Annotated in this window: 231 protein-coding genes and 11 pseudogenes (2 of these 242 running past the window's edge); 109 read left to right on the top strand and 133 right to left on the bottom strand. The window is 65.9% G+C overall.

Going from position 1 to position 220,380, the window contains the following annotated elements; all coding sequences use genetic code 11:
* Window positions 1-110: the 5' portion of a hypothetical protein gene (locus tag BX604_RS25305; protein ID WP_098554042.1), read on the bottom strand. It extends 208 nt beyond the left edge of the window; the window shows 110 of its 318 coding nt (coding positions 1-110); the start codon lies at window positions 108-110; the stop codon falls past the left edge of the window.
* Between the two features lie 79 nt (window positions 111-189).
* Window positions 190-678, bottom strand: a complete 489-nt coding sequence (locus BX604_RS25310; protein ID WP_098553550.1) for a Spy/CpxP family protein refolding chaperone — start codon at window positions 676-678, stop codon at window positions 190-192.
* A 316-nt stretch (window positions 679-994) separates the two neighbouring features.
* On the opposite strand from BX604_RS25310, the gene BX604_RS39925 reads away from it, so the two are divergent.
* Complete coding sequence (locus BX604_RS39925) at window positions 995-1,177, top strand: hypothetical protein (RefSeq protein ID WP_098553551.1); 183 nt, start codon at window positions 995-997, stop codon at window positions 1,175-1,177.
* Window positions 1,178-1,420: 243 nt separating this feature from the next.
* On the opposite strand, the gene BX604_RS25320 is transcribed toward BX604_RS39925, so the two are convergent.
* From BX604_RS25320 to BX604_RS25330, 3 genes are all read right to left on the bottom strand, one after another.
* Complete coding sequence (locus tag BX604_RS25320; RefSeq protein WP_012328517.1) at window positions 1,421-2,140, bottom strand: Crp/Fnr family transcriptional regulator; 720 nt, start codon at window positions 2,138-2,140, stop codon at window positions 1,421-1,423.
* A gap of 446 nt (window positions 2,141-2,586) precedes the next feature.
* Window positions 2,587-3,405 carry a PRC-barrel domain-containing protein gene (locus BX604_RS25325; RefSeq protein WP_098553552.1) on the bottom strand — a complete coding sequence of 273 codons (819 nt, stop codon included), beginning with the start codon at window positions 3,403-3,405 and terminating at the stop codon, window positions 2,587-2,589.
* A gap of 492 nt (window positions 3,406-3,897) precedes the next feature.
* The gene (locus tag BX604_RS25330; protein WP_257146422.1) at window positions 3,898-4,329 is read right to left on the bottom strand and encodes a carboxypeptidase regulatory-like domain-containing protein; all 432 of its coding nucleotides are present in this window, start codon (window positions 4,327-4,329) and stop codon (window positions 3,898-3,900) included.
* Between the two features lie 516 nt (window positions 4,330-4,845).
* On the opposite strand from BX604_RS25330, the gene BX604_RS25335 reads away from it, so the two are divergent.
* The gene (locus tag BX604_RS25335; protein WP_098553554.1) at window positions 4,846-5,064 is read left to right on the top strand and encodes a hypothetical protein; all 219 of its coding nucleotides are present in this window, start codon (window positions 4,846-4,848) and stop codon (window positions 5,062-5,064) included.
* Between the two features lie 88 nt (window positions 5,065-5,152).
* A pseudogene (locus tag BX604_RS25340) lies at window positions 5,153-6,205 on the top strand (IS256 family transposase); the annotation flags it as partial.
* Between the two features lie 34 nt (window positions 6,206-6,239).
* Here BX604_RS25340 and BX604_RS25345 read toward each other — a convergent pair.
* Window positions 6,240-7,475 carry an IS110 family transposase gene (locus BX604_RS25345; RefSeq protein ID WP_098553556.1) on the bottom strand — a complete coding sequence of 412 codons (1,236 nt, stop codon included), beginning with the start codon at window positions 7,473-7,475 and terminating at the stop codon, window positions 6,240-6,242.
* 235 nt (window positions 7,476-7,710) lie between these two features.
* Between BX604_RS25345 and BX604_RS25355 the strand changes: the two are divergent.
* Window positions 7,711-7,932: pseudogene (locus tag BX604_RS25355) on the top strand (transposase); the annotation flags it as partial.
* Window positions 7,933-8,167: 235 nt separating this feature from the next.
* Here BX604_RS25355 and BX604_RS38590 read toward each other — a convergent pair.
* On the bottom strand, window positions 8,168-8,539 hold the full coding sequence (locus tag BX604_RS38590; protein ID WP_143748109.1) for a hypothetical protein: 372 nt from the start codon (window positions 8,537-8,539) through the stop codon (window positions 8,168-8,170).
* A 52-nt stretch (window positions 8,540-8,591) separates the two neighbouring features.
* Window positions 8,592-9,278: a Crp/Fnr family transcriptional regulator gene (locus tag BX604_RS25360; protein WP_098554043.1), complete on the bottom strand. Its 687-nt coding sequence runs from the start codon at window positions 9,276-9,278 to the stop codon at window positions 8,592-8,594.
* 516 nt (window positions 9,279-9,794) lie between these two features.
* Between BX604_RS25360 and BX604_RS25365 the strand changes: the two genes are divergently transcribed.
* Window positions 9,795-10,133, top strand: coding sequence for a hypothetical protein (locus tag BX604_RS25365; protein WP_098553557.1), 339 nt, complete (start codon window positions 9,795-9,797; stop codon window positions 10,131-10,133).
* A gap of 874 nt (window positions 10,134-11,007) precedes the next feature.
* Window positions 11,008-11,433 (top strand): PRC-barrel domain-containing protein, encoded by a 426-nt coding sequence (locus BX604_RS25370; RefSeq protein WP_098553558.1) that lies wholly within the window; start codon window positions 11,008-11,010, stop codon window positions 11,431-11,433.
* Window positions 11,434-11,796: 363 nt separating this feature from the next.
* Here the strand turns inward: BX604_RS25370 and BX604_RS25375 are convergent, their stop codons facing one another.
* Window positions 11,797-12,021 carry a hypothetical protein gene (locus tag BX604_RS25375; protein WP_373562436.1) on the bottom strand — a complete coding sequence of 75 codons (225 nt, stop codon included), beginning with the start codon at window positions 12,019-12,021 and terminating at the stop codon, window positions 11,797-11,799.
* Window positions 12,022-12,337: 316 nt separating this feature from the next.
* Window positions 12,338-12,583: a helix-turn-helix domain-containing protein gene (locus tag BX604_RS25380; protein ID WP_098553559.1), complete on the bottom strand. Its 246-nt coding sequence runs from the start codon at window positions 12,581-12,583 to the stop codon at window positions 12,338-12,340.
* 661 nt (window positions 12,584-13,244) lie between these two features.
* Between BX604_RS25380 and BX604_RS25390 the strand changes: the two genes are divergently transcribed.
* Window positions 13,245-13,763 carry a 3'-5' exoribonuclease gene (locus tag BX604_RS25390; RefSeq protein WP_098553561.1) on the top strand — a complete coding sequence of 173 codons (519 nt, stop codon included), beginning with the start codon at window positions 13,245-13,247 and terminating at the stop codon, window positions 13,761-13,763.
* Between the two features lie 80 nt (window positions 13,764-13,843).
* Here the strand turns inward: BX604_RS25390 and BX604_RS25395 are convergent, their stop codons facing one another.
* Window positions 13,844-14,743 carry a tyrosine-type recombinase/integrase gene (locus tag BX604_RS25395; RefSeq protein WP_257146423.1) on the bottom strand — a complete coding sequence of 300 codons (900 nt, stop codon included), beginning with the start codon at window positions 14,741-14,743 and terminating at the stop codon, window positions 13,844-13,846.
* Here BX604_RS25395 and BX604_RS40020 point away from each other — a divergent pair.
* On the top strand, window positions 14,742-14,984 hold the full coding sequence (locus BX604_RS40020) for a hypothetical protein (protein ID WP_098553562.1): 243 nt from the start codon (window positions 14,742-14,744) through the stop codon (window positions 14,982-14,984). The genes BX604_RS25395 and BX604_RS40020 overlap by 2 nt on opposite strands.
* 47 nt (window positions 14,985-15,031) lie before the next feature.
* Here the strand turns inward: BX604_RS40020 and BX604_RS25405 are convergent, their stop codons facing one another.
* The gene (locus tag BX604_RS25405; RefSeq protein ID WP_098553563.1) at window positions 15,032-15,331 is read right to left on the bottom strand and encodes an H-NS histone family protein; all 300 of its coding nucleotides are present in this window, start codon (window positions 15,329-15,331) and stop codon (window positions 15,032-15,034) included.
* Between the two features lie 193 nt (window positions 15,332-15,524).
* Between BX604_RS25405 and BX604_RS38600 the strand changes: the two genes are divergently transcribed.
* Entirely contained in the window at window positions 15,525-16,232 is a 708-nt protein-coding gene (locus tag BX604_RS38600; RefSeq protein WP_143748110.1) for an HNH endonuclease signature motif containing protein, read from the top strand.
* 267 nt (window positions 16,233-16,499) lie between these two features.
* Here BX604_RS38600 and BX604_RS25410 read toward each other — a convergent pair.
* Window positions 16,500-17,054: pseudogene (locus BX604_RS25410) on the bottom strand (poly-beta-hydroxybutyrate polymerase); the annotation flags it as partial.
* Window positions 17,055-17,192: 138 nt separating this feature from the next.
* On the opposite strand from BX604_RS25410, the gene atpD reads away from it, so the two are divergent.
* From atpD to BX604_RS25460, 10 genes and pseudogenes are all read left to right on the top strand, one after another.
* Window positions 17,193-18,659, top strand: coding sequence for a F0F1 ATP synthase subunit beta (gene atpD / locus BX604_RS25415; protein ID WP_254608034.1), 1,467 nt, complete (start codon window positions 17,193-17,195; stop codon window positions 18,657-18,659).
* The gene (locus tag BX604_RS25420; RefSeq protein WP_098554046.1) at window positions 18,652-19,104 is read left to right on the top strand and encodes a F0F1 ATP synthase subunit epsilon; all 453 of its coding nucleotides are present in this window, start codon (window positions 18,652-18,654) and stop codon (window positions 19,102-19,104) included. Before atpD ends, BX604_RS25420 begins: the two co-directional genes overlap by 8 nt.
* Window positions 19,101-19,421 (top strand): AtpZ/AtpI family protein, encoded by a 321-nt coding sequence (locus tag BX604_RS25425; RefSeq protein WP_098553564.1) that lies wholly within the window; start codon window positions 19,101-19,103, stop codon window positions 19,419-19,421. The genes BX604_RS25420 and BX604_RS25425 overlap by 4 nt, the downstream gene beginning before the upstream one ends.
* Window positions 19,390-19,728 (top strand): N-ATPase subunit AtpR, encoded by a 339-nt coding sequence (locus BX604_RS25430; protein WP_373562437.1) that lies wholly within the window; start codon window positions 19,390-19,392, stop codon window positions 19,726-19,728. The genes BX604_RS25425 and BX604_RS25430 overlap by 32 nt, the downstream gene beginning before the upstream one ends.
* Window positions 19,725-20,423 carry a F0F1 ATP synthase subunit A gene (locus tag BX604_RS25435; protein WP_098553566.1) on the top strand — a complete coding sequence of 233 codons (699 nt, stop codon included), beginning with the start codon at window positions 19,725-19,727 and terminating at the stop codon, window positions 20,421-20,423. The genes BX604_RS25430 and BX604_RS25435 overlap by 4 nt, the downstream gene beginning before the upstream one ends.
* A complete protein-coding gene (locus BX604_RS25440; RefSeq protein WP_098553567.1) occupies window positions 20,420-20,668 on the top strand; it encodes a F0F1 ATP synthase subunit C in 249 nt (82 codons plus the stop codon). Before BX604_RS25435 ends, BX604_RS25440 begins: the two co-directional genes overlap by 4 nt.
* A gap of 12 nt (window positions 20,669-20,680) precedes the next feature.
* Window positions 20,681-21,436 (top strand): F0F1 ATP synthase subunit delta, encoded by a 756-nt coding sequence (locus BX604_RS25445; RefSeq protein WP_098553568.1) that lies wholly within the window; start codon window positions 20,681-20,683, stop codon window positions 21,434-21,436.
* A pseudogene (locus BX604_RS25450) lies at window positions 21,408-22,952 on the top strand (F0F1 ATP synthase subunit alpha); the annotation flags it as partial. The gene BX604_RS25445 and the pseudogene BX604_RS25450, both read left to right, overlap by 29 nt.
* On the top strand, window positions 22,952-23,791 hold the full coding sequence (locus BX604_RS25455) for a F0F1 ATP synthase subunit gamma (protein ID WP_098553570.1): 840 nt from the start codon (window positions 22,952-22,954) through the stop codon (window positions 23,789-23,791). The pseudogene BX604_RS25450 and the gene BX604_RS25455, both read left to right, overlap by 1 nt.
* Before the next feature lie 162 nt (window positions 23,792-23,953).
* Window positions 23,954-24,994 (top strand): zinc-dependent alcohol dehydrogenase family protein, encoded by a 1,041-nt coding sequence (locus BX604_RS25460; protein WP_098553571.1) that lies wholly within the window; start codon window positions 23,954-23,956, stop codon window positions 24,992-24,994.
* Window positions 24,995-25,155: 161 nt separating this feature from the next.
* On the opposite strand, the gene BX604_RS38605 is transcribed toward BX604_RS25460, so the two are convergent.
* The gene (locus BX604_RS38605; protein ID WP_143748111.1) at window positions 25,156-25,386 is read right to left on the bottom strand and encodes a hypothetical protein; all 231 of its coding nucleotides are present in this window, start codon (window positions 25,384-25,386) and stop codon (window positions 25,156-25,158) included.
* Here BX604_RS38605 and BX604_RS25465 point away from each other — a divergent pair.
* Entirely contained in the window at window positions 25,385-25,597 is a 213-nt protein-coding gene (locus tag BX604_RS25465) for a DUF2964 family protein (protein WP_098553572.1), read from the top strand. The genes BX604_RS38605 and BX604_RS25465 overlap by 2 nt on opposite strands.
* A 404-nt stretch (window positions 25,598-26,001) precedes the next feature.
* Entirely contained in the window at window positions 26,002-26,313 is a 312-nt protein-coding gene (locus tag BX604_RS25470; protein WP_174980565.1) for a hypothetical protein, read from the top strand.
* 78 nt (window positions 26,314-26,391) lie between these two features.
* On the opposite strand, the gene BX604_RS25475 is transcribed toward BX604_RS25470, so the two are convergent.
* Window positions 26,392-26,766: a DUF3564 family protein gene (locus BX604_RS25475; RefSeq protein ID WP_098553574.1), complete on the bottom strand. Its 375-nt coding sequence runs from the start codon at window positions 26,764-26,766 to the stop codon at window positions 26,392-26,394.
* A gap of 55 nt (window positions 26,767-26,821) precedes the next feature.
* On the bottom strand, window positions 26,822-27,166 hold the full coding sequence (locus tag BX604_RS25480) for a c-type cytochrome (protein ID WP_373562438.1): 345 nt from the start codon (window positions 27,164-27,166) through the stop codon (window positions 26,822-26,824).
* A gap of 231 nt (window positions 27,167-27,397) precedes the next feature.
* Here BX604_RS25480 and BX604_RS25485 point away from each other — a divergent pair, with 231 nt between their 5' ends.
* Window positions 27,398-27,622 (top strand): DUF3562 domain-containing protein, encoded by a 225-nt coding sequence (locus BX604_RS25485; protein ID WP_098553576.1) that lies wholly within the window; start codon window positions 27,398-27,400, stop codon window positions 27,620-27,622.
* 83 nt (window positions 27,623-27,705) lie between these two features.
* Here BX604_RS25485 and BX604_RS25490 read toward each other — a convergent pair whose 3' ends face one another.
* Window positions 27,706-28,488 carry a helix-turn-helix domain-containing protein gene (locus tag BX604_RS25490; RefSeq protein ID WP_098554047.1) on the bottom strand — a complete coding sequence of 261 codons (783 nt, stop codon included), beginning with the start codon at window positions 28,486-28,488 and terminating at the stop codon, window positions 27,706-27,708.
* A gap of 427 nt (window positions 28,489-28,915) precedes the next feature.
* Between BX604_RS25490 and BX604_RS25495 the strand changes: the two genes are divergently transcribed.
* Window positions 28,916-29,359 carry a hypothetical protein gene (locus BX604_RS25495; protein WP_306668240.1) on the top strand — a complete coding sequence of 148 codons (444 nt, stop codon included), beginning with the start codon at window positions 28,916-28,918 and terminating at the stop codon, window positions 29,357-29,359.
* 64 nt (window positions 29,360-29,423) lie between these two features.
* Here BX604_RS25495 and BX604_RS25500 read toward each other — a convergent pair whose 3' ends face one another.
* Window positions 29,424-31,829 carry a phosphoketolase family protein gene (locus BX604_RS25500; protein ID WP_098554048.1) on the bottom strand — a complete coding sequence of 802 codons (2,406 nt, stop codon included), beginning with the start codon at window positions 31,827-31,829 and terminating at the stop codon, window positions 29,424-29,426.
* Between the two features lie 352 nt (window positions 31,830-32,181).
* Window positions 32,182-33,813, bottom strand: coding sequence for an oleate hydratase (locus BX604_RS25505; protein WP_098553578.1), 1,632 nt, complete (start codon window positions 33,811-33,813; stop codon window positions 32,182-32,184).
* 120 nt (window positions 33,814-33,933) lie between these two features.
* Here BX604_RS25505 and BX604_RS39110 point away from each other — a divergent pair, with 120 nt between their 5' ends.
* Together BX604_RS39110 and BX604_RS25515 are read left to right on the top strand one after the other, a co-directional pair.
* The gene (locus tag BX604_RS39110; RefSeq protein ID WP_179894877.1) at window positions 33,934-34,080 is read left to right on the top strand and encodes a hypothetical protein; all 147 of its coding nucleotides are present in this window, start codon (window positions 33,934-33,936) and stop codon (window positions 34,078-34,080) included.
* A gap of 100 nt (window positions 34,081-34,180) precedes the next feature.
* Window positions 34,181-34,900, top strand: coding sequence for a Bax inhibitor-1/YccA family protein (locus BX604_RS25515; protein ID WP_098553580.1), 720 nt, complete (start codon window positions 34,181-34,183; stop codon window positions 34,898-34,900).
* Window positions 34,901-35,019: 119 nt separating this feature from the next.
* Here the strand turns inward: BX604_RS25515 and BX604_RS25520 are convergent, their stop codons facing one another.
* Complete coding sequence (locus BX604_RS25520) at window positions 35,020-35,199, bottom strand: hypothetical protein (protein WP_098553581.1); 180 nt, start codon at window positions 35,197-35,199, stop codon at window positions 35,020-35,022.
* Between the two features lie 336 nt (window positions 35,200-35,535).
* Between BX604_RS25520 and BX604_RS25525 the strand changes: the two genes are divergently transcribed.
* From BX604_RS25525 to BX604_RS25545, 5 genes are all read left to right on the top strand, one after another.
* Window positions 35,536-36,189 (top strand): response regulator, encoded by a 654-nt coding sequence (locus BX604_RS25525; protein ID WP_098553582.1) that lies wholly within the window; start codon window positions 35,536-35,538, stop codon window positions 36,187-36,189.
* A 200-nt stretch (window positions 36,190-36,389) separates the two neighbouring features.
* Window positions 36,390-36,863, top strand: a complete 474-nt coding sequence (locus tag BX604_RS25530) for a universal stress protein (RefSeq protein WP_098553583.1) — start codon at window positions 36,390-36,392, stop codon at window positions 36,861-36,863.
* A 51-nt stretch (window positions 36,864-36,914) separates the two neighbouring features.
* Entirely contained in the window at window positions 36,915-37,190 is a 276-nt protein-coding gene (locus BX604_RS25535; protein WP_098553584.1) for a DUF1488 domain-containing protein, read from the top strand.
* 210 nt (window positions 37,191-37,400) lie between these two features.
* On the top strand, window positions 37,401-38,051 hold the full coding sequence (locus BX604_RS25540) for a BON domain-containing protein (RefSeq protein WP_098553585.1): 651 nt from the start codon (window positions 37,401-37,403) through the stop codon (window positions 38,049-38,051).
* Between the two features lie 55 nt (window positions 38,052-38,106).
* On the top strand, window positions 38,107-38,346 hold the full coding sequence (locus BX604_RS25545; RefSeq protein ID WP_098553586.1) for a hypothetical protein: 240 nt from the start codon (window positions 38,107-38,109) through the stop codon (window positions 38,344-38,346).
* A gap of 53 nt (window positions 38,347-38,399) precedes the next feature.
* Here BX604_RS25545 and BX604_RS25550 read toward each other — a convergent pair whose 3' ends face one another.
* Genes BX604_RS25550 through BX604_RS25560 form a run of 3 tightly spaced genes read right to left on the bottom strand, consistent with a single transcriptional unit; the run spans window position 38,400 to window position 40,755 of the window.
* Entirely contained in the window at window positions 38,400-39,341 is a 942-nt protein-coding gene (locus BX604_RS25550; RefSeq protein WP_257146424.1) for a TIGR00730 family Rossman fold protein, read from the bottom strand.
* 26 nt (window positions 39,342-39,367) lie between these two features.
* Window positions 39,368-39,703 carry a c-type cytochrome gene (locus BX604_RS25555; RefSeq protein ID WP_098553588.1) on the bottom strand — a complete coding sequence of 112 codons (336 nt, stop codon included), beginning with the start codon at window positions 39,701-39,703 and terminating at the stop codon, window positions 39,368-39,370.
* Between the two features lie 50 nt (window positions 39,704-39,753).
* Window positions 39,754-40,755, bottom strand: a complete 1,002-nt coding sequence (locus BX604_RS25560) for an Acg family FMN-binding oxidoreductase (protein ID WP_098553589.1) — start codon at window positions 40,753-40,755, stop codon at window positions 39,754-39,756.
* A 175-nt stretch (window positions 40,756-40,930) separates the two neighbouring features.
* Between BX604_RS25560 and BX604_RS25565 the strand changes: the two genes are divergently transcribed.
* Window positions 40,931-41,920 (top strand): zinc-dependent alcohol dehydrogenase family protein, encoded by a 990-nt coding sequence (locus BX604_RS25565; protein WP_098553590.1) that lies wholly within the window; start codon window positions 40,931-40,933, stop codon window positions 41,918-41,920.
* 34 nt (window positions 41,921-41,954) lie between these two features.
* On the opposite strand, the gene fnr is transcribed toward BX604_RS25565, so the two are convergent.
* Window positions 41,955-42,728 (bottom strand): fumarate/nitrate reduction transcriptional regulator Fnr, encoded by a 774-nt coding sequence (fnr, locus tag BX604_RS25570; protein WP_098553591.1) that lies wholly within the window; start codon window positions 42,726-42,728, stop codon window positions 41,955-41,957.
* Between the two features lie 438 nt (window positions 42,729-43,166).
* Between fnr and BX604_RS25575 the strand changes: the two genes are divergently transcribed.
* Complete coding sequence (locus tag BX604_RS25575) at window positions 43,167-43,625, top strand: universal stress protein (RefSeq protein ID WP_098553592.1); 459 nt, start codon at window positions 43,167-43,169, stop codon at window positions 43,623-43,625.
* Between the two features lie 49 nt (window positions 43,626-43,674).
* Here BX604_RS25575 and BX604_RS25580 read toward each other — a convergent pair whose 3' ends face one another.
* The 3 genes from BX604_RS25580 to BX604_RS25590 all read right to left on the bottom strand — a co-directional run bounded on the left by BX604_RS25580 (window position 43,675) and on the right by BX604_RS25590 (window position 45,995).
* Entirely contained in the window at window positions 43,675-44,508 is an 834-nt protein-coding gene (locus tag BX604_RS25580) for a universal stress protein (protein WP_098553593.1), read from the bottom strand.
* On the bottom strand, window positions 44,505-45,008 hold the full coding sequence (locus BX604_RS25585) for a universal stress protein (RefSeq protein WP_098553594.1): 504 nt from the start codon (window positions 45,006-45,008) through the stop codon (window positions 44,505-44,507). Before BX604_RS25585 ends, BX604_RS25580 begins: the two co-directional genes overlap by 4 nt.
* A gap of 147 nt (window positions 45,009-45,155) precedes the next feature.
* On the bottom strand, window positions 45,156-45,995 hold the full coding sequence (locus BX604_RS25590) for a universal stress protein (protein ID WP_098553595.1): 840 nt from the start codon (window positions 45,993-45,995) through the stop codon (window positions 45,156-45,158).
* Window positions 45,996-46,062: 67 nt separating this feature from the next.
* Between BX604_RS25590 and BX604_RS38610 the strand changes: the two genes are divergently transcribed.
* Together BX604_RS38610 and BX604_RS25595 are read left to right on the top strand one after the other, a co-directional pair.
* Entirely contained in the window at window positions 46,063-46,308 is a 246-nt protein-coding gene (locus tag BX604_RS38610; RefSeq protein ID WP_143748112.1) for a hypothetical protein, read from the top strand.
* The gene (locus tag BX604_RS25595) at window positions 46,298-47,044 is read left to right on the top strand and encodes a beta-ketoacyl-ACP reductase (protein WP_098553596.1); all 747 of its coding nucleotides are present in this window, start codon (window positions 46,298-46,300) and stop codon (window positions 47,042-47,044) included. Before BX604_RS38610 ends, BX604_RS25595 begins: the two co-directional genes overlap by 11 nt.
* Before the next feature lie 203 nt (window positions 47,045-47,247).
* On the opposite strand, the gene BX604_RS25605 is transcribed toward BX604_RS25595, so the two are convergent.
* On the bottom strand, window positions 47,248-48,243 hold the full coding sequence (locus BX604_RS25605; protein WP_373562442.1) for an MBL fold metallo-hydrolase RNA specificity domain-containing protein: 996 nt from the start codon (window positions 48,241-48,243) through the stop codon (window positions 47,248-47,250).
* Window positions 48,221-48,559, bottom strand: a pseudogene (locus BX604_RS40025) (MBL fold metallo-hydrolase); the annotation flags it as partial. The gene BX604_RS25605 and the pseudogene BX604_RS40025, both read right to left, overlap by 23 nt.
* Window positions 48,560-48,890: 331 nt before the next feature.
* On the opposite strand from BX604_RS40025, the gene BX604_RS25610 reads away from it, so the two are divergent.
* The 4 genes and pseudogenes from BX604_RS25610 to istA all read left to right on the top strand — a co-directional run.
* Window positions 48,891-49,340, top strand: a complete 450-nt coding sequence (locus BX604_RS25610; protein ID WP_098553598.1) for a hypothetical protein — start codon at window positions 48,891-48,893, stop codon at window positions 49,338-49,340.
* 117 nt (window positions 49,341-49,457) lie between these two features.
* Window positions 49,458-49,807 (top strand): annotated as a pseudogene (locus BX604_RS25615) (AAA family ATPase).
* Between the two features lie 311 nt (window positions 49,808-50,118).
* Window positions 50,119-50,427: pseudogene (locus BX604_RS25620) on the top strand (DUF4158 domain-containing protein); the annotation flags it as partial.
* Window positions 50,428-50,541: 114 nt separating this feature from the next.
* A pseudogene (gene istA, locus BX604_RS25625) lies at window positions 50,542-51,681 on the top strand (IS21 family transposase); the annotation flags it as partial.
* On the opposite strand, the gene BX604_RS25630 reads toward istA, so the two are convergent.
* A protein-coding gene (locus BX604_RS25630) for an IS3 family transposase (RefSeq protein ID WP_098550017.1) occupies window positions 51,680-52,791 on the bottom strand; the annotation gives its coding sequence in 2 pieces (ribosomal slippage) (window positions 51,680-52,542 and window positions 52,542-52,791; 1,113 coding nt in all). The pseudogene istA and the gene BX604_RS25630 overlap by 2 nt on opposite strands.
* 76 nt (window positions 52,792-52,867) lie before the next feature.
* On the opposite strand from BX604_RS25630, the gene BX604_RS39930 reads away from it, so the two are divergent.
* Window positions 52,868-53,017, top strand: a complete 150-nt coding sequence (locus tag BX604_RS39930; protein ID WP_179894854.1) for a hypothetical protein — start codon at window positions 52,868-52,870, stop codon at window positions 53,015-53,017.
* Window positions 53,014-53,697, top strand: a pseudogene (gene istB, locus BX604_RS25640) (IS21-like element helper ATPase IstB); the annotation flags it as partial. The gene BX604_RS39930 and the pseudogene istB, both read left to right, overlap by 4 nt.
* A 613-nt stretch (window positions 53,698-54,310) precedes the next feature.
* On the opposite strand, the gene BX604_RS25645 reads toward istB, so the two are convergent.
* The gene (locus BX604_RS25645) at window positions 54,311-55,552 is read right to left on the bottom strand and encodes a cystathionine gamma-synthase family protein (RefSeq protein WP_098554049.1); all 1,242 of its coding nucleotides are present in this window, start codon (window positions 55,550-55,552) and stop codon (window positions 54,311-54,313) included.
* Window positions 55,553-56,027: 475 nt separating this feature from the next.
* Here BX604_RS25645 and BX604_RS25650 point away from each other — a divergent pair, with 475 nt between their 5' ends.
* The 3 genes from BX604_RS25650 (at window position 56,028) to waaC (ending at window position 60,119) form a co-directional block, all read left to right on the top strand.
* A complete protein-coding gene (locus BX604_RS25650) occupies window positions 56,028-58,103 on the top strand; it encodes a putative bifunctional diguanylate cyclase/phosphodiesterase (protein WP_098553601.1) in 2,076 nt (691 codons plus the stop codon).
* Window positions 58,104-58,552: 449 nt separating this feature from the next.
* Entirely contained in the window at window positions 58,553-58,975 is a 423-nt protein-coding gene (locus BX604_RS25655) for a TerB family tellurite resistance protein (protein ID WP_098553602.1), read from the top strand.
* A gap of 145 nt (window positions 58,976-59,120) precedes the next feature.
* The gene (gene waaC / locus BX604_RS25660) at window positions 59,121-60,119 is read left to right on the top strand and encodes a lipopolysaccharide heptosyltransferase I (RefSeq protein WP_098554050.1); all 999 of its coding nucleotides are present in this window, start codon (window positions 59,121-59,123) and stop codon (window positions 60,117-60,119) included.
* A 128-nt stretch (window positions 60,120-60,247) separates the two neighbouring features.
* Here waaC and BX604_RS25665 read toward each other — a convergent pair whose 3' ends face one another.
* The 5 genes from BX604_RS25665 to BX604_RS25690 all read right to left on the bottom strand — a co-directional run bounded on the left by BX604_RS25665 (window position 60,248) and on the right by BX604_RS25690 (window position 67,918).
* Window positions 60,248-60,913: a hypothetical protein gene (locus BX604_RS25665; protein ID WP_143748113.1), complete on the bottom strand. Its 666-nt coding sequence runs from the start codon at window positions 60,911-60,913 to the stop codon at window positions 60,248-60,250.
* Window positions 60,914-61,468: 555 nt separating this feature from the next.
* On the bottom strand, window positions 61,469-61,861 hold the full coding sequence (locus tag BX604_RS25675) for an RcnB family protein (protein ID WP_098553605.1): 393 nt from the start codon (window positions 61,859-61,861) through the stop codon (window positions 61,469-61,471).
* Window positions 61,862-62,018: 157 nt separating this feature from the next.
* Window positions 62,019-63,485, bottom strand: a complete 1,467-nt coding sequence (locus BX604_RS25680; RefSeq protein WP_098553606.1) for an efflux transporter outer membrane subunit — start codon at window positions 63,483-63,485, stop codon at window positions 62,019-62,021.
* Window positions 63,482-66,694, bottom strand: coding sequence for an efflux RND transporter permease subunit (locus BX604_RS25685; RefSeq protein WP_098553607.1), 3,213 nt, complete (start codon window positions 66,692-66,694; stop codon window positions 63,482-63,484). Before BX604_RS25685 ends, BX604_RS25680 begins: the two co-directional genes overlap by 4 nt.
* Window positions 66,695-66,703: 9 nt before the next feature.
* Window positions 66,704-67,918, bottom strand: a complete 1,215-nt coding sequence (locus BX604_RS25690; protein ID WP_257146425.1) for an efflux RND transporter periplasmic adaptor subunit — start codon at window positions 67,916-67,918, stop codon at window positions 66,704-66,706.
* A 192-nt stretch (window positions 67,919-68,110) separates the two neighbouring features.
* On the opposite strand from BX604_RS25690, the gene BX604_RS25695 reads away from it, so the two are divergent.
* A complete protein-coding gene (locus BX604_RS25695) occupies window positions 68,111-68,830 on the top strand; it encodes a response regulator (protein ID WP_098553609.1) in 720 nt (239 codons plus the stop codon).
* Entirely contained in the window at window positions 68,830-70,137 is a 1,308-nt protein-coding gene (locus BX604_RS25700; RefSeq protein WP_098553610.1) for an ATP-binding protein, read from the top strand. The genes BX604_RS25695 and BX604_RS25700 overlap by 1 nt, the downstream gene beginning before the upstream one ends.
* A gap of 144 nt (window positions 70,138-70,281) precedes the next feature.
* Here BX604_RS25700 and BX604_RS25705 read toward each other — a convergent pair whose 3' ends face one another.
* From BX604_RS25705 to BX604_RS25720, 4 genes are all read right to left on the bottom strand, one after another.
* Window positions 70,282-71,094, bottom strand: a complete 813-nt coding sequence (locus BX604_RS25705) for an enoyl-CoA hydratase/isomerase family protein (RefSeq protein ID WP_257146426.1) — start codon at window positions 71,092-71,094, stop codon at window positions 70,282-70,284.
* Between the two features lie 5 nt (window positions 71,095-71,099).
* Entirely contained in the window at window positions 71,100-72,356 is a 1,257-nt protein-coding gene (locus tag BX604_RS25710; protein WP_098553612.1) for a CaiB/BaiF CoA transferase family protein, read from the bottom strand.
* Window positions 72,357-72,408: 52 nt separating this feature from the next.
* A complete protein-coding gene (locus BX604_RS25715; protein ID WP_098554051.1) occupies window positions 72,409-73,791 on the bottom strand; it encodes an MFS transporter in 1,383 nt (460 codons plus the stop codon).
* A 160-nt stretch (window positions 73,792-73,951) separates the two neighbouring features.
* Window positions 73,952-74,893 carry a LysR substrate-binding domain-containing protein gene (locus BX604_RS25720; RefSeq protein WP_098553613.1) on the bottom strand — a complete coding sequence of 314 codons (942 nt, stop codon included), beginning with the start codon at window positions 74,891-74,893 and terminating at the stop codon, window positions 73,952-73,954.
* A 205-nt stretch (window positions 74,894-75,098) separates the two neighbouring features.
* Between BX604_RS25720 and BX604_RS25725 the strand changes: the two genes are divergently transcribed.
* The gene (locus tag BX604_RS25725; protein WP_098553614.1) at window positions 75,099-75,926 is read left to right on the top strand and encodes an alpha/beta fold hydrolase; all 828 of its coding nucleotides are present in this window, start codon (window positions 75,099-75,101) and stop codon (window positions 75,924-75,926) included.
* Window positions 75,927-75,929: 3 nt separating this feature from the next.
* Window positions 75,930-76,703, top strand: a complete 774-nt coding sequence (locus BX604_RS25730; RefSeq protein ID WP_098553615.1) for a short-chain dehydrogenase/reductase — start codon at window positions 75,930-75,932, stop codon at window positions 76,701-76,703.
* 37 nt (window positions 76,704-76,740) lie between these two features.
* Here BX604_RS25730 and BX604_RS25735 read toward each other — a convergent pair whose 3' ends face one another.
* The 12 genes from BX604_RS25735 to BX604_RS25790 form a co-directional block, all read right to left on the bottom strand.
* Window positions 76,741-77,022 carry a hypothetical protein gene (locus BX604_RS25735; RefSeq protein ID WP_098553616.1) on the bottom strand — a complete coding sequence of 94 codons (282 nt, stop codon included), beginning with the start codon at window positions 77,020-77,022 and terminating at the stop codon, window positions 76,741-76,743.
* Window position 77,023: 1 nt separating this feature from the next.
* A complete protein-coding gene (locus BX604_RS25740) occupies window positions 77,024-77,983 on the bottom strand; it encodes an electron transfer flavoprotein subunit alpha/FixB family protein (protein WP_098553617.1) in 960 nt (319 codons plus the stop codon).
* A gap of 16 nt (window positions 77,984-77,999) precedes the next feature.
* Window positions 78,000-78,749: an electron transfer flavoprotein subunit beta/FixA family protein gene (locus tag BX604_RS25745; RefSeq protein ID WP_098553618.1), complete on the bottom strand. Its 750-nt coding sequence runs from the start codon at window positions 78,747-78,749 to the stop codon at window positions 78,000-78,002.
* 53 nt (window positions 78,750-78,802) lie between these two features.
* The gene (locus BX604_RS25750) at window positions 78,803-79,966 is read right to left on the bottom strand and encodes a porin (RefSeq protein WP_098553619.1); all 1,164 of its coding nucleotides are present in this window, start codon (window positions 79,964-79,966) and stop codon (window positions 78,803-78,805) included.
* A 144-nt stretch (window positions 79,967-80,110) separates the two neighbouring features.
* A complete protein-coding gene (locus tag BX604_RS25755) occupies window positions 80,111-80,947 on the bottom strand; it encodes a substrate-binding periplasmic protein (protein WP_098553620.1) in 837 nt (278 codons plus the stop codon).
* 81 nt (window positions 80,948-81,028) lie between these two features.
* Window positions 81,029-81,691, bottom strand: a complete 663-nt coding sequence (locus BX604_RS25760) for an amino acid ABC transporter permease (RefSeq protein WP_098553621.1) — start codon at window positions 81,689-81,691, stop codon at window positions 81,029-81,031.
* The gene (locus BX604_RS25765; protein ID WP_098553622.1) at window positions 81,688-82,329 is read right to left on the bottom strand and encodes an amino acid ABC transporter permease; all 642 of its coding nucleotides are present in this window, start codon (window positions 82,327-82,329) and stop codon (window positions 81,688-81,690) included. Before BX604_RS25765 ends, BX604_RS25760 begins: the two co-directional genes overlap by 4 nt.
* Entirely contained in the window at window positions 82,330-83,145 is an 816-nt protein-coding gene (locus BX604_RS25770; RefSeq protein WP_098553623.1) for an amino acid ABC transporter ATP-binding protein, read from the bottom strand.
* 247 nt (window positions 83,146-83,392) lie between these two features.
* Entirely contained in the window at window positions 83,393-83,920 is a 528-nt protein-coding gene (locus BX604_RS25775) for a MarR family winged helix-turn-helix transcriptional regulator (protein WP_179894878.1), read from the bottom strand.
* 19 nt (window positions 83,921-83,939) lie between these two features.
* A complete protein-coding gene (locus BX604_RS25780; protein ID WP_179894879.1) occupies window positions 83,940-84,950 on the bottom strand; it encodes an ornithine cyclodeaminase family protein in 1,011 nt (336 codons plus the stop codon).
* A gap of 97 nt (window positions 84,951-85,047) precedes the next feature.
* Window positions 85,048-86,316 carry a M24 family metallopeptidase gene (locus tag BX604_RS25785; protein ID WP_244108918.1) on the bottom strand — a complete coding sequence of 423 codons (1,269 nt, stop codon included), beginning with the start codon at window positions 86,314-86,316 and terminating at the stop codon, window positions 85,048-85,050.
* 300 nt (window positions 86,317-86,616) lie between these two features.
* On the bottom strand, window positions 86,617-88,653 hold the full coding sequence (locus BX604_RS25790; RefSeq protein WP_098553627.1) for an NADH:flavin oxidoreductase: 2,037 nt from the start codon (window positions 88,651-88,653) through the stop codon (window positions 86,617-86,619).
* Window positions 88,654-88,913: 260 nt separating this feature from the next.
* On the opposite strand from BX604_RS25790, the gene BX604_RS25795 reads away from it, so the two are divergent.
* The 3 genes from BX604_RS25795 (at window position 88,914) to gfa (ending at window position 90,589) form a co-directional block, all read left to right on the top strand.
* Window positions 88,914-89,543, top strand: a complete 630-nt coding sequence (locus BX604_RS25795; RefSeq protein ID WP_098553628.1) for a TetR/AcrR family transcriptional regulator — start codon at window positions 88,914-88,916, stop codon at window positions 89,541-89,543.
* A 190-nt stretch (window positions 89,544-89,733) separates the two neighbouring features.
* A complete protein-coding gene (locus tag BX604_RS39115) occupies window positions 89,734-89,907 on the top strand; it encodes a hypothetical protein (protein ID WP_179894880.1) in 174 nt (57 codons plus the stop codon).
* 106 nt (window positions 89,908-90,013) lie between these two features.
* A complete protein-coding gene (gfa, locus tag BX604_RS25800) occupies window positions 90,014-90,589 on the top strand; it encodes an S-(hydroxymethyl)glutathione synthase (RefSeq protein ID WP_098554052.1) in 576 nt (191 codons plus the stop codon).
* Window positions 90,590-90,751: 162 nt separating this feature from the next.
* Here gfa and BX604_RS25805 read toward each other — a convergent pair whose 3' ends face one another.
* The 4 genes from BX604_RS25805 to BX604_RS25820 are packed head-to-tail and all read right to left on the bottom strand — an operon-like array spanning window position 90,752 to window position 94,227.
* Window positions 90,752-91,702 carry an ornithine cyclodeaminase family protein gene (locus BX604_RS25805; protein ID WP_098553629.1) on the bottom strand — a complete coding sequence of 317 codons (951 nt, stop codon included), beginning with the start codon at window positions 91,700-91,702 and terminating at the stop codon, window positions 90,752-90,754.
* The gene (locus BX604_RS25810) at window positions 91,699-92,670 is read right to left on the bottom strand and encodes a threonine/serine dehydratase (protein ID WP_098553630.1); all 972 of its coding nucleotides are present in this window, start codon (window positions 92,668-92,670) and stop codon (window positions 91,699-91,701) included. Before BX604_RS25810 ends, BX604_RS25805 begins: the two co-directional genes overlap by 4 nt.
* On the bottom strand, window positions 92,667-93,377 hold the full coding sequence (locus BX604_RS25815) for a helix-turn-helix transcriptional regulator (protein WP_098553631.1): 711 nt from the start codon (window positions 93,375-93,377) through the stop codon (window positions 92,667-92,669). Before BX604_RS25815 ends, BX604_RS25810 begins: the two co-directional genes overlap by 4 nt.
* A 52-nt stretch (window positions 93,378-93,429) precedes the next feature.
* Window positions 93,430-94,227, bottom strand: coding sequence for an ABC transporter substrate-binding protein (locus tag BX604_RS25820; protein ID WP_098553632.1), 798 nt, complete (start codon window positions 94,225-94,227; stop codon window positions 93,430-93,432).
* Between the two features lie 276 nt (window positions 94,228-94,503).
* Between BX604_RS25820 and BX604_RS25825 the strand changes: the two genes are divergently transcribed.
* Together BX604_RS25825 and BX604_RS25830 are read left to right on the top strand one after the other, a co-directional pair.
* Window positions 94,504-95,502, top strand: coding sequence for a succinylglutamate desuccinylase/aspartoacylase family protein (locus tag BX604_RS25825; protein ID WP_098553633.1), 999 nt, complete (start codon window positions 94,504-94,506; stop codon window positions 95,500-95,502).
* A gap of 317 nt (window positions 95,503-95,819) precedes the next feature.
* Window positions 95,820-96,395 (top strand): hypothetical protein, encoded by a 576-nt coding sequence (locus BX604_RS25830; protein WP_143748114.1) that lies wholly within the window; start codon window positions 95,820-95,822, stop codon window positions 96,393-96,395.
* Window positions 96,396-96,677: 282 nt separating this feature from the next.
* On the opposite strand, the gene BX604_RS25835 is transcribed toward BX604_RS25830, so the two are convergent.
* The 7 genes from BX604_RS25835 to BX604_RS25865 all read right to left on the bottom strand — a co-directional run bounded on the left by BX604_RS25835 (window position 96,678) and on the right by BX604_RS25865 (window position 104,126).
* Window positions 96,678-98,165, bottom strand: a complete 1,488-nt coding sequence (locus BX604_RS25835; RefSeq protein WP_098553635.1) for a M81 family metallopeptidase — start codon at window positions 98,163-98,165, stop codon at window positions 96,678-96,680.
* On the bottom strand, window positions 98,162-99,451 hold the full coding sequence (locus BX604_RS25840; RefSeq protein ID WP_098553636.1) for a Zn-dependent hydrolase: 1,290 nt from the start codon (window positions 99,449-99,451) through the stop codon (window positions 98,162-98,164). Before BX604_RS25840 ends, BX604_RS25835 begins: the two co-directional genes overlap by 4 nt.
* Window positions 99,452-99,485: 34 nt before the next feature.
* Window positions 99,486-100,187 (bottom strand): ABC transporter ATP-binding protein, encoded by a 702-nt coding sequence (locus BX604_RS25845; protein ID WP_098553637.1) that lies wholly within the window; start codon window positions 100,185-100,187, stop codon window positions 99,486-99,488.
* On the bottom strand, window positions 100,184-100,951 hold the full coding sequence (locus BX604_RS25850) for an ABC transporter ATP-binding protein (RefSeq protein WP_098553638.1): 768 nt from the start codon (window positions 100,949-100,951) through the stop codon (window positions 100,184-100,186). Before BX604_RS25850 ends, BX604_RS25845 begins: the two co-directional genes overlap by 4 nt.
* Window positions 100,948-101,991, bottom strand: coding sequence for a branched-chain amino acid ABC transporter permease (locus tag BX604_RS25855; protein WP_098553639.1), 1,044 nt, complete (start codon window positions 101,989-101,991; stop codon window positions 100,948-100,950). Before BX604_RS25855 ends, BX604_RS25850 begins: the two co-directional genes overlap by 4 nt.
* Window positions 101,988-102,848 (bottom strand): branched-chain amino acid ABC transporter permease, encoded by an 861-nt coding sequence (locus tag BX604_RS25860; RefSeq protein ID WP_098553640.1) that lies wholly within the window; start codon window positions 102,846-102,848, stop codon window positions 101,988-101,990. The genes BX604_RS25855 and BX604_RS25860 overlap by 4 nt, the downstream gene beginning before the upstream one ends.
* A gap of 69 nt (window positions 102,849-102,917) precedes the next feature.
* A complete protein-coding gene (locus tag BX604_RS25865; RefSeq protein WP_098553641.1) occupies window positions 102,918-104,126 on the bottom strand; it encodes an ABC transporter substrate-binding protein in 1,209 nt (402 codons plus the stop codon).
* A gap of 238 nt (window positions 104,127-104,364) precedes the next feature.
* Here BX604_RS25865 and BX604_RS25870 point away from each other — a divergent pair, with 238 nt between their 5' ends.
* The 4 genes from BX604_RS25870 to BX604_RS25885 all read left to right on the top strand — a co-directional run bounded on the left by BX604_RS25870 (window position 104,365) and on the right by BX604_RS25885 (window position 108,738).
* A complete protein-coding gene (locus BX604_RS25870) occupies window positions 104,365-105,195 on the top strand; it encodes a FadR/GntR family transcriptional regulator (RefSeq protein WP_098553642.1) in 831 nt (276 codons plus the stop codon).
* A 436-nt stretch (window positions 105,196-105,631) separates the two neighbouring features.
* Window positions 105,632-106,816 carry a porin gene (locus BX604_RS25875; protein ID WP_098553643.1) on the top strand — a complete coding sequence of 395 codons (1,185 nt, stop codon included), beginning with the start codon at window positions 105,632-105,634 and terminating at the stop codon, window positions 106,814-106,816.
* Window positions 106,817-106,928: 112 nt separating this feature from the next.
* Complete coding sequence (gene soxC, locus BX604_RS25880; RefSeq protein ID WP_098553644.1) at window positions 106,929-108,197, top strand: sulfite dehydrogenase; 1,269 nt, start codon at window positions 106,929-106,931, stop codon at window positions 108,195-108,197.
* On the top strand, window positions 108,190-108,738 hold the full coding sequence (locus BX604_RS25885) for a c-type cytochrome (RefSeq protein WP_098553645.1): 549 nt from the start codon (window positions 108,190-108,192) through the stop codon (window positions 108,736-108,738). The genes soxC and BX604_RS25885 overlap by 8 nt, the downstream gene beginning before the upstream one ends.
* 133 nt (window positions 108,739-108,871) lie before the next feature.
* Here the strand turns inward: BX604_RS25885 and BX604_RS25890 are convergent, their stop codons facing one another.
* The 5 genes from BX604_RS25890 to BX604_RS25910 form a co-directional block, all read right to left on the bottom strand.
* Window positions 108,872-110,233, bottom strand: coding sequence for an LLM class flavin-dependent oxidoreductase (locus BX604_RS25890; RefSeq protein ID WP_098553646.1), 1,362 nt, complete (start codon window positions 110,231-110,233; stop codon window positions 108,872-108,874).
* Between the two features lie 84 nt (window positions 110,234-110,317).
* Entirely contained in the window at window positions 110,318-111,205 is an 888-nt protein-coding gene (locus BX604_RS25895; protein WP_098553647.1) for an ABC transporter permease, read from the bottom strand.
* Complete coding sequence (locus BX604_RS25900) at window positions 111,202-112,140, bottom strand: ABC transporter ATP-binding protein (protein WP_098553648.1); 939 nt, start codon at window positions 112,138-112,140, stop codon at window positions 111,202-111,204. Before BX604_RS25900 ends, BX604_RS25895 begins: the two co-directional genes overlap by 4 nt.
* 127 nt (window positions 112,141-112,267) lie before the next feature.
* A complete protein-coding gene (locus BX604_RS25905) occupies window positions 112,268-113,323 on the bottom strand; it encodes an ABC transporter substrate-binding protein (RefSeq protein ID WP_098553649.1) in 1,056 nt (351 codons plus the stop codon).
* Between the two features lie 56 nt (window positions 113,324-113,379).
* A complete protein-coding gene (locus BX604_RS25910) occupies window positions 113,380-114,309 on the bottom strand; it encodes a TauD/TfdA dioxygenase family protein (protein WP_098553650.1) in 930 nt (309 codons plus the stop codon).
* A gap of 287 nt (window positions 114,310-114,596) precedes the next feature.
* Here BX604_RS25910 and hmpA point away from each other — a divergent pair, with 287 nt between their 5' ends.
* From hmpA to BX604_RS25925, 3 genes are all read left to right on the top strand, one after another.
* Window positions 114,597-115,808: an NO-inducible flavohemoprotein gene (gene hmpA, locus BX604_RS25915; RefSeq protein WP_098553651.1), complete on the top strand. Its 1,212-nt coding sequence runs from the start codon at window positions 114,597-114,599 to the stop codon at window positions 115,806-115,808.
* Between the two features lie 296 nt (window positions 115,809-116,104).
* Window positions 116,105-116,389 (top strand): helix-turn-helix domain-containing protein, encoded by a 285-nt coding sequence (locus BX604_RS25920; protein WP_098553652.1) that lies wholly within the window; start codon window positions 116,105-116,107, stop codon window positions 116,387-116,389.
* A complete protein-coding gene (locus BX604_RS25925; protein ID WP_098553653.1) occupies window positions 116,379-117,683 on the top strand; it encodes a HipA domain-containing protein in 1,305 nt (434 codons plus the stop codon). The genes BX604_RS25920 and BX604_RS25925 overlap by 11 nt, the downstream gene beginning before the upstream one ends.
* A gap of 65 nt (window positions 117,684-117,748) precedes the next feature.
* On the opposite strand, the gene BX604_RS25930 is transcribed toward BX604_RS25925, so the two are convergent.
* Window positions 117,749-118,714, bottom strand: a complete 966-nt coding sequence (locus BX604_RS25930) for an SDR family NAD(P)-dependent oxidoreductase (protein WP_098553654.1) — start codon at window positions 118,712-118,714, stop codon at window positions 117,749-117,751.
* A gap of 137 nt (window positions 118,715-118,851) precedes the next feature.
* Between BX604_RS25930 and BX604_RS25935 the strand changes: the two genes are divergently transcribed.
* The gene (locus tag BX604_RS25935; protein WP_098553655.1) at window positions 118,852-119,805 is read left to right on the top strand and encodes an AraC family transcriptional regulator; all 954 of its coding nucleotides are present in this window, start codon (window positions 118,852-118,854) and stop codon (window positions 119,803-119,805) included.
* 509 nt (window positions 119,806-120,314) lie between these two features.
* Here BX604_RS25935 and BX604_RS25940 read toward each other — a convergent pair.
* The 10 genes from BX604_RS25940 to hyfB form a co-directional block, all read right to left on the bottom strand.
* Window positions 120,315-120,788: a hypothetical protein gene (locus BX604_RS25940; protein ID WP_098553656.1), complete on the bottom strand. Its 474-nt coding sequence runs from the start codon at window positions 120,786-120,788 to the stop codon at window positions 120,315-120,317.
* A gap of 3 nt (window positions 120,789-120,791) precedes the next feature.
* Window positions 120,792-121,094 (bottom strand): hypothetical protein, encoded by a 303-nt coding sequence (locus BX604_RS38625; protein ID WP_143748115.1) that lies wholly within the window; start codon window positions 121,092-121,094, stop codon window positions 120,792-120,794.
* Between the two features lie 500 nt (window positions 121,095-121,594).
* The gene (locus BX604_RS25945; protein ID WP_098554053.1) at window positions 121,595-121,792 is read right to left on the bottom strand and encodes a DUF2970 domain-containing protein; all 198 of its coding nucleotides are present in this window, start codon (window positions 121,790-121,792) and stop codon (window positions 121,595-121,597) included.
* A 120-nt stretch (window positions 121,793-121,912) separates the two neighbouring features.
* Window positions 121,913-122,125 (bottom strand): twin transmembrane helix small protein, encoded by a 213-nt coding sequence (locus tag BX604_RS25950; protein ID WP_098553657.1) that lies wholly within the window; start codon window positions 122,123-122,125, stop codon window positions 121,913-121,915.
* Between the two features lie 128 nt (window positions 122,126-122,253).
* Window positions 122,254-122,769, bottom strand: coding sequence for an NADH-quinone oxidoreductase subunit B family protein (locus BX604_RS25955; RefSeq protein ID WP_098553658.1), 516 nt, complete (start codon window positions 122,767-122,769; stop codon window positions 122,254-122,256).
* Window positions 122,769-124,331 (bottom strand): hydrogenase large subunit, encoded by a 1,563-nt coding sequence (locus BX604_RS25960; RefSeq protein WP_098553659.1) that lies wholly within the window; start codon window positions 124,329-124,331, stop codon window positions 122,769-122,771. Before BX604_RS25960 ends, BX604_RS25955 begins: the two co-directional genes overlap by 1 nt.
* A 3-nt stretch (window positions 124,332-124,334) precedes the next feature.
* Window positions 124,335-125,798, bottom strand: coding sequence for a hydrogenase 4 subunit F (locus BX604_RS25965; protein ID WP_098553660.1), 1,464 nt, complete (start codon window positions 125,796-125,798; stop codon window positions 124,335-124,337).
* Window positions 125,791-126,450 carry a formate hydrogenlyase gene (locus tag BX604_RS25970; protein WP_098553661.1) on the bottom strand — a complete coding sequence of 220 codons (660 nt, stop codon included), beginning with the start codon at window positions 126,448-126,450 and terminating at the stop codon, window positions 125,791-125,793. The genes BX604_RS25965 and BX604_RS25970 overlap by 8 nt, the downstream gene beginning before the upstream one ends.
* The gene (locus BX604_RS25975) at window positions 126,451-127,401 is read right to left on the bottom strand and encodes a respiratory chain complex I subunit 1 family protein (RefSeq protein ID WP_096507020.1); all 951 of its coding nucleotides are present in this window, start codon (window positions 127,399-127,401) and stop codon (window positions 126,451-126,453) included.
* Window positions 127,401-129,401 carry a hydrogenase 4 subunit B gene (gene hyfB, locus BX604_RS25980; protein WP_098553662.1) on the bottom strand — a complete coding sequence of 667 codons (2,001 nt, stop codon included), beginning with the start codon at window positions 129,399-129,401 and terminating at the stop codon, window positions 127,401-127,403. The genes BX604_RS25975 and hyfB overlap by 1 nt, the downstream gene beginning before the upstream one ends.
* Window positions 129,402-129,646: 245 nt before the next feature.
* On the opposite strand from hyfB, the gene BX604_RS25985 reads away from it, so the two are divergent.
* The 3 genes from BX604_RS25985 (at window position 129,647) to BX604_RS25995 (ending at window position 131,028) form a co-directional block, all read left to right on the top strand.
* Window positions 129,647-130,414 carry a YoaK family protein gene (locus BX604_RS25985; protein WP_096507022.1) on the top strand — a complete coding sequence of 256 codons (768 nt, stop codon included), beginning with the start codon at window positions 129,647-129,649 and terminating at the stop codon, window positions 130,412-130,414.
* Between the two features lie 40 nt (window positions 130,415-130,454).
* Window positions 130,455-130,718, top strand: a complete 264-nt coding sequence (locus tag BX604_RS39120) for an HPr family phosphocarrier protein (RefSeq protein ID WP_179894882.1) — start codon at window positions 130,455-130,457, stop codon at window positions 130,716-130,718.
* A gap of 112 nt (window positions 130,719-130,830) precedes the next feature.
* The gene (locus BX604_RS25995; RefSeq protein WP_096507023.1) at window positions 130,831-131,028 is read left to right on the top strand and encodes a ribbon-helix-helix protein, CopG family; all 198 of its coding nucleotides are present in this window, start codon (window positions 130,831-130,833) and stop codon (window positions 131,026-131,028) included.
* A gap of 12 nt (window positions 131,029-131,040) precedes the next feature.
* Here the strand turns inward: BX604_RS25995 and BX604_RS26000 are convergent, their stop codons facing one another.
* Window positions 131,041-131,877 (bottom strand): fused MFS/spermidine synthase, encoded by an 837-nt coding sequence (locus BX604_RS26000; RefSeq protein ID WP_098553663.1) that lies wholly within the window; start codon window positions 131,875-131,877, stop codon window positions 131,041-131,043.
* Between the two features lie 232 nt (window positions 131,878-132,109).
* On the opposite strand from BX604_RS26000, the gene BX604_RS26005 reads away from it, so the two are divergent.
* From BX604_RS26005 to BX604_RS39745, 5 genes are all read left to right on the top strand, one after another.
* Entirely contained in the window at window positions 132,110-132,556 is a 447-nt protein-coding gene (locus BX604_RS26005; protein ID WP_098553664.1) for a hypothetical protein, read from the top strand.
* Window positions 132,557-132,592: 36 nt separating this feature from the next.
* Entirely contained in the window at window positions 132,593-132,856 is a 264-nt protein-coding gene (locus BX604_RS26010) for an HPr family phosphocarrier protein (RefSeq protein WP_098553665.1), read from the top strand.
* A 5-nt stretch (window positions 132,857-132,861) separates the two neighbouring features.
* Window positions 132,862-133,674: a fused MFS/spermidine synthase gene (locus BX604_RS26015; protein ID WP_098553666.1), complete on the top strand. Its 813-nt coding sequence runs from the start codon at window positions 132,862-132,864 to the stop codon at window positions 133,672-133,674.
* A 48-nt stretch (window positions 133,675-133,722) separates the two neighbouring features.
* Complete coding sequence (locus BX604_RS26020; RefSeq protein WP_098553667.1) at window positions 133,723-133,944, top strand: hypothetical protein; 222 nt, start codon at window positions 133,723-133,725, stop codon at window positions 133,942-133,944.
* Window positions 133,945-134,009: 65 nt separating this feature from the next.
* Window positions 134,010-134,483: a hypothetical protein gene (locus BX604_RS39745; protein WP_257146427.1), complete on the top strand. Its 474-nt coding sequence runs from the start codon at window positions 134,010-134,012 to the stop codon at window positions 134,481-134,483.
* 153 nt (window positions 134,484-134,636) lie between these two features.
* On the opposite strand, the gene BX604_RS26030 is transcribed toward BX604_RS39745, so the two are convergent.
* Entirely contained in the window at window positions 134,637-135,941 is a 1,305-nt protein-coding gene (locus BX604_RS26030; RefSeq protein ID WP_179894883.1) for an NtaA/DmoA family FMN-dependent monooxygenase, read from the bottom strand.
* A 352-nt stretch (window positions 135,942-136,293) separates the two neighbouring features.
* On the opposite strand from BX604_RS26030, the gene BX604_RS26035 reads away from it, so the two are divergent.
* The 7 genes from BX604_RS26035 (at window position 136,294) to BX604_RS26065 (ending at window position 144,693) form a co-directional block, all read left to right on the top strand.
* Window positions 136,294-137,412: an MsnO8 family LLM class oxidoreductase gene (locus tag BX604_RS26035; RefSeq protein ID WP_098553669.1), complete on the top strand. Its 1,119-nt coding sequence runs from the start codon at window positions 136,294-136,296 to the stop codon at window positions 137,410-137,412.
* Entirely contained in the window at window positions 137,409-137,984 is a 576-nt protein-coding gene (locus BX604_RS26040) for a GNAT family N-acetyltransferase (protein ID WP_098553670.1), read from the top strand. The genes BX604_RS26035 and BX604_RS26040 overlap by 4 nt, the downstream gene beginning before the upstream one ends.
* A 66-nt stretch (window positions 137,985-138,050) precedes the next feature.
* Window positions 138,051-139,691 carry an ABC transporter substrate-binding protein gene (locus BX604_RS26045; RefSeq protein ID WP_098553671.1) on the top strand — a complete coding sequence of 547 codons (1,641 nt, stop codon included), beginning with the start codon at window positions 138,051-138,053 and terminating at the stop codon, window positions 139,689-139,691.
* A 63-nt stretch (window positions 139,692-139,754) separates the two neighbouring features.
* Window positions 139,755-140,765 carry an ABC transporter permease gene (locus BX604_RS26050; protein WP_098553672.1) on the top strand — a complete coding sequence of 337 codons (1,011 nt, stop codon included), beginning with the start codon at window positions 139,755-139,757 and terminating at the stop codon, window positions 140,763-140,765.
* Window positions 140,766-140,778: 13 nt separating this feature from the next.
* Complete coding sequence (locus BX604_RS26055) at window positions 140,779-141,648, top strand: ABC transporter permease (protein ID WP_098553673.1); 870 nt, start codon at window positions 140,779-140,781, stop codon at window positions 141,646-141,648.
* Complete coding sequence (locus tag BX604_RS26060; RefSeq protein WP_098553674.1) at window positions 141,645-143,321, top strand: dipeptide ABC transporter ATP-binding protein; 1,677 nt, start codon at window positions 141,645-141,647, stop codon at window positions 143,319-143,321. Before BX604_RS26055 ends, BX604_RS26060 begins: the two co-directional genes overlap by 4 nt.
* Before the next feature lie 37 nt (window positions 143,322-143,358).
* Window positions 143,359-144,693, top strand: a complete 1,335-nt coding sequence (locus BX604_RS26065) for an LLM class flavin-dependent oxidoreductase (RefSeq protein WP_098553675.1) — start codon at window positions 143,359-143,361, stop codon at window positions 144,691-144,693.
* Window positions 144,694-144,778: 85 nt separating this feature from the next.
* On the opposite strand, the gene BX604_RS26070 is transcribed toward BX604_RS26065, so the two are convergent.
* Entirely contained in the window at window positions 144,779-144,991 is a 213-nt protein-coding gene (locus tag BX604_RS26070; protein ID WP_098553676.1) for a DUF2909 domain-containing protein, read from the bottom strand.
* Entirely contained in the window at window positions 144,988-145,338 is a 351-nt protein-coding gene (locus tag BX604_RS26075; RefSeq protein WP_098553677.1) for a hypothetical protein, read from the bottom strand. The genes BX604_RS26070 and BX604_RS26075 overlap by 4 nt, the downstream gene beginning before the upstream one ends.
* Window positions 145,339-145,662: 324 nt before the next feature.
* Between BX604_RS26075 and BX604_RS26080 the strand changes: the two genes are divergently transcribed.
* Complete coding sequence (locus tag BX604_RS26080; protein WP_098553678.1) at window positions 145,663-145,848, top strand: ribbon-helix-helix protein, CopG family; 186 nt, start codon at window positions 145,663-145,665, stop codon at window positions 145,846-145,848.
* 24 nt (window positions 145,849-145,872) lie between these two features.
* Here the strand turns inward: BX604_RS26080 and BX604_RS26085 are convergent, their stop codons facing one another.
* Window positions 145,873-146,709, bottom strand: a complete 837-nt coding sequence (locus BX604_RS26085) for a spermidine synthase (protein WP_098553679.1) — start codon at window positions 146,707-146,709, stop codon at window positions 145,873-145,875.
* Between the two features lie 46 nt (window positions 146,710-146,755).
* Window positions 146,756-147,100, bottom strand: a complete 345-nt coding sequence (locus tag BX604_RS26090) for a zinc ribbon domain-containing protein YjdM (RefSeq protein WP_096507041.1) — start codon at window positions 147,098-147,100, stop codon at window positions 146,756-146,758.
* A 284-nt stretch (window positions 147,101-147,384) separates the two neighbouring features.
* Between BX604_RS26090 and BX604_RS26095 the strand changes: the two genes are divergently transcribed.
* The 3 genes from BX604_RS26095 (at window position 147,385) to BX604_RS26105 (ending at window position 148,676) form a co-directional block, all read left to right on the top strand.
* A complete protein-coding gene (locus BX604_RS26095) occupies window positions 147,385-147,708 on the top strand; it encodes an HPr family phosphocarrier protein (RefSeq protein WP_257146428.1) in 324 nt (107 codons plus the stop codon).
* 65 nt (window positions 147,709-147,773) lie between these two features.
* A complete protein-coding gene (locus BX604_RS26100; RefSeq protein ID WP_098553681.1) occupies window positions 147,774-147,995 on the top strand; it encodes a hypothetical protein in 222 nt (73 codons plus the stop codon).
* A 126-nt stretch (window positions 147,996-148,121) separates the two neighbouring features.
* Window positions 148,122-148,676 carry a GNAT family N-acetyltransferase gene (locus tag BX604_RS26105; RefSeq protein WP_244108913.1) on the top strand — a complete coding sequence of 185 codons (555 nt, stop codon included), beginning with the start codon at window positions 148,122-148,124 and terminating at the stop codon, window positions 148,674-148,676.
* A gap of 39 nt (window positions 148,677-148,715) precedes the next feature.
* Here BX604_RS26105 and BX604_RS26110 read toward each other — a convergent pair whose 3' ends face one another.
* The 3 genes from BX604_RS26110 to BX604_RS26130 form a co-directional block, all read right to left on the bottom strand.
* A complete protein-coding gene (locus BX604_RS26110; protein ID WP_098553683.1) occupies window positions 148,716-149,210 on the bottom strand; it encodes a hypothetical protein in 495 nt (164 codons plus the stop codon).
* An 809-nt stretch (window positions 149,211-150,019) separates the two neighbouring features.
* The gene (locus BX604_RS26125) at window positions 150,020-150,175 is read right to left on the bottom strand and encodes a tannase/feruloyl esterase family alpha/beta hydrolase (RefSeq protein ID WP_208450331.1); all 156 of its coding nucleotides are present in this window, start codon (window positions 150,173-150,175) and stop codon (window positions 150,020-150,022) included.
* A 128-nt stretch (window positions 150,176-150,303) separates the two neighbouring features.
* Window positions 150,304-151,440 (bottom strand): porin, encoded by a 1,137-nt coding sequence (locus tag BX604_RS26130; RefSeq protein WP_098553684.1) that lies wholly within the window; start codon window positions 151,438-151,440, stop codon window positions 150,304-150,306.
* A gap of 530 nt (window positions 151,441-151,970) precedes the next feature.
* Here BX604_RS26130 and BX604_RS26135 point away from each other — a divergent pair.
* On the top strand, window positions 151,971-152,912 hold the full coding sequence (locus tag BX604_RS26135; RefSeq protein ID WP_098553685.1) for a LysR family transcriptional regulator: 942 nt from the start codon (window positions 151,971-151,973) through the stop codon (window positions 152,910-152,912).
* A 27-nt stretch (window positions 152,913-152,939) separates the two neighbouring features.
* Here the strand turns inward: BX604_RS26135 and BX604_RS26140 are convergent, their stop codons facing one another.
* From BX604_RS26140 to BX604_RS26180, 9 genes are all read right to left on the bottom strand, one after another.
* Window positions 152,940-154,286, bottom strand: a complete 1,347-nt coding sequence (locus BX604_RS26140; RefSeq protein WP_098553686.1) for an MFS transporter — start codon at window positions 154,284-154,286, stop codon at window positions 152,940-152,942.
* A gap of 79 nt (window positions 154,287-154,365) precedes the next feature.
* Window positions 154,366-154,764 (bottom strand): RidA family protein, encoded by a 399-nt coding sequence (locus tag BX604_RS26145; RefSeq protein WP_098553687.1) that lies wholly within the window; start codon window positions 154,762-154,764, stop codon window positions 154,366-154,368.
* A gap of 115 nt (window positions 154,765-154,879) precedes the next feature.
* On the bottom strand, window positions 154,880-155,656 hold the full coding sequence (gene benD / locus BX604_RS26150) for a benzoate diol dehydrogenase BenD (RefSeq protein WP_098553688.1): 777 nt from the start codon (window positions 155,654-155,656) through the stop codon (window positions 154,880-154,882).
* Window positions 155,653-156,678, bottom strand: coding sequence for a benzoate 1,2-dioxygenase electron transfer component BenC (gene benC / locus BX604_RS26155; RefSeq protein WP_098553689.1), 1,026 nt, complete (start codon window positions 156,676-156,678; stop codon window positions 155,653-155,655). The genes benD and benC overlap by 4 nt, the downstream gene beginning before the upstream one ends.
* A gap of 38 nt (window positions 156,679-156,716) precedes the next feature.
* Window positions 156,717-157,205, bottom strand: a complete 489-nt coding sequence (gene benB, locus BX604_RS26160) for a benzoate 1,2-dioxygenase small subunit (RefSeq protein WP_098553690.1) — start codon at window positions 157,203-157,205, stop codon at window positions 156,717-156,719.
* On the bottom strand, window positions 157,202-158,560 hold the full coding sequence (locus tag BX604_RS26165; protein ID WP_098553691.1) for a Rieske 2Fe-2S domain-containing protein: 1,359 nt from the start codon (window positions 158,558-158,560) through the stop codon (window positions 157,202-157,204). The genes benB and BX604_RS26165 overlap by 4 nt, the downstream gene beginning before the upstream one ends.
* Before the next feature lie 117 nt (window positions 158,561-158,677).
* Window positions 158,678-159,613 (bottom strand): catechol 1,2-dioxygenase, encoded by a 936-nt coding sequence (catA, locus tag BX604_RS26170; RefSeq protein ID WP_098553692.1) that lies wholly within the window; start codon window positions 159,611-159,613, stop codon window positions 158,678-158,680.
* A 74-nt stretch (window positions 159,614-159,687) separates the two neighbouring features.
* On the bottom strand, window positions 159,688-159,978 hold the full coding sequence (catC, locus tag BX604_RS26175; protein WP_096507061.1) for a muconolactone Delta-isomerase: 291 nt from the start codon (window positions 159,976-159,978) through the stop codon (window positions 159,688-159,690).
* A 24-nt stretch (window positions 159,979-160,002) separates the two neighbouring features.
* Window positions 160,003-161,139, bottom strand: coding sequence for a muconate/chloromuconate family cycloisomerase (locus BX604_RS26180; RefSeq protein ID WP_098553693.1), 1,137 nt, complete (start codon window positions 161,137-161,139; stop codon window positions 160,003-160,005).
* A gap of 476 nt (window positions 161,140-161,615) precedes the next feature.
* Here BX604_RS26180 and BX604_RS26185 point away from each other — a divergent pair, with 476 nt between their 5' ends.
* From BX604_RS26185 to BX604_RS26200, 4 genes are all read left to right on the top strand, one after another.
* Window positions 161,616-161,819: a hypothetical protein gene (locus BX604_RS26185; RefSeq protein ID WP_098553694.1), complete on the top strand. Its 204-nt coding sequence runs from the start codon at window positions 161,616-161,618 to the stop codon at window positions 161,817-161,819.
* Between the two features lie 149 nt (window positions 161,820-161,968).
* A complete protein-coding gene (locus BX604_RS26190) occupies window positions 161,969-163,441 on the top strand; it encodes a benzaldehyde dehydrogenase (RefSeq protein ID WP_098553695.1) in 1,473 nt (490 codons plus the stop codon).
* 14 nt (window positions 163,442-163,455) lie between these two features.
* Window positions 163,456-164,583, top strand: coding sequence for an NAD(P)-dependent alcohol dehydrogenase (locus BX604_RS26195; protein ID WP_098553696.1), 1,128 nt, complete (start codon window positions 163,456-163,458; stop codon window positions 164,581-164,583).
* 159 nt (window positions 164,584-164,742) lie between these two features.
* Entirely contained in the window at window positions 164,743-165,912 is a 1,170-nt protein-coding gene (locus BX604_RS26200) for a helix-turn-helix domain-containing protein (RefSeq protein ID WP_257146429.1), read from the top strand.
* Between the two features lie 34 nt (window positions 165,913-165,946).
* Here the strand turns inward: BX604_RS26200 and BX604_RS26205 are convergent, their stop codons facing one another.
* Entirely contained in the window at window positions 165,947-167,131 is a 1,185-nt protein-coding gene (locus BX604_RS26205; protein ID WP_098553698.1) for a sugar transporter, read from the bottom strand.
* Window positions 167,132-167,337: 206 nt separating this feature from the next.
* Between BX604_RS26205 and BX604_RS26210 the strand changes: the two genes are divergently transcribed.
* The 4 genes from BX604_RS26210 to BX604_RS26225 all read left to right on the top strand — a co-directional run bounded on the left by BX604_RS26210 (window position 167,338) and on the right by BX604_RS26225 (window position 170,004).
* On the top strand, window positions 167,338-168,012 hold the full coding sequence (locus BX604_RS26210) for an HAD family hydrolase (RefSeq protein ID WP_098553699.1): 675 nt from the start codon (window positions 167,338-167,340) through the stop codon (window positions 168,010-168,012).
* 230 nt (window positions 168,013-168,242) lie between these two features.
* Window positions 168,243-168,515, top strand: coding sequence for a metal/formaldehyde-sensitive transcriptional repressor (locus tag BX604_RS26215; protein ID WP_096503105.1), 273 nt, complete (start codon window positions 168,243-168,245; stop codon window positions 168,513-168,515).
* Between the two features lie 11 nt (window positions 168,516-168,526).
* Window positions 168,527-169,816 carry a CDF family Co(II)/Ni(II) efflux transporter DmeF gene (gene dmeF / locus BX604_RS26220; RefSeq protein ID WP_098553700.1) on the top strand — a complete coding sequence of 430 codons (1,290 nt, stop codon included), beginning with the start codon at window positions 168,527-168,529 and terminating at the stop codon, window positions 169,814-169,816.
* Window positions 169,817-169,818: 2 nt separating this feature from the next.
* The gene (locus tag BX604_RS26225; RefSeq protein WP_179894884.1) at window positions 169,819-170,004 is read left to right on the top strand and encodes a DUF1289 domain-containing protein; all 186 of its coding nucleotides are present in this window, start codon (window positions 169,819-169,821) and stop codon (window positions 170,002-170,004) included.
* A 221-nt stretch (window positions 170,005-170,225) separates the two neighbouring features.
* Here the strand turns inward: BX604_RS26225 and arsH are convergent, their stop codons facing one another.
* The 10 genes from arsH to BX604_RS39755 all read right to left on the bottom strand — a co-directional run bounded on the left by arsH (window position 170,226) and on the right by BX604_RS39755 (window position 176,449).
* Window positions 170,226-170,948: an arsenical resistance protein ArsH gene (gene arsH / locus BX604_RS26230; protein WP_098553701.1), complete on the bottom strand. Its 723-nt coding sequence runs from the start codon at window positions 170,946-170,948 to the stop codon at window positions 170,226-170,228.
* A gap of 20 nt (window positions 170,949-170,968) precedes the next feature.
* Window positions 170,969-172,039 (bottom strand): ACR3 family arsenite efflux transporter, encoded by a 1,071-nt coding sequence (arsB, locus tag BX604_RS26235; RefSeq protein ID WP_098553702.1) that lies wholly within the window; start codon window positions 172,037-172,039, stop codon window positions 170,969-170,971.
* A gap of 68 nt (window positions 172,040-172,107) precedes the next feature.
* The gene (locus BX604_RS26240; protein WP_098554057.1) at window positions 172,108-172,602 is read right to left on the bottom strand and encodes an arsenate reductase ArsC; all 495 of its coding nucleotides are present in this window, start codon (window positions 172,600-172,602) and stop codon (window positions 172,108-172,110) included.
* A 20-nt stretch (window positions 172,603-172,622) separates the two neighbouring features.
* Window positions 172,623-172,958, bottom strand: coding sequence for an ArsR/SmtB family transcription factor (locus BX604_RS26245; protein ID WP_098553703.1), 336 nt, complete (start codon window positions 172,956-172,958; stop codon window positions 172,623-172,625).
* 218 nt (window positions 172,959-173,176) lie between these two features.
* A complete protein-coding gene (locus tag BX604_RS26250) occupies window positions 173,177-173,542 on the bottom strand; it encodes a DUF3022 domain-containing protein (RefSeq protein ID WP_098553704.1) in 366 nt (121 codons plus the stop codon).
* 213 nt (window positions 173,543-173,755) lie between these two features.
* The gene (locus BX604_RS26255; protein WP_098553705.1) at window positions 173,756-174,142 is read right to left on the bottom strand and encodes a DUF3022 domain-containing protein; all 387 of its coding nucleotides are present in this window, start codon (window positions 174,140-174,142) and stop codon (window positions 173,756-173,758) included.
* On the bottom strand, window positions 174,139-174,300 hold the full coding sequence (locus BX604_RS26260; RefSeq protein ID WP_006498332.1) for a DUF1328 family protein: 162 nt from the start codon (window positions 174,298-174,300) through the stop codon (window positions 174,139-174,141). The genes BX604_RS26255 and BX604_RS26260 overlap by 4 nt, the downstream gene beginning before the upstream one ends.
* Before the next feature lie 46 nt (window positions 174,301-174,346).
* Window positions 174,347-174,535 (bottom strand): DUF3008 family protein, encoded by a 189-nt coding sequence (locus BX604_RS26265; protein WP_098553706.1) that lies wholly within the window; start codon window positions 174,533-174,535, stop codon window positions 174,347-174,349.
* 73 nt (window positions 174,536-174,608) lie between these two features.
* A complete protein-coding gene (gene rpoN, locus BX604_RS26270; RefSeq protein WP_098553707.1) occupies window positions 174,609-176,042 on the bottom strand; it encodes an RNA polymerase factor sigma-54 in 1,434 nt (477 codons plus the stop codon).
* A 275-nt stretch (window positions 176,043-176,317) separates the two neighbouring features.
* A complete protein-coding gene (locus tag BX604_RS39755; protein ID WP_257146430.1) occupies window positions 176,318-176,449 on the bottom strand; it encodes a hypothetical protein in 132 nt (43 codons plus the stop codon).
* A 30-nt stretch (window positions 176,450-176,479) separates the two neighbouring features.
* Between BX604_RS39755 and BX604_RS26275 the strand changes: the two genes are divergently transcribed.
* On the top strand, window positions 176,480-176,911 hold the full coding sequence (locus BX604_RS26275) for a CBS domain-containing protein (RefSeq protein ID WP_098553708.1): 432 nt from the start codon (window positions 176,480-176,482) through the stop codon (window positions 176,909-176,911).
* Between the two features lie 91 nt (window positions 176,912-177,002).
* Window positions 177,003-177,488 carry a PRC-barrel domain-containing protein gene (locus BX604_RS26280; RefSeq protein ID WP_098553709.1) on the top strand — a complete coding sequence of 162 codons (486 nt, stop codon included), beginning with the start codon at window positions 177,003-177,005 and terminating at the stop codon, window positions 177,486-177,488.
* 102 nt (window positions 177,489-177,590) lie between these two features.
* On the opposite strand, the gene BX604_RS26285 is transcribed toward BX604_RS26280, so the two are convergent.
* Window positions 177,591-178,484, bottom strand: a complete 894-nt coding sequence (locus BX604_RS26285; protein WP_098553710.1) for a LysR family transcriptional regulator — start codon at window positions 178,482-178,484, stop codon at window positions 177,591-177,593.
* Between the two features lie 198 nt (window positions 178,485-178,682).
* Between BX604_RS26285 and BX604_RS26290 the strand changes: the two genes are divergently transcribed.
* Both BX604_RS26290 and BX604_RS26295 read left to right on the top strand, forming a co-directional pair.
* Window positions 178,683-178,949 (top strand): DUF4148 domain-containing protein, encoded by a 267-nt coding sequence (locus tag BX604_RS26290; protein WP_098553711.1) that lies wholly within the window; start codon window positions 178,683-178,685, stop codon window positions 178,947-178,949.
* 50 nt (window positions 178,950-178,999) lie between these two features.
* A complete protein-coding gene (locus tag BX604_RS26295; protein WP_098553712.1) occupies window positions 179,000-180,205 on the top strand; it encodes an MFS transporter in 1,206 nt (401 codons plus the stop codon).
* 56 nt (window positions 180,206-180,261) lie between these two features.
* Here the strand turns inward: BX604_RS26295 and BX604_RS26300 are convergent, their stop codons facing one another.
* Window positions 180,262-181,629 (bottom strand): sigma-54-dependent transcriptional regulator, encoded by a 1,368-nt coding sequence (locus BX604_RS26300; RefSeq protein ID WP_098553713.1) that lies wholly within the window; start codon window positions 181,627-181,629, stop codon window positions 180,262-180,264.
* Between the two features lie 788 nt (window positions 181,630-182,417).
* On the opposite strand from BX604_RS26300, the gene BX604_RS26305 reads away from it, so the two are divergent.
* Window positions 182,418-183,899 (top strand): SulP family inorganic anion transporter, encoded by a 1,482-nt coding sequence (locus BX604_RS26305; protein ID WP_098553714.1) that lies wholly within the window; start codon window positions 182,418-182,420, stop codon window positions 183,897-183,899.
* Between the two features lie 23 nt (window positions 183,900-183,922).
* Here the strand turns inward: BX604_RS26305 and BX604_RS26310 are convergent, their stop codons facing one another.
* Entirely contained in the window at window positions 183,923-184,384 is a 462-nt protein-coding gene (locus BX604_RS26310; protein ID WP_098554058.1) for a hypothetical protein, read from the bottom strand.
* Window positions 184,385-184,428: 44 nt separating this feature from the next.
* Window positions 184,429-185,064: a MarC family protein gene (locus tag BX604_RS26315; protein WP_098554059.1), complete on the bottom strand. Its 636-nt coding sequence runs from the start codon at window positions 185,062-185,064 to the stop codon at window positions 184,429-184,431.
* Window positions 185,065-185,246: 182 nt separating this feature from the next.
* Between BX604_RS26315 and BX604_RS26320 the strand changes: the two genes are divergently transcribed.
* Window positions 185,247-185,465: a DUF6566 family protein gene (locus BX604_RS26320; protein WP_096507073.1), complete on the top strand. Its 219-nt coding sequence runs from the start codon at window positions 185,247-185,249 to the stop codon at window positions 185,463-185,465.
* Between the two features lie 11 nt (window positions 185,466-185,476).
* On the opposite strand, the gene BX604_RS26325 is transcribed toward BX604_RS26320, so the two are convergent.
* Both BX604_RS26325 and BX604_RS26330 read right to left on the bottom strand, forming a co-directional pair.
* On the bottom strand, window positions 185,477-185,671 hold the full coding sequence (locus BX604_RS26325; RefSeq protein ID WP_098554060.1) for an enoyl-ACP reductase: 195 nt from the start codon (window positions 185,669-185,671) through the stop codon (window positions 185,477-185,479).
* A 239-nt stretch (window positions 185,672-185,910) separates the two neighbouring features.
* Complete coding sequence (locus BX604_RS26330) at window positions 185,911-187,446, bottom strand: FAD-dependent oxidoreductase (RefSeq protein ID WP_098553715.1); 1,536 nt, start codon at window positions 187,444-187,446, stop codon at window positions 185,911-185,913.
* A gap of 242 nt (window positions 187,447-187,688) precedes the next feature.
* Here BX604_RS26330 and BX604_RS26335 point away from each other — a divergent pair.
* Window positions 187,689-188,216, top strand: a pseudogene (locus BX604_RS26335) (NAD-dependent formate dehydrogenase); the annotation flags it as partial.
* Window positions 188,217-188,356: 140 nt separating this feature from the next.
* Window positions 188,357-188,908, top strand: coding sequence for a YkgJ family cysteine cluster protein (locus BX604_RS26340; protein WP_098553716.1), 552 nt, complete (start codon window positions 188,357-188,359; stop codon window positions 188,906-188,908).
* Window positions 188,909-189,051: 143 nt separating this feature from the next.
* Here the strand turns inward: BX604_RS26340 and BX604_RS26345 are convergent, their stop codons facing one another.
* From BX604_RS26345 to BX604_RS26355, 3 genes are all read right to left on the bottom strand, one after another.
* Window positions 189,052-189,846 (bottom strand): DNA adenine methylase, encoded by a 795-nt coding sequence (locus BX604_RS26345; RefSeq protein WP_098553717.1) that lies wholly within the window; start codon window positions 189,844-189,846, stop codon window positions 189,052-189,054.
* 141 nt (window positions 189,847-189,987) lie between these two features.
* Window positions 189,988-190,602 (bottom strand): DUF4376 domain-containing protein, encoded by a 615-nt coding sequence (locus BX604_RS26350; protein ID WP_179894885.1) that lies wholly within the window; start codon window positions 190,600-190,602, stop codon window positions 189,988-189,990.
* 123 nt (window positions 190,603-190,725) lie between these two features.
* Window positions 190,726-191,592: a DNA-binding protein gene (locus BX604_RS26355; RefSeq protein WP_143748116.1), complete on the bottom strand. Its 867-nt coding sequence runs from the start codon at window positions 191,590-191,592 to the stop codon at window positions 190,726-190,728.
* A gap of 98 nt (window positions 191,593-191,690) precedes the next feature.
* On the opposite strand from BX604_RS26355, the gene BX604_RS38635 reads away from it, so the two are divergent.
* Entirely contained in the window at window positions 191,691-192,059 is a 369-nt protein-coding gene (locus BX604_RS38635; protein ID WP_143748117.1) for a hypothetical protein, read from the top strand.
* Here the strand turns inward: BX604_RS38635 and BX604_RS26365 are convergent.
* Together BX604_RS26365 and BX604_RS26370 are read right to left on the bottom strand one after the other, a co-directional pair.
* Window positions 192,054-192,581, bottom strand: coding sequence for a hypothetical protein (locus BX604_RS26365; RefSeq protein WP_143748118.1), 528 nt, complete (start codon window positions 192,579-192,581; stop codon window positions 192,054-192,056). The genes BX604_RS38635 and BX604_RS26365 overlap by 6 nt on opposite strands.
* Before the next feature lie 77 nt (window positions 192,582-192,658).
* Complete coding sequence (locus BX604_RS26370; protein ID WP_218926884.1) at window positions 192,659-192,955, bottom strand: helix-turn-helix domain-containing protein; 297 nt, start codon at window positions 192,953-192,955, stop codon at window positions 192,659-192,661.
* A gap of 229 nt (window positions 192,956-193,184) precedes the next feature.
* Here BX604_RS26370 and BX604_RS26375 point away from each other — a divergent pair, with 229 nt between their 5' ends.
* From BX604_RS26375 to BX604_RS26380, 3 genes and pseudogenes are all read left to right on the top strand, one after another.
* The gene (locus BX604_RS26375; protein WP_143748119.1) at window positions 193,185-193,628 is read left to right on the top strand and encodes a hypothetical protein; all 444 of its coding nucleotides are present in this window, start codon (window positions 193,185-193,187) and stop codon (window positions 193,626-193,628) included.
* Window positions 193,629-193,712: 84 nt separating this feature from the next.
* On the top strand, window positions 193,713-194,099 hold the full coding sequence (locus BX604_RS38640) for a hypothetical protein (RefSeq protein WP_143748120.1): 387 nt from the start codon (window positions 193,713-193,715) through the stop codon (window positions 194,097-194,099).
* A pseudogene (locus tag BX604_RS26380) lies at window positions 194,098-194,736 on the top strand (NAD-dependent formate dehydrogenase); the annotation flags it as partial. The gene BX604_RS38640 and the pseudogene BX604_RS26380, both read left to right, overlap by 2 nt.
* 33 nt (window positions 194,737-194,769) lie before the next feature.
* On the opposite strand, the gene BX604_RS26385 reads toward BX604_RS26380, so the two are convergent.
* The gene (locus BX604_RS26385) at window positions 194,770-196,194 is read right to left on the bottom strand and encodes an aminotransferase-like domain-containing protein (RefSeq protein WP_098553723.1); all 1,425 of its coding nucleotides are present in this window, start codon (window positions 196,192-196,194) and stop codon (window positions 194,770-194,772) included.
* A gap of 393 nt (window positions 196,195-196,587) precedes the next feature.
* Here BX604_RS26385 and BX604_RS39760 point away from each other — a divergent pair, with 393 nt between their 5' ends.
* Window positions 196,588-196,716: a hypothetical protein gene (locus BX604_RS39760; RefSeq protein ID WP_257146431.1), complete on the top strand. Its 129-nt coding sequence runs from the start codon at window positions 196,588-196,590 to the stop codon at window positions 196,714-196,716.
* Window positions 196,717-196,887: 171 nt separating this feature from the next.
* Here the strand turns inward: BX604_RS39760 and BX604_RS26390 are convergent, their stop codons facing one another.
* Both BX604_RS26390 and BX604_RS26395 read right to left on the bottom strand, forming a co-directional pair.
* Complete coding sequence (locus tag BX604_RS26390) at window positions 196,888-197,343, bottom strand: DUF1269 domain-containing protein (RefSeq protein ID WP_098553724.1); 456 nt, start codon at window positions 197,341-197,343, stop codon at window positions 196,888-196,890.
* Between the two features lie 133 nt (window positions 197,344-197,476).
* Window positions 197,477-197,920 (bottom strand): phosphate-starvation-inducible protein PsiE, encoded by a 444-nt coding sequence (locus BX604_RS26395; protein WP_098554062.1) that lies wholly within the window; start codon window positions 197,918-197,920, stop codon window positions 197,477-197,479.
* Window positions 197,921-198,400: 480 nt separating this feature from the next.
* Between BX604_RS26395 and BX604_RS26400 the strand changes: the two genes are divergently transcribed.
* The 5 genes from BX604_RS26400 to BX604_RS26420 all read left to right on the top strand — a co-directional run bounded on the left by BX604_RS26400 (window position 198,401) and on the right by BX604_RS26420 (window position 206,517).
* Window positions 198,401-199,486 (top strand): Dyp-type peroxidase, encoded by a 1,086-nt coding sequence (locus BX604_RS26400; RefSeq protein ID WP_098553725.1) that lies wholly within the window; start codon window positions 198,401-198,403, stop codon window positions 199,484-199,486.
* Window positions 199,479-200,294, top strand: a complete 816-nt coding sequence (locus BX604_RS26405) for a family 1 encapsulin nanocompartment shell protein (RefSeq protein WP_098553726.1) — start codon at window positions 199,479-199,481, stop codon at window positions 200,292-200,294. The genes BX604_RS26400 and BX604_RS26405 overlap by 8 nt, the downstream gene beginning before the upstream one ends.
* A 100-nt stretch (window positions 200,295-200,394) precedes the next feature.
* Window positions 200,395-200,664 (top strand): hypothetical protein, encoded by a 270-nt coding sequence (locus BX604_RS26410; RefSeq protein WP_098554063.1) that lies wholly within the window; start codon window positions 200,395-200,397, stop codon window positions 200,662-200,664.
* Window positions 200,665-201,266: 602 nt separating this feature from the next.
* Window positions 201,267-204,113, top strand: coding sequence for an ATP-dependent Clp protease ATP-binding subunit (locus BX604_RS26415; protein WP_098553727.1), 2,847 nt, complete (start codon window positions 201,267-201,269; stop codon window positions 204,111-204,113).
* A gap of 124 nt (window positions 204,114-204,237) precedes the next feature.
* Entirely contained in the window at window positions 204,238-206,517 is a 2,280-nt protein-coding gene (locus BX604_RS26420; protein WP_098553728.1) for an FdhF/YdeP family oxidoreductase, read from the top strand.
* 118 nt (window positions 206,518-206,635) lie between these two features.
* On the opposite strand, the gene BX604_RS26425 is transcribed toward BX604_RS26420, so the two are convergent.
* A complete protein-coding gene (locus tag BX604_RS26425; protein ID WP_098554064.1) occupies window positions 206,636-208,057 on the bottom strand; it encodes a purine-cytosine permease family protein in 1,422 nt (473 codons plus the stop codon).
* Between the two features lie 366 nt (window positions 208,058-208,423).
* On the opposite strand from BX604_RS26425, the gene BX604_RS26430 reads away from it, so the two are divergent.
* Complete coding sequence (locus BX604_RS26430) at window positions 208,424-209,347, top strand: LysR substrate-binding domain-containing protein (RefSeq protein WP_098554065.1); 924 nt, start codon at window positions 208,424-208,426, stop codon at window positions 209,345-209,347.
* A 90-nt stretch (window positions 209,348-209,437) separates the two neighbouring features.
* Here BX604_RS26430 and argE read toward each other — a convergent pair whose 3' ends face one another.
* The 10 genes from argE to BX604_RS26480 all read right to left on the bottom strand — a co-directional run bounded on the left by argE (window position 209,438) and on the right by BX604_RS26480 (window position 218,082).
* Window positions 209,438-210,601, bottom strand: coding sequence for an acetylornithine deacetylase (gene argE / locus BX604_RS26435; RefSeq protein WP_098553729.1), 1,164 nt, complete (start codon window positions 210,599-210,601; stop codon window positions 209,438-209,440).
* Entirely contained in the window at window positions 210,594-211,271 is a 678-nt protein-coding gene (locus BX604_RS26440; protein ID WP_098553730.1) for a DUF1028 domain-containing protein, read from the bottom strand. Before BX604_RS26440 ends, argE begins: the two co-directional genes overlap by 8 nt.
* 8 nt (window positions 211,272-211,279) lie before the next feature.
* A complete protein-coding gene (locus BX604_RS26445) occupies window positions 211,280-211,717 on the bottom strand; it encodes a RidA family protein (protein WP_098553731.1) in 438 nt (145 codons plus the stop codon).
* 122 nt (window positions 211,718-211,839) lie between these two features.
* On the bottom strand, window positions 211,840-213,204 hold the full coding sequence (locus BX604_RS26450; protein ID WP_098553732.1) for a flavin-containing monooxygenase: 1,365 nt from the start codon (window positions 213,202-213,204) through the stop codon (window positions 211,840-211,842).
* Window positions 213,205-213,462: 258 nt separating this feature from the next.
* Entirely contained in the window at window positions 213,463-214,857 is a 1,395-nt protein-coding gene (locus BX604_RS26455; protein WP_098553733.1) for a phosphomannomutase/phosphoglucomutase, read from the bottom strand.
* An 89-nt stretch (window positions 214,858-214,946) separates the two neighbouring features.
* On the bottom strand, window positions 214,947-215,180 hold the full coding sequence (locus BX604_RS26460; protein ID WP_098553734.1) for a flagellar transcriptional regulator FlhD: 234 nt from the start codon (window positions 215,178-215,180) through the stop codon (window positions 214,947-214,949).
* 153 nt (window positions 215,181-215,333) lie between these two features.
* Complete coding sequence (gene bcsQ, locus BX604_RS26465; protein WP_098553735.1) at window positions 215,334-216,122, bottom strand: cellulose biosynthesis protein BcsQ; 789 nt, start codon at window positions 216,120-216,122, stop codon at window positions 215,334-215,336.
* A complete protein-coding gene (gene bcsR / locus BX604_RS26470; protein WP_098553736.1) occupies window positions 216,119-216,646 on the bottom strand; it encodes a BcsR/BcsP family cellulose biosynthesis protein in 528 nt (175 codons plus the stop codon). The genes bcsQ and bcsR overlap by 4 nt, the downstream gene beginning before the upstream one ends.
* Before the next feature lie 54 nt (window positions 216,647-216,700).
* Entirely contained in the window at window positions 216,701-217,156 is a 456-nt protein-coding gene (bcsD, locus tag BX604_RS26475) for a cellulose biosynthesis protein BcsD (RefSeq protein ID WP_098554066.1), read from the bottom strand.
* 692 nt (window positions 217,157-217,848) lie between these two features.
* On the bottom strand, window positions 217,849-218,082 hold the full coding sequence (locus BX604_RS26480) for a flagellar transcriptional regulator FlhD (RefSeq protein ID WP_098553737.1): 234 nt from the start codon (window positions 218,080-218,082) through the stop codon (window positions 217,849-217,851).
* 368 nt (window positions 218,083-218,450) lie between these two features.
* Here BX604_RS26480 and galU point away from each other — a divergent pair, with 368 nt between their 5' ends.
* Both galU and BX604_RS26495 read left to right on the top strand, forming a co-directional pair.
* Window positions 218,451-219,335 carry a UTP--glucose-1-phosphate uridylyltransferase GalU gene (gene galU, locus BX604_RS26485; RefSeq protein ID WP_098553738.1) on the top strand — a complete coding sequence of 295 codons (885 nt, stop codon included), beginning with the start codon at window positions 218,451-218,453 and terminating at the stop codon, window positions 219,333-219,335.
* A 610-nt stretch (window positions 219,336-219,945) separates the two neighbouring features.
* A protein-coding gene (locus BX604_RS26495) for a UDP-glucose dehydrogenase family protein (RefSeq protein WP_098553740.1) crosses the window boundary here: on the top strand, window positions 219,946-220,380 show its start. The gene runs 975 nt beyond the window's last position; 435 of the gene's 1,410 nt are visible here — the first part of the coding sequence; the start codon lies at window positions 219,946-219,948; its stop codon lies off the right edge, out of view.

Genomic DNA, 220,380 nt, shown 5'->3' on the forward strand with positions numbered 1-220,380 from the left:
AACGGCGGTGCGGCGAAAAGGCAGCCGATCGCGACTATCAGGCCGACGAGTCGCATGCCCGATCTCGCCGCCATTGTGGTTCGACGTGCATGTCCGATAGAAACGTCCATCATGTTCTCCTGTGTACGGATCCGGAATCCGCTGGTCAGTGACTGCCATCGACAGCCGGTATCGGCGGACGGTCCGGAACTATTGTTTCTTGATCAGGTGGTGGTCGTTGCCACGGAAAATCGCATCCGCGTTCTGCTTTTGCGTATTGGACATGCTGTCGTACAGCGGCTGAAATGCCGTGGTCAGCTTTTTGACGCCATCGGCGTGCACGTTGGCGACATCGCCATAGGAGTGGAGATCGTCCATCGCGCTCATGCTGCTCGCATGATCGCTACGGATCTTCCTGAGCGTTTCCATCGCTTTCGCGTTGTCCCGCATCGCCTGCGCGACTGGCTGCCACAGGGATTCCTGGCCGGGTGTGATGCCAAGTCGCTGGTGCAGGCTCTTGATGCGCCCGTCGACCGACTTTTGTGCGGCCACGGTCATGACGTGGGGCGGTGACCGATCCGGTGCGGGTCCGGCGGCCTTCGAGAGTTGGGGGAAGACGGCTGCGCCGAGGGCGACTGTCGCCGCCAGGGAGAACGCGTAGCCAATCTTTCGGGGGGCGGCGAGGCGAGCGGGTGTCATGGCGGATCCTGATGAAATTTCTGAAGGAGTCGACGTGCCGCGACTCACTCGGTCGACGGAAAATTCGGCGCGGTAGCTTAGGTATGCGCGGGACGCGTGGCTCAGTCTGTCCGATGCCGGACGGTTTGCCGGTGCGCGTGGCTCGTCTCCCGATGCGCGGCGCTTCGCGGTGGCTCGCGATCCGCGTCCAGCGGCATTTTCAAATCGGGCCTATGCTGGGGTCGTAATCGGCGGGATTCCACGCTGACTGGCCGTCGATACGCCGGTCAGTCGAAGCGGCCAGCCTCGTCCGACACTCAGCGCCACGGAGGCGGTTATGCGCAGCAGGTATCGAGAGCAGCATACGAACGGCGGCAAGAGCGAACGCAATGTCGACGAGGCAGTCGAGGGGACATTCCCCGCCAGCGATCCACCGTCGGTCGGCGGTGTCACCAGGATGATTTCCCGCCCGGCCCATCGAAAGCATCACCGGAAGGTGTCGCACGTCAAGCACCGTTAGCGCGGGTTGCACGGCGCGGCGCGGGGCCGCGCCCTGCGTGACCGCGATCCATCGAGTCGTCGCCGGTATTCAGCGATATCGCTGATCGCGGAAGTAACGATCGTGGCGATGGCGCGCCGATGTTCCCGGTATACAGGGTAGCCGGATGAGACGATGTCACGGAGATATCGGGTCGCTTCCACGCCTTCGCGTGGCGCCAGGGGCACGTGCGGGAAAGGCCGGTACGATGCGGCGTAGTAGCGGCTAGAGTCGCTTCAGATCGGGAAGCAGGCGATCGAATTCGCGTTTGACCACGCTGTAGCATTCGCACACGCGTTTTTCGAGCCCAGGGCGATCCAGCACCTCGATATGGCCGTAGTTGTAGCGGATGAGGCCCGCGTCCTGCAGCTTCAATGCCGCTTCGGTCACGCCCGACCTGCGCACGCCCAGCATGTTGGCGATCAGTTCCTGCGTCATGCGCAGCTGGTTCGAAGGCAGGCGGTCGAGGCTGAGCAGCAGCCAGCGGCAAAGTTGCTGGTCGATCGAGTGATGCCGGTTGCACACCGCGGTCTGGGCCATCTGCGTGATGAGCGCCTGGGTATAGCGCAACAACAGGCGCTGCATCGCATTGCCGCGCCGGAATTCTTCTTTCAGGATACGCGCGTCGAGCCGGTAGGCCTGCCCCGCGCTTTGCACGACGGCGCGGCTCGGCGTCGTTTCGCCGCCCATGAACAGCGACACGCCGATCATGCCCTCATGGCCGACGATCGCGATTTCAGCGGATGAGCCATCCTCCATCACATACAGCAGCGACACGATCGACGTGGTCGGAAAATAGACGTGATGCATCTGGCCGCCCGACTCGTACAGCACGTTTCCCAACGGCATGTCGACAAGGGTCAGGTGGGGGGCGAGGTGAGCGCGTTCGTTTTCCGGCAGTGCGGCAAGCAGGTGATTTTCGGTAATGGGCGGGTTGTCCAGCATGCGTGGCTCCTGCGCTCGCGCCCGGCAGATGATGGAGAATCCGGCCGATATGGGCGCAGCGGGAATCAGCGGGACGAGACAACCATCATACTTTACCGATCCCACGACCGGACGGGATGGCGGCGCCAATGCGTCCTTTTTTCGATGAGTTCGGAATGACCGTTCGAATACGGATCTGCCTTCAAAAATTATAGTGTCGGCACATGTCTCATCAAGGTGCGCGCAATCACGCGCGCTCGATATGGAACCGATATTTCACTGCGCGGTTGACGGAAAATTCCCGGCCTTAAACGCGTGATGCAACGGCAGGCGCGGATTGACCCGTTCGATGAATTGCGCGGCCGAGATGACGGGCATGAACGCGGACACGTAACTTTTCCGATACGAACCGATAAAGCGTTCGGCATGGACGAGCCCGAGTGCCGCAGGGGATCATGCTGGCGGCATCAAAGCGTCTCGTGGGCAGTGGACGATTCGGCATTCAGCCAGTAGCCATGCTTGCCGTAAAACAGATGCAGCGCAATCTCGTCGCTTCGGTAGACGGGCTGCGAATCGTCGTATTCGGGACTCCGGCGAATCGAGTCGCGGTTGAGTGCAGTGGATACCGTTTCCGTGGCCCAGTTCACCCGGTCGAGCCAGTGCGTCGCGATCAGGAATTCCTTGTTGGTCAACCACCAGTTCCGCGTACTGATTGCGAGGTAGCGGATCACCCAGGCTTCATCGTCGTAGACGAAGTCAGACACGCGGCCGATGCGTCCGGCCGTGGCTTCGAGCCGATAGCCCCTGACGCTGCAGGTGCCGTGCAGATGCGTATCCGTCGGCGCATCGGCCGGCACATCGGCGGGCATTGTGAGGGGAGGGAGCGGATTACCGGCCTCGAGTTCTCGCGACAGGGTGCCAGAACGGGACGTAGGGCATGCATCCATGCCCCACCGGTTCGGGCCATCCCAGTAGCGCGGATAATGGTAGTAGCTCAGGTATTCGATCTCGTGTTGGCGGGATACCGGGTTGTGTGTGTCCAGATCCGGGCTGTCTCCCACTTGCTGGCGCGTGAGGTCGACATGCAGCGTGCTGGACCGGGAGTCGGTATGCTTGATGCAGTAGGGCGAGATGAGCACCTGCCTCTCGTGCAGCCAGTCCTCCGTCTTGACGACGAGGTAACGGATGCACCAGTCGTTGTCAAAGTAGGCTTGGTTGACGTGTCCGATGTCGCCGTCCTTTGCGCGGACCGCACTTCCGTGCAATGCCTTGGTGCTTCGTAACATGATGTTCTCTTCAGATCGATGCGCGGCATGCCGATGATCCGGCGGAATCGCGTGCCGTGCGGTGGCGTCCAGTCACTCGCCCGTGGACGAAGGGCGATTCGTGCCGATCCCGCTCATTCATGCGGTTCGCAGTCTGGCGCGGCGTCGTGACGAATATCCGGCATGCTTTACACGGTACCGGCAATGAACGATCGACGCGGTACGTAAGCGTACGGAGTGCGCGCCAATCAATTCAGGTCTGGGTGTCGAACCGACTCGAATGGAAAGGTCGAAGCGTTTCAAGCGCGGGCGCGTGACGCGGACGCGATGTGAAGCCGACGATGCAGGCATTCGACGATGCGGATTGTTTGCCGTGGCGCACTCGCAGTGCGGATTGCCGCTTCATCGGCGATTACAACGGGGCGCCGTGCCGGGCGGATAAATGTGGCCGTACCAGCTCAAGATGCCGTTGCACCGACAGCTGCCTGTGTGAAGAAGAGCGGGTTCCGATGCCTACGTGAACCAGATGAATGTATGACGCGCATGATGGGATGCCGAAATGTCCACGATGTATCGTTCGGATCGGCCGTTGTGGCTGGCGTTGATCACATAACGTCCGTTTCTCAGAATGGCCAGCATGAACGGGCCATCGGACGGAGTCTCCAGAACCGTATTTCCTTTCATATCCGTGATGGTCACCAGTACGTCGGACAAATATTCGTTCGCGCCTCGGGTGCGGCGCACGAAGGTGAGCACGAGAGCATAGTCGCGCATGACGCCCTTGATGGCGATCGATTGATCGAGTCCAATGCCGCCGGACAAATAGGTAACCTGGTCGATGTGCTGCATCGGGGGGAGGCCGCCGTCGGCCGCAGCTGGGGCGATTCCGGCTAACGTGGGGCCGAGAATGAGCGCGAGCATTAATAACGGTGCAGGTGTTTTCATCTGGGATCTCCTGGAGGATTCGGCAGGGAGTCGAGGTGTGGCGGACGGTCTGACTGACAGAGCCGACCCGCCTCTCACCAATGCGGTTATTCGTGCCGCATGTCTGTTCGGTGCCGGACGCTTGCTTTTCATCCGATTGCGTGCCGCCTGTTGTAGAAGGACTCGTTCGCATGCTCTGCGGAGGGTTCGCTTCGGGTACCGTCGCGCAAAGAGGGTTGCCGTTACGCCATGTGTTTCGGCTCCGACCGACGATCTATTGAAAGCCGCTCCCAATATAGGCCTGGCCGCGTTCTCCGGCGGGCGTGCCTGGACGGCGACATGCCGGGCGACCCGTCTTGCTGCGAGTCCTCTCCGTTCGGGGGCTAGCATGGCACCGCGTTCGACTATTGCATCTAGCCACCCGCGCGCATCTGAAGCGTATGGAGAAATACGTGCCCAATGTACGGTAGAGGGTAGAGCGATGCGATCCGGTGCCATAGGCTGTTCTTCGATCCAGGTGACGAACGGGGTGCTTCCATGGGCAACACGGAAATCGAGAGAGACCTGTGTTCTCTTGAGCGGCTCATCGCGCGCGTTACGCTCGGGGAGCCGGCTCCATTGGCCATCTGGAAAGCGCGGCTGGAATCGATTCTGGAGCGCGATGGCTTGGTTCCGGAGGAGCGCGCGCATCTCGTCAGCCTCATCGCGGTCCTTCTCATGCTGGAGCGTCGAGCGAGCAAGGCTACCGCACATTGAGCGCCTCTGGCGCGCCGGCTGACGCTGGTGTGACAGGGCCTGTCAGTAACTTCGTGTTCAAGGCATATGATGCTCCGAAGGAGGATGTATGCCTCGCAAACCGAAAGCCAAGCCGGTAGACCTGCCGACCATTCCCGCCGAGTTGCTTGAGCAATTCGGCAACGGCCCGATGACAGCCGATGCGATCAATGCTGCGACGCTGGCCCTCAAGAAGGCGCTGATCGAGCGGGCGCTGGGCGGCGAGATGAGTCACCATCTCGGCTACCCGCCAGGCGCTGCCAAGCCGGGCGCCGTGACCAACCAGCGCAATGGTTCGGGCGCCAAGACAGTCCTGACCGAGGACGGCCCGATCCGTATCGAGGTGCCTCGCGACCGCGACGGCAGCTTCGAGCCGCTGCTGATTCCCAAACACGAGGGATGCTTCACGGGCTTCGACGACAAGATCGTCGCCATGTATGCCCGGGGCATGACCGTGCGCGAGATCCAGGGGTTTCTGAAGGAACAATACGGCACCGAAGTCTCACCCGATTTCATCAGCTCGGTGACCGACGAGGTCATGGCCGAAGTGACCGCCTGGCAAGCCCGGCCGCTTGAGCCGATGTATCCGGTGGTGTTCTTTGACGCGCTGCGGGTCAAGATCCGCGAAGACGCCGTGGTGCGCAACAAGGCGATCTACCTCGCATTGGGCGTTCTGCCCGACGGCACGCGCGATATCCTCGGCTTGTGGATCGAAGGCACCGAAGGCGCCAAGTTCTGGATGAAGGTGTTCAACGATCTCAAGACACGCGGCGTCCACGACATCCTGGTCGCCGTGACCGACGGCCTCAAAGGCATGCCCGAGGCACTGGCTGCGGTGTTTCCCGCGACCACGCTGCAGACCTGCATCGTTCACCTGATCCGCAACAGCCTCGATTACGCCAGTTGGAAAGACCGTCGAGGATTAGCCGCCGTGATTCGGCCGATCTACACCGCGCCCAGCGCCGAAGCGGCTCAGGCAGAACTCGATGCCTTTGCCAACGGGCCATGGGGCCAGAGATTCCCGACGGTCAGCGCTGCATGGCGCAACGCCTGGGATCGTGTGATTCCGTTCTTCGCGTTTCCGCCGGCGGTTCGCAAGGTTATCTACACTACGGATGAAATTCACAAGCCCCGCCGTAGCGGACTTTGCTCGTTCTCTACACTCGCGTCTCCGGCCACCGAATCACGGCACTGTCCGATTTGGGGCGCGACTGCTTCCATCGGTTAAACAACCGCTGATACGTTCGCTCGGACTGCTCCGCCACAGCTCGCTCTTGCTGCCGAACACTCTTCAGACTGTAGGCGGCAGCTGAACCTTTGCGCGAGCCATGCAGTGCCGGCATTCCAGCCTGCAGTTCCAGCGCGCGCAACTTGTGTGCGGTCAACGCGGGACGGTCCCACGCGAACGGCTCGTCGCGTGTCAGCACATACCATACGATCACCGCTAGTTTGCGAGCAGTCGCAACGGCGACAACTTGTTGGCCGCGGCGATCGCGCACACGCAGGAAGAAGGCGCGCAGTGGCCCAGGCGCCTGCGTGGCGCCCCAGGCAGCTTCGACGAGCATCGCCCGCGCATAAGAACGGCCGCGCTTGGTGGTGTGGCCGTGCCTGGCCGGTGTTGGACCGGATTGATAGACCGACGGATTGAGCCCGAAGTAGCTCACCAGCTTCTCCGGATTCGGAAACCGCTTGATGTCGCCGATGGCCGATAGCAGTCCGATCGCCACCGTGGTGTTGACGCCGGTGATCGTCAGCATCACGCGCAATCGCGCGTCGTCGATGGTCGCTTGCGCGAGTGCTTGCTCCACCTCATGCAGATCCTCGCCGAGGCGGTCCAGTTCACGCAGTCGCTGCTCGACGCCAAGTCGTTCATCCAGCGGCAGCGGTTGAACGCCGAGCCGGGCACGCCCCTTCTTGCCAAACAGATCGGTGGCGGGACACCGCTCGATCAGATGTGCAATCAGGACCGCGTGAATCTCGTTCTTCAGTCGTGTACGTTGCCGCACCAACTGCGAGCGACGCGCGATCTGCCGACGCAATGCCAGCGTGCGCTCGTCCGGCATCCATACTTCCGGCAGAAAACCGCTCGCATACAGCTGCGCCAGTACGGCCGCATCGATCTTGTCCGTCTTGACGCGCGCTTCGGCGATCAGCCGAACCTGCAGCGGATTGGCAATCGCTACACGCGTGACATGCGGGCGCAAGACGTTGACGATGGCAGTGGTATTGCCAGTCGCTTCGAGTACCACATGATCGGTGGAACGCAGCTTTACCGCAAAGCGCTCCAGTTCGTCGCGCCGCAACCCGGTGCGGCCGCCTGCATGCAGTGTGCCATCCTCCAGGTATGCGATCTCGGCCACGGAGCGCGACACATCTAACCCTACGATTCGCATAACCGTCTCCCGCTTCAGATCACTGTTGGGAGCCGGTGGGACAGCACGACAACTACGGATTCGCGCTCGCAGCGCAACCGGGCGGGTCGCAGGGGCGGCCAACTACTAACACGAGCTCGCGGCTCATCGTATAGGAACGGCCTGCCCACCCGAAGTGCTCCCCAGTGCCCCATGTCCCGGATGGTCACACCATACGCTCAAACCGATCGGCGCGGGAACGCGAGGCACCGGCTGTATCATGCCGGTTACGAACGCCATCGAGAACATCAACTCGCAACTGCGCAAGATCATCAAGACCCGAGGGCACTTCCCGACCGACGAGGCGGCCACCAAGCTCATCTGGCTGGCACTGCGCAACATCACTGCCGATTGGGGGCGTGCTGCTCATGACTGGAAGACGGCGATGAACCAGTTCGCTATCCTCTACGAGGATCGATTCGTTCGACCATCCGTGTGAATCTCAACCCGCCTTGAACACGGAAATTCTGACACCCCCGTGAGACAAGCAGCTTTGCTGCGTATCGGGTTAGTGTAGTTGCGGAGGGCATTGGTGTCGGCAATTCGCGAGCTGCGCCGACATGCAGGGCCCGGCAGTCCCGCCGCCTGGCATTTGTACCCGGTACTCAGATCGACGCGCCACCCGTTGGCGCGATCAGGCCGACGCAGTGCTCGAACCGGTGCCGCGCATCGAGTCAGCCTGGCATATGCCACAGCGTTTCAGGTGCGCCGCGAATCGATGGCTCCACAACCCGACGAGAATTCGAAAAACCGAGATTGCCGACGGAGCGCACGGACTTCTTCTCGAGGATCGTCCGGTACCCGCAATCGAGCAGCGGCGACAGGCCGCAGCAAGCGAGCGTGCGCAACGACGATTCGCGCGGCGTCGATTGACGTTGTATCGATGCAGACGTAAGCCGGATGCGCGACACGATCCTCGGCTGGCTCACGCCAAGGCAACAGGCCATTGCTGGCATGCTGTCCAGGCGGACGATTTCGAGAGGACGGCGAGAGGCGCAGCAAGCAAGTTGACTCATGAAGAGCGACGAGCGGACCTTGCCGGCCATTCGTATGGAGCCCATGCAATGTCAATGGCAGGGCGGTTCGGCCACAAGCATTCTACTTGGCCAACAACAGCCGGTCGCTTTCCTTCTTGACCACCATGTAGCATTCGCACACGCGCCGCTCGAGGGCATTGCGGTCGACGACTTCGATCAGCCCGCGCGAATACCGGATAATGCCTTCTTCCTGCAACCGCTTCGCGGTTTCAGTCACGCTAGCCCTGCGCACGCCGAGCATGTCGGCAATCAGTTCTTGCGTCATCCTTACGTTGTGCGAATCCAGGCGGTCGAGACTTAGCAGCAGCCACCGGCAGAATTGCTGCGCGATGGAGTGGTGACGATTGCAGACGGCCGTCTGTGCCATCTGGGTGATAAGCGCCTGCGTGTAGCGTAGGAAGAGGCGCTGCAACGCGCCTCCACGCGCGAATTCGTCCTTTACGACCTTTCCGCTCAGGCGAAAGGCTTCGCCCGCGCTCTGGACGATGGCCCGGTTCGGCATTGTTTCGCCGCCCATGAATAACGCGACGCCCAACAACCCGTCGCGCCCGACTACGGCTATCTCCGCGGAAGAGCCGTTTTCCATGACATACAGCATCGAAATGATCGCGGTCGTGGGTAGATAGACATGGCTCAGGTGATCGCCTGATTCGTACACGACATGCCCGAGCGGTAGCGTAACCCACGACAAATGCGGCTCGATGCGCTTGAGCTCGTCCCGCGGTAGTTCGGTAAGCAGATCGTTCATGGCCGCGGCAGAATGGGGCGAGTCCTCGGGCTCCACCGATGCGACGGCCGCACCCGATCTGACTCTGTCGATACGCGCGAGGAGCCTCGCATGCTGCGCCGCCTGGGCCTCCCGGTTTTTCTCGGGGAGCAAGCTCGACAGCGACGTGCGCAGCGTGTCGTGGCCCAACGCATCCAGGATCTTGATCTTGGTCAGAATGCCGAGATCACTCTTGCCGTTGCGCCATGCCGAGATTTGCGCGCGCGTAAGCCCCAGGCTGTCGGCCAGTTGCGCGTCGCTGCCGAACTGCCCTTCGCGCTTCAGTTCATCGAACAGCTCACTCCAATCAAATCGCATGGTTTGATAGCCAGGTTTGTTGTCAAATGGATTTGACAACAAACCGGACCAATGAAAGAATACGGTGAGAGTTGGCATGTCAAATCCAAATGACACTTATAGCATAGGCGCCTTCCGTCGTGAAATAGCGTCCGTGCTCCGGGCATTCACGCCGCGCTCGTGCATTTCACGAGACCCTGCATGAGTGATCACCCGTCCTACATCCGTCTTCCCCTCTCGTTGTCCGACAGTGCTCTCGTCGTTGTGCCGCCCTCGTTGGACGATGACGAATTTGCTGCTCATCAGGTCGAGTTCATCAAGTGCGTCTTCAGCTACAGCGCCTATCTGCGCGAGCGTGAACGCGAAACGCCCGTCTCCGACTCCTTCCTCATTGCATTCGTGAGCCTTTTCGAGGCGATTGATGCGAATGCGCCCGAGGACGCACGCCGATGCGCGCTGCAACTGCAGCAAATTCTCCGCATGCTCGTCACGGGGCCCGACGGCATTTCGCTGGAACCGACCATACCGCCAGTAATTTAGATGGCCGGCCACGCTCCGCTGCCGTGTGCCGCGAGCAAGGTCGAACGCTTGGCGCGGTAGCGGACAGAAGGATCGTTCACACGACACTAGACTTCACATGCACTCAGACGGATCGATTGGCATCCGGATCGACGACTAGGCCCGGCCTCGAAGGTTGGCATGAGAGATTGCATGGGAGAGCGTCGACATGAATACCGAAGCACTGGCTGCCTGTTTGGCCCAGAGACGGGGGATGCGGAGGGAGGCGGCGCCTGCACCATTGCCGATGCCCGTGTTGGGGAGGAGATCTGCATGCTATTTTCAACCGACGCTTGAGACCACTCCGATGCCGCAAAAGGCGATTGGCGGCCGCATCCCGCGATGTGACCGCATCACAGCTGTTCCCTCATGGGTGTGCCAGCGTACTGACTCCCTGACTGCTCGAATATAGGGTAGTTTGACCTGATTGGGCCGCATGCCGCGACAGTTCGTATGTGTTCTCCAGTCGCATGCCCGGCGCGTCGACAGAACGCACGCAGCGCCGGACACCCTCGCCAGGGCATCTCGATGCGCGTTGTTCATACACCGCGCTTCAGATGTCATCTCGTAGATAGCAAGGGAAGCCGGGGCGACGAGCTCGGAGCAGGTACTGCCGGAAGCGAAGCGTAGTGCGATACGGCAACGACCCAGGCTGAGCATGTCCAGAAACCAGCACGCATGTCAGCACTAAACTCTCGAATCGAGCATGTCTTTCGGCCCGCATGACGGCGGCCGATTGCAGGCGAGGCGCGTTGCGCGCTTGCTCGAAACAGCGCCGAATCGGCGCGGGCTTCGCACCGTCACGTTGGCCGGCGACGCTCGCCGGTATTCCGCGCAATGAACACCGGAGCAGATCATGGCACTTGTTTCCAGCAGCAATCCACTGGCGAGCAACGGCAGCGGCGCCCGCATCATCGGTCGCGCAACCACCACGGGCGGGCCCGGTCCTGATGTCATGGCTGCTACCACGCTGACCGGCGACAAGGTTTTATCATCCGATGGTAAGGATATCGGGAAGGTCGTAGACATCATGCTCTACGTTGGCAGCGGCCGGATCGCGTACGCCGTGCTGTCGTGTGGCGGTTTCCTCGGGATAGGCGACAAACTATTTGCGGTGCCGTGGAGCGCGTTCACCCTCGATACCGACAAGAAATGCTTCCGGCTCGACGTAACAGAAGAACGGATGAAGAACGCATCCGGATTCGACAAGGACTATTGGCCTGCGGTGGCGGATTCGCAATGGGGAGAGCCGTTCCATATGGGCAATCCGCCGCCGATGTAGCGGCACGTCATGTGAGGCCCTGTTGGCGTCCCGCTGTGCGCGATGAGGGCTTACTCTTATCCCATGTTGATGGTGTTCTTCTTCTGTGATGCTATTCAGTCCAGGCGTACTGCTGTGTCGTCAACCTCAAGGTGTCCACGTGTCCTGAGTTACAGCCCCCCCCCCGGTAGATTACGGCAACTCTACTGCAGACGACTTCCTATTGATGGAATGCGTCCAAGCGGGGCGTTTCATTTCTGGCGCCGCAGCCGACCTTGAAACTCAAGGGCTACCATGTCAGCATCGTTGTTCATCATCTCCGCTCGCAGCAGCAAGCCGCCGGCAGGAACGGCCGCATCTTTCACCTCTGGCCCTTGAACTCGCCTAGTATCGCCGCGCGTACCCTTCCCGATACAGAGTCGCACCGATGGACGTCAGCAGGGCGATGTCGCCCTCGCCCAATGTATCCCATGTTCCGGCCAGCCATCCAGCAAAGCCTGTGCAGGCGTGGTCGAGGTCGACCATCGCTCTTCCTTCGGCATTCAGTTGTTCGAAAACAGTGATTACGTCGTGGGGAGTCATAAAGTTCTCCTGATGATTTTTCAGCATACACCCTCCCCAGTCCGGCGCCACCTAAATCGACCGACGCCATGTAATCTTCATTTCAGATTGTCGACGAGCGGTTTGCGCTAGGAAACTTCCTGGACATCGGGTCACGACTATTTAGCGGCGTGACTCGAGTGGATGCGTGTCTCGTTGATGTAAGCAAGCTCTTTATTCGAGTAGAGTCGGTGATGTCGCGCCGACGGCGATTGAGTTGCTTATCGCGGCCTTCTTCATCTGTGAGTTGGCGGAGTCGCAAGTCCGCAATCACTGTGTACGCTAGCGCGACAAAGATTGGCCTTGCACGCCAAACACTACTACCTTATAGACCAGAGCTTTTCAGAAGCTTTGATGGCGAAATATTCAGAGCGCCAGCGATTCGGATGAGGTTGAGGATGGTCAAATTGCGCTGGCCTCTTTCGATGCGGCCCATGTGACTTCGATCGATTCCGGTGAGAAGGGCAAGCGCTTCCTGCGAGACGCCAAACTCCAGCCGACGAGCACGGACCGCCGCGCCAATCGCGGCCAGATGTCCTGCGTCGTCCCGTTTGGCAGATACCCTTTGCATTCAATGATGGTCGCGGTATGATGCTCGTTTGGCCACGGCATTTACGACCCATTTTCTCGGGCGCGGCCAGTTTCTCTAGCTGCAAGGCATATGTTTTTGATTCAGGATGGGAACCGTCTACCGCTACAGTCGGCGATGGCCGGTGCAGCTGTGTGGGCTGTGATGGAACAGTGGACACCCGGCGACTTACTGGTTCTACGGGTGTCTGAAAAGCGAGCACGGGGGATTCCCTGCGTGATCTGGACGGATCTCACGTCCGGCGCGGCATCGCTGAAGCAGTTTCTCGACGGCAGTAATGTGCTGCGTGGAGCGGCAGTCGTGAGCACGCGCCGCGCGCGTCAGGTCGATGATTGGTATCTGGATCCTCTGAGCGAGATTCGGGTCGGAGCGACCGAACTTGGCGCGGACGATCGCACGTTGCTGACGGTGACGCAGTTCACGACGGTGACCGGCCGAAAGTTTTCAGTGCCGAGTGGTTTCGCTACGCGATATGCACGAGGAAGGCGAGTGTGGCAAGCGCGCCGGTCGCGCTCGGGCCCGCCACAATGACCGCGACAGCTTGCGTTGTTGGATGGACAGGCTCTGCGCGTAGTTCGAACTCTCGAAGAGACGTGGAAGGGTATGCAGGGGTTATGTGCCTCGATGCTCGAGGTGAGTAGCGATGACGAACACTCGCTTTCACGACGGACCGATCTGGTCGGTGCCGTCAAACGACCGCAGCAGTTGGGGAAACCGTTTCTTCATCGATATCGAGTTCACGGATTTCGAGGCACCCCAACTCATTAGTCTCGCCATCGTCGGGGAGAACGGGGCTGAATTCTACGGCGAATGCACGGACTACGATGCAACGCGCTGTAGTAACTTCGTTCGAGCCGTGGTGCTGCCGCAGTTGGGTCGATTCCGGGGGCGCGCGATGGCGTTCGATCAACTGCGTCAGGCTCTGCGGGCTTGGATCGTGGCTATCCCGCCAACCTCCAGGCCGGTGCTTTGCTACGAACTCCAGATGGACCTAGACCTGTTGCGATCGCTGTTGGATGACCCGTTCCCCGAGGGTTGGACGCTCAAGGATATCCGCGGCCAGGTCGATGCTCGGCGGCAAGCTGAGTACTTCGCACGACGCGGTGGTGAGCACCATGCATTGCATGATGCTCGAGCAAACGCATACGCTTACATCGGTTGAGTGCAACGCAGTCGAGGAAGCAGCAAGGCCGGCGGTAATTCCCCCGGCCATGCCGAGCCTACTTCGGACGTTTTGCGCGATTATCGGGCTACGCGGTCCGTATCTCGACGATGGGATCGGCGGGGCTGACGTTGGAATGCCGCGCTGACTTGACGCGCACGCTTTGCCTCCTCGCCGTGGAGATAGGTCGAGGTGGTTGCCACCGAGGCGTGACGCAGGTTGTCTCGCACGACCACCAATTCCACGCCGGCGTCCAGTGCGTGGGTGGCATGTGTAAGGCGTAGCCAGTGGGGGCTGGCATGCCGTAGCTTCTCTGCGAGCGCCGGATGACGGGTGTTTACGCGCTCAGCCGTCTCCCGAAAAAACTCACCTAACACTTGCCGCAACCGCGCCGAACTGATACCGGTACCGGCATGGCGTTCCCCGCGACGCTCCGTATTGAGGGCGGTGACCAACGGGGTGGAGGGATGCCAGCGGGTGCGCATGACAGGCAGACCCCGCACCTTCAGCGCGCGCCGCAGCGCGTCCCGCGCGAGCGGCGGCAGGGCCACGCGCCCCGACTTCGCCCCTTTTCCTGTTACCTGCAGCCATAACGCGCCGCGGGCGTCCGCCGTGATGTCGCCCAGCGTTGCGGCCACCAGTTCCTGCACGCGCAGGCCCGTCGCATAACCGAAATCCAGTACAAAACGCAGTCGCTCGGCGGCCGGTGCGGTCCAGCCAGTCCGCTCGAGCTGGTTAGCCGCAGCGCGCACGATCTTCCATTCGCGGCCAGTCAACGCCCGCCCGGTATCGAACGGTACACGGGCTGCGCCGCCGCGCACTGTCACGCCCGCAAACGGATTGAGCACGACGTAGTGCTGGTCAACGAGCCATCCGAAGAGGGCGCGCAGGACGGCCAGCGCATGGGCTGTTGATTTCCACCGAGTCTTAACCCACCGGGGATGCGGACAAAATCTTGGACTACTTTGGAGGTAGTCCATGTATTCATACGAAGACCGCCTTCGGGCGGTCGAGCTGTACCTGAAACTCGGCAAGCGCATCAAGGCCACGATCCGCCAGTTGGGTTACCCGACGAAAAATTCTCTCAAGGCGTGGTGTGAAGCATTCGAGAAGAGTGGCGATCTGTGCGGAGATGCGAGGGAAGTTGCAGGTCCAAATTGGTCACAACAGCTTGAATGCTCAACTACCTTAGCTGCGCAACTGCAGCATCGGTATTCCTAATGAAGTCAGCAAGGCTACGCAGTTGATGAAGCCGAAGATGGAACGCATTACTCTTGGATGAGGAAGCGGTTGCGGTTCTTCGCGTCTTTAATCCACGCTGGCGCCCGGCCGCGTCCCGACCAAGTTGCACCGGTCTTCGGATCGCGATACTTTGCCTCTACCGGGACCGATGACTTTTTGGTCATTCGACTTCGACGTGTCCCGAAGATGTCTTTTTCGCTAATTCCATACTCTGCGACCTTGGCGCGGATGTCATCAACGACAGCTTGGAACTCGGTTACTCGAGCGGCTTCCGTCTTCTCAGCGAGCGTCGCCATTTGAGCTTGCAATTCCTTGTACGTGGCCATGTATCCTCCTCTGGTTGTGTTAAGCCTATGATAGCTTGTCTAACGTGAAAGGGAAGCTTTTGGGCTTAGCATGGACATGCGTTTTCTCATAGAGATCCGTCTCTAGATGGGCAGCAGCACGATCAGTGCGTCGGTCATCAGTCATCGACGGATAGATTTGTTCATTGTACGTCTGCAGTTTTCGGAGAATTGAATGAGCCGTGTTCTTCGTCAAGAAGATTTTGTCCAATATAACGGGTTTTATGGTAAGCCGCTCTGCCGATCGGTAGTGTTTCATCTGTACGATGGAGAGTGTGCAACTTGTAGTTGTCGGGTCGAAGGGGAAAATTTTCACGTTGCTCATATAATTGCGCGAACCCATCCAGGTCTGATGAAGGAGTATTTTCCGTGTCTCGATGTCGATAATATTCTAAATCTTAAGCTATCTTGTCTGAAATGTAATATTAAGGAAAGTAATTTCATTGTGAATGCGCTTTTGTTGCAAGGGGCTTTCAATTATTCGGCGAGAGTGATTTCGTCTAGGCTCGATTCAGTTCTCGATAAATTGAAGGCTGTAGTTAGAAATATAGAAATGGATGGTTTGGATTCTAGAATATGTACTGACGTACTGTTTATTGAAGTGGACGAAATTAGAGGATTTGCGATTGATTGGTGCGGGGCTTGGATCGTGCCACGGGCTGAGCTTGAAGCACGTGCTGCCGAGGCGGTGAGGGATAAGCTTGGGAGCGATGGCGACAGTTGGGATGCATACCATGCCGTGGAAGAAGCCATCGCGCTACTTCGTAACTATCTGGAAATGAAAGGGAGCGGTAGCTTTTCGATTAGCTCGGACGGCAGCCTTATCTGGTTAAACGAAGCAAGAGCAATATTGTGTCCGGAAGAGGGGGCTGGGTCTATTTGAACCGCCCCGGGAATCGTGGAGGCCGGTTGGTTTAAGTTAATACAGGCACGTCAGCGGCATTTCTGAGTTGCCTGTCGTAGTTTGCCTCAGCCTCGACGGGCGGGGGTTGGGGGAAATGCCGCATTAGAGCGATCTAGAGTCACCGGACAACGCGGCGAACAGATCGATGTCGTCCCGGGACGCGGTGCGCGTGAGCGATGCGCTATCCCCGATCGCGAGCGTGCCGAACGGGCGGTTCGTCAGGCGTTCCTGATTGATGTCGGCCGCCTATTTCTGGAACACGTAGGTGCCCGGCGCGTCGCCAAGCACGGCGGCGTCGGGATCGCCCGCCCCAAGGGCCGGCGGCGGCCCGCGTTGGCCGTCGGAATGTTCGGCCAGCCACAGGTGCCAGGCGGACCACCACGATCCCTCCTGCACGGTCGCACGGTCCGCCCATTCGTCGGGCGACAGGTTCGGGTCCATCGCGCGCGTGGACTTGATCCGGTAGTGCCGGCCCGGATGCCCGGGTTCGCTGACGATACCGGCGTTGTGTCCCCCCGTCGTCAACACGAAGGTAACGCCGGTGTCCGTCAGGTAATGGATCTTGTAGACGGAATGCCAGGGCGCGACGTGATCCTGCTCGGTGCCCACCGCGAACACCGGCATCCGGAGGTTGAGCAGCGACACCGTGCGCCCGTCGACGACCAGGCGGTTGCACGCCAGGTCGTTGTCGAGAAACAGCTTGCGCAGATACTCGGCATGCATCCGGTACGGCATCCGGGTCGCGTCGGCGTTCCACGCCATCAGGTCGAATACCGGCGTGCGCTCGCCGAGCAGGTTGTCCGGCAACCGGCCGGCGAGCGTCGTACTCGCGGGTTGCGTGAATCGTCTGGCCATTTCTTGACGAGGATCAGCCCCGGAACGCGAGCAGCCGTTACCGTGGAAAAGGACCCAACGATAGCGGGCAGGCACACGGTGACGATCGATCAAGGGCTGACCTCCGAACCGGCGGAACACGCCGCGCAAGCGCACCGCGACGGCCGCGTGCTGGCCGTGCGCGGCGCCGTGCTGGACGTCGGGTTCGACGCGCACGCGCTGCCCGCGCTGAACGACGCGCTCGACATCGTCGTCGACGGCGCGGCGCCGGTGACGGCCGAGGTGCACGCGCACCTGAGCGAAACCGCCGTGCGCGCACTCGCACTCGCGCCGACCGGCGGCTTGCGGCGCGGCATGACGGTCCGGCCGCACGGCGGGCCGCTGCGGGTGCCCGTGGGCGAGCGCGTGCTGGGCCGGCTGCTGACGATGACGGGCGCGCCCGGCGACGATGGCCCGGCGCTGCCCGCCGACGTGCCGCGGCGGCCGATTCACCGCGATGCCCCGCCGCTGGCCGAGCAGAAGGGCACGAGCACGCTGTTCGCGACGGGCATCAAGGTGATCGACCTGCTCGCGCCGCTCGCGCAGGGCGGCAAGGCTGCGATGTTCGGCGGCGCCGGGGTCGGCAAGACGGTGCTCGTGATGGAGCTGATCCATGCGATGGTCGAGCGTTATCAGGGCATTTCGGTGTTCGCGGGCGTGGGCGAGCGGTCGCGCGAGGGGCACGAGATGCTGCTCGACATGCGCGGTTCCGGCGTGCTGGGCCGCACGGTGCTGGTGTACGGCCAGATGAACGAGCCGCCGGGCGCCCGCTGGCGCGTGCCGCTGACGGCGCTGACCATCGCCGAATATTTCCGCGACGAGCGCGCGCAAAACGTGCTGCTGCTGATGGACAACGTGTTCCGTTTCGTTCAGGCGGGCGCGGAGGTGTCGGGTCTGCTGGGCCGCCTGCCGTCCCGGGTCGGCTACCAGCCGACGCTGGCGAGCGAGGTCGCCGCGCTGCAGGAGCGGATCGCGTCGGTGGAGGGCGCCGCCGTCACCGCGATCGAGGCCGTCTATGTGCCGGCGGACGATTTCACGGATCCGGCGGTGACCGCCATCGCCGCGCATATCGACAGCATGGTGGTGCTGTCGCGTTCGATGGCGGCGGAGGGCATGTATCCGGCGATCGATCCGGTCGCGTCGTCGTCGATCCTGCTCGATCCGCTCGTGGTCGGGGACGAGCACGTCGCGGTCGCGACCGAGGTGCGCCGCGCGATCGAGCATTACCGCGAACTGCAGGACGTGATCGCCCTGCTCGGCATCGAGGAACTGGGCGCGGACGACCGCCGTACCGTCGAACGCGCGCGCCGCCTGCAGCGCTTCCTCACGCAGCCGTTCGCGGTGACCGAGGCGTTTACCGGCCAGCCGGGCCGCTCGGTGACGACCGCCGAGACGATCGCCGGCTGCGCCGCGATTCTGCGCGGCGAGTGCGATACATGGCGGGAAAGCTCGCTGTACATGGTCGGCACGCTGGACGACGCGCGCCGCAAGGAAGCCGCCGCCGCGGGCGGGGATGGAGGCGCGCATGGCTAGGCTCGACCTGACGATCGCGACGCCCGCGCAGCTGCTGGTCGATGCGCTGGAGATCGCCTCGCTGCGCGCCGAGGATGCGACCGGCAGCTTCGGCGTGCGGCCCGGCCACGTCGATTTCGTGACGCTGCTGCGCGCGTCGGTGGTGCGTTGGCGAACACCCGACGACCAATGGCATTACTGCGCGCTGGACGAAGGCGTGTTGAGCGTGTCCGGCGGCGTGCGCGTCGCGATCGCGTGCCGCGACGCGGTGCCCGGCGATTCGCTCGAACAACTCGACGCGCTCGTGCGCGCGAACCGCGCCGCCCGGCTGGACGCCGAACGGCGCGCGCGCGTCGACGAGACACGGCTGCATGCCGAAACGGTCAGGCGTTTGCTGACCTATCTGCGACCCGGGGGAAGCGCGGGCGACGCCCGCGATCCCTTCGTCGCGGAGCCACGGCGATGAGCGGGCGGCCGCCGCCGGATCCGCGCGACCGGCCCGATCGCGTCGAGCAGGCCGCGCGGCATGCCGCCGAACGCGCGGCGCGCGGCGCGCGCGACCCCGAACCGTCGCTGGGCACGCGGCTGGCGCAGATCGGCGTGCTCGGCTGGGCGATTCTCGCGCCGACGCTCGCCGGGCTGGCGCTGGGGCGCTGGCTGGACCGGCTGGCTGCGACGCGCGTGTTCTTCTCCGCGCCGCTCGTCATGATCGGCGCGGCCGCCGGGTTCTGGTTCGCGTGGAAATGGATGCATGGCCAACAAGGACACAACCATGACGATTGATGCGTGGCTGGCGCCGCCAGCCGTCGCCAACCTGGCCGCCGCGACGCTCGGCGTGGTCGTCGGCCTTGCGCTCGGCGCATGGCACTTCGGTTCGCTCGCATGGAACGGCCGCCTGTTCGCGGCCGGCCGCGTGGCGTGCGCGCTCGGCCTGCAAGGCGCGCGCATCGCCATCGCGGTCGCCGTGCTGGTGGCGCTGGCCCGGCTCGGCGCCGCCGCCGTCGTGGCGGGCGCGCTCGGGCTGCTGGTCGCGCGCGCCGTCGCGCTCCGATACGCCGGCGCATTGACGGCGCCCCGGGGGCCGCGATGAGCGCCTCGCCGCTCGCGACCGTCCCGCTGTGGACGCTGGGTCCGCTGTCGATATCGTCGCCCGTGCTGGTCACCTGGGGAATCATGCTGGCGCTGGCGGCACTTTCGGCGTTCGCGCGCCGCCGCTTGTCGCTCGAGCCGTCGCGCCTGCAAAGCGTGCTGGAGTTGCTGGTCGTCGCCGTCGACGCACAGATCGTCGGCACGATGCGAGCCGGGGCCGCCCGCTATCGCGCATTGATCGGCACGATTTTCCTGTTCGTGTTCACCGCGAACGCGTCGTCGCTGATCCCGGGCGTCGAGCCGCCCACCGCGCACCTGGAAACCGACGCGGCGCTCGCGCTGGTCGTACTGGGCGCGACGTGCTACTACGGCGTGCGCACGCGCGGCTGGAAGAACTATCTCGCCACTTTCGCCGAACCGACCTGGGTGATGATCCCGCTCAATCTCGTCGAGCAATTGACGCGCACGTTCTCGCTGATCGTGCGGCTGTTCGGCAACGTGATGAGCGGCGTGTTCGTGATCGGCATCGTGCTGTCGCTCGCGGGATTGATCGTGCCGATTCCGCTGATGGCCCTCGACCTGCTGACCGGCACGGTCCAGGCCTACATCTTCATGGTGTTGTCGATGGTGTTCATTGGCGCGGCGGCGGCCGATGACGAACCTTCCGTTCACCGCCGCAAGCAGGAGCAGTCATGAGCAATCTCATCGAAATCGTCAGCATCGCGGCAGCGGCGCTCGCCGTGTCGTTCGGTGCGATCGGGCCCGCGCTGGCCGAAGGCCGCGCGGTCGGCGCGGCCATGGATGCGATTGCCCGCCAGCCCGATGCGGCGGGCACGGTTTCGCGCACGCTGTTCGTCGGGCTGGCGATGATCGAGACGATGGCGATCTACTGCCTGGTGATCGCGTTGCTGCTGTTGTTCGCCAACCCGTTCATCAAGTAGCGCGAGGCGACGATGCGAATCGACTGGTCCACACTGATCCTGCAGACCATCAACGTGCTGGTGCTGGTGTGGCTGCTGTCGCGCTTTCTGTTCAAGCCGGTCAGCGCGATCATCGCGGCGCGCCAGGAAGCGGCGCGCAAGCTGATCGACGCCGCCCGCGACGATGCCCGCGCGGCGAGCGATGCGCGCCAGGCGGCGCAAGCCGAGCTCGCCACGGTGGTGGCCGCGCGCGCCGATGCGTTGAAGGCGGTGGCGGGGCAGGCCGCCGCCGAGAAGGCATCGCTGCTCGCGCAGGCGCAGGCGGAAGCCGGACAGTTGCGCGACGCGGCGGCGGCGCGGCTGGAGTCGGAGCGGCTCGAGCGCACGCGCGACGACGCCCGCCGCGCGACCCGCCTCGCGCTCGACATCGCGGCGCGGCTGTTCACGCGCCTGCCGGAGCCGGCGCGCGTGACCGGCTTCATCGATGGTCTCGCCGGGCAAGTCGCGCTGCTGCCCGAATCGGTCCGCTCGGAACTGGGCGCGGGCAACACGCCGCTGCAGCTCAGCACGCCGCGTGCGCTCGACGCGCAGGAAATCGCGTCATGCCGCGCCGCGCTGTCCGCCAGCCTGGGCCGGCCGGTCGAACTGGCGGTGCGGATCGACGCGTCGCTGATCGCGGGACTCGAGCTCGACGCGGCGCACGCGCGAGTGCGCAACAGCCTGAAGCAGGATCTGGAACATATCGAGGCGGTACTGCTGAATGACGATGAAGCCAGCCGACCTTCCTGAACACGCCGACTGGCTCGCGCGCCAGCGCGCCGCGCTCGACGGCGCCGCACTCGCGCCGTCGGCGGAGGCCATCGGGCGAGTCGAACGGCTTGCCGACGGGATCGCATTCGTGTCCGGACTGCCCGACGCGATGCTCAACGAGCGTCTGCTCTTCGACAACGGCTCGACCGGCTTCGTGCACACGCTCGACGCCGACCTGATCAGCGTGGTGCTGCTCGACGCCGATGCGGGGCTGGAGGCGGGCGCGGCGGTGCGCTGCTCGGGCGCCGTGCTGGAGGTGCCGGTCGGCCCGGCCCTGCTCGGCCGGGTGGTCGATCCGCTCGGCCGGCCGCTCGATCATCCGGGCCCAGTCGGCGCGACGATGCGCTCGCCGATCGAACGGCCGGCCCCCGCGATCATCGATCGGGACCTGGTGGTCGAACCGCTCGAGACGGGCTTGCTGATCGTCGACGCGCTGTTCACGATCGGCCGCGGGCAGCGCGAACTCGTCATCGGCGACCGGGCGGTCGGCAAGACCGCGCTGGCGATCGATGCGATCGTCAACCAGCGGCATTCGGACGTGATCTGCGTCTACGTGGCGATCGGCCAGCGGGCGAGCGCCGTGCAGCGCGTGATCGACGCGGTGGCCCGGTACGGCGCGCCGGAGCGTTGCATTTTCGTCGTGGCGCCGGCTGCCGCGGCAGCCGGCCTGCAGTGGATCGCGCCGTTCGCCGGGTTCACGATGGCCGAATATTTTCGCGACCGCGGCCAGCACGCGCTCATCGTGATCGACGACCTGACCAAGCACGCGGCCACGCACCGCGAGCTGGCGCTGCTGACGCGCGAGCCGCCCGGCCGCGAAGCGTATCCGGGCGACATCTTCTATCTGCACGCCAGGCTGCTCGAACGGGCCGCGAAGCTGTCCGCGAAGCTCGGCGGCGGTTCGCTCAGCGCGCTGCCGATCGCGGAAACCGATGCCGGCAACCTGGCCGCGTATATCCCCACCAACCTGATCTCGATCACGGACGGCCAGATCGTGCTGGACGCCGCGCTGTTCGCGTCCAACCAGCGGCCCGCCGTGGATGTCGGCCTCAGCGTCAGCCGGGTGGGCGGCAAGGCGCAGCACCCGGCGCTGCGCGAGGCGTCCGGGCGCTTGCGGCTCGACTATGCGCAGTTCCTCGAACTCGAGGCGTTCACGCGCTTCGGCGGGTTGACCGATGCGCGCCTGAAAGGGCAGATCACGCGCGGCGAGCGGATTCGCGCGCTGATCACGCAGCCGCGTTTTCATCCGTTGCGAACGATCGATGAAGTCGTGCTGCTGAAAGCGCTGGCCGACGGCGTGTTCGACTCCGCGCCGCCACGCCTGCTGACGACGATTCGCGAACAACTGCCGGCCTGGCTCGATGCGCAACAGACGCCGCCGGGCACCCTGCTCGACGATCCGGCCGCGCTCGCCGGGCTGGTGCGGACGGTTCGGGAGCAGGTCGAGCGGCTGGCCGCCCAGGCCGGCGCGGCGGAATCCGGGGCCGTGCCGTCATGAGCGACAAGCTGAGCGCCGCGGAAGCGCGCGCCGAGACCGCCCGCCAGCTGCAGTCCGTGATCGGTGCGATGCGCGGCGTCGCGGCCGCGCGTGCGCATGACGCGCAGGCGCGTTTGCCGGGCGTGCGCGCCTGCGCCGCGATCATCGGCGCGGCGATCGGCGCCGTTCTGTCGGCGGATGCGACGCGTCCGGGGAGCGGCACGGCCGCAGCGCCCGCGAAACCGCAGGTGGTCATCGTGCTGTGCAGCGAGCAGGGCTTCGTCGGGGCGTACAACGCGCAGATTCTCGATCGGGCCCGCCGCCGTGGGGAGGCGGCCCACTATCTGCTGATCGGGTCGCGCGGCGCCGCGCTTGCCGAGGCGCGCGGGCTGCCGGTCGCCTGGACCGCGCCGATGACGTCGCGCGCGGACGATGTGGTCGCCCTCGCGGGCCGCTTGACCGACGCGCTGTTCGCCCATCTCGCCGCCAGCGGCGCCGAAACCGTGTCGATCGTGCACGCGATGCCCGGGTCCGCGCGGCTCGACGTGGTCGAGCATCGGCTGCTGCCGTTCGACTACAGCCGCTTCGACGCCGCGCCGCGCTCGCAGCCGCCGTTGCTGAGCTTGCCGCCCGGCCGGGTGCTGGCGGAGCTGGCGCAGGCGTATGTCTTCGTCGAACTGTGCGAGGCGACGATGCTGGCGTTCGCGGCGGAAAACGAAGCGCGCACGCGGGCCATGATCGCCGCGCGCGCCAATATCGAACACAAGCTCGCCGAATTGCTGCAAATCTGCCGGCTCGCGCGCCAGGATGAAATCACGGCCGACATCCTCGAACTGGCGGCGGGTATCGATCCGTGACCGGGATGGCCGATCGCGCCCCGCGCCAGCACGCCATCGGCCGCGTGGCGGAACGCCGCCGGGGTGTGCCCGAGCGTGCTTGACGCAGGTCAAGCGCCGATGGCGGGCGACTCCCTAGAGTGGCACTGCAAGGGACCTCGTCCCGTCAACGGAGGCAAGACCATGAAAGCCCTGGTGTATCACGGCCCCGGCCGCAAATCGCTCGACGAGCGGCCGATGCCGGAACTGGCCGCGGCCACGGATGCGATCGTCAAGGTGACGCGCACGACCATCTGCGGCACCGACCTGCATATCCTGAAAGGCGACGTGCCGTCGTGCGAACCGGGCCGCGTGCTCGGTCACGAGGGCGTCGGCATCGTCGAGCAGGTCGGCAGCGCGGTGACGTCGCTGACGGTCGGCGACCGGGTGCTGATCTCGTGCATCTCGTCGTGCGGCCAGTGCGAATATTGCCGGCGCGGGCTCTACTCGCATTGCGCGACAGGCGGCTGGATTCTCGGGAATCGGATCGACGGCACGCAGGCGCAATACGTGCGCATTCCGCACGCGCAGACCAGTCTCTACCGGATTCCTCCGGGTGCGGACGAGGAGGCGCTCGTGATGCTGTCCGACATCCTGCCGACCGGATTCGAATGCGGCGTGCTGAACGGCAAGGTGCAGCCGGGCAGCACGGTCGCGATCGTCGGCGCGGGGCCGATCGGGCTCGCGGCGTTGCTGACCGCGCAGTTCTACACGCCCGCGCGGATCATCATGGTCGATCCCGACCGGAACCGGCTCGAGGTTGCGCGCCGGTTCGGCGCAACCGACTGCATCGACGGGCGCGCGGGCGACCCGGCCGGCGACATCCTGAAACTGACCGACGGGATCGGCGTCGACTGCGCGATCGAGGCGGTCGGCATCCCCGCGACGTTCGAGCTGTGCACGGCGATCGTCGCGCCGGGCGGCGTCGTCGCGAACGTCGGCGTGCATGGCGTCAAGGCGGATCTGCACCTCGAGAAGCTATGGGATCGCAACATCGCGATCACGACCCGGCTGGTCGACACGTCGAGCACGCCGATGCTGATGAGGACGGTGGGGGCCGGACGCTTGGACCCGAAGCAACTGATCACGCATCGCTTCACGCTCGACGACGTGGCGAGCGCCTATGACACGTTCGCGCGCGCGGCCGATACCCACGCATTGAAAGTCATCATCGAAGTCGCGTAGCGCGAACGGGGGACGCTGCGCGTCGTCGACGGCGCCGCCGGGCAATCCGGGCGGCGCCGTGGTTTTTTGAGGGACGGTCGGAACCGTGCCCGCGCTTGATAAAAGTCAACGCTGCGGATTCCGAAGCTTCGAAGATGAGGGCATGGCTTCGTTCGCCGCGCTCACCGCGTTCGATGGTTTCGTGCGGCAGGCAGCGCGGGCAGGTGCAGGGTCTGACCTGCCGTCCCGCAGGCCGGCACGGCATCCGGCATCCGGCGCGCGGTGCCGGGCAGCGTGGCCATGCGGTTGCTGCGCGTGGCCGACTGTCCGGTGCCGACGATTTTCGTCACCCGGGCTATCGATGCCGATGCCTGAAACGTCGCAGTCGTCATCCCTTTCCAGGAGAGCGGCATGTTTCCCAACGTGTTTCGCCAGTGTTTTGCCAACGTCGCGATCTTCGCGTCGCAAGCCGGGCTCATCGCAACGGTGCACGCCATGCTGGTCCACGACGGCTGGGCGCTTTATGTGGGCACGCTGTCCTGTTGCGCGGGCGTCGCGGGATGGATCGCGATGCGGCAGCCGACGATCGCGCGCACCGTGCGGGTCCGGCGCGATCGCCTGTAACGGGAGGATGCCTGATGGCACCCCGGTCGAAGCCGACCCGACGTTCGTGCGGGTCCCGCCCAACGTGTGTCGGACGATCCGGTTGTCCGACCCGCGCATCGATCGGGCCTGCGGCTGTTGCCGGCGCAGATCGCCGATGCCGGCACCGTCTCCAGTTGAACGAGCCGGCGGCGGGTTGCCGCCGCGCGCCCGGCCGGCTGGATGATCGCCGCCGATTTCACGAGTCCGGCGCCGGTTGGCGGACAGCGTGTGGCGATGTCCGTCGCTTGACTCACATCAACGACGCAGAGCCGTCGCCACGGAAGATGGGGGCACGGAATCGGGTAGGGCGAACGCACCACACGGATGAACCGGTTCTCGCCGTCAATCGGCGCGATCAACAGGAGCGGAACATGGGAATCGGGATGCAGATCGCTTACTTCGGCTTCGCCGGGTCGGCTCGGCTGGAGGCGGAAGCGAGCATCCAGCTGATGCGCCTCGAGCCGTTCTGCACGCAACTGGCCGGCTGCCATCTCGCGATCGAGGCCATGGGCGCGTCGACCCGCGAGCCGAGGTATGACGTACGACTCGATCTGATCACCCGCAAGGGGGAATTTCGTCCCGTTCAGCATATGACGGGCACGGATCCCATGGACGCGCTGAAGCGGGCATTCGACATCGCCGAGCGGCAACTCGCCGGGACCGCGGCCGCTGAAACCCACGAGAACCCGAGCTGACACGTCCCGCGCATCGGACGCGATTCGCCAGGCGCGAGTCGATCCGCCGCGGCGACCGGGGCGGCGCCGCTGGTCCGGCTACGCTTCTTCGTCGCCCGTGAATATCTCATGCTCCGGCGTTTCCGCCGTATCGTCGACACACTGCACCCGCCATGCGCCCGGTACGGGCGCCTGCCGGGCATCGCGCAGCCAGCGTGCGATGCCGGCCTGGCCTTCGAACGGCCCGGACGGTGCGTCGAGATCGAAATCGTCGAGCCAGCACAGGGCGCCGGCGTCGTCGGGACCCGTCATCAGGGTGGCGCCGCCTTCGCGGACGAGCGTGCCCCACACCGGCAGGTCCATCCCCGCATGACCTTCGCGCGACCAGCGACGCATGGCCGTGTCGATCCAGAGAATGGCATAGGCCGAAGGGTTGTCGCAGGCGAAAGTATCGAGATGCAGGGTGATTCGCACGATGGGCTCCGAATCGACGAAGGAGGGCGGCCGCCGTCACCGGCGGCCGACGCTTTTACTGGCTCATGACCCAGCGAATCAGCGTATGCGCGTCCTCGGAGGACAGCGCGCCGCCGCGCTCGGCGGGCAGCGGCATCGCGGTGTCGCCCCAGTGCGCGCGGCCGCCCAGTCTCAGCTTGTTCGCGAGGATGTCTTCGGCATGCGGCGTGTCCCGATACCGATCCGCGATCTCGTGAAACGACGGTGCGAGGAACGGCATGTCCGAGGTGTGGCAGAACATGCAATGCTGCTGATCGATGAGCGCGGCGGGCTCCCGCACCTGGGCGGACGCCGTCCCGCCCGCGAGCCATGCGAGGGCGAGCAGGTATCCCGGCAGGCGTGTCATTGGAGCGGTTGTCATCGCGCGGTGTCCGGCAAGTAGTTCGACCCAGTCTATGCGCGGCTCCGCGCCGGCGATTGATGCAAGTCAAACGCCGGAACGCGCTCGCCGGCCGGTTGAATCCGCGGCCCGGGCCGCGCATCGATCCGCGGCGCGTTGACGCATGTCAAGCGCGGTGGCGCTGCCGCGCGTTTCAATGGATTCAGCCAGGACGACCTCGGATGAAGGCGGTGTCCTTGCAGGAGGGCGGTGATGAACCAGGATCGGTTGTTCGCCTCGTTGGCGGCCTTGGCGCGCGACCTGTCGATTCCGGACGACGCGTTGCGGCGGATGCTCGACGACGAAATCGCGGCGCTGACGAAAGATGCCCGCGTGCATGATTACCTGCGGATATTCGCGATTCGTCGCCTGAGCCGGCGCATGCGGTCGCTGGATGCTGCAGGCGGGCATCCGGGGCGGCCGGAACCGGGAGGATAGGCGATGCGCGCGAGGGTATTCGACGGAACCGGTTCGAGCCTGCGGGATACCTGGCCGCCGGACCCGGCGCGGGCGGCCCGCGCTCAGACGCGGGCGAGCCTGGCCAGATCGATGATATGAATTTGCTTGCCGTGCGGGTCGATCAGACCGTCGCGCTGGAATTTCGACAGCATCCGGCTGACCGTTTCGAGCTTGATCCCGAGATAGCAGCCGATTTCCTCGCGCGTCATGCGCAGGTTGAAATCGGCCGACGAATAACCGCGCGCCCTGAAGCGTTCGGACAGGTTCAGCAGGAACTCCGCGACGCGCTGTTCCGCGGACATCGTGCCCAGCAGCATCATCAGGCTCGATTCGCGCACGATCTCGCCGCTCATCATCTTGTGGAGGTGGTGCTGCATCGACCTCACCTTGGCGCAAACCTTCTCCAGCTGGCCGAACGGGATGATGCAGACCGTGCTGTCCTCCAGCGCGATCGCGTCGCAGTTGTGACGCCCGCCGCACACGCCGTCGAGACCGAGCGTTTCCCCGGCGATCTGGAATCCGGTTACTTGCTCCTGGCCGTCGCGATGCATGACGATCGTCTTGAACGAGCCGGTGTGGACCGCATAGAGACTCTGGAACGTATCGTGCGCGCGGAACAGCGACTCGCCCCGCTTGACCGAGCGGGTCGTGCAGACCACCTCGTCGAGGACGGCCAGGTCGGCCGCGTCGAGTTCCGCCGGCATGCACGCCGAACGGACCGGGCAGGTCGAACAGCGCGCGCCGGGGCGCTTCACCCGCTCGTCCCGATCGACGGGATGAAGTGCGATCGTCATCGGATGCGCGACGGCGGGGTAGGCAGTTTCGTGGGGTTGGGCAGTCAGCATGATCTGCTCCTGGTGACTCGATTTCGTCAGCGCGACGGCGCCGCCGCGGGATGCGGAACCGTGCGGCGCAATCGACGGGCAAGACTGGCGGCGGCACGAGTGGCGCTCGGGCATCCATGTAAAGCAGTATGGTTCGCGCGCGGCCGGACCGAAATCGGCAGGGATGGAAAGTCACGTAGGGTTTGGAGAACGGCTGTAGGAGGATGCTGACACCGGCCGCGGACGGTGAAAACCTTCGTTGGCGGTGCGTGGAGGCGCGGCGCGATGCCTGCGATGCGCTCGGGCAGCCCCCCGCGATGCGTTGACATGTGTCAAGCGCGCCGGTCGGCACGGCAATACAGTCGAACCCGGGGCGCTTGCGGGTGGCGCGTGAAACCCGCGACCGGATGGGGTGTCGGCGATGAAACAGGGATGGTTGGCGATGGGCATGCTGTTGATGCTGGGCGCATGCGCCAGCGACGAGCGCATGGCCAGGTTCAGGCAAAGCGAAACGCAGCTGCTCACGTTGCGGCAGACGGCGTCGTTGCCGTGTGCGACGCAAGCGGCATGCGACCGCGCGTGGCAGCTTACCCGGCGCTATGTCGAAAACCGTTCGTCCACCCGCATCACGCGGTCCGACGCGGAGGTGATCGAAACGGCCCCGTCGCACCTGGCCGGCAACGTGTACCTCTGGGCGTCGCGCGTGGCGTTGAGCGAAGGAGGCTGGCTGATCCGGATCAAGGGGATGTGCAAGGGCATGTACAGCAGCGACGGCGGCCCCGGCTGGCGATACGACGTGTGCGCGGCGCAGATCCTCGAGATCGAGGGCGGCTTCCGGTCGTTCGCCGACCCGTTGTCCGGCCCGCAACCGGCGGGCGTCTCGCCCGGGTAGCGCGGCCGGGGTTCGCGATCGGTGCCAGGCCGTGGCCGTCCGTCCCCCGGCGAATACGAGCGGCTCACGGCATCGGGTTCCGGCTGCCCGGCGTCGCGTGCCAGCGCCAGTCGCGGATTTCCGGCAGGTCGTCGCCGTACCGGTCCACATGGCGTCGATGCTCGACCAGCCTGTCGCGCAGGGTTTGCCTGAAATGCGCGCCCGGCTGCACGTGTTCGCCCACGTGATCGAGCACGGCCTCGCACAGATGGAACCGGTCGACCCGGTTGAGGACCGTCATGTCGAACGGCGTCGTGGTCGTCCCTTCCTCGATGAAACCGTGCACATGGAAATTCGCGTGATTCGTGCGGCGATAGGTCAGCCGGTGAATCAGGGCAGGATAGCTGTGATGCGCGAAGATCACCGGCCGGTTCGTCGTGAACATCGCGTCGAAATCCGCGTCGCTCAACCCGTGCGGATGGACGTCGGCAGGCTCCAGCGTCATCAGGTCGACGACGTTGACGACCCGGACGCGCAACGCCGGCAGATGGGTGCGCAGCAGGTCGACGGCCGCGAGCGTCTCGAGCGTCGGCACGTCGCCCGCGCAGGCCATCACGACATCCGGCTCGCCGTCGCCGTCGTTCCCCGCCCACTCCCAGATGCCCGCGCCGGCGCTGCAATGCCGGATCGCGGCATCCAGGTCGAGCCATTGCGGCGCCGGCTGCTTGCCGGCGACGATCACGTTGATCCGGTTCCAGGTGCGCAGCGCGTGATCCGTGACGACCAGCAGCGTGTTCGCGTCGGGCGGCAGGTAGACGCGCACCGTGTCGGCCTTCTTGTTGACCGCGAAATCGATGAACCCCGGATCCTGGTGGCTGAAGCCGTTGTGGTCCTGCCGCCAGACGTGCGAGGTCAGCAGGTAGTTGAGCGACGGCAGCGGCCGCCGCCAGCGGATGTCCCGGCACGCCTTCAACCATTTCGCATGCTGGTTGAACATCGAATCCACGATATGGATGAACGCCTCGTAGCACGACATCAGCCCGTGCCGCCCGGTCAGCAGATAACCTTCGAGCCAGCCCTGGCACGTATGTTCGCTGAGTATCTCCATGACGCGGCCGTCGGGCGCGAGCTGGACGTCGTCGGGATCGGTCTCCGCCATCCAGGTGCGCGGGGTGACGTCGAACAGCGCCGACAAGCGGTTGGATTCCGTTTCGTCCGGGCCGAACACGCGAAACGTCCGGTCGGCCAGATTCGCAGACATCACGTCGCGCAGGAAGCCGCCCATCACGCGCGTGGCCTGCGCGTCGACCTGCCCGGGCGCGGGCACCGCCACCGCGTGGCGGGTGAAATCCGGCATCCGCAACTCGCGCGCCTCGCCGCCGCCATTCGCCACCGGATTCGCGCTCATCCTGCGCGATCCGGCCGGCGCCAGCGACCGGATCGCCTCGCACGGTCGCCCGTCCGCGTCGAACAGTTCGTCGGGGCGATAGCTGTTCAGCCAGTCTTCCAGCAAGTGCAGGTGCGCCGGTTGTTTCAGGTCGGCGATCGGCACCTGATGCGAGCGGAAGCTGCCCTCCGTTTTCAGGCCGTCGACGCGCTTCGGGCCCGTCCAGCCCTTCGGCGTGCGCAGCACGATCATCGGCCAGCGCGGGCGGACGAGGTTGCCTGCGCTGCGCGCCCGCGCCTGGATGCCGCGAATGTCGTCCAGCGCGTCGTCGAGCGCGGCCGCCATGCGCTGGTGCATGGCCATCGGCTCGTCGCCCGACACGAACAGCGGCCGATAGCCATAGCCGGTCAGCAGGCTCTCCAGTTCGTCCTGTCCGATGCGGCTGAGGATCGACGGACTGGCGATCTTGTAGCCGTTCAAGTGCAGGATGGGCAGCACCGCGCCGTCCGAGGCAGGATCGAGGAACTTGTTCGAATGCCAGGCGGTGGCGAGCGGCCCGGTTTCCGCCTCGCCGTCGCCCACGACGCAGGCAACGATCAGCCCGGGATGATCGAAGGCCGCGCCGAACGCATGCGACAGCGAGTAGCCGAGTTCGCCGCCTTCGTGAATGGAGCCCGGCGTCTGCGGCGCGACGTGGCTCGGCACGCCGCCGGGGAAGCTGAACTGGCGGAACAGCGCGGCCATGCCCTCGGCGTTTTGCGGCACGTTCGGATAGATGTCGCTGTACACGCCTTCGAGCCAGGCGTTGGCGAGCACGCCGGGGCCGCCGTGGCCCGGGCCGGCGATGAACAGCACATCGAGATCGCGCGCGTTGATCACCCGGTTCAGATGGGCGTAGATGAAGTTCAGCCCCGGCGTCGTGCCCCAGTGGCCGAGCAGGCGCGGCTTGACGTGCGCGATCTGCAAAGGCGCGCGAAGGAGCGGATTGTCGAGCAGATAGATCTGCCCGACCGACAGATAGTTGGCGGCCCGCCACCACGCGTTCATGCGATGCAGCAGCGCGTCGGAAAGCGGGGTGGGGGAGGTCTGGTCGGCTTGGTTCATGCCATGCTCCTGCAAGTGACGCGCCGCGTGACGGACACTCGACACGTGGCGAATCGACCGGTTTTCACCGTGCGATGCGATAACGACGAGGCCGGCCCTGTGTCACGAGCCGACGTCGATGGACGGCATCCGATCATGCATCCGCCGCGCGACAGTCGGATCGCGTCAGACGGACGCCGCGTGCGGCAGGGCCCGTCATGCGGATGTCTGCATGAAGCGCCATGCCGCACATCGTTCCGAGTGGCAACATCGTCGGTCGCGGCAGCGTCCGGGCCGTTGACATGGGTCAAGCATGCTCCGGGCGCGATCGGGAGGTCGACAGCGCAACCCGCCAACCACGATCCGCCCGCGCTCAGGCATCGTGCAGCGTCGTGAATGCCCGATACAGCACCCGTGGGTCGTGCTGTCCCTTGTAGACCGGGGGCGGCCGGCGGTCGAGATCGAGCAGTGCGGCAACGGCCGTCTGCGCGCTGCGGATCGAGTATTCGACGGTAAACACGACGTCGTCCGGCAACTCGCAGAACTGCCCGACGAAAGCAAGATTGGCCGTGCCTTCCGGCGTCACCTGCGGCCGGTCGCCGTCCTGGCGCGCCAGGAACTGGCTCGTGATGAACGGCATCATGCACGGGATGCAGGTAAGCCCGGCGAGGAGGTCGTCAGCCGGCTCGGCGAGTCGCAGATGTCCGAGCAATTCGGTCATGATCTCGCGCCCCGTGCAGGCCGCCATCGGCTTCTCGACGAAGTTGCCGGGCGCGTCGACGAACAGCCCGTATCCCCACAACACGCTGACGTTCTCGGGCTGGCCGAGGAAATGCGGCTGATGCGGCACGACGATCGACATCAGCCAGTTCGATTCCGCGAAGGTGATCAGGCCGCCTTCGCCGGGCACATTGCCGGTCAGGTCGCGAATCCGTTGGAGCAGGGCGGGCTCGCGCAGCGTGGCCGTGAACGACAGCCATTTGGATTCGTCGATGTGATCGGCGAACGCGGCCGGGCGTCCGAACGCCGGCCGTTCGGCCGCGATCTTCTCCCACAGCGCCCATGCGCCGGCGTCGGCCCGGCCGTTGAGCGTCGCGGGGCGGTCCATGCCGCCGAGGCTCGATCCTTCCGTCATGGAGCCCAGCGTGACGATCGCGCAATCGCCTTCGCGCACCGCGATTCGGCTGGTGACGCCGTCGCGCTCGCAGACGATTTCCTCGACGCGGGTGTCGCCCTCGGTGCGGCTCAACACGAGATCGGTCACGCGGGTATTCGACTCGAACCGCACGCCGCGCTCGTCGAGCCATTTCTCGAGCGGCCTGACCAGCGAATCGTACTGGTTGTAGACCGTGCGCATGATGCCCTGCAACTGGTTGAATCCGGACACCATGTGTGCGAACCGGAGCAGGTAGCGCCTGAATTCGACCGCGCTGTGCCAGGGCTGGAACGCGAAGGTCGTGCACCACATCAGCCAGAAATTCGTCGTGAAGAAACCGGCGTTGAAGTGATCCGAGATCCGGCTGTCTCCGAGCATGCTTTCCGGTTCGATCGACAGGCGCTCCAGCGCGACGATGTGCCCTTCGTCGAGCCCGAAGGGCGGCTTGTTCACCCGTCGGCCGTCGCGCACCAGGCGCGACTTCGACGCGGTCCGCATGGTCTCGTTCCAGTCTAGGATTTCGCGGGTGACGGAACCGCGCTTGTCGAGCGTCGGGATCGACGAAAACAGATCGTAGGTGCAGAGGTACTTGCTTTCGAGCATGCGGCCGCCCCGGATCACGTAGCCCTCGTCGGCCGAACCCGCGCCGTCCAGGCTGCCGCCGAGGCGATCGAGCGCTTCGATGATCGTGATATTGCAGCCGCGTATGTCGCCGTCCCGGATCAGAAAGGCCGCCGCCGCCAGCGATGCGATGCCGCCGCCCACCAGATAGAACCGGCTGTTGTCCCGATCGATGCCGGCCGCGCGTCGGCGGGCGGCTCGATCCGAATCCCGTGTGCTGCGTTGCATGGAAATGCCCCTGTTCAGATTGGGTGAAACCGCTGTCGACGTCCGGGGACGCCGGATCGCGCTGCCGTCATTGGCGAGCGCTCGCGCCACGATATCCGCGTTCCGGGCACGGCGATTGAGATGCGTCAACCGATCCGGATGCGGCAGGCCATGCCGGTGCGTATCGCGCGCGGCTTGACGCAACTCAAGCAGATCCGCGGCTTCGTGCGCTGCAATTCGGATGCGCGCGAGGCCCTGCGGAGCGGGTGCTGCGCCGGATGGGCTTGATGTGCGTCAAGGTGCCCGGTGACCCGAGGGGCGAGATTGATCACGGGAACGGCCACGACGAAGCGCGGCCGCCACGACTGCGATCCGAGGAGAATCGATCATGGGAAACGACTTTCGACAGGGGGCGCGACCAGAAGAGTCGCAGCGCGTATCGGGCGGCGACGACGTCGGCCTTCGGCAGTATGTGCGGCGCATCTACAACTATATGGCCGGGGGCCTGGCGCTGACGGGCGCCGTTGCGTACCTCGGCGCGTCAACCGGGTTTTACCGGTCGATCGCCGGAACGCCCCTCTTCTGGGTGGTGCTGCTCGCACCGCTGGCGCTGGTCATGTTTCTGAGCTTCCGCATCGAGCACATCAGCTTCGGCGCGGCGCAGATCAGTTTCTGGGCCTACGCCGCGCTGGTCGGGCTCTCGCTTTCCGGCATCTTCCTCGTGTATACGGGCGAGAGCATCGCGCGCGTGTTCTTCATCAGCGCGGCCACGTTCGGCGCAACGAGCCTCTATGGCTACACGACACGGGCCGATCTCTCGCGCTTCGGCTCCTTCCTGTTCATGGGGCTGATCGGCATCATCATCGCGGGGTTCGTGAATCTCTTTCTGGTTTCGTCGGCGCTGCAGTTCGTCGTTTCCGTGATCGGCGTGCTCGTGTTCACGGGACTCACCGCGTACGACACGCAACGCATCAAGCGTATCTACATCGCGGGCGAAGCGGGCGAGATCGCCGGCAAGAAGGCGATCATGGGCGCGCTTGCGCTCTATCTCGACTTTCTCAACCTGTTCCTGATGCTGATGCGGCTCTTCGGCGGCCGCCGCAGCTAAGCGAGCGCCGGGGATCGGGACGGGGAGCCCCGTGCGGCAAGCCCCGGCAGGATCATCGCTGGAGCAAACAGGGGCCGGGCCGTGATGAACCTGGCCCGGCCCTCCGCTACCGGCGAACATCATGTCGGTCTGGTTTGAACGTTGACGCTGCCCAACGCCTCGAGCGCGCCGAGTCGGGCATTCATCAGCTCAGCATGCAGCTTGATCGCCCGGATCAGAAATTGAACATCCTCGTTTTCGCTTTTCGAAGCAAGGTCATCGAATTCGGCCCACATCTCCTTTATCCGTTCGGCGCGCATGGCGACTCCTTTGGCGTGTGTATGGATGACGTCGTATGGCAGACTGGAACACCGTTGACGCCGTATGAACAGCATCGGCACGGGCCTGCGTTGCGTGCTGATCTGGATCAAGGGGGCGCAACTTCGAGGTATCGCTCGACATTCGGCACCGGGTTTGAACGGACCGTGTCTCGCCCGGAAGCGCGCGTGCCGTGGCGATCGGCCCAGGCCGCCGCACTTTGTACGTCAGCGTGCAGACGACACGCCTTTACGACCCCATGCTTTCAAACAAACCGGTGCCTGTGAATCGCAGATCATTGCGGGTTCGTTCACCTGCCGAATGGATGGGTGTTTGTCATGATCAAAGTGGTGATTTCCGACGCGCATGCCGTCATGCGGGCGGGGGTACGCAACGTCCTCGAAGCGGTCGACGGCTTCGATGTCGCCGGCGAAGCGACCGATGGGGCCGACACACTCGAACTCGTGCGTGCTTTGAAGCCGCGCGTGCTGTCACTCGGATTGATGATGTCCGGCATTCACGGAGTCGACCTGATCAGGCAAATCAAGAAGGAGTACCAGGAGGTCCGGGTGCTCGTGCTGACGGCGCATTCCGAACAGACCCATGCGGTGCGTGCTTTCCGGGCCGGGGCGTCGGGATTTCTTTCAAAGACCTGCTCGAAGTCGGATCTGATCGATGCGGTTCGAAAGCTCGCCGATGGCGGGGTATATGTGAGCACGATGGTGGGCGATCTGTTGGCGCAAGTCACAAACGGCGACAGTGGGGCGCTCGCGCATCATCGTCTGACCGAGCGGGAGTTCGAGGTCCTGGTTGGTTTGGCATCCGGACAATCGATTACGCAGATGGCCGGGAGCCTGGACATCAGCATCAAAACGGTCAGCACGTACAAGTCGCGCATTATGGAAAAACTGGATCTGACCAATGAATCGGACATGATTCGCTTCGCGCTACGTCATCAGTTGCTGGACCTTGGCGACAATATTCTCGGGTAGTCGATCGCTGCGATGGGTGAAACGCCACCCGTGTGCGAAATTGCACGGCAGATCCTGTCGTGCGGTTTCCGCATCGAAATCCGGCGCGATGCCGGGCATTTCGCACGATTGATTACGGTCAACGTCCGATCTCGACGAGCGGTGATGATGAAGGCAAGTCCAAACGTCGCCTGTACGCCTGTCCATCCCGCGAGGTCCGTATGTACACGAATATCATGGTCGCCGTAGACGGTAGTGCTTCATCCAGCCAAGCGCTTGACGAAGGCCTGAAGATGGCCAGGTTATACGGAGCCCGTCTGTTTGCCGTTTTCGTCGTCGATAAATCCATTTTGCTGTCCTACGCGGGACGAATCGATCCGAATGCCTTGATCGAGGAAGTCAGACATGACGGTGTAGCCGTGCTGCGAGAAGCCGAGCGGACGATCGCGCGCGCGGGCGTGAACGGCGATACGGAAATCGCCGAAACGGAGCTCGGTCAGGATGTCGCGGAGCGCCTGCAGCGCTATGTCGCCGAACATGCGATCGATCTGGCCGTACTCGGCACGCATGGGCGGCGCGGGATCCGGCGCATGGTGCTCGGCAGTGTCGCGGAACGCTTCCTGCGCGCGGCGAGCTGCCCGGTACTGCTCGTGCGCGGCGACGACGCGGCGCGTGCAGTCGTTGCGGCCGCCTGACACCCCACCGTGCAAGCGCCGGTCGGGGCGCCATCCCGTCAGGAGACCGTCATGGATATCTCGTTTCCCGCCGAACCACCGGCGTATTCCGGGATGGAGCCCGCGCTGGCCTTTTCAGCGCTCATCGAAGGTCGGCGCGTGCAATGCGTGATCACGGCCGAGGCACTGGAAGACCATTTCCGCGCCGCGTCGCCTCGGGAGCCGGATCTCGTGGCCGCGTTCTCGTGCAATCGCCCCGCCATCGAATGCGCGGCGCGCCGCATGCTCGAGGAAGTCGGCGGCCGGCCGATCCTGCTCCACAGCGGATTTTTCCGGTTCTGCACCTGACTCGGGTGACTGCGCGGCAGGCGCGGCGAGGCAGGGTCGCGCCGCACGGAGAGAGAGCGAAACGGCACGCGGCGCGATCCGCGCGCCGTTTGTTTCGTGTGACCGGCGCCGCCGGCACCATTGACCTGCATCAGCGTTCCCGCTGCGCGCCTGTGCAAATCTGGTGACGTGCGGCGAAGGCAAATGCCGCGGCTCACTGGGGAGCAGGCGATGAAAAGCGACAAGCAATTGAAGCAGGACGTTCAGGACGAGCTGGAATCCGACCCGTCTATCGACGCGACGCGTATCGGTGTCGAAGTGGCGAACCGCATCGTGACGTTGTCCGGCCATCCGCCGAGCTATGCGGAGAAACTCGCGATCGAGCGAGCGGCGAACCGTGTCGCCGGCGTCAAGGCGATCGTGATCGACATGACCGTGCATTTGCCGGACGACGACGTCCGGACCGACGAGGACATCGCGAACGCGGTGCGTTCAGTGCTTCACTGGACTGTCGGCCTGCATGACGATGCGATCAGGGTGCAGGTCGAGCGCGGCTGGATCACGTTGTCCGGGAAGGTCGACTGGGTGCACCAGAGCCATCTCGCGGTGCGCGCGATCTCGCAGATGCGCAGCGTGACCGGCGTGACGGACCACATCCACGTGCAGGGCTCGGTCGCCGCGGCCGACATCGGCGAGAGCATCAAGCGCGCGATCATGCGTCACGCGGAGCGCGAGGCGATGCATCTCGAGGTCGACGTGCACGACGGCACCGTGACGCTGTCGGGCAAGATCGGATCGGCAGCCGAACGCGAGGCGGTGCGCGGCGCCGCCTGGTCGTCGAAAGGCGTGCGGGCGGTGGTCGACAATCTGGTCGTCGACTGAACCGGGGCGGCGCGGCGGGCGGCCGGTGCGACGGGAATGAGCGAAGGGGCACGAGATGACGCTTTCAGGCGAGCTTCACGAAGCGGACTGGTCGGTGGCGATCGAGACGATCCCCGCCGATACGGGGGGCTATCGTTGCCGGATTCATGTGACGCTCAAGTCGCCGGATGGCGTATGCGAGCGCACGTTCGCGCATAGCAGGACCCACGTCACCGAGCGCGAGGCCGCCGTCGAAGGATTGCGAGCCGGGATGACGTGGATCGAGATGAGGAAATCGGACACCTTCACGCTCTGAGTTCAATCGGGCGGCCTCGAGCCGCGCGCAGGAAACGGCCCAATGAATTCGGCTCATTCCCGCATCGGGCGGTTCGCCCGTGAGGTCGAGCGTCGCGGCGGCGATCGCCGCTGTGCATACCAGCCGCCGATGGCATGCCAGATGTCCTGCGCGGATTCGCAATAGACGAACAAGTCGAGATCGATGCGATCGATCATCCCGTCATCGGCGAGAAACGCGAAATCGACGGCGCGGCGCCAGTAAGCTTCGCCGACGAGTATCACGGGAAGCGGCGCGATCTTCCGGGTTTGCAGGAGCGTCAACACCTCGAACAACTCGTCGAAGGTGCCGTACCCGCCCGGGAAGAACACCGCTGCTTTCGCGCGTTCGAGCAGGTGCAGCTTGCGGATCGCGAAATAGTGAAATCGAAGGCACAGGGCCGGCGTGAGGTAGGGGTTGGGCGCCTGTTCCCGCGGAAGTTCGATGTTCAAGCCGATGCTCGGCGCGCCGCTTTCGTATGCGCCTCGATTGGCGGCCTCCATGATTCCCGGGCCGCCGCCGGTGATCACGGCGAGCCGTGCCGTGCGGGTGCGCCGGTCGGCACGGCCGACGATGCGCCCGAATTCGCGCGCGACACGATAGTAGACGCTGTATTTGACGAGACGGCTCGCGGCCGCGACGGCGCGACGCCGGCGCGCGTCGTGCGGCCGCTCCGCCAGCGCGCGGCTCGCTTCGCCCAGCAGCGCATGGGCTTCGGCGGGCGCGACCATGCGCGTGCTTCCGTAAACCACGATGGCGTGACCGATGCGTTCCTGTTGCAGGCGCTCCTCGGCCTTCCAGTAGTCGAATTGCAGCCGGAGGCCGCGCATGCCGGGGCGCTTCAGGAGCGTCGTGTCTTCATCGGCCCATATGCAGTGCGTGGTATCGGCCCGGCGCCGCGGCCGCCGCGCAAAGGGGCGCGCGGTTGGAACGCGACGTTGCGGGGCCCTGAAAGCGGTCCGTTTGACTGCGCTCATGATGGAAGGCGGGTAACGAGGCTCGGTTACTGGCTCATGACCCATTGCACCAGTTGATGCGCGTCGTCACGCGAGAGCGGACCGCCGCGCTCGGCGGCGGACGGCATCGGCGTATCGCCCCAATGCGCGCGGCCGCCGACACGCAGCTTGGTTTCGAGCTGCTCGTCGGCGTGCGGCACGCCCCGGTAGCGTTCCGCGATCTGGTGGAACGATGGCGCGAGGAACGGCATGTCGGAGGTGTGACAAAACATGCAGTGCTGTGCGTTGACGAGCTCGGTGGGTTCCGGCACCGCCGTCTGGGCGGCCGCGATGCCGGCCAGCGCGGCGAGCACGCCGGCAGCGAGTGGGCGCGTGACGTTCATGGTTTTTTCCTCGTTTTCCGCGTCGGAACGAAAGCCGGCACCGGGCGCGATCAGGCAATCACTTCGTCGAGCGGCCGGCGCGGCGAATGCGGCACGTGCGGGCCGCGCCCGATGCGCAGCAGCAGTTGCGGATGCCCGCGCAGCGCGAGCAATTGGCACAGGTGCGCACGCAGTCCGGTCGCCTCGATCGGCTGGTTCAGGTACGACGCCGTGTAGCCCGCACGCGTCGCGACGAGCAGCAAGCGCTCGAGCGCTTGCCCGGCGGCGAGCCAAGCTTCGCGATCGTCGCGAGCCGTCGCGATGCAAACGATCAGCGGCGACGCGCCGACGAGCTGGTGATGCAGCGCGGCCAGGCCGTTGCCGAGATCGAACGTGCGCACCGCGGTCGTCACGATCGGCGCGGCGAAATCCAGCAGCGCCGGCACGCCGGCCGCGAACGCGGGCATGCCGTCGACGTGCCGGCGCGGATCGATCCAGCTCGCCAGTTCGCGCCGAAACCGCGGGTCGGCAAACTGCTGGCGGTCCGCTTCGGCGATGACCTCGGCCACCCGGGCACGCCGTGCGATCGAGTCGGCACAGGCCACGTCCGCGCCTTCCGCTGCGCCCGCCGCGATCAGCTCGCGCTGCAGCGCGTCCGGAACGGGTTCGGATTCGAACGGGGCGCGCGTCGTGACGCGCTCGGGGATCGCGGCGAACAGCGTACCGAGCTCCGCATCGGTGTAGCCGTCGTCGCACACGCGCACGAGTGCCAGGATGTCGGGGTCGATGTCGGACGGGAACGTGCTGATCGTATGCGCGATCCCGGCATGATCGAGCGCGACGCGGAGGTTGAGCAGCGCCGCGCCGCAACTGATGATCAGTTCGCGATCGAACGGATCGACCACCGGTAACGCGCGAACCCGGTCCGCGCATACCGCGATCGTCGTCCCGTCGACGATGAACCGCCACGGCTGGGAATTGTGGCTTGATGGCGCCAGCACCGCGTAGCCGAGCAGCGACCGCAGTCGATCGTCGAGACGGGGGATTGCGGCAAGGGGAGTAACGGATCTCATTCGACAACCTCCAGGGAGCCGGCCAGCGGCGGAACGCCATTTCATCCTGTCAGCAACCGGCCGGCGGCCGTTGACCCACGTCAAGCCCGCGTTACCGAGTCGTACGGACGCGGTTTCGGGCGCCTAGGCTTGGAACAAGCGAAGCGCGCGAGGCGATCGCGCGGGGGAGGTCCACATGCTTGCGATGATGTTCGACGGCACGACACCGGATTTGCGCGAAGCGCACGTGCCGGCCCCCGTGCCCGCGGCAGGCCAGTTGCTGATCGACGTGCATGCCTGCGGCGTATGCCGCACCGACCTCCACGTGATCGACGGCGAGCTCGCGCATCCGAAGCTGCCGCTGATTCCGGGGCATGAAATCGTCGGGACGGTGCTGTCGCCGGGCATGGGCGTGACGGGTTTCGCGGTCGGCGACCGGGTTGGTGTGCCATGGCTCGGCCAGACGTGCGGGCATTGCGCGTATTGCGCCGCCGGGCGGGAAAATCTGTGCGACAGCCCCGGATTCACCGGTTATACGATCGACGGCGGTTATGCCGAGCGCACCGTCGCGGACCACCGTTATTGCGTGCATCTGCCGCGGCGCTACTCGGATCAGGACGCCGCGCCGCTGCTTTGCGCCGGCCTGATCGGCTACCGTACGTTGCGCATGGCCGGCGACGCACGGCGAATCGGGATCTACGGGTTCGGCGCGGCAGCGCATCTCGTCGCGCAGATCGCACACCACGAAGGACGCAAGGTGTTCGCGCTGACCAAACCCGGCGATACCGTTGCACAGCAGCTTGCGCTGTCGCTGGGGGCGGCATGGGCAGGCGGCAGCGACGAAGCGCCGCCCGAGCCGCTCGACGCCGCGCTGATTTTCGCGCCGGTCGGCGCGCTGGTACCGGTGGCGCTCCGGGCGGTGGACAAAGGCGGGATCGTCGTGTGCGGCGGCATTCACATGAGCGACATTCCGGCTTTCCCGTACGCCTGGCTGTGGGGCGAGCGCCGCATCGCATCGGTGGCCAATCTGACGCGCGCGGATGCCGTCGCGTTCATGCGGATCGCCGACGCGATGCCGCTGCGGGTCGAAGCCACGCGCTATGCGCTGACCGACGCGAATCGCGCGCTCTCGGACCTGCGCATGGGCCATGTATCGGGCGCCGCCGTACTCGACATGCGCGGCTGAACCGCGCGACGCCCGTGCCGGGCAATCCGCGGCGTCAGAGGCGCGCGAGCCCTTCCGAATCGACGATGCGGATCTGCTTGCCCTGCGCCGCGACGAGCCCTTTCTGCTGGAACTTCGACAGCATGCGGCTGACCGTCTCGAGTTTCATGCCCAGATACTCGCCGATCTCGTCGCGGGTCATCCGCAGCACGAATTCCGCAGCCGAGTAGCCGCGTGCCTTGAAACGCGTCGAGAGATTCAGCAGGAACGCGGCCACGCGCTGTTCCGCGCTCATCGTGCCGAGCAGCAGCATCAACGCGGACTCGCGGACGATCTCGCCGCTCATCATCTGGTAGACGTGGTGCTGCATCGACTGCACCTCGCGGCACATCTGCTCGAGCTGGCCGAACGGAATGATGCAGACGGTGCTGTCTTCGAGCGCGATCGCATCGCCGTTGTGACGTCCGGTATGCACGCCGTCCAGCCCGAGCGATTCGCCGGCGATCTGGAAGCCGGTCACCTGCGCGTCGCCGTCGCGATGCATGACGACGGTCTTGAACGATCCGGTTCTCACCGCGTAGATGCTGTTGAATGTATCGCCGGCCCGATACAGGGTGTCGCCGCGCTTGATGTGACGCGTCGTGCAGATCATCGCGTCGACCCGCGCGAAATCGTCGGGTGTCAGCGCCTGGGGCAGGCAAACGGCGCGCAGTGCGCATGACGAGCAGCGGGACGACGCGCGCTTCGGCTGGTCCGACCGCTCGACGGAGTGCAGCGGAATAAAGGGGCGCGACAACGGGGGCATCGACACTTCGGCATGGCTCTGCATGATCTGCTCCGGTTCGTTGGGGGGGCAGCGAATCGCGTTGGCACGGTCGCGCTGGCCGGCATACAGGCGGCTTGAAACTTCGCCGCCTTCATCAAGGACGCGCCGCTCCGGATCGGCGGGACGACGGATGCAGTCGACGCAGGACTGCGCCGCCGGGCTGCTCCGGAAGGCACGCGTGTTCGTTTTTCTTGATCGGAAGTATGGCGAGCCGGACGCGAGAATGAAATCAGCGGAGATTGAAGATTCAGTAGGTGACGAGGAAGGGTTGTAGGGCAATTCCTACAAGCGCGCGGCATCTTGTCGCACTCGAGACGGATGCATGGGGCCGCCATGTCCGTCGCGAGGCTCGCTTGATCGGCGTCAACGAGCCGGGCCGCGGCGCGCTCAGACTGAAATTCCCGATCCGGCCGGAACGGGATGGATCAACCGGGAGACGCCATGTATGAACGGATCTTCGCCGCGCTCGACGACACGCGCGCTGCGCGGCTTGCGCTCGACGAGGCGATTGCAATCGCCCGCGCGTCGGGCGGCCTCGTCGTCGCGGTGTGCGTCGTGTCGGATCTGCTGCAACTGACGGGTATCGACGGCGGTTATGTCGAGCGGATCGACCCGAGCGGCGTGGGGACGGACCGGGCGGCGACGGCGGTCGCCGATGCCGAGACCGCGTTCCGGCTGTGCGGGGTGCGCGGCACCGCGCGAACGATCGACGCACGCGGCGAGAACGTGTCGTCGGTGCTGGCGCGCGCGGCCGCCGAATGCAATGCCGACCTGATCGTGATGGGGACGCACGGCCGGCACGGGGTTCGCAGGGCGTTGCTCGGCAGCGTCGCCGAGTCGCTGCTACGCACCGCGGACCGGCCCGTGCTGCTGGTCCGCGACGCGCCGGGCGCGTTGTGATCCACCAGGGCGGGGCGGCCGAATGAGGCTGCCCCGTTTCCGTTCGCGCTCAGTGCGACAGCAGCACCGGCACCGTCATGGTTTCGAGGATCGTGCGCGTCGCGCCGCCGAGTACGCGCTCGTGCGTCCGGGTATGGCTGTACAGGCCCATCACGATCAGGTCGGCGTGAAGGTCGGTGGCCCGGTTCAGCAGGGTCGCGCCGACGCCGACCGTGCTCGCGCGCGTTGTTGTCGAGAACGATGCGCGGATGCCGTGGCGCTCCAGGTACGCGGCGACGTCCACGCCGACCGGCGTCTTGTCCGGATCGGGATGCCCGTGGCCGACCGTCTCGACGTTCACGAAACGCGCCCGCGCGAGCAGCGGCAGCGCGTCGGCCATCGCGCGCGCGGCTTCGCGCCCGCCGTCCCAGGCGATCAGCACGTTCTCGCCGAGGGGGCGCATGTCGCCCGCGTAGGGCACGACGAGCGCCGGCCGGCCGCTGCCCATCACGACGTCCTCGATGAAATGGCGCGCGACGTGCGTCAGGCGATCGTCGGGATCTTCCTGGCCGAGCACGAGCAGGTCGGCATGACGCGCATGCTGGATCGCCGTGTCGGTCGCGGCGCCGGCGGGCGCCCGCCATTCGATGCTGCGCCCCGCGCGCTCGGCGGCTTCGAGAAATTTCTCCTCCGCGTCCTTGCGCCGCTGTTCGCACAGGCGCTCGTACGCCGCAAGCGTGAGCGGCTCGTCGGGCCGCCGCAACGGTTCGAAGATGTCCTGGCAAACCACGTAGAGGCCGATCAGGTGAGCGTTCCAGCGGCCCGCGAGATCGAGCGCCAGTTCGACGCGCGTCGCGCAACGATCGCTGTCGTCGAGATGGACGAGCAGGGTCTTGTAGCTCATGACGGCTCCTTTTCGGTCGACGCGGCGGCGGGCGCCGCGGCGGGTGCCGGCGCGCCACTCGCCGGAATCATCAGCACGGGGCACGCGGCGTGCCGCAGCACGCGCTCGGCGACGCTGCCCAGGACGAGGCGGCGGAAGCCGCGCCGGCCGTGGGTGCCCATCACGATCAGGTCGGCGCCGGTTTCCTTCGCAACGAGCACGATCCGCTGCGCGACGTCTTCGCCAACTGGTTCGACATTGGCGATCTGCGGCGTGCCGGCGACGCCGCGCGCCTGCATGCGCTTCGCCGCGTCTTCGGTGACGCGCAGCCCTTCCTCGCGGAACGCGTCGATCAGGATCGACGGGTCGTAGCCGTACATGTCGTAGGCCGGCACCAGGAAATCGACCACGTAGACGGGCGTGAGCCGCGCACCCGATTCCGACGCCAGCGTCAACGCGGTATCGAGCGCGCGGGAAGACGTTTCGCTGCCGTCTAGCGCGACCAGAATGTTCGAATACATGACGGCCCTTTGAACGCGTATCAATGATTTGATCATCGGCCCGCGCGCGCCGATCGCGCTGATCTGGATCAAGCGGCGCCGTCGCGTCGCGGCAGGCGCATCGCATCCGGTATCGAGCGCTTTGCCTTCGTGCAGCGGCCGGCGTGCTCAGTGCGACATCAGTACCGGCACCGTCATCGACGCCAGCACCGTGCGCGTGGCGCCGCCCATCAGCAGCTCGTGCCAGCGCGGATGGCCGTATGCGCCCATCACGAGCAGATCGGTGCCGCTTTCATACGCGCGTGACAGCAGCGTGTCGCCGATGGACGCGCCGGGGCCGTTATCGATGTCGAGCACGTTGACGTCCGGCGCGTGACGCGCAAGCATCAGCGCGGCATCCGCGGCCGGAATGCGGGTGGTCGCGGCTTCTGAATCGCCATCGACCACCGCGACGACCGTCGTGCGTTTCGCGTGTGCGAGGAACGGAAGCGCATCGTGCGCGGCGCGCGTGGCCTCGCGGCTGCCGTCCCAGGCCACCAGCGCGCGTTCGCCGACCGACGGAAATTCCCCGGCGTACGGCACGAACAGCACCGGACGCCCCGCCGACAGCACGAGCGTTTCCGGAAACTGGTCGTCGATATAGGTTTCGGGATCGTTCGGATCGCTCTGGCCCGCGATCACGAGATCCGCAAGGCGCGCGAGACGCGGCACCGCAACGTTGGCGCGCGCATCGGCGCGAATCCAGGCCGACGACACCCCGGCCCGCGCCGTTTCGGCGTGAAACAGGCGCTCGAGCGCGGCGAGACGTTCGTCGCGCCGTTCGCGATGTTCGCGAAAGTAATCGGCGGAGCCGGCCATCACGTAGAACGAAGTCGGCTCCGGCGTGTAGATCGCGAACAGCCCGGTCAAGTGCGCCTTGAAGCGCCGCGCGAGACGCAATGCGAACTCGAGGCGCGAATGCGCGCCAACGCTCGTATCGAGATGCACGACCATGCTCTTGTAGCTCATCGGGATCGCTCCATCGACGGTGTATCCGCCAGTGCAATTCAGTCTACGAAGCAGGCTTCCCGCGTGCTTGACCCAGATCAACGGCCGCCGTGCCGCACAGCCGCAGAGTGACACGGGCGCGGCCGGTATCGGGCAGGCGGCGCGAGACGGGTGCAGACCCTTCGACCGAATCGACAGAGGGAAGACCATGACCACCGACGCTTTGACGACACCGAATATGACGGAAACGGCCGGCGCGAACGGCGCGTTGGCGCTTGCCGACGAGCGGCGCGACGGCGCGAATGCGACGCGGGAGCACGATCATGTGCGCTGATCGGGTCGCATTCGTGACGGGCGGCATGGGCGGCCTGGGCGCCGCGATCAGCCGTCGCCTGCATGCGGCGGGCATGACGGTCGCCGTGTCGCACACGGAGCGCAACGACCATATCGCGACCTGGCTGGTGCATGAACGGGAAGCCGGGCGCACCTTCCACGGCTTCGAAGTCGACGTCGCCGACTACGACGCGTGCCAGCAGTGCGCGGCGCGCGTGCTCGCGCAATTCGGGCGTGTCGACGTGCTCGTCAACAACGCCGGCATCACGCGCGACGCCAGCTTCGTGAAGATGACCAAGAGCATGTGGGACGCGGTGCTGCGCACCAATCTCGACAGCATGTTCAACATGACCAAGCCGTTCGTGCCCGGCATGATCGAAGCCGGCTTCGGCCGCATCGTCAACATCGGCTCGGTGAACGGCTCGAGAGGCGCGTACGGGCAGGCCAACTATGCGGCCGCCAAGGCGGGCATTCACGGTTTCACGAAGGCGCTCGCGCTCGAACTCGCGCGGCACGGCGTGACGGTCAACACGGTGTCGCCCGGCTACCTCGCGACCGCGATGCTCGACTCGGTGCCAAAGGACGTGCTCGACACGAAAATCCTGCCGCAGATTCCGGTGGGGCGCCTCGGCAACCCCGACGAGATCGCCGCGCTCGTCGCGTGGCTGTGCTCGGACGCGGGTGCGTTCGCGACCGGCGCGGAATTCGACGTCAACGGCGGCATGCACATGCGCTGAATGCTTCCGGCATCCGCGTGCCGGTCACGCTTTCGCTCGACGACGTCGAGCGTGACAACGACACGTTCGGCCGCGCCGCAAACACGCATGCGCTGAAGGGTCGTCATCGACGCGGCGTGATTGCGGCGTGCATCGTGGCGAGGGGCGGGTGCCCGCCGCGACGGATGACGGGACGCGCGGCGTTCGTGCGCCGCGCGTTGCCGTCAGGATGAAAGCGCCGCCTGTCCGCGTGCGTCGTCGCGTACGACTTCGTCGAGATCGACCGTCTGCCCGTAGGTCGGCACCTCGCACGGCCAGTGCAGGGTCTCGGCGATGCGCCGCCGCAAGGCATCGGCCGCCGCCGGTTCGCCGTGCGTGACGAAGGTCCGGAACGGCGCGCGCTGCATCGTGCCGAGCCACTGCAGGATTTCCGCGTAGTCGGCATGCGCGGACAGCGCCGCGATCGACTCGACCCGCGCCCGTACGCGCACGTACTCCCCGTGAATCTTCACCGTCGGCTCGTGCGCGGCCAATGCCGCGCCGCGCGTGCCCGCGGCCTGGTAACCCACCAGCGCGATCGTGTTGCGTGCGTCGGGCGCATAGCGGCTCAGATGATGCAGCACACGACCGCCCGTCGCCATGCCGCTTCCCGCAATGATGACCATCGGCCCCTGGTGCCCGGCGATCGCCTTCGACTGGTCGACCGTGCGGACCATCGTCGCCGCGTGGCCGAGCGCGTTCGCTTCCGACAAGGTCAGCCGGTGCTCGAGGAGGTGGTGACGATAGATCTCCGTCACATCCGTCGCCATCGGGCTGTCGAGAAACACCGGCACGCGCGCCATGCGGCCGGCTGCTTTCAGCCGCGCGATGTAGTGCAGGATCTCCTGCGCGCGGCCGACGGTGAAACACGGGATCACGACCACGCCGCCGCGCGAGAAGGTGGTGTCGAACAGCGCGGCCAGCTCGCTCTCGGGGTCCGATGCCGGATGCAGGCGGTCGCCGTACGTCGATTCGACGACCAGGTAATCCGCATGGGCCGGCGCCGTCGGCGGCTGCATGATCGGGTCGTGATAGCGGCCGAGATCGCCGGAGAACGCCAGTACCTTGTGATCCCAGTGCATGACGACGCTGGCGGCGCCGAGGATGTGACCGGCGGGTAGCAGCCGGAACGACAGGTCCTCGCCCAGCGTGACGCATTCGTCGAATGCGGCGGGTTTCATGAGATGCAGCGCGCGCTGCGCGTCCCCGGTCGTGTAGAGCGGCTGGGCCGGATGATGCTTCGAATAGCCGTGCCGGTTCGCGAAATCCGCTTCTTCCTCCTGCAGGCAGGTAGCCGGTGTGGTCGAGATGCGCATGCGTGAGGACCACCGCATCCAGGGTGTCGGGCGCGATCGGCAGCGGGCTCCAGTTGCGCAGCCGCAGGTTCTTCGTGCCCTGGAACAGGCCGCAATCGACCAGGACGCGCCGGTTGCGGTGCTCGACCAGATACTTCGATCCGGTCACGGTTTCGGTCGCACCGAGAAAAGTCAGTTTCATGGGTTGCCTCGCCGGAAGTTGAGGAGTTCGGTGTTCCGATTACATCGCGTGCGCGCGCCACCGCGTTGACGGAAGTCAGGGATTGTCGTGTCCGTGCGCGTGAGCGTGTGCGCGACGGTGGCGATTCGACGGAGGAATGGCGGCGGGCCTCCATCCGGCATGCGGGGCGCGTCGTTTCGCGGGGTTGATGCCGGTCAACGCATGGGCCCGGCGGCAGTACGATAGTGATTGCATGTGCGACGGCGCCGCCGCGTCCCGGCAACCCGGGCGCCCGTCTCGCGCGAGGCGAGGTGCGTGCCGGTATGACAGGATTTTCAGGGCGAGGCCCATCATGACGTTGATCGCGAATCTGGACGGCGCGCGGGTCGGCTACCGGCTGTGCTTCGTTCGCCGCCCGTGGGCGTGGTTCACCTGTCTGCCGCTTGGCGAGCAATGCGGTCAAGGCTGGGCGGACGTACCGTATCAGGACTTTGCGAAACCGCCTTACAGCGATTTGCGCGCTCAGCTGCTGCGGGTCGCGTTCGACGCACCGCGCCTGCTGACGCCCGAGACGGGGCTGCATGCGCATGCCTGCAGCGTCGAGCAAATCAACGAGGGGGCCGCGCCGTGGCTGCGCAGCGAGGATTTCGTCGACGGCACGACGCTCGTCGTGCCGGGCGGGATCGCGCTCGGTGCGTTCGTCGAGCGGATCGAGGCGGCCGGCGGCACCGTGTACGCGCCGCTCGGCTGGGACGAACTACCGCCGTGGCACCGTCCCGGCGTCGCGGCGCCCGCGGGCTGAACCGCCGCCGCGCTGTGCGTCAGCCCGCTTCACCCCAGCCGCCGCCGAGCGCGACGTAGAACGCGACCGTATCTGCAGCCGCTGGGCAACGGCCTGCAGCCACGCGACGCGCGCCTGATGGTATTGCGTGTCGGCGACGTCCCGAAGGGAGTCTTGATCGTCGGATCGCCTGGAACCGGCAAGACGCTGCTGGCGCGCGCGGTGGCCGTGCCGTTCTTTTCGATCCGCGGCTCGGCGTTCGTCGAGATGTTCGTCGGCGTCGGCGCCGCGCGCGTGCGCGATCTGTTCGAACAGGCGCAGCAGAACTGCTCGTCGAGATGGACGGCTTCCAGGCGAATTCCGGCGTGATCATCATGGCCGCGACCAACCGGCCCGAGATCCTCGACCCGGCGCTGCTGCGGCCGGGCCGCTTCGACCGTCACATCGCGATCGACCGGCCGGACCTGACACGACGTCGACTCTGTTAATTGGCAGAGGGGCGTCACCATGGTCACCCGAATCTGCCGCACTGCTAGTTGTAGTTTATTATTTGACATAAGCTAAACTAGCGATTTTTTAGGGTCGCAAGATAATTCTAGGTCGAACCAGCTCCTTGCTGGCGTACGCCACCTGGTCTCAACGACGACAGCTCGAGCAGCGTGAGCGCATCGGCTCGTTTTCGTTCCGACACCATTCTTAGGCGATCGACACGTGCAGCCGCCATCCCGACTTTCCCCGTAGCACCTCAATTTTTGCCTCGCTACGCTTGGCCGCTCTCGTCATCGATGCGGAGTCGCTGATGGACCACTGGCGATTGGCTTATCTCGGGATCCGGCAGGTGCCGCGCGAGCTGAGCGAGTTCGAGCTCGCCACATTCTTCACGTTCTCCAAGCGGGAGCGTGTTGACATTGACTCAAGACGCACCGATCTCTTTCGGCTCGCGGTCGCGTTGCACATCGGCTTTCTGCGCATGACCGGCCGGCCGCTCGGCTCGTACAAGCAGATTCCCACGGTTCTATGGCGACATCTTGGCCGACAGCTGAATGTAAAGCCGCCAGACCTCGGCACGTTACGTTCACTTTACGATGGCAACCTCAAGACCTTATCCTGTTGATGTCCGCACAGAACTGACCCACTAGAGCTGAAAATTTTCATCGAATTTTGACCCACGTGATTGAATGCCCTGCTCAATCTTTGAGCAGGGGATACAAAGGTGATCACGGTGGGCATATTGGCCAAGATCAGGCGGATGTATTTCCGCGAGAAGGTCCCACTGCGCGAGATTGCGCGGCGTACGGGCCTGTCCCGAAACACGGTGCGCCGCTGGCTGCGGCAGACTGATGCTGTCGAGCCGAAGTATCCGAAGCGCGTCAGCCCGAGCGTCATCGACGACTGGGCCGCACAGCTGACAGGTTGGCTGCGTGCCGACAGTCATCGCCCGAAGCGTGACCGGCGCACCGCCCGGTTCATGTTCGAGGCGATCCGCGCCGAGGGTTACGCCGGCAGCTACGGCCGCGTAAGCGCGTTCGTGAGGCGTTGGCACGAGGAGCAGGCTGAGGCGCCTCGCAGGAAGGCCTTCGTGCCGCTCGCCTTCGAACCCGGCGAAGCCTTCCAGTTTGACTGGAGCTGCGAATACGCGTTTGTTGGCGGGCTACGGCGACGCCTGGAGGTCGCCCACGTCAAACTTAACTCCAGCCGCGCGTTCTGGCTCGTCGCCTATCCCACACAGAGTCACGAGATGCTGTTCGATGCGCACGCCCGCGCATTCGCCGCGTTCGGCGGCGTGCCGCGGCGCGGCATCTACGACAACATGAAGACCGCCGTGGACAAGGTTGGCCGCGGCAAGGAGCGTGCGGTCAACGCGCGCTTCGAAGCGATGTGCAGTCACTACCTGTTCGAGCCGGAGTTCTGCAACCGGGCTGCAGGCTGGGAGAAAGGCATCGTCGAGAAGAACGTTCAGGACCGGCGACGTCAGATCTGGCACGAAGCAGCGCTACGGCGCTGGGAAACGCTGGAGATCCTGAACGAATGGGTCGCTGGTCAGTGTCGTGAGGCGTGGCACATGCGGCACCCGCAGTGGCCTGAGCTGACAGTCGAGGATGTGCTGCAGGACGAGCGTACCCGGCTGATGCCCAATCCACGGCCGTTCGACGGCTACATCGAGCAGACCCTGCGAGTCTCGTCGACCAGCCTGATTCACTTCCAACGCAACCGCTACAGCGTGCCCACCGAGTACACGAACCAGTTGGTGAGCGTGCGCTGCTATCCGGCATATCTCAGCGTCGTCGCCAACGCCCAGGAGATCGCACGCCACGAACGCAGCTTCGAGCGGCTGACCTGCCTGATTTCTTCGGGCCATTTCAATCTTGGAGAACGACCTCGGTTACGTCAGTTGAACAATACTGCTGCTTGAACTCGTCGGGCGTCAGGTATGCCAGACTTGAATGCGGCCGCACGGCGTTGTAGTGACGCCGCCACTGCTCGATCACGACCGTGGCTTCGGTGCGCGTCCGAAACCATTCGAGGCTCAGGCACTCGTCGCGGAATTTACCGTTGAAGCTCTCGTCCGCACCATTTTGCCAAGGCTTGCCGGGATCACTGAGCGCCATTTCCATCCCGCTATCCGCTGCCCACTTCAGGATGGCGCGCGACACGAACTCCGGACCATTGTCTGAGCGAAGGTAGCGTGGCGCACCGTGGACGCTGACCAGCTTCGACAGAACCTCGATGACCCGTCCGGAGCGGATCGATCCCGCAACATCGATGGCCAGGCACTCACGCGTGTATTCATCAATCACCGTCAGGCATTTCAGTTGCTGGCCGTTGGCGCAGGCGTCGAACACGAAGTCATACGCCCAGACATGTCGAGCCGCTGTCGCGGGCTGTGGCCGCGGGCGACTGACCGACACGCGTCTACGCGGACGCTTGCGAGGCACCTGCAGCCCCGCAAGACGCCAAAGCCGCCAGGCCCGGTCGGCGCTCATCGGATGGCCTTGCCGCTCCAGAAAGATCTGGATTCGCCGGTACCCATAGCGTGGATACTGCGCCGACAGAATGCCCATCGCCGCCAGCACCGGCGCATCCCGCACAGTAAGCTTCGATTCGTAATGCAGCGCTGATCGTGCCACCAACATCAGCGCGCACGCACGTCTCTCCGACAGGCCCCTTGCTTTCGCGTAAGCGACCTGCTGGCGTCGGGCGGGCGCGCTCACCACTTTTTTGTGTTGATCTCGCGCATCACGTCCAGTTCCAGATCACGTTCCGCCAGTATCTTCTTCAGCCGCGCGTTCTCTTGCTCGAGTTGCTTGAGCCGCTTGACGTCGGCCGCCTCCAGCCCGCCGAAATGCTGGCGCCAGTTGTAGATCGTCTGCTCGCTGATCCCATGCTTCTTCGCGACCTCGGCGACTGGCGCCTTGTCCGCCTCCCGCAGGATCGTCACCATCTGTTCGTCGGTAAATCGGCTCTTCTTCATGACTTCCTTTTTCTCCGTTGGAAGCCATTCTCTCAAGTTTCAGTTGGTCCGAAATTTCCAGGGCAGGTCACGGCACATGACCTTCTACGATTGGCGCCACTACGTCACGCTGGTCGAGCGCAAACCCGGCGCACTGCGCAACGGCGCACCGTTCATCACGATGCCGCAGCCGCTGCAACTGCTGCAGCGGCGCGCCACACTGACTTCGAGCCGGAGCGCTTCATGAAGCAGCTGTTGATGGCTGAAACCGCCGAACGGCAGGTGCGCTCGATCGCCTATCAAATGACCGCTGCGCGCTTCCCGGCCCACCGCGACCTGAAGGGCTTCGACTTCGCGCAGGCACACGTCGACGAAGCGCTGGTGCGCGAACTGAGCGAGCTGTCGTTCCTCGAAAGCGCGCACAACGTCGTGTTCATCGGTGGTCCGGGCACTGGCAAGACGCACCTCGCCTCAGCGATCGGAATCGAAGCCGTACAGCGCCACGGCAAGCGTGTGCGCTACTTCTCGACCGTCGAGCTGACCAACGCCCTGGAGCAGGAGAAGTCCATCGGCAAACAAGGCCAGATCGCCCACAAGCTGATGTACGTCGATCTGGTGATTCTCGATGAGCTGGGCTATCTGCCGTTCAGCCAGACCGGCGGTGCATTGCTGTTCCATCTGCTCTCAAAGCTTTACGAGCACACGAGCGTCGCGATCACGACCAATCTCAGCTTCGGCGAGTGGGCGAGCGTGTTCGGGGATGCAAAGATGACGACAGCGCTGCTGGACCGCGTCACCCATCACTGCCACATCGTCGAAACGGGCAATGAATCGTGGCGCTTCAGGACCAGTTCTGCCAAGGCAAAGACAACAAGAAAAAGAGCAGCAAAACCAGCGGGTAACGAAGAGTTATCCACACCGGAATAGATGTACTACGCTGTCTCAGGGTGGGTCAGATCTAGATGAAATCGGTGGGTTAAGACTCGGTGGAAATCAACAGTCTAAGTGCCTTCGTTCGAGAAGGGCACATTTCCTTTTTATATGTAACCGACACACATTCATTTTTGCTCTCGCGGCTACCGCTGAGGGCTGCAAGAGCTACTTCGCTCGGTTCAGCTAGTAGCGAATCTGTCCGCCAGCGCCAGCGATCTCGGGACCAACATAGCTTTGAGTTGTTTGCGCATCACACACGCCGAGGGGAGCGTCGGAGGCCGGATCGGCACGGAAAAGCGATGCTCCAGAAATTCCGGCGGGCAACGAGTGGCTACATTCGAGCCTGAGTGGTCAACGACTGGCCAACTTGGGGCTCCATACCAAGAATTGGTCAAGATTGCTGCTCCTTGCATAGCAAGTGATCGAGATTCCTTCCGAATGCCCAAGAAGCATCTTTGGCCACCAAACAATGGAAATCTTTTATATTCAATACGTTACGCAGACTCCGATGTGGTCGGAATTGCTTCCGTCGCACAGGAAAGAAAAATACGTCAGGCCGACCGAGGCCAGCGCGCTGGCCTCGGTCACGATATCAACGGTCCGAACGTTACGCCGCAAACGTCAGCGCGTGCGAAAAATCCGCGATCAGGTCGTCGATATCCTCGATGCCGGCCGACAACCGCAGCATGCCGTCGGAAATGCCCATTGCCTTGCGCGTTTCCGGGCCGGCTTCGAAAAAGATCGTCGGCGCAACGGGAATGATAAGCGTGCGCGTGTCCGCGAGACCCGTCGCCTTGATCGGCAGCTCAAGCGCGTTGACGACTTCGATCATGCGCTCCGCGTTAAGCAATTCGAACGACAACAGCCACGACGCGCCCTTGAACAGCGCTTGCGCGATCTCGTATTGCGGATGGCTCTTCAGGCCGGGATAGAACACCTTGCCGACTGCCTTGTGCCCTTCCAGAAATTGCGCGAGCGCGAGCGCGTTGTCGCTACTTTGCTTCACGCGCAATGCGAGTGTTTCCGCGCCCAGCCCGATGGAGTGCGCCTGCTCGGACGACAACGTCGCGCCCATGTCACGCAGGCCCTTCTTGCGGATCTGCAAAAGCCCCTGCTCCTTCGCCGTCGAACGCCGATAGTCATCGGCGATGTTCGGATAGGCGCTCCAGTCGAACAGGCCCGTATCCGTCACGGCTCCGCCGAGCGCAGCACCGTGGCCGGCGATCGTCTTCGTCAACGAGTTGATGACGAGGGTCGCGCCGACCGCCTTCGGTTTGAACAATGCGGGCGAGGTAATCGTGTTATCGACGACGTACGCGATGCCGCGCTCACGGCACACGTCGCCGATGCCCTGCAAGTCGGGAATCTGCGTGCCTGGATTTGCGATGGTTTCGACGAACACCATCCGCGTATTCGGCCGGATCGCATTCTTCACGTTCTCGACGACGCAGGCATCGACGGTCGTGACTTCAACGCCGAGCGTCCGCAATGTGCCGAACAGGCTGTTGGTGTTGCCGAACACGTAACGGCTCGCGACGAGATGGTCACCCGCACGCAAGAGCGTGAGAAACGTCGCCGTGATCGCGGCCATGCCGGTACTGAAGCAGACCGTGCCGACACCTTCTTCCAGGCTCGTGATCTTGCGCTCGAGCGCTGCGGTCGTGGGGGTGCCCTGCCGCGCGTAATTGAAGCCGCCCTTCTTCGTGCCCTGGAACACGCCGATCAGATCCTCGACGCGTTCGAAACCATATTGCACGGACGTATGAATCGGCTGATGCACGGCGCCGTGCTCAGTGCCCGCAATCCTGTCGCCGTGAACGATGCCCGTGGTAAAGCCTTGCTTGTTCATCCCTTCTTCGCCTTTCAAGTCGATCACTTCCGGGTGATTATCCTTGATAACCCATGCGTCCGCGCAATTCCCGGCGCCGGGATGCCGCCCGCACGATCCCGCCGAAACCGGCTCCAACGATGACCGACATCCGGCATGCAACCTTCCCCGCGAATCGTACGAATCAGGCGTGGCGCCTTGATGTCCTCGCGCAGCGTCTGACAATTCCGCATTCGACAACGGAATGACCGTGTTGTCCGCAGCAATCAGGTGGCGGCCGATCTGGTGAAGCCGCCATCCGGCGAAGCTGTTTTTCTCCAGCGGCGACGAGAACGTTTCCGAAAAAGTCTGACGAAAACCCTGCGCCCCCGACCAACCGATCGAAGTAAATCTCGATCGGATAACGTCGATCACGCCCCGTATAATGCACGCCAAAACAAAGCCCAGGCTCGACTGAAACGCACGTTATTGGTAGCGAAAAACAGGAAAATCCATTGTGCACGGTACCTATAACCCTTGGCTTGCCGCATTATCCCTGGTGGTCGCGACACTCGCAGCCTACACGGCACTTGACCTCTCCAGCCGGATTGCGCTGCTGAGCCATGAGCGGCGGCGTCAGGCGTGGATAGCCGGCGGTGGCATGGCAATGGGTATCGGCATCTGGTCGATGCACTTCATCGGTGTGCTGTCATTTGCGCTGCCCATTCCAGTCGGCTACGACTTCGCGATTACGGGCGCCTCGCTCGCGATCGCTGTCGCTGTGTCGTGGTTTGCGCTGTACATCGTCTCGCGTGAGTCGCTATCGCCCGGACGTCTCGTCGCCAGCGCCATCCTGATGGGACTGGGCATTGCCGGCATGCACTACACCGGCGACGCCGCGATGAAAATGCAGCCGGCCATCACCTACGACACCGTGCTGGTTGCCGCATCAATTGGCATCGCGATTGCTGCATCCGGTGCCGCGCTCTGGATTACGCAATCCCTCAGCGCCGCGAATCAACGCCAGTTGAACGCCAAGAGAGTCGCAGGCGCGTGCGTCATGGGCGTCGCGATAACGGGCATGCACTACACGGCGAATGCCGCCGCCACCTTCCTGCCGGGTTCGATCTGCGGCGCGACTCACGAGATCGCTACGCCCTTGCTCGCCACGGCGGTGACGCTGTCCACCCTGGCAATCCTGATCGTGACGCTCGTACTCAGCCGCTCCGGAGCGCGGACCTCGTTTCTGGCGAGTGTCGTCTCGCGGCTCAACGGCGAGATTGTTCGCATGGCGCAGTTCGACGAACTGACTGACCTCCCGAACCGCCGCACCCTGACGGAACGCATCGAGTATGCGATCCACACCTACCGTCATTACCAGGCCAAGTTCGCAGTCCTGTTCATGGATCTGGATGGTTTCAAAACCATCAACGATTCGCTTGGACATACCGCTGGCGACGAAGTGCTGAAGGCATTTGCGCTGCGATTGCAGCAATGCGTGCGCGCCAACGATACCGTGGCACGCCTTGGCGGCGACGAATTTGTCGTTCTGCTGGAGAATATTTCGTCCATCGACGATGTCGAACGTGTGGCGGAAAACGTGCTGAATCGGATGCGTGAGGGCCTTTGGAACGACGCGCAGCCGCTGCAAGTCACGCCGAGTATCGGCATTGCGCTCTACCCGCGCGACGGTGAGACCGTGGAAGTCCTGCTCAAGCATGCCGACGTTGCGATGTACGAGGCCAAGCGCGCCGGCCGCAGTACCTACCGATTCTTCCAGGGCGACATGAACGTGGCGGCCAACCGTACGTTGCAGGTCCAACGCGCGTTGCACGAAGCCTTGGCCGCCGGCTACTTCGAACTTCATTTTCAGCCGAAATTCCACGGTAGCAGCGGCGCGCTCACCGGCGCCGAAGCGCTGTTGCGGCTGAACCATCCGGAACTCGGTACGTTGATGCCGTCGGAGTTCATCCCCATCGCCGAACGCACCGGGCAAATTGTGCAAATCGGCTACTGGGTCGTGCGGGAAGCGTGCCGCCACCTGACACGCTGGCAAGCAGACGGATTGCCGACTCTCCAGATCGCCATCAATCTGTCGCCTCGACAGATAGCCGAGCCGGATCTGGTTTCGAATTTCCTCGGGATCCTGAGTGCCGAGGACGTGCAGCCCGCTCAGCTCATGTTCGAGATTACCGAGACCGTGGCAATGCAGGACGCCGCGCACACGACAGCGATGATTCACGATTTCCAGGCAAAGGGTTTTGAAGTTGCGATCGACGACTTCGGCACCGGTTATTCCAGCCTGAGCTACCTGCAGCGCTTTCGCGCGAAGCAATTGAAGATCGACCGCTTTTTCACCCACGAGCTCGACAAGCACAACCCGGAAGGTAGCGCGATCGTTCGCGCCATCATTGCATTGGCGCACACGTTGAAAATGGATGTGGTCGCGGAAGGCGTTGAAACCGCATCGCAACTGGAACAACTCAAAATATTGATGTGCGACGAGGTACAGGGATTCTTGCTTGGCCATCCGCTTGAAGCAGAGGCATTTGGCAAGCTGCTGCAAAAGGAATCGCGCGTCGAGAGCACTTGATGAATCCGGCGGTTGCCGGTGGATTCTCGGCGCCGCCGTACTCAGCGTGATGGTCCTCCCGTCCCATCCGTCATCAGGCAGTTCGATTCCAAAGAACGCCGTCTATCCGGACGTGGACGGATACCGCGCAACGTCCGCGAGGTATCGAGCCAGACTCGTGCACGCGAGGCGCATGACCGCACATCCGGTCGAAGTCGCCCCCTTCCGTATTTTCCACGACCCGCAATACGCTGCAGAAGGTCGATGCAGCGCAACCGGTGCGCGCATGTCCTCCGACAGTCGACGCACACGCCCCCGGTTTGCGGCGATCCCGCCATCCCGACACTTCGCTCCTTACTTCGGTTTTCCCGAAGCTTCAGTATCAAATTAACTGATTTTTCCGATCACCCAAACCCTCGAAACTGTTGATTCTCCAACAACGCGGAACGATCCCGCAAAGGAACAACAGCATGAGAACCTATCCCCGCAACAGCGCCCAGGCAGCCGCACGCATCGTTGCACTGGTGCTCATCGCGGACGGCCACGTCGATCCCAGCGAGGAACGGTTCCTCGAGAAGCTCGAGGCCAAGCGCAGGTTCGGGATCGAATCGACCGAGTTCGCGCAAATCGTCCAGACGGTATGTGAAGACCAGGCGATCAGCCATGTGTCGTCCGGCACCCTGTCCGGCCATCTCGATCAAGCCACGCTCGAGACGCTACTCGCGGAAATCGACGATCCCGATCTGCGCGTGCGAATCATCGAGATCTGTCTTGCGGTCGCATCAGCGGACGGACACCTCGCGGACGGTGAAATCAGTGTGCTCGGAACCATTCTGACGGCGTGGACGCCGCAAACGCTGAACGTCGCGTCGGAAGAACGCAGCTTCGCGTAGGCGCCAGGCGAAGCCTGCCCCGGTTTCCAACCGTCACCGCCGAGGTCAGGAATGTTCCGCAACAGCACTGACAGCAATCCGGCCTCGCGGACATCCGGTTCCCTGTATTCGGCATGTTATTCAGCAAGCCAAACCCATGATTGCAATGAAGCGCATTTTGATCGTGAAGGTGACGTCGCTTGGCGACGTCGTCCAGACGCTGCCGGTCGTCGCTGACCTCCATCGGGCCTTTCCGGGCGTGACGGTCGACTGGGCCGTGGACGAGTCGTGCGCCGAGGTCGTTCGCTGGCACCCGGGCGTAAGCAACGTGCTCTGTGCGCCGCTGCGGCGGTTCAAGAAGCGCCGAAACGGCGGCGACCTGAAAGCGATTTCCGCGTCGATCGGCGCGTTGCGCGCGCACCGCTACGATGCCGTCATCGACCTGCACGGCGTCTACAAGAGCGCGATCATCTCGATGATCGCGCGCGCCACGCGCCGCGTCGGCTATCAAACGCAGGATCTCGGCGAGACGGGCGCCCGCTTCGCCTATTCGCATCGCTTCGGCCCGCGCCCGGACTGCGACGCGTGGCACGGCATGCGCGTGAGCGCCGGCGAGGCGCTGGGCTATGTCCCCGAGGGCATCGCCGCGTATGGGATAGTCCCGCCTCGGGATGCGAACCTGCCGCTCGCCGTGGCCGACGGCGCGCCGTTCATGCTGTTGTTTCATGCGACGTCCAATCCGGACAAGAAATGGCCGGCGGATCACTGGGCCGCGCTCGCCATGCAGATGATGGCGCGCGGCATGCGCGTGCTGGTGCCGTGGGGCTCGGCCGCGGAACATGACGATGCGCAGGACATCGTCGCTCGGGCCCCGGGGGCGGTCGTGCTGCCCGCGATGTCGGTGCGCGAACTGGGCGCGGCGATCGGCCGGGCCGCGCTCGTGGTGGGCGTCGATACCGGGTTCGTGCATATGGCGCACGCGCTGCAGCGACCGACCGTGATGATTTTCGTCGCGACGTCTCGTCATCATTGCGGCATCGGCGGCGCACCGAACGCGCTGTCGATCGGTGAACCGGGCGCGATGCCGTCTGTCGACGAGGTGATGGTCGCCGTTGGCAAAGTCCAATGTGCCCACCATGCGCCCACCCGGCGTCGATCGCTTTAACCACCGAATGCAGCGCAGGCGGACCGACCCGCTCGACGGCGGGCGCGGACAAGTGCCCTTCGACTTCGGCATGCGCTCACAAGCGCGCTGCCCTGAAGGGCGCTATATCGATCGTCGGCGGGCGCCCGTCACCCAAGCTCGCGCGACATCGCCCCCGGATCAATCGCCACGATCACATCCGCCACGACCCCGCGTGCCGGATCGCGCGAGTCCACCAACGAGGTGCGCGCAACGGCTTGAGCGCCATGCTGGCTCGCGTAGACCGGATCGTCGGTCAGCACGACACGGGCAACGCGGTTGTCGCGATACGGCGCGACGTTCCGCATCAACGGCACGATCAGCGCTTCCGGAAGAAACACTTGCCCGGTGTGCGCGACGTGGTCGCCATGCGACGCGCTCGCGGCCAAGCGGACGCGGAAATGCACGTGATTCGTTCGGCCCGGATATACGCCGGGAATGATCGAATCGAAACGTGCGATGCCGTTTCGATCGGTCGGCTGCCCCCCGCGCAAGAAGGTCAACGCGTCGGTCGGGTGGGGTGCCGGCGGCATGCCCGTCGGTAGCCCATGATTCGTGCCGGCCGAACCCAAACCGGATGGCGGCGGCCCAGGGGGCAGTCCGGCGGGCGGCCCCGAATGCGAGAGCTGACCGAATCCCGAATAGACGCCGAGCGCGTCGCATTGCCAGACATCGACGAGCGCATCGGCCAGCGGCACGCAGCCGCGCACGTCGATCACCGTGAAGCGAAGATCGAGCGGCACGCCCGGCTTGTGCTCGCGAATGTCGCGCCGCATCAGGCGCTTGTCGAGATAGTACGGGCCGAGGACTTGCTCCGCACTCGCCACGCACACCTCCGTGTTCGCCGCGAACCCGAGGCGGGCATGCATGGCGAAGCCGAGCGCAGCGCCTGTCGTCAACACGGACGACAGAAACGCGCGACGGGACAGACTGGAACGATAGCGCATGACGAGTCACAGTTTGACGCACGGAAGCACGCTGATTCCAGCGGTGCCTTGGCGCGACGAATTGAAGGAAATCGTGAGCGGCCGGCTGGATTCCACGGACGACACACGGCAGCGACATGCCCGGCGGCGGCACGGCCGGCCGCTGGGGATCGCATCGTTCAGCTCAACGCGGACGCATGCGGCACGACGATCGCGCCTTGCGGCCCACCGCCTCCGCCGCCACCGTGGCCTCCCGGCCCGCCTTGTCCGCCCGGGCCCCCGGGACCACCGCCCGGCCCGCCCCAGCCGCCGCAATACGGCAACAAACAACATCCGCTGAGCGCGGAAACCAGTGCGACCCATGCCGCCAGTGCAAGCGTGTTTTTCATGTCACTCCTTGTTCATTCAATGATGCGGGCCGCTGAGGATGCTCGTGATCACGCCGGTCGTCATCGCGGCCAGCACGAAATCGCCATTGATCTGCAACCACTGATAGCCGGACGGCGGCGGCTGAAGGTCGTGCCCGCGCCAGTCGTCGACCACATACTTCGGACCGCGATAGTCCTGCGGCACGCGTCCGCCGCGGCGATGCCAGTCGCCTCGCGCAGCGTCCATCCGCGCGTCGGCACGCGGGCGCATCGCGTCGTCGCGATCCGGCGCACGATCCGGCCGCATCTCGTGGGCGTGATCCGCCCCGGGGCCGCCCGGTTCGTCGCCGGGCCCCTGCTGCGCCGACGCGCCGATCGACGTTCCAAACATCCCGGCGGCAACGAGCAACGTGAGAATCCGTTTCTTCATGGTGCTTTTCTCCTGAAATCAAACACGACAATCCGCATGCCGCCCGTAAACGGACCGAAACACGTCACGTCGTGAATGCACTGCATCCGGAGACGGCCGCCATCTGCCGCCCCCGATTTCCGACAGTCGATTGAAGCTCGCAGCTCCCGCGCTTCGCTCACGACTGCCCTGACACATGCCGAGCGTCGCCCGTTTTCGGCGCATCGTCGGCCCTTTCCGACCAGCCACCGCCGAGCACCTTGTACAGCGTCACCAGATTCGACAGCTTCGACAGCTGATCGGTAACGAGCTGCTGCTGCGCCGTATACAACGTCCGTTGCGCGGTCAGCAGCGTGAGGAAGCTGTCGGTGCCGGTCCGGTAGCGCGCTTGCGCAAGATCGTAGTAATCCTGAGCGGATCGCACGTACTCGCGATCGGCGTCGACCTGCGTCACATAGGTCTCGCGCCCGGCCAGCGCATTGGCGACTTCCTTGAACGCGGTCTGGATCGCCTTCTCGTAGTCCGCCACGTCGATGTCCTTCTCGATCCGCGCAACGTCGAGCGATGCCTTGTTGCTGCCGTAATCGAAGATCGGCATCGTGATCGACGGCGCGAACGTCCATGCGCCGGTGCCGGCCTTGAACAGTTGCGTCAGGCCGGTGCTGGCCGTTCCGGCCGTCGCCGTCAGCGCGATCTTCGGGAAGAACGCGGCGCGCGCGGCGCCGATGTTCGCGTTCGCGGCCTTCAGCGTATGTTCGGCGGCCTCGATGTCGGGCCGGCGCGCCAGCAGGTCGGACGGCACGCCGGCGCCGATGTCCGCGAACATCGCGTCGCCGTCGAACAGCGTCGGGCCCGAGTCGAGATCGTCCGGCAGCGCGCAGCCGATCTGCGCCGCGAGCGTGTTGCGGTCTTGCGCGACCGCCCGCGTGTACGACGCGACGCTCGCCTTCGCGCTCGCGAGCGACGTCTGCGCCTCGCGCACGTCCTGCAGCGACGCGCTGCCGATCTTCTGCATCGCGACCGTCAGGTCGTAGGTGCGCTGGTCGGCTACCACCGTATCCGTCGTGATCTTCAGCATCGCCTCGTCGGCGCGCAGTTGCAGATAGTCGGTCGCCACGGTCGCAACCAGCGACAACTGCGTGCTCACGCGCGACGCATCGGTCGACAGGTAGTTCTCGAGCGCCTGCCGCTTCAGGCTTTGCAGGCGGCCGAAGAAGTCGATCTCCCACGACGTCGTGCCGACCGACACGCTGCTCGATCGCGTGGTCGTGCCGTCGCTGCGCGCATTCGACAGCGATCCGGTCGCGTCGATCGACGGTGCGAGCGCCGCACGCGTGATGCGGTACTGCGCTTCGTATTCGGCAACCTGAAGCGCGGCCACGCGCAGGTCGCGGTTGTTGTCGAGCGCGAGCGCGATCAGCTTCCGCAGGTGCGGGTCGCGATAGAACTCGCGCCAGCCGACCTCGGCCGCCGCCGGCGTCGGGGCCGCGCCGGCAGCGGATGGAGCGGACGCGGACGCAGTCCCGTACGCCGGCCCGCTCGGCCATGCGCCGGCCATCGGCGCGGCGGGACGTTGATAGACGGGATCGAGCGAGCACGCGGCGAGCGCGGCAACGCAAACCAGCGCCATGAGTTTCAGTTTCATGCTTGTCCCTCGTCGCGCCGCGCGCCGTCGTGGCCGTGTTCGTTGAACAGCCTGCGCACGACGATGAAAAACACCGGCACGAAAAATATCGCGAGCACGGTCGCGGCGATCATCCCGCCCGCGACGCCCGTCCCGATCGCATGCCGGGCGGCCGAGCCGGCGCCGGTGCTGATCACGAGCGGCAGCACGCCGAACACGAACGCGAGCGACGTCATCAGGATCGGCCGCAGTCTCAGGTGCGCAGCCTCGAGCGTCGCGTCGAGCAGCCCGCGGCCCTGCGCCTGCAGGTCCTTCGCGCATTCGACGATCAGGATCGCGTTCTTCGTCGACAGGCCGATCGTCGTCAACAGGCCGACCTTGAAGTACACGTCGTTCGACAGACCGCGAAGATGCGCGGCGCCGAGCGCGCCGAGCACGCCGATCGGCACCACGAGAATCACCGCGAGCGGCACCGACCAGCTTTCGTACAGCCCGGCCAGGCACAGAAACACGACGATCAGCGAGATCGCATAAAGGTAGGTCGCCTGCGAGCCGGCCAGCACCTCCTGATACGACTGGCCCGTCCATTCGATGCCGAAGCCGCTCGGCAACTGCTGCGCGATCTTCTCGACCGCCGTCATCGCCTGGCCGGTACTGACGCCGGGCGCCGTCTGCGCGCTCATCTCCATCGCGAGCTCGCGGTTGTAGCGTTCGATCTGCGGCGGGCCGAAGGTCCAGCGCGTGCTGGAAAACGCCGAGAACGGCACCATCTGCCCGTCGTAGGACGTCGTCGTCGACGAAGACGATGTACTCGACGACGAACCGGAGGACGAGGAGGAGGAGGAAGAGGAAGAGGACGACGACGAATCGGCGCGCACATACCACTGCCCGATGTCCGACGGCATCATCCGGTAAGGCGCGTCGGCCTGCACGTAAACCTTCTGGATCCGGCCGGTATCGATGTAGTTGTTCACGTACGACGAGCCGAACGCGGTCGACAGCGTCGTATCGATATCCGAGATCGACAGCCCGAGCGCACTGGCCTTCTCGCGGTCGATGTCGACATAGAGCTGCGGCGTGTCCTCGAGGCCGGCCGGACGCGTCATCGCGAGCGACAGCTCCTTCGCGGCCAGCGCCATGAAGCGGTTGCGCGCGCTCAGCAGCTTGTCGTGCCCCTGGCCCGAGCGATCCTCGATCTCGAAGTCGAGGCCGCTTTGCGTGCCGAGCCCCTGGATCGCGGGCTGGTTCATCACGAAGATCTGCGCATCGCGGCGCTTCGCGAACGCGGCGTTCGCGCGATTGATCACCGCCTGCGCACTGTCGTTCGAACCGCGCTGGCCCCAGTCCTTGAGCTGCACGAAGGCGAACGCGTTGTTTTGCCCCTGGCCGTTGAAGCTGAAGCCGTTGACCGTCATGATGTGCGCGACGGCCGGCTGCTTCAGGAAGTACTGTTCGACCGCCTGGACCGTCTTCAGCGTGCTCGATGCCGGTGTGCCGACCGGCGCGGACACGGACACCATGATCGAGCCCTGGTCCTCTTCCGGCAGATACGAAGACGGCAGCGTCACGAACAGCAGTGCAACGATGCCGGCGATCAGCGCATAGGCGATCATCCAGCGCGCGGGCTTCGCCACGACGCGTGCCAGCGTCGCGCTGTATCCCGCGTTGCTTTTCTCGAACATCCGGTTGAACGCGCCGAGGAACCCGCGGCGCGCGTGCTGCTCCGCCGACGCCGGCGTGAGCAGCGTCGCGCACAGCGCGGGCGTCAGCGTCAACGCGAGCAACACGGACAACACCATCGCGGAGACGATCGTCACCGAGAACTGCCGGTAGATCGCGCCCGTCGAGCCCGAGAAGAACGCCATCGGAATGAACACGGCCGTCAGCACGGTCGTCACGCCGACGAGCGCGCCGGTGATCTGCCCCATCGCCTTCTTCGTCGCGGCCTTCGGCCCGAGCTTCTCGTCGGCCATGATCCGCTCGACATTCTCGACGACAACGATCGCATCGTCGACCAGCAGCCCGATCGCGAGCACCATCGCGAACATCGACAGCACGTTGATCGAGAACCCGATCGCCGACATCACGCCCAGCGTACCCAGCAGCGCGACCGGCACGACGATGGTCGGGATCAGCGTCGCCCGCAGGTTCTGGAGGAACAGGTACATCACGAGGAACACCAGGATCACGGCCTCGAAGAGCGTCTTCACGACTTCCTCGATCGAGATCTTCACGAACGGCGTCGAATCGTACGGGTAGCTGATTGCGACGTCCTTCGGCAACTGCGGCTGCAGTTCGGCGAGCTTCGCGCGCACCTTCTTCGCCGTCGACATCGCGTTCGCGCCGGTCGACAGCTTGATCGCCAGCGCGGCGGCCGGCTTGCCGTCGCTGCGCGACGACGTGTCGTATGAATCGCCGCCGACCTCGACGCGCGCGACGTCCTTCAGCAGCACCTTCGAGCCGTCGGCATTGACGCGCAGCAGGATGTTGCCGAACTGTTCGGGCGTGGTCAGCAGGCTCGACGACGCGATGGTCGCGTTGATCGCCTGCGCATCCGTCGCGGGCGCCCCGCCCAGCTCGCCGACCGACAACTGCACGTTCTGGTTGGTGATGGCGGTCGTCACGTCCGACGCGGTGAGCCCGACGCTCTTCAGCCTGACCGGGTTCAGCCAGATCCGCATCGCGTGCTCGGCGCCGAATAGCGTGACGTCGCCGACGCCGGTCAGCTGCGTGAGCGGATCCTCGATCTGCGTCGCGATCACGTTGCCGAGATCGATCGAGTTCAGCGTGCCGCCGGGCGACGACAGCGCGACGATCATCAGGAAGTTGCTGGACGCCTTCGCGACCTGCACGCCCTGTTCCTGGACCGTTTCGGGCAGCGACGCGGATGCCTGCGTCACCTTGTTCTGCACCTGCACCTGCGCGATGTCGGCGTTGGTGCCGGGCGCGAACGTCAGGTTGATCGTCGCCTGCCCCGCGTTGCTGCTCGTGGACGACATGTACATCAGGTTGTCGATGCCGGACAGCTTCTGCTCGATCACCTGCGTAACGGTCTTGGCCACCGTGTCGGCCGACGCGCCCGGATAGGTCGCGCTCACGCGCACCGACGGCGGCGCGATGGTCGGATACTGCTCGACGGGCAGCGTCGTGGTTGCGGCGCCGCCGACCAGCATGATCACGATCGCGATCACCCATGCGAGGATCGGCCGCTGTATGAAGAATCCTGCCATGCGCCCTCCTTACGGCTTCGCGGCCGACGTAGCGGCCGCCACGTGCACCGCCGTGCCGGCCTGCACCTTCTGCAAGCCGTCGACGATCACGCGATCGCCCGCCTTCAATCCGCTCGATACGATCCACTGGTCGCGATACGCGTTGTCGGCACGCACGGCCACCTGCTTCGCGTGCCCGGTCGCGTCGACGACCCACACGCTCGCGCTGCCGTCCGACGCACGCGTGACGGCGAGCTGCGGCACCAGCAGCGCATTCGCATCGACGCCTTCATCGAGTTGCGCGCGCACGAACATCCCCGGCAGCAGTTCGCCGTCGGGGTTCGGGAAGATGATCCGCAGCGTGACGGATCCGGTCGTCTGGTCGACGGTGATGCCGGAGAACTGCAGCACGCCGTCATGCGGATACGGCGTGCCGTCTTCCATCGTGAGCCGCACGACGGCGCCGTCGCCGGCGCGCTGCAGGCGACCCGATGCATAGGCCTTGCGCAGCCGCAGCCATTCGGCGCTCGAGCGCGTGACGTCGAGATACATCCGGTCGTATGCCTGGATGGTCGCGAGCGCGGTGGTCTGGTCGGCCGTCACCAGCGCGCCTTCGGTCACCGACGACGCGCCGATGCGCCCGGCGATCGGCGCGGTGATCCGCGTGTAGCCGAGATTGACGCGCGCCGATTCGAGCGACGCGCGATCGGCCAGCACGTCGGCCTCGTCCTCGCGCACGGCCGCGACCGCGTCGTCGTTGTCCTGCGCGCTGACCGCGCCGATCTTCGCGAGCTGCGCGTAGCGCGCAGCCTTCGTGTTCGCCGACGCGAGTGTCGCTTCGGCCTTCGCGAGCGTGCCGCGCGCCTGGTCATAGGTGGCCTGGTAAGCGGCCGGATCGATCAGGTAAAGCACCTGTCCGGCCTTGACGTCGGCACCTTCGGTAAAGAGCCGCTTGCGCACGATCCCGCCGATCTGCGGCCGCACGTCGGACACCTGCAGCGCCGACAGGCGGCCCGACAGCGCCGTGCGCTCATCGATCCGCTGCAGCGCGAGGGTCTGGACGCCGACCTCGACGGCCGCCGGGGCGGCGCCCGGGCCGGTGGCGGCGCCACGATCGCCGCAGCCCGCGAGCGCGAGCGATGCGAACAGCGCCAGCATGACCGGCCAGCGCGTCGTGCGCGTCGGCGATGCAGGCCCGGATAACGCCGGCAAACGCAACCGGCAACACTCCAACTGCTTGTTCATGTGTACGTCCATCACCCTTCTTCGATGTCGTGCACGATATGTCAAATTACTCGTAAGTTGTTGATTATTATGCGGATTCACATAATGTGTCGTGATTGACACAGACCAATTGCGCGCACCGGAGTACATTGGTCGGCGAATGCACCGCGGCCGCGCGCCGCATACGACACGCACGCAACAACGGGGACTCCATTGACCGGCAATTCCATCCTGATCGTCGAAGACGACGCAGACATCAGCGTCCCGCTGGCCGCCTTTCTGTCCGGCAAGGGCTACGTCACGCACGCCGCGGACAGCGTCGAAACCGCCGACGCCCTGCTCGCGACGGTCGACGTCGATCTGGTCCTGCTCGACGTGATGCTGCCGGGCAAGGACGGGCTCGATCTCTGCCGGCGCCTGCATGCGAAGGGCGGCCCGCGCATCATCATGCTGACGGCACTCGACGATCCGACGGACAAGGTGGTCGGTCTCGAACTCGGTGCCGACGACTACGTGCCCAAGCCGTTCGATCCGCGCGAGCTGCTGGCGCGCGTCCGTGCCGTGCTGCGCCGCCCCGTCGCCACGGAGGGCGACGAACGCAAACCGGTCACCGAGCTGGTCCTGCAGTTTTCCGGCTTCACGTTCTATCCGTACCGGCGTTTCGTGCGCTCGCCGACGGGCCTGCGCGTGCCGCTTACTGGCGCGGAAACCGACCTGCTGCTTGTGCTCTGCCAGCACGTCCGCAAGGTGCTCTCGCGCGAAGAGCTCATCAACCTCACTCGCGGGACGAACTTCCCGATCTCGGGGCGCTCGATCGATTTGCTCGTGAGCCGGTTGCGGCGCAAGCTCGCCGGCAACGATCCGCTCGAGGAAACGATCCGTACGGTACGCACCGACGGCTACGCGTTTCAGCCCGACGTGGTCTTCGTCTGATGCGCCGGATCTTTTCCACCACGCTCGGGCAGATCCTGCTGATCCTGACGTGCTCGTCGAGCGCCACGGCCCTGCTCTTCATCGTTCTGCTGTCGCACCACACCCCGCCCGCTCCGCCGTGGCCATGGCAGAGCGCCTATCGCATCGCCAGCGCGGTCGAGAGTCTGCGCGCGGTGCCCGACGCCGAGCGCAGCGCCGTGGTCGCGACGATGCGACAGCCGGGGCTGTCGCTCCGGCTGTCGCAGGCGGCGTCGGCTTGCTCCGGAGAAACGCCGGACACGCGCGACCTCGAGTCCGTGCTGAAATCGGAGCTGACGGACGCGGCGGACCTGTCCGTACGTGCTTGCGCGGTCGAACATGCCGGAGATGCGACGATCCAGGTACGGGTGCCGCTCGGCAACCGGACACTCGAGATTCGGACTGCCCGCGACACGGTTGACCCGCCGCGCTATTCCTTTCCGTTCTACGGCGCGTTGATCTTCATGTGCGTGGGCGTGGCCGCGATGTCGGCGTGGGCCATCTCGCGCGTGATCCGTCCGTTGCGACGGTTGTCCGAACACGCCGACGCATTCGGTCAGCAGATGTCGGTGTCGCCGATCGCGGAAGAAGGTCCGCTCGAAATTCGATCGGCGGCACATGCATTCAACCTGATGCAGGAGCGCATCACGCTGTCGATCCAGAACCGCACGCGCATGCTGGCCGCGATCAGCCACGACTTGCGCACGCCGCTGACCCGCATGCGGCTGCAACTGGAAATGGAACTGAGCGAATCCGTGCGCGACAAGCTGATACGGAACATCGAACTGATGCAGTCGATGGTCACGTCAGCGCTGGCGTTCCTCAGCAGCGGCGTGGACCGCGAAGAGAAGGAATGGCTCGATCTCGGCGCGCTGATCTCCACGCTGTGCGACGAATACGAGGAAGCCGGCACGGCGGTGCGCTATGTCGGCCCGGAGCAAATTCGCTTCTTCTGCCGGCCGGATGCGATGCGTCGGGTACTGACGAACCTCGTCGAGAATGCGTTGCACTTCGGCAGCGGCGTCGCGGTAGCCGCATCGGTCGACGGTCAGAGCGTGCATATCGATGTGGTCGACGACGGGCCGGGCATTCCCGAAGATCGACTGCGGGACGTGATCGAGCCGTTCGTGCGTCTCGATCCGGCACGCGGCGACCGCCCGGGGAGCGTCGGACTCGGTTTGTCGATCGTTCGGGAAATCGTGCATGCTCACGGCGGCACGTTCACGCTCGTCAACCGCAAGCCGACCGGGCTCATCGCGCGAATCGTGCTTCAGTGTCCGCGACTCTAGAAGACCATGCCCGGCAGCGAAACGCACGGTGGCGTGCCCGTTCCGTCATAACCGGCGTTCGATGCGTGCTCAGGTGCACGTCGCCGGCTGGGCACGCGCCGAATGACATGAGCGATGGGAAAATTGCGTGTATCGCCCTTCCGGTCAGTTACCGCAAAATCGCGGCGCCCGCTTTTCCCTGAAAGCCATGCGCGCCTCGACATAGTCCGCGCTGTTGGCAGCGCGACGGATAGCGGCTTCGGCCACTCGCTCGCAGTGGTTTTCCGAGGCCGTTTCGAGCTCGGCCAAAATCGCCTTCGCGCCGCGAATCGATAACGGCGCAACCGCCGTCATCGTCATGGCGCATTGGCGCGCGGCTTCATGCACCTTGTCATGAACTTCGTCGATCAGGCCCGCGCTCAGCGCATCGAGCGCACCGATTCGGGCACCCGTGAATAGCATGCGTCGCGCGCGCCCGGGGCCGACGAGATTGAGAAGCCGACGGGTGCCAGCCGCGCCGTAGACCACCGACAACCTTGCCGCCGGAATGGCAAAAGTGGCGTGCGGTACAGCCAATCGGATGTCGCACGCCAACGCGAGATTGCAGCCGCCGCCCATGCAATAGCCGTTGATCGCCGCGATAACCGGCTTGCCGAGCGTTTCGAGTGCCCGGCATCCCGCCTCGTAAATCGCGTCATAGGCAAGCACCTGTGCCGTGTCGTGACGCAGTTCATCGAATTCCGCGATGTCGGCACCCGCGCAAAAACTGTCATGGCTGCCTGTCAGAACGACCGCGCGCACGTCATCGCGGCCATCGAGTTGTTCGGCAAGCCTGGCAAGGTCACGCCACATGTCGAGTGTCATCGCATTGCGCTTCTCGGGACGCGCCAGCGTAATGGTCGCAATCTGGTCTTCGACGTGCAGTCCGAGTCCGTGGGCTGCACCAGAGCGATCGGCATTGATATCGAGTCGATGCATGAACGTCATCCTTGCGTCGCCGCGGCGGCCTCGACCGACGCACCCGCCTGCAACACGGCGCCCGATGCGATGAGGTCGTCGACCTCGCCGTCGGTGAATCCAAAGCAACGCAGAATGTCGGTTGTATCCTGCCCGACCCGCGGTGCCGCGCGCGATGCGATCTGCGTCGTGCCATTGAAATGGATCGGCAGGCCGAGCGCACGCGTCGTGCCCCCGTTCGGGGCCTCGACTTCGACGACCATTCTCATCGCCTTCGACTGCTCGTGCTCCAGCGCCTGAGCGACATTGTGTACCGGACCGGCCGGAACCGACGCCTCATCGAACCGGCGCAACCACGACGCCACGTCGTCGGTAGCCAGTACCTCGTTGATGAGTGTCTCCAGCGCCTTTCTGTTGGCGAGCCGCGAATCCGGTGTCATGAAGCGCGGATCCGCTTTCCATTCGGGATGACCGAGCGTTTCGGCAATCCGCGCCCAGTTGGCCTCGTTCGCGCCACCGATGGCAATGCGCCCATCCCGACAGCGATAGACCTGATAAGGCGAGATCAGCGGGTGCGCGGTGCCCGAGGGTTTCGCAATCACGCCTCGCGAGAAATACGCGGCCGCGTACCAGTACATCTGCTGCAGCGACGCCTGCACCAGCGAAGTGTCCACGCGTTGCCCAAGCCCCGTGCGCAACCGGTGCACATATGCGGCGAGGATGCCGAGCGCAGCGAGAATGCCGGCGTTGACGTCCGCGATAGATACGCCTGGCTTGACGGGCTCGCCATCTTCTTCGCCCGTCACACTGATGAGTCCGCTGAACGCCTGCAGAATCAGATCGAAGCCGCCTTTCCGCGCGAGCGGCCCGTCACGGCCGTATCCGGTGATGGAGCAATAGATCAACGCCGGATTGAGCCGACTCAGCACGTCGTAGCCCAACCCGAGACGCTCGATCACGCCCGGCCGAAAATTTTCCGTCACCACGTCCGCCTGTCCTGCCATACGCAGCAGCACCGCCTTGCCCGCATGGCTTTTGATATCGATCCCGATCGACTGCTTGCCCCGATTGAGCATCATGAACGACGGCGGGGTGCCGGCGTCGGACGCCTTCCCGTAACTTCTGGCGTCGTCGCCATTGGGGATCTTCTCGACCTTGTAGACGTCCGCCCCCATGTCGGCCAACATCAAGCCGCATACCGGCCCTGCCATGATCTGAGACAGTTCGAGTACCTTGAGCCCTTTGAGCGGTTGCTGGAATGACGATGTTTTCGCATTTGACATGAGTAGTCCTTATATCCTTGTACATTCCGAAACAGGCTGGCTATCGACCAGGCTAGTGTTTCTTGACTGCGGGTGAATGGGCGCCGGGCGCTGACATCAGGTCCGCGATGACCGGCGAAACGGACGCATTGGGCGAACTCCGCGCTGACCGGGTCACGACAAGCAGCAGGACGGCGCCCGAAACGAGCATTGCAACCAGGCACCAGAGCCCTGGAGACAGCGATCCGGTTCGCTCCTTCAAGAGGCCGATCAACAGCGGCGCGATCATGCCCGAACTGACGCCGAGGCAATTGATGAATCCCACCCCGCTTGCGGCGAATTCCGCCGGCATCGCTGATGCAGGAATTGTCCAAAAGACAGGAATCGCGCCAATGACGCCCACCGCGCCAACACTGAGCAACGACATTGCGATGGAAAAGCTCAGATGCGGCAGTGTGGACAGCCCAAGCGCCGCCGCGCCGACGAGAAGCGCACCCGCGGCGTGCCAACGTCGCTCATTCATGCGATCGGAGCGGCGCGAAATCATGACCGTGCCGATTGCCGCCAGGCCCCAAGGGATCACTGAATACAGGCCGATCTCGAGCGGCGTGGTCGCGCCATAGGCACGGATGATCGCCGGCACCCAGAATCCCAACGCATAGACACCGGAGATCGAGCAAAAGTAAATGAGCGCAAACAGATACACCTGCTTCGAACGAAGCATGCCGAACCGGCCGGCGGGGACGACCTGTCGCGGTGCGGCGAGTCGGTCTTGCGCGAGCGCCTCTTCCAGCGCGCGCCGTTCCTGTCCCGACAGCCAGGTGGCGTCGGACGGCCCCCGCTTGAGAACCAGGAAGCAAACGATCGCCATCAGGCAACTGGGCAATCCCTCGAGCAGGAAGAGCCATTGCCAGCCGGCCAATCCGGCGACCCCATGGAAGCGGGTCATGATCCACCCCGACAGCGGCCCCACCACGACCCCTGCCACGGTCACGCCCGAGGTGAATACCGCGAAAGCGTGACTGCGATGCGTTTGCGGAAACCACGTCCCGAGATAGTAAATAACGCCCGGATAGAAGCCGGCCTCGAATGCACCCAGCAGCAGCCGACCGGCAAAGAAATCATACGGAGTCCGGATCAGCAGCATGCATGTCGAGCACACGCCCCATCCCAGCATGATGAGGAAAAACACCCGCTTGGCGCCCCATCGGCGCAACAGCATGCTGGCCGGGACGGCAAACGCCACGTAAGTTGCGAAATACAGGGTCGCGCCGAGGCCGTAGATACTGTCGGTGATGTGCCGCGCCTCGCGCAACTGGATCTGCGCAAACGCGACGTTGTAACGATCCATCGAGCAGAGCACGTAGCTCACGAACAGCACGGGCACGATGCGCCAGAATGCCTTTGCGCATGCCGCCTCGCATGTCGTGGCGGATGAGCCGGGATTGCCTGACATGGTTGTCTCCATATGTTTGGTGTATTCGCGAAGTTCCGTGTCTCCGCGTGCGCCGCAATCCATCACGGACGGATCGATTGTATGAAGCCGATCAATACGCAAACAAATATGGAATACCGATGGGTCGATAAGGCTCGCTTATCGACCTGGCGTGAGCACCTCAGCCATGAGAGACCAGTCTGGCATGGTCCCATTGTTTCGACCGGATCAAGGTCTGAATGATGTCGAGCATGCAATCGCGCACCACCTCCGCCGCGCGGCTCAACGGCACGGAGTCGGAGATGCACACCGAAAGCTCACGCGACAGGGAGCGATCCGACACACGCAGCGCGCGGATTCTGCCGCGCTGTACCTCGTCGGCCACGGCCGACCATGGCAACACGCCCCAGCCCAGCCCGGAAGAAACCAGTCGCACCACCATATCGAGCGAGCTCACCTGGCTCAATATCCTGTATTCCAGATGCTCTTCGAGGAAGGCCGCCTCCACGCGTTGGCGAATCGTATTCGGGAAACCCGGCAGGAACAGCGGCTGCGCGGCCAGTTCCTTCGCCGTGACTGATTTCCTCGTTCTCGCATCGGCCCGCGCTTCGCTCGGCGGTGCGATCGCGAATAGCGCTTCACGCAGGACGGGATGAATGGCGAGCCCCCGGCGGCGCGGCACGTCGACGCCGAGCGCGACGTCGAGCTTGCCGCCGATGACCAGATCGACGAGTTCGGCGCTCGGCCGCTCGATGATCTCCGTCATGATCGCCGACCGGCTGGTCAACGCCTTCACCAGTGGCGTGACGACGAGCTTGCCGGCACTGCCCGGGATGCCGATGACGACATGCCCGCTGGGCTGGTCGACCTCGCTGGAGATAGCCTGTCGCGCGTCCTCCAATTGCTTGAGCAGCGACTTCGCATAGCGATACAGCGTTTCCCCCGCCGGGGTGGTGCGAACGCCGTAGACGCCGCGATCGAAGAGCCGCGCGTCGAGTTCGCCCTCGAGATTGGCAATCTGCTGGCTCAGCGCCGGCTGGGCGACGTGGAGCGTCTCCGCGGCGCGCGTCATGTTACCCAGCTCGGCAATTCGTGCGAAATATTGCAGTTGCTTGAAGTCCATCCCGTCCTCTCACGCGCATGGCAAACGGCTGGCGGCCGCTCGATCAGGGGTCGTCGAGAAATAAAAAAACATGATAGACCCATAACAATCCCATATTTTTACCTTATTGAGAATCGACCTACACTCGTGCCTTGCGGAACGCGCGTCGCGCATCCCGACGATGCCTGCGCCGCGCCCCTCTTTCCTGCACAAAAATGGAGTAGACATGCCCACCGCATCCTCTAACGGGGTCCATCTCTTCTATGAAGCGACCGGGCAAGGCCCAGCCATCGTGTTCCTGCACGAGTTCGCGGGAGATCACCGCAACTGGGCACTTCAGGTGCGCGCGCTATCGCAGCGATTTCGCTGCATTACGTTCAATGCGCGTGGCTACCCGCCGTCCGACGTTCCAGACGATATCGAGTCTTATAGCCACCTTCATGCGGTCGCCGATATCGCGAGCGTACTGAAGGCCGCGGGCGTGTCGAATGCGCATGTCGTCGGCCTGTCGATGGGCGGGTATGCGGCGCTGTGTTTTGCCATTGCGCATCCGGACATGACGCGATCCATCGTGGTTGCCGCAGCCGGACATGGCTCGGACGCCCCTGAACCGTTCCGCGCGGCGAGCGAGGCGCTGTCCACGCGCATCCTGGCCCAGGGACTGGAAATCGGCGCGGCCGACTATCTGAACGGCCCGACAAGGCGCAAGCTCAAGGAGAAGGATCCGCAGGGCTTCGACACATTCCTCCGTCAATTTGCCCAGCATTCGGCAATCGGCACGGCGCTGACCGCAAAGGGATGTCAGATGCGCCGTCCCACGCTCTATGAGCTTGAAATGCCGCTGCGAGAATTGAATGTGCCGGCCTTGATCGTCGCGGGGGACGACGACGAGCCCTGCCTTGCTCCGTCGCTCTTCTTGAAGCGCACGATCCCGAACGCGCGGCTATGGGTCCTGCCCGACACGAGCCATGCGATCAATCTCGAAGAGCCCGATGCGTTCAACCGCGCCGTGCTCGATTTCATCAACGATGTCGAACGACAGATAGAAGGATGAACCATGGATCTCGAGTTGAGCGGTAAGCACGTGCTGATCACCGGTGCGACACGCGGCATCGGGTTTGCTTGCGCCGATGCATTTGCGCGCGAAGGCAGTCGAGTCGTCGTGGTGGGACAAGCGCAGGATGGCGTGGACCAAGCCGTCGAGCGCCTGAAGACACTTCACGGCGCCGACGTAGAGGGGGTGGTTGCGGACATCGCGAGCGATGAAGGCCGCGAACGGTTGCAGACGCGGCTTGAGTCGGTGGATGTGCTGGTCAACAACGCGGGTGCCATTCCCGGAGGCGGGCTGGAAAATATCGACGACACCCAATGGCGAACCGCGTGGGAGTTGAAGGTATTCGGCTATATCAACCTGACGCGTGCCGCATTGCCCTCGATGATGGCGCGCGGATCCGGTGTGGTGGTCAACGTCGTCGGTATCGCCGGCGTCATGCCGAACTACGACTATCTGTGCGGCTCGGCCGGAAACGCTGCGCTCGTTGCTTTCACGCAGGCGGTGGGAACACACGCGACACAGCGTGGCGTGCGCGTGCTGGGTGTCAATCCGGGTCCCACGGAAACCGAGCGACTGGTTTCGCTATCGCAGACGCGCGCCGCGCAACGGTTTGGCGATGCGTCGAGATGGCGCGATATGCTGGCGAATCTCCCGTTCGGCCGTGCCGCGAAACCGCAGGAGATTGCCGACCTGGTGACGTTTCTCGCGTCGGCGCGCGCATCGTACCTGAGCGGCGTCGTGATCGATGCGGACGGCGGCGGGCGATACGCCGCCTGAGATCAGGCCTGTCGGGAAATGGGTGCAAACCGGCGCATCACCCGGCCGGGCCGTACCCTTCCCGGCTCTCCACCGCCTCCTTGGCGGCGCGAATCGCGCTGTCGAAGCTCGGCTCGGTGGCGACGTGCCGGTTGTCGACGCTGACGAACCATCGGTCTGTCGCGTGACACCAGCGGACCCGGCGATCGTCCATCAACGAGGAAAACCAGCGCCAGACGGCAGCGTCGTCGGAATTCGCGACGATCGCTGCCTGCCTGCGCACGTCTCGCAAGTCGCCCGGCGCGCTCGCGAATCGGGGGGACCGGTAGCGGGCAGCCATGCTACAACGCGGCCACGATGCCGGGCAGCTCGACGAACAGATCGCCGACGAGACCGTAATCGGCCACGCTGAAAATCGGTGCTTCCGGATCCTTGTTGATCGCGACGATCACCTTCGAATCCTTCATGCCTGCCAGATGCTGGATCGCACCCGAAATGCCGACCGCGATGTACAGCTGCGGTGCGACGATCTTGCCGGTCTGGCCAACCTGGTAGTCGTTCGGCACGTAGCCAGCGTCGACTGCGGCACGTGACGCACCGAGTGCGGCTTGAAGCTTGTCCGCCAGCGGCTCCAGCACCTTCGTGTAGTTCTCGCCGCTGCCCAGACCACGGCCGCCCGACACGATGATCTTCGCGCTGGTGAGTTCCGGACGGTCCAGCTTCGTCACTTCACGGCTCACGAATTGCGACTTGCCTGCGTCGGCTGCCGCTTCGATCTTCTCGACCGGCGCGCTGCCGCCTTCTGCTGCAACCGGATCGAAACCCGTCGCACGCACCGTGATGACCTTGATCGGGTCGCTCGACTGCACCGTCGCGATCGCGTTACCAGCGTAGATCGGACGCTCGAACGTGTCGGCCGAGTCCACTGCCGTGATGTCCGAGATCTGCGCGACGTCCAGCTTCGCGGCGATACGCGGCGCGATGTTCTTGCCGTAGGCCGTCGCCGGCACAAAGATGTGCGAGTAATTTGCCGCGATGGTCAGCACCGTCGCTTCCACGTTCTCTGCAAGACCGCTCGCGAGCTGCGGCGCATCGGCCAGCAGCACCTTGCCGACACCTGCGATCTTCGCTGCCGCGTCAGCCGCGCCCTGCGCGTTGTGGCCGGCCACCAGCACGTGAATGTCACCGCCGATCTTCGCCGCCGCTGCCACCGTGTTCAGCGTCGCGGCCTTGATCGACGCGTTGCCCCCCAAGGGGGCTTCCTTTGGGGCGTCGCACTCTGCAATCACCAGAATCGTCATTTCCTTGGGCTCCCTCTTACAGCACCTTGGCTTCGGTCTTCAGCTTCTCGACTAGCGTCTTCACGTCCGGCACCTTCACGCCGGCTGCGCGCTTCGGCGGCTCGTTCACGCGGAGTACCTTCAATCGCGGCGTCACATCCACACCGAGGTCTTCCGGCTTCACGTTTTCCAGCGGCTTCTTCTTCGCCTTCATGATGTTCGGCAGCGTCACGTAACGCGGCTCGTTCAGGCGCAGGTCGGTCGTGACCACGGCCGGCAGCGTCAGCGACAACGTTTCCGCACCACCGTCGACTTCCCGTGCAACGGTTGCCTTACCGTCGGCGATCGTCACCTTCGACGCGAACGTCGCTTGCGGCAGGCCAGCCAGCGCAGCCAGCATCTGGCCCGTCTGGTTCGAATCGTCGTCGATCGCCTGCTTGCCGAGGATCACGAGTTGCGGCTGTTCCTTGTCGACCAGCGCCTTCAGGATCTTCGCGACGGCCAGCGGCTCGACGCTGTCGTTCGATTCGACGAGGATCGCGCGATCCGCACCGATCGCGAGCGCCGTACGCAGCGTTTCCTGCGCTTGCGCAACGCCCACCGACACGGCGATCACTTCAGTCGCCACGCCCGCTTCCTTCAGGCGCACGGCTTCTTCCACCGCGATTTCGTCGAACGGATTCATCGACATCTTCACGTTCGCGATGTCGACGCCCGTGTTGTCCGACTTCACGCGGACCTTCACGTTGTAATCGACCACTCTCTTGACTGGAACCAGAATCCTCATCGCATATCCGCCAGAAATGACGGGGCTGGCGCCTGCCGCCTGCCCCATCAGGTTTAGAACAGGTGATACATCCCGATCCGCAATGCGATCTGATGATTGTTGCTCGACGCATCGCCGACCACGCCATCGAAGATCGCGGCCTGCGTCGCCGCACCGCCCGCGCGCTGGTAGACGCCCATCGCATAAACCGACGTGCGCTTCGACAGCGCATACGTCGTCGTCAGGCCGGCCTGATGGTAGATCGGCGCGGCATCCGAGTAGCCGACATGTCCGTGCGTATACGTATAGGCGCCGCCGACCGACCACGCGGCGGTGAGCGCATAGCGCACCCATGCTTCATAGTTGTCGAAGCGCACCGTCGACGTCGTGCCGTTCGCGCGCTCGAAGCGCGTGTCGGTGAAGTCGAGTCCGACCGTCGCATGACCGAACGCATAACTGGCCGCGGCACCCGCCACCTGCTCGTTGGCCGGATTGCCGACATAGCTGAACGGCCCGGACGCACCGATCGCCGGGCCCGTCGTGTTGGACACGAAATCGCCGTCCGTAAACAGCAGCGCCGGGTTCTTCGCATACAGATAGGCGGCCGCGACATTGAACGACGCAACCGAATAGCTCGCGCCGACACTCCACATGCCGGTCGTGCCGCGCCCCGGCGCCGTCGAATTCGTGAACGAGTACATGCCGCCGAACGTCAGGCCACCGAAGCTCGGGCTCGCATACTTGATCGAGTTGTCGACGCGAAACGAGTTGTCGGTGTTGTCGATGTCGCCTGCATGCACGAACGGGCCGCCGAACTGGCCGGGCGCGGTCAACGGCTGCAGATAGTCGACGATCGAATCGTACTGGCGACCGAACGTCACCGTGCCGAGCCGCGTATCCGACAGGCCGACGTACGCCTGCCGACCGAACAGGCGGCCGCCCTGCCGCATTTGCCCGTTTTCCGCGCTGAAGCCCGATTCCAGCTTGAAGATCGCCGACAGGCCGCCGCCGAGATCCTCGCTGCCCTTGAGCCCCCAACGACTTCCGTAGATGCCGTCATAGGTGCCGTCCTGCATGTGCCACAGCGACTTGCCACCGCTGTTGTTCGTGTAGTCGATGCCTTCGTCGATCACGCCGTACAGCGTGACGGTCGACTGCGCGTGCGCGGCGATCGGACAAACGACGCACGCCGACGTGACGGCCAGCCAGCCGGACAGTCTTCGCATACTCTTCTTCATTTGGTCTCCTGATTGATTGTGATGAACCGGTTCGATTCCATGAACGGGGGAGCGATTCAAACGGGGATGGTGCGTCATCCAGGGCGGGCGCACCGCCTGCCGCCCTGGATCCGGCCGCCGCGAGGGCGGCTCAGCCGGCTGTCGTCACTGAATGATCCGCGGCGCACCCACATCGGCGGCCGATGCCGACAGCCCGTAGGTCTTGAGGATCCGCGCGATCTCCCCCGACTGGCGCATCGCGTCGATATTCGCGCCGAGCGCCGTGCCGAGTGCGGCGTTCGTCTTCGTGAACAGCAGCGCCGTCTGCCCCGGTTCGAGCGACGCGGGCACGCGCGGATCGGGCTTCACGAGCATGATCTTCATCGACGCATAGCCGCCCTTCGTCTGGTTGTATTTCGACACCGCATAGCTGTCGGTGCCGACGTCGATCCGGCCCGCCGCCAGATCCTGCGCCATCGCGACCGGGTTCGGATAGACGACCAGCGAACTGCCGAGCAGCTTCTGCAGATCGCCGGTCCACAGATAGCCCTGCACGGTACCGACACGCTTGCCGACGATGCTGGCCACGGTGTCGACGCCCTGCTTCGAGATCACCGCCATCTGGTCGAGATACATCGGATCGCTCAGGCCGAGCACCTTCGCACGGTCGGCCGTGCGATACCAGTCGCCGAGGCCGATGTCGGCGCGACGCGACACGACGGACTGCACGACGGCGGCCGGGTCGATGACGGACACCGAAATCTTCAGGCATTCGCGCGCGGCGATCTGCTTGACGATCTCGCCGTCGACGCCCTTGATGTCGCTCGTGCCGGCCGGAATCGAATACGGCGGGAAATCCCATACGGCGACCGACAGCGTGCCGGGCCGGATCGTCTCGAACTGGTGCGCGGGCTTGCAGGCCTGCGCGTGGGCGGCCGCGCCGAAGCCCGCGAGACACAGGCCGACGAGCGCGAACGAAAGGCGACGCTTGGTTGATGTCATGAGAATCTCCCCGAAAGAGCGTGGCAGTTAAAAAAACGGAAACCGGCAAATGAAAAGAACGGATCGGACGGCATCGGCGGCTCAGCGCACTGCATGCCGCCCCAGACGACGCTCGAGCGCGGAGACGGCGAACGTCGCCGGCACGCAGATCAGCGCGAACATCAGGCCGGCGAGCAGCAGCACGGGCATGTATTCGAACGTCGACGAGCCGATGCTCGACGCGCGGCTGACGAGTTCGGGCAGCGCGATCGTGAAGCACAGCGACGTGGCCTGCAGCATCATGATCGCGAAACCGAGCAACGCCGGCAGCGCGACGCGCAGGCCCTGCGGCACGATCACGAAGCGCAGCGCGTCGACCGCATTGAGCCCGATCACCGCGGCCGCTTCCTTCTGGCCGTGCGGCACCGCATCGAAGCCCGCACGAATGATCTCGCTCGTATAGGCGCCGGTGCAGCACGCGAGCGCCACCACGGCGGACAGGAACGACGACAGCGTCATCCCCGCGTTCGGCAACCCGAAGTAGAAGAACTGCAGCAGGATCAGCGCCGGCGCGCCGCGGCCGATCTCGACGAACACGATGGCGGCGATGCGGATCGCCTTCGGCTTCATCGACACGCACAGCGCGAGCACGAGGCCGAGCGGAATGCCGATCGCGAGGCTCAGCGCGGTGACTTCGAGCGACAGACGGTAGCCGCCGAGCAGGTCGGGCAGCCAGGATTGCCAGAGATCGATCATGGAGCTCATCGCGACACCCGCGAACGAAGGTGAAGATCGGCCCAGCGCGACAGCCATGCGACCGGGATGCTGAGGGCGATATACAGCAGCGCGGCGGCCGCGTAGACGCCCAGCCCGCGAAACGTCTGCTGCGACACGTGATACGCCTGGAACGCCAGCTCGTTCACGCCGATCGTCGACGCGACTGCGGAGTCCTTCAACAGGCCGATCAGGTAGGTCGCGGCGGTGGGCAGCGCGATGCGCACCATCTGCGGGAAAATCACATCGCGAAACTGCTGCGTGCGCGTGAGATTCAGCACTTTCGCCGCTTCGTACTGCCCCGGGTGAATGGCCGTCAGCGCGCCGCGATAGACCTCGGACAGATTGGCCGCGGTCACGAGGCCGAGGCCGAGCGCGGCCGCCGTGAACGGGTTGAGCGGCAGCAGGTCGTTGCCGATTCCGAAGAACACGAAGAACAGCCAGACGATCGGCGGCACCGACCGGCAACCGACGACGAACGCCGTCGCGAGCGCGCGCACGACCGGGTTCCGGGCATTGCGCAGCGCGCAAAGCGGCATCCCGAGCACCGCGCCGATCGCAAAGACCGTCAGCGTCAGCGCGATCGTCCACGGCACGCCGGCGAGAATGGCGGAAAGATGGTCGATCATTCAGCGGTCCCTCACGGCGTTCAGGAATTTCGCCGCGCGCTCGGTGCCCGGGTGGCGCATCACGGCCTCGCTCGGCCCCGCTTCGAGGATCCGCCCGTCGGCCATGATGATCACGCGGTCGGACACGCTCTCCGCGAAATGCATCTCGTGCGTGACGACGATCATCGTCATCCCCGATTGCGCGAGCTCGTTCATCACCGCGAGCACTTCGAGGCCAAGCTCCGGATCGAGCGCCGACGTCGGCTCGTCGAACAGCATGATTTCCGGTTCGAGCGCGAGCGCCCGGGCAATCGCGATGCGCTGCTGCTGGCCGCCGGAACAGCGCACCGGATACTGGTCGGCCTTGTTCGCGAGACCGACCCGTTCGAGCAGCTCCATCGAGCGCCGATCGGCATCCGCGCGGTTACGGCCCATCGTGCGCTCCTGCGCGAGGCTGACGTTGCGCAGCACGCTCAGGTGCGGGAACAGGTTGAACGACTGGAACACCATCCCGATCCGGCGGCGCAGCGTCACGAGCTCACGGCGCGGCGGCGTATGGTTCGCCTCGATCGTCACGTCGCCGATCGTCACGCGGCCTTCGGTCGGCGGTTCGAGCTGGTTGATGCAGCGAAGCAGCGTGCTCTTGCCGGACCCGCTCGGACCGATGATCGCGATGACCTCGCCCGCATTCATCGAGAAGCTGACGTCCTGCAGCACGCGATGCGCGCCGAAGGTCTTCCCGACGCCTTCGACGCACAGGATCGGCTGCATGCCGGGACGGCCGGCCTGCATCGCGCCGGGTTCGGTTTGCAGGGGAGGTGCGACAATGCTGTTCATGGAAGCTTCTCCGTCAATGGCTTTCAACGCGGCTCTCCGGATCGTTCGACCGTCATCGCGCCGGAAAGCGGCGCGCTTTCGATTCGGGATACGTGTTTCATTTATTCAGTACAACGACATGAATCGTTGAACGATATTGAATGCGTCCAATATTCGGGCCTCAAGCGATCGTTTTTCATCATGTCTTGCGCGACACGCATCAACTCGATCGCCAGGGGCGGGCTACGGCGGCCCGCTCACCGCGCGCTCACCATCCGCGGCGCGAATTCATCAGTTTGTTCAGGATGCGATCGAGCATCGCGCGATCGTCCGCGTCGAGCGCGCTCAGCATCAGCGTCTGCCGGTCGAGCGAGACGGGCAGCACGCGTTCGTACAGCCGGCGGCCGCTTTCGTTCAGCGCGAGGCGAATCTCCCGCCGGTCGTCCTCGTTCGTCTTGCGGCGGATCATCCGGCGCTCCGCGAGCCGGTTTACCGCGCGGCTGATGCTGTTCTTCGGCCGCCCCGTCACTTCGCAGATCTGCTTGGCCGTCATCGCGCTGACGGTCGACAGGCAGGCCAGCACGTTGAACTCGTCGCGGCTGACGTCGAACGCCTGGATCATCTCGGCGAACACCGGCTCGGTGTAGCAGTTCGACCAGAGCGTGAGCCGCCATGCATCGTTCAGCGGTCCGTGCGTGACGATCGCGTCGAACACCGCATCGCTGCCCGTCGCGTCGTCGGACGCTTCGTGCTCGTCGTGGTCGTGAAGTTCGGACTCGAGATCGGACTCTTTCATCGCAGACAGCTCCATCGGGTCAATGATCGGACGGCATGCGGCCGTCCTCCGGCGTCGCGCACCGGCGGCTCAGCCAGTCGGCAAACATCAGGTCGAGATGCCCCCCGCCGCCGTTCTTGAACAGCGTGATGTCCGCATCGTGCCGGCGTCCCGCCGCGCGGCCGCCGCACAGGTCGAACAGGTCGCCCTCGATGTCGGTCGCGTCGATCACGCCCGCGTCGAGCGGCTGGCGAATGTCGCCGCAGTGCTCGGTCACGAGCGCGCGATGATCGACGTAGATGCGCGAGCGCAGCAGCGCCGCATCGTTCGCTTCGCGCATCGACGGCGTGTAGCCGCCGACCAGGTCCACGTGGCAGCCGTCGCGCAGCCATGCTCCGTCGAGCACCGGCGACGTCGACGACGTCACGCACACGACGAGGTCGGCCTCGCGAACGCTGCGCTCGAGATGCGCGACGGCACGCACGTCCGCACCGGGCGCGTCGCCGGCCGCATGGTCGGCGAGCCGCGCCGCACGCTCGTACGTGCGGTTCCACACGTCGATCCGGCGCAACGTCGGAAATTCGGCGGCCATCACGCGCAGATGCGCCTGCGCCTGCGCGCCCGCGCCGATGATCGTCAGCGTCTGCGGCGCGCGCCGCGCGAGCAGACGTGCCCCGAGTGCGGAGTCGGCCGCCGTCTTGTAACGGCTGAACGCGTTGCCGACGATGATCGACCGGAACCGGCCGTCCTCGGGATCGCTCAGCAGCACGGCCGCGTGCCACGTGTCGGCCGAATCGTTCGTCCGCCGGCCGTTGTCGGGCGAGATCGACACGACCTTCGTGCCGGTCGCGCCGTCGGGCGCGCCACCGAGCCAGATCAGCATCTCGCCGTTCTCGCGCGCATCGCGCGGCACGCTCGCATGCAGGCGCGCAAGCGGCGCATACGCGCGCCGGTGCGCGGCCTCCAGCGCATCGACCATATCCGTGGGCGGCATGCGGCTCAATACGGCATCGGCAGAGATCAGTTGCGGCAACGGACTGGATTCGGTCATCGGAAACGGGTTTGCCCTGTCAAAACGTGTGACGTCGAAACCGGCGGCGGACGACGCGGCCGGGCGCATGGCCGGCACGTGGCCGGCCGGGTGTGGCTCACGCATCGCGGTCCGCGATCAGCGGGACGGCCGACAGCGGGATCGCGCCGGTCGACGTGATCAGCACCTGTTCCTCGAGCTTCACGCCTTCGGCGCCGCCCTGCACGCCGATGTAGCTCTCGACCGACACGACCATGTTTTCCTGGAACGTGCCGTCATACCCCCATGCGTCGAAATCGACCGCATACGCGACGCTCGGGTATTCGTCGACCAGCCCGACGCCGTGCAGCATCATCATGTAGCGGTTGTGGACGTAGCGCTCCGGCACGGGCCAGCAGTGCTCGGCGAACTCGCGGAACGTGACGCCCGCGCGCAGCAGCCCGACGTTGTGCAGGATCTGGTCTTCCGCATAGCCGAGCAGATCGCGCTGGTGCGCGGACACGCCGCGGCCCGGACACACGAAACTGCGCGAAATGTCGGACAGGTAGCCGCCGGGGCCGACCATGTCGGTGTCGAAGCACACCATGTCGCCCGGCTCGATCACGCGGTTCGACGCATCGCGGAACCACGGATTGGTGCGCGGGCCCGACGACAGCAGCCGGCTTTCCGCCCATTCGCCGCCGTGCGCGATGTTCGTCTCGTGAAAGACGCTCCACAACTGGTTCTCGGTGATGCCCGGACGCAGCGCCTCGCGCATGCGCGCGACGCCGAGATCGCACACGCCCATCGACACGCGATGCTGCGCGATTTCCTCCGGGCCTTTCACGACGCGCGCCTGTTCGGTCAGCGGTTGCGCGTCGAACAGCCGGACGCCGAGCCGCGTCAGCCGTTCGGCACCCCACGGGTCGCAGCGGTCGACGGCGAGCCTCATGTTGCCGCCGCCGTGCGCACGCAGCAGATCGGCGATCTCGTGTGCCCACGCATCGGCCTTCTCCTCGACGCGCGGGCCGGCCAGGAAATAGATCCACGGCGTGGCGGGCCGGATCTCGTCGATCGATTCGATGTGTTCGCTGTTGTGCTTGCTGCTCGTGAAATCGAACAGCACGAGCGGACCGTCGGTCGCGATGAACACGTAGCGGCTCGGCGAATGCATGACCCACAGGCCAAGATTGTTCGTGTCCGTCGCATAGCGGATGTTCAGCGGATCGGCGAGCAGCATCCCCGCGTAGTCGTGCTTGCGCAATTGTTCCCGCAGCCGTTCGACACGGTACGCGCGCAGCGCGCGGCGATCGATCGCGTCGAATGCGTCGAGCAGCGCGCGATCGACCGGCGCGACGCGATGGCCCTGGACCAGGGCGTCATCCCGGTACGCGGGAGCGTCGGGCATGCCGGACATCGACGAGCCAGCGCGGGGAAATTGCGGGGCAGTATTCACGATCACGACGGCTCCCTTCTGACTGGAGTGTGAGCGCCCGGGATGGAGCGCGGATCCGACGCATTGCCTGTGTCGACGCAGATTAGTCCCGCGTGGAACCAACTGTCAATGCGCTAAAAATGTGTTTACCCTTGCTTCGCGAACGGCCCGCCAAGGGCCGGCGGCATGCATGCGGGCGCCGCCGCGCTTGCGCGGCAGCCGCCCCGTTACGGCCATTCACGCGGGGCCGGCGACGCGCGCCGGCCCGTCGCTTTACAGGTCCTTGACGAGCCGCAGCGCGTCGTAGATCGCCGCATGCGTGTTGCGCGCGGACACCGCATCGCCGATCCGGAACAACTGGAAGCGTCCCGCCGGGTTGCGGTTCTCGACCTGCGGCTTGCCGTCGATGAGATCGTCGTAATTGACCGCGCCGAGGTTCGTCGACTGCGGCTTCAGCGCGAAGTACAGCTCGTCCATCGGGATCGTGCCGTGATTGACGACGATCTGGTCGTAGCGGCGCTCGTTGTGGATGCCGCCGTAATCGCTGCCGACGGTCGCGACCAGTTCGTCGCCTTCGCGCCGCACGGCCTCGAGGCGGTACGTGACCGTAAACTTCGTGTCGAGCTTCTGCAGCGAGCGCATGTACGGCACGAGGTTCATGCTCATCACTTCGGGCGAGAACGCGCGGTCGGGCGTCATGATCTCGACCGCACCGCCTGCGTGCGCGATGGTTTCCGCTGCCTGCAGCGCCGGATGATCGCCCGCGTCGTCGTAGATCAGCACGTTGCGGCCCGGCTTCACGTCCCCGGAAATGATGTCCCACGCGGACACCTCGTGCTCGCCGCCCGAGGTCAGCACGTCGACGTCCGGCATGCCGCCCGTCGCGACGATCACGACGTCGGGCCGCTCGTCGAGCACGGTGGACGTATCCGCCCACGTGTTGAACGCGAAACGCACGCCGAGCCGCTCGCATTGCGCCATCCGCCAGTCGATGATGCCGAGCATCTCCTTGCGACGCGGCGTCTGCGCCGTCAGGCGCACTTGCCCGCCCGGATGGCCGGTCGCCTCGAAGACGACCACGTCGTGCCCGCGCTCGCCGGCCACGCGTGCCGCTTCGAGCCCGGCCGGACCGGCGCCGACGATGACGACCTTGCGCTTCGCCGGCGCGGGCGGGATCACATGCGGCATCGTCGTCTCGCGGCCGGTGGCCGCGTTGTGGATGCAGAACGCGGCGCCGCCCTGGTAGATCCGGTCGAGGCAGTAATTCGCGCCGACGCACGGGCGAATGTCGTCCTCGCGCCGCTCGATGATCTTGCGCACGATATGCGGGTCGGTCATGTGCGCGCGCGTCATGCCGATCATGTCGACCTTGCCCGATGCGATCGCGTGGCGCGCGGTCGGCACGTCCTGGATCCGCGCCGCGTGGAAGGTCGGAAACTCGGTGATGCCGCGCATCTCGCCCGCGAAATCGAGGTGCGGCGCGCTCTTCATCCCCATGATCGGGATGATGTCCGTCAGGCCCGCGTCCGTTTCGAGATGCCCGCGAATCACGTTCAGGAAGTCGATCAGGCCGCTCGATTTCATCGCGAGCGACAACTGGATCCCCTCTTCCTTCGTCAGCCCGCCCGCGATCATTTCGTCGGCGGTATAGCGGATCCCGACGACGAACTCGTCGCCGACGCGCTTGCGGATCGCCCGCAGCACGTCGAACGTGAAGCGCATCCGGTTTTCGAGCGGGCCGCCGTACGGCGCGTCGAGCGTGTTGGTCAGCGGCGACCAGAACTGGTCCATCAGGTGTCCGTAAGCTTCCAGCTCGATCCCGTCGAGGCCGGCCGCCTTCATCCGCTCCGCCGCATCCGCATAGTCGCGCACGATGCGTTCGATATCCCACTCCTCCATCTTCTTCGGAAACGCACGGTGCGCCGGCTCACGCGCGTGCGACGGCGACACCGCCGGCAGCCAGTCGCCTTTGTCCCAGCGCGTGCGGCGGCCGAGATGCGTGAGCTGGATCATCACCTTCGCGCCGTGCTCGTGACACTCGTCGACGAGATCCTTCATCCACGGCACCACTTCGTCGCGATACGCGAGGATGTTGTTGAACACCGGCGGGCTGTCCTTCGAGATCGCCGCGGAGCCGGCTGTCATCGTCAGCGCGATGCCCGCCTTCGCGCGCTCGACGTGGTAAGCACGGTAGCGCGCCTTCGGCATCCCGTCCTCCGCATAAGCCGGCTCGTGCGACGTCGTCATGATGCGATTGCGAAACGTCAGATGTTTGAGGGTGTACGGCTGCAGCAGCGGATCGTTCGACATGGAATGCCTCGTGGAAGAAACGGGAGCGTGGTTCGTGACTGCCTGACATGAACACCAGTTGCGACTCAGGTTAGAATCACTGTTCACATGTGTCAAGTTGACAAAACACATATGTACAGTGAGTTCGGGAAACTCCTGATGACGGGGGTTGCAGGGGAGTTGGAACGGATGGGTGAGTCGCCGCGGCGGTGGGCTGCGGCACAATGCGGGTTGCGATGTGCGCAACCGATCGACGACTGGAACGAAAGGACGTTTGCCTGATGGAAGAACCGATTGCAGCCGAGAACCTTCGCGGGTCGGCGGACACGTGGCTGGACGCCGCGACGGAAAGTCTGCTCGAAAGCGGCATCGAGTCCGTGCGGATCCTGCCGCTCGCGAAGAAGCTGAATCTGTCGCGCACGAGCTTCTACTGGTTCTTCAAGGACCGCGAGGAACTGCTCGCGACCCTGCTCGCGCGCTGGAAGGACAAAAACACCGCCAACTGGGTCGCGCGCACGGAAGCATATGCGGACTCGATCTCGGAGGCGGTGCTGAACGTGTTCGATTGCTGGTTCGACGACACGATCTTCGACAACCGCTACGAGGCCGCGATCCGCAGCTGGGGGCAGCAGGCGCCCGAGATCGCGATCGAGCTGGCCGACGCGGACACGAAGCGGATCGCGGCGCTGACCGCGATGTTCGAGCGCTTCGACTACGCGCCGGTCGTCGCGCAGGTGCGTGCGCGCACGATGTACCTGACCCAGCTCGGCTACGTGTCGATGAAGACGACGGAGCCGATGAACGACCGCATGGCGCGCATCGCGACCTACGCGGAAGTGTTCACCGGCAAGCTGCCGACCGACCGCGAGATGCAGCGGTTCTTCGCACGCCGCACGCCGGCGGCCGTCTAGCGACACGGCCGGGGCCGGGCCGCCGGGCCGATTTCCCGGCGGCGCGTGCGTCGCCGGCTTCGCTCGCATCGCCCATGTTCATGCCTGCCGCGACACGGCCCTCGCCGGCATCGGGGAATCGCCGGGTATACTCCCCTCCAGTATCCGACATATACTCCCCCCCAGTTTATGAAGCCGTGCGAGATCCGGCATGCATGCGGAGAAGAACACCGCGCTTCGGCGCGCGCAGGTCGATAATCGAAGCGCGACGCATGCGCGCCGGTTCGCCCTCTCCGATGCTGATTCGGTACGACAGTCGACGACGTCGCAGGCCGCCCGCAGCCGTCAGGTGGCCGAGGCAGGATCCAGCCTGCGCCGTACGTGAAACACGAAGTCGCTCTCCCGCTTCAACGAAACAGGCGATCTGCCGCACGAAGGGAAGTCGATCCGAACCGTCGTTCACTACTGAAGCACCGAAAAGGAGCATGACCATGTCCGTCGCCATTCATCCCACCGTCGATCGCGGTATTCAGAAAGGGGCCGATTCATTCGCGGGCGGTACGCTGCGCTGCCTGTGCACGCAGGATCCGGTCGAAGTTCGCGTCGGCGCCCAGGTCGCCTTCAATCACGCGTGCGGCTGCACGAAGTGCTGGAAGCCGGCCGGTGCGCTGTTTTCCGTCGTCGGCGTCGTGCCGCGCGACAAGGTCGCCGTGACCGCGCACGAAGAAAAGCTGCGCGTCGTCGACGACAAGGCGCTGATCCAGCGCCACGCGTGCTCCGCATGCGGCACCCACCTGTTCGGGCGGATCGAAAATTCGGAGCATGCGTTTTACGGGCTGGATTTCATCCATACCGAACTGTCGCCGGATGCCGGCTGGGACGGCCCCGGTTTCGCCGCCTTCGTGTCGTCGATCATCGAGAGCGGTACGCCGCCGTCGTTGATGGCGGACGTGCGCGATACGCTGCGCGGCAAAGGGCTCGAGCCCTACGATTGCCTGAGCCCGGCGTTGATGGATGCGCTGGCCACGCATACGGCCAAGGCCAAAGGCACGTATCGGGAAGCCTGAGTTCATCGACTCGGCCGGCGCGCGGCGGTGGACGGCCGCGCACGGCCTCATCGTCGTCGCGACGGACACGCGGTCCGCGCGACGGTATCCCGTCACCGCGCGCGCCTTGCTTCCGGACGTCGTCCCGCGACGCCGCCCGGCCTTGCATGACGAACGTTCGATTCAATCGCCGTTGCTGACGATGCTGTCCGCGATCTGCGCATCCTGCACCGCGACACCGGTCAAGTCAGCGATCGTGATCTGCGCCGGGTCGGCGTCATCGCGTGCGCGGCCGCCTTGTGCCAGCACGTTGCCGAGCTCCACCAACACCTCCGCCCGAATCAGCCCGGCAGACAGCGCGTGCGAAATCTCGCCGTACTTGCTGCATTGCTCGATCGAGTCGACCACGATGGCGCCGGCCCGCCCGACGATGCCCGGATCCAGCTCCTGCTTGCCCGGACCATCGGCGCCGACTGCGGTGATATGCGTGCCGCCAGCGATCCACCCGGACTTCAGCAACGCTTCGCGCGACGGCGTCGCCGTGACGATCAGGTTCGCGTTGCGCGCGACAGGCTCGGGCGTCGCATGCAAGCGGACATCGAACCCGTGGGCCGACATGTCCGCCACGAAGCGCTCGCCCTGTGCCTGGTCCGGCCCCCAGACGTGCACAGCGCGACACGGGGTGACCGCCTTCAGATACTCGAGCTGGAGCCGGGCCTGATCGCCCGTGCCGATCACGCCGATTCCATGCACGTTGCGCGGCGCCAACGCGCGCGCGGCCAGTTGGCCGGCAATCGCCGTGCGCACCGACGTCAACCAGCCCTCGTCCTTCAGCAAGGCGACCGGCTCGCCCGTCGTGGCCGAGAACAGCATCACCAGGCCGCTATTGCTGGGCAGCCCGCGCGACGGGTTGTCATAGAACCCGGCCGACACCTTGACCGCGAAGGTCGCCGCCCCGTCGACATACGCGGACTTGATACAGCAGTCGCCGTTCGCCGCCGGGAAGTAGAAGTTCTGAATCGGCGGAACCAGCACGGCCTTCTGCGAATAGGCGACGAAGCCTTTCTCGATCATGCGCACGGCACGCTCGACGTCGAACTTCGCGACGATCTCGTCTTTGCTCCAGATCTTCATTTGACGGCCTCGACGAACTTTTCCAGCATGATGTTGCGACCGCACAGGATCACGGCCACCGCACGCCCCTGGTACTTGGGCGCCATCTGCAGCAACGATGCCAATGCCACCCCGGCCGCCCCTTCGACCATCCAGCGGTCCGTCTGCGCAAGCAGCTTCATGGCCGCCTTGATTTCTTCCTCGGTCACGAGCGACGTGTCGGAAATGACCTCCCGACCGATATCGAACGTGATCGTATCCGGTTCGATCCCGCCGGCCGTTCCGTCCGAAATCGTGTCGAGCTCTTCGCTCTCGACGATCTTCCCGGCCTTCAGCGAGCTGTAGAGCGCCGTCGAATTGGCCGGCCAGCAACCCACGACGTCCGCTTTCGGGTTCAGGTGTCGAATCGCCGTACCGACGCCGGAAATCAGGCCGCCGCCGCCCACCGACGCAAACACGGCCGCGAGATCCACGCCCGCTGCCCGCGCCTGCTCGTGAATTTCGATGCCGATCGTGCCTTGACCGGCGATGATGTCGACGTCGTTGTAAGGGGAAACGAACGTCATCCCCTTCAGTTTGGCCTGACGGCCGGCTTCCAGCTCGACCGCCAGCGACGTGTCGTCGATCGTCACGACTTCCGCACCCAGCGCGCGAATGCCATCGAGCTTCACGGGCGAGGCCGAGCTCGTCGCGTACACCGTGACGGGCACGCCCGCGAGCTTGCCGGCCAGCGCGACACCCTGGCCATGGTTGCCGCTCGAGACCGTCAACACACCGTTCTTGCGGGTGCCCGGGTCAAGCAACCGCACCTTGTTCGTTGCACCGCGAAACTTGAACGACCCCGTGTGCTGCAGGTGTTCGCACTTCAAATACACTTGGCACCCGGTCATCCTGGACAGCATCGGGCTGAACGAAAGCGGCGTCACCGTCACCTGCGGACGAATCTCCCGATGCGCTTCCTCGATGCGCGCGAACAAATCTGTTGTCACCCTTCACCTCTCAAATCTTTCAGGTAGTTAAAAATCGTCGCGCGTCCCAGTGCAAGCAACTTTGCAACATAGTTCGCGGCGCTCTTGCCATTGAATGCGCCTTCCTCGTACAGCGCGGCGACAAGCTCGCGCTTATGCTCGCGCGTGAGCATCGACAACGTGAGCTTGCGTTCCTGCAGCCAATGATTGAGGAAGACATTGACGCGATCCTGCCAATCGTCGCGGAACAATTTCGCAGGCTGAGGCTGCAGCACGGCACTGGACACCAGCATCTCCAGCGCCTGCTTGGCCTGATCCAGGGCGGCAAGATGAAAATTGATGCACATCACCGCGATCTCCACGCCCTCGTCGTTGCGCAACACGACACTGATAGACCTGACCTTCCGCCCGTCCCAGCCGAGCTTTTCATACGGGCCGATCACGCTTTCCTGCGCGTCGAAACCGATCTCGTCGAGCGCCGAGTCATCGCCAATTTCCCGCTTCGACAGATTGTTCGCGACATGCACGACCGTCTGGCTTCCGAGATCGTGAAGAACGACCTCGGTGTAGGGCGGGAAAAGCTGCGTGATGGCATCCGCGACGGCCCGGAACGAATCGAACTTGCGCGCATTCGCGTGATGCCCGCCGGTCTTCTTCGCCGCGCCGGCCTTGGCCCGTGCGCCCGCTTTTTCCGTTGAACCGACTGCCGAAGTCCGTGCTCTGCTCATGTGTGTCTGCTCATGTCTGTGCGGATCCGGCGCAGCGCACGTTCGTCGACGCTCAGTGCACGGCGAGATCCACGGTAAAGTACTTTTTCAGGAGGCGTTGGTAGGTGCCGTTTTGCTTGAGCGCCTCGAACGCAGTGTTCAGCGCGTCACGCAGTTCGTCGTCACCCTTACGCACTGCGATGCCTACCCCCGAGCCGATGATTTTCGCATCATTCACCGGGCCGCCCGCGAACGCGAAGTCCTTGCCGTTGGGCTGATTCAGGAAGCCGAGGCTCGCCGCGGTCGCATCCACGAACGTCGCGTCGATACGCCCCGACACCAGATCGGCGTAGGCCTCGTCCTGGGTCTGATAGCTCACGACGTTCACGTTCCCGGGCGCCCATATCTGCTTCGCGTACTGCTCCTGGATCGAGCCCTGCAGCACGCCCACGCTGTGTCCCGCGAGCGATTCAGGCGTCGGCAACAGCTTGCTGCCTTTGCGGGCGACCAAGTGAGCCGGCGTCAGATAAAGCGGCACGGTGAAATCGACCTGCCGGGCGCGCTTCGCATTGATGTTCATCGCCGAGTCGATCGCATCGAACTTGCGCGCCTGCAACGCGGGAATCAAACCGTCGAAGGCGTTCTCGACCCACACGCACCTGGCCTTCAGTTGCGCGCACAACGCATTGCCGAGGTCGATGTCGAAACCCTGCAGCTGCCCGGACGTCGTCTTGGATTCGAACGGGGGATAAGCCGCCTCGACCCCGAACCGGATCGTCGTAAGCGGCTTCGCGCTCGCCTCCGCCCCGACCATCATCATCACCGCCGACAGCGTCACTGCCACCCTCACCCGCGTCCCGTATTTCCTCATTGCCATCTCCTCTCACCGATTCAGGTTCACGAACCGATCGACATCCGGAAGCTTCGGGTACCGATGAAAGGCACCTCGGTGAGCCGGCCGCCGTGGCGTTCGACTCAGTTGATCGTCGTGTACTTTTTAGTCTAGACTAGATTAAACAATCCAACAAGACATGAAACGATCCATGTCGACCCACGGGATCGAACGCCGCGAAATCGGGGAGCCCGTCGCCGGACCGACAGCCGCGACCGGGCACGACGCAACTGACATTCGGAGGAGGAGACATCAATGGCACGGCTGACTATCGACTGGCAACGCAACGGGCGCCAGGCGACCTACCTGGAGTTGCCGAGCTCCACCAACACCAGCGCGTGGCAGAACCTGCGCATTCCCGTCTTCTTTCTGCAGAATGGCCCGGGCCCGAGAACCCTGCTGCTCGGGGGCAGTCACGGGGACGAATATGAAGGTCAGATCGCACTCTCCAGGCTCGCGCACGCGCTCACACCGCAGGAAATCGCGGGCTCGCTCGTCATCATTCCGTCGCTGAACCTGCCAGCGGCGTTGGCGGGCGCCCGCCTGTCCCCGGTCGACGGCGGCAACCTGAACCGGGAATTCCCGGGCAACGCGCGCGGTTCGGTCACGCAGCGCCTCGCCCATTTCGTCTCGCACGAACTGGTTCCGCGGGTCGATCACGTCGTCGATCTTCATTCCGGCGGCCGGACGCTGCGCTTTCATCCGTCCATGTTCGTCCACGAACAGCCCGATGAATCACGAACTGCGGCGTTCGTCGCGGCCGCCCGGAGTTTCGCCGCGCCGTTTACGGTGATCCTTCGGGAAGACCATGCGGATGTGATGATCGACGACGTCGTCGAACGCGCCGGAAAGATGATGCTGGCGAGCGAGCTGGGCGGCAGCGCGCTCGTGACGCCGGAGACCGTGGAGTTGACGTTCGAAGGATTGCGCCGCTTGCTGCGGCACCTCGGTCATCTCGGCCCGGCAGACCATTCTGCCGTCTCGGCGCCGGCGTCGCGCCTGCTTCATGTGCCGAATCAGGATTTCTCGGTGCTGGCCGACGATACGGCGCTCTTCGAGCCCCGTGTCGAGCTCGGCGCTCCGGTGCAAAAAGGCGACGTCCTGGGTTACCACCACTACATTGATCGCACGATGCCGCCCGCCCCGGTTCATGCACCGCAGACAGGCGTGCTGCTCTGTTTGAACGGGCAGGCACTGGTCAGGCGCGACGACACCATTGCCGTGATCGCCGTGCCGTACGAGCCGGGGGCGTGATCGCATTGAACCGCGAGCCGGACAGGCGGAAGGCGGGTCATGAGCGAGGTTATTCCGGATGCCTGAAGATCCGGTTCGCCAGCGCCTTCGAATCAATCCCGCCACCGGCATCCGCTCACGCACCTGGACGTCGTCATTCACGACGGGAAGCGTCGGATCAGCGAGATGCCTGATGCCCGTCGTGTACTTCCGCTTGCTCATCCGGTAAAACAGAGGGAAAGGCCACTCCGGAACTTTCACGCCCAAACGGTCCGAACGCAAGTTTCGGGGTAGGCTGTGCCTTGTACAAGAAGGGCTACCCTTGACGGGAATAAAACATGGACTCGAAAAGAAAAATACTTGGACTGGCCTGTCTATCAACCGTGTTGACCGGTTGCATGAACCTGAACATGAGCCAGCAATCGCAGCTGACATGCAATGGTTTCGCGCAACTCGCCCAATGCATGGAACAGGCGCATGCCCAAGGGCTGACAGCCGTATCCATCGCGAGGAACAACGGGCACGTCGACCTCACTCAGGCCTGGGCCGATAGCGAGGAGACCGATCAGACCTTCGTGGCCAGAGGTAGCTGGCCCACCGAAGTACGACAGCTCGACCAGCAGATCGCGGCGATCCTGCCCGAAGCACAGAGGATTGCGGCGACAGGCGATTGGGCCAAATACCCCGCCTGGAAAGCGAGATACGTGCCATTGATGAACCGCTACTCCGAGGTCACATCCGCTGCCGCCCGGCAGGTCTACATCAACGCGGCCCCGTCACGCGAATGGATGGCGACCCATCCGGTCAGCCCCGATGCGCTCCCCAACGCCAACCGGGGCACCGGCGCAGGCGTGCAACAGTGGTGCGAACAATCGTCCGGCTCGGTCGTATCCATGGTGCCGTGCGGCAACTGAAAGGCAGAGCGGGCCTGCAAGGCCTGCTCCGGCACTTCCACTCATGCGCTGCTAGCACCGCACGCATCAACGGTCCGGGTTGAACGTAATCGCGCTGGTCGATCAACTGGAGAAACCCGCACACGAGCGCGTGGTTGCGTCGGCACAAGCCGGCCGTGTTTCTCGCCGCGCTGCTCGACAGCCAAACCACTGCGCAAGGCTTGTAGACGGGTTAGCCGTCGGTCGTCCGGAGCGACGCACTCGCCAACGTCGCGCGCGCGTCACCCCTGAACCACCGCCCCTTCACCGCGCCTGCCACTCCGCGCCGGCATCGAGCGGAAACACCGGCCTCGCGAGGCGCGCATAGTCGAACTGCCCGAAATCGGAGCCCGTCACGCCGCGGCTGTCGCATTCGACCAGGGCGGCCGAGATCGGCACGAACACCGGCCGGCAATACATGCGCGACTTCAGCAGCAGGAAACGCGCGCGGCGTGGATCGACGCCGACGCTCTCGAACACGCCGAGATCCCACGGCTCCTGCGTGCGCTCGGTGACGACCAGCGTCGCCACCCCGATATCGAGCACGGCCGCACGCCCCATGTAGGCGCGCTGGCCCGTATAGGTCGGCCCGGTGATCACGTATTCGCCGTCGGTGATCGCGCGCACGATGCCCGTCGCGCGAAACGGCTCGCGACGGCCCCCGCCGAGCGACGGCATCCGGTTGCCGACCGGCACCGTGACGGTCGCGCCGACGCCCGCGTCGATCAGCGCCGCGACCGCTTCCGGGTCGCACAACGGCCCGCTGACGATACCGTCGAGCCCCTGCGCGAGCGCAGCCTCGAGCAGGTCCATCGTGTCGCACGGGCCGCCCGACATGCAGTTGTCGCCGTGATCGAGCAGCAGCACCGGACGCGCCGCGCCGCGCGCGAGCGCCGCGGCCTGTGCGACCGATTCCGCGAGCGGCGCGCTGCGATACACGAATTCGTCGCGCGCGTCCCAGATCTGCCGGGCGATGCGCTCGGCCACCGCGTCGGCCGCCGCGCGATCGCCGTCGGCGACCACGACGACGCTGATGCAGGGCGCCGGAATATCCGCGAGCGAGAAGCCGGGCAGCACCGACACCGCAAGCATCCCGTCGGCCTCGGCCGCGCGCGCGGCCTCCACCGCGCGCTGCATCGCGCCTGCGGCGCTCGCGCTGCGCAGCGTCGACGTCATCAACGGCGGCTGCCGCCACGCAAGCACCGGCCGCGCGCGGCCGTGCACGCGGTCGAGCAGCAGGCGCGCCGCATGCTCGCCCGTCTCGTACATGTCGACGTGCGGATAGGTCTTGAAACTGACGATCACGTTCGCGTGATCGATCATCTTCTGCGTGACGTTCGCGTGCAGGTCGAGCGCGACCGCGATCGGCGCATCGGGCAGCGCGGCGCGCACGCGCGCGAGCAGGTCGCCCTCGCCGTCCGCGCTCTGTTCGGCGACCATCGCGCCGTGCAGGTCGAGCATCACCGCGTCGCAACCGGGCGCGGCCGCGACGATCGCGTCGCAGATTGCCGCATACGCGTCGGCCGCGACGGGCCCGCTCGGGTTCGCCGCCGCCGATACGGGTGTCACGACGTCGGCCCCCTCGCGCGCGGCCGCCTCGAGGAACGCGGCCATCGCGGTCCGCATGCCGTGGTTCGCGCGATACGCGTCGTCGCCCCAGTCGGGGCCGTTGCGGCCGAATGCGCCGAGCGGCGTCGGCACCGGCGAGAACGTGTTGGTCTCGTGGTTCATCCGGGCGATCAGGATCTTCATCGCGCGCCCCCTTGCGCCATGCCGGCCGCGCCCAGCATCGCCTGCAGCAGCACGTTGCAGCCGGCTTCGAGATGCACCGGATCGGCATCCTCGATCTCGTTGTGGCTGATCCCGTCCTTGCACGGCACGAAGATCATCGCGGTCGGCGCCACGCGCGCAAGATACACGGCATCGTGGCCCGCGCCGCTGATCACGCTCATCGACGACAGCCCGAGCGCGAGCGCGCCGGCCCGCACCTGCTCGACCAGCGTCGCGTCGAACGGCTGCGGCGGAAAGTACACGACCTGCTCGACGTCGATCCGCATGCCGGCCGATGCGCCCAGATCGCCACATACCGCGCGCAACGCCGCATCCATCGCAGTGAGCGTCGCATCGTCGGCCGCGCGCAGGTCGACGGTCAGCGTCACGCGGCCCGGAATCACGTTGCGCGAATTCGGGTGCACGTCGACCCAGCCGACCGTGCCGCGCCCATGCGGCGGGTGCGCGCACGCGATGCCGTTCACGGCGCGCACCAGATCGGCCGCGACCAGCAGCGCGTCGCGCCGCAGCGCCATCGGCGTCGGGCCCGCGTGTGCCTCCATCCCGTAGACGGTCACGTCGTACCAGCGCTGCCCGAGCGCGCCCTCGACCACGCCGATCGTCGTGTCGTGCGCCTCCAGCACCGGCCCCTGCTCGATATGCGCTTCGAAATACGCGCCAACCGGATGCGCGTCGCGCCCGTCGTCAGCACTGCCCGCATAGCCGATCGCGGCCAGCGCGTCGCGCACCGACACGCCGTCGCGATCGCGTTGCGCAAGCGCATGATCGAGCGTGAACGCGCCGGCGAACACGCCGGAGCCCATCATCACCGGCACGAAGCGCGAGCCCTCCTCGTTGGTCCAGACCGCGACCTCGAGCGGCGCACGCGTGCGCACGCCGGCATCGTCGAGGGTGCGCAGCACTTCAAGGCCGGCGAGCACGCCGTAGTTGCCGTCGAATTTGCCGCCGGTCGGCTGCGTGTCGATATGACTGCCAGTCGTCACGGGCGGCAGGTCGTCGCGCTCGCCGGCACGCCGCGCGAAGATGTTGCCGATCGCGTCGACCCGCACCGTGCAGCCGATGTCCTTCGCCCATGCGACGAACAGGTCGCGCGCGTCGCGATCGAGTTCGGTGAGCGCGAGGCGGCACACGCCTCCCTTGTCGGTCGCGCCGATCCGCGCGAGACGCATCAGGCTGTCCCACAGCCGCGCGCCGTCGACGCGCAAGCCGGACGCCGCGACGCCCGGTGTCGAATCCTGAACTTGCATCGATGGAAATCCTCGCAATGAAAGGGCCCGGCGCTCACGCGACGCCGACGCCCAGATAACGGTCCTTCACCTCGTGATCGGCCACGAATGCCGCGTTGCTGCCTTCGTAGACGATCACGCCCTGTTCGATCACGAAGTGGCGATCCGCGAGCTGCGTGCACACTTCGAGGTTCTGTTCGACCAGCAGGATCGCGACGCCGGCTGCCTTGATCTGCTTCAGTTGCGCGACGATCTCCTCGACGATCACCGGCGCCAGCCCTTCGACGGGCTCGTCGAGCATCAGCAGCCGCGGGTGATTCATCAGCGCGCGGCCGATCGCGAGCATCTGCTGCTCGCCGCCCGACAGCTGCGCCCCGCCGTTGCGGCGCCGCTCCTTCAGGCGCGGGAAGATCCGGTAGATGTCGTCGAGCTGCCACGGCGAATCGCGGCGCGCGCCGAGCCGCAGGTTTTCCTCGACCGACAGCAGCCGGAAAATCCCGCGATGCTCGGGCACGAAGCACAGCCCGCGCGCAGCGATCCGGTGCGCGGGCTGTCTCGACAGCGAGCGGCCCGCGAACGTCACCGTGCCGCCAGTGGGCGCCACGACACCCGCGATCGTCTTGAGCGTCGTCGACTTGCCCGCGCCGTTGCGCCCCAGCAGCGTCACCGTCTCGCCTTCGTTCACGTTCAGCGAAATGCCCTGCAGCACGTGACTCTTGCCGTAGCACGCATGGACGTCCTTCACGTCGAGCATCATGCGCGGCCTCCCGTGATCATGTTGCCGAGATACGCGCTGCGCACGCGCTCGTTGCCGCGAATCGCGTCGGGTTTGCCTTCGACGAGCACGCGCCCCTGCTGCATCACCGTGATCGTGTCCGAGATGTCCATCACGATTCCCATGTTGTGTTCGATCAGCACGACCGTGTAGTCGTCGCGCAAGCCGCGAATCAGCGCCTTCATGTCGTCGAGATCGTCGATCCCCATCCCCGACGTCGGCTCGTCGAGAAAGATCGCGCGCGGCCGCGCCGCCAGCGCCATCCCGACTTCGAGCCGGCGCTGCTGGCCGTGCGACAGCACGCCGGCCGCGGTGGCGGCGAAGCGCTGCAGGCCGAGCCGCTCGAGCACGTCGTCCACGATGCCGTCGTGCGCGAGCGCGCCGCGCGGCGGCGTCCACGGGTTCAGCGCGCGCCGCGATTCGACGCCCTGCGCGGCGACCCGCAGGTTCTCGCGCACGCTCAGGTTCAGAAACAGGCTCGTCACCTGGAACGAGCGGGCGATGCCACGCCGCACGCGCTTGTGATCGGGTTCGCGCGACACGTCGTGGCCGTCGAACAGGATCGAGCCCGACGTGATGGGCAGCGTGCCCGTCAGCGTGTGGAACAGCGTCGTCTTGCCCGCGCCGTTCGGGCCGATCACCGAATGCACGGTGCGCGGCATGATCCGCAGGTCGACGCCGCCCAGCGCCGTGAACTTGCCGTAGCGCTTGACGATGCCGCGCGCTTCGAGAATCGCTTCGCTCATTGCTGCTCCCTGGCCGTAGCCGCCGTGCGATCGGTGCGCCGCAGCGACGCCACGATGCGTTCGCCGAGTCCCCACAAGCCGCGCTGCATGAACAGACTGACCGCGATCAGCACGAGGCCGAGCAACAGCAGCCAGCGCGGCCACAACGTCGACAGCCAGTCCGCGAACAGCACGTAGAACGCGGCGCCGAGCACCGACGCGAACAGGTTGCGGGTGCCGCCGATCACCGTCATCACGAGGATCATCTCGCTCGTGTGATAGTCGATGTTCGACAGCGGCGCGATGCCCGTCATCAGCGCGTGCAGCGCGCCGGCCAGGCCCGTGACCGCGCCCGAGATCACGAACGCCGCGAGCTTGAAGCGCTGCACGTCGTAGCCGGCCGCCGCCGCGCGCGCCTCGTTGTCGCGAATCGCGAGCAGCGTGCGGCCGAATATCGAGCGCGACACGCGCAGCAGCAGCCAGAACACTGCGACGAACAGCACCGCGACGAAGCCGTAATAGCGCCACGGCGAATCGATCGAGACGAGCGCATGCCCGAACGCGGACAACGCCGGGCGCGGGATGTCGAGCAGCCCGTTGTCGCCGCCCGTGACGTCCGGCGTCGTATACGCGAGGAAATAGAACAGCTGCCCGAACGCGAGCGTCAGCATCACGAAATAGGTGCCGCGCTGCCGGATCGAGAACCAGCCGACGAGCGCGGCGGCGACGGCGCCGAGCACGGCGGCCGCGACGAGCGCGACCGTCACCGATTCGACGCCACGGGTCAGCACCAGCCCGGCCGCGTAACTGCCGAGCCCGAAGAAGATGCCCTGCCCGAACGACAGCAGCCCCGTGTAGCCGAGCAGCAGGTTGCAGCCGAGCGCGGCGAGCGCGAACACCAGCACTTCGGTCGCGAGCGAGCCCGAGCTCAACACCAGCGGCAGCACGCACGCGGCGAGCACCGCGAGCCAGCCTTCCGGGCGTTGCAGCGCGCAGCGCCACAGCGGCGCACGCGGCGCGGCTGCCGCGCCGGGCGACAGCGATTTCGACGAATCGATCATGCAGCCCTCCCCAGCAAACCGTTCGGACGCAGCAGCAGCACGGCCGCCATTGCGACGTAGATCATCAGCCGCGCGCCTTCCGGCCACAGCGTGCTCATCAGGCTCTGCACGATGCCGACCAGCAGCCCGCCCACCAGCGCCCCGAGAAAATTCCCCATCCCGCCGACCACGACCACGACGAACGCGACGCCCAGCGCCTCGATGCCCATGAACGGATCGACGCCGCGGATCGGCGCGGCGAGCACGCCGGCGAGCGCCGCCGTGGCCGCGCCGAGCGCGAACACGAGGCTGAATACGCGCGTCACGTTGATGCCGAGCAGCGACACCATCTCCGACGACTCGCTGCCCGCGCGCACCGTGCTGCCGAGCCGCGTGCCGTCGAGCAGCCACCACAGCAGCGCGGCCAGCACCGCCGTGAAGCCGATCACGAACAGCCGGTATTTCGGGTAGATGAAGCCGCCCCACACGACGACGCCGTTCAGCGCGTCGGGCGGCGGCACGTTGTCGCCGAGCGGGCCCCACACGAGGATCGCGCACTCCTGCAGCACGAGCGCGAGACCGACCGTCACCAGGATGTGGAATTCATGCTGTTGCGCGTACACATGACGCAGCACCAGCTTCTCGACGATCCATGCGAACGCGCCGACGACGAGCGGCACGACCGCGAGCGCGACCCAGAAATTCGCCGACCATTGCAGCGCCTGGTAGCAGAGGTACGCGCCGAGCAGATAGAACGCGCCGTGCGCGAAATTCACGAAGCGCAGCAAGCCGAACACGATCGACAGGCCGACGGCGAGCAGGAAGTACAGCATTCCCACGCCGATGCCGTTGACGATCTGCAGCAGATAGACGTTCATGGCTTCCGTGTCAGAAAGGAAGGAATGGGACGTCCGCGGCACACGACGCACGCGGACGCGCGCAGCGTGTCAGGCGAGCTTGCAGCCGGTCTTGTCGACCGGCAGGAACGACTGGCCCGAGCTGACGATGTCGGCGTAGTCGTCGGCGTTCTTCATCCGGCTCTTCGGCTTGCCCTTCAGCAGGTAGTAGTTCTTCATCACCTGGTGGTCGCCCTTGCGGATTTCCTCCGGGCCGGTGAGGCCGTCGTATTTCATGCCTTCCATCGCCGCGATCACCTTCTTCGGATCGGCGCTGCCGGCCTTCACCATCGCGTCGATCAGGATCTTCGAACAGATGTACGAACCCGCGAGGCTGTAGTTCGGGTTGGCCTTGAACGCGGCGTTCGTGCGCTTCACGAGGTCGCGGTTCAGCGGCGAATCGATCCCGTGCCAGTACTGCGCGCCGAAATACACGCCGTCGCAGATGTCCGGTCCGAGCGCCTCGAACTGCTCGAGGCCCGATGCCCACGCGAGCAGGATCGTGCAGTTGCGCTTCATCCCGAAGCTGACGGCCTGGCGCAGCGTGTCGGACGACTGCGAGCCGAAGTTCAGGATCAGCAGCACGTCCGGCTGCGCGGCGGCCGCGTTCGTCAGATAGCCGCTGAATTCCTTCTCGGCCAGCGAGTGATAGCTGTTGCCGACGTGCTCGATGCCCTTTTCCTTGAAGATCGCCTTCGCCGCCGACAGCAGCCCGTCGCCGAACACGTATTGCGGGGTGATCGTGTACCAGCGCTTCGCCTTCGGCAGCGTCTGGATCAGCGGGCGCACCGTCTGCTCGATCGCGCCGAAGGTCGGCACCGACCAGCGGAACGTCGCGTCGTTGCAGTCCTTGCCGGTCAGCTCGTCCGCGCCGGCCGTCGTGATGAACACGCCGCCGGCCTTCTGCACTTCCTTGCCCATCGCCAACGATTCGGATGACAAAATACCGCCCGCAAAAAAGCGCGCGCCCTTCTGCTGCGCGATCTCCTGCACGCGCCGCACGGCGGTCGCGGGTTTGCCCTCGGTGTCGAGCGTCGTATAGACAAGCGGTGCGCCGAGCACCTTGCCGTACTGCTTGACGGCCAGCTGCATGCCGAGGTCGGCGTATTTGCCGTTGGCCGCGAACGGGCCGGACATCGGCACCGGACAGGCAAGCTGGATCGGGGTGCCCTGGGCGAATGCGGCACGGGACCCCAGGGCGCCGAGCGCGCCCGGTACGGCCGACAGCGCGGCCAGTTTCAACAGTTCTCGGCGATTCAAGTTGACGCTCCTTGGAGGGACAAACACACGCGATACGACGGACTGCCAAACCGTGCCAACGCTCTACGGAAAGGGATGCGTCGTCAGTTCATCCTATTTATCATGATAAATAGGATGAACCCGATGCTAGAGACGATCAAAATTCGTGTCAATCAGGCAAAATTCCCTACCGCCGCGCCCGGGCCGATCGACGACGATGTGAACGGGCGCGCGCATGTCAGACAAAGGAGTCTCGAAGATGGTCATGGACCGAGCCAGGGCAGGCCTCGCGGTCGAAATCAAGCAGCCGAAGCGCGCGGATCTCGTCGCGGAAGAAATCAAGCGGCTCATTACGGAAAAGGACCTGAAGCCCGGCGACCGCCTGCCGCGCGAGGCCGAGCTGCAGCAGCTCTATGCGGTCAGCAAGAGCACGATCCGCGAGGCGTTGAAGTCGCTGGAAGTACAAGGCCTGATCAAGGTCACGACCGGGCCGACGGGCGGCGGGATGGTGGTCGAGGTCCCGCTCGACCGGACGCTGCAGTTGCTGCAGAACTATCTGTTCTTCAAGGACGTCACGATCGACGACATCTACACCGTGCGCAAGCTGCTCGAACCCGAGCTGGCCGCGGGCGCGGTGCCGCACCTGACGGAGCAGGATTTCGCCGCGCTCGAGGCCAACATCGCATGCTGCGACGGCTCGTCAGGCGCGCTCGAACGCGGTCATCTGGTGCGACAGCGGCAGGAGGACACGACGTTCCACGACATCCTCGCCGCCGCGAACCCGAATCCGTTCCTGCGCTTCAGTTGCGAGCTGATCAACGAGATGATCCGGCAGTTGATCGAATTCCGGAACGACACGCCGATCGCCGAACACAAGCGTTTCGGCGAAGCGAACGTGACGATTCACCGCTCGATCCTGCAGGCCGCCCGCGAACGCGACGTGGAGCGCGTCCGCGCGCTGATGGTCGAGCACATGACCGAGGCGCCGAAGCACGTGAAGCGGATGAAGGGGAAGCTGCGCGGGCGGCTGATTCTGGATTCGGAGATTCGCAAGCGCGTGCGCGCCGTGTCGACCGAGGTCGACGAGTAACCCGTGCGGCCTCCGGCATGACGGTGGCGGGGGCGTGCGTGTGGTTCGGCGCCTTCCGCGATAGCCCGCCCTGCCCACGCTTCGCGGAATGGATATGCCGGCGCGTCTACCGCATCGCTCCGCGCCCGCCCAGCACCCCGTTGCATAAAAACATCGGCACCGTCGCAACCCGCACGCGCCCCATCCAACGATTGCATCGAACGATATGACCGCGACCTTACGTTTCGGCCGGTCGGCGTTCGCCGTTCATGCGATGCGTCCGCGCCAGCAGGCGACGCGGACGCAATGACGACGCACGCGCCGGGCGCGCGGCAACGCGCATTGCAATTCGATAACCTGACGATTTGCAAACCACGGATCGGCCGTTCGTTGCGCGGCCCGGACTCAATAGCATCGTGATCCTCGCAGACGTACCCATAAAAAACAGAGGATATTCATGATCAAGAAATCGGTAGTCCTGGGTTTGGTTTCCGTCGGTTCCATCGGCGCACATGCGCAAAGTTCCGTCACGCTGTACGGCCTCGTCGATGCCGGCTTCGCCTATACGAACAACCAGGGCGGCGCGAGCAACATCCAGCAGACGAGCGGCAAGCTGAGCGGCAGCCGCTGGGGCCTGAAAGGCGTCGAGGATCTCGGCGACGGCCTGCAGGCCGTGTTCACCCTCGAAAGCGGGTTCCGGCCGAGCGACGGCGGGCTCGGCCAGGGCGGCCGCCTGTTCGGCCGTTCCGCGTACGTGGGCCTGAGCAAGGCCGGCATCGGCACGCTGACGCTCGGCCGCCAGTACGAGCCGATCACAGATCTCGTCGCGCAGTACTCGGGCTCCGGCTTCTGGTCGCCGGCGACCCATGTCGGCGACAACGACAACATGAACCAGAGCTTCCGGATCAACAACGCGGTGAAGTTCCGCAGCGCGACGATCGCCGGCTTCACGGCCGACGTGCTGTACGCGTTCAGCAACCAGGCGAACGGCGGCGCGGGCACGGGCTTCTCGAACAACAATGCGTGGGGCGTGTCGGCCAACTACGTGAACGGCCCGCTGTCGGCGGGCGCCGGCTACGTGCGGCTGAACAATCCGAGCACGACGTCGAACACCAGCGGCGCGGTGGGCGGCGCGACCTCGACGACGGGCAACGACTACAGCGGCGGGTTCTTCTACGGGCTGAATGGCGGCGTGCGCAAGCAGCAGATCGGCGTCGCGGGCGCGAACTACGCGCTGGGCCGCGCAACGCTCGGCTTCGCGTGGAGCCACACGCAGCTCGACTATCTCGACGGCTCGTCGCGCAAGTTCAACAACTACGACGTCAACGGGCGCTACCAGATCACGCCGGCGGCGACGCTGATCGGCGTCTACACGTTCACCGACGGACGCGCGAGCGGCCTGCCCGGCACCGGCGGCCAGACGCTGAAGCCGCGCTGGCACCAGTTCACGCTCGGGTTCGACTATGCGTTGTCCAAGCGCACCGACATCTATCTGTCCGGCATCTACCAGTTGGCGGCCGGCGATGCGAGCACCGCGACGCCGGGCGGCTATCGCAAGATCGCGGCGATCTCGAACATCGGCAGCGCGTCGTCGACGAATCGCCAGCTCGCGTTCGTCAGCGGGCTGCGCGTGAAGTTCTGATCGCACGCAGCGGGGCGCGCCGCGATAAGCAAAGCGGGAATGCTTGTTTGCCGCGTCGCGCGCCGTTGCCGAGAATGTGCGTTTTTCCGCATGCCGCCGCGCGGCTTCGACCATGACCGACTCCCGCCTTCGCCCGCAACGCCCGCCCCGCACGGGCCGCCGCACCGCGCTGCGGCAACTCGCCGGCGGTTGGGCCGCCGCGCTGCTGCCGAGCGGCGGCGCACTCGCGAGCCCGGCGCTGGCGCCGCTCGATGTGCCGCCGTGGACCCGCACGCCCGGGGCACCGCTGCTGTCGCCGCCGTACGGCCTGCCGGGCGCGCACGAGCGCGACGTGATCCGTCGCAGCGCCCGCACGCCGGCGCTGCCCGGCTCCGGCTCGTCGATGACGCCGCTCGCCGACCTGTTCGGCGACATCACGCCGAACGGCCTCGTCTACGAGCGCCATCATGCGGGCGTGCCCGATATCGACGCGCAACGCCATCGCGTCGTCGTGCACGGCCTCGTGCGCGAACCGCGCATCTTCACGATCGACGACCTGCTGCGCTTTCCGTCCGAATCGCGCATCCACTTTCTCGAATGCTCGGGCAACACCGGCAGCGAATGGAACGGCCCGAGCGGGCTGCCCGTTCAGTTCACGCACGGGCTGCTGTCGTGCTGCGAATGGACCGGCGTGCGGCTGTCGACGCTGCTCGACGAAACCGGCATCGATCCGGCCGCGCACTGGCTGCTCGCGGAGGGTGCGGACGGCGCGGCGATGACGCGCAGCCTGCCGCTCGACCGGATTCTCGATCGCGCGCTGGTTGTCTATGCGCAGAACGGCGAGCGGCTGCGGCCCGAGAACGGTTATCCGGTGCGGCTGATCGTGCCGGGCTTCGAAGGCAACACGAACATCAAGTGGCTGCGACGGCTGAAGCTGGTCCGCGCGCCGGAAATGACGCGCGAGGAAACGTCGAAATACACGAACCTGCTGCCGAACGGCCGCGCGCGCCAGTTCGTGTTCGAGATGGACGCGAAATCGGTGATCACGCGGCCGTCGGCCGGCCACCGGCTCGCGTCGCACGGCTATTACCCGATCGGCGGCTATGCGTGGTCGGGGCGCGGCCGGATTCGCGCGGTCGACGTCTCGACCGACGGCGGCCGCACCTGGCGCGCCGCGCGGCTCGCGGGCGACGTGCGCGATCGCGCGCTGACGCGCTTCGAGGCCGACTGGATCTGGAACGGCGAGCCGGCCGACCTGCAAAGCCGCGCGACCGACGACACGGGCTACGTGCAACCGACCCGCGCCGCGCTCGTCGCCGCGCGCGGCGTGAACTCGCAATACCACTACAACGGCATCCAGAACTGGCGCGTTGACGCGGACGGCGAGGTGCGCAATGCATAAACCGATTGCGCGTCTGATTGCATCGTTCACGGTGGCGACGTCGATGAGCTGTGCGCTCGCCGCGCCCGCGTTCGGCGCGGGCTTCGGTCTCGGCCAGCCGGTCGACCGCGCGACGATCGCCGCATGGGACATCGACGTCGCCCCCGACGGCAGCGGCCTGCCACGCGGGGCTGGCACGGTCGCGCGCGGCGCGCACGTGTTCGCGGACACATGCGCGATGTGTCACGGCGCCGCCGGCCAGGGCGGCGTCGGCGATCCGCTCGTCGGCGGGATCGGCTCGTTGACCGATGCGAAACCGAAGAAGACGGTCGGCAGCTACTGGCCGTATGCGACGACGCTGTTCGATTACATCCGTCGTGCGATGCCATACAACGCGCCCCAATCGCTGAGCGCGGACGACGTCTATGCGGTCACCGCGTACGTGCTGCACCTGAACGGCATCGTGCCCGACGACGCGACGCTCGACGCGCGCACGCTGCCGCGCGTGAAGATGCCGAATCGCGACGGTTTCGTGGCGGATCCGAGGCCGGGAAGGCTGTGACGCGTGCGTTCGTCGGGCAAGCGCGAGCGCGAGCGCTCTTCCGCAAAGCCCGGGATGGTGCGCACGATATTTTCACAAGGTGGTCAATGCCCGTGCCGCCATCGTTCGACGGCCGGGCGCTTCCCCTTCGAATTCACGCGGCAGACGCGCCAGGCGCAGTGAATGCGCGCCGCGCCGGCCGTTGCAACCCGAGATGATCGCGCAGCGTCCGTCCCGCATAGTCGCTGCGAAACAGCCCTCGGCGGCGCAGTTCGGGCAGCACGAGTTCGATGAAGTCGTCGAGGCCGCCGGGCAAGGTCGGCGCCATCACGTTGTAGCCGTCCGCGCCGTACCGCACGAACCGCTCCTCGAGCGCGTCGACGATCTGCCCCGGCGTGCCGACCAGTTGCCAGTGACCACGCGCGCCGGCGATACGCAGATACAGCTCGCGGATCGTCAGGTTCTCGCGGCGGGCGAGTTCGAGCGTCAGCGTCTGCCGGCTCTTGCTCGCGTTCGTCTCCGGCAGCGGCGGAATCGGGCCGTCGAGCGGATACGCGGACAGATCCACGCCGCCGGTCAGCCCCGACACGAGCGCGAGCCCGACCTTCGGGTCGATCAGCGCCTGCAGCGCGTCGAATTTCTCCTTCGCTTCGCGCTCGGTGCGGCCGACCACCGGAAATACGCCGGGCATGATCTTCAGCGTGTCGGGATCGCGGCCGAATGCGGCGAGTTGCCCCTTCACGTCCGCATAGAACGCGATCGCATCGTCGAGCGTCTGCTGCGCGGTGAAGATCACCTCGGCCGTGCGTGCGGCGAGCCGCGTGCCGGCCGGCGACGAACCGGCCTGCACGACGACCGGATGCCCCTGCGGCGAGCGCGCGACGTTCAACGGCCCGCGCACCTGGAAAAAGCGGCCGCGATGATCGAGCACGTGGCGCTTGCCGGGATCGAAGAAGCGTCCCGCCGCGCGATCGCGCACGAAGGCATCGTCGTCCCAGCTATCCCACAGCCCGCGCACGACGTCCGCGAATTCCTCGGCGCGCGCATAGCGTTCGCCGTGATCGAAATGCGCGTCGCGATTGAAGTTGCGCGCTTCGTGCGCGCTCGACGACGTGACCAGGTTCCACCCGGCGCGACCGCCGCTGATGTGATCGAGCGACGCGAACTTGCGCGCGATGTGGAACGGCTCGTTGAAGCTCGTCGACGCGGTGCCGACCAGCCCGATACGCTCGGTGACGGCCGCGAGCGCCGACAGCAGCGTCAACGGCTCGAACTGCGCGACGTAGCTGTGCGCGGTCCGGCTCAGGAACTCGACATCGTCGCCGCGCGTGCCGACGCCGTCCGCGAGGAATACGAGATCGAACTTCGCGGCCTCGGCCGCCTGCGCGAGCCGCACGTAGTGGCGAAAGTCGACGCCGGCATCCGCCTGCGAGCCGGGATGGCGCCAGGCGGCGATGTGATGGCCGGTGGGGTACAGGAACGCGCCGAGGTGCAGATGGCCAGTGCGGGTCGTCATCGGGAAAATTCCAGGAAGGAAGGCTGCGCGTGCAGCGCGCGTGAAAAACCGATTTCAGCTTTGGTTATGCGCGCGCCGGGAATGTCAGTGCTGGATGCCCCAGCGGCGCACCGTCACGCGCTCGAGCGTATCGAACACGAGGTGCTCGACGAGCAGGCCGATCACGATGACGGCCGCGAGCCCCGCGAACACGCGGTCGGTATACAGCTCGTTGCGGTTCTGGAAGATGTACCAGCCGAGCCCGCCCTGCCCCGCGCTCGCGCCGAACACGAGTTCCGCCGCGATCAGCGTGCGCCACGCGAATGCCCAGCCGACCCGCAGCCCCGCCAGAATCGACGGCAGCGCGGCCGGCACGAGGATCAGCGCGATCTGCCGCAGGCCGGTGAGCCCGTAGTTGCGCCCGGCCATCTTCAGCGTGGCCGGCACCCCGGCGAAACCGGTGTACATGCTGAGCGCGAGCGGCCACAACACCGCGTGCACGAGCACGAACAGCAGGCTGCCGGTGCCGAGCCCGAACCACAGCAGCGCGATCGGCAGCAACGCGATCGACGGCAGCGGATTGAACATCGACGTGAGCATCGTCAGCACGTCGCGGCCGATGCGCGTCGACACCGCGACCGACGTCAGCACGAACGCGAAGAACACGCCGAGCGCATAGCCGCGCAGCAGCACCGACATCGAGATGCCCGTCTTCACGAGCAGTTCGCCCGACTCGATGCCCTGCACGAACGCCGCGAGCGTCGCGCCGAAGGTCGGCACGAGCAGATCGTTCGCGACGATGCGCGCGACGATCTCCCACACGGCGATCAGCACGAGCGCGATGACGCCGCGGCGAAACCAGCCCGCATCGGCGATGCGGCGCAACAGCGGCGCGGGTGCCGCGCGCTCTGCGTCGGGCGGCGTGTCGAGCGTGCACGCGTATTCCGCGCGAACGGGTGGCAACGGCGGCAGGACCGGGTCGATCGTGCTCATGATGCGGTGTCCTCAGGGTTCGTCGCGTTCGCGACGCCGGTCGCGTCGGTATCGAACAGCAAATGATGGATGCGTGTGACGCTGTCGCGGAAGTCGCCGGTGCCGACGTTCTCGAGCGAATGCTCGTGGCTGTTGAGTTCCGCGCGCACGCGGCCCGGATGCGGCGACAGCAGCAGGATCCGGTTGCCGACGACGAGCGCTTCCTCGATCGAATGCGTGACGAACAGCAGCGTGAAGCGGAACTCGTCCCACAAGCGCAACAGCTCTTCCTGCATCTTGCGGCGCGTGAGTGCGTCGAGCGCGGCGAACGGTTCGTCCATCAGCAGCACGCGCGGCTGCATCGCGAGTGCGCGCGCGATCGCGACGCGCTGCTTCATCCCGCCGGACAGCGTATGCGGATACGCGTCGGCGAACGCGGTGAGCCCGACCTTGTCGAGATAGTGCAGCGCGCGCTCGCGCGCTTCGGCACGCGACAGCTTCGCGGCCGCACGCAACGGAAACGCGACGTTCTCGGCGACCGTCTTCCACGGCGGCAGCTGGTCGAACTCCTGGAACACGACGATGCGGTCGGGGCCCGGCCCATTCACGGGACTGCCGTCGAGCGCGATCGAACCCGACACGGGCTCGATGAAGCCGGCGATCGCCTTGAGCAACGTGGACTTGCCGCAGCCCGACGGGCCGAGCAGCACGAAGCGGTCGCTGCCGTACACGTCGAAGCTGACCTGATGCGTGGCGCGCACGATCCGCGCCCCGCTCCGGTATTCGAGGTTCACGCGGTCGATGGCCAGCAGGCGCTCGCTGCGCGCGTCGGCCGGTGCGGCCTGCGGCGCGGGCCGGGTCGCGGTACGTGCATCGGCTGCCGCACGCGCGGCCGGCGCAGCGGTGCCACGTGTGGCATACGGCGGCAACCCGATTCGAGGGGAAGTGGCGTTCATGATCGAGACTCTTGCGAAGAAAGCATCAGCATGCGGCCATGTGTGACACGACCCAACCAACGATTGCACATATCGAAACCGGCTCGACGCATAAGCGCCGATCGCGATGCCATAGCGGCGCCGGCACTCAACTGCCGCCGGCCGTCGCCGGATCGTCGAAGAAGTAGTCGCGCCACGATTTCGGCTCGTTGCGGATCGCGCCGGTGCGATACATGAACTGCGCGAGCCGCAGCGTGTTCTGCGGCGCGGTCTTGAACTGCACCTGCGGATTGCGCAGGATCTTCAGCAGCAACGCACGGTCGATCTTCGAGCCGTTCACGCGGATATACGTGTCGGCCGCACGCTCGGGATCGGCCGCGATCTGGCGGGCCGCGTCGGCGAGTGCTGCAACGAATGCGTGGTACGTCTTCGGGTTGTCGTCGCGGAATTTCTGCGTGGCGTACAGCACCGTCGCGGAGCTCGGCCCGCCGAGCACGTCGTACGAACTCAGCACGATATGCGCGCCCGGATTGCCCGCGAGCTCCTGCTCCTGGAACGGCGGATTGCCGAAGTGGCCGGTGATCACGTTGCTGTTCGCGAGAATCGCGGCCGTCGCATCGGGATGCGGAATCGCCTGCGTCAGCGCATCGAGCTTGTCGAACTGCTTGTCGCCCCACTGCTTCGCGGCCGCATACTGCAGCACGCGCGACTGCACCGACACGCCGACGGCCGGCACCGCGATCCGGTCCTTCGCGCTCAGGTCGGCGATGGTCTTCACGTTCGGGTTGTTGCTGACGAGGTAGTACGGGAAATTGCCCAGCGACGCGACGCCCTTCACGTTCTGCCGGCCGCGCGTGCGATCCCACACGGTGAGCAGCGGCCCGACGCCCGCGCCCGCGACATCGACCGCACCCGACAGCAGCGCGTCGTTCACGGCCGCGCCGCCCGACAGCCGCACCCAGTCGACCTTGATGTCGATGCCGGCCTTGCGCCCTTCCTTCTCGATCAGTTGCTGGTCGCGCGCGACGTTCAGCATCAGGTAGACGACGCCGAACTGCTCGGCGATGCGGATGCGGCCTTCCGCATGCGCGGCTTGCGGCAGGCCGACGCCCGCGAATGCGAGCGCGGCGGTGAGCGTGGCGGCCAACGCGCGGCGCGCGGACAGGGTCGTGCGGCTGAACGCCGGCGAAAGCGGAAACGACATCGGAACTCCAGTGATCCAGTCAGAAAGGGGGGCAGCGAAACGCAGCGGCGCGCGACTCAGAACGGCGCGTCGCCTTCGATCGTCGTGCGGTACAGCTTGCGGCGCAGGTGGTCAGGCGTGCCGGCCGCGAGATGCATCAGCGAGCGGTTGTCCCAGAACACGAGATCGTGGTCGCGCCAGTGATGCCGGTACAGGTGCGCGGCGCGCACGCTGTGCGCGAACAGCGCGTCGAGCAGCGCGCGGCTTTCGTCTTCGGGCAGGTCGACGATGCGCGTCGTGAAATGCTCGCTGACGAACAGCGCGCGACGGCCCGTTTCCGGATGCGTGCGCACGACCGGATGCACGACCGCCTCGACCTGCGCGATCTGCTCGGGCGACAGGTTCGGCCGCCACGGGCTGCGCGCCTGCAGCTCCGCATAACGGGCGAGATACGTATGCTCGGCGCGCAGCCCTTCGACCGCGCGGCGCAGATGCGCAGGCAACGTATCCCACGCGAGATGCATGTTCGCGAACAGCGTGTCGCCGCCCTCGGCCGGCAGCTCCTGCGCGTGCAGCAGCGAGCCAAGGCTCGGCTTTTCCTTGTACGACAGGTCGGAGTGCCAGAAATGGCCGGCGTCGCCGAGCCCGATCGGCTTGCCGTTCTCGACGATGTTCGACACGATCAGCACGTCCGGATGCGCGGGCAGCGCGAATTGATGCAGCACGTGGGTCTGCAGCGGCCCGAAGCGGCGGCTGAACGCGATGTGCTCGGCCGGCGTGATGCGCTGGTCGCGAAACACCAGCACGTGATGATCGAGATGCGCGCGGTGGATCCGCGCGAAACCGGTGGCGTCGAGCGGTTGCGACAGGTCGATGCCGACGACTTCAGCGCCCAGCGGCGCGTCGAACGCCACGATGTCGAACTGCTGCGTGCCGGCGTGCGGCGGCGACACGGGCCGTTGGCCGGCGAACGTCCACTCGGTGGCGCGGATGGCGGGAGTCGTCACGATGCAGCCCTTGTTTCGGTAAAAAACCGAATCTACGAGCGCGTGCCGGACTGCGTCAACGAAGCGATTTCGATACGTTTATCTGCTGCAGCGATAAAGATCGCTGCTCGGACGGCGGGCCCGGCGGGGCATGCCGCGGGCACGACCCGCACCTTGACCGGCCCTTCGGCCCGACCGGACAATGTGCGTTCGCCCCGTGTGCCGCACGGGTTCGAATCCCGCACCGATACGACAGACGCGCGACAGCGCTCGCCGCACGCAACGTCCCCTTACGAAGGAGTTCGAGCATGCTTACGCAGAAAACGAAAGACATCGTCAAGGCCACGGCCCCCGTCCTTGCGCAACACGGTTACGACATCATCAAGTGCTTCTACACGCGGCTGTTCAACGCGCATCCGGAGCTGAAGAACGTGTTCAACATGGCGCACCAGGAGCAGGGGCAACAGCAGCAGGCCCTGGCGCGCGCCGTCTATGCGTATGCGGAGAACATCGAGGATCCGAGCAGTCTCGCGGCCGTGCTGACGAACATCGCGAACAAGCACGCGAGCCTCGGCGTGCGGCCCGAGCACTACCCGATCGTCGGCGAGAACCTGCTCGCCGCGATCAAGGAAACGCTCGGCGACGCGGCGACCGACGACATCATCTCCGCGTGGGCGCAGGCTTACGGCAACCTTGCCGACGTGCTGATGGGCATGGAAAGCGGACTGTACGAACAGTCGTCGGATCGCCTGGGCGGCTGGACCGGCTGGCGCACCTTCGTCGTGCGCGAGAAGCGGCCCGAGAGCAGCGTGATCACATCGTTCATCCTTGCGCCGGCCGACGGCAAGCCGGTCGCGAACTTCGAGCCGGGCCAGTACATCAGCGTCGCCGTCGACGTGCCCGCACTCGGCCTGCAGCAGATTCGCCAGTACAGCCTGTCCGACATGCCGAACGGGCATACCTACCGGATCTCCGTGAAACGCGAAAGCGGCGGCACCTATCCGCCCGGCTATGTGTCGTGTCTGCTGCACGATCATGTGAACGTCGGCGACGAGATCAAGCTCGCCGCGCCGTACGGCAGCTTCCACATCGACGTCAATGCGAAGACGCCGCTCGTGCTGATCAGCGGCGGCGTCGGGCTGACGCCGATGATCAGCATGCTGAAGCGCGCGATCCAGGATCCGCAGCGGCAGGTCGTGTTCGTGCACGGCGCGCGCAACAGCGGCGTGCATGCGATGCGCGACCGGCTGCGCGAAACGGCGAAGACGTACGCGAACTTCAAGCTGGTCGTGTTCTACGACGACCCGCTGCCGCAGGATGCCGAAGGCAGCGACTACGACCGCAAGGGGCTCGTCGACGTGAACGCGATCAAGGACACGCTCCTGCTGCCCGATGCCGACTACTACATCTGTGGCCCGGTGCCGTTCATGCGGATCCAGCACGATGCGTTGAAGAACCTCGGGATTCACGAGGCGCGGATCCATTACGAGGTGTTCGGACCCGACCTGTTCGCGGAATGACGCGAAGGCGCTGCATGCCGCGCGAAGCGTGCGGCATGCAGCGCCGTGTTGCCGGCATCGCCGGTCACGGGTGGCCCGCCGCAGTCTCTCGGCGTAGAACATCGCCCTCTCTGTATCCGTCCGGATACGAACAGCATATCTCGTGACGTTTTCGCCCTCCTGGTACCCGAACGGGTACGAAATGCCGATTCGAAAGCAGCGGACGCCAATTCGTTCCTGAATGGATACGAAAACCTGCCCGAACGCGCAAGTTATGCAATACTGTTCCCGATCAGATACGAAGCACGGAGAACGTCATGTCGGAGAGTCGGTCCGTCGGTACGATCGGCGCGCTCGCCCACCTTATCCGCGCCGCGCGGCTCCAGCAGGGTTTCACCCGCGATGAACTCGCGAACGCCACCGGGCTGTCGCCGAAATTCATCAGCCAGGTGGAAGCCGGGAAGCCGACCGCGCAAATCGGCAAGGTGATGCTGCTGCTCGGCGAGCTCGGCGTGCGCCTGTACGCGGAATCGTCGGTCGAGATTTCGGAAGAAACCGCGCTCAAGGCCGCGCAACGCCGCAGGAGCGCCCATGGCGGCTAACACGCTGATTGCCTCCGCAAACGGCGTGCGCATGGGCACGCTGACCGACGACAAAGGCATCTGGTCGTTCGCATACGACGCGCAGTGGCTCGCGTCCCCGGCGGCCTACCCGCTGTCGCCGGCGTTCCCGTTGCGTCCCGACGCGTTCATCGACACGTCCACCGATCGCCCGGTCCAGTGGTTCTTCGACAACCTGCTGCCCGAGGAAGGCATGCGCATGTCGCTTGCGCGCGAGGCGAAGGTCGATGCCGCCGACGCGTGGGGCCTGCTCGCCTACTTCGGGCGCGAGTCGGCCGGCGCGCTCACGTTGCTGGCCGACGGCGAGCATGAAGCGCCGGGCAGCCTGCAGCCGCTGCCGCTCGACGAACTCGAGCGCCGGATCCAGGCGATGCCGCAGCGCGCGCTGACGGCCACCGCGCCCAAGCGCATGTCGGCGGCCGGCGCGCAGCAGAAGCTGCTGCTGGTGCTGCGCGGCGACGCGCCCGACTACGCGCTGTTCGAACCCGTCGGCAGCGAGCCGTCGATGCACCTGCTCAAGCCGGACATGCGCGCGGCCGGCTACCCGCATTCGGCGATCAACGAGTTCTTCTGCATGAAGCTCGCGAAGCAGATGGGGCTCGACGTGCCGGACGCGCATTTCCTGCGCGCGCCGTCCGCGTGCTACGTGATCGACCGTTTCGACCGCGACGTCGCGTCGGAGCCGGCCGGGCGCGTGCATACGATCGATACGATGCAGTTGCTCAACTACGATCGCGGTTTCAAGTACCAGCGCGCGAATGCGCAGGAACTCGCGCGTGCGATCGATCGCACCAGCACGCGTGCGCTGACGCGTCTGTCGGTGTTCCGCTGGACCGTCTTCAACGTGGTGGTCGGCAATGGCGACGCCCATCTGAAAAACCTGTCGTTCTTCGTCGATGCGCGCGGCTACCGGCTTGCGCCGTTCTACGACATCGTCAGCACGGTGGTGTATCACACGCCGACACACCGCCCCGAGCATCGCGGCGACGACTGGCCGCACTGCGAACTGACGATGCCGCTCGGCGCGGCCACGCGGTTCGCGGACATCGACGTGCCTGCGCTGATCGCGTTCGGCCAGGCGCTCGGGCTCCGGGAGAAAGCGGCGGCCAGCGAATTGCAGCGCTTTCTCGAGCCGCTCGATCGCAACGTTGCGCTGACGCTCGATGAAGTGCGGGAGATCGCGCGGCCGGATGCGGGGGAAGTTCGGCTGTTGAATTCGATCGTGGCGATGCCGATCGCGGAGATGGGGCGGGCGCTGCGGCCCACGCGCCAGTGAGTGGGCATGTGCGCGCCCTCCCCGGCACGCCAGTCGCGACGCCGCACGGGGTCGTTCAACGCTCGTCAGCGGCGATCCGCAAACGCATCGACTCCCGTCAGTGCCGCCGACCGCGCCCATAGGCGCGCCGCATCCTCGGCATCGATCGCGTGCGGCCGCACACCGGCTTCCTCGTCACCTTGCGTGACGACCGCGATATCGCAGTCCTCGCAGTACACCCCGCCGATATCGGCGAGACGCGGCGACGTTGCAGCCCATACCTGGGTCGCCGCGCCCTGCGCCGGCGTCTTGAAAGTCGGGTCGACGGGCATCCCGTGCTCGTCCACCCACCCCTGCGCCATCATCTCTTCGCGTGTCAGGTGACGCTGTAGCGGCGTCGCGATCTTGCCGGGGTGCAACGAATAGGCCCTCACGCCGCTGGACGCGCCGAGCGCGTCGAGCTGCACCGCGAACAACGCGTTCGCGGTCTTCGACTGCCCGTACGCGAGCCATTTGTCGTACCCGCGGGCGAACTGGAGATCGTCCCAGCGGATGGGCGACAGCCGGTGTCCGAGCGACGACACCGCGACCACGCGCGCGCCGTGACCATGCGCGAGCGCCGGCCACAGCCGGTTGACGAGCGCATGGTGACCGAGGTGATTGACGGCGAACTGCGACTCCCACCCCTGGCCTACGCGCGTCTCCGGACAGGCCATGATGCCCGCGCTGTTGACCACGATGTGCACGTCGCGCCGCGCATCGACGAACCGGGCGGCGAATACGGCCACACTCGCGAGATCGGCGAGGTCGAGTTCTGCGACTTCGACGCCGGCGACGCCGCGCACTGCGTCACGCGCGGTATCGGCGCGCCGGGCGCCGACCACGACGTGCGCGCCGGCCTGTGCCAGTGCACGCGTCGTCTCGAGGCCGAGCCCCGAATGGCCGCCCGTGACGATGGCCGTTTTGCCACGGAGATCGAGTCCGCCGAGCACATCGCTCGCCGTCGACGCGGCATCGAATCCGGATTGAAGGGGGTGCTGCCTGCTCGTCATTGAAGCCTCCACGCACACTGGGTCAAGCACGCGGCCGCCCGTCGGCTGCGTCGCTGTACGGACCATTCTGCGGACCAGCACCCGGACAGTAAATGCAATAGAATCCGGTTTTTCGTCGAGATCGTCCGGGGCCGTGCGTGGATCCGCTATCCGAAGTGCTCTCGCTGCTGACAACCCGCGACGCGTATTTCACCGGCCTGCGCGCCGGCGGCGAGTGGGCAGTCGACCTTCCGCCGCCCGAAGGCATCAAGTTCAACGCGGTCGTCGAAGGAAGCTGCTGGCTGACCGTCGACGGCGCGGGGCCGCCCGTGCGGCTGCGAACGGGAGACTGCTTCCTGCTCGCGTCGCCGCGGGCATTCACGCTCGCGAGCGATCCGTCGGTGGCGCCGCTCACCGTCGCCGACGTGTACCGCAATGTCGAACGCGGCATCGCCCACTATGGCGAACCGGCCGATTGCTTTCTGATCGGCGGCCGGTTCTCGTACCACGAGGGCATGCCACTGCTGCTCGGCAGCCTGCCGCCCGTGGTCATCGTGAACGGCGAATCCGACCAGGCGGCGGTGCTGCGCTGGGCGCTGCAGCAGCTCGCTCGGGAATTCGGTGCATCGTCGCCGGGTGCAGCGTTGATGGTCCGCCATCTCGGGCACATGATGCTCGTGCAGATACTGCGGCACTACGTCGACAGCGGCGCCAGTCGCGATGTCGGGTGGCTCGCCGGCTTCGCGGATGCCCGCGTAAGCGCCGCGCTTGCCGCGATCCACGCGGCCCCGGCACGCCGCTGGACCGTCGACGAGCTCGCAGCCTGCTGCCACGTCTCGCGTTCGACGTTCGCGCTGCATTTCAAGCGGCGGCTAGGGTTCGGGCCGCTCGAATACGTGCTGCGCTGGCGGATCCAGCTCGCGATGCGGGAACTGCGACGCTCGAACGCCTCCATATCGGCGGTGGCGCAAATGCTCGGCTACGACTCGGATAGCGCGTTCGGCCACGCGTTCAAGCGCATCGTGGGCTGCTCGCCAAGCGCCTATCGCCATGAAAAGACCGGCGCGCAGAACGGTCAGCCGCGCGACGCGGTCGACGACGGGGCTGGCTGACGTTCATTCCGGGGTTCGGTTGCACGACGGATCGTGCGTTTTCTCGATTGCATTCATTCGCATCACCAGCATCAGGATAAAAACAATTAGCGTACCTAGTAGAAAAATTAACGAACTTCAACACCGAGCACACGCACTCGGGAAAATACTGCTACGGTAAGACGCCAATGCAAACGTTCGTAGAAAGCACACCATTGGCGCGCGACGGGCAACTGGATCGGATCATGCCGACAGCCGACCCTATCGGACAAACCGCTTAGTTGACGCGTCTGTCAGATCAAGTCTCGGTTAGGATAACTTATTCGATCCTGGCGGATCGCGCGCCGGATGACGCATACTTCGCGACGCTGCCAGCGATTAAATCGGCGGCATGCTCGCCCCGGACGTTCCACTTAAAAATCTCCGAAAACTGTCCGGACGAGCGAGGTCACCTCTGCCAAAGTAAATGCGCGACTCGCAGTCTGTTGAGTTGCATGGAAACCCGACCCAAGAGTGATGCCACTAAAACGCTAGTCAATAATTACTTCGATTGCGTTGTAACCGAAGGTAGTGCCCTTCTTGTACCAGATAGCTATCTGTCCATCTTTTGAACCTTTCGCATCAGCCGAAGAATAGTTCGGATTAGCTCTCTGTGTGAGGACCCCATTGGCAGACACATCGAGGTTCCAGTCCGTGACGGCCGTGTAGTGCGTGTCGGCGTCAGTGGTTACATCGGTCCTGGACCCATCCGTGCCAACGAGTGCGACTTTCAACTGGGCGTTACCGCCGGGCAGCAGGTGAATGGAGTTCTGCTTAAGGAACGCTTCTGCCGCCGCTTGATCGGGCGTTCCAGTCGCTTCGTATTCAGCCTCGCCTTTGTAGACAGTCCCGTTCACACTCACCTCCAAGACAGCATTCGGCGCGTCCTGAGCCATGGCGTCTACATTCGCAAGCGCAGCGAGAACCGCGACAAGAGGCAGTGTGAAGGTCTTTGCAAAGTTCATGCTTTACCCCTCTACAGGAAGGTTGTGAGATTGTCGGTAGTCGACGCACTGGGAGCGCACGTTGTTGCGGAGATATTGAACCATTCCCGACGCGAAGGCACCCGCCACCACGTTATTTGCCTGGCCCACACGGGTGGAGATGATGGATCCGATCCGGTTCCAATCGTTGACCGTACCGCATCCCGTAGTGTTGAGCGCCGACTGTAGATCACGCGAGATATGGTATCTGGCCATTCGCGCTTCACAGACCTTCTGCTTCACATAGGCGATGGTGGAGGGAAAATTGTCGCATGACGCGATGACCATGTTTCAGTCGCCGGACTTCGATGTAAAGGGCGTCACAAACCGAGTCACGACTGTGTCGAGCCAAGCGCGGTTGTCGAGGTTCGTTTTGGAAAGGCAGGAGGTCTTAGCGATGCAGGTTTGATTGACAATGAAGCCGTTCTCCGGCGCACCAGCGGGCTGAGACAACTGATCAAGAGCGACGACGTTCGCATAGCAGGCATCGCCGCAATAGCGCGTCGCATAGCTAGGGTCGGAGGTACAGAAACGGCTCGACAGGCCAACGTTCGCTGTTGACGCCCAGAGCGTGCAGGAAGAGTCCTGTGGGACAGCACCTGCCTGCTCGAAGAGCGGGTAACAGACGTCGTCGCCGGTGTCAGAATAAGTTACCGTCGAGGCAGTCGTCAGGATAAGTATTCTTATCACAACGCCACGATTTATCACCCAAACCCGATCAGACGCAAATACCGCGGCCCCCCTCTGAACGGGTGTGCTACAAGGCCGGTCGGCGCCGGCGCCAACGGTCAACCCACGACCAGATGCACAACGAACAGCAGCAACACGATAAAAATAGCGACTGCAACGAGTGCGGCAACGATCACGGCGAAGGGATTGAGTTGCGTCGCATCCGCCTCGAGATTTTTTCGTTTGTTGACCCCGAGAAACGCCAGAAAGACCGCGCGGAACGCACGAACAATCTGATCTTTACCTGTTTCAGCCATATAGTTCTCCTTCACCTGAATAAAAATAATGCGGGATATCGCGCGGCGCGAAGCGCGCGAGAATCCCGCTGTTCTTACGACGCGACTCGTTCGCTCATGCTTCGTCGGGGGCCGCGCGCCTTATCGTCCGATAGGAAGACCGGTTGGTTTGATCCAGCCCAGCCGATACGCAATAAGCAGCGCCAGAAACAACGTGATCGACAATCCGACGCGAGCCGCAAGCGACCGTGCCATGCGCTTGGTTGTGCCCCGGTCGTGATTCATGAAGTACAGCGCGGAAATCAAGCTGCCAATAATCAAAACGAATGCGACAGCAACCAGAAACGTCTTCATTTTCAGTTTGAATCAATGCAGCCGGCTTTTGCCGCTCGGCAGCAACGTCGCCGACACCCGATGCCGCTCGTGCTCACCGCAGGAGCTAACGAGATCTCGCCGCTGAAGGATTGCCACGGGCGTCCGCTTTAATCTCCGCGCGATCGGCACGCCGTCAAAATGCCGCGCAGCAAATCGACCGGCGGGGGCGGGCATCCGGGAATGGTCACATCGACGGGCAGGACCGACGAAACGGGGCCGCACACCGCATAGCTGTCGGCAAAGACGCCGCCCGTGCACGCGCACTCGCCGGCCGCGACGACCAGCTTCGGCGCCGGCGTCGCGTCGTACGCGGCAAGCAAGGCCGCCTTCATGTTCAGCGTGACGGGGCCGGTCACGAGCAGCAGGTCCGCATGGCGCGGGCTGGCGACGAATTTGATCCCGAGCCCTTCGATGTTGTAGTACGGGTTGTTCAGCGCGTGGATCTCCAGTTCGCAACCGTTGCACGAACCCGCGTCGATCTGCCGGATGCACAATGCGCGCCCGAGGAGGTCGAGAATGTCCTGACGAATCTGCTGCACCTCGTGTCGCCAGGCGGCTTCCGTGGCCGGCACGGGTTCATCGGGAAATTCGGTGCGCGCGAATTGACGGATGAGTTGCCACATCAGAGGTCGTGCCCCGCGTAGTTCAGGTTGAACGATTTGTTGATCAGCGGGAAATCGGGAACGATGTTGCCGATGATCGCATGCTCGAGCGCCGGCCAGTTCTGCCAGGACGGATCGTGGCAATGGCAGCGGGCGATGGCATCGCCCGCTGCCGTCTCGAGCGCGACGAATATGTCACCGCGCCAGCCCTCCACCCAGCCGACGCCGCTGGATGGCGCCGCCGCGGGCGCGACGCCGGTGACGATCGGCCCGTCCGGAAGCGTCGCCAGCAGTGCGCCGATCAGACGCAGCGATTCGTCGATTTCGGCAAACCGCACGGTGACCCGCGCGGCGACGTCGCCGCGCGCATCGCTTGCCGCCTTCACGGCCAAGTCGTGGTAAGGGGCCGGCCGCAGGTTCGCGCGCACGTCGAAGGTCTGGCCGCTGGCGCGGGCGGCCATGCCGCGCACGCCGAAATGCGCGACGACGTCGGCAGTCAGTCGACCGGTGCCGAGAAACCGGTCCTGCAGCCCGGACTGGTCTTCGTAGATCTTCCGCATCACGTGCACTTCGCGTGCGATGCGTTCGCACTGTTCGGCGAGGACCGCCGCGTCCTCGGGATGAATGTCGACAGCCAGCCCGCCCGGCACAATCCGGTCCATCAGGTATCGATGCCCGAAGATCCCGCCGTTGGTCCGTATCCAGTTCTCCTTGAGCCGCGAGAACTGCGCGAGACCGAACGCGAATCCGGCATCGTTGCCGAGCGCGCCCAGGTCGCCGAGGTGATTGGCGATGCGCTCGCGCTCGAGCAGGAGTGCGCGCAGCGCCAGTGCACGCGCCGGCACGGCCGTGCCGCATGCCTGCTCGAGCGCCATGCAATAGGCCCACGAGAACGCGACGGTCGAGTCGCCGGCGATCCGGCCCGCCACGCGATGCCCGTTCGATGCGGCCGTCCGTTCGAACAGTCGTTCGACGCCGCGATGCGTATAGCCAAGCCGTTCCTCGAGTCGCAGCACCTTCTCGCCGACGACCGAGAACCGGAAATGGCCCGGCTCGATGGTGCCGGCGTGAATCGGTCCGACCGCGATTTCGTGCACACCGTCGCCGGCAACCTGCACGAACGGATAATCCGCTTCGCTCGATTCGAATCGCTCGATTCCGGTGGCCTGCTTGCGCAGTGGGAAATAGTCGCCGGGCCAGTTGCCGTGATTGAGCCACGGGCGCGTGTCACGCGCATCGCGCTCGCGCAGGCCGGTCAGGTCGAAAATCGCGCGCTGCATGCGTGCGGCGGCGGGAAACATGCCCGCGAGATCGGGATAGTCGCCGTCGGCCTGCGGTTGCTGCCCTGTCGCGAGACGGACCCACAGGAGGCCGTCGTCGCATTCGTATGCCGCGTTGACCGACAACACGCGCCCCGGCGTTTCGCCGCCCCACATCGCAACGAGCCGGCTTTGCTCCATCCGCGCGGCCTGTGCGATCTCGAGCCATCGCGGTTCGTCGACGTCGACCACCGCAGCCGGAACCTGGCCTGTCTCGTGCCGGAGGCGAATCGAGCCGTCCGCCTGAATCAAGTCGAGTCGCATCGCTTACCCCGCCAGCATCGTCGCAGCCTGGCGGTACCACATCGCCAGATAAGGCGGCACGTACAGCCCCAGCATCAGGCCGAGTCCGAGATGCACGAACACCGGCAGCAGTGCCGGCCGGTGTTCGAGCGGCGTCGCCGTCGTCGTTTCGCCGAACACCATCCGCTGCACGCGCGCGAAGATCGCCGCGAACGCGACGGCGAGCCCGAGCAGCAGCAACGGCGCGGTCCACGGGAGCGTGTTCATGGCCGTCGTCAGGATCAGGAATTCGCTCGCGAACACGCCGAACGGCGGCAGGCCGAGAATCGCAAGCGCGCCGAGCATCATCGCCCAGCCGACCGCCGGGCTGACCTGCAGCAGCCCGCGAATACCGTCGATCGCCTGCGTGCCGGCCTTCTGCGCGGCATGGCCGACCGCGAAGAAGATCGCCGACTTGACGAGGGAATGGACCGTCATGTGCAGCAGCCCGGCGAACGTCGCGATCGGGCCGCCGAGCCCGAACGCGAACGTCATCAAGCCCATATGTTCGATCGACGAGTACGAGAACAGGCGCTTCACGTCCTTCTGCCGGAACAGCGAGAACGACGCGATCAAAACCGACACGAGCCCGAACCCGACCAGCAACCGCCCCGGCAGGCCATTGCCGAGCGCGCCGTCGGCCAGCACCTTGCAGCGCAGCACCGCATACAGCGCGACGTTCAGCAGCAGGCCGGACAGCACCGCCGAAATCGGCGTCGGACCTTCGGCATGCGCGTCCGGCAGCCAGCTATGCATCGGCACGAGGCCGACCTTGGTCCCGTAGCCGACCAGCAGGAACACGAAGGCGATCGACACGATCGTCGGGTCGAGTTGCGTCCTGACGGCGGCCAGGCTCGTCCACAGCAACGCATCGCCGTCGGTCAGTTGCCGGCTCGCGGCAAGGTACAGCAGGATCGTGCCGAACAGTGCCTGGGCGATCCCCACGCCGCACAGGATGAAGTACTTCCATGCGGCTTCGAGGCTCGCGGCGGTACGGTAGACGCTGACGAGCAACACGGTGGCGAGCGTGGCGGCTTCCATGGCAACCCACAGCACGCCGACGTTGTCGGTCAGCAGCGCGAGCAGCATCGCGAACATGAAGAGCTGATACATGCTGTGATAGAGCCGCATCCGCGCGGTCGTCATCCGGCCGCGGGCTTCCTCGATCTGCATGTAGGGTCGGGAAAACAGCGATGTCGTCCAGCCGACGAACGCCGTGAGCGCAACGAGATAGACATTGAGCGGATCGACGAAAAACGCCCGCCCGAATGCGAACGACGGCCCGTGCTCGACGGTGCGCGCGGCAAGCACCAGCGTTGCCGCGAGCGTCAGGAAGCTGAACCCTACATTCAGATGGCGCGCGACCCGGCTCGGTCGTACGCAGGCAAGGCCTGCCGCGCCCGCGAGCGGCAGGCCCAGCACGGTGAGCACGACGTCGGCGTCATTCATCTTTGAGTTTCTCGAGGTGATGGATGTCCAGGCTGTCGAACTGCTCGCGAATCTGGAACATGAAGACGCCGAGGATCAGGATGCCGATCAGCACGTCGAGCCCGATGCCGAGTTCGACGATCATCGGCATGCCGTTGGTCGCGGCCGCCGCCGCGAAGAACAACCCGTTCTCCATCGACAGAAAGCCGATCACCTGCGGAATGGCCTTGGCGCGCGTGATCATCGTCATGAACGACAGCAGCACGCACGCAAGCGCAATGCCGAGCGTGCCGCGTGCGACCGAGGTCGCGAGCTGGCTGATCGGCGCGGCGACATTGAACGCGATGATCACGAGGACGATGCCGATCAGCAGCGTGGTCGGAATATTGATGAGCGGCTCGACGTCGGTCGTGACGTCGAGCCTGCGAACGAGCCGATACAGGAACCACGGGATCACGCCGACCTTCAGCACGAGCGTCAGCCCGGCGGACACATACAGGTGCACGTCGTCCGTGACGAAGCCGAGGATCAGGTTCGCCGACACGAGCGCGACGCCCTGTAGCGTATAGAGATGGATCAGCGACAGGATCCTGCGCTGGCTCAGCATCGCGAACGACAGCATCAGCAGCACGGCCGCGAGAAAGTTGATCAGTTGCGTCGCGTAGCCGTGCATTCATGCCCCCAGCAGCAGGTGAACGAGCATGCCGATCACGGCCAGCAGGAAGGCGGTCGCCAGGAATTCCGGCACCCTGAAGAGGCGCATCTTCGCATTGGCCGTTTCGACCACGGCGAGCGCGACACCGCCCGCCGTCAGTTTGAGGAAGAGCACCGGCACCGCCAGCAGCAGCGCCACCGGATCGCCCGCATTCGCGATGCCCCAGGGCACGAACAGCGCGAGACCGATGCACGAATACGCGAACAGCTTGAGGCTTGCCGCCCACTCCATCAACGCAAGATGCCGTCCCGAATATTCGAGGATCAGCGCCTCGTGGATCATCGTGAGCTCGAGGTGCGTGGTCGGATTGTCGACCGGCAGCCGCGCATTTTCGGCCAGCGCGACCAGCGTGAACGCGATGCCGGCGAACGCCAGGCTCGGATAGATCGTGAGCTCGCCGCGGCCGAGCGTCGCGACGATGCTCGTCAGCAGCGTCGACTGCGTAATCAGCGAGGCCGACAGGAGCACCATCAGCAGGGCCGGCTCCGCGAGGAAACCGATCAGCATTTCGCGGCGGGCGCCGAGCGTGCCGAACGCCGTGCCGGCGTCCATCGCCGCGAGCGACAGCGTGACGCGCGCGAGCGCAAACAGGCCGACGAGCGCGATCGCATCGGCGGCGGGCGACAGCGGCAACTCGGTCGACAGCGTCGGCACGATCGCGCACGCGAGCGTCATGGCGGCCCAGACGACATAGGGCGCGCCGCGAAACACGGGGCTCGCGCCGTGCGCGATCACCGATTCCTTGTTGAACAGCTTGTGAAGCATCCGGTAGGGTTGCCAGATGGACGGCGCACGCCGGTTCTGAAGCCACGCGCGGCATTGGTTGACCCAGCCCGTGAGCAACGGCGCGGCCGCGATCGCTATCACGATTTCGAGGGTCTGCGAGATGACGCCGGACAGGGTTACCATCATCTCACCAACATCAGAAGTACGATCAGCACAACGAAACTGTATGTCAGGTAAACCGCGATCTTGCCTGTCTGCAGGCGGCCAGCCCAGTCGGCGGCGCGTTGCGTCAGTGCCGCGATGCGCGCGTAGAGTGCGGACCAGGTGCGATCGGTCACCGACACCCGGTAGGCCGGCTGTGCGTCGAATGGTGACGGCAGTTGCCGCTCGATGCGCAGCAGCGGCGCGAAGATTTCGCGGATCGGCTGCCCGAAGCCTTCCGCCGTATCCTGCATGCGCGCGGTCGTGAACGGGAAGCCGCAGCCCCAAGGAGCCGCGCGGCGCAACCGGCCGTGATAAAAACGCCGCACCAGCAGCCACGCGAGCCCGCAGCAAGCGATGAAGAACAGCATGAACGCGGCGGGCATGTAGCTGGCCCGAGCGGCCGATACGGGCGCGAACAGCAGCCAGCCATGATTGGCCGCGCCGACGCCGGCCCCGACCAGCGTGTGCGTGACGCGATCCAGCAGCTTGACGAATTGCGCGGGCATCAGCCCGAGCAGCACGCTGGCGGCCGCGAACCAGCAGAACGCGAGCCGTTCCCACGTGTTCGCGTCGCGGGCGCGGTTCAGCTTCGCTTCTCTCGGTTGCCCGAGGAACACGATGCCGAAGAACTTGACCATCGTGTAGCCGGCCAGCGCGGCCGACATGGCGACCAGTGCGGCGGCGATCGGCACCGTCATGGCGAGCACCGAATCGGGCAACTGCGGCGCGAACAGAAAACCCTGCAGCAGCAGCCACTCGGCCACGAAACCGCTGAGCGGCGGCAGGCCCGCGCTCGCCGCGACGCCCGCGAGTACCGCCCATGCGGTCCACGGCATAAAGCGAATCAGTCCGCCGAGCTTGCCGAGGTTGCGCTCGCCCGTGGCGTGGAGCACGGCGCCCGTGCCCAGGAACAGCAGGCTCTTGAACGCCGCATGCGCGACGATCTGATAGAGCATCGCGGTCAGGGCGAGCGCGGACAGGCTCGTCATCCCGTACGCGCGAAACAGCACCGCGAGACCGAGCGCGACGATCATCAGGCCGACGTTGTCGATCGACGAATAGGCGAGCAGGCGCTTCATGTCGACCTGGATGGTGCTGAACACCACGCCGAGCAGCGCGGTGCCGATGCCGAGCACGAGCAGCAGCACGCCCCACCACGCCATCTGCACGTGCAACAGGTCGAACAGGACGCGCAGCAGGCCGTACAGACCGACTTTCAGCACGAAGCCGCTGAGGAGCGCCGAGACCGGCGACGGTGCCGCGGGATGGGCCTCCGGCAGCCACACATGCAGCGGGAAGATCCCGGCCTTCGCGCCGAACCCGACGAGCGCGAACAGGAACGCGAACGACGCGGGGAGCGAATCCAGCGACTGCGCGCGCAGGTTGGCGAAGGTGTAGTCGCCGGTGCGCGCCTGCAGAATGCCGAAGCAAAGCAGCAGCGCGAGCGCGCCGACGTGCGAGATCAGGAAATACAGATAACCCGCCCGGCGGATTTCGCCGATCCGGTGGTTGGTCATCACGAGAAACGTCGCGGACAGCGTCAGTGTCTCCCAGGCGACCATGAACACGTACGCATCGTCGGCGATGAGCACCAGTGCGATGCTCGCGACGCAGACATGGTATTCGAAGCAGATCAGCCCGGGCGCGGCCCCTTCGCCCTTGCGGAAATAGCCGGCCGAAAAGGCGCCGATCCCCGTGCTGACGAGGCCGAGCACGAACAGGAAATAGCCGGACAGGCGGTCGAGACGCAGATGAAAGGGCAAGCCGGGAAGCCCGATCGGCAGCACCGCCGAAGAGGGCTCGGCAAAGATGCCGGCGAGGCCCGCCGCGCCGACGAGCAACCCGGCCAGTGCGCCGAGCGGAAACAGGCCGTGGGCCACCAGTCGCGTGCGATGCAAGACCCCGAGCCCCAGCGTACCGACCGCGAGCCACGCGGCCACGGCCAGCAGGACGAAATGGACGACCGGCACGGATGCCATCCGGAATGTCTCCAGTACGCTCGGGTTGGACGAGGTGGTTGGAATGGCCGCGGCTCCCGCGACGTATTCCTGTCCGCATTATGACACCGAAAATCAAATCTGGATAACAAGGTATGATAATGCCGTTATCATATAAACCTCATGCCTCCCCGGATGGATGCGCATGGCCGCGGCGATGGGTCGCGGCGCTCCGGGCTCCGTTCAGGGCGCCATTGCCCCGACCCTGGCGACTGAGGAAAGATCCTATGCCAGCGCAGTACTTCCGAAGCCTGACGGGAAAACACCGCAGTGCGGCCGCGAACCGCCAGCTCGGGTTTTCGCTTGCCTTTATCGCCGGCGCCGCCAATGCCGGCGGTTTTCTTGCGGTCAGGCAGTACACGTCGCACATGAGCGGGGTCGTGTCGACGATCGCGGATCAGGCGGCGCTCGGCGACGTCCGGCTCGTGCTGGCCGGCATCGGCTCGCTGGCGTCGTTTCTGGTCGGCGCCGGCTGCTCGGCGGTGCTCGTCAACTGGGGGCGTCGCCGCAGCCTGCAGAGTCAGTATGTGCTGCCGCTGCTGGTCGAAGCCGCGCTGCTGCTGTTGTTCGGGCTGCTCGGCAGCCACCTCGCGCTCTGGGAAGCGTTCTTCATGCCGGTCACGGTGATCCTGCTGTGCTTCATCATGGGGCTGCAGAACGCGATGATCACGAAGCTGTCAGGGGCGGAAATCCGCACGACGCACATGACGGGCATCGTGACGGACCTCGGCATCGAGCTGGGCAAGCTCTTTTACTGGAATCGCTCGCATGCCGATGTGCACGCGCAGGCGGTGATCGCCAACCGCGCGAAGCTCAGGATTCACGGAACGATGCTGACGTCGTTCTTCGTCGGCGGCCTGGCCGGCGCAATCGGCTTCAAGCATGTTGGCTACGTATCGACCGTGCCGCTCGCCGCGGCGCTCGTCACGCTGGCGATCGTGCCCATTGTGGACGACGTGCTTGAATATCTCTATCGGCTTGACCGCAGGTCATGAGTCAGCACAACGCGAAACGCAACCCAACTTCGGAGAACGCATGGTCGAAGAGCAAGTTCATGTCGGCGGACGCCTGGGTCTGAACGGGCACCGCTCCGCCCTTGTTGCGGCGACGGCGTCGCGCTACGCAAGCGAGGTCGCCTGCACGTCGCAAGGCAGAACGGCCAACGCCAAGGACGTGATGTCCGTGATGACCTTGTGTGTCCCCTCCGGCGCCCTGGTTCATGTCACGGCAATCGGTGCCGACGCGAGCGAGGTCGTTCGCGCGTTGGTCAACGTCCTGTCGGCGGCGGACCCTGCTTGAGGCGCGGCCGCCGAGCCCGATCGACACGCGCGCGCCGCACGCCTTCCGGTACCGCACGCCAAGGGCCAATGCATTACAATTCGATTAGCATATTTGCCGACTCTTCCCCGCAATGGAAACGAAAACCGCACGCTTGACCATCCTGATCGATCCCGCCAAGAAAGCCGCGTTCGACATGCTCTGCGCGGCTCAGGATCTGACGCCGTCGCAAGTCGTGCGGCAGTTGATTCGCGAATATCTCGATCAGCACGGCGTGAACTACAAGACAAAAAGCCCGCTCAGCAAGCGGGTGAAGCGCAGCGCGGCCTGAGCTCGAGGCAGTTCAGACGCCGATTTCCCAGTGCGCGTGTCCCTGCGCACGCCAGATCAATCGTTTCGGGTCCAGGCGCTCCCCTTCCTTCAGGCGCCGGGCGATCGACGAGAGCTTGAGTTCGCCGGCAAAAGCAAACGCAAGCACGCGCTCGAACAGCACTCGCCGGGACGGCAGGCGAAGCGGCCCTTTCCAGGCAAAGGCGACGAAATTGCTGTCGTCCTCGCATCGGACCACCGCATACGAAAGACCGAACACGGCGCTTAGCCGCTCGATGTATACGGGCAGCGACAGATCGTCGTCCGTGAGGTTGATTGCGAGCACCCCCGCATCGCTCAACCGCTCGCGACAGGCGGTAAAGAACGCGATATCCGCGCACCGGCTCGGCATCCCTTCCGCGACAAAGGCATCCAGGAGGATCACATCCGTGCGGACGTCCTCCCGGGTCACGTACTCCGCGCCATCCGCACAGATCACCTTGAACCGGGCATCGTCCGCGGGAATCCTGAACACGTCGCGCAGTGCGATGACTTCCGGATCGATTTCGACTGCGTCGATGGCGACGTCGGGCAGATGCCGATAACAGAATTTCGCCAGCGAGCCCCCGCCGAGCCCGATCATGCAGATGTGTCTCACGGCCGGGTACAGCAGCAGACATCCCATCATGGTTCGCGTGTAGCCGAGTGCAAGCTTGTCCGGCGTGCGCAGCGACATGAAGCTTTGGGTGGCCAGGTGATCGAAGTGCAGCGAGCGTGCATGCTGCGTCTCCAATACATACGGGCGCCCGTCGTTCAACGGGGTCGACAGAAATTTGACGAACGCATCGTAGGAGGTTCGATCCTGCTCCATGCTCGATAGCCCAGGTAAGCAAATAGTGGGTGGGATCCCCCGTGGCGAACCGCAACGACAATCGCGTTCGCCATCGGTGAGCACGCGGCACGTCATCGGCTCGCGGACGGACCGACTACCGATCAAGCGCACACAACATTATAATGCAATTCACATTTCCTTAACGTCGACTTATAATGCCTGCCAACCGCCGTTCGCCGGAATTGCGGGCGAATTTGCGGAGGTAGTCGACATGTTCGATATGGATGGGATGCTGCTGTTGCCCGATCGGCGCCCCGTATCCCTGCTGGAGGTTGCTGGAAGTCAGGGGCTTGTCGTGGTGGGCGTGGGGCGCGGCGGCGAGCGCGGTTTCCAGATGGTTCACCGCTTCCACGATGCGGGTGAACGACTGGCGGCAGCCGGTATCCATCTGGTCTTCGTTTATCCGAGGGAGTCGGCCCGGCATGTAATGGATCCGATCTCGGTGGCCAGTGCGCGATTCCGCCACCACCCGCGCCTGCTGCTCGACGTGGATGGCTGCTGTTTCGCGCAGGGCGTGTCTCCTCGATTGCTGAGGATCGTGTATCTGGGCGAGGAAATGAAGCGTCTCGCCGGCCTCGATATCGATCTGCGCAATGCGGCATGGGAAATTGAGTTCCAGGCGTTTCTGATGGCCTGCCAGCTCGCTCCGTCCCACTGAATACCACGATCCAATCTCACGGCATACGCGAGGAACATGGCAACCGTCGTCTATTTCGAAATAGGTTCCGCATGGAGCCGGAACGGTGCAGCGTCCGTGCGCGATGAGCTCGTGGACACGGCGCGCCGTTTCGACAGCGACATCCTGCTGATCGCGAACGGGCGCCACGGGAATGCAAAGGATGGCATGGCCATCTCGTCGCTGCAGGTACGGCGCGGCACGTCCGCGCAAGTCCTCGCAAGCGGTCCGGACGAAGCGGCAGCGCTGCATGCGCTTTTGCCCTTGCTGCAGGAGGGCTGACCCGCGTGCCACCTGTCGATCTCCCGTACCTGGGCCTGCGCTCGGCGTCCCCGGCCCAGGCCGCCGACAAGCCGATCGTCGTGGAAACCGAGCACCTCGTCTCGCTGTGCTTCGACGGCCGCGGCATGCAGAGCACCATGCTGCGGGCGGCCCCGGATGCCCTCGCACTCGGTTACACGCGCACGATGATGGGCTTCCTGTTGCTTCAGCCGGACCCCGCCCGTGTGGGCTTGATCGGGCTCGGCGGCGGTTCGTTGGTGAAGTATTGCTATCGGAACCTGCCGGACACCCATCTCACGGCAATCGAAATCAATCCGGATGTGATTGCCCTTCGCGACCGGTTCCACATTCCACCCGATGACGAACGACTGACGATCATCTGCGCGGATGCGGCGCAGCACTTGTCGACGACCGCGCGCACATTCGATGCACTGTTGCTGGATGGTTTCAATGCGGATGGCACGCCGTCGGAACTCTGCAGCGCTGCGTTCCATGACACCTGTCGCGCGCGCCTGAACGACGACGGCGTGCTTGTCGTCAATCTGCTGGGCGACGATCCGCGCCTGGGCGATCGTCTCGCGAGACTTCATGAAACGTTCGGTCATTCGGTCGCACTCGCACCGGCCGAGGACAGCGCAGGCAACGTGATCGCCTTCGCGTGGAAGCACGACGCACCGCTACCGTCGCTTGAAACATTGATTGAACGTGCGGATCGACACCGTGGACAGCACGGCATCGACCTCGTTGAGGCGGCCGTACGCATCGAGGTCGGCGCCGGTTACGACTGGACGCGCCTGAGTGCGTGTCTTGCCGTTTGAGTCCGGACATACAGCGCACCTGATCAGAATCAAATTTTTGGAGAAGCCATGAGCGAAAACGAAACTTCGACTGTTCCGACTATCTCGACATCCGCGATCTGGGCGCTGGAGCGCCTGGCCGATATTCGCTACGGTCGCGATACGCCCGCGCTTGGCTGGTCCATCACCCGGGAGCTCATCGGCGCCGGATTTGTGCGCTATCCGACGAACGGTCGCGGCAGCGTTTCGATTACGGCGGCCGGACAGACGTTCCTGAAGAACCGGAAATAATTTTTGCCGACGTCACTCGAGAATCGCACGGTCGACATGACAAAAGGCTGAACGTGCTTTCCTGCTTGCGGTCCCTTGTTGCGCGACGCAAATCCCGACAGCTTCCCGCGATTCATTTTCAATCCCGGCCGATCGCGATCGAGCCAGGCATCGACCGTGCGCACCATTCGGGCTGGGAAGTCGTGATCCTGGCGGCGTCCGGCGACACCGTCGGCACAGCGATATACAGTCTGGCGCCACGAACCGACCGGGTCTACATCCATCGGCTGGACATTTGCCCGTCGATGAGACGCCGCGGCCATGGCCTCACCTTCCTGTCGTATCTGCATCGAACGTACCCGTTGCCGATTACCGCCATCGATGCACCGCCGGATGCCCGATCGTTCTGGTGCGCCGCGAGCGCTTTTCGATCCGGCGCATTGCGGGTGACGTCCGGACAATCCTCCGATGCGTTTCGCGACGAACTGATTCAATGGCAGTATCGGCAGGCGGAAATACTGGGCTCGCGCCCACCATCATCAGAATCATCGGAAACCTAACCAATCTGGCTGGCGTGGTCGCTAGCACCGCGCCTGCCCTGTCGACAGTCGTCCCGATCCACGCGGCAAACGCCGGCGGGGCACGGCCACCCAGTCGCGGAACGACGATCACGCCGCCTGCGCAATCCATGCAGCGGCCGCGGCCACGTTCGTTCACGCCGTCGCGGTTTCACGCTGCAACGCCGGCAGCGCCAGATTCGCGCGGAAATCGCCGCCGACATAGTCGGTATCGAGCAGATCGCGCCGACGCAACGCGGGGAGCAAACCGTTGAGCAGCAAATCCTCCTGATCGGGCTGGCCGAGCCCGTGCAGCGACAGCACGTCGACGAGCCCCGCGCGGTAGCGCGTTTCGATCGCATCGGCGAGCTGCTCGGGCGTGCCGGCGACGAACCAGTGGCCGGTCTCCTGCGCGCGGATGATCAGCTCGCGCAGCGTGAGCCGCTGGCGCGCATAGCCGACGAAGATCGCCACGCGTCCGCGCCGTCGCTGCACGCTGTCGATCTCCGGCAGCAGCGCTTCCGGCAACGGCTGGTCGAGCGGCAGGTCGCGCAGGTCGATGCCGCCGCCGAGCATGTCGGCGAGTTTCAACCTGCCTTGTTCGTAGTCGATGCGTTCGTGCTTGTCGCGCAGCCGCCGCGCGACATCGGCATCGGATTCGCCGATCACCGAATGAAACGAGTTCATCACGAGCGGCAGCCGGTCGCCGCGACCGAATGCAACGGCCTGCCGGTGCAGCTCGGCGACGAACGTGCGCGCATCGTCGAGCGTCGGCTGCGACGTGTAGACGACTTCGGCATACCTCGCGCCGAGCGATACGCCGCTGGCCGACTGTCCGGCCTGAAACAGCACGGGCCTGCGCTGCGGCGACGGCGGCACGTTCAGCGGCCCCTGCACCTGAAAGTGCGCGCCGCGGAAGTCGATTGCGCCGAGCTGGCGCGGATCGACCGAGATGCCGCCTGACGGCCCGCGCCGCGTCGCGGCCGGATCGTTCGCGTCGAACAGTGCGTTGACGACTTCGACGAATTCGGCCGCACGCGCATACCGCTGCTCCGGATCGGGCAGCGCCCCATCGCCGAAATTCTCCTCGCCGACCGACGACGTGACCGCGTTCCACGCGGCGCGGCCACCGCTCACATGATCGAGCGTGCCGATCAGCCGCGCGAGGTTGTACGGATGGTGATACGTCGTCGACACCGTCGCGACGAGCCCGATGGCCGAAGTCGCCTGGCTCAGCGCCGCGAGCGCGACGATCGGCTCCTGGCTGCCCGTGCTACCGGCGAGGCCGGCCGCATCGGCCTGCAGCAGATCGGCGGTGAACAGGCCGGTGATCTTCTCGGCTTCCGCCTTGCGTGCGAGCGCTGCCGCGCGCCGCACACCCTGCGCCACATCCGTATCGCCGGGCGCGTACAGCACGCTCGCGGCCCCGACGAGCGTTTTCAGTCGTCGCGCGCCGCTCACGATGCGGCTCCGGTCGTCGCGCGACGGCATGCGGTGCGCGCCGTGCGTCGTTCACCCTGGTCATTCATCTGTATTCCTTGAGATTCCAATCGGTCGGAGGTTGGAGGACGCATGTCGGCATCGCAACGGGCAACGGCGAGCGCGCTCGCACGGACTCGTCCGGCATGCGCCAGCAACGCGCCGCGAGGCGCGCAGCCACTGACCATAACGCAAGCCCCCCAGGCGGCAGGAACCAATATTTTCGGCTTTCGATATTCCTCTTGATTGTTTGACCGCGCGAACGGCAGCGAAAAATAATTCGTCATGCCAACCCGTTGATCAGGCCGCTTCGACCCGCGCCGATCGCATCATCATGACGCTCGACGCCACTCGCTCCGCTTCCGCTTTGTCCGCCTTGCCGTTCCGCTTGAGCGTGCTCGACAAGAGTCCCGTTGCGCCGGGAGAAACCGCCGCCGACGCACTGGCGCGCAGCGTCTCGCTCGCGCGCTTCGCCGATGCCGCCGGCTATCACCGCTACTGGCTCGCCGAGCATCACAACACGGCTGCACTCGCATGCCCGTCGCCGGAGATCCTGATCGCGCACGTGCTGGCCCATACCCGGCGCATCCGTGTCGGATCGGGCGGCGTGATGCTGCAGCACTACAGTCCGTACAAGATCGCGGAAAATTTCAACCTGCTCGCGTCGCTCGCGCCGGGCCGCGTCGATCTCGGCATCGGCAAGGCGCCGGGCGGCCTGCCGCTGTCGACGCGCGCGCTGCAGGCCGGCTACGATCCGGCGCACCGCCCGTCGTTCGCCGATCTCGCCGACGCGCTGAATCGCCATCTTCAACACACGGGCATCCCGCACGACGCATCGGACGACACCGCCGCACTGCACGCGACACCGCACCCGCCAGTGCCCGCGCAACCGTTCCTGCTCGGCGCAAGCGCGGAAAGCGCCACGCTTGCCGCGACGCTCGGCTGGGCGTTCGTCTATGCGTCGCATCTGAACGCCTCCGCGAAGGATCTGGAACACGCGTTCGATACATACCGCCGCGCGTCGGGCGGGCGTACGCCGCTGCTCGCGGTGTCCGCGATCGTCGCATCGACGCGCGACGCAGCCGCGCAACTGGCGAGCGGGCATCAGGGCTTTCGCGTGCAGGTCGGCGACACGCCGGCCGTCAACGTCGGCAGCCTCGAACAGGCACACGCGTACATTCGTCAGGCAGGCAACGGCCCGCACCGGATCGACCCGCGCGAAACGCGCATCGTGCACGGCACGCGCGACGACGTACTGCACGCACTCAACGCGTTGCACCACCGTCACGGGATCGACGAATTCGTCATCGACACGCCGCTCGCCGACGCCGCACCGCGAATTGCGTCGCTGCGGCTGCTGGCCGGCGCATCGGCACTGAACGAACCGGATTCGCAAGACTCGAGCACGCGCACGGCCGCACACCAACCGGACTTCGAGGGCGCCGCGCCATGACCGACACGATCCGCATCGCCGGCGCCGACGACGTGCCGGCCCTCTATGCGTTGCTGCAGGACGCATACGCCCCGCTCGTCCCGCAGGGCGTGCACTTCACGATCACGCGCTCGCCGATCGAGCGGGTCGCGCAAACCGTCGCGCGCGAAACGACGTTCGTGCTGGAGCACGCGGCACCCGACGGCCGCTCGACCCTCGCCGCCACGTTGACCGTGCGGTTTCCGTGGGTATCCGGCGAACGCCATCGCACGCCGCATCCGTTCCTGCACTGGTTCGCGGTCGCGCCGGCGTTCAAGCGGCAAGGACTCGGGCACCTGCTGCTCGATCACGTCGAGACGCAATTCCTGACCGCGCAGGTCAAGGCGCCCGCGACGTATCTCGCGACCGCGACCGATCATCCGTGGCTGCAGTCGTACTACGAGCGCCGCGGCTACGTGCCGTTCGATCGCTCGACCAACGCGCTCGGCACGCCGCTCGTCTGGCTCGGAAAAATCCTGATCCCGGATCTCTACGCGGATCCGGCGACGGCCGACACCGCACCGGACGGCCTGCACATCCCCGCGAACGCGTAACGCGCAGGCCCATCCTGCCGCGCGTACTGCATCCGCTGTCCTCCCTCTCGTGAAAGGCTTCAACGCATGACTCTCGCATTTCCGGATTCCGCTTTCCGCGCGTCGCGCCGCACCGCATCGACCGCCCTGCTGCTCGCCCTCGCGATGCCGTATGCGGCGTTCGCCCAGGGCACGCCCGTCTCCGGCGGCACGCTGACCTGGGGCGTCGAGACGGAGCCACGCACGCTGAATCCGCAACTGAACGGCCAGGACAAGGTCGAGCTGCTGCTGCGCAACGCGTACGAAAGCCTGCTCGCGCAGAAGCCCGACGGCAGCTACGTGCCGTGGCTCGCGACCGGCTACAAGGTCTCGGCCGACGGCAAGACCTACACGTTCACGCTGCGCGACGGCGTGAAGTTCACCGACGGCGCGCCGTTCGACGCGCAGGCCGTCGCCCGCAACGTCCTGAACGCGCGCGAACTGTCCTATTCGGCCGGCAGCCAGCTGGCGCAGCTGATCTCGCACGTCGCCGACGTGAAGACGCCGGACGCGCATACGGTCGTGATCACGCTCGACGCGCCGTATGCGCCGTTCCTGACGTTCGCCGGCCGTCTGCCGCTGCTGTCGCCGAACGCGTTCGGCCGGCCGAGCCTGAAGTCGGGCGGCCCGGACATCGCGGGCACCGGCCCGTTCATCCTGAAGCGCTACGTGAAAGGCCAGGAAATCGAGTTCGCGAAGAACCCCGACTATCGCTGGGCGCCGCCGACGGCGGGCCACCAGGGGCCCGCATACCTCGACCGGGTGGTCTACCGGTTCCTGCCCGAATCGTCGGTGCGCACCGGCGCACTGTTGTCCGGCCAGGTCGACGTGATCGAAGGCGTGTCCGGCAACGACGCGGCGCTGATCCGCAAGAACGCCGATTTCACGTACCGCCGCGCGCTCAACACCGGCACGCCCTACTCGCTGTTCCTGAACGTCGACTACGGCCCGACCCGCGACGTGAAAGTGCGCCGCGCGCTGCTCGAAGGACTCGACGCGACCGGCATCGTGCAGTCGATCTACCGCGGCGAGCGCACGCGCGCATGGGGCATCACGTCGCCGATCGATCCGCTCTACGACGCCGCGGTCGAAAAGACCTACGGCAACAATCCGGCGCTTGCGAACCGGTTGCTGGACGAAGCCGGCTGGCAGGCACGCGACGGCAGCGGCTACCGGACCCGCAACGGCGAACGCCTGACGATCGCGGTGATCCAGGCGCAGGCGACGGTACGCGACCAGCGCGACGTGCTGCTGCAGGCACTGCAGGCGCAAGCGCGGCAACGCCTCGGCGTCGACCTGAAGATCCAGTACGTCGACGACGGCACGTACGTCGAAGCGCGCAAGAGCGGCAAGTTCGGCTCGATCGCGAACTCGAACACGCCGCCCGACGGCATCGACATCGAAGGTCACTACCTGCCGGTCGGTCATGGCGGTGCGCTGAACTACAGCCGTGCGTCGGCGCCCGAGCTGACGCGCTGGCTGCAGGCGGCCGCGCGCACGCAGAACGTCGCGCAGCGCAAGCAGCTGTACGGCGAGCTGCAGCACTTCGCGATCAACGAGCAGGCGTACGCGGTGCCGCTGTACGAACCCGAAGACCAGATCGCGGCCGCGAAGGCGGTCCAGGGGCTGCGCTTCCGCTCGTTCGCACAGATGCCCGAGAACCCGTACGACGTGTGGGTGAAGCAGTAAGCCGGCGCGTAGCGGCCCGCTTGCGCATCACGGTTCGCGCCGAACCGACAGGAGATTTCCCAGATGAACCATTCGACCTCCGCTCCCGTCTCCGTCCCCGACGCGCTGCCGGCTGCGCCGTCGCCGGCCGCATGGCGCCGCTGGCCGGGTTCGCCCGTCGTCACGCGGCTCGCCACCGGCGTGCTCGTGCTGTGGGCCGCGATCACGCTGTCGTTCGCGGCCGTGCATCTCGCGCCGGGCGACATCGTCGGCATCCTGATCGGCGAGCAGGTGAGCACGCCCGAAATCGAGGCCGCGATCCGCCAGGAATGGGGACTCGACGAACCGCTCGCGCTGCAATACGTGCATTACCTGTGGCGCGTGTTGCACGGCGACTTCGGCCGCTCGTACATCCTGAACACCGACGTCGCGCCGCTCGTGCTCGGCCAGCTGTGGCCGACGCTGAAGCTGACGGGCGCGGCGCTCGTCGTGACGGTCGTGTTCGCGGTGGGCCTCGCGGTGCTGACGGCTGGCCGCCGCTGGGCCGGGCGCGCGGCGTCCGGCGTCGAGCTGCTGCTGGCGTCGACGCCGTCGTTCTGGCTCGGGATCATGCTGCTGTTCGTGTTCAGCTTCACGCTGAAGCTGTTCCCGGTGGCCGGCGATCGCGGCTTCGCGTCGCTCGTGCTGCCCGCGCTGTCGCTGGGGCTCGCGCAGGGCGCGGTGATCGGCCGCGTGCTGCGGCAGGGCATCGAGCGCGCGCTCGACGAGCCGTATGCGCTGACGGTGCGTTCGTGGGGGATCGGCGGGCTCGCGCTGCGCGTGCGCCATGCGCTGCGCCACGCGGCGCTGCCGGCCGTGACGCTCGCCGGCTGGCTCGTGGGCGGGCTGCTGAGCGGCGCCGTGATCACCGAGCAGGTGTTCGGCCGGCCGGGCCTCGGCAAGGTGACGGTCGACGCGGTGCTGTCGAAGGACATGTCGGTGATCCTCGCGATCGCCATCCTGTCGGCGGCGATCTACGTCGCGCTCAGCACCGCCGTCGATCTGCTGTACCTGCTGATCGATCCCCGCCTGCGCGAACGCCGCGCACGGCATTGAACCGGAGGCACCGATGTCCACTCCCGTCGCCCTCGCGTTGCGCCCGCACGCGGCACGCAGCACGGCCGGCTGGCTGTACCGCCATCCGGGGCTGGCGCTCGCCGCCGTCTATCTGCTGCTGAACGTGGTCGCCGTCGTCGCGCCCGGCTGGCTCGCACACTACGATCCGCTCGCCGCCGACCCGCTGTCCGCGCAGCTCGGCAGCAGCGCCGAACACTGGCTCGGCACCGACCAGCTCGGCCGCGACATCTACTCGCGCGTCGTGTATGGCGCACGCTACTCGCTGTCGATCAGCGTGGCCGCGATCGGCGTCGCGACGCTGTTCGGCACCGCGCTCGGGCTGCTCGCCGGCCTCGCCCGCGGCTGGCTCGACGAGTTGATCACGCGCCTGCTCGACGTCGTGTCCGCGTTCCCCGACCTACTGCTCGCGCTGATGCTGATCTCGTTCACCGGCCCCGGCGCGGTGAACCTGGTGTTCGCGCTCGGCGTCGCGTCGGTGCCGCGCTTCGCGCGCGTCGTGCGCGCGCAGACCTTCGTCGTCGCGTCGTCCGGCTACGTCGAGCACGCGCGCACGCTCGGCCTCGCGCCGGCGGTGCTGGTCTGGCGCCACGTGCTGCCGCACGCGATCGCGCAGGTGCCGGTCCTCGCGACGGTCGGCCTCGGCACCGCGATCATCGGCACGTCCGGGCTGAGCTTTCTCGGGATGGGCCCGCAGCCGCCTGCCGCCGAATGGGGGTTGATGCTCGCCGAAGGCCGCAACTATCTGTACAACGCGTGGTGGATCGCGGTGTGGCCCGGTCTCGCGATCACCGCGGCCGTGATCGCGGTGAATGCGCTCGGCGGCTACTGGCAAGCGCGCTTCGAGCGCCGGGAGGCAGCATGAGCGAGACCGGAGTCGTGTCGCACCCAACGCCCGCGCGTGGCGCGCCGGTGGTCTGCATCGAGCAGTTGACGGTCGGGTTCCGCGGCGCGCACGGCACGCGGCCCGTCGTCGGACCGCTCGACCTCACGCTGCATCCCGGCGAATGCGTGGCGCTGGTCGGCGAGTCGGGTTCCGGCAAGTCGGTTACCGCGCGCAGCCTCGTCGGACTGAACGGCCCGCATGCCACTATTGACGCGGCGCGCTTCGACATCGCCGGCACCGACGTGCGCCGCCATCGCGAACGCGACTGGCGCGCGATTCGCGGCCGCCGGATCGGCTATGTGCTGCAGGACGCGCTGGTGTCGCTCGATCCGCTGTGGCGCGTGCGCGACCTCGTCGCGGAAGCGCTGCACGATACGCGGCGTCGCGATGTCGCCGCGCGCAGCGCCGACCTGCTGCGCGCGGTCGGCATCGACGACCCCGAGCGGCGGCTGCCGCAGTATCCGCACCAGTTGTCGGGCGGCTTGCGGCAGCGCGTGCTGATCGGCACCGCGATCGCGGGCGGCGCGTCGCTGCTGATCGCCGACGAGCCGACCACCGCGCTCGACATGACCGTGCAACGCCAGATCCTGTCGCTGCTGCGCGCGCGCCGCGATGCCGGCGACGCGGTGCTGCTGATCAGCCACGACCTCGCGGTCGTCGCGGAGCTGGCCGATCGCGTGCTCGTGATGCGTGGCGGCCAGATCGTCGAGCAAGGGCCGGCACGCGACGTGTTGCGCGCGCCGACGCATCCGTACACGCGCCAGTTGCTCGCGGCGATTCCCACGGCCGCGTCGCGCGGGTTCCGGCTCGCGGCTACCGCGCGCGTGCCGCTGCCGCCGAAGCGCATCGATACGGGTGCGCCGGTATTGGCCGTCGACGCGCTGACGAAACGCTACGGCGGCCGCGACACGCCGGCCGCGGTCGACGGCGTGTCGTTCACGCTCGCGCGCGGCGAGACGCTCGGCATCGTCGGCGAATCCGGCTCCGGCAAATCCACGGTCGCGCGGATCGTGCTCGGGCTCGTCGAACCGGACGGCGGCACCGTCGCGCTCGACGGTCAGCCGTGGAACGGCGTGCCGGAAGCCGCGCGGCGGGCGCGCCGCGCGCGGTTGCAGTTGATCGCACAGGATCCGTACAGCTCGTTCGACCCGCGCTACCCGGTCGGACAGATCGTCGGCGAAAGCCTCGACGTGGCCGGTATCCACGGCGACGCGCGGCGTCGGCGCGTGCTGCAGCTCCTCGACGAAGTGCAGCTCGGCGCCGGTTGCATCGACCGCTATCCGCGCGAACTGTCCGGCGGCCAGCGGCAGCGCGTCGCGATCGCGCGCGCGTTCGCGTCGAATCCGGCGCTGCTCGTCGCGGACGAGCCGGTCAGCGCGCTCGACGTGTCGATCCAGGCGCAGGTACTGGACCTGCTCGCCGACCTGCAGGCCGAACACGGCACCGCGATGCTGTTCATCTCGCACGATCTCGGCGTGGTGCATCACGTCGCCGACCGGATTCTCGTGATGCGCGGCGGCCGCGTCGTCGAAAGCGGCCCGGTCGACCGGGTGTTCGGCGCGCCGTCGCACCCGTACACCGTGTCGCTGCTCGACGCGCTGCCGACCCTGCCCGACGCGCCGGCAACGGCGCCGCTGCCCGCCCTCGCCTGACCTTTGCCCTTCACCGAACCTCTGCCGTGTGCCAACCATGAGCCAATCGCCTTCCGCTTCTCCCCGCCAGATCCATCTCGGCGCCATCATCCAGGGCGCGTCCGGCAACATGTCCGCGTGGCGGCACCCGGATGCGGTCGCCGACGCGAGCATCAGCGTCGACTTCGTCCGCACGCTCGCGAAACAGGCCGAAGCCGCGAAATTCGACCTGCTGTTCGTCGCCGACGGGCTGCACATCAACGCGAAGTCGATCCCGCACTTCCTGAACCGCTTCGAGCCGCTCACGCTGCTGTCGGCGCTCGCGCTCGTCACCGAGCGGATCGGGCTGGTCGGCACGCTGTCGACCTCGTACAGCGATCCGTTCACCGTCGCACGGCAGTTCTCGAGTCTCGACCACCTGAGCGACGGCCGTGCCGGCTGGAACGTCGTCACGTCGCCGCTCGAAGGTTCCGCGAAGAATTTCTCGCGCGCCGCGCACCCCGAGCACGCGCTGCGCTACCGGATCGCATCGGAATTCCTGACGGTGACGAAAGGTCTATGGGATTCGTGGGAGGACGACGCGTTCGTGCGCGACAAGGCAAGCGGCGTGTTCTTCGATCCGGACAAGCTGCATACGCTGAATCACGTCGGCGAATTCTTTTCGGTGGCCGGGCCGCTGAACATCGGCCGCTCGCGGCAAGGGCGCCCGATCCTGTTCCAGGCTGGCGCGTCCGACGACGGCAAGGCTGTCGCGGCCGAGCATGCGGATGCGATCTACACGCGCCAGGAGACGATCCCGCTCGCGCAGGCGTTCCATGCGGACGTTCAGCGACGGCTCGCCGCGCACGGCCGTGCGCCCGACAGCCTGAAGGTGTTCCAGGGGATCAGCGTGATCGTCGCGGCGTCGGCCGCCGATGCGGAAGCGCAATATCAGGACACCGCCCGGCTCGTGACGATCGACAACGCGCTCGACTATCTCGGCCGCTACTTCGATCACCACGACTTTGCGCAATACGCGCTCGACGCGCCGTTCCCGGATCTCGGCGAACTCGGCGGCAACCAGTTCCGCAGCACCACCGACGCGATCAAGCGCGACGCCGCCGAGCGCGGCCTGACGCTGCGCGAGGTGGCGCTCGAAGCAGCCACGCCGCGGCCCGCGTTCGCCGGCACGCCCGAACAGGTCGCCGACGGGTTGCAGGCGTGGGTCGAAGCGCGCGCCACCGACGGCTTCATCGTGCGCGGCGGCACGCCGACCGCGTTCGCCGACTTTGCCGCCAGGGTCGTGCCGATTCTGCAGGAGCGCGGCGCGTACCGGCGCGATTACGACGGCACGACGCTGCGCGAACATCTCGGGTTGCCGTATCCGTCGAACCGCTACGCGCAGGCGGCGTAAGCAGCGGCGATGTCGGCCTGCCGGCTAGTTGGCTTCGGCCCGCCCGCTCATGTTGCCGGGCGGGCATGCGCGAACGCACGGCGCATCACCGCCCGATCGGCAGCCCTGTCGGCTCGATCCACCCGAGCCGGTACGCGATCAGCAGCGACAGAAACAGCGTGATCGACAACCCGACGCGCGCCGCGAGCGACCACGCCATCCGCTTGCTCGTCCCGCGATCGTGATTCATGAAATACAACGCGAAAATCAGGCTCGCGATAATCAGCCCGAACGCCATCGAAACCAGCGCAATCTTCATTGTTGATGCTCCTCCAGGCCCGCATCGGCCTTCAGCAGTTCGGCCAGCCGGTGCCGCTCGGCAGCGACGTCGGCGACACCCGACGCCGGCCAGTCCAGCGCCACGCCATTGCCCAGCGAATCGCGCACCAGCGTCTGGTAATGCCGGTCGCTGATTCGACCCTCATCCATCGCTTCCGCGATCTCATGTCGGAACGGTAGCGGAAAGCTCGCGTATCCGCGCGACAGCGCCGCATATTGCCGCGCGTCGACCTCTTTCGACGAAGGGATGACGGCCCACACCACGACGGCCACGATGGCCGTAAACGGGATAGCCGTGTAGCGAAGAACGAACTTGATCGGGGTCATCACGCAGATATCGAAGTGACGGCGAACACGTGCCGTGTGAAACCGGAAGCAGCCGGACGACCGGTCGCGCAGACGATGCAGCCAGCCGGGCGGACCCGAGGCCGGCAGCGTCGGCTCACATTGTACTCAAAGCCAAATTCGGGTAACAGATTATGATAATTTAATTATCATATACGATTGACGATTCGAGCAACCCGGCGCGTGTCGGCATGGCTCGATCGCCGGCATCGAGCCGACGCATGCACTCGATGCCCTATTCCGGACGTGACGCCGGGAACAGATGTATTATAATTTGATTAACATACCCACCAGCGCTGCCGCACGATGGAAACGAAAACCGCCCGCCTCACCGTCCTGATCGACCCCGCCAAGAAAGAGGCGTTCGAAACACTTTGCGCGGAGCAGGACCTCACGCCGTCGCAGGTCGTGCGACAGTTGATCCGCGAGTATCTCGACCAGCACGGCGTAACGTACCGGACGAAAAGCGCGCTCGGCAAGCGAATGAAGTAAACGCGCTCGAACCCGCGGCGGCACTCACGCGCAGATTTCCCAACGGGCATGCTCGCGCGCGCGCCACACGAGCCGCGCGGGATCGATGCACTCGCCTTCCTTCATGCGCCGGGCCGTCGGCGACAGCTTCAGCTCGCCGGCCGATGCGATCCCGAGCGCGCGTTCGAGCAAAACGCGCAACGATGGCAGCGGGTTGCCGTTCTTCCATGCAAACGCGATGAAGTTGTTGTCGTCGCCGCACGGAACGAGCGCATACGACTCGTCGAACACCTCGCGCAACTGCTCGAGATGCCGCGGCAGCGCCGGATCGTCGTCCATGAAGTTGATCGCGAGCACGCCCGCTTCGCTCAGCCGCGCACGGCAGGCATCGAGGAACGCCGTGCCCGTGCACCGGCCCGGCATGCCGTCAGCGACGAATGCGTCGTGCAGGATCACGTCCGCCTGCACCTCTTCCCTCGACACGTAGTCCGCACCGTCCGCACACATTACCGCGAAGCGCGCATCGTCGTCGGGGATCCGGAACACGTTGCGCAGCGCGATCACGTCCGGATTGATCTCGACCGCGTCGATCGCGGTATCGGGCAGATGCCGGTAGCAGTATTTCGCGAGCGAACCGCCGCCGAGCCCGATCATGCAGATACGCGCGGGCACGGGCTGCAGCAGCAGAAAGCCCATCATCACGCGCGTATAGCCGAGTTCGAGCCGCACCGGATCCTTCAGCGACATGAAGCTCTGCGTGCCGAAGTGGTCGAAGTGCAGCGATACCGTGTGCTTCGTCTCGAGCACGAACGGGCGACCGTCGTTCAACGGCATCGCCAGGAACCGCAGGAATGCATCATAGGAAGCTCGATCCTCGCTCATGCTCGGCAGGCCCGGGTAATCGGAGAGTCGGTCGAACCGCGCGCGGTCAGACCTTCTTCAGGTAGCAGGCCTTCAGCATGAAGCCGCCGAGGTCGGTCTTGCAATCGACTTCGTGATCGCCGCCGACGAGCCGGATGCTCTTGACCTTGGTACCCATCTTCAGCGTGATCGATGAACCCTTCACGCGCAAGTCCTTGATCAGCACGACCGAATCGCCGTCGGACAGCACGTTGCCGTTCGCGTCCTTGACGACGTCGCCCGCCGGTTCGTCGCCCGCTTCGGCGCCGGCGCCTGCCGACCATTCATGACCGCAGTCCGCGCACACGTAAAGCGTGCCGTCCGGGTAGGTGTTTTCCATCGCGCATTGCGGGCAGGCGGGTGCAGCGTTCATTCCAGCTTCCATTCGGAGGGGGTTCGGGGATCGGCACAAAAATGCCGGACGCGCGCGGCCGAGTCATCGCCGACGGATCGGCAGGCCGGGTTTCACGCGCACAACATTATAATGCAATACACATAACTCGGCTGTCGTATTATAATTGCGCACTTTCCATCATTCGCCGGACTTGATGGCGGTTTCGCTGAGGATGTCGACATGTTCGAGATGAATGATGCACCGACGTCGCATGTAAAACGCCCCGCGGCGCAGCGGCAAGCCGCGTACCGTGCGTTCGCGCCGTGCTGCCGGTCGCCTGTCGCGCCCGGTTCCGGCGACCTTCCGCAAGGCTGACCCGCATCGTGCCAACCGTCGTCTACGTTGAAATCGGCGCCGCATGGAACCGCAGCCGCGCGAACGCCGCCCGTGACGCAGTCGTCGCGGCGGCACACCGTTTCGAAAGCGACATCCTGCTGATCGCCAACGGGCTCAGCGGCAACGCGAGGGACGGCCATGCCATCGCGTCACTGCTGATGCACGGCGGCACCTCTGCGCAGGTGCTCGCGACCGGCTCCGACGAGGAAGCCGCGCTGCAGGCGCTGCTGCCCTTGCTCCAGGCGGACTGACCCGGCGTCGTCCGCCGCCACGGCCTCGTGCCGTTCACCCTGAATCATCTTTCTGAGAGGAAGCGATGAACGACAACGTCACGTCAAACACCCCCACCCTGTCTGCGTCCGCGATCTGGGCGCTCGAGCGCCTCGCCGACGTACGCTACGGCCGGGATGCGCCGGCGCTCGGCTGGTCGGTCGAACAGGAACTCGTCGGCGCGGGGTTCGTCAGCCACGCCGCCAACGGCCGCTCCGGCGCGGCGATCACCGCGCATGGCCGCAGCTTTCTGAAAAGCAGGAAGTAGGATGGCGTCGGGCGCATCGCCCGACGTGACAGGAGGCTTGCGGTCGCACCACGATTTCCGCGGTATCGTACGGTGCCCGCGGGCGGCGCAACGCGCCGCCTTCATCCTCCTCCCATGGAACATCCGATGACCTCCAGCGCATTGCCGCTCGTCACATCCCCGCCGGTTCTCGACACCCCGCGCCTGATCCTCGAAGGCCATCCGCTCGGCGACTTCGATGCGCTCGTCGCGATGTGGGCCGAGCCGACCGTCGTCGCGCACATCTTCAACGGCGAGCCGTCGGCGCCGCGCGACTCGTGGATGCGGATGCTCGCGTATCGCGGCCTGTGGCCGCTGCTCGGCTACGGCTACTGGGCGATTCGCGAGAAGGCATCGGGCCGCTATGTCGGGGACCTCGGTTTCGCCGATTTCCACCGCAACGTCGAGCCGTCGCTTCGCGGCGTGCCGGAGGCCGGCTGGGCACTCGCGACCTGGGCGCACGGCAAGGGCTATGCGACCGAAGCGCTCACGCATGCGCTCGACTGGCTCGATGCACAGCGCCGGTTCGAGCGCAGCGTGTGCCTGATCGCGCCGACCAACGTCGCGTCGATCCGCGTCGCGGAAAAGGCCGGGTATGCCGATCCGGTGCGCATCCGCTTCAACGACGCCGATTCGTTGCTGTACTCGCGCGCGAGCCGCTGAGCGGATGCCGTGCGCCGGCCGCGGCACCGCTCGCCGCCGTCATGCGCCGGTCGACCGCTCGCTGACAGACGGAACCGCCGACGGTGTCGGGTTCTGCGATTCGCGCTCGAGGCCTTGCGCGAATACCTTCATCCCTTCGAGCAACGGCGTCAGCGCGTCCCACAAGGCTTCGTCGTGCAGCAACCGGTACGCGCCGCGCACGCCGGGCGCGACGTGCTCATGCTCGGCCGGCTTCCACGCACCGATGTGATGCAGCGCATCGGCGGCCGCGAACACGGCCTTGCTGAACTGCTCGGGCGGAATACGCGACAGCGCCATCACGAGCGCCGCGAGGTTCTGCACGCCGCTTTGCGTGCCGGGGTTGTCGAACGCACCGACGAACGACTCGGCCATCTGCGCATTCGCGCTGACGACCTCGTTCGCGAAGCGCAGGAAGCCGTGCCGGTGCAGGCTGCCGAGCAGGCTTTCGAGCGCGTGGTGGGCGTCGGGCTCCCGGGGCGGCGGCATCGTGTCGGGGGATTGGCGATCGGTCATCAGCTGTTCTCCGGATGGGGCGCTGCGTGGCCGTCGTGACGGCCGCCACGCGTGCGCCGGATTCGAGACATGTTTCGTTCACCCCGCCACCGGTGCGAGCCGATGCCGACCCGAGGAAATAGATCGCCGCCGCACCGCATGCAACCGCCACCGCAAGATTCGGCAACGGGTTGTTCGAACGTGCCCGGAAATCATGGGAGCACCGGAGCCGATACCCGGAGCCGACGTGCTTCGTCGCAACGAGCAACATGGACCGTTCCTCGTATGAACTCGACGCAAACGGCGCCACATTCGGCTGCCGGACCGCCCCACTCTGCAACCGCGCAACCGAAATGACAAGCCCTTGCACGGGGTTCGGCCCCATATGCAAGCGTCGCGTGGAAACAAGCCCGTCACGTGCGTGGCTGCCGTTCGCATGCCGTGTCGACGGCTCGTCAGCGTGCCATCTGCGCATCCTCGTCGTCGGGGAACAAAGAGGATGACCGTTAGTTGCGCAATGTCGTGAGCGTCGGGAAAGATCGTGCCGGTGCACACACACCGCCCCGTTCGCGCCGGATCCCAGCAAAGCGATCGCCCGGCGCAAATGGCGCGGAAAACACCCGGCACGCACGACCCCGTGCAGCGGATGCCGGCGATCCGTCGCGCGCTCACCCGCAGTGAAATCGCGGCGGTGGTCCGCTACGGGTACGGCGCGCGGGGGCTTCGCGCCGCGCTGTTGTCGGAGCAGGACGTGAGGCGATTGCGCTCGGCAATCCATTGCTGACACGCGAGGCCGGCGGCATGCCCCACGCGCGCCGCGCGCTAACCGCTTACTCGCACGAATCGTTCGCCGCGTCCTTGATCGACCCCGAACCGTCGTACGTCGCCTTCGTCGGGTACATGCAGACGGGTTGGCTCGCGCTACCGTCCGCCGACGTCAGGTCGATGCGAGTCGGCGCGTTGCCGTTCTCGACCGTGCCGTTCACGCCGCCATACCCCCCTCCGTTTTCTCTCGTGTTATTTGCCTGTCGGACAGCGTCCGCACGCACGACGGCCGCGTACATCGCATTGCGTCGCGTCGCGGGCGGCTCGTGCGCCGCCCGCGACCGCGTGCTCAGAACATATGCCGGATCCCGGCCATCACGCCCACCTGGTTCTGCCCCGGCGCGGGCGTCGTGCCGCCGCCACCGGCGCTGACCGAGAACGCCGCATGCGCGCTGTTCGCGAGATACGCGCCCTGCAGATACACGGCGGTCTGCTTCGACAGGAAGTAGGTGCCGCGCAGCACGCCCAGCGTCGCGCGCGCATCCTGGCCGGACACGGTCACGTGATAGACACCGGTATCGACCAGGAACGCGGGCGTCACGTAGTAGTTCGCGGTGAGGTAGACCAGGTTCGAGTGCAGGTTCGGGCCGCCCGACGCACCGGTATCGACCCAGCGGCCGATCCAGCCGCCGCCGAACTTCATGCCGAACGCGTTGACGTAGCCGTTGAGCTGCGCGCGATCGTCCTTGTCACCGCTCGCGGTGAGCGGCAGCGGCTTGACGCCGTCGAAGAAGTTCGCGGCCGCGGTGTCGCTGCCGCCGCGTTGTTCTTCGTACGACGCGGCCAGGCCGAACGCCGTCGAGTCGTACTTCAGCATCGCGGACCACAAACGGCACGTAGTCGTGTCGCCGGGCACCGGGCCTGCGCAGGTGCCTTGCCCCGGCGAGTTGCCGGTGCCGGCCGAATCGCGGCCGAACGAATACATCGCGCCGGCCGTGAAGCCGCCGAACTTGCCGCGCCACGCGACGGCGTTGTCGGCGCGGCCGTTCGGGATGTACGCATCGAGCGACGGCAGCCCGTAGATGTTCGGGCCGAGCAGGTCCGAATCGAGCACCGCATAGTAGGTCATCGTGTACTGGCGACCGAACGACAGCGTGCCGTACGGGCTTTCGATCCCCACCCAGCTTTGCCGGCCGAACAGGCGGCCGCCCTGCCCCATCGTGCCGTTGCCGACGTTGAAGCCGCTTTCGAGCGCGAACACCGCCTTGTAGCCGCCGCCGAGATCCTCGGAACCGCGCAGCCCCCAGCGCGACGGCAACTCGCCGGTGATCGACGGCATCCGCACGATGCCCTTGCCGTCGGCGTTCGCGTGCGACACGTATTCGACGCCCGTATCCAGCACGCCGTACAACGTCACGCTGCTTTGTGCAAAACTGGTCGTCGCGAATCCGAGCAAAGCTCCGCCAACGAGATGCTGAAATCTCATGCTGTCTCCAAACCTGAATATGAATGCTTCCGATTACTACGTATGACTAATTGATCGAGGTAAATCGGATCGGTTTATTTCCCGGAGATTCGATCCCGGTGACGACGGTGGGTCACCAATCCGAAACGCGGGCACGATTATCTGAAAGGCACGACTGGACCGGGAACGACGCGCGCTGCGCGCCATGCCGGCGGGCGAGGAATGTGATCGGGGGATGTCTCCTTGTTGCATTGTTTCCATGCTTCGGGTTGCAACTGTTCGAGTCGATACTATCGACCGCAAAAAAACGCGTCCAACACCGATTGGGTATCGGTTGATATCTGCGAGGTATGCATCGGCGATTCGCCCTGCTTTGGTGCAATGCGGACCCGCGATACGATGCGTCCCAATCGCATAAATCCGTCACGTACAGGAACAAGCTCAAGTAAAATACGGATCACTAACTCTTCGCTCGACCTCTCGATCTCCTCAATCGGTCGTGTCCGGCTTCGGCTCGGGCTTCGCATCACTCCCACTCGACGGCAAGGACCATGGAGCTACGTCATCTGCGCTATTTCGTTGCGGTCGCCGAAGAACGCAGCTTCACGCGCGCCGCACAACGGCTGCATATCGCGCAGCCGCCGCTGAGCCGGCAGATCCAGCAGCTGGAAGAGATCCTCGGCATCGTGCTGTTCGAGCGCAATTCGCGGCCGCTGAAGCTGACCGAAGCGGGCCGTTTCTTCCATCAGCATGCGGTGCAGCTGCTCGCGCAGACGGCCGAGCTCGAATCCATGACGCGCCGCGTCGGCAAGATCGAGCGCAGCCTGTCGGTCGGCTTCGTCGGCTCGACGCTCTACGGGATGCTGCCGAAAGTCATTCGCCGCTATCGCCAGCAGCATGCGGAGGTCGAACTCAGCCTGCACGAGATGTGGACGATGGACCAGATCAAGGCGCTGAAGGAAGGCCGCATCGACGTCGGCTTCGGGCGCATCCGCCTCAACGACCCGAACGTGCGCCGCATCGTGCTGCGCGAGGAGCCGATGATCGCGGCGCTGCCGCTCGGCCACCGGCTGAGCACGGTCACCACGCCGCTGTCGCTGCACGACCTGCTCAACGAAACGTTGATCGTGTTTCCGAAAACGCCGCGGCCAAGCTATGCAGACCAGGTGCTGTCGGCCTTCCACGATCGCGCGCTGAAGCCGGCGCGCGTGCTGGAAACCCGCGAGCTGCAGATCGCGCTCGGGCTCGTCGCGGCCGGCGAAGGCGTGTCGATCGTGCCGACAAGCGTGCACGGCCTCAAACGCGACGACATCTCGTACCACGACCTCGACGATTCGCGGCTCGTGTCGCCGATCATCATGAGCATGCGCCGGCTCGACGCATCCGAAGACATCGAGCGGATGCTGAGCCTCGTCTACACGCTGTACGACGAGGAAGGCATGACGTACCTGCCGCCTTCCACGGAACGCGACGATCCGGCCGCGCAGGACTGAGCGGGCCGGATCTCCTGCCGCACCCGTTCAGTGCGAGATGGCCGATGCGACGTCGGCGTCGGCGCGCTCCACGCGCAGGCTGAACACGGCGAGCGCGGCGCCCGCGAGCGGCACGGCCAGCGCGAGAAAGAACCCGGACGGCCCGCCCCACGCCAGCAACGTGCCGCCCACGGCGGAACCGGCGATCGCGCCCGCGCGGCCCATCCCGATCGCCCAGCCGGTCGCGGTCGCGCGCAGCGCGGTCGGATAGGCGCCGACGATCAGGTAGTTCAGCGCGATCTGCTGCCCGCCGATCCCGAACCCGGCCGCACCGACGAGCGCGAACACGAGCGCCCAGTTCGTGCCGGCGTAGCCGAGGCCGATCGCGATCGCAATGCCGAACGCGAACATCGCGCCGAGCAGGTTGCGCGTATTCACGCGCGGCAGCACGATCGACAACGGAATCGCGCAGACGATGAACACCGCGTTGACGATCACGGTGCCGACCGGCGCCTGCTGCGCGGTCAGGCCGGCCGCCTTCAGCACGGTCGGCAGCCACGACAGCAGCATGAACCACGCGATCCAGTTCAGCAGGTAGATCGCCCAGATCGCGAGCGTCTTGCCCGCGTAGCCGCCGCGAAACAGCGCGGCGACGCTCGCCTTCGCCGTCGCTTCGTCGGGCACGCTCAGGCGCGCGTCGGCCGGCAGCGGCTGCGCGACGATCCTCGACAGCGTCGCCCGCACCCGCTGCTGCGCACCTGCGCCGCCGCGCGAAGCGAGATAGAACAGCGATTCGGGCAACAACAGCACGACGAGGCCGAGCACCGCGAGCGGCACCGCGCCGCCCACCACGAAAATCCCCGACCAGCCGATCACCGGCAGCATCCGCGCGGCAAGCAAGCCGCCGAGCATCGCGCCGGCAGGCAGGCCGAGCAGCACGCCGGTCATCACCGCACCGCGCAGGCGGGCCGGACAGTATTCGGCGGCGAGCGCGAGCAGCACCGGCGTGCAGCCGCCCATCCCGAGCCCGGCCACGAAGCGCAGCGCGAGAATGTGTCGCGGGTCGCCGGCCCACGACGTCGCCAGCGTTGCCGTGCCGAACAGCGCAAGACCGATCATGATCGCCGGCCGGCGGCCGATCCGGTCGCCGACGAGGCCGAGCGTCATCGCGCCGATCGTCATCCCGACGATGCCGGCGGTCAGGATCGGCGCGAGCGCGCCGGCCGGCAGCCGGAACGCGGCGAGAATCGCCGGGCCGGTAAACGCGATCGCCTGCGTGTCGAAGCCGTCGAGCAGCGCGATCAGCACGCACAGGGCGAGGACGCGGATCTGCAACGCGCCGAGCGGCGCATCGTCGATCAGCGCGGGAATCGAGCGAACGGATGAAGGGGTCATGAAGCGTCTCCAGGACCGGCCCGCTGTCGCGGGGCGATCCGTTTTATCGTTTCGAAGTACGAAGGTCTGGCGCCGCGTATCAACCCGCCAGCACCGCCACCGCCTTGATTTCCACGATATAGCCGGGCGATCCGCCGAGCATGTGCGCGCCGACTGCCGTCCAGGCCGGCCGCGGATGCGCGTGCAAATAGCGGTCGCGCACCTGCATGAACAGCGGCAGGTCGCGCATGTCGGTATGGAAGGTCGTCAGGTCGACCACGTCGTCGAGCGTCGCGCCACTCGCTTCCAGCACGCGCTTGAGGTTCTCGAACGCCTGCACGATCTGCGCTTCGCGATCCTCCACCAGCTGCATCGCGGCATCACGGCCGATCTGGCCGGATACGTAGACGGTGTCGCCGACCTTGATCGCCGGCGCATAGCCGATTTTTTCGTACACGGCTTCCATTCCGGCCGGAATGATGGCTTCGCCCTTGGGCATGAGTGTCTCCGTGGCCGGCGTGTCGGCGCCGGCCGTTCATGTAATGGTCGAATGGCGTGCACGCGCGGCTACGGCGCGTGCACGTTGCAGCACGGGTTCGGCAAGCCGCTGCCGTTCAGCCCGTATCGCCGCCCGCGACCGGCAGCACCGTGCCGGTGATGTAGCTCGCTTCGTCCGACGCGAGGAACAGGATCGGCGCGATCTGTTCGTCGAGGCTGCCGTAGCGCTTGAAGAACGTCGAATCGGTCACCTGCCGCACCGCTTCGGCCATCCACGCCTGTTCCTGCGCGTTGTCGCCGGCCGCATTGCGCGGCACGCGGCGCGGCGGCGCCTGCGTGCCGCCGGGCGCCGTCGCGACGACGCGGATGCCGTGCTCCGCGTATTCCATCGCCAGCGCGGAGGTCAGCGCATTGACGCCGCCCTTCGCGGCCGAGTACGGCACGCGGCGAATGCCGCGCGTGGCGTTCGACGACACGTTCACGATCGTGCCGCCGCCGCGCGCGAGCAGATGCGGCAGCACCGCGTGGCAGCTGTAGAGCGTCGGCATCAGCGAGCGGCGGATTTCCGCGTCGATCTGCGCGGGCTCGAATTCGGCGAACGGCCGCATCCGGATCGCGCCGCCGACGCCGTTGATCAGCACGTCGATGCCGCCGAACGTGTCGACCGCGCACGCCATCGCCGCGCGCGCGCCGTCGTAGGTCTCGAGATCCGCGACGAAGCCGGCCGTGTTGCCGCCGCCCGCTTCGGCCGCGACATCGGCCACGAAATCCGCGCGATCGACGAACAGCACCTTGCCGCCTTCGGCCGCCGCGCGCAGCGCGACGCCGCGGCCGATGCCCTGCGCCGCGCCGGTCACGACCACGACTTTTCCGGAGAATCGTTGCATGGTCATGCCGCCTTTGCCGTGACGTTCGGGGTGAACTTCTCGTAGTGGAAGCTGTTGGGCTTCACGCCTTCGTCGTCGAAGTACTGGCGCACCGCGTCGACCATCGGCGGCGGGCCGCACAGATAGACGTCCACGTCGCCGTCGTTCAGCGCGTCGGCCGGCATGTGCTGCGTCACCCAGCCCTTGCGCGGATGGCTCGACGCCGCATCGGCGACAACGGTCGCGAAGCTGAAGTTCGGCAGCTTCGCCGCATACGCTTCGATCGCGTCGACCAGCACCAGGTCGAGATCGCGCGTGACGCCGTAGATCAGGTGCACCTTCTGCTGCGACCCGCTGCGCGCGAGCACCTCGAGCATCGACAGGAACGGCGCGAGGCCCGTGCCGCCGGCGAGGAACAAGAGCGGGCGCTGCACGTCGCGCAGGTAGAAGCTGCCGAGCGGCCCGGTCAGCTCGAGCGTGTCGCCGGCCTTCGCCGATTCGAGCCACGTGCTCATCACGCCGCCGGGGATCTTCTTGATCAGGAAGCTCACCTTCGTGTCGCCCGGCGCGGACGAGAACGAGTACGAGCGGTGCTGGCCGCTGCCCGGCACGCCGATGTTCACGTACTGGCCCGGCAGGAACGCGGGTGCGGCACCCGCGGCAACGTCGAGCTCGAGCACGATCGCCGCGTCGTTGTGCTGCTCGACCTTCGTGACGGTCGCGGCGAACGCGCTGTGGCCGGTCTTGCACGCGACCGACGACGTCGGGATCGCGATCACGCAGTCGCTTTGCGGCACCATCTGGCAGGTCAGCACGAGGCCGCCGTCCTTCTCGTCCTCGGTGAGCGCGTCGTCGATGTAGTCGTCGCCGAGATCGTAGCTGCCGCTTTCCGCACGGCACTTGCAGGTGCCGCACACGCCGTCGGAGCAGTCCATCGGCAGGTTGATCTTCGCGCGGAACGCGGCGTCGAGCACCTTCTCGCCGGCCTTGCAGTCGATGAAGCGGGTCACCCCGTCCTCGAAGTTCAGTGCAATCTTGTAGGTGGACATGACCTCGTCTCCCTTTGTTACTGTCGAAACAATCGGCGTCAGACGTGATACACGTCGAGCACCTGCCGGATATAGTCGTTCTTCAGCACGATCTTCTTGTTCGAGATCAGCAGTGCGTCGCCCACCTGGCGCAGCGTGACGAACATCGTGCCGAAGTAGTGGTCGGTCACGCGGTAGCGATGGTTCAGCGTGTCGAAGTTGTAGCGCACGTCCACTTCGCCGTCGCGCTCGGCCAGTACCTCGACGTTCGTCACGTTGTGGCTGGTGCGCGGCTCGGGCGTCGAGGCGCCGCTGCGCTCGGTCTTGATCCGGAACACGCGATCCTCGAGACCGCCGCGATCCGCGTAGTACATCAGCGAGATCTGGCTTTGCGGATCGTCGGTCGGCCGGTCGTCGTCGTCCCACGCGGGCATCCAGTACGTGACGTCTTCCGTGTAGCAGGTCAGCCACGCGTCCCACTCGCGGTCGTCGAGCAGGCGCGCTTCGCGATACAGCGTCGCGCAGATGGTCCGGTAATCGATGTTCATGCTGCTGCCTCCCCGCGTTCCTTCTTCAGCGCATCGCGCATCACGTGCACCCAGTGTTCGTGCTGGCACACGAACAGCCCTTCGTCCTCGCTGCGCTCGCCCGAGATGCGCGGGTTCAGCCCCATCCGCTTCGCGTTCTCGTCCGGCCCGTCGACCCACAACGGCGCGCCGCGTGACAGGTCATTCCACATCGCCGTGATGCCCGCATAACCGGCCTGGCATGCGCGGAATTCCTCGAGATCGTCGGCCGTGCCCATGCCGGTCACGTTGAAGAAGTCCTCGTACTGGCGAATCCGCGTCGTGCGGTCGGCATCGCTCTCGCCCTTCGGCGCGAAGCAGAAGATGCTGACTTCAGTCTTGTCGACGCCGAGCGGGCGCACCACGCGAATCTGCGTGCTGAACTGGTCCATCAGGAACACGTTCGGGTACACGCACAGGTTGCGCGTCTGGTTCACGATGAAGTCGGCCTGCACGTCGCCCACGCGCGCCTTGATCTCTTCGCGGTGCTGGTACACCGGACGCACTTCCGGGTTCATCGTCTGGGTCCACAGCAGGATGTGGCCGTTGTCGAAGCCGTATACGCCGGCGACCGACTTGCTCCAGCTGTTCGCGTCGACCGCCTTGGTGCCGTCTTCCTTGCGGCGGCCCATCGTCGCCGCGTAGTTCCAGTGCACGGTGCTGACGTGATAGCCGTCACAGCCGTTCTCCATCTGCATCTTCCAGTTGCCTTCGTAGATGTAGGAGGAATTGCCGCGCAGCACTTCGAGGCCGTCCGGCGCCTGGTCGACGATCTGGTCGATGATCACGCGCGCTTCGCCGAGGTAGTCTTCCAGCGGCTGCACGTCGGCGCTGAGGCTGCCGAACAGGAAGCCGCGATAGTTCTCGAAGCGCGCGACCTTCTTCAGGTCGTGCGAGCCGTGCGTGTTGAACTGCACCGGATACTCGGTCGTCTTCTCGTCCTTCACCTTCAGCAGCTTGCCGGTGTTCGCGAAGGTCCAGCCGTGGAACGGGCACGTGAAGCTGCCCTTGTTGCCGTGCTTGCGGCGGCACAGCATCGCGCCCTTGTGCGCGCATGCATTGATCACCGCGTGCAGCTCGCCCGTCTTGTCACGCGTGATGACGATCGGCTGGCGGCCGATCCACGTCGTGTAGTAGTCGTTGTTGTTCGGAATCTGGCTTTCGTGCGCGAGGTAGACCCAGTTGCTCTCGAAGATGTGCTTCAGCTCGAGCTCGTACAGTTCCTCGTTCGTGAAGATGTCGCGGCGGCAGCGGAAGACGCCGGCTTCCTTGTCGTCCTGCACGGCAGTCGCGAGCAGGTGGTCCAGTTCGGTGGTGTGGTCGATCGTGGCGGACATGTTGGTTCCTCCTGCGCGCGTGCCGGCTCCTGCAAGCACGCTCGCATCGGTATCGATTGAATCTCGCGGGGGTCCGGCATGGCGGCGGCGCATGCGCGCCGCCGCGCCGTCGGGCGGTTATGCCGTGGCGGAAGCGCGCAGGCGTTCGACGATCTGGTTGTCCTTGCCCTGGACGCGCGGCGTCAGGACGAAGTCGAACTCGATGTCCTGGTACGCATCGGCCTTCATGCCGAGCGCGGCGCCACCGGTCTTGTCGGTGACGGGCGGGATCAGCTCTTCGCGCGTCGCATACGCGAAGTCATCCCAGATCAGCGGGTCGCCGTCGATGTTGAACTGCGTCGTCAGCTTGCGGTGGTCGTCGCTGGTCACGAAGAAGTGCACGTGCGCGGGGCGGTTGCCGTGGCGGCCGAGGCTGTCGAGCAGTTGCTGCGTCGCGCCCTGCGGCGGGCAGCCGTAGCCGACCGGCATCAGCGTGCGGAATTCGTACTTGCCGTCCGCGCCCGTCTTCACCGCGCCGCGCAGGTTGAAATCGCTCTGCTTGCCGGTCGGGTCGAAGTGCGAGTAGAAGCCGTGCGAGTTCGCGTGCCAGCACTCGACCAGCGCGCCGGCCACCGGCTTGCCGTCGACCCCGGTGACCGTGCCGTGGATCACGAGCGGGCCTGCGCCGTCGTCCGCGTCGAGGTCGATCTTCGCGACGCCGTCGCGCACCGGCGCACCGGCAACGTACAGCGGGCCTTCGATCGTGCGCGGCGTGCCGCCGTCGAGGCCGAGCGCCTCGTCCTCGGCGTCCATCCGGATGTCGAGAAACTTCTCGAGACCGAGGCCGGCGGCGAGCAGCGCCGCTTCGCCGTCCTGGCCGAGCTTGTTCAGGTAGTTCACGCCGGCCCACACTTCGTCGGGCGTGATGTCGAGATCGTCGATCGCCTTGAACAGGTCGCCGAGCAGGCGCAGCACGACCTGCTGCGTGCGCGCGTTGCCGCCGTCGCCGCCCGCGTTCGACGCGGCCTTCAGCAGATCCTGCACTTCCTTGGTATCGAAAACTTTGACGCTCATGATGGTGTCTCCACGTGTATTGGGGGAAAGGTGACCCGGAGTGTTCGCTGTCGGAAAACGGACGGCTCCGCGGCTCAAAGGTCGCCGTCGTGTATCGACGACGGGTGGCGACACAACGGCGTCACCGAAATCTTCATGTACGGGAACAGCGGCAGGCCGGTCAGGATCTCGTGCAGCTCGGCGTTGCCGGACACGTCGAACACGCTGTAGTTCGCGTATTCGCCGGCGATGCGCCAGATATGGCGCCACTTGCCGCTGCGCTGCAGATCTTGCGAATACGCCTTCTCGCGGGCCTTGATTTCGTCAGCCACCGCGGCCGGCATGTCGACCGGGATGTTGACGTCCATGCGTACGTGGAAAAGCATCGTGATGTCCTGATACGGTATCGGTTAGCGGGAGACTTTCGTCAGCCCGTCGCGGGTGAAGCGCGCGACCTTCGCTTCGTCGAGTTCGATGCCGAGACCGGGGCCTGCCGGCACGGTCAGCTCGAAATCGCTGTAGTCGAGCGGGGTCGTGAGAATCTCTTCGGTGATCAGCAGCGGTCCGAACAGTTCGGTGCCCCACTGCAGGTTCGCGAAGCTCGCGAACAGGTGCGCGGATGCGACCGTGCTGAACGCGCCTTCGAGCATCGTGCCGCCGTACAGCTCGATGCCGGCCGCGTCCGCGATCGCGGCGACGCGTTGCGCGGCGAACAGGCCGCCGCTCTGCTCGATCTTGATTGCGAACACGTCCGCGCCGTTCTGCTTCGCGATCTCGAACGCGCTGTCCGGGCCCTGCAGGATTTCATCGGCCATCAGCGCGACCGGGAAACGGCGCATCAGCCGCGCGAGCGCTGCCGCCGACGCAACCGGCTGCTCGACCAGTTCGCAGCCGGCATCGGCCAGCGCCGGAATCGCGCGCGCGGCCTGCGTTTCGCTCCACGCCATGTTCACGTCCACGCGCACCGACGCACGGTCGCCCACCGCGCGCTTGATCTCGGCCACGTGCCGGATGTCCACGTCGAGCGCCTTCGCGCCGATCTTCAGCTTGAACACGTTGTGGCGGCGCAGCTCGAGCATCCGCTCGGCTTCGGCGATATCGGTCGCCGTGTTGCCCGAGGCGAGCGTCCACGCAACCGGCAGCCGATCGCGGCGGCGCCCGCCGAGCAGTTCGCTGACCGGCACGCCGAGGCGCTTGCCGTGTGCATCGAGCAGCGCGGTTTCGAGCGCGCTCTTCGCGAAATGATTGACCTTCGCGAGCTTGCCGAGGAAGGCCATCAGCGTCTGGATGCGCGTCGCATCCTTGCCGATGATCGCCGGGGCGAGATACGCGTCGATCGCGAGCTTCATCGCCTCGGGGCTTTCCGGGCCGTAGGCCATCCCGGCGATCGTCGTGCCTTCGCCGAGGCCGGTCACGCCGTCGCTGCAGGTCACCTTCACCAGCATCAGCGTCTGGCCGTGCATCGTGGCAACCGACAGCTTGTGCGGACGGATCGTCGGCAGATCGACGAGGCGGGTTTCAATGCGTTCGATGGTGACTGAGGACATGGTGCACGCTGCAAGTGGGGAGTTCATGGGACGGATTTATACGCGGCGGGGAAATGGACCGTCCAATACTTTTGGTCGTGTTTTTTGATACCTGACAGGTATTGAAATGCGGCCTGAGGCACGGAATATTGCGGTGCGCCATACCTATTTTGGCTAGGTATGCAGGCCGGGAGGCTTGCTGGACAAGGAAGTCGCACACGCGGGCCACGGCTTGAACGGAAACGCGACGGCCGCTTTCCGGGCCGGCGAAACCGGCCGAAACCCGGCCGTCTGCAACGCCCGGCCAAGGGCGCATCAGGGTTTTCCTTAGATAGAAAATGACGCGCCGGGCGGTGGATCGCCCTCCCGGATGTCGATACCCGGCAATGGTCTGAATCTCAATCCGCGCGCGGCGCGCCACCCACGCGCTGTTCGGCTCACTCGGCGCGTCGTACTGCCTGTCGAAGCGCACGACGCGCCACGCGCAGGCCGCGGTCGTGCGCAACGCCGGCGATACCCGGCTCGGGCTCGTGACCGGCGACGGCCTGTCCACGACCCACACGCTGTTCGCGCCGGCCGGCACGACGACGATGGTCGATCCCGGCATCCGCCAGCTGTTCCGAGCGTCAACCGAATCCGCGGCGGGCATGGCAGCGCCTGCCGCCCGCCCCGTGACCCGTGTCCAGTTTCCGGACACGTGAACGCATGCCGCCACCGGTCGACGCGGGCGCCGCGGGTGGGAAGAAACCCGGATAGCCCGGGCTCGTCCCGCCCGCCTACCCTCGCGCGCATGCCGGTCGGGGCGGAGCAACGCCCGGCCCGGCGGGTCGGGAATTCTTCTGGAGCCAACATGAATAGCAGCAGCAACACCCCTCTGTTCGACGCCGACGTGTGGCGCGGCAAGACCTTCAACGGACGCTGGCACGCCAGCGCGCTCGCAGCCGACGTGATCGAACCGGCCACCGGCAACACGCTCGGCCGCATCGGCCTCGCAGACGGCGCGGCCATCGCCGACGCGGCGGCCGCCGCGCATCGCGCGCAGCCTGCGTGGTTCGGCCTGCCATACGACGAGCGCGCGGCCGTGCTGCGCCGCGCGGCAACCGTCGCCGAAACCCACTTCGACGCGATCGTCGACTGGCTCGTGCGCGAAAGCGGCTCGACGCGCGCGAAGGCAGCGTTCGAGACGTCGGTCACGATCAAGGCGCTGCATGAAGCGGCCGGGCTGCCGTCGCGCGCGGCCGGCGAAGTGCTGCCGTCGGCGGCCGGACGCCTGTCGCTCGCGCGCCGCCGCCCGCGCGGCGTGGTCGGCGTGATCTCGCCGTTCAATTTCCCGCTGTACCTCGCGATGCGCGCGGTCGCGCCGGCGCTCGCGCTCGGCAATGCCGTCGTGCTGAAGCCCGATCCGCGCACGGCCGTGTGCGGCGGCATCGCGATCGCCCGCGTGTTCGAACTCGCCGGCCTGCCCGAAGGCGTGCTGCACGTGCTGCCCGGCGACGGCGCGGCCGGCGCGGCGCTGGTCACCGATCCGCACGTCGCGATGATCCAGTTCACCGGCTCCACCGCGGCCGGGCGCAAGGTCGGCGAAGCAGCCGGCCGCCATCTGAAGAAGGTGTCGCTCGAACTCGGCGGCAAGAACTCGCTGATCGTGCTCGACGACGCCGATCTCGACCGCGCCGTCGCCAACACCGCGTGGGGCGCGTATCTGCATCAAGGCCAGATCTGCATGGCGACCGGCCGCGTGCTCGTGCAGCGCGCGATTCACGACCGCTTCGTCGCAAAGCTGGTCGAGAAGGCGCAAAGCCTGCGCGTGGGCGACCCCGCGACCGCGGACGTCGGCCTCGGCCCGCTGATCAATGCCGCGCAACGCGACCATGCGGCGAGCGTAGTCGACGCGGCCCGCCGCGCGGGCGCACGCGTCGAGACGGGCGGCGGCCATCGCGGCCTGTTCTTCGAGCCGACCGTGCTGAGCGGCGTCGCGCCGGGCAACCCGGCATTCGACGAGGAGATTTTCGGGCCGGTCGCGATCGTCGTGCCGTTCGATACCGACGAAGACGCGATCGCGCTCGCGAACCGGACCGAATACGGCCTGTCGATGGCTATCCTGTCGGCCGATGTCGGCCGCGCGCTGAAGCTCGGCGAGCGCCTGAACACGGGGCTGCTGCACATCAACGACCAGACGGTCAACGATGAAGTGATCAACCCGTTCGGCGGCGTCGGCGCATCGGGCAACGGTTCGAGCATCGGCGGCAGCGCGAACTGGGAAGAATTCACGCAGTGGCAATGGCTGACCATCAAGGGCGAAGCGCCGCTGTATCCGATCTGACGAGGAGACCCACCATGTATACCGAAAACGATACGCGCGCCGTCACCGCGGCCGTTGCACGCGCCGCCGGCGCGCCCTTTTCGATCGAATCCGCCCGGATCCGCGCGCCGCGCGGCGACGAGGTGCTGGTGCGCGTCGTCGCGACCGGCCTGTGCCACACCGACCTGATCGTGCGCGACCAGTACTACCCGGTGCCGCTGCCGGCCGTGCTCGGCCACGAGGGCGCGGGCGTCGTCGAAGCGGTCGGCCCGAACGTGAAGACACTCGCCGCGGGCGATCACGTCGTGCTGACCTACGGCGCATGCGGGCACTGCGCGTCGTGCGTCGGCGGCCACGGCGCATATTGCCGGCAGTTCTTCGGGCTGAATTTCGGCGGCGCCGATGCCGACGGCCAGACCGCGATCCGCGACGCAGCCGGGCAACCGCTGCACGATCACTTCTTCGCGCAATCGTCGTTCGCGAGCTACGCGCTTGCACGCGAGAACAACGCGATCAAGGTGCCGGCCGACGCGCCGCTCGAACTGCTCGGGCCGCTCGGCTGCGGCATCCAGACCGGCGCCGGCGCGGTAATCCATTCGCTCGCGGTACGCCCTGGCAGCAGCTTCGCGAGCTTCGGCGCGGGCGCGGTCGGTATGAGTGCCGTGATGGCCGCACGCGTCGCCGGCGCGACGACCATCATCGCCGTCGACATCGTGCCGTCGCGGCTCGCGCTGGCGCTCGAGCTCGGCGCGACGCATGCGATCAACAGCAAGCAGGTCGACGTCGTCGATGCGATTCGCGAGATCACCGGCGGCGGCGTCGACTTCGCGCTCGAATCGACCGGGCTGCCCGCCGTGCTGGCGCAAGGGATCGAAGCACTCGGCTCGCGTGGCACGATCGGCGTGGTCGGCGCGCCGAAGCTCGGCACCAAGGCCGAGTTCGACGTGAACAACCTGCTGCTCGGCGGCCGCTCGATCCGCGGCATCGTCGAAGGCGACAGCGTGCCGCAGACGTTCATTCCGCAACTCGTGCAACTGCATCTGCAAGGGCGGTTTCCGTTCGACCGGCTCATGAAGTTCTACCCGCTCGAGCAGATCAACCAGGCGGCGGAAGACAGCAGCAGCGGCATCACGCTCAAGCCGATCCTGCGTCTGCCGCATTGAGCGCGGCGCGCCGCCGCCGTCCGGGTTCGGACCGGCAACACCGGCGGCGGCGCGCCTTCGACAATGCCCGTCTTCGGGCACCGGGCTATATTACGCATTCGCGCGACACGCCGGGCCGGCACGCCCGGCCCGGACATTCGACCCCAAATGGAACGCAGCGTGAACACGGCCCCTGAATCCCTTTCACGGCCGGTCGACCTCGACCGGCTCCGCGCCCGCTTCGCGGCGGGCGAGCCGCTGCCGGAAACGGCGTTGCCGGCCAGCGTCGCGCGCTCGTGGCTGCGTTCGCGCGACGCCGGGCTGCGGCCGTGGCAAACCGCCCAGTACGACATGCTCGGCGAGCGCGACGAATCGCGCGCCGACCGGCGGCTGACCCGCTGCGTCGCGCAGGAGATCGAGCCGCTGTGGGCCGCGTTCGGCGGCAGCGACTGGACGATCATGTGCGTCAATCCGCGCGGCACGATCGTCCATGCGCGGCGCAGCCCGCAATGCGACGACGCGCTGCTGACGCCGATCGTCGCCGGGCGCAGCATCGTCGAACCCAACATCGGCACGACCGCGCCGAGCTGCGTGATTTACGACGGCGCCGAGACCGTCGTCGCGGGCGCGCAGCACTATCTCCACGAGTTGTCGCGGGTGTTCTGCCTGGCGGTGCCGCTGGTCGGTTTCGACGGCGAAGTGATCGGCGCGCTCGACATCACCGGCATCGGCCGGCGCAACGTCGTGCAACTGCGCGAGCAATTTCGGCACGCGGCGCTGTCCGCCGAGCAGCGGCTGTATGCGATGCTGCGCGACTGCCATTTGCTGCAGGTCCAGCATGACCCGCGCTGGCTCGACACGCCGCTCGCCGGCGTCGTCGCACTCGACGAAGCGGGCCGCGTGCGCGCGGTGAGCCGGCTGGCGCGGCAGATGCTCGATCTCGCACCGGCCGGACCGGTCGCACCGTACGATCTCCGGCAACTGTTTCCGGGCGCGACGCCCGTGCAGCAGCGCCGCTTGCTGACGCCGGCGCGCACGCCGCAGCGGATCGCGCGCGACGATGGTAGCCACGTATGGGTGCGCACCGTGCGTGCGCCGCTCGACCGGGCGACGACGGCGCGCCACGCCGACGTGCTCGAAGGCGCGGCCGACGTGTGCGGTGCCGTGCCGGTCGCCAGCCCGCAGGCGAGCCTGCACGAACAGTCGCTCGACGCGATCCGCCGGGCGCTCGCCGAGCACGACGGCAACGTGTCGGCAGCCGCGCGGCAACTGGGCATTTCACGCACGACGCTGTACGCGAAGCTCAGGCAGCTCGATGCAGCGGGGCTCGGGAACGACAAGCCGCATTGATGCATGCGGCGGGTGGCGTCGGGCGCGATGACGCTTACGCCACCGCCCGCCGCTCATGCAGCCGCAACGCGACCCACGCGATTCCCGCCGAGAAGATCCCTACCACGCCGCCGAACGTGCCGATCCACGGCAGCCCGAAATCCGCGGCGATATGGTTGCCGAGCAGCGCGCCGGCGCCGATCCCGACGTTGTACAGCCCCGAGAAGATCGACACCGCGAGATCGGTCGCATCGGGTGCGAGCTTCAGCACCCACGCCTGCATCGCGAGACCGAAACAGACGATCGCGCCGCCCCACACCAGCGTGTGGACCGACAGCGTGACGATGTTCAGCGCGCTCGGGAACAGGATCAGCAGGCACGCGGACAACGCAATGATCGACGCGAGCAGGAAATCGGCCGGCCGCTCCGGAAACACCCGATTGAAGCACAGCGCGGCCGGCACGCCGGCGACGCCGAACAGGATCAGCACGTAGGTAATCCGGCTGCTGCTCGCGTGATTGATGCTCTGCACGAACGGCTCGATGTACGTGTACGACGTGAAGTGCGCGGACACGACCAGCACGGTGATCGCGTACAGCGACACCAGCGCCGGCTTGCGCAGGAACGAGCCGATGCTGGCGAGCGAGCCGGCGCCCTGGCTCGGCAGCAGCGGCAGCGTCATGCGCAGCAACAGCAGCGCGACGGCTGCCGCCGCGCCGATCACGAGGAACGTGACGCGCCAGCCGAGCGCCTCGCCGATCACGCGTCCGAGCGGAATGCCGGCGACCATCGCGATCGCCGTGCCCATTGCGAGCAGGCTGAGCGCGCGGCTTTTCCGGTCGCTCGGCGCGAGCCGCACGGCCAGCGGGACGGAAATCGACCAGAACACCGCATGCGCGCACGCGATGCCGAGCCGACCGATCATCAGCACCGTGAAATTCCACGCGACGCCGGTGACGACATGGCTGCCGATGAACACCAGCAGCGCGCAGACCAGCAGCTTGCGGCGCTCGACGTGCCGCGTGACGAACGTGAGCGGCAGCGACACGACCGCGACCGCCCACGCGTAGATCGTCAGCATCAGGCCGACGGAGGTCGGCTGCATGTGCAGGCTGTCGCCGATCGCGCTCAATAGCGCGACGGGCACGAATTCGGTGGTATTGAAGATGAAGGCAGTGAGTGCCAGGGCCAGAACGCCCCACCACGACTGTTCGGAACTGACGGCGTCGGGGGTTGCCATACGGGGAATCGACGAAGAATGGGGGGCGCGGGCAGCCGGCCCGCGCGTCGCCGCGATTGTACCAGCGGCTCATGACACGCCGCTGCCGCGGCGGTCGACGGTTCGGCGGGACATGGCGATGACACGGCCGCGCGCCGATAATGTCATGCAACACAGGCACTTTTTGCGGACCAGACGCCCGAACGCCATCGGGCCAGGAGATTCACATGCGCATTGAAACGTCATTTCTGTTCGATCTCGACGGCACGCTCGTCGACAGCGTCTACCAGCACGTGCTCGCGTGGAAGGAAGCGCTCGATGCCGAGGGCATCGAACTGTCGGTGTGGCGCATCCATCGCAAGATCGGCATGAGCGGCGGCCTGTTCCTGAACCAGCTGCTGCGCGAGACGGCCGGCGACATCGACGCCGAGCGCGTCGAACGGCTCGCGCGCCTGCATGCGGCCGCGTACCAGCGGCTGCGCGCGCAGGTCCGGCCGCTGCCCGGCGCGCGCGAGCTGCTCGCCGCGCTGACCAACGCGGGCATTCGCTGGGCGATCGCGACCAGCGGCCGGATGGAAACGGCGGCCATCAACCTCGAAGCACTCGGCGTCGATCCGGCGAAGAACGTGGTCGTCACGCGCGACCAGGTCAAGTATGCGAAGCCGGACCCCGACCTGTTCCTGACCGCCGCCGCGAAGCTGAACGTGCCGATCGAACACTCGGTGGTGGTCGGCGACAGCATCTGGGACATGCTCGCCGCAAGCCGCTGCCGCGCGCTGGGGGTCGGGCTGCTGTCGGGCGGGTATGGCAGCGACGAGCTGGAACGCTCGGGCGCGCTGCGCGTGTACGACGATCCTGCGGATCTGCTGTGGCATCTCGACGAGATCGCGGCGCGGCCCTGAACCGGCCGCCTCGCCAGCATCGACCGGATTCTTCTCCGCGATCGCCTTCGTCGGATGCAGCTCCGGCGGGCACGCGTCGGTGCAGTTCAGCGTCCGGCACCGGGCGTCACCGGCGCGGCGCATACCGGTCGTCATGCGCCGCTCACACGAGCGGCCTCGAATATACCCCTCCCCCCTATATGGAATAGCAATTTCGTATATAGTCCCCCCCGCTATATGAAGGGACGACCATGAGCCACACCATCAAGGAAAAGCAGAAGCTGCTGAACCGTGTCCGCCGAATCAAGGGACAGGTCGAAGCGATCGAACGCGCGCTCGAAGACGAGCGCGGTTGCAACGAGATCCTGCGCCTCATCACGAGCGGCCGCGGCGCGATGAACGGCCTGCTCGCGGTCGTGCTCGAGGATCACATCCGCAGCCATCTGGTCGACGCCGAAGATCACCACGACGAAGGCAGCGCAACCGAACAGCTGATCGAAGTCGTTCACAGCTATTTCAAGTAACAGGGGGCTGAATGAACGGTTTCACGAACGATGCCTTTGGCGCAGGGCACGACCATATCTTTCTCGGCGCCGCGCACGAGCAGAACGAACGCAGGACCTGGATGGTCATCGCGCTGTGCGCGGCGATGATGGTGGCCGAGATCGTCGGCGGGTCGATTTTCGGCTCGCTGGCGCTGATCGCCGACGGCCTGCACATGTCGACGCACGCGGGGGCGATGCTGATCGCCGCGCTGGCCTATACCTACGCGCGCAGGCATGCGAACGATCCGCGCTTCGTGTTCGGTACCGGCAAGCTCGGCGACCTGGCCGGCTTCACGAGCGCGATCGTGCTCGCGATGATCGCGCTGCTGATCGGGTACGAAGCGATCGCGCGATGGCTGGCGCCCGTTCCGATCCATTTCGGCGAGGCGATTCCGATCGCGGTCGCCGGCCTGTTCGTCAACGTCGCGAGCGTCTGGCTGCTGAGCGGCGATCATCATGGTCATAGCCACGGTCATGGTCATGGCCACCATCACGGGCATGACCGTCACGATCACGGCAATCACGACCATGAAGAGGAAGCACACCGGATCTTCGATCGGCAGGGCATATTCGTCGTGTCGGTGTTCGAGGATGGCGTGCCGCCGGTTTTCCGCGTGGCGCCCGCGACGCACGAGACGCCGCGCGTCGATGCGAGCGCCGTGTCGGTGACGACGATTCGTCCGGACGGCACGCGGCAAACATTCGCGATGCAGGATCGCGGCGGCTACCTGGAATCGACCGCAGACATTCCCGAACCGCATGAATTCAGGGCGATCGTCAGCCTGAACGGCCGCGAGCACGAACTGGCGTTCGAGGAACACGACCATGGTGCGTCCGCCGCGGCGACACGCGATCACAACATTCGCTCCGCCTACATCCACGTGATCGCCGATGCGGCCGTGTCCGTGCTGACGATCGTCGGGCTGTTGCTCGCACGTGCGTTCGGCTGGTTGTGGATGGATCCGCTCGCCGGCATCATCGGCGCATTGGTGATCGCGAACTGGTCGTATGGCCTAATGCGCGATACCGGCGGCATCCTGCTCGACATGGATTCGGATCGCCGATTGACGGCGAACGTGCGCGGCGCACTCGAAGCGGGGGGCGACCGCGTCGACGACCTGCACGTATGGAGGCTCGGGCCGGGGCACATGAGTGCGGTGGTCTCGGTGGCGACGCCCGATTCGGAACGGAATCCGCAGTTCTATCACGCGCTTCTGCGACGCTTCAAGGAACTGTCGCACGTGACCGTCCAAGTCGTGACGGCCACCAAGGAGCACTGAGCATGGCGGTCAAGTCGCCGTGCACCGAAGTCTGTGCGTTCGACGCAAGAACCGGCTACTGCGTCGCGTGCCTGCGTACGCGCGACGAAGCACGTGCGTGGAAGAAAATGACGGACCATCGACGCCACCAGATCCTGAACGACCGCGCACGACGACAGGTCCGGCTGGCTCGCGAAACCTCACGGTGATCCCCATGCGGGGTAGCGCGACTTTCCGGATCGCGTACCCCGCTCGACACGCCATCGACATCGCCGCGCCCCATCCGGACACACACCCTGGAACTGGCGGGACGCCAGCAGCGGCCGCGGGACATCCTTGCGGGCCACGGCACGAAACCCAAACCGGCGAAATAGCCTTCCGCGGTCGTCGTCAACAACCGGATCGACCGGGTCGGCGGCATCGGTACGGTTCAGATCCCGCGCTGATTCACCCGCTTCGACAATTCCGCCGCGCTTTCCTTGCGCTCGCTGTACCGGTCGACCAGATACGGACCGATGTCCCGCGTAAGCAGCGTGAACTTGACCAGTTCCTCCATCACGTCGACGACCCGGTCGTAATAGGCCGACGGCTTCATCCGCCCCGCTTCGTCGAACTCCATGAACGCCTTGGCGACCGACGACTGGTTCGGAATGGTCAGCATGCGCATCCAGCGCCCCAGCACGCGCATCTGGTTCACCGCGTTGAACGACTGCGAGCCGCCGCTGACCTGCATCACCGCGAGCGTCTTGCCCTGCGTCGGCCGCACGGCGCCGACCGACAGCGGAATCCAGTCGATCTGCGACTTCATGATGCCGGTCATCGCGCCGTGTCGTTCCGGCGAGCACCACACCATCCCCTCCGCCCACAGCACCCGCTCGCGCAGCTCGACGACCTTCGGATGGCTCTCCGGCGCATCGTCGGGCAGCGGCAGGCCGCTCGGATTGAACACGCGCACCTCGGCGCCCATCGCCGCGAGCAGACGCGCGGCCTCCTCGACCAGCAGGCGGCTGAACGAGCGCTCGCGCAGCGACCCGTACAGCAGCAGGAAACGCGGCGGATGGGAGGATGGCGACGCCGGCCGCAAGCGGCTCGCATCCGGCACACGGAAAAGTTCGGGATCGAGCTGCGGCAGGTCGGTCAATCGGTCGGTCATGGATGTATTCCCGGGACGGGTCAAACGCACTCGTACCAGCCCTTCGACCGGTTCACGACGCGCACCACCAGCAGCATGACCGGCACTTCGATCAGCACGCCGACGACGGTCGCAAGCGCCGCGCCGGAGTGGAAACCGAACAGGCTGATCGCGGCCGCGACGGCCAGCTCGAAGAAGTTGGATGCGCCGATCAGCGCGGACGGGCACGCGACGTCGTGCTTCTCGCCCACCGCACGATTGAGCCAGTAGGCGAGCGCCGCATTGAAGAGCACCTGGATCAGGATCGGCACCGCGAGCAACGCGATCACCAGCGGCTGCTTCAGGATCGCTTCGCCCTGGAACGCGAACAGCAGCACGAGCGTCGCGAGCAGCGCGGCGATCGACCACGGGCCGATCTTCGCCATCGCGGCATCGAACGCGGCTTGCCCGCGCCGCAGCAGCCGCTTGCGCCAGATCTGCGCGAGGATCACCGGCATCACGATGTAGAGGACAACTGACGTCAGCAGCGTCGCCCACGGCACCGTAATCGCCGACATCCCCAGCAGCAGCCCGACGAGCGGCGCGAACGCGATCACCATGATGCTGTCGTTCAGCGCGACCTGCGACAGCGTGAACAGCGGGTCGCCGCCCGTCAGCCGGCTCCATACGAACACCATCGCCGTGCACGGTGCGGCGGCCAGCAGGATCAGGCCGGCAATGTAGCTGTCGAGCTGGTCCGCCGGCAGCATCGGCGCGAACAGCTGCCGGACGAACAGCCAGCCGAGGAACGCCATCGAAAACGGCTTGACGAGCCAGTTCACGACGAGCGTGACGCCGATCCCCTTCACATGCCGGCGCACTTCATGCAACGCGCCGAAGTCGACCTTCACGAGCATCGGGATCACCATCACCCAGATCAGCAGCCCGACCGGCAGGTTGACCTGCGCGTACCCGATGCGGCCGATCCGCTGGAACAGGCCGGGCAGCGCCTGGCCGAGCGCGATGCCGGCGACGATGCACAGCGCGACCCAGACCGTCAGGTAGCGTTCGAAAAAGCCGATCGCAGGCTTGGCAACGGCGTGGCGAGGCGGGATGACGTTGGACGTGTTCATCGGACAGGATTCAGGGCTGGAGAAACGCACGCGGCACACCGGCTCGCGGATGCCGTCGTGCGCGCCGTTCAGTTTCGAGAGACGGCGGCCAGCGCCGCCTCGAGTTCGGCGTTGCCCATGCGATCGAGCGGCAGCGCCAGCAGTTGCAGCATCCGGTAGCCGAGCGCCTCGCGCGTCAGTTCGAACGCGAGCCGCTTGCCGGCATCGCCGCCCGCCGCGTTCGACGGATCGGCGTAGCCCCAGTGCACTTTCACCGGACTGCCGGGCCAGTACGGGCAGGCTTCCGCAGCCGCGCTGTCGCATACCGTGATGACGATGCGCATGTGCGGCGCGCCGTCGCCGACGAATTCGTCCTGGCTTTTGCTGCGGTATCCGGTGACGTCGACGCCTGCGCGCGTCAGCACGTCCAGCGCGAACGGGTTGAGCCGGCCGCTCGGCGCGCTGCCGGCACTGTACGCGCGCACGTCGCGGCCGAGCCTGGCGGCCCAGTGGTTGAGCATGCCCTCCGCGAGCACGCTGCGCGCGGAGTTGTGGGTACAGAGGATCAGGACGTTGGTGGTCATCGGCGGGCCCAATTGCGTTTTTACGTTCGGTCGGAGCAAGAGGTCGAACACGCGGAAACCGGCGAGCACGGATTGCCGCCGCAGCAGTTCTCGGTGAGATAGCCGATAAGCCCGTTCATCGTCGCGAAGTTCGCGCAATAGAACACGAAGCGGCCTTCCTGGCGGCTCGTGACGAGCTGAGCGTGCGCCAGCTCCTTCAGATGAAACGACAGCGACGACGGCGGCACGTCGAGCAGCGCGGCGATTTGCCCGGCCGGCATGCCCGCCGGGCCAGCCTGCACGAGCGCGCGGAAGACGGCGAGGCGCGACTCATGCGCGAGCGCCGACAGGGCGGTGATGGTCTGATTCGTTTCCATGTTTCGATAATAGTCGAAATATCGAATGAATGGAATCGGCAGTTTGTGAACGGCGTACCGCCGGTGCGTCTGAAAAAACACACCTGCCACAGCGGTATCCGTGCGGTGGCATGCAGCATCTGCTCGATGCCGCGTCGCGCCGCGCCCCGGGTTGCGCAATTCGCACCGGACCACGCCCGCCGCAGCCGGCCCGCGCGGTCACGGGAGACCACCCGCGATCACTGGAGACGACGCGCCGCGTCGAGCATTGCATCGGTCAGCTCGACGGTCAGCGTCAGGTCGTCGTCGACGTCAGGCAGTGCGTCGAGCATGTCCTGCACGCTTTCGTGCAGCATCGTATGCACGCGCATGCGCGCACCGTCGTCGAGGTCCGCGTAGCGCTCCATCGTGTCGCAGTCGAGCGCGAGCACGACCGAATGCCGGGCAGCATCCGGCGGCGCGTCGGGCGCCATCGCCCACGCCGCATGAAACGTGATCCTGCCGGTAGCGGCATCGACATGGACCGTCGTATCGAAGCCGTCGGTATCGACCGCATCGGTGTCCAGTTCGGTGTCGTCGAACGAGATCCGGGAATTCGATTGCATGATGTCCTCCTGCGTGGCGGCCGCATGCCGGCCGCGAGCCGGCCGCGAGCCGGCACGACGCCATCGTCGTCGATAACCGCTGGAGCCGGCGCTGCCGGTGCCGCCGCCCGAGCCCGTCGCGCCCGACGAGCGGCCGTTGCCGGCCGCACCCGCGGCGCCGGCGCTCGCCGTCGTGTCGGCGTCGGCGAGCGCGTTCGGCGGTGTCGGCGGGCGTCAGGGCGCGCGCAACGCGCGGTCGAGCTCGAGGTTCGTCACGTCGAGCTCGACGCTGCATTCGATCTCGGCGTCCTCGACGCGCGGCTTGTGCTCGTCCACGGCGCGCCGCGCGAGATCGCAGAGCCGGGTGCGCACGCGCAGCCGGTCGGACGCGTCGAGCACCGCATAGCGCGCGAGCACGTCCGCGGCGAAGTGCAGGTCGACCACGCAGCGCCACTGGCGCGCGCTTTCATCGACCGGCACACGCACCCACGACACCTGGATCGCCAACCGCCCGGACGCGTCGTCCGCATGCACGACGACGGTCGACTCCGACGGGAACCCGTTCGCCAGCGCATGTTCGAGCTCGTCGATGCGCTGCGAACGGTCGGGCGACACCGTCATCGGCGCACGACACCCAGCAGCAGCGTGACCAGGAAGATCACGACGAAGATGTAGAACAGGATCTTCGCAATCTCGGCGGCACCGGCCGCAATGCCGCCGAAGCCGAACACGGCGGCGATGATCGCGATGACGAAGAAGATGATGGCGTATCGAAGCATGAACTCCTCCTGAAAAACAGTGACCGCGGGCGCCCGTCGCCGCCGGTCAAGAATCGCGCTTGTGCTTGGGTTTGCCGTGGGTCGGCGTCGAGGCCATTGTTTCGAGCGCCTTCTCGCTCATCGACCTGGCCATGGATTTCGACGGCGGTTTCAGGTCCTTCATTCTGGTGTCACCGCGCCTGGCCGACAGGGCGGCCCCCGCGGCGCGCTGCTGCGCCCGGGATTTCGCTGGCATGGCTTGCCTCCTTTCGTTGACGCGCGCGACTGCCGCGACACGCGGCCCGCGCGCGGGTCGACCGGGAGCACCGTCATGCGGCGGCGCGCCGCCGCAGCTCGGCCGGCGCAATCTTCATCGCCTGGCGATACTTGGTCACGGTACGACGCGCAAGAAGAATGCCGCGCCCCGCGAGGTTATGCGCGAGCGTGACGTCGGACAGCGGATCGTCGTGCCGTTCGGCCGCGATCATGTCGCGGATCAGCACCTTCGCGGCGGATGCCGAACACACGCCCTTGCCGGCGGCCTCCAGCTTGCGCGGGAAGAAGTGCTTGAACTCGAACGTGCCGTGCGGCGTGGCCATGTACTTGTTGCCCGTCGCGCGCGACACGGTTGATTCGTGGAGGTCGAGTTCTTCGGCGATGTCGCGCAGCACGAGCGGCTTCATCGCGATCTCGCCGTAGCGGAAGAAATCGCGCTGCCGCGCGACGATGCATTCGCCGACGCGCTGGATCGTGTCGAAGCGCTTTTGCACGTTGCGGATCAGCCAGCGCGCTTCCTGGAGCTGCTGGCCGAGCGGCGAATCGCGCTCGCCGCTCGACTGCGCGAACAGCGTCGCATAGCGTTCGTGCAGCCGCGCGCGCGGCAGTACCGCCGGGTTGATCGTCACGATCCATTCGTCGCGCACCTGGCGCACGATCACGTCCGGCACCACGTAGTCGCCGCGCGTGCTGCCGTAGTGACTGCCGGGACGCGGATCGAGCGCGCGCACCAGCGCGCACGCAGCCTGCATCATCAGCTGGCTGCAGCCGACGCGCCGCTGGATCTCCGCCGTCTCGCGCCGCGCGAGGCGTTCCAGATGCTCGCGCGCGATCACCTTCGCTTCCGCGAGCGCCGGCGTGCCGGCCGGAATCGCATCGAGTTGCAGCACGAGGCATTCGGACAACGAGCGTGCGGCGATCCCGGGGCGGTCGAGCATCTGCACGAGCCGCAGCGCGACCGCGAGATCCTGTTCCGACAGCAGCAGGGCCGGGTCGGCCGCGATCAGCAACTCGGCCAGTTCCTGGCGCAGGTAGCCGTCGTCGTCGAGCGCATCGATCACGAGGCGCGCCGCTTCGCGATCGCGCCGGTTCAGCGGATAGAGCCGCAACGCGTCGCGCAACTGCTGATTCAGCGACGGCTCGGCCGCCATCCATTCGCCGGGCGACAGCTCGCCGCCGTCGTCGCCCTGGCGGCCCGCGCCGCGCGGGGCGGGTGCGGCCGTGTACGACACCTCGCCGTCCGGCGGGCGGACGTCGTCGCGCTCAGGTGGCGTCTCCGGCGCGGCCGCTTCGGCGGCGGGTTCGGGCGTCTCGGCGGCAACCTCGTCTTCGCCCTGCCCGTCTTCGAGAAATGGATTCGAGTCGAGCGCCTGCCGCAATTCCTGCTGGAATTCGAGCGAAGACAACTGCAGCAGACGAAGCGACTGCTGCAGCCTCGGCGTGAGTGCCAGATGCTGTCGCATCTGCAACGCAAGCGTGACGGACATCGATGCCCTCCTGACAGTGTGCGGGTTTCGTGTGCACGAACAAGCAGCTTTCATGCCAGACCGACCGAACCCCGTCCATCGCGGCTCACGGGGGTTCACACCCCATTATCGGGGGCACGGGGAACTGCTTTTTTTCAAGCGGCGGGAAGTTATGGGGCACGGAATTCGCGCAGCGCCGCCGGTCGCGAAAAACCGTCCTTCGCGCCTGCATACGAGGATCCGGTGCGCCGTGCCTTCGCTACACCGCGGGCTGCAAAACTTTCAACGGCATCGCGCTAGCCGTCGCACGCCACCATCACGAGCCACAACTCGGGACCGTTGTCGCGCACCCGTGCCGCGAGCGCATACGGATCGGCCGCACGCACGGCACGCCGCTTGCTGAACTTGCTGAACCCGACGGCCCGCACTCACCCCGCCCAACCCGCAAGGAGAACTTCATGCATCGCGTCAATGAAATCATGTCGCAGGACGTCGTGCGCATCGCGCCGACCGACTCGATCCGTCATGCGGCGCAACTGATGGAGCGCTACGACATCGGCGCGCTGCCCGTGTGCGACAACAACCGGCTGATCGGCATGGTCACCGACCGCGACCTCGCGGTGCGGGCGATCTCGGCCGGCAAGCCGCCTGAAACGCGGATCCACGAAGTCGCGTCGGGCCCGATCGAATGGTGTTTCGAGGACGATTCGCTGGAAGAGATCCAGCACTACATGGCCGACGCGCAGTTGCGCCGTCTGCCCGTCGTCGATCACGACAAGCGGCTGGTCGGCATGCTGTCGCTCGCGGACATCGCGACGCGCACGGCCGGCCCGGCGCGCGACGACGTCGCGAACACGCTCGAGGGCGTGTCTCAGCCAAAGCAGCCGTGACGGAGCGATCCCCGCTTCGCCCCGACGACCCGTGCGACCCGCAGGGCCCGCTCCGGGCACGGTCGCGCCCCACGCGGCCAGGAGGACAACCATGCAGACTCCCGATCAAGGACAGACCCGCATCATCGGCAAGGGCGCCGCGACCGCGGCCGGCCCCGGCCCGGACGTGATGGCGGCCGATACGCTGGCAGGCAACAGGGTCTATACGACCGATGGCGACGATGTCGGCAAGATCAAGGACATCATGCTCGACGTGCGCTCGGGCCGCGTCGCGTATGCCGTGCTGTCGAGCGGCGGCCTGCTCGGCATCGGCGACAAGCTGCTCGCGATGCCATGGAGCGCGCTCACGCTCGATACCGAACGCAAGTGCTTCCTGCTGTCGGTATCGTCCGAGCGGATCCGCAACGCGCCGGGCTTCGACAAGGATCACTGGCCGGCGATGGCCGACCCGCAATGGGCCGAGCCGCTGCACGCGTTCTACGGGAGCGCGCCGTACTGGCGCGCCGGCGACGCGCTCGGGCTGACGGATCCGACCGAGGAACTGGACGACCCGCATGCGCGCGACGAGCGGCATTGATTGCGCGAACCGGCGCCGGTTCGCCGGCGCCGCTGCGAAACGCCCTGCGTTGCGCGGGGCGTTTTTTTACGTGGTTATTTGCGTGGCGCGAAATGCGTGCGTTTACGCCCGGTACCGCAACGCGTCGATCACGACCGAAAACGCGCGCGACGCCTGCCGGCGGCTCGGATAGTACGCGTGGTAGCCGGGGAACACCGGACACCAGTCCGGCATCACGATCCGCAGCTTCCCGCTGTGCACGTGATCGAGCACGATGTCTTCGGTGACGAACGCGATCCCGAATCCGTCGAGCGCCGCCTGCACGAGATGCGGCTGCGTATTGCAGGTGATCCGGCCGTTCACGCGCGCCTGGATCTCGTTCCTGCCCTTCTTCAGCTCCCACGCGTAGATGCCCTTCGCGGTCGCGAGGCGCAGCGTCACGCAGTCGTGGTCGAGCAGGTCCTGCGGCGTCTTCGGCGGCTTGCGGCCGTCCAGATAGGCCGGCGACGCGACCATCGCCATCCGGACGTCGGGGCTGATGCGCACGGCGATCATGTCCTTCGCGACCTGGTCGCCGTAGCGCACGCCGATGTCGTAGCGCTCCTCGACGATGTTCGACAGCCCGTAGTCGACCGACAGCTCGACGCGGATGTCGGGGTAATCGGGCAGCACGTGCCTGAGCTTCGGCCAGATGATCGTATCGATCGGATGCTCGGTCGCCGTGATGCGCACGACGCCGGCCGGCTTGTCGCGGAAGTCGGACACCGCGGCGAGCTTCATCTCGATCTCGTCGATGCGCGGCGCAACCGCCTGAAAGAGCGCCTCGCCCGCTTCGGTCGTCGACACGCTGCGCGTCGTGCGCGTCAGCAGCCGCACGCCCAGCCGCGTTTCGAGATCGCGCACCGTCTGGCTCAGCGCCGATTGCGATACGCCGAGCCGCGCGGCCGCGCGCGTGAAGCTGCGGTCGCGCGCCACCGCGAGGAACACCAGTACGTCGTTGAGATTGTCGCGCGGCATGGCGCTCGGCTCCTGTTGAACGAACGCCCATCCTAGCACCGGCGCGCCCCCGATTCATCGCTCCAGCTTATAAGTCCAAGCGCGCCAGGCTACTTAATCGTTCGGCTCCGCACCTCTAGACTGCGAAGCCTCGAGGTTCCCCGTCCCGCAGTACCTGGCGCGGGGGCCAGCCACGCATTCACCGCCGGAGCCCTGTTCGTGAACCGCTTTCTTCACCTTTTCATCGCGGCGCTTGCCGCCAGCCCGTTGCTCGTCCATGCGCAATCCGCGCAGAACCTGACGCGCGAGCAAGTGCGCCAGGACATGATTCGCTACGAAGCCGCCGGCTTCAACCCGGCGCGCGCCAATCCGCGCACCTGGGTCGACGATGCGCAGACCGCCTCCGCCCGCGTGACGGCATCGCGCGATCCGGCCAGCCGCGCGCAACTGGCCGGTCGCGACGCGGCCGCGACACGTTGCGACTGACGCGCATGTCCGTTACGTCATCGCCCAACCGCGCCAATCCGATTCCCGCGATGCAAGCCGCTACCGCTTCCGACCGTGGCGATACGCCCGGCCACACCGCCGCATGGGGCGCCGTCCTCGCGATGGCGCTCGGCGCATTCGCGCTGGTCGCGTCGGAATTCATGCCGGTCAGCCTGCTGACGCCGATCGCCGCCGACCTGCACGTCAGCGAAGGCCAGGCCGGCCAGGCCATTTCCGTGTCCGGCGCGTTCGCGCTCGTGACGAGCCTCTGCATCGCGTCGCTCGCCGGACGGCGCGATCGCAAGCAGTTGCTGCTCGCGCTGACGCTCGTGATGATCGTGTCCGGCACGGTCGTCGCGTTCGCGCCGAACTATCCGGCCTTCATCGCGGGGCGCGCGCTGATCGGCGTCGCGATCGGCGGATTCTGGTCGATGTCGGCGGCCACCGCGATGCGACTGGTGCCCGATGCGCAGGTGCCGCGCGCGCTGGCGATCGTGAACGGCGGCAATGCGCTCGCGACCGTCGTCGCCGCGCCGCTGGGGAGTTTTCTCGGCGGCGTCGTCGGCTGGCGCTGGGCATTCTTTTGCGTGGTGCCGGTCGCCGCGATCGCGTTCGGCTGGAAGCTCGCGAGCCTGCCGCCGATGACGGCCGCGTCGCACCCGGCGCGCGGCAACGTTCTCGGGCTGCTCGCCCGTCCGCCGGTGGCGCTGGGCATGGCGGCCGTCAGCGTGCTGTTCATGGGGCAATTCGCGCTGTTTACGTATCTGCGGCCGTTCCTCGAAACGGTCACGCACGTCGACAGCACCGCGCTGTCGCTGATGCTGCTCGCGATCGGCGTGGCCGGGCTCGCGGGGACGATCGCGATCGGCGCGGTCCTGAAGCGCGGGCTCTACCGGACGCTCGTCGTCACGCCGCTGCTGATGGCCGTGATCGCCGTCGCGCTGGTGTGGTGCGGCGCATCGACCGCGGCGACCGCGTGCCTGCTCGCGCTATGGGGGCTGACCGGAACGGCGGCGCCCGTCGGCTGGTGGACGTGGCTCGCACGCACGCTGCCGCACGATGCGGAAGCCGGCGGCGGGCTGATGGTCGCGGTCGTGCAACTCGCGATCGCGCTCGGCGCGATCACGGGCGGTCTGCTGTACGACCTGCACGGCTATCGCGCGACGTTCGCGCTGAGCGCGGCGCTGCTCGTCTTCGCCGGCATGCTGGCGTTCGCCGCGGGACGCTGCGCCGGGCCGCGTATGCCGCGTGCCTGAGCCCCGCATCCACGACGCCGCACCGGATCGCACGCGTGAGCGTAGCCGGTGCCGAATCACGAGTCCGGCTTTTCTGCTTCGTCTTCGAGTTGTGCAAGCCGGTTGTAGATCGTCTTCAGGCTGACGTCGAGCACCTCGGCCGCCTGTGCCTTCACACCGCCGCATTGCGCGATCGTGCCGAGAATCAGCTTGCGGTCCACTTCCTCGAGCGACGTACCGAACGGCACCGTCACGCGATCTTCATGCGAGTCGGCCATGTTCGACAGTTCGTCCATGATCGGCGGCGGCAGCGTCTCGATCACGTCGGCGTCGCTGAAGATGCTCGCGCGCTGCACGAAGTTGCGCAGCTCGCGCACGTTGCCCGGCCATGCGTATCCCTTCAGCGCTTCGCGCGCAGCCGGTGCGAAGCGCAGGTTGCGGCCGCTGTCTTCGTTGTAGCGCTTGAGGAACGCGTCGGCAAGCATCGGGATGTCGTCGCCGCGCTCGCGCAGCGACGGCAGCGGAATCGGAAACACGTTGATCCGGTGATAGAGGTCGGGCCGCAGCTTGCCGTCCGCCATCGCGGCTTCCGGATCGCGGTTGGTCGCGGCGACGATGCGCACGTCGACGTCGATTTCGCGTGTCGAACCGAGCCGCGTGAGCCGCCCGGTCTCGAGCACGCGCAACAGCTTGACCTGCGACTCGACCGGCATCTCGGTAATTTCGTCGAGGAACAGAGTGCCGCCGTCCGCGCGCTCGAAAAAGCCCTTGTGCTGACGCTCGGCGCCGGTGAAGCTGCCGCGGTCGTGACCGAACATTTCGCTTTCGACGAGGTTCGCGGCAATCGCGCCGCAGTTCACCGCGAGAAACGGGCCGCGGCGGCGCAGGCTCAGGTCGTGAACCGTCTGCGCGGCGAGTTCCTTCCCGGTGCCCGATTCGCCGGTGAGCAGCACCGACGCTTCAGTACGCGCAACGCGACCGATCGCATCGTAGACGGTCTGCATCGCGGGCGAGTTGCCGAGCATCCGGCCGAAGCGCCCGAGCCGCTGCAGCTCGGAGCGCAGCTCGGCGATTTCCTCGTGCAATGCGGTGGTGCGTGGCACGCGCGCGAGGATGCTGTTCAGCCGCTGCATGTTGAGCGGCTTCACCAGGTAGTCGGTCGCGCCGCGCCGCAAGGCATCGATCGCGGTTTCGAGACTCGCGTGACCGGTCGTCAACACCATTTCGCAGTGCCCGCGTTTCGGCAGTGCATCGAACAGATCCATCCCGTTGCCGTCCGGCAATACGAGATCGCACAGCACGAGATCGGGGAGGCGCGTCGACACGCGCTGACGCGCTTCCTCAAGCGTTGCGACCGTGTCGCACGTCAGCTGCTGCGCTTGCGCAAGCGTCGCGAGCATCGCTCGCGTATCGGCATCGTCTTCGACGATCAGCACTAAAGGCATCGAGGCTCCTTGTGACGCGGCCCGGCACATGGATCGGCCGAAACCGCCGCGGGCATGCGATGCGGGGCGCGCCACCGGGCATTCGGCGACACGTCCGCATACCGCCCGGACGAGCAGTCAGGCTACTCTGCCAGGACCAACAAGTGCTTAGCAGTATAGAAGAAGCATGTCGTGCATTCGCGGCTCATCGAATAAATCTATCCGCACACAGTGGTCGCATTGCGAGATTCAATCTCCGGAGACCGATGTCGGCAGGATGTTTTTTGCGCGAAAATCGCGCCATTCCACGCCATTTCTTCAGCTTGCCTCGAGCGATTCGGTCAAAACGGCGCGATTCGACAACGCGGATGTCGAAATCCGACGATGACGCCGTGCGAGCGTATGGGCCATCGACGGAAGCGGCGCGCGCCCGTCAACGCGCACGGCATCGCCTGGACTGGGTGGCGATAATTCTGTAAGCTTCTGCGCCGCAGCCCCGCGCTGCGCCCTTTTCTTCCGCCGAATTCCCCCGAGCTTCCTATGTAGCGCCTCGCGAACCGCCCATCGTCATCCAGCCTGACCGACAGGGGGTTCGCGTACCCGCTGTGCGTGCCCGCGCGTTGTCGCGCGCCGGCCGTGCATCGCCTTTTCGCTTTCGACGCCGCCACGGCCGCACTTGCGGCCGCTGCCGCCGTATCGTCGCGCCGCCCTTGCCGGGCTACGCGCCGACCCGGTGGCCCGCGTGCTTCGCCGCGAACCGCGCCCCTTCGACGCTCGCCTGATCCGTCCTCTATTCAGCCGCTTTCGCCATGCAGACTCGTTCCCTTCGCGACGAATGGTTCTCCAACGTCCGCGCCGACATCCTCGCGGGCACCGTCGTCGCGCTCGCCCTCATCCCCGAAGCGCTCGCGTTCTCGATCATCGCCGGCGTCGACCCGCGGGTCGGCCTCTATGCGGCCTTCAGCATCGCCGTCGTGTCCGCGATCGCGGGCGGCCGGCCCGGCATGATCTCCGCGGCCACCGGCGCCGTCGCGCTCGTCATCGCGTCGCTCGTCAAGCATCACGGCGTCGAATACGTGCTCGCCACCGGCATGCTCGCGGGCCTGTTGCAGATCGGCGCCGGCCTGCTGCGGCTCGGCGCGCTGATGCGCTTCGTGTCGCGCTCGGTGATCACCGGCTTCGTGAACGCGCTCGCGATCCTGATCTTCCTCGCGCAGCTGCCGCAACTGCACGACGTGCCGGCCTACGTGTACGCGATGGTCGCCGGCGGCCTCGCGATCCTCTACCTGCTGCCGCGCGTGACGCGCGCGGTGCCGTCGCCGCTCGTGTGCATCGTCGTGCTGACCGCGATCTCGATGGCGCTGCACCTGAAGCTGCCCACCGTCGGCGACATGGGCGCGTTTCCGGACCGCCTGCCGTCGTTCGGGCTGCCGCACGTGCCGTTCACGCTCGACACGCTGCGCATCATCTTCCCTTACGCGGCGGGCGTCGCCGTGGTCGGCCTGCTCGAATCGCTGATGACGGCCGCGATCGTCGACGACTTCACCGACACGTCGAGCAACAAGAACCGCGAATGCCGCGGCCAGGGCATCGCCAACATCACGGCCGGCCTGCTCGGCGGGATGCCGGGCTGCGCGATGATCGGCCAGACGGTGATCAACCTCAAGTCGGGCGGACGCGGACGACTGTCGACCTTCGTCGCGGGCGCGTTCCTGCTCGTGCTGGTGGTGTTCCTCGGCCCGTGGGTGCGGCAGATCCCGATGGCCGCACTCGTCGCCGTGATGATCATGGTGTCGATCAGCACGTTCAGCTGGCGCTCGCTCGCGAACCTGCGCACGCATCCGAAGCGCTCGTCGTTCGTGATGGTGGCGACCGTCGCCGTGGTCGTCGCGACCGGCAATCTCGCGATCGGCGTCGGGGTCGGCGTGCTGCTCAGCGCGCTGTTCTTCGCGTCGAAGGTGCAGCGCGTGCTGCGTGTCGAGTCGACGCTCGACGACGCGCGCGGCGAACGCCGCTATCTCGTGCGCGGCCAGGTGTTCTTCGCGTCGTCGGAAGCGTTCGTCGCCGCGTTCGACTTCAAGGAAGCGCTGCCGCGCGTGCGGCTCGACCTGTCGCATGCGCACTTCTGGGACATCACCGCGATCGAGGCGCTCGACCGGATCGTGCACAAGTTCCGCCGCAACGGGATCGACGTCGACGTGAGCGGGCTCGATCGCGCGAGCACGACGATGATCGAGCAGTATGCGACGCACGACAAGCCCGGTGCGCAGCCGGGGGCGGCCGCGCACTGAGCGGGTGAGCCGCGCGCGTGCAGTCAGTCGGCCGCTGCCGCGCCGCCGTCATGCCGCTTCGAGATCGCTTCGACGAGCTTCAGCTCGTCGTCGATCGACAGCGTCGTGTCGGTCACTTCGCCGCCGAACGGCGCGAGCGCCGCGCTCAGTGCAAGGATGTCGAGCTGCGTCGCCGCCAGCCCGAGCGATACGGTGTCCGGCCGCGCCTTGCGCGCGATGCGATCGATCAGCGCATCGTCCACGGGCCGTTCGCGCGACGCGTCGAGCGCCGCTTCGACGCGTTCGAGCGCGCGGCCGACCAGCGAACCCGATGCAGCCTGGCCGCGCTCGACCGTCTGCGTGCGCAACTGTCCGTCGGCCGTGCACTCGACGATCACGACACCCGTCGGCGATACGACGCCACGCTCGCGCAACGTCTCCAGTTCGGCGGCCACGCGCCCGGCCGTGTCGAGGTCGGGATAGCACACCACGATCAACGTGTTCATCAGTGACTCCTTGACGCACACGCCCGTGGCCGTGCGCGCCGCATTTAATGCAGCCCGAACGCGGCCTTCAAACTCGCGACGATCATCTGCATCGCGATCGCCGCGAGAATCATCCCCATCAGCCGCTGCGTGACGGCCGTCACGCGCGGCGACAGGTAGTGGCCGATGAACGGCGCGGCCAGCAGCGCCGCGCTCAACAGCAGCAGGAACGCGACGAGCCCGAGCGCGAACGCGAGTTCCTGCCCGCTCGCGAACGCGGTGTGGCCGAGCACGATCATCGTCGCGATCGTGCCGGGGCCGACCAGCAGCGGAATCGTCAGCGGATAGATCGCGATGCTGTCGGCCCCGGCCGGATCGGCGCCTTCGCCGTCGCCCGGCGAATGCTGACGGCTCGGCGCGCCATGCAGCATCGACAGCGCGATCAGCAGCACGAGCAGCCCGCCCGCGAGGCGGAAATCGTCGATCGTCAGGCCGAACACGTGCAGGATCGCGCCGCCCGCGACGGCCGACACGATACAGCCGATCGTCACGCCGATCGCGGCCGTCAGCGCGACCTTGCGCCGCGCGGCGTCGGTCGCGCCTTCGGTCAACGACAGAAACACCGGCACGTTCGCGATCGGGTTCATGATCGCGAACAGCGCCGCGAACACCTTGATGGAAAAAGTCGGATCGACGTTCATGCGCATGCTCCGTCATGGCTGCATGATTCGCATGCAGGTTTCGATGCGTGGCCGATGCGCGCGCCGCGCGATGCTGCTACGATCGACGCACTGCTGTCGGCGGCCCGCGCGGCGGCACGATCGAAATCGCGCGACCCGCGGCCGCCGCATCCTCGTTCACTCACGACGGAGGGCCCTGACCGATGCAAGCAAGCGATACCTACCTGGATCACGAGATCCGCGTCGACGCGACGCGCAATGCGAACGGCGCGTGGGTCGCGCAGGTGCGGATCTTCCGCGACGGCGCGCCGGTCGACCTGCCCGCGCCCGAACTCGTCACGCCCGAATGGCTCACGTGCGACGAAGCGCTGCGCGGCGGGATCGATCAGGGGCGCGTGATGATCCGCACGCAGGACCGCTAGTCGCGCGCCGTTCATCGGCCGGCGCCGGGCCACGCCGGTGCGCGCACCGACTGGCCGGCCTCGAACGCGCCGCGCATCAGCCGCGACACGTCGTCCAGCGTCAGTTCGACCGAGGTCGACGCGGCCGTGCCGGCGTCGATCACGCGGTGGCCGATGATGCGCTCGGCAATCGCGTTGAGCAGGGTCTCGACGAGATACTTTTCCATTCGGCTTCCTGTCCGGTTCCGGGCCGCTTCGCGCGTCGCGGTGGCAGTTGCGTACGCAACCAGATGGGCACGCGCGCGCGGCTTGCGCGTTGCCGTGCCCATCGCGGAGCGTGCGGCATGAGGATGGGCCAGTCAAGGTACAGTCGGCAATGGGCGCTGCATCGCGCGCCGGGCGGGGTACAGCTCCCGCTTCGGCCAACGCGGCCGGTCGGCCACGCATCGCCGGGCGATACCCGGCCTCATTCGTCCGCCGCACCCTGCTGCTCGAGCGCCTCTTCCGCGCGCAGGCTGTCGAGATCGCGACCGATCGTCGCGACCGCGAGCCGCGCGTTACCGCGCCAGTACGTCACCGAACCGTCATGTACGCGCAGGTCGCCGTCGATCTCGACGCGGTCCCATTGCTCCGCATGTCCCACATAGCGGACCGTCAGGTCGTAGTGCTGGGTCCAGAAGAACGGCACCGCGTCGAACGGCCGCTGCTGTCCGAGCATGTTGCGCGCGGCGACGATGCCCTGCCGCTCCGCGACGACCCAGTGCTCGACGCGAATGCGTTCGCCCGTCAGCGGATCGGGCCAGCGCGCGATGTCGCCGGCCGCATAGACGCCCGGCGCGCTCGTCTGCAGGAAGCGGTCGACGCTCACGCCGCGATCGACGGCGAGGCCCGCGTCCTGCGCGAGCGCGATGTTCGGATGCACGCCGATCCCGACCACCACGACGTCGGCCGGCAGCACGTCGCCGTTCGACAACGCCACGTGGTTCGGTACGATCTGCGCGAGCGTCGCGCCGAGATGAAACACCACGCCGTGCGATTCGTGCAGCGCGCGGATCGCGTCGCCGAGCGCTTCGCCGAGTACGCGCGCCATCGGATGCGCATCGGGTGCGACGACGTGCACGTCGAGTCCGCGCGTGCGCAGCGCGGCGGCCGCTTCGAGGCCGATGAAGCTCGCGCCGACCACGACGCAGCGCTTCGCCGTTTCCAGCTTGCCGATCAGCGCATCGCAGTCTGCGCGCGAACGCAGCACGCAAACGTGCGGCAGATCGGCGCCCGGCACGGTCAGCCGGTTCGGCTCCGCGCCCGTGGCGAGCAGCAGCGCGCCGTACGCGAGCCGGCTGCCGTCGGCCAGCTCGACAGCGTGCCGCGCCGGGTCGAGACGCGCGACGCGCGTGCCGCAGCGCACGTCGATGCGCTGGTCGGTGTAGAACGATGCCCCGCGCAGCGGCAGCCAGTCGGCCTCGGCCGTGCCGGCCAGGTAATCCTTCGACAGATTCGGCCGGTCGTACGGCGGCTCGCTGTCGGCGCTCAGCAGCGTGATCGCATGCGGGTAGCCTTCCTGCCGCAGCGTCACCGCGGCCGCGATCGCCGCCGCGCCGCCGCCGACGATCACCACCGAGTCGGGCAGCCCGGCCGCATTCAATGCAGGCGGCGCCGCGGCCGGCCGCGCATCGAGCACGACCGCGCGGCCGTCGCGACGCTCGACGCGCCAGCACGTCAATCCGTCGAGCGCGGGCGCGCGCTGCATGGCGCCGGTACGCAGGCAGAACGCCGCGTGGTGCCACGGACAACGAATCGTGTCGCCGACCAGCAGGCCGTCGGCGAGCGGTGCGCCGTAATGCGGGCATTGCGCGCCGAGCGCGAACAGTTCGTCGGCGCGGCGCACGAGCAGCACGGCTGCGTCGCCGACATGGCCCTCGATCATCGCGCCGTCGGCGAGGTCGTCGAGCGCGATGCCTTGCGCGAGATCGGGACGTGAAGACGAAGCATCGCTTGCGGACATGGCCGGGCTCCCTGCGCGTGAGGTAACGATCCCATTATCGGCGTCCTTCCTGAAAAGAACAGGTACAGACGACCCCGCAGCGCACGCAAACGCGGACTGTAGCTTGTACGCGATCCGCGACCGGCGTACAACGTGATCCACGTTGCGGCGCAACACACCGGCCGCGCCTGCGGGTGCGCCGGCGAGCCGGGCAATCCGCGTGCCGCGTCCGCCGTTCATCCCGCCACGAGGAGCGCTACCCGATGGCTACCGTGCTGTGCGTGCTCTATCCCGATCCGGTCGACGGCTATCCGCCGCACTACGTGCGCGACGCGATTCCGGTCATCACGCGGTACGCCGACGGACAAACCGCGCCGACGCCGGCCGGCCCGCCCGGCTTTCGCCCCGGCGAACTCGTCGGTTGCGTATCCGGCGCGCTCGGGCTGCGCGGCTATCTGGAAGCGCACGGCCACACGCTGATCGTGACGAGCGACAAGGACGGCCCCGACTCCGAGTTCGAGCGCCGCCTGCCCGAAGCGGACGTCGTGATTTCCCAACCGTTCTGGCCGGCCTACCTGAGCGCCGCCCGCATCGCGATGGCGCCGAAGCTCAGGCTCGCGCTGACGGCCGGCATCGGCTCCGACCACGTCGATCTCGACGCGGCCGCACGCGCGCGCATCACCGTCGCCGAAGTCACCGGCTCGAACAGCATCAGCGTGGCCGAACACGTCGTGATGACAACGCTCGCGCTGGTGCGCAACTATCTGCCGTCGCATACGATCGCGCAGCAATGTAGCGTCGCGCGCACTTTGGCACTGTTTCGCGTAAGATTTGACACAGGAAGCGAGTGGGGATTTCGCACGGCTATTGGCATAAGAATCGCGATCACTAGGCTCCTTCATTCGATACCAAACGCGACGGGGGAAAGAGCGTGAGTCCGCTAGAAATGGTTATGGCCCTTCGGGTTGGCCTTGATCCAAACAAGCAGTGCGGTGGCTGCACGGTCTGCTGCGAGGCACTGAACATCGACACCCCAGAACTAAAAAAAGACGCTGGCGTCATGTGTCAAAACGCCTGCGAAGCGGGCTGCTCCATCTACGAGAACCGACCGGACGTCTGCCGCACCTGGTATTGCCTCTGGCGGCGAATCCCCGACATGCCGGAGAACTGTCGCCCGGACAAGGTGCGCGTTCTTTTCTCCCTCGACCAACATTTGCCACCCCGCAACCCGTTCGAACGGCTCTACATCACGGTGCGGGCGCTAGACGATACTGCAGATTGGGACAGACCTGAGGTCAGCCCCGTTATCGGGATGCTGGCGCAAATTTCACCGATTCCTGTCTGGTTGAGCTTCCAGGGAAACAAGAGACTGCTTAGCCCGCCCCTGGACGTGGGCAACGCCATCATGAAAAACCTTCCGCCGACCGACGCAGCACAGGCCGAGCAGATTGCCCTTTGGCGTCAGCGCCTCATGAGATTCTGAACCTCTACTGCGGCCAGACGATCGCGGCAAGCGCCGCTTCGTCGCAAGCCGCCGCGATCTGACGATGGTCACAGAGCAATGTCGCCGGCGACGGGCAGCAGAAGCATCGCTGATTCATGACCGTTTTCGCGCCTCAATTGACACTAGAACAGGCCACCGCTGTCAGCCGCGTTCCAGTTGGTGATCACCAGCTCGCCGCTCGTTTCCGGTCGGCCGTGCCGGTTTGCGACCGAGTAGTGGATGTCCAGCTCGAGCATGTGGAAACCCTCGAATACTCGCCGGATGTCCGGATGGTCATTGATCGAGACCATGACCTTTCCCTTCGCCCCGCGCATCAGCTCGGCCATCGCCTCGTACTCCCCGAACTCGAACGGTACCCCGTAGCCTTCCGTCTGCCAGTACGGCGGGTCCAGATAGATGAACGAGTGCGCCCGGTCATACCGCTGCACGCATTCGCGCCAAGGCAGGTTTTCAACGTGCGTTCCAGCCAGTCGCAGATGGGCCGCTGAGAGCTGCTCCTCGATGCGCAGTAGGTTGACGGATGGCGCTGTCGTGGCTGTTCCAAAGGTCTGGCCAGCCACCTTCCCGCCGAACGCGTGGTGCTGCAGGTAGAAGAACCGAGCAGCGCGCTGGATGTCCGTCAGGGTCTCCGGCCGTGTCATCTGCTGCCACTTGAACACCTGCCGGCTGCTGATCGCCCATTTGAACTGGCGGACGAACTCCTCCAGGTGGTGCTGGACGACGCGATACAGGTTGACCAGCTCGCCGTTGACGTCGTTGATGACCTCGACAGGTGCCGGCACCGGCCGAAGGAAGTAAAGCGCAGCACCGCCGCAGAACGCCTCGACATAGCATTCATGCGGCGGGAACAACGGAATCAGTTTGTCTGCCAGGCGGCGCTTGCCGCCGAGCCACGGAATAATCGGTGTTGATTGCATTTATTGGCTAATCGAGTCCGGCCGTGATAGCCTTCGTCCGCCTCTGCAGGGGTGACGTGGCCTTGCCGGATTCGCAGTGCACTCTGCGGGTACGGGACGTGTCTGGTGCTCGAACACCTGGCACGTCGCCGCGTCCTTTTCCTACTGCGGCCAGACGATCGCGGCCAGCGCCGCTTCGTTGTCGGCCGACGCGATCTGGTTCTTGAGCTGCGTCGCGATCTGATAGGCGACCGGCTGGCGTGCGGCGGCGGCCATCGCCAGACCCACCATCCCATCTGCGTCGAGCGTCACGTCGACACCATCGGCCGACGTCCAGATCGCCGTATACGGCTGCTCGGCCAGCTTCGCGACCGTTGCGAGCTGCGCCATGGAAGCGATCTGCGCCACTGAACCAGCGTCCGCGTTGAAGCGGTTCCCGTCATAGACGAATGGTGACGCCAGCACTTCATCGCGCTTCGCATCGACGTCCGCTAATGCGGCCGCGCGGGCGGCCTCCAGGTCAAACACCCACGTCGACCCGTCCCAAACGAAGAATCCGGCCGGCTTCGGCTGCTCGGTGAACACCGCCGGAATCTCGCCGAGACCGTTCCAGGAGATCGATTGCGCGTCGGACACTCCGAACTCGTACAGGCTGCCGTCTGCGATCCGATAGATCGCCGTCGACCTGTAGTCCCGGACGACTTCCCACGTGCCGCCTGCAATCGATGTCACACGTGCGACGTAACCGGCCGGCGCTTCCGGTGCGGCGTCGAGCATGGCGAACGCCGGCACCTGAGCGTCGCCGGCTGGCCCAATCGACACTGCGCTGATGCCCGTGAACACCAGCGTGTTTGGGTCGAAGTGATGGACTGCCACGGCCCCTCTGTTTTCCATACAACCTCACATGACGCGAATGATGAATACGTAGCCGGTGCCTCGCTGCCGAGTCTCCGTTCCACCAGCGCTTGCGATCGTGAAGCCACGAAGGTTTTTCATCTCGCGCGGACCGACACGGCCGACCTGACGTGACACGTTGCCTACCTTGCCGAGAAAGCGGCGAACCTGATGGATGGTCGGAAAATCCCAGGCTCGATCGCGCATGCGATACGCCTTTTCAAACTCGCGATATGCAAGCTCGACGGACGGCTTTTGCGGCTGCTGATAGAACGGCAAGAATGCACGTGCCCATTCGGGCACGCTGTAGTCCGCCTGCACCTTCTTGGGCGTCAGGTCTCCGGCTTTTTCCTGCGCAAGCCAGCGCTTGAGCGTACGGACGCTCGGGAAGCCATCACCTTTCCGACCGCGTTCGTCACGCGCGGCCTTCAGCATCATCACCATGTGATCGTCCAGCGTGCCAGCCTTGGCTTGCGTGAGCAGCGTGATCATCGCGATTTCGCGCGATATATGGCACTGCTCCATCAGGCGGCCGAGCGTCGTGAGGATGCCCTTGCGAGCATCAGCCGTCAGGCGTTGCGCGTCGGTTTCGAGCAAATCCCGTTGCTGCGATACACGTGCGACCGGAACGGCTGCAGTTGGCTGCACAGCGGCAACGAGGCTCTGAGCTGCTCGCGCCTTGATTGCCGCCATTACGTCGACGGGAGGAACGTACTCGCGCCGCACGCCACCGAGCCCCTTGGCCTCGATAAATGCCCACGCTTCACGCTCAGCTTTCGCGATGACTTTGCCTTTGGTCGATGGCAGGCCCGTAACCCTCATGTCAGCCAGTTCTGCCGCGCTGTAGTGGGTTTTAACAATGAGCGAACTCATGCCCATGCTCCGAATCGGGTGAGGGCGCTACCCGCTTGGCTAGAATGGCCGCGCAGGCTCGCAATCTGCATGTCATTCAACTTCACGGGAGCACCCTCATGGGAAAAGAGAAACCGGATCTGCATGACCTTATTTCTGAACTTCAGGATCACCTTGTTGCGACGCGTGAAGCATTCGTCGCGCTGACCCACGCGCTGACAGCTCAACAAGCGCTTGATGTAGATCTGCTAAGAGCTGAACTCGAATCATCGCGATGTCATCTGGAGAAAAGCGGCGAACGAAAGGCAGCATCGGTTTTAGGCGAGATGTCTGCGGGCCTGCTTGACGATCTGTCGCTGCGGGCGATGGTTCTACAGGGACGGAGAGCGCGCGACGAGGCGAGGAAGCGTCGGCAAACCGATGCTGACGGCGATCCTTTGCCGCAGCGATCAACGCATCAGGGAAGTAGCGGATCTCCTCACTCATGACCGGGTGCTCCTTTTCATCTTCGTCATGAGCTGGCCAAACAGCTTCTCGTCCATTTGGCCTTCGATCGCTTTCTGCTTCGCACGGATGTGACGATCGAGCACGGCCATCGCGCCGAACTCCGCACACAACGCCTCGTCGGCGGTCAGCACCTTGCGGGTGAAGTGCGCCGCCATCCAGTCGAGCGGGGCACAGTCGTGGCACACGACCATGAGCGCCATGAACGCGTCGACGGGAATTCGGCGATCCGCCTGGCTCGGCGCGACCCAAAGGTCCAGATGAGCCTTGCTGACGGGCCGAGCCAGAATGGCTGCCATGCCGTCGGCGACGCGTTCGCGCGAGAGTCCCTTTCCGAAGGCGGCGTCCAGCGTGGCGACGAGCGACTGGCGAATGCCGGCGTCGAGGGCGTTCTCACCTTTGACGGCGACAACGCCTGCCGGCGTTTCGACCGCGAACACATCGAAATTGAGGGCGAGTTGGTCTGAACTGGGGGCTGTGCGGCTCGACTGCCTGCGTTTAGTCATGGTCTGTCTCGAGTAGCGTGGTGGTGGGTGACTGGCGTGTTGCATGCCGGCCGTGCGTTAAAATTTGAGGGTCAAAGCTATGCTGCGGCGTTAGCGTTTTCAGAAAGCGTTTCGCCGATATACTTGTGGGCATAGCGCGGCCGGATGCGGCGCCCGTCTGGCGTCCAGCGATCCGGCCAGAGTTCATGGGCTGCCACGCCGAGAAATTCGGCAATGGCGACCTCCCCGGAGAACACCGGACGACTCAGTGCATTGCGGATGGTGGAAGCTGGCAAGCCTCGGTCGCGGGCAAGCGCATTCATCGTGGTGCCGCGCTTCCGGATTGCCGCCTTGATGTCTTCCTTGTGCCATCCAGGCTGTTGGATTTGGATCACGTCGACTCCTTTAACGAACCGGTGACAGCCGGTTTTTTGTTCGGGTGTTAGTCCCGAAGGTCAGTTTTAACCAAGTCTAAGTGTTCCAAAGTGTTCCGTCAATGGGGGAACAGTTGTCTGTGCTTCGATTTCTGCCCCTGAGATGGATGAGCATGCGGGAAGCGGATCTGCGCGTATGACGCCAGATTCATAACCGTTCCATGAAGGGAACGCTTTTCAGGATTTAAGTGTGCCTAACCGAACTTTGTATTCAGCGGCTGAGATTGCGGCCATGCGCCTGCCGGGCTTGCCTGCGACCAAGGCCAGAATTATCGATAGGGCTACGGCCGAGGCCTGGTATAGCGAGGAAAGGAAGGGGCTTGGCGGGACGCGTCGCGTCTATGAGATTCCTGCTAGGTACGTGGTGCGCGGGCAAGATAGCGGTGGCCATTCTGATTCCCCGGAGGGGCGACTGCATGGGGAACTAAAAAATCTCGAAAAATCAGTGCCTTACACTGATTCTGAACTCTTGAAAGGGATCGTCATTGCAGTAGAGCGCTGGATCGCGAAGAACCATTTCGATGATGATCCGGAGCGCAAGGCGGCATTGATTGCGGCGCTCTTTGATATCGCCAAGAATGCCGGCGGCCTGGACGCTAACAAGCTGGAGGATCTTCTGCGAATAGCATCGTAAGATTCACGACAGATATTCGAAATTTCCCGTAATGTTTTGCTGCGGTCGACCAGCCGCCCAATGTTACGGGGAATGAATAAAAGTATGAGTAATCAAGAGGTTGCAGTTGCAAGGATAGATGCGCTCATCGAGGATTACCTCGGCGCCAGGCAGCGGAGTGCATCAGTGTATTTGGATGGTTGTGCGGCGCTGACGCCGCATCGAGTTGGCATGATCGGAGTTGTTGCGGCAAATGACTCGACGTTCCATCGGCCACTACCCGCGCAGTTAGCTTCGCCTGCTCAGAAGGCTTCCGTTTTTTTTCGGTCTTGTGCTAAAAACTGCGCGAAATCTGCTCGATTTCTGCTGAATTCAGCTAATTTTGCACCAGTGAATAAGCGGCAGCGCGCGGCGCTAGCCGCTTGTTTTTTCGGGTTTTTTTCGCTTTTTCCGTCAGACACTCATAGTGCCAATCTGAGCACCACCCCATAAGCAAGGCGGCTGGAACATCGCCGATTGCGTATCGCGCAGCTACGACGTCGAAGGGATGCATTTCGGCACGGTCGGCGCGGGGCGTATCGGCCTCGCGGTGCTGCGCCGGCTGCAGCCGTTCGGGCTGCACCTGCACTACACGCAGCGGCACCGGCTCGATGCCGCGATCGAACAGGCACTCGGGCTGACCTGGCACGCCGATGCCGCGTCGCTCGCAGGCGCGGTCGATATCGTGAACCTGCAGATTCCGCTGTATCCGTCGACCGAACATCTGTTCGACGCGGCGATGATCGCGCGCATGAAGCGCGGCGCGTACCTGATCAACACCGCGCGTGCGAAGCTGGTCGAGCGCGATGCCGTCGTGCGTGCGCTCGCATCCGGGCATCTGGCCGGCTACGGCGGCGATGTCTGGTTTCCGGAGCCGGCGCCCGCCGACCATCCGTGGCGCACGATGCCTGACAACGGGATGACGCCGCACATCTCCGGCACGTCGCTGTCGGCGCAGGCGCGCTATGCGGCCGGCACGCTGGAGATCCTGCAGCACTGGTTCGACGGAAAGCCGATCCGCGACGAATACCTGATCGTCGACGGCGGCGGACTCGCAGGAACGGGCAAGCAATCGTACCGGCTCACCTGAACCCGAGCCTGCACCGGCACCGCTTGGTCACGGTCAGCCCAGGCAGGCGGTCGCGAGCTTGCCGACCGTGACGACCGCGCGCTCGATCTCCGGCGACCACGGGCTGCTGTAGTTCAGCCGGATGAAGTTCCGGTAGCTGTCCGCGATCGAGAACATGTAGCCGGGCCCGATCGTGATCCCCTGCTCCAGCGCGAGCTGGTACAGCCGCATCGCGTCGACCTGCGCCGGCAACTCGACCCACAGCACGTAGCCGCCCGCCGGGCTCGAGATGCGCGTGCCTTCCGCGAAAAACCGCGACACCATCGAGCGCATCAGGTTCGCCTGCTGCGCATACGCCTTGCGAATTCGCCGCAGGTGATGCTCGTACCCGTCCCGTTCGAGAAACTCGGCGATCGCAAGCTGCGGGATCGACGGCGTCGCCAGCGTGTTCAGGAACTTCAGCTTCTCGACCTGTTCCCGATAGCGGCCCGGCAATGCCCAGCCGATCCGGTACGCGGCCGTGAGGCTCTTCGAGAACGACGCGCAATGCAGCACGATCCCGCTGCGGTCGTAGGACTTCAGCGTGCTCGGGTGTGTGTTGCCGAAATACAGTTCGTTGTACACGCCGTTCTCGATCAGCGGCAGATCGGCCTTCGTTGCGAATTCAACCAGTTCGCGCTTGCGCTCGTCGGGCATCTGGAAGCCGAGCGGGTTCTGGAAGTTCGGCATCACCATGCACGCGGCGATCGGCTGCGACTTCGCGATCGCCGCCAGCGCCGCGATGTCGATTCCGTACTCCGGGTGTGTCGCCACCTCGATCGCCTTCATCCCCATCCGTTCGATCGCGTGCAGCATCGCGTAGAACGTCGGCGATTCCACCGCGATCGTGTCGCCCGGCTTCGCGACCGCCTGCAGGCACAGGTTGATCGCCTCCGTTGCGCCGACCGTCACGATGATCTCGTTCGGGTCCACCGACATCCCGTTTTCCAGATAGCGTCGCGCGATCTGCCGGATCAAGCGCGGATGGCCGGGCGGCAGCCCGTCCGTCACGCCCCACAACGACTTGTCGCGGCCGGCCGCGTATGCATAGCGGTTCAGCTTCTCGAACGGAAACAGGCTCGGGTCCGGATACGGCGAGCCGAGCGGCACCGCATCGTCCGTGCCGATCGAGCGCAACGTCGACAGCACGAGCCGGCTCACATCGACCGACGACGAAATCGCGATCGGCTTCGACGGCCGCAGGTCGCGCACCGGCGCATGGCCGTCGTCGTTGCGCAGGTTCACGAAGTAACCCGACTGCGGGCGGCTTTCCAGCAGCCCGCGGCTTTCGAGCAGCAGATATGCATGCAGCACGGTCGTGATGCTGATCCGGTGCTGCTGGCTCGCCTGCCGTACCGACGGCACGCGATCGCCGTGGCGATACACGCGTTGCCGGATGAGTCTCTCTATGTCGTTCGCGAACTTTTCGTAGAGTTTCATCCGCCTCGCCCCGCCCGCGGTAAACCGGCCCGCGATGCATCGGCGCGCCTGCCGCGCCGATGCGGGAAGCCGGATAACCGTGCGCGGTCGCGGGCGTTCCGGTTCGAGCGTCGTCCGTTACCGAAATTGAAGGCGGATAGCAATGCGAAATCCATCATGACAGGGATCGGCATCCTACTGCGTCAATTCGGCGAATGTAAGTGACAGTTTGGCCGCGAAACGCCAAATCGCGCGGACGTGGTGAACAGATGGAGGGGCGGCGGTACGCGGCGTTCTCGTGTCGTCGGCTTCTGCAGCGTGCGTGCTGCTGCTGGAAAGTGGCGTGCCGTTGCAACGTGGTGCCGTGCATTGCGCGGCATGGATCGGTGCGTATCGCGTCGCGCGCAGATCGTCGTGTCGGACAGCGGCAACGCCATGCGCGTGCGGGCATTCGAGGTGGGCGAACGCGCACGCGCCGGCGATGTCGTCAGCGTGGAGAGCGATCGGCCGCGTTCATTCGTCGACGACGCGCGCCGGGAATGAACGCTGTGACTCGATTCGATCCACGCTCGGCGTGACGGTCAATCGCCCGCGCCCGACTCGGCGACGCGAACGGGATCAACAACCGTGATGACACGATCATGCGATCGCAAGAAGCACAGCGATAGCGCCGTCGCACCGCCACGCGCGACGCGTGGCCCGAACACAACGCGCCTACCCAAGCGCGTGACGAACGACCTTGCCGCCGAACCCCGCCACGACGTTGTCGACCGAGAACGGTGTGACCTCCTCCGCCTCGATAATCACCGCCGCGCTGCCGGGCACGAGTTGCGCCGCGACCGATTCGACGAACCGGCCGTCGAGCAGCGCGTGGCCGGCCGCGTCGGCGACGGTGCCGAGGCCGGCGCCTGCCGCCATGCCGGTCACGACACCGAGCGGCCCCGCAAGCATCCCGAGCAGGCCGCCCGCGATCGCGCCGATCAGCCCGCCCTTGAACGGCGGCGCCTCGGCGTCGAGCACGGCGAGCTTGCCGGCCGCGTCCTTTTCAACGGCGACGCCGTTATCAATATGAAATCCTTCGTGCTTCTCCGACAGCGCGTCGAAGTCGCTCGCCGCACGACGGGCCGTGTCGGCGTTGCCGAACACGGCGACGATCAGTTGCCTGGCCATTCGAACCCTCCTGCATTGACGATCCGGGCGACCGCCGCCGATCGACGGTCATCCCCGGACGATTCGTGCCGCATGCATTGTGATTGCGCACCCGGCATTCAAGCATTCGACTCACCGACCCGCAGCCGCCCGCTCACCGTCGCGCATGCGCATCGTCACCTGCGTCGTCGGCCTCGATCGGAAACCGGTGCTGCCCGAAACTGAGGATCAGCACGCCCACCGCGAGCAGCACGATCCCGAACGTGGTCATCAGCATCCGCTCGGGGCTGTCGGTTGCGCCGCGCAAGATCAGGTCCCGCGCGAGCGACGTCATCGCGATGAACAGCGGAAAACGCACCGGCAAGCGGCCGAGCCGCAGATAGCGCACGTCCATCGCGAGCACTTCGAGATACAGGAACATCAGCAGCAGATCGGTCAGCGACACCTCGCCGGCAAGTATCACCTTCCACGCTTCCTGCGCCATCGCGAACACCGTCGCGAGCCCGATCACGATCAGCCCGCCCAGCTCGGCGGCGTGCAGGAAATGCCCGAAGCGGCGGCGCAGGTGTTCGGCCGGTGGCCAGGAAGCGGTGGACATGTTCGACGTGTCGGGCAATGAAATGACGGGGACCGGAAAGCAGCGCACCGCCGGGGGCACCGGCGCGCGCGTCGTCGCGAATCGTGAGCGAACCCAATCTACCGCGCACGTCACGCGGCCTCAAGAGCACAGCGCCGCGCACGTCAGGAGCACAGCTGCGCGAAGCCCGCACAAACCGTGCGGTGTTTGACCCAATCGAATGACAGATTGACGATACGTGTTCCAAAGACCCGCCGAAGCTGCTAGATTGCATGCTCGACTACGTTACGCGGTGCGGACAGGTCACGCGCCGGGCGAACGCGCGGCCGCCCTGTCCGCCTGCCCTTTTCGCGCCCGGGCGGCAGGCCGCCGCCGCTGCGGCCCGTTGCGCGATGCCCGCGCAACGTCCTTCATCCGCATGTCACAAAGAGAACAGTCGCATGACACAGTCCTACCGTTCGCCCTCGCGCGCCGCGGCATCCGCGGGCCGTTCGTCCCGACATGACTGACCGGCAGGCCGCGATGCAAACCCTTCCCCCGCTTTCCCAGGCCGTCCACAGCACGATCACGCGCAGCGCGATCTTCCTCGTCGCCACCGTCAACCCGGGCGCCGACCGCGCCGACACGATCCGCGGCTGGTGCGGCGACATCGCCGCGCTGGTGCGCTCGGTCGGCAAGCGCGTGCCGGGCGGCAACCTGTCGTGCGTCTGCGGCTTCGGCGCCGACGCATGGGATGCGCTGTTCGGCGCCCCGCGCCCCGCGTCGCTGCATCCGTTCCGCGAATTCGGCGCCGGCCAGCGCGTCGCGGTCGCGACGCCCGGCGACATCCTGCTGCACATCCGCGCCGACGCGATGGACCTGTGCTTCGAACTCGCGACGCAACTGCTCGGCGCGCTCGGCGACGCGGTCACCGTCGTCGACGAAGTGCACGGCTTCCGCAATTTCGACCAGCGCGCGATGATCGGCTTCGTCGACGGCACCGAGAACCCGGAAGGCCGCGAAGCGGTCGACTTCACGGTGATCGGCGACGAGGATGCCGAATTCGCGGGCGGCAGCTACGTGATCGTGCAGAAGTACCTGCACGACATGGCCGGCTGGAACGCGCTCGCGGTCGAGACGCAGGAGCGCATCATCGGCCGCACCAAGCTGTCCGACATCGAGCTCGCGCCGGACGTGAAGCCGTCGTGCTCGCACAGCTCGCTGACCACGCTCGACGAAAACGGCCAGGAAGTGAAGATCCTGCGGGACAACATGCCGTTCGGGCGGCCCGGTTCCGGCGAATTCGGCACCTATTTCATCGGCTACGCGCGTTCGCCGGCGCCGATCGAACAGATGCTCGAGAACATGTTCGTCGGCCGCCCGCCGGGCAACTACGACCGGCTGCTCGACTACAGCCGCGCGGTCACCGGCTCGCTGTTCTTCGTGCCGTCGGCCGACCTGCTGGAAGCACTCGCCGATCGTCCCGCGCCGGCCGATGCCGACGCCGACGCTGCCCCGACCGCCCAGCCTGAACCCTCATCACCCGAGTCGCGCCGTGACGGCTCGCTGAACATCGGATCGCTGAAAGGAGCCAAAGCCTATGAATAACCTGCACCGCGAACTCGCACCGGTCTCGTCGTCGGCCTGGGAACAGATCGAGGAAGAAGTGGCACGCACCTTCAAGCGCTCGGTAGCCGGGCGCCGCGTGGTCGACGTCGAAGGCCCGGCGGGCCCCGAACTGTCGGCCGTCGGCACCGGACACCTGCTCAACGTGGCCGCCCCGCGCGAGCAGGTCGGCGCGCGGCTGCGCGAAGTCCGCACGATCATCGAGCTGACGGTGCCGTTCGAACTGAGCCGCGATGCGATCGACAGCGTCGAGCGCGGCGCGCGCGACGCCGACTGGCAGCCGGCGAAGGACGCCGCGCAGCGGCTGGCCTTCGCCGAAGACGGCGCGATCTTCGACGGCTACCAGGCCGCGGGCATCGTCGGCATCCGCGAAGGCACGTCGAACCGCAAGCTCACGCTGCCGGCCGACGTCAGCGCGTATCCGGACGCGATCAGCGACGCGCTCGAAGCGCTGCGGCTCGCCGGCGTCGACGGCCCGTACTCGGTGGTGCTCGGCTCCGACGCGTACACGGCGCTCAGCGAGGCGCGCGACCAGGGCTATCCGGTCCTCGGCCACATCAAGCGGATCGTCAGCGGCGAGATCATCTGGGCGCCGGCGATCAGCGGCGGCTGCGTGCTGTCCACCCGCGGCGGCGATTACGAGCTGCACCTCGGCGAAGACGTGTCGATCGGCTACACGAGCCACACCGACAAGGTCGTCCGCCTGTACCTGCGCGAAACGTACACGTTCCTGATGCTGACGAGCGAGGCATCGGTGGCCGTGGCGCCGCAGGGCAACGCGGCGGCCTGACGTCCCGCTCGCGCGCGATGCCTGCCGGGCGTCGCGCGCACTGGCCGCCTCGCCGGCCGCACGTTCGTCGCCGACCGAACCATCCCGCATGGAGCGCGAAATGAGCGAATCGAATGACGCATTACAGGCGCTGCAAGCGTCGATCGACAGCCTGAAACAAGCCGTCGACGCCAACGCAAGCCGCCAGGCCGGCGACACCGCCGTGCTGTTCACCGTCGTGTCGCTGATGCTGGCCGAACTGCCGCCCGACACCCGCAACCTGATCGAGGATTCGTTCTCCGTCTGGGCCAATGGTCTGCAAAATGCGGCACTGTCAACCGACGTGAAGCAGATCGCACGACAGCGGCTCGCGATGACGCTCACGGACTGACACCCCGCCCCGGTTGCGCCATGTCCGGCCCGTACCGTGCAGCCCGCCCTCCCCGTCATCGGCTCCGCGCCACGCGCCGGTTGCGGTGCACGCGCGCCGCGACGTAACGCACCCTCGTCCGCCGCCGCACCGCACCAGCGCGCCAATGCGTGCGCGCTGCGTGTCATCCCGCACACCCCTTCCCGCTTGCCGTCTGCCGGCCCCCTGCGCGCCGATGCCGCACCGCGCTTCGTGCGTGTCGCGCGCCGGCATTTTTCCGTATTGCGCGCGTCACAGCCGCATGCACGCGCCGCTGTACTCCTCGCGACCCGCACACGCAAGCATGTGAGGGTGCAATTCGCTGCCGGGCCGGCGTGGAACTGTGTCTTGGAGGCCCCCGGCCGATTCGCTATTTTGAACGCAGTCGCAGTGATGTCGCGGGCGACGCGCAGCACCGGTGCCGTCAGGCTCGGCCACGGCCGTGCGCTGCACCGGCGCGCGCTGCGCGATCGGGCGGGCGCGGCGCGCGCGCCACCGGTCGCGTCGCGTTCGCTACGCCCCGGCGCCGTACCGCCTCGGGACTTCCCCTTCGATCCACGTTCATTGACAGGAGCCAGACCACCATGCCCGCACTTTGCGATATCTGTCACGCCCGGCCGGCCGTCGCGCGCGCCACCGTGATGCAGGACGGCGAGCGCAAGACGATCTCGATCTGCGACTACCACTTCCGTCAGCTGATGCGGCATCAGAGCATGCTGAACCCGTTCGATTCGCTGCTGGGCGGCGGCGGTTCGTCGCTGTTCGGCGAGCCTGGCGACGACTCGCCGCTCGCCGCCGAGATTCCGCGCGAATCGGTCGACCCGACCGACGCGTTCAGCGAGCAGACGCTCGAGCTGCTGCAGCACGCGGCCGAAAAGGCCCACGAGCTGCGCCGCACCGAACTCGACACCGAACACCTGCTGTACGCGCTCGCCGACACCGACGTGTGCGCCGCGCTGTTGAAGGAACTGAAGCTGTCGCCGCAGGACATCAAGGCCTACATCGACGCGCACGCACACACCGGCACGGCGTCGCCCGACGCGTCGCTCGACAAGCTGTCGATCTCGCCGCGCGTGAAAAAGGCCGTGCAGTACGCGTTCCAGGTATCGCGCGATCTCGGCCACTCGTACATCGGCCCCGAGCATCTGCTGATCGGTCTCGCATCGGTGCCGGACAGCATCGCCGGCACGCTGCTGAAGAAATACGGCGTGACGCCGGAGGCGCTGCGCCAGAAGGTCGTGAAGGTGGTCGGCAAGGGCGCGGAAGACGGCCGCGTCGATGCGCCGACCGGCACGCCGAACCTCGACAAGTTCGGCCGCGATCTCACCGCGATCGCGCGCCAGGGCAAGCTCGACCCGGTGCTCGGCCGCGCGCAGGAAATCGAGAGCACGATCGAGGTGCTCGCGCGCCGCAAGAAGAACAACCCGGTGCTGATCGGCGAGCCGGGCGTCGGCAAGACGGCGATCGTCGAGGGGCTGGCGCAGCGGATCGTGAACGGCGACGTGCCCGAAGTGCTACGCGGCAAGCGGCTCGTCGAAGTCAACATCAACTCGATGGTGGCCGGCGCGAAGTATCGCGGCGAATTCGAGGAGCGCGCGAAGCAGCTGATCGACGAAGTGACTGCGAAGCATGACGAACTGATCCTGTTCATCGACGAGCTGCACACGATCGTCGGCGCGGGCCAGGGCGGCGGCGAAGGCGGCCTCGACATCGCGAACGTGCTGAAGCCCGCGCTCGCGCGCGGCGAGCTGAGCCTGATCGGCGCGACCACGCTCAACGAATACCAGAAGCACATCGAGAAGGACGCCGCGCTCGAACGGCGCTTCCAGCCGGTGTTCGTGCCGGAGCCGAGCGTCGAGCAGACGATCGTGATCCTGCGCGGGCTGCGCGACAGCCTCGAGGCGCACCATCAGGTGACGTTCGCCGACGACGCGTTCGTCGCGGCCGCCGAGTTCGCCGATCGCTACATCACGTCGCGCTTCCTGCCCGACAAGGCGATCGACCTGATCGACCAGGCCGCCGCGCGCGTGCGGATCGGCGCGACCTCGCGCCCGGTCGACATCCAGGAAGGCGAAGCGCAGATCGCGCAACTGAAGCGCGAGCAGGACTACGCGACGTCGCGCAAGCGCTTCGACCAGGCGAAGCAGTTCGAGGAGCAGATCAACGAGAAGCAGCAATCGCTCGACGAGAAGATGGAAGCGTGGCAGCGCAAGACCGGCTCCGAAACGCTCGAAGTGACCGTCGAATCGGTCGCCGAAGTCGTGTCGCGGCTGACCGGCATCCCGGTGTCCGAGCTCACGCAGGAAGAGCGCCAGAAGCTGCTGAAGATGGAGGAGCAGCTGCGCGAGCGCGTGGTCGGCCAGAACGACGCGGTGGTCGCCGTCAGCGACGCGGTGCGGCTGTCGCGCGCGGGGCTCGGCCAGACCCACCGGCCGATCGCGACGTTCCTGTTTCTCGGGCCGACGGGCGTCGGCAAGACCGAGCTCGCGAAGGCGCTGGCTGAGACCGTGTTCGGCGACGAGCAGGCGATCATCCGCATCGACATGTCCGAGTACATGGAGCGGCACGCGGTCGCGCGGCTGATCGGCGCGCCGCCCGGCTACGTCGGCTACGACGAAGGCGGCCAGCTCACCGAACGCGTGCGGCGCCGCCCGTACAGCGTGATCCTGCTCGACGAGATCGAGAAGGCGCATCCGGACGTCTACAACGTGCTGCTGCAGGTGTTCGATGACGGGCGCCTCACCGACGGCAAGGGCCGCGTGGTCGACTTCAGCAACACGATCATCATCGCGACGAGCAACCTCGGCGCGGCGATCATCATGGACAACCTCACGCAGCCGGAAGCCGCGCGCAAGACCGACAAGGCGATCCGCGAGCAACTGATGCAGGTGCTGAAGGGCCACTTCCGCCCCGAGTTCCTGAACCGGATCGACGAAGTGATCGTGTTCCATGCGCTGTCGAAGGAGAACATCCGCTCGATCGTGCAGATCCAGCTCGACCGCGTGGTGCGCACCGCCGCCGCGCAGGACATCACGCTCGTGATGGGCGGCTCGCTCGTCGAACACCTGACCGAAGCCGGCTACCAGCCCGAGTTCGGTGCGCGCGAACTGAAGCGCCAGATACGCCAGATCATCGAGACGAAGCTCGCGAAGGAAATCCTCGCGGACAAGCTGAAGTCCGGCGATCGGTGCGAGGTCGACTACGACAAGGCCGACGATGAAGTGAAGTTCAACAAGCTCGCGCCGCCCGAAGCGAAGGACGCGAAGGACGTGAAAAAGGACGCCGACGGCAAGGAAAAGGCGAAGCCGAACGGCAAGGCCACCAGGGCATCGGACGATGCAAAGGATGGCGAAGCAAAATCCGACGCACCGCCGCCCGCCGCGAAGCCGTCCGGCAAGAAGGCTTCCAGTACGAAGAAGGACGCGCCCTGACACCGCGCAGGTGCCAATGCCCAGGCATGCATGACCGGCTCCGTCCATGCGACGGAGCCACCCCACGCCGCGATGCGGCGCAACCCGAGCCACCCGGCAGCGGAACCGGCTCAAGGAGATTCACATGACAAATCGACGCGAAGTGCCAGGCATCAGGAAGTACGATGGGCCCGCCGGTGGTTGGGGCGCGCTTCGCGCGACAGCCGAGGCCGTGCGCACGCAGATGGAAACCATCGAGGCGCCGATCGTGCTGATGCGGACCAACCAGCCCGACGGCTTCGACTGCCCGGGCTGCGCGTGGCCCGACAAGGAACACAAGTCGACGTTCCAGTTCTGCGAAAACGGCGCGAAGGCCGTCACGTGGGAGGCGACGACCAAGCGCGTGACGCCCGAGTTCTTCGCGGCGAACACCGTGGCGTCGCTGCTGCGCATGTCGGACTACGAGCTGGAGAACATGGGCCGGCTCACGCATCCGCTCGTCTACGACCGCGCGACCGACACGTTTCGCGCGGTCGCATGGGACGACGCGTTCGCGCGCATCGGCGAAGTGCTGCGCGCGCTGCCGCCCGAGCAGGTCGAGTTCTATACGTCGGGCCGCGCGTCGAACGAAGCCGCGTATCTCTATCAGCTGTTCGCGCGCGAACTCGGCACCAACAACTTCCCCGACTGCTCGAACATGTGCCACGAGCCGACCAGCGTCGGCCTGCCGCAGTCGATCGGGATCGGCAAGGGCACCGTCTCGCTGGAGGATTTCGACCACTGCGAGCTGATCATCTCGATCGGCCACAACCCCGGCACCAACCATCCGCGGATGATGGGCACGCTGCACGAGTGCTCGCGCCGCAATGTGCCGATCATCGTGTTCAACCCGCTGCGCGAACGCGCGCTCGAACGCTTCGCCGATCCGCAGGACATGATCGAGATGGCGTCGTTCGGCTCGACGCGCATCGCGTCGACGTACTACCAGGTCGACGCGGGCGGCGACGCGGCCGCGCTCAAGGGCATCATGAAGGCGCTGCTGCAGCTCGAGGCCGAGCGCGGCGACGTGCTCGACCGCGATTTCATCGCGCAGCACACCGAAGGTTTCGACACGTTCTCCACCGACCTGCAGGCCACGTCGTGGGACGACATCGAGCGCGCGAGCGGCCTCGCCCAGGCGCAGCTCGAACAGGTCGCACTCGCGTATGCGAAGTCGAACGCGACGATCATCACGTACGGGATGGGCGTCACGCAGCACAACAAGGGCACCGCCACCGTGCGCCTGATCGCCGACCTGCTGCTGATGCGCGGCAACATCGGCAAGCCCGGCGCGGGCGTGTGCCCGCTGCGCGGCCACTCGAACGTGCAGGGCAACCGTACGGTCGGCATCACCGAGAAGCCGTCGGCCGCGTTCCTGCAGAAGATCGAGGACGTGTGCGGCTTCAAGCCGCCCGCGCATCACGGGCACGACGCCGTGCAGGCGATGCAGGCCATGATCGACGGCCAGGCGAAGGCGCTGCTGTGCCTCGGCGGCAACTTCGCGGTTGCGCTGCCCGATCCGGACCTGTCGTTCCCGGCGATGGCGAAGCTCGACCTGAGCGTGCATCTCGGCACGAAGCTGAACCGCTCGCACCTGCTGGTGGGCAAGGAAACCTACATCCTGCCCGTGCTCGGCCGCACCGAGCTCGACATGCAGGCGAGCGGCCGGCAGTCGATCACCGTCGAGGATTCGATGTCGATGGTGCACGCATCCGCCGGCAAGCTGAAGCCTGCGTCGGACGAACTGCGCTCCGAGCCCGCGATCGTCGCGGGGATCGCCCATGCGACGCTGCCGACCAGCAAGGTTGCATGGCTCGACCTGATCGCCGACTACGACCGCATCCGCGACCTGATCGATCGCACCGTGCCCGGCTTCGAGGCGTTCAACGAACGCATCCGCACACCAGGCGGCTTCCGGCTGCCGCTGCCGCCGACCGAGCGCGTGTGGCCCACGTCGACCGGCAAGGCGATGTTCTCGGTCTACACCGGCGTGAAGGAGGACGCGGACGTGCTCGGCGGCGAACAGGTGCTGCGGCTCATCACGCTGCGCAGCCACGACCAGTACAACACGACGATCTACGGGCTCGACGACCGCTATCGCGGCGTGTTCGGACGACGCGACGTGCTGTTCATGAACGTCGCGGATCTCGCGAAGTACGGGCTCGAGCACGGCGACCTCGTCGATATCGAGACGATCACCGCATCGGGCCGCACGCTGCGTCTCGAGAAGATCACCGCGATCGAGTACGACATCGCGCCGGGGTCGGTCGGCGCGTATTACCCGGAAGCGAACGTGCTCGTGCCGCTCGACTACATCGACAAGGAAAGCGGCACGCCGTCGTACAAGTCGGTGCCGGTGCGCGTCGCGCGCTCGGCGCTCGTCTGACCCGCAGGCCGGCGCGCGATGCGCACGCGCCGGCCCGCCGCATCCCTGCCCCTGCCCACGGCCGCCGCATCGTCACCGATGCGGCGGCCTTTTTGCGTCACGTCGCAGCTCGCGCCGCTTACCGTGCCGCCGACGGCGGCAGATGCGCGCCGGTCTGGCGACGCCGGTAGGCGCTGTCGCGCGTCGCGAGCCAGTAGTACAGCGGCGACGTCAGCACGAGCCCGACGACCCACGACAGGTCCGCGCCGCCGAGATGCGCGGGAATCGGGCCCGCGTACATCGGCGTGTTCATGAACGGAATCTGCACGAGAATCCCGATCGCATACGCGAGCAGCGCCTGCGGATTGAAGCGACCGTACACGCCGCCGTCGGCCAGGAAGATCGACTTGATGTCGTACTTGCCCTTGTGGATCACGTAGAAGTCGATCAGGTTGATCGCTGTCCACGGCACCAGCACGACCAGCAGCGCGAGCACCAGGTCGACGAGATTGCCGACGAAGTTCGTCGACGCGCCGATCGCCGCGTAGCAGCATCCGACGAAGATCACCACCGACACCACCGCGCGCGCCTTCGCGGTCGGAATCCACTTGTACGCGAACGTCTGCACCGACGTGATCACCGCGAGCACCGCGCCGTACAGGTTCAGCGCGTTGTGGCTGATCACGCTCAGCAGGAACAGCACGAGCATCAGCGGCCCGAGCGGGCCGGTCGCCTGCTTCACGGCATCCATCGTGTCCGCGCCGGCCGGCACCGCGAGCACCGCGACCGCGCCGAAGATGAACGCGAGCGTCGAGCCGATCGTGCAGCCGAGATAGGTCGCCCAGAACGTCGACGCGACGCCGACGTCTTCCGGCAGATAGCGCGAATAGTCCGACACGTACGGCGCGAACGCGATCTGCCACAACGCCGACAGCGACACCGTCGCGAGCCAGCCCGCGAAGTCGAAGCCGCCGCGCGTGAGGAAATCGGCGGTGCTCACGTGCGACAGGATCATCCAGAAGCCGACGAGAATGCCGATGCCGAGCACCCACGTGCCGATCCGGTTCAGGATGTGGATGAACCGGTAGCCGACGATCCCGATCAGCCCCGAGCCCACCGCGCCGATCACGATGCCGACCGGCACCGGCACCGACGACGCGATGCCATGCACCGACTTGCCGGCCAGCACGATGTTCGATGCGAAGAAGCCGACGTACATCACCGCCGCGATCACCGTGACCAGCAGCGCGCCCCACGAGCCGAACTGCGCGCGGCTCTGGATCATCTGCGGGATGCCCATCTGCGGCCCCTGCGCCGAATGCAGCGCCATCAGCACGCCGCCGACCGCCTGGCCGACGACGATCGCGACGATTCCCCACATCAGGTTCAGGTGAAAGATCTGCACGCCGAGCGCGCCCGTCACGATCGGCAGCGGCGCGATGTTGCCGCCGAACCAGAGCGTGAACAGGTCGCGCACCTTGCCGTGGCGATCGGCCGGCGGCACGTAGCCGATCGTGTGTTTCTCTATCATGGGGGACGCGTTGCGGTCCGCGGTGGTCATGGCGATGTCTCCTGTCTGGCGCGCGATGCGCGCTTGCCGTGTCAGCCGGCGCGACGAGATGCGCGCCTGCAATCGGGTCCGGATACGCGGGCAACGATGCGCCGATCGCGCACCCATGACGCGATGCATGCGGGGACGAATGAAGCCTCCGCCAGCATGTGTGCGGCGTCGTTGCGATCCAGGTTGCAGACGATGGTGCGCCACGCATGAAGCGACCGGAAAATACTAAAAATATTTCCGGGACATACGAAAAAACTCTGTAGCGGAGATGCCGGCGCAACGCTTCTTCGGGTAAGGTGCTACGCACAGCAATGGACGGAATGCGCGCCGCGGCGTCACGCGGCGGCGCCGGTATCAGAGGTGCTCGTGGCTCACTACACTTTGCGGCAACTGAAATATTTCGTGACGACGGTCGAATCCGGCAGCGTCGCCGAAGCGTCACGTCAGCTCTTCATCGCACAACCGTCGATCTCCAGCGCGATCAAGGGCCTCGAGGAGAGCTTCGGCGTGAAGCTGTTCATCCGCCATCACGCGCAGGGCGTGTCGCTGACGCCGAGCGGCACGCGGTTCTACCGGAAAGCGCAGGAGCTGCTGCGCATCGCGCACGAATTCGAACAGAACGCGCTGGCCGACAACGACGTCATCACCGGACAGATCGACATCGGCTGCTTCGAGACGGTCGCGCCGCTCTATCTGCCGCAACTGATCGCCGGGTTTCGCGAGCGCTACCCCGGCGTCAACATCCGGCTGCGCGACGGCGACCAGCAGGAACTCGTGCAGGGGCTGACCGCCGGCACGTTCGATCTCGCGTTCCTCTACGACCACGACCTCGACGGCACGATCGAGACCGAACCGCTGATGCCGCCGCAGCAGCCGTACGTGCTGCTGCCCGAGAACCATCGTTTTGCCGGGCAGGCGCACGTGTCGCTGCGCGATCTCAGCGTCGAGCCGATGATCCTGCTCGACGTGCAGCCGAGCCGCACGTACTTCGTCAGCCTGTTTCACGAACTCGGGCTGACGCCGAACATCGTGTTCGGCTCGCCGTCGATCGAGATGGTGCGCGGCATGGTCGGCCAGGGGTTCGGCTTCTCGCTGCTCGTCACGCGGCCGCATTCCGAATACACGTACGACGGCCGGCGCGTCGTGACGATCGGCCTCACCGAAACGGTGAGCCCGTCGGGCCTCGTCACCGCGCGCCTGAAGCGCGGGCAGCTCACCAAGCAGGCGCAGTCGTTCGTCGAGTTCTGCCGCGAACGGCTGGCGCAGATCATCGACGCATCGGCGCGCTGACGACGGACGCCGGACGCAACAGCGGAACCGCACGCACCGCGAAGCGGCAGCGTGCGGTTCCGTCGTCCGATGCAGCTCGATGCAGTCCGGTCAGCCCGCCGAAGCGAGATACGTGACGAGACGGCCCAGCATCGCGTCGCATCCGTGCAGTTGATCGAGCGTGACGAACTCGTCGGGCTTGTGTCCCTGGTCCATGCTGCCCGGCCCGCACACCACCGTCGGAATCCCCGCCTGCCCGAACAGCCCGCCCTCGGTGCCGAACGCGACGGTGCCGAATGCCTCGGAGCCGCTCAGCAGCGCGAGCAGTCGCGCGGCTTCGCTGTCCGGCGACGTCGCGAGCCCCGGATACGCGCCGAGCGGCTGCAACCGGATGTCGGTATCGGCCTGCACCGCGCGCATCTTCGGCAACAGTTCGGATTCCGCATAGTCCTGCAGTTTTCTCGGCACGTCGTGCGCATCGAACGCCGGCAGCGCACGCACCTCGAAATCGAACTCGCATTCGGCCGGCACGATGTTCAGCGCGCGGCCGCCCTTGATCAACCCCGTCTGCACCGTCGAGAACGGCGGATCGAAGCGGCTGTCGTGATGCTCGGGCCGCGCGAGGGTCGCGCCGATCTCGCCGAGCCGGCCGATCAGCTTCGCCGCGTAGTCGATCGCGTTGACGCCGAGCGGCGCATACGCGGAGTGGCACGCCGCGCCCTTCACGTGACAGCGCATCGCCAGCTTGCCCTTGTGGCCGAGCACCGGCTTCAGCTCGGTCGGCTCGCCGATCAGGCACAGGCGCGGCCGGTGTTCGCGCACGGCCAGTGCTTCGAGCATCGGCCGCACGCCGAGACAACCGACCTCCTCGTCGTACGAGAACGCGAGATGCACCGGCAGGCTCAACGGTCGCGCGACGAACGCCGGCACCGCCGCGAGCACCGACGCGATGAAACCCTTCATGTCGGCCGTGCCGCGCCCGTACAGCCGGCCGTCGCGCTCGGTCAGCCGGAACGGCTCGACCGTCCACGCCTGTCCGTCGACCGGCACCACGTCGGTATGGCCCGACAGCGCGATACCGCCGCGATCGCGCGGCCCGATCGTCGCGTACAGGCTCGCCTTCGTGCGTTCCGCGTTGTAGAACAGTTCGCTCTCGACGCCGAAGCCGTCGAGATAGTCGCGGATGAACGCGATCATCGCGAGGTTCGAATCGCGGCTGACCGTCGCGAAGCCGACCAGCCGTTCGAGCAGCGCGCGGCTCGATGGATTACTCATCGCCCGGCACTCCGTAGCTCGGCGCGACGGTCGGATTCAGCGCGCGCGTCTGGTAGTCCTGCATCTGCGGGCGATAGGCCTGCCACAGCGCATCGAGCTGCCCGATCGGGTCGGCATCCGCCCAGTCGACGCGCAGGTCGACGATCGGCCAGGTCACGTCGCCCGCCACCTTCAGCGCGGCCGAATGCACCGGCCCCGCCTCGCCGCCCGCCGCGATCGCCGCATGCATCGCGGCCAGCAGGCGATCGGCGAGCAGCCCGGGCGCCTGCTCGAACGCGCGCGCCATCGCGTCGATCACGGCCGGCGCGGCCAGCAGGTTGCCGGCCGCCACGCATTGCTCGCCCTGCACCGCATGGTGCGTGCCGAGCGCTTCCTTGCCCGTGAAGCACGCCGTGTGTCCCTGCCCGTCGATCACCGTGACCTGCCGGTACTGGCTCCAGCCGTTGGCGCTGAGCGCGCGGTCGAGCGCGGCGGCCGGCGCGAGCTGTTCGTGCTCGACCAGATCGAGGATCTGCGGGCCGAGCGCCGGCAGCGTGATGTTCTGCGTCGCGACCGCGCCGACGCCCGCGCGCACCCACGGACAGCGCGCGCCCACCGCGATGCTCGACGAGCTGATCGCGATCCCGAGCTGGCCCGTTTCCGGGCAGCGCCCGACGATGGAGAAAGTCATGTCGCCTCCTATGCGCGGTTCGACTGCCAGTTGTCCGGGATCACGGCGATCACGTCGATCTCCATCAGCCACTGCGGCTGGCCGAGCGCCGACACGACGAGCCCCGTCGAGATCGGATAGACGCCCTTCAGCCACTTGCCGACTTCCTGGTACACCGGCTCGCGATAGCGCGGGTCGGTCAGGTAGGTCGTCGTCTTCACGATGTGCGTGATGTCGCTGCCGGCTTCCTCGAGCAGCTGCTTCACGTTCTTCATCGCCTGCTCGGCCTGCGCGCGCGGGTCGCCGAGGCCGATCAGGCGGCCGTCGAAATCGGTGCCGACCTGGCCGCGCACGTAGACGGTGTTGCCGGCCCGCACGGCCTGGCACAGGTCGTTGTCGAGCGTCTGGTTCGGGTAGGTATCCTTCGTGTTGAACATGCGGATACGCGTATGGGTAGGCTGGCTCATCGAGGTCCTTCGAATGTCGGTGTGTTCGCCCGCCGGGCCGGAAGCGGTCGCGGCGCGGCGGGGTTCGGGTTGGTGCGGCGTCCGTGCGTCGTACAACGCACGGCCCGCGGCGTGAATGCGGATCAGCCGATCGCGTCGGCCAGCGGGCGGGCATCGGCCGGCACCGCGTGCGTCGCGTTGCCCGGCTCCGCGCGCGTTTGCACGCGGCGTTGCGACGCGTCGTGATAGTCGAGGTACTTGCGCTGCGTGACGATGTGGTCGGCGATGTGCTTCGCGTCGTGCCACACGCCCCAGATGAAGCTGGAGCCGCGACGCGACAGCCACGGCAGCCCGAGGAAATAGATACCCGGCTCCTTCGACACGCCGCGCTGATGCTGCGGCTTGCCGTTGGCGGCGAACGCGTCGACCTTCAGCCAGTCGTAGTCGACCGCATAACCGGTCGCCCACACGATCGACGTGACGCCGGCACCGGCCAGGTCGAGCGCGAGGATCGGCTGCGTCACGCAGTCCGGATTCGGCAGGATGCGGCGCGCGTCCGGTTCTTCCGGCAGGTCGAGGCCGTTGCGGGCCGCATAGGCGTCGGCCGCGTCGAGCAGCGACAGGTAGTTCTCGTCGCCGCGCGCGAGATTCACCGCGAGATCGCGTTCGAACACCGCGACGCCGCCGTCGAACGACTTCGTCAGCCCGACGAGCGTCACGCCCTGATGCGCCAGTGCGCGGAAATCCACCGTATGACCGCCGCGCGCGCCGCTCACGGCAATCGTCACGTGTTCGCGGCCGGGCGTCGCGACTTCCTTGTCCCATTCGCCGAGCACGCCGAGCCACCAGCAGAAGTCGCGGCCGCGATACGCACGCGGCGGCCGGTCGTGCGGGCCGACCGACAGATAGACCTGCCGGCCCGCGCGCTGCAGTTCGTCGGCGATCTGCACGCCCGACGACCCCGCGCCGACGACCAGCACCGCGCCGTCAGGCAGTTGCGCCGGGTTGCGATAGTCGGCGGAGTGGATCTGCACGAGGCTGGCGTCGTCCGGCGTGATCGGCGCGATCGGCGCGATCGGCGGAATGACCGGACGCTGGAACGGCCCCGTCGCGACGACCACGCGGTTCGCCTCGATCGTGCCGTCGGACGTCTCGACGACGAAACCCGGCTTGCCCGCGTTGCGCGTGACCCGCTTCACGTCGACGCCGGTGCGGATCGGTGCACCGAACTTGCGCGCATACGCTTCGAAGTAGTCGGCGACCTGATCCTTCGACGCGAACGCATCGGGGTCGAGCCCGTCGAATTCGAGCCCCGGGAAGCGGTCGTGCCACGCGGGGCCGTTCGCGACCAGCGAATCCCAGCGCCCGGTGCGCCAGCGTTCGGCGATGCGGTCGCGCTCCAGCACGAGATGAGGCACGCCGAGCTTGCCCAGGTGCTCGCTCATGGCCACGCCGGCCTGCCCGGCGCCGACGACCAGCGTATCGATTGAAGTTGTTTGCACTGCCACGGCTGTCTCCTTCTGAAGTGCGGCTCGCTGCGACACGTGTGCCGCCTGATATCGCGCGAGTGGGAATGGAGACATTCTGCTGACAGGCAGACTTGGGCGAAATGATGTTTTTTGTGGTTGTTGACGAGCAAAAAGCTGGGCGGGACGAAGGAAGAGGCGGTGCTGGCCTTGCTGCGCGCGGCGTGTCGGGCTTCGCCGACGATCGGCGGCCGCGCCGATGCGCACGCGCGGTCACGTGCGCCGCTGCCCCGCCCGTGGTCAGAACGGCAGTTCGACCTCCGGCTTCGCGGCCGTCAGCACGCGGCGGAAGTCCGCCTGGATGCGCTCGAGCCCTTCGCGCGTCTCCGCTTCGAACCGCATCACCACCACCGGCGTCGTGTTCGACGAACGCGCGAGGCCGAAGCCGTCCGGATACTCGACACGCAGCCCGTCGATCGTCACCACTTCGTCCGCGCCTTCGAACTTCGCTTCCTTCTGCAGCTTGTCGATCAGGCGGAAGTTCTCGCCTTCGTCGAGCCACAGCTGCAGTTCGGGCGTGCTCATCGCGTCCGGCAGGCCATTGAGCAGCGCGCTCGGGTCGGCCGTCTTCGTGAGGATCTCCAGCAGGCGCGCGCCCGTGTAGAGGCCGTCGTCGAAGCCGTACCAGCGATCCTTGAAGAACACGTGGCCGCTCATCTCGCCCGCCAGCGGCGCACCCGTCTCGCGCAGCTTCGCCTTCACGAGCGAGTGGCCCGTCTTCCACATCAGCGGCTCGCCGCCCTTCGCCTTCACCCATTGCGCGAGGTGACGCGTGCACTTCACGTCGTAGATGATCTGCGCGCCCGGGTTGCGCGACAGCACCTCCTCGGCGAACAGCATCAGTTGACGATCCGGATAGATGATCTGGCCGTCCTTCGTGACGACGCCCAGGCGGTCGCCGTCGCCGTCGAACGCGAAGCCCAGCTCGGCGTCGGTGTCCTTCAGCGCCTGGATCACGTCCTGCAGGTTTTCCGGGTGGGCCGGATCCGGGTGGTGGTTCGGGAACGTGCCGTCGATGTCGGTGAAGCGCTCGACGAGCGTGCAGCCCAGTGCCTTGAACAGGCGCGTGGCGAGCGGGCCCGCGACGCCGTTGCCGCCGTCGACGACGAGCTTGATCGGGCGCGCGAGCTTCACGTCGCCGACGATGCGCTCGATGTACTGGTCGGCGACGTCGACCGCTTCGTACGAGCCGCTGCCCGTCTCGAAGCGCGCGTCGACGATGCGGCGGTACAGCGCCTGGATCTGCTCGCCGTAGATCGCGGCGCCGCGCAGCACCATCTTGAAGCCGTTGTAGTCGGGCGGGTTGTGGCTGCCCGTGACGACGATGCACGAATCGACGCGGCGCTCGCCGCCCTTCAGCGCGAGCGGCACGCTCGCCGCGAAATAGCCGACCGGCGTGGGCACCATGCCGACGTCGACGACGTCGACGCCCGCCGCACGCAGGCCATCGGCGAGTGCGCCGATGAGCTCGGGCCCCGACAGGCGGCCGTCGCGCGCGACGACGACCGCGTCGCCGCCCTGGGCACGCACTTCGCTGCCGAAGGCCTGGCCGATCCCGCGCGCCGTGTCGGCGTCGAGCGTCTTGCCGACCACACCGCGAATGTCATATGCCTTGAAGATGGATTGGGAGATCATCGAGTGTCTATCTCGGTTGCATGCACGGAAAAATGGCGGTCGTCACGCGACGCAACCGCGCTCCGCGGCCGGATTCGCGACAGCGAACGTCAGGCCCGCCCCGGAGCCGCGTCGGCGCGAAATTCGCAGAACAGTTCGCCACGCTCGGCCAGTTCGTCGATTTGAGCCAGCGTGAGTGCGACGATGGACGATGCCGTCATGTCCGAGATGCCGAGTTGTCGTTTGGCTTCGTCTCGATTGGTGAGGATCATCCACTTCGCCAGCATGAGATACGAGCGGTTGAATTCCGCGATCGCACCGGAGATATCGTCCTGTTCGGCCATGATCCTGTCTGATAGGACGGCGATGCATTTCTGCCGTCCGATTTGCGCGGGACCGTCTTTGCAACGTCCCGAATGTCGTCGATGACACACTCTACGTCCCGGCCGCCCGGATCGACGGACAAAGCCTAGAAGAAATCCGCCAGGCCAGTGCGCTCATGCGACGCACCGTGTCGAGTCGTCGGCAACCCGTGCGTCGATCGCGCGGTCCAGCCATGCCCCGCACGCGCTCAGGTCGGCGGCGGCCTGCGAGTACGGATCGTAGCGTTTCACCGTCATCCGGTACGCGAGCGATTCGGCCACCCCTTCGCCGACGTGGATCACGCCGCCGAACCCGTGTGCCCCCAGCCGGTCGCACAGCACGCGAAGCACGTCCCGACCCAGTTCGCACGACTGATCGACCTGATTGACCACATAGCCTTCGCCGACGAAATCCGCGCGGCGTGTCGCATAGGCATCGATCATCCGCCGCATCTGCGGGATCGATGCATACGACGCCGCATCGGCAAGCACGACGTTGAGCACGAAATGCGCCGCCGTCAGTGCCGCTCGCATATAAACCGATGTACCGGCCGGCGTATCGACGATCACGATGTCGTCATCGCGGAGTCCGAACGATGCGAGTTCCTGAGCCAGCCACGACGGATCCCGGTCGAGCTGTCGCTCGAAGCGACGCTGATCGGCTTCGCTCAAGACGCCGAACGGCACGATCGTCATTCCGTCGGCGGTCACCGACGGCCAGCGCCGCGCGTTCAGCGCTGCGCCGGCAAGGCCATCGGTCATATCGGGCGGCACGTCCAGATGCAACCTCAGCGCATTCTGCGGATCGAAATCGACGACGACGACGCGCCGCCGCCCCATCGCCGCGATCGCGGATGCGAGGTTGGCCGCCAGCGTGGTCGTTCCGACACCGCCCTTCGCCGAGGCAATCACGATGATCTTCATGGACGAATCGTCCATAGCGGGATTCGCGCGAGCGTACCCGCTTCCGTCGTATCGGCCCGCAGGCGGTCGAACAATCGGACCAGCGGTTCCCGCGAGTCCGGTGCTGTCGACTGGTCAAACCACTTCTTCAGCGTGTCGGACGATCGGTCCGCTTCATCCGCGTAACGGGCGTCGACCGGACGGTCGGTCGCGAACACGGCTTTCGTCGACGGGCGCGGCCATACGGAATCGCCGTCGAACACATCGGAAATCCGTGTCGGCCGTGCTGCGAACGGCAGCGTCGAAACAGCAACCGCCCCATCGCATGCTACCCGCAGGCCGGATGTGCCGGCGGCAAACGCGGATGCATCATCTGACAACGCGACGTGCCAAGGTTGATGCTGCGTGTCGGCGTGCAGCTCGATGGCGTTGAGCAACGGCCAGCGCGCCCGGGCCCATTCGGATTCCGCACGGATTTTCTGAAAGCGTTCGGCATCGCCGTCACAACGGCTAAACAGGGATTCGATATCGGCTGAGGTCGACATGGCGCACCCTTTCGTTATCGGGAAACCGGATCGGACACAGGTCGTTCCGCCTTTTCACTTGCTGGTCCGCCCGAACCACAGTTCGATCCGCGAATCGTTCTCGGGCGACATCGCCTGGACCACGTGCAAGCCGACGGCGCCGACGCTTTCGAACCAGCATTGATATGCGCCTTGCAGGAAGGCGGAAGACCACACCAGGCTGTTGTCGCCGAGCGCGCGCAACGGTGCGGCGTAATGCGTGATGAGCAGGAATTCGCGCTCGTCGGATAGCTCGACATATCCCCATTGCGCGTCGCGCCACTGCCGGTTCATCGCAAGCGCCAGATCGCGGGTCGACTCGCAAGGCGGCAGAGGATGTGCGGCGGCAAAGCGTCCTCCGACGCGTGCCATCAGCAGCCTCAACTCGTCGTGATCGAGTTGATCGGCGAATTCGCCGGCCAGGGCCTGCAGAAAACCACGCCATTGTGGCGACACTTGACGCTCGAGAAGATGCTCGAGAACAACTTGCATGACGGCCGCATTCCCCGATGAGAGATGATCGATACGGCCGGCAATCGCGCCGATCGTGTTTTCCCGGCATCGTAGCGAATCGACGCGTGCGAATGTCACCCGACATCTAGTCGAAAAACGCCAAGCCTCATCGAGGTACATCGAGCCGCGGCCGACACGCAGCGTCATGGCTGCGGAAGAAAAACGATTGCGTCGCGGCGAACGGTGCGGCATGTGGCCGTATCGCATGCGATCGCCACGCGTGAACACGTATCAGTCGATGACAACGACAGATGTCACCATGCAATCCGCATGGAACCGCTCCGGAGGTCGAATGCCGTGACGAGAATGCCGGCTATACCGGCCGCATCGCGCCTGCACGCCATAAATCGCCGTCGGCGCCGAAAATCTTGCTTCGCCAGCGGGTGCCGTCCCAGTACACCGGAAATCCACACGGATTGCCCGGCCACCGCCCTTCGCACCACATCGGTTCTGCGGGCGGGTTCGTGCACGGGAACCAGGTCGCCTCCCGGAGGCTGCAATGTTGCTGCTCGAATATCGTCATGGCGTTCACGGAAACGAATTGCATCACAAAGCCGACACTATCTTGCATCTTCTTTGCAATTCCATTGCAGCCAGAAATAATGTTTTGTTCGATGCTTATGCGTCGACCGTGCCGGTGCATTCGCCAGCACGACGGGTGACGCGCACGCTCACGCGCGCGTCGGAACCGCCTCCTCGCGCAACTCGCAGAGCGGCTCGCCGTGCCCGGCCAGTTCCTCGATCTGGTCAGGCGTCAAGGCAATGATCCACGCGGCCGTCTGACTCGAGATGCCCAGTTCGCGCGTCGCCACCTCCGGATCGATCAGCAACATCTGCTGCATGAGGCCGAGGTACGCGAGGTTGAGCGCTTCGATTGCGCTGAAGATATCGTCCTGTTCCGCCATGACTTCTCCTGATCGCACGACCATCGAGCACGTCGGCCGATGCGTATGTGCCGTCTGCGCCGCCCGGATATCGGGCTTTCGACGCTAACCCTATGTCAGGCAAAAACGCCCGCGCCGACAAACGCCAGCCGAAATCCGCCATGCGTATTCGGATCGTTCGATCGCACGCACCCCTATCGAAAAAGCTGTCGGATCCATCCAGGATTCAGTCGCCGCCCGACTGGCGAATCCACTTACGATTCGCTGAATCGCACATACGCCGATCATCGGATCGAGTCCGTGCCGCGTCGAGCACGTCGGCATCCGCCGACTGTCGCGCCGGATATCGACGTTGTCCGCCCTTCATTCGAACAAATGGAACCACCGCTATGCTGAAAGTGACGAAAGCCGTATTTCCGGTCGCCGGGCTGGGCACCCGCTTCCTGCCGGCTACCAAGGCGAGTCCGAAGGAGATGCTGCCGGTCGTGGACAAGCCCTTGATCCAGTATGCGGTCGAGGAAGCGATCGACGCAGGGATCACCGAGATGATCTTCGTGACCGGGCGCAGCAAGCGCGCGATCGAGGATCATTTCGACAAGTCATACGAAATTGAGGCCGAACTCGAGGCGCGCGGCAAGGAGAAACTGCTGTCGCTGGTCCGCAGCATCAAGCCGAGTCACGTCGACTGCTTTTACGTTCGCCAGGCCGAAGCGCTCGGCCTGGGCCACGCCGTCATGTGCGCCGAGAAACTGGTCGGCGACAACCCGTTCGCCGTGATTCTCGCCGACGACCTGCTCGACGGACCGACGCCGGTGCTGCGCCAGATGATCAACGTATTCGACCACTATCACGCGTCGGTCATCGGCGTCGAGGAAATCGCCCCTGAAGAATCGAAGTCGTATGGCGTGATCGACGGCAGGCGCTGGGAAGACGATCTCTTCAAGCTGTCGGGGATCGTCGAAAAGCCGGAGCCGGCGAAAGCGCCGTCGAATTTCGGCGTCGTGGGCCGCTACGTGTTGAAGCCGAAGATCTTCGAGCATCTTCGCGGCCTGAAGCCCGGTGCCGGCGGCGAACTGCAGCTGACCGACGCGATTCAGTCGCTGCTCGCCGACGAGCAGGTGCTCGCGCACCGCTACGACGGCACGCGTTTCGATTGCGGCAGCAAGCTCGGCTACCTGAAGGCAACGGTTGAATTCGCGCTGCGCCATCCGGAAGTCGCCGCCGACTTCGAGCAGTATCTGCTCGCACGCATGGCGGAGTCCCTCGTCGCCTGACGCGACGCAACGCATCCCGAGTCGGCACGCAATGCGTCGCGCGCCCCGGGTTGTGTGACGCGCGCATTCGACACGAACGTTCTGACCAACAGGGGTGCGGGATGTGGCTCGCCATCGGCAACCTCGGTAACGCGGTGCCGACATCATCGCTCGCAGCCGCGTGTCCCGGATGGTTCATGCTACTGGCCGCTGGGGTTCGCGCTCGTCGCGGCGATCGGCTTCCGGGGTCGCCGCCGAGTATTCCCCACCATGCGCCTGTAACGCACCGCACCCTCGTCACCGCCTGCCGGGAGCCGATGCAGATCCTCGTCCACAGCGTCAATCCCGCACCCGATCTCGCCGGCATCGGCAAGCACGTCGTCAGCATCGCGGAAGCGTTCACGGATCAAGACCATATTGTCGGCACTGCTTCAGGTTCCGCCCCGACCGGGTGCTTCTGCCCGGAAAAGACCGAACTCGCATTCGCCGAGGCAAGCCGATCGCACGACGCGGCGCCCTGCACATCCGACACCCGGGCGCGCATTCGGCCCCTATCCATCCGGCGCCATCGTATCCGGCGCACGGCATCCGGAATTTTCCAACCGCAATCCTTCCTTCTCCCTACTCCAACATGAAGATCACCATCATCGGAACCGGCTACGTAGGCCTCGTCACCGGCGCATGCCTTGCCGAGATCGGCAACGACGTGTTTTGCGTCGACGTCGATCAGCGCAAGATCGATATCCTGAACGGCGGCGGCGTACCGATTCACGAGCCGGGCCTGAAGGAGCTGATCGATCGCAATCGCGCGAGCGGGCGACTGCAGTTCTCGACCGACATCGAGGCCAGCGTCGCCCACGGCACCATTCAGTTCATCGCGGTCGGCACGCCGCCCGACGAGGACGGGTCGGCCGACCTGCAGTACGTCCTCGCTGCCGCGCGCAATATCGGGCGTTACATGACCGAGCCGAAGGTGGTGGTCGACAAGTCGACCGTGCCAGTCGGCACTGCGTTGCACGTGCGGGACGCGATCGCGACGGAGTTGACGCGCCGTGGCCTGCGCCAC

Origin of the sequence: Burkholderia sp. JKS000303 (assembly GCF_002563755.1) — a bacterium.
Lineage (GTDB): Bacteria > Pseudomonadota > Gammaproteobacteria > Burkholderiales > Burkholderiaceae > Burkholderia > Burkholderia anthina_B.

What these genes read in the sequence shown, in the direction of transcription:
- BX604_RS25310 (WP_098553550.1), bottom strand. Translation starts at nt 678, where the DNA reads ATGACACCCGCTCGCCTCGCCGCCCCCCGAAAGATTGGCTACGCGTTC.
- BX604_RS39925 (WP_098553551.1), top strand. Translation starts at nt 995, where the DNA reads ATGCGCAGCAGGTATCGAGAGCAGCATACGAACGGCGGCAAGAGCGAA.
- BX604_RS25320 (WP_012328517.1), bottom strand. Translation starts at nt 2,140, where the DNA reads ATGCTGGACAACCCGCCCATTACCGAAAATCACCTGCTTGCCGCACTG.
- BX604_RS25325 (WP_098553552.1), bottom strand. Translation starts at nt 3,405, where the DNA reads ATGTTACGAAGCACCAAGGCATTGCACGGAAGTGCGGTCCGCGCAAAG.
- BX604_RS25330 (WP_257146422.1), bottom strand. Translation starts at nt 4,329, where the DNA reads ATGAAAACACCTGCACCGTTATTAATGCTCGCGCTCATTCTCGGCCCC.
- BX604_RS25335 (WP_098553554.1), top strand. Translation starts at nt 4,846, where the DNA reads ATGGGCAACACGGAAATCGAGAGAGACCTGTGTTCTCTTGAGCGGCTC.
- BX604_RS25345 (WP_098553556.1), bottom strand. Translation starts at nt 7,475, where the DNA reads ATGCGAATCGTAGGGTTAGATGTGTCGCGCTCCGTGGCCGAGATCGCA.
- BX604_RS38590 (WP_143748109.1), bottom strand. Translation starts at nt 8,539, where the DNA reads ATGGCCGGCAAGGTCCGCTCGTCGCTCTTCATGAGTCAACTTGCTTGC.
- BX604_RS25360 (WP_098554043.1), bottom strand. Translation starts at nt 9,278, where the DNA reads ATGAACGATCTGCTTACCGAACTACCGCGGGACGAGCTCAAGCGCATC.
- BX604_RS25365 (WP_098553557.1), top strand. Translation starts at nt 9,795, where the DNA reads ATGAGTGATCACCCGTCCTACATCCGTCTTCCCCTCTCGTTGTCCGAC.
- BX604_RS25370 (WP_098553558.1), top strand. Translation starts at nt 11,008, where the DNA reads ATGGCACTTGTTTCCAGCAGCAATCCACTGGCGAGCAACGGCAGCGGC.
- BX604_RS25375 (WP_373562436.1), bottom strand. Translation starts at nt 12,021, where the DNA reads ATGCTGAAAAATCATCAGGAGAACTTTATGACTCCCCACGACGTAATC.
- BX604_RS25380 (WP_098553559.1), bottom strand. Translation starts at nt 12,583, where the DNA reads ATGCAAAGGGTATCTGCCAAACGGGACGACGCAGGACATCTGGCCGCG.
- BX604_RS25390 (WP_098553561.1), top strand. Translation starts at nt 13,245, where the DNA reads ATGACGAACACTCGCTTTCACGACGGACCGATCTGGTCGGTGCCGTCA.
- BX604_RS40020 (WP_098553562.1), top strand. Translation starts at nt 14,742, where the DNA reads ATGTATTCATACGAAGACCGCCTTCGGGCGGTCGAGCTGTACCTGAAA.
- BX604_RS25395 (WP_257146423.1), bottom strand. Translation starts at nt 14,743, where the DNA reads ATGGACTACCTCCAAAGTAGTCCAAGATTTTGTCCGCATCCCCGGTGG.
- BX604_RS25405 (WP_098553563.1), bottom strand. Translation starts at nt 15,331, where the DNA reads ATGGCCACGTACAAGGAATTGCAAGCTCAAATGGCGACGCTCGCTGAG.
- BX604_RS38600 (WP_143748110.1), top strand. Translation starts at nt 15,525, where the DNA reads ATGAGCCGTGTTCTTCGTCAAGAAGATTTTGTCCAATATAACGGGTTT.
- BX604_RS25420 (WP_098554046.1), top strand. Translation starts at nt 18,652, where the DNA reads ATGGCTAGGCTCGACCTGACGATCGCGACGCCCGCGCAGCTGCTGGTC.
- BX604_RS25425 (WP_098553564.1), top strand. Translation starts at nt 19,101, where the DNA reads ATGAGCGGGCGGCCGCCGCCGGATCCGCGCGACCGGCCCGATCGCGTC.
- BX604_RS25430 (WP_373562437.1), top strand. Translation starts at nt 19,390, where the DNA reads ATGGCCAACAAGGACACAACCATGACGATTGATGCGTGGCTGGCGCCG.
- BX604_RS25435 (WP_098553566.1), top strand. Translation starts at nt 19,725, where the DNA reads ATGAGCGCCTCGCCGCTCGCGACCGTCCCGCTGTGGACGCTGGGTCCG.
- BX604_RS25440 (WP_098553567.1), top strand. Translation starts at nt 20,420, where the DNA reads ATGAGCAATCTCATCGAAATCGTCAGCATCGCGGCAGCGGCGCTCGCC.
- BX604_RS25445 (WP_098553568.1), top strand. Translation starts at nt 20,681, where the DNA reads ATGCGAATCGACTGGTCCACACTGATCCTGCAGACCATCAACGTGCTG.
- BX604_RS25455 (WP_098553570.1), top strand. Translation starts at nt 22,952, where the DNA reads ATGAGCGACAAGCTGAGCGCCGCGGAAGCGCGCGCCGAGACCGCCCGC.
- BX604_RS25460 (WP_098553571.1), top strand. Translation starts at nt 23,954, where the DNA reads ATGAAAGCCCTGGTGTATCACGGCCCCGGCCGCAAATCGCTCGACGAG.
- BX604_RS25465 (WP_098553572.1), top strand. Translation starts at nt 25,385, where the DNA reads ATGTTTCCCAACGTGTTTCGCCAGTGTTTTGCCAACGTCGCGATCTTC.
- BX604_RS38605 (WP_143748111.1), bottom strand. Translation starts at nt 25,386, where the DNA reads ATGCCGCTCTCCTGGAAAGGGATGACGACTGCGACGTTTCAGGCATCG.
- BX604_RS25470 (WP_174980565.1), top strand. Translation starts at nt 26,002, where the DNA reads ATGCAGATCGCTTACTTCGGCTTCGCCGGGTCGGCTCGGCTGGAGGCG.
- BX604_RS25480 (WP_373562438.1), bottom strand. Translation starts at nt 27,166, where the DNA reads ATGACAACCGCTCCAATGACACGCCTGCCGGGATACCTGCTCGCCCTC.
- BX604_RS25485 (WP_098553576.1), top strand. Translation starts at nt 27,398, where the DNA reads ATGAACCAGGATCGGTTGTTCGCCTCGTTGGCGGCCTTGGCGCGCGAC.
- BX604_RS25490 (WP_098554047.1), bottom strand. Translation starts at nt 28,488, where the DNA reads ATGCTGACTGCCCAACCCCACGAAACTGCCTACCCCGCCGTCGCGCAT.
- BX604_RS25495 (WP_306668240.1), top strand. Translation starts at nt 28,916, where the DNA reads ATGCTGTTGATGCTGGGCGCATGCGCCAGCGACGAGCGCATGGCCAGG.
- BX604_RS25500 (WP_098554048.1), bottom strand. Translation starts at nt 31,829, where the DNA reads ATGAACCAAGCCGACCAGACCTCCCCCACCCCGCTTTCCGACGCGCTG.
- BX604_RS25505 (WP_098553578.1), bottom strand. Translation starts at nt 33,813, where the DNA reads ATGCAACGCAGCACACGGGATTCGGATCGAGCCGCCCGCCGACGCGCG.
- BX604_RS39110 (WP_179894877.1), top strand. Translation starts at nt 33,934, where the DNA reads ATGCGTCAACCGATCCGGATGCGGCAGGCCATGCCGGTGCGTATCGCG.
- BX604_RS25515 (WP_098553580.1), top strand. Translation starts at nt 34,181, where the DNA reads ATGGGAAACGACTTTCGACAGGGGGCGCGACCAGAAGAGTCGCAGCGC.
- BX604_RS25520 (WP_098553581.1), bottom strand. Translation starts at nt 35,199, where the DNA reads ATGCGCGCCGAACGGATAAAGGAGATGTGGGCCGAATTCGATGACCTT.
- BX604_RS25525 (WP_098553582.1), top strand. Translation starts at nt 35,536, where the DNA reads ATGATCAAAGTGGTGATTTCCGACGCGCATGCCGTCATGCGGGCGGGG.
- BX604_RS25530 (WP_098553583.1), top strand. Translation starts at nt 36,390, where the DNA reads ATGTACACGAATATCATGGTCGCCGTAGACGGTAGTGCTTCATCCAGC.
- BX604_RS25535 (WP_098553584.1), top strand. Translation starts at nt 36,915, where the DNA reads ATGGATATCTCGTTTCCCGCCGAACCACCGGCGTATTCCGGGATGGAG.
- BX604_RS25540 (WP_098553585.1), top strand. Translation starts at nt 37,401, where the DNA reads ATGAAAAGCGACAAGCAATTGAAGCAGGACGTTCAGGACGAGCTGGAA.
- BX604_RS25545 (WP_098553586.1), top strand. Translation starts at nt 38,107, where the DNA reads ATGACGCTTTCAGGCGAGCTTCACGAAGCGGACTGGTCGGTGGCGATC.
- BX604_RS25550 (WP_257146424.1), bottom strand. Translation starts at nt 39,341, where the DNA reads ATGAGCGCAGTCAAACGGACCGCTTTCAGGGCCCCGCAACGTCGCGTT.
- BX604_RS25555 (WP_098553588.1), bottom strand. Translation starts at nt 39,703, where the DNA reads ATGAACGTCACGCGCCCACTCGCTGCCGGCGTGCTCGCCGCGCTGGCC.
- BX604_RS25560 (WP_098553589.1), bottom strand. Translation starts at nt 40,755, where the DNA reads ATGAGATCCGTTACTCCCCTTGCCGCAATCCCCCGTCTCGACGATCGA.
- BX604_RS25565 (WP_098553590.1), top strand. Translation starts at nt 40,931, where the DNA reads ATGCTTGCGATGATGTTCGACGGCACGACACCGGATTTGCGCGAAGCG.
- fnr (WP_098553591.1), bottom strand. Translation starts at nt 42,728, where the DNA reads ATGCAGAGCCATGCCGAAGTGTCGATGCCCCCGTTGTCGCGCCCCTTT.
- BX604_RS25575 (WP_098553592.1), top strand. Translation starts at nt 43,167, where the DNA reads ATGTATGAACGGATCTTCGCCGCGCTCGACGACACGCGCGCTGCGCGG.
- BX604_RS25580 (WP_098553593.1), bottom strand. Translation starts at nt 44,508, where the DNA reads ATGAGCTACAAGACCCTGCTCGTCCATCTCGACGACAGCGATCGTTGC.
- BX604_RS25585 (WP_098553594.1), bottom strand. Translation starts at nt 45,008, where the DNA reads ATGTATTCGAACATTCTGGTCGCGCTAGACGGCAGCGAAACGTCTTCC.
- BX604_RS25590 (WP_098553595.1), bottom strand. Translation starts at nt 45,995, where the DNA reads ATGAGCTACAAGAGCATGGTCGTGCATCTCGATACGAGCGTTGGCGCG.
- BX604_RS25595 (WP_098553596.1), top strand. Translation starts at nt 46,298, where the DNA reads ATGTGCGCTGATCGGGTCGCATTCGTGACGGGCGGCATGGGCGGCCTG.
- BX604_RS25605 (WP_373562442.1), bottom strand. Translation starts at nt 48,243, where the DNA reads ATGAAACCCGCCGCATTCGACGAATGCGTCACGCTGGGCGAGGACCTG.
- BX604_RS25610 (WP_098553598.1), top strand. Translation starts at nt 48,891, where the DNA reads ATGACGTTGATCGCGAATCTGGACGGCGCGCGGGTCGGCTACCGGCTG.
- BX604_RS39930 (WP_179894854.1), top strand. Translation starts at nt 52,868, where the DNA reads ATGACCTTCTACGATTGGCGCCACTACGTCACGCTGGTCGAGCGCAAA.
- BX604_RS25645 (WP_098554049.1), bottom strand. Translation starts at nt 55,552, where the DNA reads ATGAACAAGCAAGGCTTTACCACGGGCATCGTTCACGGCGACAGGATT.
- BX604_RS25655 (WP_098553602.1), top strand. Translation starts at nt 58,553, where the DNA reads ATGAGAACCTATCCCCGCAACAGCGCCCAGGCAGCCGCACGCATCGTT.
- waaC (WP_098554050.1), top strand. Translation starts at nt 59,121, where the DNA reads ATGAAGCGCATTTTGATCGTGAAGGTGACGTCGCTTGGCGACGTCGTC.
- BX604_RS25665 (WP_143748113.1), bottom strand. Translation starts at nt 60,913, where the DNA reads ATGCGGCGCGACATTCGCGAGCACAAGCCGGGCGTGCCGCTCGATCTT.
- BX604_RS25675 (WP_098553605.1), bottom strand. Translation starts at nt 61,861, where the DNA reads ATGAAGAAACGGATTCTCACGTTGCTCGTTGCCGCCGGGATGTTTGGA.
- BX604_RS25680 (WP_098553606.1), bottom strand. Translation starts at nt 63,485, where the DNA reads ATGAAACTGAAACTCATGGCGCTGGTTTGCGTTGCCGCGCTCGCCGCG.
- BX604_RS25685 (WP_098553607.1), bottom strand. Translation starts at nt 66,694, where the DNA reads ATGGCAGGATTCTTCATACAGCGGCCGATCCTCGCATGGGTGATCGCG.
- BX604_RS25690 (WP_257146425.1), bottom strand. Translation starts at nt 67,918, where the DNA reads ATGAACAAGCAGTTGGAGTGTTGCCGGTTGCGTTTGCCGGCGTTATCC.
- BX604_RS25700 (WP_098553610.1), top strand. Translation starts at nt 68,830, where the DNA reads ATGCGCCGGATCTTTTCCACCACGCTCGGGCAGATCCTGCTGATCCTG.
- BX604_RS25705 (WP_257146426.1), bottom strand. Translation starts at nt 71,094, where the DNA reads ATGCATCGACTCGATATCAATGCCGATCGCTCTGGTGCAGCCCACGGA.
- BX604_RS25710 (WP_098553612.1), bottom strand. Translation starts at nt 72,356, where the DNA reads ATGTCAAATGCGAAAACATCGTCATTCCAGCAACCGCTCAAAGGGCTC.
- BX604_RS25715 (WP_098554051.1), bottom strand. Translation starts at nt 73,791, where the DNA reads ATGTCAGGCAATCCCGGCTCATCCGCCACGACATGCGAGGCGGCATGC.
- BX604_RS25720 (WP_098553613.1), bottom strand. Translation starts at nt 74,893, where the DNA reads ATGGACTTCAAGCAACTGCAATATTTCGCACGAATTGCCGAGCTGGGT.
- BX604_RS25725 (WP_098553614.1), top strand. Translation starts at nt 75,099, where the DNA reads ATGCCCACCGCATCCTCTAACGGGGTCCATCTCTTCTATGAAGCGACC.
- BX604_RS25730 (WP_098553615.1), top strand. Translation starts at nt 75,930, where the DNA reads ATGGATCTCGAGTTGAGCGGTAAGCACGTGCTGATCACCGGTGCGACA.
- BX604_RS25735 (WP_098553616.1), bottom strand. Translation starts at nt 77,022, where the DNA reads ATGGCTGCCCGCTACCGGTCCCCCCGATTCGCGAGCGCGCCGGGCGAC.
- BX604_RS25740 (WP_098553617.1), bottom strand. Translation starts at nt 77,983, where the DNA reads ATGACGATTCTGGTGATTGCAGAGTGCGACGCCCCAAAGGAAGCCCCC.
- BX604_RS25745 (WP_098553618.1), bottom strand. Translation starts at nt 78,749, where the DNA reads ATGAGGATTCTGGTTCCAGTCAAGAGAGTGGTCGATTACAACGTGAAG.
- BX604_RS25750 (WP_098553619.1), bottom strand. Translation starts at nt 79,966, where the DNA reads ATGAAGAAGAGTATGCGAAGACTGTCCGGCTGGCTGGCCGTCACGTCG.
- BX604_RS25755 (WP_098553620.1), bottom strand. Translation starts at nt 80,947, where the DNA reads ATGACATCAACCAAGCGTCGCCTTTCGTTCGCGCTCGTCGGCCTGTGT.
- BX604_RS25760 (WP_098553621.1), bottom strand. Translation starts at nt 81,691, where the DNA reads ATGAGCTCCATGATCGATCTCTGGCAATCCTGGCTGCCCGACCTGCTC.
- BX604_RS25765 (WP_098553622.1), bottom strand. Translation starts at nt 82,329, where the DNA reads ATGATCGACCATCTTTCCGCCATTCTCGCCGGCGTGCCGTGGACGATC.
- BX604_RS25770 (WP_098553623.1), bottom strand. Translation starts at nt 83,145, where the DNA reads ATGAACAGCATTGTCGCACCTCCCCTGCAAACCGAACCCGGCGCGATG.
- BX604_RS25775 (WP_179894878.1), bottom strand. Translation starts at nt 83,920, where the DNA reads ATGAAAGAGTCCGATCTCGAGTCCGAACTTCACGACCACGACGAGCAC.
- BX604_RS25780 (WP_179894879.1), bottom strand. Translation starts at nt 84,950, where the DNA reads ATGACCGAATCCAGTCCGTTGCCGCAACTGATCTCTGCCGATGCCGTA.
- BX604_RS25785 (WP_244108918.1), bottom strand. Translation starts at nt 86,316, where the DNA reads ATGCCCGACGCTCCCGCGTACCGGGATGACGCCCTGGTCCAGGGCCAT.
- BX604_RS25790 (WP_098553627.1), bottom strand. Translation starts at nt 88,653, where the DNA reads ATGTCGAACGATCCGCTGCTGCAGCCGTACACCCTCAAACATCTGACG.
- BX604_RS25795 (WP_098553628.1), top strand. Translation starts at nt 88,914, where the DNA reads ATGGAAGAACCGATTGCAGCCGAGAACCTTCGCGGGTCGGCGGACACG.
- BX604_RS39115 (WP_179894880.1), top strand. Translation starts at nt 89,734, where the DNA reads ATGCATGCGGAGAAGAACACCGCGCTTCGGCGCGCGCAGGTCGATAAT.
- gfa (WP_098554052.1), top strand. Translation starts at nt 90,014, where the DNA reads ATGTCCGTCGCCATTCATCCCACCGTCGATCGCGGTATTCAGAAAGGG.
- BX604_RS25805 (WP_098553629.1), bottom strand. Translation starts at nt 91,702, where the DNA reads ATGAAGATCTGGAGCAAAGACGAGATCGTCGCGAAGTTCGACGTCGAG.
- BX604_RS25815 (WP_098553631.1), bottom strand. Translation starts at nt 93,377, where the DNA reads ATGAGCAGAGCACGGACTTCGGCAGTCGGTTCAACGGAAAAAGCGGGC.
- BX604_RS25820 (WP_098553632.1), bottom strand. Translation starts at nt 94,227, where the DNA reads ATGAGGAAATACGGGACGCGGGTGAGGGTGGCAGTGACGCTGTCGGCG.
- BX604_RS25825 (WP_098553633.1), top strand. Translation starts at nt 94,504, where the DNA reads ATGGCACGGCTGACTATCGACTGGCAACGCAACGGGCGCCAGGCGACC.
- BX604_RS25830 (WP_143748114.1), top strand. Translation starts at nt 95,820, where the DNA reads ATGGACTCGAAAAGAAAAATACTTGGACTGGCCTGTCTATCAACCGTG.
- BX604_RS25835 (WP_098553635.1), bottom strand. Translation starts at nt 98,165, where the DNA reads ATGAAGATCCTGATCGCCCGGATGAACCACGAGACCAACACGTTCTCG.
- BX604_RS25840 (WP_098553636.1), bottom strand. Translation starts at nt 99,451, where the DNA reads ATGCAAGTTCAGGATTCGACACCGGGCGTCGCGGCGTCCGGCTTGCGC.
- BX604_RS25845 (WP_098553637.1), bottom strand. Translation starts at nt 100,187, where the DNA reads ATGATGCTCGACGTGAAGGACGTCCATGCGTGCTACGGCAAGAGTCAC.
- BX604_RS25850 (WP_098553638.1), bottom strand. Translation starts at nt 100,951, where the DNA reads ATGAGCGAAGCGATTCTCGAAGCGCGCGGCATCGTCAAGCGCTACGGC.
- BX604_RS25855 (WP_098553639.1), bottom strand. Translation starts at nt 101,991, where the DNA reads ATGATCGATTCGTCGAAATCGCTGTCGCCCGGCGCGGCAGCCGCGCCG.
- BX604_RS25860 (WP_098553640.1), bottom strand. Translation starts at nt 102,848, where the DNA reads ATGAACGTCTATCTGCTGCAGATCGTCAACGGCATCGGCGTGGGAATG.
- BX604_RS25870 (WP_098553642.1), top strand. Translation starts at nt 104,365, where the DNA reads ATGGTCATGGACCGAGCCAGGGCAGGCCTCGCGGTCGAAATCAAGCAG.
- BX604_RS25875 (WP_098553643.1), top strand. Translation starts at nt 105,632, where the DNA reads ATGATCAAGAAATCGGTAGTCCTGGGTTTGGTTTCCGTCGGTTCCATC.
- soxC (WP_098553644.1), top strand. Translation starts at nt 106,929, where the DNA reads ATGACCGACTCCCGCCTTCGCCCGCAACGCCCGCCCCGCACGGGCCGC.
- BX604_RS25885 (WP_098553645.1), top strand. Translation starts at nt 108,190, where the DNA reads ATGCATAAACCGATTGCGCGTCTGATTGCATCGTTCACGGTGGCGACG.
- BX604_RS25890 (WP_098553646.1), bottom strand. Translation starts at nt 110,233, where the DNA reads ATGACGACCCGCACTGGCCATCTGCACCTCGGCGCGTTCCTGTACCCC.
- BX604_RS25895 (WP_098553647.1), bottom strand. Translation starts at nt 111,205, where the DNA reads ATGAGCACGATCGACCCGGTCCTGCCGCCGTTGCCACCCGTTCGCGCG.
- BX604_RS25900 (WP_098553648.1), bottom strand. Translation starts at nt 112,140, where the DNA reads ATGAACGCCACTTCCCCTCGAATCGGGTTGCCGCCGTATGCCACACGT.
- BX604_RS25905 (WP_098553649.1), bottom strand. Translation starts at nt 113,323, where the DNA reads ATGTCGTTTCCGCTTTCGCCGGCGTTCAGCCGCACGACCCTGTCCGCG.
- hmpA (WP_098553651.1), top strand. Translation starts at nt 114,597, where the DNA reads ATGCTTACGCAGAAAACGAAAGACATCGTCAAGGCCACGGCCCCCGTC.
- BX604_RS25920 (WP_098553652.1), top strand. Translation starts at nt 116,105, where the DNA reads ATGTCGGAGAGTCGGTCCGTCGGTACGATCGGCGCGCTCGCCCACCTT.
- BX604_RS25925 (WP_098553653.1), top strand. Translation starts at nt 116,379, where the DNA reads ATGGCGGCTAACACGCTGATTGCCTCCGCAAACGGCGTGCGCATGGGC.
- BX604_RS25930 (WP_098553654.1), bottom strand. Translation starts at nt 118,714, where the DNA reads ATGACGAGCAGGCAGCACCCCCTTCAATCCGGATTCGATGCCGCGTCG.
- BX604_RS25940 (WP_098553656.1), bottom strand. Translation starts at nt 120,788, where the DNA reads ATGAACTTTGCAAAGACCTTCACACTGCCTCTTGTCGCGGTTCTCGCT.
- BX604_RS38625 (WP_143748115.1), bottom strand. Translation starts at nt 121,094, where the DNA reads ATGGTCATCGCGTCATGCGACAATTTTCCCTCCACCATCGCCTATGTG.
- BX604_RS25945 (WP_098554053.1), bottom strand. Translation starts at nt 121,792, where the DNA reads ATGGCTGAAACAGGTAAAGATCAGATTGTTCGTGCGTTCCGCGCGGTC.
- BX604_RS25950 (WP_098553657.1), bottom strand. Translation starts at nt 122,125, where the DNA reads ATGAAGACGTTTCTGGTTGCTGTCGCATTCGTTTTGATTATTGGCAGC.
- BX604_RS25955 (WP_098553658.1), bottom strand. Translation starts at nt 122,769, where the DNA reads ATGTGGCAACTCATCCGTCAATTCGCGCGCACCGAATTTCCCGATGAA.
- BX604_RS25960 (WP_098553659.1), bottom strand. Translation starts at nt 124,331, where the DNA reads ATGCGACTCGACTTGATTCAGGCGGACGGCTCGATTCGCCTCCGGCAC.
- BX604_RS25965 (WP_098553660.1), bottom strand. Translation starts at nt 125,798, where the DNA reads ATGAATGACGCCGACGTCGTGCTCACCGTGCTGGGCCTGCCGCTCGCG.
- BX604_RS25970 (WP_098553661.1), bottom strand. Translation starts at nt 126,450, where the DNA reads ATGCACGGCTACGCGACGCAACTGATCAACTTTCTCGCGGCCGTGCTG.
- BX604_RS25975 (WP_096507020.1), bottom strand. Translation starts at nt 127,401, where the DNA reads ATGGTAACCCTGTCCGGCGTCATCTCGCAGACCCTCGAAATCGTGATA.
- hyfB (WP_098553662.1), bottom strand. Translation starts at nt 129,401, where the DNA reads ATGGCATCCGTGCCGGTCGTCCATTTCGTCCTGCTGGCCGTGGCCGCG.
- BX604_RS25985 (WP_096507022.1), top strand. Translation starts at nt 129,647, where the DNA reads ATGCCAGCGCAGTACTTCCGAAGCCTGACGGGAAAACACCGCAGTGCG.
- BX604_RS39120 (WP_179894882.1), top strand. Translation starts at nt 130,455, where the DNA reads ATGGTCGAAGAGCAAGTTCATGTCGGCGGACGCCTGGGTCTGAACGGG.
- BX604_RS25995 (WP_096507023.1), top strand. Translation starts at nt 130,831, where the DNA reads ATGGAAACGAAAACCGCACGCTTGACCATCCTGATCGATCCCGCCAAG.
- BX604_RS26000 (WP_098553663.1), bottom strand. Translation starts at nt 131,877, where the DNA reads ATGGAGCAGGATCGAACCTCCTACGATGCGTTCGTCAAATTTCTGTCG.
- BX604_RS26005 (WP_098553664.1), top strand. Translation starts at nt 132,110, where the DNA reads ATGTTCGATATGGATGGGATGCTGCTGTTGCCCGATCGGCGCCCCGTA.
- BX604_RS26010 (WP_098553665.1), top strand. Translation starts at nt 132,593, where the DNA reads ATGGCAACCGTCGTCTATTTCGAAATAGGTTCCGCATGGAGCCGGAAC.
- BX604_RS26020 (WP_098553667.1), top strand. Translation starts at nt 133,723, where the DNA reads ATGAGCGAAAACGAAACTTCGACTGTTCCGACTATCTCGACATCCGCG.
- BX604_RS26035 (WP_098553669.1), top strand. Translation starts at nt 136,294, where the DNA reads ATGACGCTCGACGCCACTCGCTCCGCTTCCGCTTTGTCCGCCTTGCCG.
- BX604_RS26040 (WP_098553670.1), top strand. Translation starts at nt 137,409, where the DNA reads ATGACCGACACGATCCGCATCGCCGGCGCCGACGACGTGCCGGCCCTC.
- BX604_RS26045 (WP_098553671.1), top strand. Translation starts at nt 138,051, where the DNA reads ATGACTCTCGCATTTCCGGATTCCGCTTTCCGCGCGTCGCGCCGCACC.
- BX604_RS26050 (WP_098553672.1), top strand. Translation starts at nt 139,755, where the DNA reads ATGAACCATTCGACCTCCGCTCCCGTCTCCGTCCCCGACGCGCTGCCG.
- BX604_RS26055 (WP_098553673.1), top strand. Translation starts at nt 140,779, where the DNA reads ATGTCCACTCCCGTCGCCCTCGCGTTGCGCCCGCACGCGGCACGCAGC.
- BX604_RS26060 (WP_098553674.1), top strand. Translation starts at nt 141,645, where the DNA reads ATGAGCGAGACCGGAGTCGTGTCGCACCCAACGCCCGCGCGTGGCGCG.
- BX604_RS26065 (WP_098553675.1), top strand. Translation starts at nt 143,359, where the DNA reads ATGAGCCAATCGCCTTCCGCTTCTCCCCGCCAGATCCATCTCGGCGCC.
- BX604_RS26070 (WP_098553676.1), bottom strand. Translation starts at nt 144,991, where the DNA reads ATGAAGATTGCGCTGGTTTCGATGGCGTTCGGGCTGATTATCGCGAGC.
- BX604_RS26075 (WP_098553677.1), bottom strand. Translation starts at nt 145,338, where the DNA reads ATGACCCCGATCAAGTTCGTTCTTCGCTACACGGCTATCCCGTTTACG.
- BX604_RS26080 (WP_098553678.1), top strand. Translation starts at nt 145,663, where the DNA reads ATGGAAACGAAAACCGCCCGCCTCACCGTCCTGATCGACCCCGCCAAG.
- BX604_RS26085 (WP_098553679.1), bottom strand. Translation starts at nt 146,709, where the DNA reads ATGAGCGAGGATCGAGCTTCCTATGATGCATTCCTGCGGTTCCTGGCG.
- BX604_RS26090 (WP_096507041.1), bottom strand. Translation starts at nt 147,100, where the DNA reads ATGAACGCTGCACCCGCCTGCCCGCAATGCGCGATGGAAAACACCTAC.
- BX604_RS26100 (WP_098553681.1), top strand. Translation starts at nt 147,774, where the DNA reads ATGAACGACAACGTCACGTCAAACACCCCCACCCTGTCTGCGTCCGCG.
- BX604_RS26105 (WP_244108913.1), top strand. Translation starts at nt 148,122, where the DNA reads ATGACCTCCAGCGCATTGCCGCTCGTCACATCCCCGCCGGTTCTCGAC.
- BX604_RS26110 (WP_098553683.1), bottom strand. Translation starts at nt 149,210, where the DNA reads ATGACCGATCGCCAATCCCCCGACACGATGCCGCCGCCCCGGGAGCCC.
- BX604_RS26130 (WP_098553684.1), bottom strand. Translation starts at nt 151,440, where the DNA reads ATGAGATTTCAGCATCTCGTTGGCGGAGCTTTGCTCGGATTCGCGACG.
- BX604_RS26135 (WP_098553685.1), top strand. Translation starts at nt 151,971, where the DNA reads ATGGAGCTACGTCATCTGCGCTATTTCGTTGCGGTCGCCGAAGAACGC.
- BX604_RS26140 (WP_098553686.1), bottom strand. Translation starts at nt 154,286, where the DNA reads ATGACCCCTTCATCCGTTCGCTCGATTCCCGCGCTGATCGACGATGCG.
- BX604_RS26145 (WP_098553687.1), bottom strand. Translation starts at nt 154,764, where the DNA reads ATGCCCAAGGGCGAAGCCATCATTCCGGCCGGAATGGAAGCCGTGTAC.
- benD (WP_098553688.1), bottom strand. Translation starts at nt 155,656, where the DNA reads ATGACCATGCAACGATTCTCCGGAAAAGTCGTGGTCGTGACCGGCGCG.
- benC (WP_098553689.1), bottom strand. Translation starts at nt 156,678, where the DNA reads ATGTCCACCTACAAGATTGCACTGAACTTCGAGGACGGGGTGACCCGC.
- benB (WP_098553690.1), bottom strand. Translation starts at nt 157,205, where the DNA reads ATGAACATCGATTACCGGACCATCTGCGCGACGCTGTATCGCGAAGCG.
- BX604_RS26165 (WP_098553691.1), bottom strand. Translation starts at nt 158,560, where the DNA reads ATGTCCGCCACGATCGACCACACCACCGAACTGGACCACCTGCTCGCG.
- catA (WP_098553692.1), bottom strand. Translation starts at nt 159,613, where the DNA reads ATGAGCGTCAAAGTTTTCGATACCAAGGAAGTGCAGGATCTGCTGAAG.
- catC (WP_096507061.1), bottom strand. Translation starts at nt 159,978, where the DNA reads ATGCTTTTCCACGTACGCATGGACGTCAACATCCCGGTCGACATGCCG.
- BX604_RS26180 (WP_098553693.1), bottom strand. Translation starts at nt 161,139, where the DNA reads ATGTCCTCAGTCACCATCGAACGCATTGAAACCCGCCTCGTCGATCTG.
- BX604_RS26190 (WP_098553695.1), top strand. Translation starts at nt 161,969, where the DNA reads ATGAATAGCAGCAGCAACACCCCTCTGTTCGACGCCGACGTGTGGCGC.
- BX604_RS26195 (WP_098553696.1), top strand. Translation starts at nt 163,456, where the DNA reads ATGTATACCGAAAACGATACGCGCGCCGTCACCGCGGCCGTTGCACGC.
- BX604_RS26205 (WP_098553698.1), bottom strand. Translation starts at nt 167,131, where the DNA reads ATGGCAACCCCCGACGCCGTCAGTTCCGAACAGTCGTGGTGGGGCGTT.
- BX604_RS26210 (WP_098553699.1), top strand. Translation starts at nt 167,338, where the DNA reads ATGCGCATTGAAACGTCATTTCTGTTCGATCTCGACGGCACGCTCGTC.
- BX604_RS26215 (WP_096503105.1), top strand. Translation starts at nt 168,243, where the DNA reads ATGAGCCACACCATCAAGGAAAAGCAGAAGCTGCTGAACCGTGTCCGC.
- dmeF (WP_098553700.1), top strand. Translation starts at nt 168,527, where the DNA reads ATGAACGGTTTCACGAACGATGCCTTTGGCGCAGGGCACGACCATATC.
- BX604_RS26225 (WP_179894884.1), top strand. Translation starts at nt 169,819, where the DNA reads ATGGCGGTCAAGTCGCCGTGCACCGAAGTCTGTGCGTTCGACGCAAGA.
- arsH (WP_098553701.1), bottom strand. Translation starts at nt 170,948, where the DNA reads ATGACCGACCGATTGACCGACCTGCCGCAGCTCGATCCCGAACTTTTC.
- arsB (WP_098553702.1), bottom strand. Translation starts at nt 172,039, where the DNA reads ATGAACACGTCCAACGTCATCCCGCCTCGCCACGCCGTTGCCAAGCCT.
- BX604_RS26240 (WP_098554057.1), bottom strand. Translation starts at nt 172,602, where the DNA reads ATGACCACCAACGTCCTGATCCTCTGTACCCACAACTCCGCGCGCAGC.
- BX604_RS26245 (WP_098553703.1), bottom strand. Translation starts at nt 172,958, where the DNA reads ATGGAAACGAATCAGACCATCACCGCCCTGTCGGCGCTCGCGCATGAG.
- BX604_RS26250 (WP_098553704.1), bottom strand. Translation starts at nt 173,542, where the DNA reads ATGCAATCGAATTCCCGGATCTCGTTCGACGACACCGAACTGGACACC.
- BX604_RS26255 (WP_098553705.1), bottom strand. Translation starts at nt 174,142, where the DNA reads ATGACGGTGTCGCCCGACCGTTCGCAGCGCATCGACGAGCTCGAACAT.
- BX604_RS26260 (WP_006498332.1), bottom strand. Translation starts at nt 174,300, where the DNA reads ATGCTTCGATACGCCATCATCTTCTTCGTCATCGCGATCATCGCCGCC.
- BX604_RS26265 (WP_098553706.1), bottom strand. Translation starts at nt 174,535, where the DNA reads ATGCCAGCGAAATCCCGGGCGCAGCAGCGCGCCGCGGGGGCCGCCCTG.
- rpoN (WP_098553707.1), bottom strand. Translation starts at nt 176,042, where the DNA reads ATGTCCGTCACGCTTGCGTTGCAGATGCGACAGCATCTGGCACTCACG.
- BX604_RS26275 (WP_098553708.1), top strand. Translation starts at nt 176,480, where the DNA reads ATGCATCGCGTCAATGAAATCATGTCGCAGGACGTCGTGCGCATCGCG.
- BX604_RS26280 (WP_098553709.1), top strand. Translation starts at nt 177,003, where the DNA reads ATGCAGACTCCCGATCAAGGACAGACCCGCATCATCGGCAAGGGCGCC.
- BX604_RS26285 (WP_098553710.1), bottom strand. Translation starts at nt 178,484, where the DNA reads ATGCCGCGCGACAATCTCAACGACGTACTGGTGTTCCTCGCGGTGGCG.
- BX604_RS26295 (WP_098553712.1), top strand. Translation starts at nt 179,000, where the DNA reads ATGCAAGCCGCTACCGCTTCCGACCGTGGCGATACGCCCGGCCACACC.
- BX604_RS26300 (WP_098553713.1), bottom strand. Translation starts at nt 181,629, where the DNA reads ATGCCTTTAGTGCTGATCGTCGAAGACGATGCCGATACGCGAGCGATG.
- BX604_RS26305 (WP_098553714.1), top strand. Translation starts at nt 182,418, where the DNA reads ATGCAGACTCGTTCCCTTCGCGACGAATGGTTCTCCAACGTCCGCGCC.
- BX604_RS26310 (WP_098554058.1), bottom strand. Translation starts at nt 184,384, where the DNA reads ATGAACACGTTGATCGTGGTGTGCTATCCCGACCTCGACACGGCCGGG.
- BX604_RS26315 (WP_098554059.1), bottom strand. Translation starts at nt 185,064, where the DNA reads ATGAACGTCGATCCGACTTTTTCCATCAAGGTGTTCGCGGCGCTGTTC.
- BX604_RS26320 (WP_096507073.1), top strand. Translation starts at nt 185,247, where the DNA reads ATGCAAGCAAGCGATACCTACCTGGATCACGAGATCCGCGTCGACGCG.
- BX604_RS26325 (WP_098554060.1), bottom strand. Translation starts at nt 185,671, where the DNA reads ATGGAAAAGTATCTCGTCGAGACCCTGCTCAACGCGATTGCCGAGCGC.
- BX604_RS26330 (WP_098553715.1), bottom strand. Translation starts at nt 187,446, where the DNA reads ATGTCCGCAAGCGATGCTTCGTCTTCACGTCCCGATCTCGCGCAAGGC.
- BX604_RS26345 (WP_098553717.1), bottom strand. Translation starts at nt 189,846, where the DNA reads ATGCAATCAACACCGATTATTCCGTGGCTCGGCGGCAAGCGCCGCCTG.
- BX604_RS26350 (WP_179894885.1), bottom strand. Translation starts at nt 190,602, where the DNA reads ATGCTCGACGCCGCACCGGAAGCGCCGGCCGGTTACGTCGCACGTGTG.
- BX604_RS26355 (WP_143748116.1), bottom strand. Translation starts at nt 191,592, where the DNA reads ATGAGTTCGCTCATTGTTAAAACCCACTACAGCGCGGCAGAACTGGCT.
- BX604_RS38635 (WP_143748117.1), top strand. Translation starts at nt 191,691, where the DNA reads ATGGGAAAAGAGAAACCGGATCTGCATGACCTTATTTCTGAACTTCAG.
- BX604_RS26365 (WP_143748118.1), bottom strand. Translation starts at nt 192,581, where the DNA reads ATGACTAAACGCAGGCAGTCGAGCCGCACAGCCCCCAGTTCAGACCAA.
- BX604_RS38640 (WP_143748120.1), top strand. Translation starts at nt 193,713, where the DNA reads ATGAGTAATCAAGAGGTTGCAGTTGCAAGGATAGATGCGCTCATCGAG.
- BX604_RS26385 (WP_098553723.1), bottom strand. Translation starts at nt 196,194, where the DNA reads ATGAAACTCTACGAAAAGTTCGCGAACGACATAGAGAGACTCATCCGG.
- BX604_RS26390 (WP_098553724.1), bottom strand. Translation starts at nt 197,343, where the DNA reads ATGGCCAGGCAACTGATCGTCGCCGTGTTCGGCAACGCCGACACGGCC.
- BX604_RS26395 (WP_098554062.1), bottom strand. Translation starts at nt 197,920, where the DNA reads ATGTCCACCGCTTCCTGGCCACCGGCCGAACACCTGCGCCGCCGCTTC.
- BX604_RS26400 (WP_098553725.1), top strand. Translation starts at nt 198,401, where the DNA reads ATGACTGACCGGCAGGCCGCGATGCAAACCCTTCCCCCGCTTTCCCAG.
- BX604_RS26405 (WP_098553726.1), top strand. Translation starts at nt 199,479, where the DNA reads ATGAATAACCTGCACCGCGAACTCGCACCGGTCTCGTCGTCGGCCTGG.
- BX604_RS26410 (WP_098554063.1), top strand. Translation starts at nt 200,395, where the DNA reads ATGAGCGAATCGAATGACGCATTACAGGCGCTGCAAGCGTCGATCGAC.
- BX604_RS26415 (WP_098553727.1), top strand. Translation starts at nt 201,267, where the DNA reads ATGCCCGCACTTTGCGATATCTGTCACGCCCGGCCGGCCGTCGCGCGC.
- BX604_RS26420 (WP_098553728.1), top strand. Translation starts at nt 204,238, where the DNA reads ATGACAAATCGACGCGAAGTGCCAGGCATCAGGAAGTACGATGGGCCC.
- BX604_RS26425 (WP_098554064.1), bottom strand. Translation starts at nt 208,057, where the DNA reads ATGACCACCGCGGACCGCAACGCGTCCCCCATGATAGAGAAACACACG.
- argE (WP_098553729.1), bottom strand. Translation starts at nt 210,601, where the DNA reads ATGAGTAATCCATCGAGCCGCGCGCTGCTCGAACGGCTGGTCGGCTTC.
- BX604_RS26440 (WP_098553730.1), bottom strand. Translation starts at nt 211,271, where the DNA reads ATGACTTTCTCCATCGTCGGGCGCTGCCCGGAAACGGGCCAGCTCGGG.
- BX604_RS26445 (WP_098553731.1), bottom strand. Translation starts at nt 211,717, where the DNA reads ATGAGCCAGCCTACCCATACGCGTATCCGCATGTTCAACACGAAGGAT.
- BX604_RS26455 (WP_098553733.1), bottom strand. Translation starts at nt 214,857, where the DNA reads ATGATCTCCCAATCCATCTTCAAGGCATATGACATTCGCGGTGTGGTC.
- BX604_RS26460 (WP_098553734.1), bottom strand. Translation starts at nt 215,180, where the DNA reads ATGGCCGAACAGGACGATATCTCCGGTGCGATCGCGGAATTCAACCGC.
- bcsQ (WP_098553735.1), bottom strand. Translation starts at nt 216,122, where the DNA reads ATGAAGATCATCGTGATTGCCTCGGCGAAGGGCGGTGTCGGAACGACC.
- bcsR (WP_098553736.1), bottom strand. Translation starts at nt 216,646, where the DNA reads ATGTCGACCTCAGCCGATATCGAATCCCTGTTTAGCCGTTGTGACGGC.
- bcsD (WP_098554066.1), bottom strand. Translation starts at nt 217,156, where the DNA reads ATGCAAGTTGTTCTCGAGCATCTTCTCGAGCGTCAAGTGTCGCCACAA.
- BX604_RS26480 (WP_098553737.1), bottom strand. Translation starts at nt 218,082, where the DNA reads ATGGCGGAACAGGACGATATCTTCAGCGCAATCGAAGCGCTCAACCTC.
- galU (WP_098553738.1), top strand. Translation starts at nt 218,451, where the DNA reads ATGCTGAAAGTGACGAAAGCCGTATTTCCGGTCGCCGGGCTGGGCACC.